This window comes from Priestia sp. HNGD-A6, from assembly GCF_045784335.1.
GTDB classification, from domain to species: Bacteria; Bacillota; Bacilli; order Bacillales; family Bacillaceae_H; genus Priestia; species Priestia zanthoxyli.
Genome location: NZ_CP138621.1, coordinates 4115415 through 4346100, shown reverse-complemented (window position 1 = coordinate 4346100; position 230686 = coordinate 4115415). Strand labels below are relative to the sequence as shown.

Below are 230686 nucleotides of genomic sequence, written 5' to 3'. Positions count from 1 at the left end.
AAGAGATATTTATCAAAGAAAATATACCTATTCCACATGGCTTTACAGAGGAAGACGTTAATCTAGGTGCTCCAAGATTATTTGAAGATGAATTTTATGTATATTATTTAAAGTATGCAGGAAAAGCAGGACTTAGCATTTATAGTATCGCTATACCTTTAATATATAGAGAAGATGTACGTAATTTCTTAACTTACTGTATGAACTCGACCATGGAATTAATGGAAGAAATTAAAACCATTTTAATGGATAAAAGCCTTATTATTGCCCCACCCATTATTCCAGCTCCAGAACAAGTGAAAATTGCCAGTACTGATTATTTGAGTGGTTTTGTTGGAGATGTTCGTCCTCTACACGCGTTAGAAATTGCTCATTTATACGATAATATTGAAAATAACGTAACAAGCAAAGCTTTAATCATGGCTTTTAGTCAAGTTGCCAAAAACCAAAAAGTTAGAGACATATTTGTAAAAGGAAAAGACCTTACCCATAAAGCAGTTGAACATTACATAGAAAAACTTCATCGTGAGAACTTACCTGCTCCAGAATTTATTGACCATTTAGTCACAACTTCAACTTTCGCACCTTTTTCGGATAAACTAATGCTGTTTCATAAGGTCGATATGTTTTCCATGAAAATAAGAGCATTTGGGAATTCACTAGCTGTAAATGGCAGACATGATTTAGCGTTACTTTATGGGAGATCTTTAATGAATATAGCAAATTTTGTTAAGGATGCATCAAATATTATGATGGAAAATGGATGGATGGAAATTCCACCAGAGGCTGTAGATAGAGAAAATTTAGCTTCAAAATAGTATTAGTGAAAATAACAAAAACCCCTTATGGAAGGTTGTTTTGCATGTAATTTCCGATAAGCCGTTTTATGTTAACTAACTAAGGTCTATTTAAGTTGATAATGTATTAAAAAAACAAAAGAAACTATCTCATCCTTAATAGTTTCTTTTGCCCCGCGGATTAGGATATTAGATAGATACCTCGCGGTGTCTTGGATAGTTTGCTCAAATGTTGGAATAGCTACGCAGTCTTAAGAATTATAGCAGGAAATATTATGTTTCTGCTCTTATTTACTTGGTTTGATTACTACTGCCAGCTGCTAATGCTAGCGATAATACAGCAGAAGTTGTTAAAACCTTTTTCATACATGCACCTTCAACTCTCTAATAATCATTTTTTACTTATTATTCTTTGACTACTGTGAGTAAAAGGTAGAAATTTTGTATATTTTATCATGCTTTTTTTATTCATAAACCTCACAACTCCCTAACCTAATAATCTTATTCTTGTACGGCCTCAAATCCTCTTTTATAGGTGAAAAAAAGAGCATAAATCCGTTGGTCTCCAACAAAATTTATGCTCTTTCTCTAATAGAATTTTTAAGAATTCACTTTTCATCTCGTCACAAATAATTTCAGATGTATGATTCCTATAAAACTACAAACGGCCTTACACAATATCTCGATTCAATTTTTCATCTTTAACCACTTTAATTCTTTCCACTTTTCCTACAAGGAAGATGTACGAAAGTGCTCCTAAAAGGGCCAATGCCGCTATGAATACTAGCGCTGGAGCAAAGTTTCCTCCTTTAGCTAAGAAACCAATAACAATCGGAACGATGATAGAAGCTAAACCTCCGATAAAGTTAAAAACTCCGCCTGTTAAACCGACTAAGTGTTTAGGCGCTAGCGTTGAGACAAAGACCCATGTAATAGAAGCCAGACCATTTCCAAAGAATGCAATAGCCATAAACATGATAATGAGAGATGTGCTATTTACATAATTGGCTCCGATAATTGAAGTTGATAAAAGCAGTCCTACGATAATAGGTGTTTTTCTTGCAATACCTAGTGATACTCCTTTTTTCACTAAGGCGTCCGATACAAAGCCAGATAATAGTACCCCTACAAACGCTGCTAAAAACGGCGCTGATGCTAAGAACCCTGATTTTAAGAAATCTAACCCTCTGTATTCCACAAGGTACGTTGGAAACCAGGTAAGGAAGAACCATAAAGTAGAGTTGACGGCAAACTGTCCTAAGTAGATGCCCCATAGCTTTCTGTGAGAAAAGGCTTCTTTAAGATTTCCCCATTCGAACTTTGCTCTTTCTCCTTTCGTATCCGCAGCTTTAACTAAGCCTCCACCTTCTTCGATATGCTGTAACTCTGCTTTATTTACTTTGCTATGCTGAGAAGGATCACGATAAAAGATGTACCATATAATGCCCCATGCTATACCGATAACCCCTGTAGTAATAAACAGACCTCTCCACCCTAAAAAGTGCTGAATGGTCACCAATGTAGGTGTTAAAAATGCTAGCCCTGCAAACTGTCCTGAAGTATAAAAAGCAATTGCTGATGCTCTTTCCTGATTTGGAAACCAGCTAGTAACTACTTTATTATTGGTCGGAAAAGCCGGTGCTTCGAACGCTCCTGTCGCTAGACGCAGACCAAAAAGACTCACAAATCCCTTGGTAAATCCTTGTAATAATGTAACAATAGACCAGGTGATTAAGCTAACGGCATACGTAACACGAGCACCAAAACGGTCAGCCATTACCCCTCCTGGTATTTGCAAAGCAGCATAAGCCCATCCAAAGGCTGAAAATATAAGGCCCAGTTCTACTGATGATAGCTTTAAATCCTTGGACATGGCCGTGGCGGCTACAGAAATATTACTTCGATCCATATAGTTGATGATAACGCTTACGAAAATAAATGCTAAAACACGAAATCTAACGCGAGTCGGCTTTTCGCTATACCCCTTCATTCCCTTATCCCCCTGTATATGACTAGTTTAAAAAGAAGATCTGACTGACGGTCATTTGTCAATCAGATCTCCCGTACTAAAATGGTTTCCCCTTTACCATTCCGCTACAGAACCGTCTTTATGACGCCATACTGGATTACGCCAATTATGACCAATATCAGCCATTTTTCTAACATGGTCTTCATTAATCTCAATACCTAAGCCAGGTCCATCTGGAATCTTTACGAATCCTTCTTCATATTTAAATACGTGATTATCAACAATATAATCTAGTAAATCACTGCCTTGGTTATAGTGAATGCCTAAGCTTTGTTCTTGAATAAATGCGTTGTGGCACGTTGCATCTACTTGAAGACAAGCTGCTAATGCAATAGGTCCTAACGGGCAATGAGGTGCAGCCGCTACATCAAAGGCTTCAGCCATTGAAATAATTTTCTTACACTCTGTAATTCCTCCCGCATGTGATAAATCCGGCTGAATAATATCAACGTATCCGTCCGTTAAGAGCTTTTTAAACTCCCATTTTGAAAACATTCTTTCTCCTGTCGCAATAGGAATGGATACGTGATTGGCAATTTCTCTTAGCGCCTCATTGTTTTCGGGCAAAACCGGCTCCTCGATAAACATTGGACGATAGACCTCTAATTCTTTAGCTAAAATTTTTGCCATTGGCTTATGTACTCGTCCGTGAAAATCAATACCTATTCCTACATAAGGCCCCACTGCTTCTCTGACAGCAGCGATACGTTCTACTACTTGATCAATTTTTTCATATGAATCTACGTATTGAAGCTCTTCTGTTCCATTCATTTTTACTGCTGTAAATCCTTGTGAGACAACTTCTCTGGCTGCTTCGCCTACGTCTGAAGGTCGGTCTCCTCCAATCCACGAATACACTTTAATGGATTCTCTTGCTTTTCCGCCTAATAGTTGATGCACAGGAGCATCGTAATATTTTCCTTTTATGTCCCACAGAGCTTGATCAATCCCTGATATGGCACTCATTAAAATAGGTCCGCCTCGATAGAAGCCTCCTCGGTACATAACGTTCCAATGATCTTCAATATTTAATGGATCTTTGCCAATAAGATATTCCATTAGCTCGTCTACTGCAGCTTTAACGGTAGAGGCTCTTCCTTCAATAACAGGTTCTCCCCACCCAACAATTCCTTCGTCCGTTTCTATTTTTAAAAATAACCAGCGTGGCGGCACTTGAAACAATTCATAATTAGTAATTTTCATGTACTTTTTCCCCTTTCGTTATACCATTAACTGCGGCTACGTATGCTTTAGCCTTTTGTGTTAGCTCCTGCAGGTATGCATGAGTAATTTCACGATTTGTATCAACTAAAGAACTTCCAATCCCAAATCCTACAGCACCTGCTTCTTCAAATTCTTGAATATTATCTAAGCTCACTCCTCCTGTTGGAAGAAGTGGAATATGGGGAAGCGGCCCTCGAATATCTTTAATATAGCTAGCACCCAGCCTAGCAGGAAAGACTTTTATAATATCTCCGCCATTTTCATATGCCGTTAAAATTTCAGTAGGTGAAAAAGCACCTGGAATACTCACCGCACCGTATCTTTTTGTTAGTTTAATCGTTTCAATATTAACCGTTGGAGAAAGGATAAACTTTGCTCCTGCTAAAATAGCTGAACGTGCTGTTTCAGGGTCAAGCACTGTACCTGCTCCTACTAACACTTGATCACCCAGCTCTGCAGAAACCTCTTTAATGGCTGAAAGTGCGTCCGGCGAATTTAGAGTAATTTCGATATTTTTTACACCGCCGTCATTAAGCGCAGAAGCAATTTTCACTACATCCTGCGGTTTGGCTCCTCTAATAATCGCAACGATTTTATGCTCTAATAAATGTGATAAACTATCCGTCATGGGTAAGCCCCTTTCTTTTATCGTATAACGTCTTCTTTTGTAATCGCATTCATAAATTCGTAAAGCTCTTTCTTATCAGGCAAGCCTTCAATATCACCCTCTACGGTTACAACCATAGCTCCTATAGCACACCCTCTTCTAACTGTTTCTTTTAAAGAGGATTTATCTATTAATCCCGACAGTATCCCAGCGGCGAACCCATCACCAGCTCCTACTGGATCTATCACTCTAGCAACTTTAAAGCCTTCTACGTAAGCGGATTCATTTTCAGTCGAATAATAAGCTCCTTCCTCACCTAGCTTCATAATGACTAGCTCTGCACCTAATTGATGAAACGCTGATGCAATGTCTTCAGGGTTATCCTTCTCAAATAAAAACTGACCTTCGTTCACTCCTGGTAAGATAATATCCGCATATGTAGCCATTTTAATGAGTGTTTGACGCGCAGTTTCTTCATCCCAAAGTGTCTTGCGTAAATTCGGATCAAACACTATTTTTACACCATTTTTTTTAGCAGCTTTTATCGCTTGAAAAACAGCTTCATGGCAGGAGTCGCTCAGCGCAGGTGTTATTCCTGTCACGTATAAATATTTGGCAGAAGAGATATACTCTTCATTCATATCATGCGGATTCATAAAGCTTGCTGCTGAACCTTGTCTGTAATAAAAGACTTTACTGTTCATTTCATTTGTTTTTTGCTTTAAAAAAAGACCCGTAGGAGCATGATCATCAAATATCACATGTCTTACATCTATTCCTTCTCCTTTAATACTTGAAAGAATCCGCTCTCCTAGCTCATCTTTTCCTAACCGGCTAACCCATCCCGTTTGATAACCGAGTTTTGACAGGGCAATTAACGTATTGCTTTCTGCCCCTGCAATTTTCGAAGAAAAATCTTTAGCGTATCGCATCTTTCCATTCGAGTGTGGGGTAAACAGAATCATTGTTTCCCCCATGCTTATCACATCCATTTTACCCCTCTTTTCATTTATCTCTTCGCCTCTTCATATCCAGCAATAAAAGATATATTAGTCGCTGTTTGAAGCAACCTTTCTACTATAAAGTCCTTATGCTTCAGCATTCTTTCCTTAGGACCAGCTACGCTAATAGCAGCTTGAATGCTTCCCTTTGCTCCAAATACAGGTGCAGCAAGGCAAAACAACCCTTCCTCATTTTCTTCATCATCAATTGCATAGCCCATTTGAATAAAAGAGTCTAAATTGTCGTTAAGAACTGTTTTATCTGTAATTGTATAGTCCGTAATAGGCAGCAGCTCCGTATGTTCAAGCAGCTGTTCTCGCTGATCTTTAGGAAGAAAAGCTAAAAAGGTTTTTCCTAATCCGGTACAATAGAGCGGCTTTCGATTACCAGGCTGAGCTGTTGTTCTAATAGAGCGATTATTATCAATCTTAACAACATAGACCAACTCTCCATCTGACAGCAAGGCCATAAACACCGTTTCCTGAACATCCTCCATCAGCTTCTTTAAATACGGTTTTCCCTCAGAAGAAATATCCAATGATTCCATAGCCGCTGTTCCAATTTGAATTAGCTTTGGCCCTAGCTTATACCTTTTTAATGAGTCCTGATTTAAATACCCTTCATTATGAAGAGTTCCCACAAGATTAAACGTACTGCTTTGCGGAAGCGAAAGTAAATCGCTAACCTCTTTTACTGTTAATCCCTCGGGATGTTGAGCGATCAATTCAAATACCCTTAATACACGTTCTGCTGATTTTACTGACATGAAGAAATCCTCTCTAAATCACATATGTGATTTTAAATTTTATATATGATTTACTGATTTAAATATTATCATAGCCAGATCATTAATTCAAAATATTTTTACAAATTAAACAAAAATACTTATGACAGAAACTGATTAACTCAGCAGCAACTTGTAGATAAGGTTGGTATTACAAGACAGACTGTTAGCCTCATAGAAAAAGGACAATATAACCCGTCGTTAAAGCTTTGCTTGCAAATTTGCTACGTCGTTGAAGAAACATTGGACGAATTATTTTGGATAGATAAGGAGTTATTTTGAATGAAAAAGATAGTTGATGAAAGGCTTACCTTTTTAAATTTGCAGCATATTAAAATTACATATTTGGAGGCATTATTTTTGTATGTGGTCTTATACCCATGAACTATGTGTACCGGTTAAGAAAAAACAACAAAATGAATGGGAAGATGATGAATAAAAGAAGACCTTGTTCCAGGTCTTCTTTATTTCTACCGATAATTCACATTACGACAACTAGAAGTAATCCCTGTTTTATGCTATCAATACTTTATATTAAAATTCCGATGATTCCATATACCTTGGGTAGCTTGCTCAGTTTATAAAATTCACCCTAATTTGCGTTTGAATTCTTTACTAGCGAAGAAGTAAGCGATGACCATGATACCGAGGCACCAGGCAATGGCACTCCAGATATCGTTGCCAACAGATCCTTCATACAAGAGTGCACGAATCGTATTCACGATTGAAGTCACGGGCTGGTTTTCGGCGAATGCACGAACAGCTTTAAGCATCGTTTCAGTGGGAACAAAGGCGGAACTAATAAAAGGTAGGAAGATCAGTGGGTACGAGTAGCCTGTGGCTCCTTCCATAGATTTCGCTGTCAGTCCTGGAATAATGGCCAACCATGTCAGGGCTAGCGTAAACAGCCCGAGTATCCCGGCTACCGCGAACCAATCTAGGATATCAGCGCTGGAACGGAAACCCATCAAGAGCGCGACGAAGATAACTATCACGATAGTAAGCGCATTGGAAACAAAAGATGTCAACACGTGAGCCCATAATACCGAAGAGCGTTTAATAGGCATGGTGATGAAACGGGCCATCAGTCCACTTTTTACATCATTAAATAGCCGCACGGAAGTGTAAGCGACGCCGGATGCGATAGCCATCAGCAAGATTCCCGGTAATAAATAATTGACGTAATTGGCTGTTCCTGTATTTATAGCGCCACCAAATACGTAGACAAACAGTAGCATCATCATAATCGGCGTAATTGCCACCGTAATAATCGTATCCGGGCTGCGCATAATCGTGCGCATCAAACGTCCTAGTAATACACCTGTATTGTTTTTCATTTACATTTCCTCCTTTTTGCCGATAATCGCGAGGAAGATTTCCTCCAATGTTGGCTGTTTCTCAATGTATTCCACTTTTGCTGGGGGGAACATCTCTTTAAGTTCGGTAAGGGTACCGGTTTTGATGATTTTTCCGCCATGTAGGATGGCTATACGGTCTGCCAGTTGTTCAGCTTCCTCCAGGTACTGAGTCGTGAGCAAGATGGTCGTACCACCGCCAGCAAGCTCTTTGATGGTGTTCCAGACTTCGATCCGGGCTTCCGGATCAAGTCCGGTCGTCGGTTCGTCGAGAAAAATAACGGCTGGCGCCCCAATCAGACTCATAGCTATATCAAGTCGGCGCTTCATTCCACCGGAATATTGATCCGCCCGGCAATTAGCTGCATCGGTCAAGCTGAATCTTGCAAGGAGATTGTCAGCTACTTCATTAGGATTAGATACCCCTCGCAATTTGGCGATCATTATCAGGTTTTCCTTCCCAGTAAGCATGCCGTCTAACGCTGCGAACTGCCCCGTTAGGCTGATGTTCTGGCGGACGTCAGCCGGTTGACGTTGGACGTCAAATCCGCAAATACTCACTTCGCCGCTATCAGCCTTTATCAGCGTTGAAAGAATATTAACTGTCGTCGTCTTCCCTGATCCATTTGAGCCCAGCAGTGCAAAAATTTCACCGCGCTGTACCTCAACATTCACCCCTTTTAAAACGTCTTTGTCTTTAAAGGACTTTTTTAACTCTTTTACAAAAATCGCTGTATTTCTCATACGTTTTTCCTCCTTTTAAAAGCTCCACAAGCTTGCTTGCTAGAACTGTCATGCTGTAGCTAAGCTGAGCGTCTCGTAGAGCTAGGTTTTTGACATCTCACTATTTAGTCTGACTGATATTCTGTATCACTTAGTACTTAGTTTAAAAAATGACTGAATAGCGAAAGCAACTAGCTATTCAGTCGATGTTATTGATTAAATTTATTTTTTCCTAATCGTTCCTTAATACTCTGATTCAAATCTTCACGATACTTAACCATATAAGTTTTAGCATTTGCCACTAATTCGTCAGCAAAGGAAGCCACATCGTCTCCAGTAATTTCGAGCACCTGTCTACCTTCTGCAGCACCTACTTCGAATAAATCAATTAATTCATACTGCATGTGTAGCATATCCATTCCGTTGCCCGATGAGAAATTCCACATGTAGTTTTGAATTTTTTTAAATACAAACTGATAGTCTTCTGGCAAAGCTTCAACCCGTGCCATCATCATTTTATACTCTTTTTTACCACCAATCATTTTTTTGAATATTTCCAACATGTCATTTTTCCTCCTTTTTATAAAGCTTCATAAGCTGCTTTAAGAATATCCGGCGTTCTATCCTATGAAGCTAGTTTGACTTCAAGACGTTGATTTTTGATGATACAAAATCCCACCTTTTCCAAAACAACTCAAGCTCCTTGTAGCCCGCCTCATTAAGCGAGTAAAATTTGCGGGGTGGGCCCATATCCGATGGTTTTTTTTCTATATTCACAAGTTTTTTCTTTTCTAATCGTACGAGAATAGTGTAGACCGTCCCTTCTACGACCTCGATAAATCCAAGCTCGTTCAGGCGGCGTGTAATCTCATAGCCATAGGTTTCATGGCGGCTGATAATTTCTAACACACAGCCTTCCAGCGAACCCTTCAGCATTTCAGTTAAATTTTCGATCTTCAGAACCTCCTCTATATCGTCTGACTTATATTCTGTATTACTTAGTACCAAGCCAATTTTTACTTAATAACTTTTAAAATTAAGCTATTAAGTAATACTTAGTATATGTAGATTGTAATACTTAGTACCGGGCATTTCAACTATTTTTTAAAATATTTTCAAATGTAGATATATTCAGGGATAATACTAAGAACCAAAAAAACTTATGAAAAGAATCCATAGGTTCTTTTCATAAGTTTTTTCCGTTACAGATACCTTTACAGTTTTTCCGTATAACCTCTTAAATTTCGAATTAAAAAAGAGATCCCCGTCAGTAAACAATTAAGAAACAAATATTTAGTCAGGTAGTGTTGAAAACTGTATGTGAAGTAGAAGTATAAGAAGAACACAAAACTAAAATAGAAAATAAATTTTAAATATCTTTTTAAAACAGCGTTATGAGGAGAATTCACGTTGACTACTCCTTTTAAAGTCATATAATAAAATTATTTTTTCAACCTATATTGGTATTGGAACGTTTTTCTGTGTCATTTTATAAAACAATTAGAAAAATGATAGGTAATGTAGCAAGGCTTAAGGAGGTACTAATTAACGTTGCGCTTGATACAAACTCCGGCTCTGTATTAAATTGCAGCGCGTACATAGTTGTATTAGCAGCTGTGGGCATAGCAGCCATAATAATCATTATTTGTTTCACCATCTCATCCACAGGTAGCAGAAGCGTTAGTATATAAGCGATAAATGGTGAGATTACAAGCTTGATAGCTAATGACCATGAAACTTTTGCTTTGGCTAAATTTCTAATTGATATTTTAGCTAGCTGCATTCCAAGTACAATCATGATGGTGGGAATAGCTGCACCCGCTACTAAATCAACCGCTTCTTTTACAGAGTTGCTTAATGGAATATGAAGAAACTGAAATATAGCTCCTAAAAGTCCCCCATACACAATTGGTATCCGTCGAACTGCGTCAATGGCTGATTTTATACCATTTCCCTGTGGACTTCCTTTAGCTGCATAGTAAACTCCGACTGTACACATGACCAATTGCTGTATGACCATTAGAATGATGGCAGAGTCTAAGCCTGTCACGCCGAAAAGTAATAAAACAACAGGTGTACCGTAGTTTCCATTATTCATAAATGAGGACGCTAATATCATTCCACAGGTTTCTGAAGTAGAATATTGCTGGAAATAAGCAATAATATAGACGATAGCAATTAATGCAAAGCAAAGGGCAAATGTGTATAACGTAAGATATAAGTAATCAATCGTAAATTTGGTTGTGTAAAATGTTTTGAACACTAGAACTGGAGACATCAAATAAAGTGCCATTGTTGAAATCGTTTTGGTATCAAATCCTATTTTCTTTTGTCCAATAAATCCAAGTGCAAAAATCCCGAAAATAGGAAGGAGGATTGTTAGGAACTCCATGTTTGTTCACCTTCGTCATTTTTTCTTTGTTATTTTCCAAATGAAAGACCTAGAAAATTAAAAATCTAGGTCTTTCATTTAAACTAATACATTATAAATTTAGAACAATGATACGTTCTTCCGTCATTTCTTCAATTGCATATTTTGGCCCTTCTTTTCCGTTACCGCTCTTTTTCACACCGCCATATGGCATATGATCAACACGATACGCTGAAGCATCATTTACAATTAATCCGCCTACTTCGATTTCACGAGCTGCCTTCATAGCAAATTGTAAGTCATTCGTAAAAAGGCCTGCCTGTAACCCATAGTCAGAATCATTTACTTTTGAAATCACTTCATCAATCTCGTCATATTGAGCAATAGCTACTACTGGCCCGAATACTTCTTGACGACAAACTTTCATCTCATCATTTACATTAGTCAAAATTGTAGGAAGATAAAAAGCACCTTCACGCTTTCCTCCTAGTTCAATTTTTGCCCCTTCTTCCACTGCTTCTTTTACCCATTCTTCCACTCGCTCTGCTTCTTTAAGACGAATCATAGGTCCAATATCCGTTTGCTCATCCATTGGATTACCGACTACTAACTTTTCTGTTTTTTCTTTTAGCTTATTAACAAAAGCAGTATAAATATTCGTATGAACATAAATTCGTTGAACGGAAATACAAACTTGTCCTGCGTTATTAAAGCTTTTTTGAGAAATTAAAGATGCAGCTTTTTCTAAATCAGCGTCTTTATGTACGACAGTAGCCGAATTATTTCCTAGTTCAAGTGAAACTTTACGTAAACCCGCCTTAGATCGGATAAGTTCTCCTACTCTTGGGCTTCCTGTGAACGTAAACATATTAACATCTTGGTTTTCTAATAACCATTCACCAATTTCTGCTCCATCTCCAGTCAATACTTGAAGGCGCCCTTTTGGCAAGCCTGCTTCTTCCATTAACTCAGCGAGCTTGAGCGCACAAATTGGAGTAACTTCAGCGGGTTTTAATACTACGCTATTCCCAGCTGCGATTGCCGGTCCAAGTTTATGACAAACTAGATTGATAGGTACATTAAACGGTGTGATAGCTGCAACAACTCCAACCGGGACTTTTACTGTAAAAGCCATCCGATTTTCTGAGCCTTGAGCCGATTCAACAGGCACACCTTCTCCATGAATACGCTTTGCCTCTTCCGCTGAAATTTGTAAAGTTGTAGCTGCGCGCTCAACTTCTCCGCGAGATTCACGAATAGATTTTCCAACTTCAGTAGCCAAAATTTCAGCAAATTCTTCTTGACGGCTTAGTAATAGCTCAGCCGCTTTCATTAATACCTCGTAGCGTTCATATGGTGAAAAAGTGTTTTTTAATGCCTCTTTCGCGCTGGCCACAGCTTTATTTACATCGTCTTTTGTAGCTACTGAGATTTCAGCTGCAGGCTGCTGCGTATATTTATTTAAGACTTCCATTTTTTCTGCTGTTGTTTCCCATTCCCCATTTACATATAAACCATATTGTTTGACTTGAGTTAAACTTGTCATTATCTCCACATCCCCAATTGTATTAGCGTTTTATCTTGTAAGCTCAATATTGTAATGATATTTGTCACTGCGATATTTTGTTACCGTAAATTCGAGTGGCTTATCATCAAAACCGTAACTTACTCGTGTCATTTCAAGTAAAGCTTCTCCGCCTCGTATGCCTAACAGATCGGCTTCATAAATCGTTGCATTAATCGCAGATATCTTCTCTTTAGCTCGTTTTAAAAAGATTTCATTCTCTTCTAGCACTTCATAAAATTTTGCACGGTTTAAATCTTGTTCAACTAGTATTTTCCCAATATGCGTAGGCCAGCAAGAACGTTCAATGGCAATAGGTACTTCATCGGCAAAACGAATTCGTTCAATAACTAAAACCTCTTCTCCAGCGTCCAATTCCAGCATGGAAGTTTCATAATATAAATCTTTTTTAAAATCAGTACGAATCAGCTTTGAATTCGGTGTTAATCCTTTTTCTGCTACTTCTTCTGCTAGTCCTTTAAGCTTGCCTAAGCTGCCGCCGATAAGAGGCTGAGGCTTTACAATTGTTCCTCTGCCTTGTTTTTTTTCCAGCAGCCCGTCCTGTACTAACATGGAAATAGCTTGTCTTAAGGTAGTACGGCTTACATCAAACTCTTGCATTAATTCCTGTTCTGTTGGAATTAACGTATTGGGCTTCCAAATTTTCTCTTGTATACGTTTAATTAAGACATCTTTTACTTGAAGATAAAGCGCGATATTTTTATTAGAACCTATTGTATCTTTCATATTCTCAAACTCCTTTTAAGTTAGCGTTTGGTATTATTATATAGTATTGGCTAACTTTTACTGTAGCAGAGAAGTACGATTTTCTTAGATATAGACCTTTGTTTCTAGATTAAGCATACGTCCTAGTTCAATTAGGTGTTCTGTCACATCACCATACACTAGTGCAAAGTGAGGTTCGTACCCCGCGTGCATAAGTTCATAAAGTGTGTCTGATGCATTTGTCGCCAGTTCCACTTCTACAGACGTACCTGTAAAAGGCTGCTCTACATCTAAGGCATCTCCTTTCACCACTAGAAGGCGATACCCATCAGGCGTATGACTTACCCTGAAGATCGTTACTTCTCCTGCTTTTAATCCAAAATCCATCGCAAAACCAATTTTTCTGTTAGGATGTACCCCTGCTGTTGCTCCAGTAGAAGGGTTGGCAAGCGAATATGCTCCTGCACCGCAGTGCCAAAAAACAACTGAGTTTTTTTCTTCGTCTATGTGAACTAAATCCCCTAGGTAAGGTGCGTTTCCGCCTGCTAACTCACGCAGGATAAACATTGAGATTGATCCGTGAATATCCGACTCACAGGATGTCACCATTCCGTCTTCCGTAAACTGAGATAAAGTTGAGCACGGAGCAGCTCCTAAATCATTAAAGAAATCTGGCCAACATCGCATAGCTAATGCATCTAACTTTTCACGTTGAATGTGCTTTTTAATATATGTGGAAAATTGAGCGAATTTAGTAACGGTTTCATCGTTTCGATTTAGACCAATCACCTGCTTTTCTGCCCGCTCAACTTCCCCTATCCATTCGTGTTCTGGAAGCTTTACGCACTCTTTAAACGCTTCTTGTAAATCCATCTTATGAAGAGTTACGCCAAGTGCGTTTTTTAATTCATCTTCGTTAGCTTGTGAAAAGAAGAATCCCGGCGGATAATCTCCCACTACCCCAATTTTTAATTCATTTAATGCTTTTAACACGCGCATAACGTTAATTTGTCTTAATAGACGATCCTGCAAGGCTTTCTCATCTGGATTTCCAAATACAAATGCAAACGGATGCTGATGATTACGCAGCACATTACTGGTGCTATTTCCGCCTGTTAGAGAGTTTAAACGTAAACGTCCCCCTACACTTGGCTCACGTACGGACCAAACAATTACAGGCTGTTTAAAATACTCCAATATCTTAACCATAAATTCACCGTCAGCAAACGTAACGCTTTGATATAAGACGGTATCAATCTTATTCCCTTTAATTGAATCAAGAAATCCCTGTAATTCTTCAACTGAAGTTATAATTTGCTCCGGCGCGATAAGAGTACTGCAGTTGCCGTTCAGCCACTCCATACTTTTTTGACGATACATTTCAGCCGCTTCAATATCAAATGTTTTTCTACCTATAGGCACATATAAAACTGTTGTATTTTGCATATAGAGTTCCCCTTGTCGTAAAACTATTTGTTATAATCATTTTAAAATACATCATTACCTTTATCAACACTATTGTTTGACTACATTTCTTATATAAATAGCTCTTAAATTAGATGTGAAGTAGTTTAGAAAACAACTCACTCCATATAGATTTTTTACGGTAAAATACAGGTGGATAACCTAATGGCGCTTGAACAGTAACCGATCCTCCTGTGTGCTCTTCACCGCTCCATACATGGACCCACTGATCTTCTGGTAAATATACTTCCCACTCTGTTTGATTTTCTTGATGAACCGGCGCAACAAGTACATCTTCACCAAATAAATATTGGTATTGAATATCATATGTTTTTTCATCTTCTTCATAGTGCATAAACAAAGGTCGCTGAACAGGAATTCCGCGTCGCGCATTTTCTTCTACAAGTGATCTAATATAAGGTGCCATCGTTACATAAACATTAGACATTCTTGCTAAATGCTCTAGTGCTTCTTCATCACCGTCAAACTGAAAACAATCATCAGGACGGTTTCCTTCATGTGTTCTCATCATAGGCGTGAAGGCTCCCATTTCTGCCCATCTCATCAGAAGCTCTTTTGAACGTTTATTACCATGTAGACTTGTGTACCCTCCAATATCACTATGGTGTAAGCCACAGCCACTCATTCCTGATGATAAAGCTGCAGGAATAACAGAAGCCAAACCATCATCCAGCGACCAATCTACACTTTGATCTCCGCCCCAAAGAAGCGTACAGTATTTTTGTATGCCCGTATATCCGGCACGCATAAAGTATACAATTTCACCAAGTTTCCCTGCTTCTGATACCGCTTCATAGTTCGCTTTTGCCCACATTGTCGGCCAAGCATTATGCATAATCTTAGCGTCGACTCCATTTTTGAGCACAACGTCAGTTGGTAAGTATTCGCCAAAGTCGGCCATCCATCCGTCTAATCCAAAATCAATCATGTTCTCTTTAATAACTTGTTTATACCATTCGGTAGCCTCTTCGTTAGTAAAATCAACAACTCCGCAATAAAATTCACCGAAATCCACTAAATACGTATTTCCTTCCGTATTTAATGCTAAGTACCCTTTATCTTCAGCTTCCTTATATAAATCACCTTCAATGGCTACATATGGATTAATGTAACCTAGAAAACGAATATCATTTTCTTTCCACTCTGCAATCTTTTTATCTAGCTCCGGGTATTCATTCTCGTTCCATTTCCAATTCCACATTAAACGTTTGCCGAAAGAAGTAATACGTTTGCCCTGCCAATCTTGGCACCATACTCCAGATACTTTCATACCTTTTGCTAAAACTTTTTCTAATTTTTGTTCAACAACATCTGTACCACCTTGAATACCTAAAACCACGCCGTTATATACCCAGTCTGGTAGCTCGGGCTGTCTTCCGAATAAACCGGTAATTTTTTCAACTAATTCAAGGTACGTATCCGCCGTTTCAAACAGCATATATTTAGGTACTTCCCAAACCTGCAGTTCATGGAACGCCTCATTGCGAAAATCAAAGTCCGCGTATGCCGTTGTTTCTACATGACAATAGTACTTTTTACTAGATACATATGTAGGTTGAGGAAAATTGGTATTATAGTAATCTCCTCCAGCCTTATCAATTACATCAGCTTGCCATGTTACATATGTTTGTTTATTTCTCCCTACACCCGGCTCAGATGTCCATAAAGGAAAATTTTTTCCTCTCATATTAAAGTGAGAAAGTTGTTCTCCGCATCCATAGACTTTTTCCTGTTCATCTGCAGCTACTCGTAACCAAAAGCGGTTAATGTTCGCATCGTGCTTTTGGTATTCTACTTTTAGACGATTCTCTTCTTCCTTAACTATAAGAGACAGCATAGTATCTCCATTTTTAAAGCTGGAGAAATCAATTTTATATGCCCCTTCTACTTCTTCAACATTCGCGTAGCGAAGAGCTGTACGTTCAGTCACATAATCTTTAATATCAAAGTTCCCTCTATACATTTCAATCGTTTCTTCTCCATAACCAACAAACAGCATTGGCTTTTGTATTGTATGCTGAAGAAGAACTACACCGTTAAGAGCAACCTCAAATCCATCTTGTAAGATCTCCACATTTACCCCTTTAGTTACGTTTAAGGTACCTGACATTTTTATCTCTCCCATCAATTAATAGAGCTTAGTCTTTTGTCTAACATTCATGCGCTCTATTGATAAACTTTAATATTTTCTCCTTTTATACCGGGATGTGCGCCTTTATTAATTAATTGCTCTCTTTCAGGATGAGCAATTAACCATTTATTTTTCATAAACAATAACTCATCTTCTTTTGTTCTTTTTTGAATATTAGTTGATAACGGATCATTTGTTCCTTTAGGTAAAATGACGACTGCTTTAAACCCTTCGTTATTGACCTTACAAGGAGCAAAATGTAATGTCGTACCATACAATTCAACTGCTGTTCCTTCAGGTACAAAGAAAGCGATTACATCACTTGAATTAAAAAAGTTATTTTCAACTCCCTGTACCTTACCTAATAAAAGAACCATATCCGTTATAGCGATATTAATTTCACTGCTTTTATGATACTCAAGACCATTTAAGGTTGAATTAGGACCATTACAATATCCAATTTGAATAGGCATCTCACCATAAAAAGCTTCTTGAAGCTGATCTTTAATAATGGTGTTTTCCATCTCAGTAACGGATGCTACATATACATTCTGATCTTGAGGAATAGTTAAACTATCCATATATGTTTCTAGTTCACTGAAATTGTATTCATTAATTACCTTTCCATAAGGCTTAAATTTGCTGTCCTCTATATGATAAAAAGGTACATGTTTATTTAAGTCTTTCATGTATTGAAAGCTGCTCAACGTTTTCTTCTCTCCTTTTGCTATATAAAAAGCCCCTCCAAGAAGATAATAAGATTCTAAGAGGCGCCTTTTATAAAATACATATGTTTATTTTAAGACAGGAGCTTCTGTGACTGTATTATCCCAAGCGTTGCGGAATTTGTTTAAACCATAGTCTGTGAACGCATGCTGGAAGCTTTCTTTATATACATCAAATCCGCAAGTCACAATATGCGCACCAGCTTTTGCCGCATCTACAATTTGTTTACCATTACGTAAAGCAGCAACAATGATTTCTGTGTTGTAATCGTAGTTTTTATAGATATTCACAATATCCTGAATGTATTGAGTTGTATCATCCCCGCTATTTTCTTTCCAGCCGACAAATGGAGATACAAATTTAGCTCCAATTCTTGCAGGCTGAAGTGCTTGTGATGGCGAGAAGACAAGAGTGACGTTAGTAGAAATACCTTGTTTTTCAAATTCCTTTGCTGCAATTAAGCCAGGCTCTGTGCATGGAATTTTAATAACAAAGTTTGACGACAGCTTAGCAATCTTTGTCCCTTCTTCTACCATATCTCTAGCATTATCCAAATGAGGATTGATTTCCACTGAAATCGGGAAATTTTCGACTCCTTTAAACTCACTTGCAAATTCATCTAGAACCGTTAAAAATGGTTTACCGCTGTTCATAATATGACGAGGGTTTGTTGTAACTCCATCAATTGCCCAGTTTTCATACGCGTAACGAATTTCCTCTAAAATTGCACTATCTAAAAAATACTTCATCTTTATACCTCCAGTTAAGTGACTATTACCCCTAAAAGATAATGACCTTTATATAATTTGTAATAACCTTTGTATTTATAATATGAAAACGCCACCAATATTTCAAGTACTTTTTGCTAGATTATTAAATTAATTTTGTATTTCGTTCATTTTACCTATCATCTTACATTGGTATTCTATTTTTACTTTTAGCAAGATCCGCTACGATTTTATTGTATTTTTCATCTGAAAGTTTATAAAAGAAAAACATGACAATAATCGTTGCAATGGCTAATGCACTTGGATAAATAAACATTAACCCTCTGATTCCCTCCAGTACATTTGCACTTTGCACCGCGTTTGGAACGTAACCCACAATTCCTAACACAACCCCAGGAATAAAGCCTGCAAGCGCTTGAGAAAGTTTACGGAAGAACGTAAAGAAAGAATACACAACACCTTCAGATCGATTTCCAGTCTTCCATTCGCCATACTCTACAGCATCAGAAACTAATGCCCAGTTTAAACTGTTTACAAATGAGCTTCCGAAGAAAGCAAAGCAAGCTAATGTAATAAAAATCACTGCGTTATCTGCAAAAACATAAGCTAAAATATCTCCTACAGCCCAAATCGCGCACCCTAATATGTACGTAGATTTCTTTCCAATTTTTTTAACCATGAAAGGAACCATTGCTACGCCGATAAATACACAGCCGATACTAAAAAAGCCCATATAAGGAACGATTGCTACATTTTTTAAAACGTACTGACAAAAATAGACTTGTACAGCAAGCTTGACGTTAAAAGCTGAAAAGGTAAACAAATTAACTAAACAAAGAATGAGTAAAGGCGTATTCTTAAAAAGCCCTTTATAGCTATCAGTCAGCTTTACATTTGTATTTTGGGGTTTTTCATACACATATCTTTCTTTTACATTGGCATAACAATAGACTTGTAATAAAACGCCCAAAAATGCAAAAATAGATACAGCCACTAAATAACCAGTAGATTGATTGTTAAACATTAAGACAATCGGCATAAACCCTACAGTTGTAATAAGAAGACCTAAATTTGAGCCTGCTTGTCTAAATGATGCCATTTCTGCTCGTTCAACAGGATCTTTTGTCATCGCAGGTACCATTGATCCATAAGGAATATTTGAAATGCTATAAATCGTTCCAAATGCCATATACGTTACATATGCCCATATAATCTTTCCGGTTATTGAAAAATCAGGATTAGTAAAGCTGACTATCGTTATCAAAGCAAGCGGTATTGCAGCATAGAGAAAGAATGGTCTAAATTTGCCTTTAGGGCCTATCTTCTTACGGTTATCAATCCAAGTACCTACTGTAATATCAGCGAACGCATCCCATATTTTCGTAATTAAAAATACTAAACCTGCTGTTGCAGAAGGCAAGCCTAACGCGTCGGTATAAAACTTCAGCAAATAAATTTGACCCAAGTCTAACATAAAGTTATTTCCTACATCTCCCAATCCATAAGCAACCTTCTCTTTAAGTCTTAGTTTCTTAGGCGTATTAATTGAATGTTCTACATTTTGAACCAATGGCTGTTCCATAAGTTCTCCCCCTTTGATTAACACATTTTGAGACTTCACATTAAACATGCATCACGTAGGAGATTACAATTTTGATAGACTTCAAAATTATAATCTCCTCTAGGCCGATACTAAAATCACCTCCCTCTTCATAACATCACAACGTTTTAAAAAAAGTTACTACCTTTTTATTTATAATATGAAAACGCATACAAATTATCAAGTGTTTTTTTATTTTATTTTTAAAAAAAGAGGAACGATAATACTAAAAATTAGAATGGATGGATCAGAACCAATCAAAAACCCACTATCTATTCGACCCAATAAGCCCTAATGATTATAAGAATGTAACTGTTACATACAAGGAATATTAAATATCTAGATATACTAGCAGCCTTTAGATTTACCAATCTAAAAGCTGCTTTGATTGTTGAAACAGGTATTATGTAAACTGATTTTGTATATGATATTCATGATTTTTTAACTCAATTCTGATATATAATCAGATAGGAACAAAATTATAATTGAGTCCATCTGAATAGAGGTTAGAAATTGAAAAAACGATATATAGTGTGTTTGACTGCATTAAGCTCTCTTCTAGTTATAGGATTTGTTTGGTGGTTTCTTTTTGCGCCTAGTTATCTACGATTTGCTCCAAAGGGAGAATATATTTCTCAAAGTACATCTCCTAACGGTGATTACATAGTGAAGATTTATCGTTCGAGTGGTGGAGCGACTACACCTTTTGCTATTAGAGGAGAAGTGACTTATACCAATAAAGTTTTTAATAAAAAGAAAAACATCTATTGGAATTACCCTCAGGAAACAGCCAAAGTTAAATGGGTAAATAACAAAACAGTTAACATTAGTGGTCATATATTGAACGTTACAAAAGATACGTTTAATGCTAATGATGTAGATAATTAAATTCTACTCTTAAACAACAAAAAGCTCTTATGAAAGAGCTTTTTGTTGTTTAACTACTTATAGGGTGATTATGGTAACTACAAATTTATGAAGGATGAGTCTTACTAAGCAAATTTTTTATTTATCGTTATATTGTTTTATAACTGTAACTATAACTGCCAGTAACAGAACAATTGCGCTATTTATAAGTAAATAGTATCCAACTTGTAAACCATAAAATATGGCAAAAGCGTCGCTAATGATCAACAGTGCTAATATACCGCCTAATGCCCCAAATAAAGCGGCCAGTATCAATATTGTAAAAGCAGCAGCGTATAGACTTTTCTTTTTTTTGTAGGAGATAAATCCAACGATATTTGAAATAATAAGAAAGAAGCCGATAAGTATTAAGAAAAAGGTAGCCATTTTCTTTAATTCTCCTCTACGGACTATTAATTGGTTAAAATCCCCAATACCTAATATCACTTTAACATAACATTCTATGTGAAAGTTTTGCTTCTTATAACAGGTTTGATATTCATCCAAAAGAAGATGACTTACATTTTAAGATCTTTCTTTATATTTTTCCTTATAGTTAAACTGGCTAAGCGTTTACGCGCTGATTCCATAGGACCCATGTTAAAATAACGAAGCCACAAAACAGCAAATAGCATTTGAAACAAACAGATTAGTATCCAAACAAAAATGACGAAGAATGAACGTGGGTGTCCACCCCACCCAAGGCCCCATCCATAAAATAAAATGGAGCTTAAAACATTCTGTAATACATAGCAACTTAAAGACATCTTCCCTACTTTCTCTAAAACGCTCCATAACGAAAAGGCCTGAAATTTTTCAATTAGAAAACTAATGGCTCCCATGTATCCAATTGATAAAATAGGGGCAAATACGTACCTTACTGGAAAATCAAAGTATCCCCCAGGAACAAATAATAATAGGTTTAGAGGTAGCCCAACTAAAAGTCCTGCCTTCATCATCCTCTTTCTGATATTAATACCCTTGGAGTTATTGTCAAAAGCCCCTATTCTCACTAGTAAAACACCAATTAAAAACATACATATATTAAATGGAATGACGAAAATGGCTTCTGTGCGCAGCTCCCAAAAATGAAGAAGTCGATACTGAATTTGATTCATCCATGATCCATGTTGATAAAGGTTTAGCACTTCTTTTGGGACAGCGACTAGCTCATCTCCTATGGAGTTAGTTAGCGCACCTAAGAACACGAGCAATATAAAGAAAAGATGAATTGCCGCTGCACTAATCATTGTTATTCTTATCATCGTCTTCCACATTTTTACGATAAACGATACGACAATAGCAGTTACGGCATAAGACATTAAAATATCGTACTCTAAAACAAAAATAAAGTGCAAAAGTCCTTCCATTAATAAAATCAAAGACAGCCATATGTATCTTCCTGGCCACGTCTGATTTAATCGTTTTGATTGCTGATATTTCAGTTCTAAACCCACACCAAACATAATAGCTAAGAGGCCAAGTAATTTTCCATTAATTAAGGATAGAAAAAGGACTCTCAAAAAATCGTCTCCTGATAACCACCATTGATTATGGTTAAAAGTAAATATATAATTTATATCTCCAAGATAGGCAAACAGCCAAATGTTTGTTCCCAATGTTCCCAGAATCGCTAGTCCTCTTAATATATCTAAAGAGCGAATTCGTTTTTTATTCTCCACTTCTCATGCCCCCATTCGTTACTTTTATTCTAATAACGTTCCGAATACATTTTTAAAAAGGATTGTTTATTTTGGCTACTCTCCTTCTTGATATGTCATAGTTCAACTATATTAGATTACGTCACCTTCAACCCTTATTTTTAAATGAATGAATTATTTTTAGTGCAATAAAGAGAGCATAGATACGTTTTGAGAAGTGCGAAGGCTGCCTGCTTTAACCCAAAAGACATACTGGCGTACGCAGAGTACTAATTACAAAAAAAGAAACCCTAGTATTTTTAAGGTTTCTTTCTGATATTCCACTCTAAGCGACAATTGAAGATAAATTAAAATGCTTTTACTGCAATATAACGTTTTGTAATTCATATTCTAAAAGCTGGCATCTAGCTTTTAGAAAGTTCGTTTATCTCCCTTTCAATAAGAGCTACTGAAAGTTCGAATGCTTGTATCCTTCTTTTAGCTAAGGTTATTTGAGATTTATATCTATCAGCATTTTCTTTAGCTTCAAACGTTTTTACTGTCTGTCTGAGTTTATGTAAAGTTGAATCAATTTGACGTTTTGCTTCAACTAATTCAGGCACATCGAATTTCATTGGAGTCCCTCCTTTTTATCATTTTTATCGGTAAGATGTCTTTCTTTAAAAAGATGATTTATCAGTAGAGGTACTGTTATCTATATTTTTTATGTTGTACACGAGTAAAAATCTAAAAGCACTTATCATACCAAATATAATACCAAATACAGTGAACACAAACTTACCACTTAAAACTTCTCCTAACAATATACCCTATAAACTAGTTTTTGTTTATCTATAGAAATTGAAAGGTTTCTTTAAAAGAATTCGGTTTCTTTGAGGTGTTGAGAGGTAACATTAATTTTTATTGAGATGCTCAGCTGTTTCAAAATAGCCTCTGCGTAAGGGTCACACTAAATAATCCATTCAAAATTCTTCAACACAATAAAATTTGTCATACAAATTTTGATTTCCGTCTTTACAATTAAAAAAGTTTGTGATATACTTCACATGTAAGGATGTTCATAACGAACTAACAAACTCTTGAATGTAAAGTAGAAAAAGCTATTTCACTCCGATGCCAATACGATTGAAATAGCTTTTTTTATGCTCTTATTTTGAGAACCCCCACCATTTCTGCTGCTATGGCCTTCTATGAAGTTTATTAATCTTGTTAAAAAATCATCTAAGTAAACCTTTAATTGTTAAATTAAAGGTTTATTTCTATATATTGTGTTATACTCTTAAACATGTATTACGGTTGTAGAGGAGTTTTAAATTGAAACAGAAAGAGATTTTTTCGTGGATCAAATCCATCATTATTGCTTGTATCCTGGCTTTTGTGGTGAGAGAGTATATCTTTACGCCTATAGTAGTAGACGGCGAATCGATGATGCCTACTTTAAAAGATAGTGAACATATTATTCTTAATGAAGTGGGCAAAAATAACCCCGATAATATAAAAAGATTTGATATTATCGTTTTTCATGCTACAAAGGAAAAAGACTATATTAAAAGAGTAATTGGTTTACCAGGTGATCATATAGAATATCGCAATGACACGCTATATATAAACGGAAAAAAATATGAAGAGCCTTATTTGGATCAATACAAAAAAGAAATAGTAACAGGCCCGTTAACCGAGGATTTTAAACTTGAGGATTTTACAGGCAACAAAACAGTTCCAGAAGGCCAATTATTTGTTATGGGAGATAATAGAATGTACAGCTTAGACAGCAGATCACCTCAAGTAGGAACAATCTCCGTAGACAAAATCGTAGGAAAAGCAAAATTAGCTTATTGGCCTTTAAAAGAATTTCAATGGATGAAGTAACATATTTAAAAGCTCCCTCACCACAGGGAGCTTTTTCTATTAAAAACAAACTAAAAAGTAATAATATTTATCTATTTTGCCTCTATTATTGCTTCCCCACTATACTCAGTGCTGCAGCTGCTTTTGGCCACCCCACGTAAAAAGCCATATGAGTTATTAGTGCAATAATTTCTTTTTCAGTCACTCCATTCTTTTTTGCCAGCTGCAGATGAAAAGGCATTTGTTCAGTGTTGCCAATACTGATTAAAGCAGAAAGTGTACTCAAACTTCTTTCTTTTGGTGTTAAAGTTGGGTCTCCCCACACTTCTCCAAATAAGATATGTTCTCCATATTTCACAAAGTCCGGAGCAAGATCTCTCATGTCGTTCAGCAGCTTAGAATCAATACCGTTATTCATATTTATTGTGCCTCCTTTTGATTAACCATTTGTGCGATTCCTTGCCCAAATGACCAGTTTTCAAGGGTTGTTTCGTTTACTGTAATAAAGATATTGTTTGTAGAAAGGTCTAAGTCAGTGTGAAGTCCCTCTGCAATGGACTGATATAGCCTCTTTTTCTGCTCGATAGTTCTCCCCTGCCCACATGTAATGGAGATATAAATCATTGGATCCGTTCTTTTTTCTCCATTTTCTAAGAGGTACTGTGAGTCATAGAAAAAATGCTGAGATGGATACGGTAAAAACAGTTGAAAATAATCTTCTTTTGGGATGTGAAAATGTTGGATTAACGACTGATGAATATGATTGCTTACTTTTTTTAATTCCTTATTATTTAGTTGATGTTCTGGATAATAAACGTTCACAAATGGCATCTATCATCTTCCTTTCTATATTTAGTTTACTTCCAATATCTTCATTTGTATAATTGAAAATATATCGCATAAGTATCGTAAAATCCGATAGAGATGGGGTTAGAAAGTGGAAATTAAAGAATTAACGACGTTTAAAACAATTGTGGCAGAAGGAACGTTTTCACTTGCAGCACAAAAATTAAACTATGCCCAGTCTACCGTCACTGCTCATATTAAAAAGCTAGAAAAAGACCTTGGATTTCTTTTGTTTGAACGAGGCTGGGAAGCAACATTAACAAAGGAAGGTACGTTATTTGTAGAAGAAGTAGATAGCTTGTTGAAGCACTGGGAGTATTCCATATCTCAAGCGCAGCGTATAAGCAAAGAAGAAAAAGGAACGATCAAAATAGGCTTATCAGAATCGATTGCTCAAAAGCTGATGCCAGCTATATTAAGCTATTTACATGATGAAAAACCGTACATACATTGCGATTTCACTATTGGAAACACGGCTCTTTTATCAGAACTACTACATCAAGATAAATTGGACTTTGCTGTTTGTGGAGAGAATACAAACCTTTCCGGCGTATCTTTCACCCCGCTTGATAAAGAACACATTCAATTTATTGTTAATACCCCTGATCACCCGTTATTAAAGCAAAAATCAGTTGAAATAGCCGATATTATTGGCTATCCCATTTTAATAGGAGAAAATAGCTGTTATTACTATCAATCCGTCAATCATTTTTTAGCAGAGAATAATTTAGCCTTTAAAACCGTTTACAGCTGTAGTGCCCTACACCTTGTTCCAGAAATGATGTTTGGACATGCCGTGGGAATTATCCCTAGAGGAACTAGTTTGAAGCCAACTAATATCCCGTTTAAAGTACAAAGGTTTGACCCCGAAATGCCTATAGGGCTATTAATTTCTACTGAAAAAAGAACTTATTTGAGTCAGACAAAAAAGAGTATTATAGAGGTAATTAAATCTTGGTTTTTAAATTAATTAACCCTTTATTGATTTTCCAAGAGAGCTAAATCAATAAAATTTCATATATGAGCTTGTTGTAATAAGGATTTTTAAAAGCAAGGAGGAGTATATAAGTGCAAATAAAAAAACATGAAAGACAGTTATTTTATGCCGGATGTCAATTCGTAGATATAGAAAATCAAGAACATGAAAACGTCTTGCCTCTGCTTATTATGTATCCTACATACAAAGAAGAAAAAGTTGAAAAGATGGGACCTTACACGATAAGCGCTGCGCAAGATGCTCCGCTTTCAGATGGATTATTTCCTTTGGTCATTATTTCTCATGGAGATGGAAGCACGCCTCTTGCTTATCGAACCATTGCTCAATTTTTAGCACGTAATGGTTTTATTGTAGGGGTACCTCAGCATCCGTTTAATAATCGAGAAAATAATACGCTATCTGGAACAATAGACAATTTAAAAAATCGGCCTACTCATATACGTACTGTAATCGATTGGTTTTTAAAAGAAAATTCCTTTTCTCCATCCATTCATTCAAATAATATTTCTCTTATTGGCCATTCAATGGGAGGATATACGGCTCTTGCTGTAGCAGGTGGAGTTCCCACTTCTTTTCCTTCTGAATCTCCTGATCAAAAGCCTTATTGTTTATCTGTTGATCATGATAAGCGGGTTCAATCACTTATTCTTTTAGCGCCAGCCGCCGGATGGTTTAGAGAAAGAGGAGCGCTTCAAGACGTGAATATACCTATTTTAATGATTACAGGAGAAAAGGATACGATTACTCCTTCTTTTCACGGGGGATTTGTGTTAAATGGGGTTCCTGATGCGGAAAAAGTTCAGTATATCGTTGTAGAAAATGGAGGACATTTTTCATTTCTCAGTCCATTTCCGGACTTTATGAAATCTCCTACCTTCCTCCCTTCTCAGGATCCGGAAGGCTTTAATCGCAAAGAGTTTCATGAGGACCTGCAAAACACTATATTGGACTTTTTATTACATTCTTTTTAATAGATTAGTCACTTGTACCCCCTTTTCTTTTGAAGCAATTATATCTAGGAAGAAAAGTTAAAAAACATAACACACACTCTTATTAATCTGTAATAATTAAGAAATAGAGATATATAGAAAAAGTGCTGCTTATTGAATTGATATTTTTGCTCTTTTACAAAACAAAAGGGGGATTTACAATATGGCTTTAAAAAAAGATCAGCTAACCGGACATGTATTTTTGGCTAAACTTATTACACAGTACGCAATGATTCATGAAAAAACGGTAGGCCCCGTAGCTGAAGAATATATTAAACAAATTGGTATTCGTACTGGAGAGTGGATGGAAGACTTTTATAGCGATAAGCATGAAAAGTGGACGGTAGAGGAATATGCAGAAGTTATAATTGACCTTAAAAATTCAATTGGAGGTCACTTTGAAATTGTTTCCGTTCATCCAGACCATGTGGTTGTAAGCGCTACCCAATGTCCATTTGGTGACGTCGTACAGGATGCTCCTCATTTATGTAAGATGACGTCTAGTGTGTTTGGAGGAATTGCAGCTCGTAAATTTGGCTATGGAAAAGTGAGCTTGCGCCAGCGTATTGCTCTTGGTCATCTAATGTGTGAAGTTGCTATATATTTTACAAAGCACAGTGAAGAAAATGGAGATGTGTATGAAGATCTTCCTATTACGCCTTCTTATGGTAACCCTTTCAATTGGGAAGAGGAAACGATTCATATGCTTAATCAAGAACTTCGAAGAAGTGATGAAATGATTGAAACTCTTCTTGCAGAATTAGAAGAATTACGTAAATAGTATTGTATTACCACACTTAACTATGAAGACATTTTGTTCTAGTTAGAGAAGCAAAACAAGATGTAGAAAACAAAGAGCAGCCTTTAATTAAAGGTTTGCTCTTTGTTTTTACCACTCATTTCAATTATTATGGTAAACAGAAGAAAATAAAGTAAAAGTTATTATAGCTATTTAGGGATTTTATTTGTAACCTTATGCTTATGAATCAGATGCGTCACCCTAAAGAATCCTTGAAGCGGTCAGAATGCCTTTGTTAATTGCATGAACTGATAATGAATGGATTGACGATACTACTTCAAGCTCTTGTCTATCATTTTTTATTTCTCAACTTTTTTGTAAGGCACTGCATGACTTTCTTGCTTGCGTATACTGGCCAAGATCATTATCAGTAACACTAAACCAATACCAACCATAATGGTAGTTTTTCCACCGAAATGAGCTAGCCCACTCAAGAATAGTCCCACTATACCGAAGTCTGAATCTGAAAATGTAGCATTTGATAGACCCAAATCTCCCAACACGGGTATTAATAGAATTGGCATGAAACTGATTAAAAGGCCGTTCACAAATGATCCTAAAATCGCACCGCGTACACCACCCATTGCATTTCCAAACACCCCTGCAGCTGCACCGGTAAAGAAGTGAGGTACTACACCTGGCAAAATAATGATTCCTCCTGATAAAACTAGTATTAACATACTAACAATGCCGCCTAAAAAACTTGAAAAGAAACCAATTAATACAGCGTTTGGTGCATAAGTATAGATGATTGGAACATCTAATGCTGGCTTTGAATTTGGCACAATTTTAGAAGATATCCCTTTAAATGCTGGTACAATTTCAGCTAATACCAATCGTACACCAGCTAAAATGACGAAAACGCCGGCAGAAAACATTCCTGCTTGAAGTACCGCAAATAAAATATAGTTTTTTCCGTCACTTAATTTTCCTTCGACATAACCAGGCCCCGCAAAAAGAGCGACAATAACGTAGAAAATCGCCATAGTTAATGCAATACTAACCGTACTGTCTCGTAAGAAGCCGAGCCCTTTTGGAAAGTTAATTTTTTCTGTTGATACAATCTCTTTCTTTCCCTTTACAGCCATCCCCACGAGACCACCAACTGCAAAACCAACTGCTCCAGAATGTCCTAGTGCCACATTATCATTACCTGTTAGTTTACGAATAAAAGGCTGAACGAGGGCTGGAGAAAGCGTCATAAAAATTCCCACTGTTAAAGCACCAAAAAGAATTAATGAAAACGATGTAAAACCACTTACGGATAAAATGATGGCAATCATACATGACATGTACAAAGTGATATGTCCTGTCAGAAAAATATATTTAAATCGTGTAAAACGAGCAATCAGCAGGTTTACAATCATACCAAAAAACATAATTAATGCGGTCGAAGAACCATATTTACTCAGTGCAATCGCAACGATGGCTTCATTATTTGGAACGACACCGTTTACGTTAAATGCTGCTTTGAACATTTCTCCAAATGGAGCAAGGGCTTGTTGAAGAATCCCTGCACCTGCTGTAATAACCAGGAACCCAACAAACGTTTTTGTTGTTCCTTTTAGTGTATCTGAAAGATTTTTCTTTTGTGCAAGTAGACCTACTAGAGCAATTATGGCTACTAAAACTGAGGGTTCACTCAGAACGTTAACTAATACATTTAACACCTGATTCATCGCTATCACCTCTCAGTTTCTTTACAGTAGATTTTTTTCTTGCAGAACCCCTGTTAATTTAGCGCGTAATTCTTCTAAATCAATAATATTATCCAAAATTACGACGTTTCCTAAGCTTGCCCCGCCCTCCGCAATATCTTTTGCAAGGAAGAACACGTCTGCATCCTCTGGTGTTGCAGAACCTAAATCAGAATGATTTACTTCTACGCCGCTTACTCCCATCTCATTCAACAACTGTTGAATATTCATTTCCACCATAAAACTTGTTCCTAATCCTGATCCGCATACTGTTAAAATTTTCATTATTCATCTTCTCCTTTTTTTCGCATCATAGCTATAATTTCAGCTGAAGTTTCAGCTTCTTTTAAACGTTTTAATGAGTCTTCATTTACTAAAAATGAGGTCAATTCTGACAGTGCTTTTAAATGTAATTTGTTATCAATGGCTGCTAGACAGATAAACAAGTCAATTGCATGTTCTTCTTGGTTCAGTAACAAAACTGGTTTCTTCATTCGTAAAAGGGACATACCAAGCTCTTGTACACCTTGTTCTGGCCGGGCATGAGGAATAGCAATTCCTTTCCCTATATGAATAAAAGCTCCCATTTCTAAAACTCTATCAATCATTGCTTGAGTATAGGCTGAGGTAATATAATGCTGTTCCTCCAAAGGTTTTGCTGCTAGTTGGATTGCTTCTTCCCACTCTAGAGAAGCGTCAGAGAATTGAATCTTATCCTCTGTTAAAAGTTCAGAAAGCATAGGGGCGTAACTCCTTTCACGTGTATGGCTCTGTCTTAAATGTTTCGTTAAATCTTCATAAAGCGCTTTTTCATTTTTAATAGTTGCATATTTTCGTATGGTCGCCATTAACTTATCCATTGGGATAGTTGATTGAACCGGCAAATTGAAATCAGCTGCCACGGCCTGCTGCAAATAGTTTTCCTCTAGCGCTGTTAATAATGGACGTGTTAAATAAACAGGCTTGGATGATTCCAAATAAATAGTTGAAAAAATCATATCGTAACTGTCTGGTGACAGTTTTTCGATTTCTGCAGCCGAATATGATTCTGTAAAATGCAATTTTGGAAACAATTGTCGTAATTGCGTTCGTAGCATCATCGAGGAACTAATCCCGTTTGGGCAAACGATTGTGGCTCTATACACTTTAGGTTTAGCCTCCAGTTTTCGAACATGCCCACCGAATAAAATCGTAAAATACCCTATCTCTTCATCTGAAATCCATTTTCCCGTATATTCAGAAAGCGGCTTCAACGCCTGTTTAACAAATTCAAAGAGTACACCGTGCTCTGTTTTAATTGTGTCAATCAACGGATTTGATAATGGCACTTCACAGATGATTCTAAAATAGGCTGGTACCAAATGTTTATATAAGAGCGATTTTAAAATATGCCTTTCCTTAAATGGTACTAATATTAAGCGCTCTACTTCTGAAATAATAGTACTCGATACAAGGTCAAGCTTTTCATCAATATGGAGCTCGTCTATATTCTGCATAGCAGATAACAATTGAACCGTTAGATAGATAACCTCTGCTTCAGCCACTTCATCAAATAAATAAGCTGATAGCTCTTCCCCCATTTTTAGTAAGGGCTGTTCTTTCATTAATTTAGTTTGCTTGATTGGTAGAATCAGTTTATGATGCCCAGACCTGCACTGTAGAAATAAGAGTTCATAAACTAGCTGATCTAGCCGGTTACTAACAAAATCAATCCGATATTTTTTAGCTAAATCATTTACGTTCTCTCTAATTGCCGAACCCGTATTTTCATAATTCCAACTATTAAGAACCTGCTTCATCCCTGAAATGCCCATTGGCAATTGCAAAAGTGTTCCAATACAAATAGTTGCAAATCGACGCTTAAGCCTCTCTTCTCCCTCTAGATGAAAGCCATCTGTCCGGTTATAAGATAACTGAATGCCTTCTTTCTCACAATACGAACGAAGCTTTTTAATATCCGCTAGTGCTGTATTCCTGCTTACCTGCAGAAAAGACTGATAATGTATATTTGCTATCGGCTCTTTTCTTATATACGTGTATAAATAAATTAAGTATATCCGCTCAGTCTCTTGAAAAACTGACTGCTGACGGTTAAGCGATGTGCCTTCTAGTTTCCAATAATTTTTAATTCTTTCATCAACCTTAAATTCTACATCAATCACTTGAATTTCCGGTAAATCTAAATTGCTTAATGCATTGTTCAACTTATCAAGCGTATAAGCAAATTGTCGAGGTGATAAATTTATTTGAAGTCTCAACTCCGGAATTGATAACTTCGGGTAATTAATCATCTGCTCAAGCAGCTGCAATGATTTATGATCAAACATCTTATTATCCTCCTCATGTTTATTATAAAATAGAAGTGTTAGCGATTACATAACTGTTCAATCCAATCTTTGTTGTCATTTTAGAATAGCTGTTGGACTGAAGGTTATATTTCCCATTTAAAAGTTTAACATAAGCTCTCGCACCACAGAATGGCAAACGTTTATTATTTGATTTTTATCTTTTAAAGCTATAGCAAAGCAATTTAAATGGCCTCCCTTACTATAGTACGCTTTTCTATCGGCGTAAAAAAACAAAAAAGAAGTGACCCTTTGGTCACTTCTTCTGTTCATTAACTATTTTCCGAGCTGTTTTTACTTATCAAACATTCACTTACATTCAGTCTCGTAAAAATGACACCAGCGCTTCGTTAAATTCGTGTGCATGCGTTGCATTTAAGCCGTGCGGACCGCCTTTTATTAAGGCTAACTTAGAACCAGAAATAGCTTCATGCGTTCGCTTTCCGCTATATTCAAATGGAACGATCTCGTCTGCATCACCGTGAATAATAAGAGTCGGTATTGTAAACTTAGCTAAATCGGCTCTGAAATCCGTTTTGCTGAAAGCAGCTATACAGTCTAGCGTCCCTTTAGGTGATGCAGCTGCTGCAATATCCCGGTTGTACAGTCGAAATGGTTCGCTGACTAAGCCCTTTCCGTCTTTAGCTCCAAAAAATGTTTTTGTAAAATCATCAAGAAAAGCTAAACGATCATTTTTTACGCCGTTTTCAAATTCTTGAATGCCTGCATCATCCAATGCTCCTTCAGGATGATCCTCTGACTTGTAAAGAAATGGTGGTACGGCTCCTGCAAATACGGCTTTTTCTACTCTATCTGTGCCGTATGTTCCTACATAACGGGCTACTTCTCCGCCACCCATTGAAAACCCAACTAGTGTCACATTTTTTAAATCCAAATGTTCTAGCAGCTGATGTAAATCAGCAGCGAATGTATCATAATCGTAGCCGTTCCATGGCTGAGAAGACTTGCCGAATCCTCGGCGGTCATACGTGATGACTCTGTGTCCAGCCTCAATAAGAGCCGGAACTTGATATTCCCAAGAACGTCCGCTTAGTGGCCAGCCGTGAATTAAGACAACCGGCTTTCCTGTGCCATGATCCTCGTAGTATAGTTCAATAGGTGCTTCATTTTCTGTTCCTACCGTAATCTTTGCCATTTCGCTACCTCCATTATATAGTCGTTCTTTATTTGGTTAAGTGGTCGTAAACCTAGCGTAGATCATAAAAAAGATCGCTAATTCTCCTATGATGACAGTGCTGGGAACAATCAGTATTAAGTTAACAATAAAAAATACCGCTAAAATCCCTAAAAACATTCCCAAGTGATACACTTTCAAACGATGTTGTTCAAATCTATATTGGTGAAAAACAAGAGTGGTTGCCATGAAATAAAGCAGCACGGATCCGAATACAAAATATAAGCTGAATGTGTACTGAACTTCATGTAAAAACATGAGCTTAATTGATGCTGCAATCATGCTTAGAGACATGAGGATAAGTAAGTGTCCGTAAATAATCGTTTGTCCGGCTCTTTGAATAGACTTGTTTACTTTCTTTTCTACATTCTCAAAGTACTGCCACCACATAGCAATAATCAGGACAAATGAAATAACCGAAAATAAAATGGTATTCCAGTCCCCTTTTTGTGGCTGTATCACAGCAAGAATGCTGACAACGGATTCTCCAAACAGGATTAATGTTAACAAAGCAAAACGCTCTAATAAATGAGCGGTGTTGGTCGGTAATTTTGCCAGTCTATTATGCCCTAAAACAGGTAAAATCATATCAACTGCAATCCCTGTATACAACACGGCGTAGCGAATCCATGAATCAAAAAGAAGCGAAAGAAGCGAGATAAAGATCCCAATTCCAAAGCATGTACCTAAAAATACAGCAACTTTTTTTCGTTCATCTCGTTCAAATTTTTGAACAATAAGATACTGAAGAGCGGTTAACGCTCTTAGTCCAATATAGCCAATCAAAAAAGACACGTAATATTGATCAAAATCTACGGACAGGCTTGAGATCATGATAAGAACAAACAGCATTTGAAGAATCATAAAGATGCGCTGATGCAAAAAATCTTGTCCAAACCGATTGATAAACATCGTTTGTCCGGTCCACGCCCACCATATAGGAATAAAAATTAGTACAAACTTTAACAAATACTCTCCATGAATATACCCTTGTTCAACGTGAAGCAAAACATGCGTAGCAGTAGCAACAGCCGCCACAAATAACAAATCATAAAAAAGCTCCAGCCACGTAACTTTTTTTTCTTCCACTACTCCGCATCCCTTCCTATCATTTATAAGCTGTAGTGAATGTATTTTATTTTATATACAAGAGATGCATACTTCATGACAGGCAGCGTAGTAAAAGATAGATGAGCCGACTGTTCATCAGTCGGCTCATCTATCTAACAATTGCTCTTATGTCGTTACATTTTCTCCGTCACATAAATGCTCCATAGATGCCATTCTACTTTCATGTCTTATATGTAAAGAGAACGACCGATGCCAAAATGAAGCTCCGCTACGTTAAACGCCCTGCTTGCTGAAATCGCGCTGAGCTCCTCTATAGCTGCCCATTAAGTTTTGATAACCAGGAAGATGACTAGAAATTAAATTACCAAAACCTTCAACGTCGTTGCGCCAGTCACGCTGCAGCTCGCACGCTACGCTAAACCAGTTCATAAGCTGCGCGCCGCCGTGAGCCATACGCGTTAATGCCGCATCTGCGACTTGCTTATTGAACGTCCCGGAAGCGTCTGTCACAACAAACACTTCGTAGCCTGCTTTAATGGCAGAAAGCGCAGGAAAAGCAACGCAGACGTCTGTCACTACACCGGCGATAATCAGCTGTTTTTTCCCGGTCGCTTTAATGGCTTTAACAAACTCTTCGTTGTCCCACGCGTTAATTTGTCCAGGACGAGCTATTTTTGGCGCGTCAGGAAACAAATCAACGAGTTCCCCCATTAGCGGGCCGTTGGGTCCATTTTCAAAGCTAGTTGTTAAAATAACCGGTAAATCAAAGAATTTAGCCGTATCACCAAGAGCCAATACGTTGTTTTTAAATTCATCAACACCATAATCACGTACAAGGCCGGAAATAAGACCCGTTTGGTGGTCAACTAAAAGCACGGCAGCATCATCTTTTGAAAGGCGAGAGTAAAGATCAGACATTTTATCATCCTCCTTAAATTAAGGCAAGTAAGGACACGTACCTTTTCCATTCCTTACAAGCGGTCTATCATTTGAACGGTTTTTTGGATTTCATTTATGATCTGTTGAGTAAAACATGTATAGAAAGAAAAGTTATTTCTGAGGTGAAGGTTCGTGAGGTGTGTTCTCTTTCTTAATCTAGAACAGGAACAGGCGCTTGATCAATCCAATGAATGAACTGCTGTAAGTAGCGCTGAAGATAGCGTTTTGTTGACTCATCAGTTAGTACCTTTTGCTGAGCATCAACTTTTTCATGAACTTGCGAAATCAGCATTTTTTGAAATGGTAAAACATGAACTTGCATAGCTTCTAGTATTTCTCTCGTTTGCTTTTGAGCAAAAGCCGTACCGAAGCCTCCTGGAGTTGCTCCAATGAGACCAACTGGTTTTCTGTTTAAAACAGAAGAAGTCCGAGGCCTTGATGCCCAGTCCAAAGCATTTTTTAATACCCCTGTAATTCCGGAATTGTACTCTGGACTTACAATGATAACACCATCAACATCTTGAATCGCAGCTCTAAAGGATGCGACAGATTCTGGTGATCCGTCAGCTTCTAAGTCTTCATTAAAAAAAGGCAGGCTGCTTATTTCAATCCAGCGATATTGAGCTGAGTCATCTAATGTAGTCAATGACTCAGCAATCATTCGGTTATACGAATTCTTTCGTAAACTTCCACAAATAAGACCAATGGTTTTTGTCATCTATTCACCTCCTCACTTGGAATTAATTTCATATTACCACGGTGTTTCAAATATAGATATTAGTTTTATATATAGATAAATTAATTCCTTCTTTGTACCTAATTTAGAATTGAACTAGCATTTTACTATTACTAAAAGAATTCCTTTAGTCTAATTCTCTCACTTCAAAAGGAATCAAAGCTCTTTCAATTTGATCTCGATGAGTTTCATACTGTTCAGGCAGCATGAGCTTTTCTCCCATTGTTTTAAGTGACTCATCATGTGCAAAGCCTGGAGGATCTGTTGCAATTTCAAATAGAATTTCTCCGTGTTCTTTAAAGTAAATCGCATTAAAGTAATTTCGATCTCGAACAGCCGTCACTCCGTATCCGCTATCGGCTACGTATTTCTGCCATTCTAACTGATCTTCATCATCTTTTGCTCGCCATGCAATATGGTGAACCGTTCCAACGCCCATTTGCCCGCGTCCAATGGTTGTTAATTTTAAATCGATGATATTTCCAATGTCAGCTGATGATTGAAAACGTATAAAATCTCCTTCTTGCCCTACTTTTTGTAGACCCATTACGTTTTCTAATAATTGAGCTGTTTCATCAGGTCGAACGGATAATAGCGTAGCGCCTCCGAATCCTTTAATAGCAACATCTGAATTAATTTCACCAGCTTGCCACGTATTCTTTTCACCTTCTTCTCTTTCCACAATCTCTAGATGCAAACCATGAGGATCGTCAAACTCTAAATACTGCTCTCCAAATCGCTCCATCTTTGTAGCTGGAACTCCAAACTTAGCTAATCGCTGTTCCCAAAAGCCCATCGCACCTTTTGGAACCACATAGGAAGTTACGCCAACTTGCCCGTCGCCTATTTTTCCTTGTCGTGCATTTGCCCACGGAAAGAATGTGATAATCGTTCCAGGTTTTCCGCCTTCATTCCCAAAGTAAAGGTGATACGTTCCTGGATCATCAAAGTTTACCGTTTGTTTGACCAAGCGTAACCCTAACACGCCCGTATAGAAATCAACATTTTCCTGAGGATGACCTACAATCGCCGTGATATGATGAATACCCGCTGTTTTTTTACTCATTACTACCATCTCCTTCGATACATTTTTCGTCATATGTTTCGTTATCCCTCTTAAAATTACAACTATTTATCGTAAATATCTCGAATTCGAGATATTAGTCAAAAAATAAAAGCACCTTGCTTATTCCAACCCATTTTCTCTTTTAGAAAATAAAAGTATCTAGTGCATAATAACCTGGTCCTGCAATTGCTACACCGATCGCTACAACTAAAAGCATAAGGTTATATTCATACCCGTTTTGTGTTGCCCAGTATCCATTTGGACCGTGTACTTTCACAATCGCCATAACCATTGTTCCGGCAATCAAAAGTGCTCCAAGCGGCGTAAGAAGTCCTGCAGCAAATAAAGCTCCACCTACTAGCTCAGATAAACCAGCCATTAACGCCATTCTAACGCCTGGCTTCATTCCGATAGATTCAAACCATCCGCCCGTTCCTTTTAAGCCGTGACCGCCGAACCATCCAAATAATTTCTGAGTTCCATGTGCCATAAAAGATAATCCAATGACCAAACGTATTAACAACAAACCAATACTCACCATTTTTATTCCTCCTATTTTTTCATTACTTTAAAATCTCGAATTAAAATATCTTGAATTAAGGATAATTATAAAATCATATGCTCCTGCTGTCAACATAAATTTTTATATTTTTTGCAGCTAGTTAAAACGCTTAACGGCTTATTAAAAACATATTCATGATTTTATGTGGATATGAGCATGGAAGTGGAAAATATAACGGCTGAACTTTGCTGTTCTTATTAAAAGTGGAATGGTTTTTGAAACGCAACTATACTTAATGATTCTGAGCCAAATTGAGACCCTTTTTTGTATCAAAACTTATCTCAAGACCTATAAACAGAAGCGTATACATAAATAAAAGAAGCACCCCCCTCTCACCAGAGTTTGCTCCTTCTATTTGGACACATAGAGAATACCCAACTGTTAGATAGTACTCGTGTATATAACTAACGAAAGTCTTTTTCTACTTTCAAATATTTAAGACCTTTTATTAAATAAGCTCAGACACTCGGAGCCATTTTCATTTTAGTTCTTTAAAGCCAACTGCACTTTACACTAAATTATAGTTTAACTCTTACCTCCGTACCGTCAGTAGCTTTGACATCTACTAGTACCATTCCCTTATGTTTCTTCAGTTCCTTAACAATAGGCTTTAGCACACTTTTATCTATTAGCGGAAAAGTAAAGTTCAGCTCTTTTCTTTTAAAATGTTCTTTTGTCCATTTATCTATATGCTTCTGGATAAATTTCGAAAAAGCAACGCTAATAGCAATGTTTAAAAGAGCATATGGAATTGGGATACTAAACCGAGCTTCTTTGGTTTTCACTTTTACATGAATCATAAGCGCACCGTTACTCAATGATGACTGAAACGGTATCTCCGTTCGCCGATTTAATATCAACAATCTGGCCATCTAACTCGTTTTCAATTGCTTCAACAATCAGGTTTATGTCTATATCTTTTACATATTTTTCTGATTGAGGAATACTTGCTGCGATGCTGTGTCCAGCCATTAATACCAGCTTGACAAGCTTTATTGGCAAATTAACCTTCACATTATCATTTTCAGTTGAAACAATTCGAATTTTTAACGTTTTATCTAAATACGCATTCGGTTTCTTCAAAAGCTTATTGCCTGTTTCTTCTTTTTCTTTTAACACTTGAATCAGTTCTGATCCCTTTTCTGCATCAATTTTTCCTTCTTGAACCATTGTTAACACTTTTGTAATTTCCTCTTTCATAGACAATCCCCCTATTCTTCTTTTAAGAGCTTGATGGCTTCTTCTGCTGTAATTTCACCATTTTCTAACATAGACACAACTTTTTTCTCGTCTACTTCGTTTTTCTTTTTTTCTACATATCCAAGAGATGAAATGATGTCAGTCAGCTTGCCTCGGACGGTTGGGTACGAGACGCCCAGTTCTTTCTCAACTTCTTTGATATTTCCTCTGCACGTTAAAAACACTTCTACAAAATGAAGCTGATCACTCGATAAAGATGCCAGCTTAGATAATTCAAACTCATTTTCAATCGTCGTGTGACAATGGCTGCACTGCAGCTTTGTAATTTTTAACGTTTCACTGCAGACAGGACAATTTGTAAGTACTTTATAAGCCATAATCAAATCTCCTTCTTTTAGTTAATTTGATTATACAACAATTATTTAATATTAAAAACAATAAAATTAAATAATTTTATATTAAAAATTAAATATATTAACTTTAATTTTAAAAATATTGATAAATCGTTCTAAAACCAAAATAATAAGAGCCCAGATTCTTCACATCTAAAAAAGTAAACACAAGATAAAAATGTTTATTTTTGGAAAAATATGTTGTAAAATACACTTGGTACTATAAAATTATTTTTGGTACCAAATGGAGGTTTTTTATGAAAGAAAGGATTACACAAGAAGCTATTTTTTTAATTCAGCAAAAAGGTTTGTCTTTTACTATTAGCGATTTGGCTAAGAATTTAGGAACGAGCAAACGAACCATGTACCAACATTTCAACTCCAAAGACGACATCATTGACTCGATAATCGAAAATCTCATCCTACAGATCAAGAACAAAGAAGAAGAAATCTTCCATGATGAAAGTCTAAGTTTACCGGAAAAGATTACTCAAGTTCTTATATGTGTTCCTGAAGAGTTTAGCACAATGGACATTCGCCTATTAGCAGATTTAAAACGGCTTCACTATAATCAATGGGTTAAGATAGATGACTTTCTAAAGCAAGAGTGGGATCTAGTGGTAAAACTTATGGAAGAAGGCATAGAAACCGGAGTTATACGTGAAATTAATTTACAACTGTTTGTAGAGCTATACTTGGGCGCAATCAACCAAATTTATCAGCCAAACTTTTCGCTAAAAACTAACTTAACAATGAGTGAAATATTAAAATCTGTTATGGATATTCTTTTGAATGGCATTTCTATAAAAAAATAAGGTGGCGAAAAGATGTGCATTGGATTTATCTATGTTTAGCTATTCTTTTTGAAGTAGCTGGTACAACGTCCATGAAATTATCAGACGGTTTTACTAAAGTTATACCAAGTGTGCTACTTATACTTTTTTATATTTGTAGTTTGTACTTTTTAACGTTAACTTTAAAAAGTTTAGAGGTTTCAATCGCTTACGCTATTTGGTCAGGGATGGGGATTATAATTATTACGTTAATTGGATTTATGTACTTTAATGAAAGTGTAAGCCTGCTAAAAATTGTTGCTATAGCTCTCATTATTATAGGCGTGGTAACATTAAATATGACGGGTGAAAAAGAAGGTGATACTAGTAAATCTACTTTAGGCGAACACATGAGGTAAAAAAATGAGATATTTAAAACTTTTTTTTCTTGTCACAGATATTGGGTTTATTATCTATTGGATTGTTACTTACTTTGAATTGATACCCAAAAGTGCAGCCTTCAAAGATTATGATAACCCCATAGTGATAGCCTGGAACTGGTCGTTCTTCCCTCTAGATATTCTTATTTCATTCACTGGATTGTTTAGCCTATATTTATACAGGTTGCGTAGAGAATCATGGAAAGGATACGCTTTAATTTCTCTAGTGTTAACATTTTGCTCAGGGCTACAGGCTATTGCATATTGGGCATTTATTAAAGATTTCGATTTCACATGGTGGGCTTTTAATTTGTACTTGATGGTTTACCCCCTTTTCTTTATAAAGCTACTTATAAAAGATAACGGCAATCAAAAAAGCAACCTTTCCTTATAATGAACGTTTTAAAAATTGTAAGAATTAATGAATAGCAGCATTCACTAATAAAAGAGGTAAGATTGGCTTAACCTTACCTCTTGGAACTTGCTCTTTTATGGTGCAATATCTTCTAATACCTTTTCACGTGTTTCAATCATCTTAAACGCCATAAATGCACCTACTGCAGCTACACAAGCAAACAGAACAAAAACAGAGGTAATTCCCTTAGCTCCTAACACAAAGCCAAGTATTGTAGGAGCAATAGCCGAAGCTAGTCGCAGCCATGCTGTTGCAAACGCGATTCCAAGTACTCTCATACGTGTTGGATAAATTTCTGGCGTATAGAGATAGAGAAGAACTGTAATGGTTCCCATAACGCCGTATGCTGCTGAACCTAAATACATAACACTTTCAGCAGATTTGGCACCGTTAAACCAAAGCGTTGTTAAAAGTAATCCTACAACTAGAAAAGCAATAGTTGCCCATCTTTTACGTCCAACTCTATCAATAAGTAAAGCGCACGCAAATACAGCTACTGTTTGAATCACATTCGTTAATGACGCTGCATGTAGAGATTCCTTCAATGGAAGGTTATACACTGTTTTATATAAACTTGGAAGCCAGTTGTTAAGTCCATTCGCAACAAAGTAAGAAGAAAACCAAAGTGTCCAGACAATGAGCGTTCTACTCCGGTAAAAAGGAGAAAACAATTCTTTCCAATCGCCTTTTACTACAGCTTGAGGTGCACTAATTTTTGCTTCTATACGTTTATCTGTACTCGATTCAATCTCTTCAATTACTCGTTCTGCTTCGTCAAACCTGCCCTTTGAAATTAGCCAACGAGGCGATTCACGCAGCTTAAAGAAAAATAAAAAAACAATTAACCCGCCGATACCCCCAATCAAAAACATCCACTTCCATCCAAAGCTAGGTACAACTAAAGCACCAATCTGTGCAGATATCATCAACCCAAGAGGGAAAATCATTTCATATAGCATAAAAAAACGTCCGCGCCCTTGTGCAACTGAAAGTTCATTTATATAAGCTGCGGCAACAGGAACTTCACCACCTACTCCGATACCTTGTACAAACCGTAACCACAGTAGCGCATGAAAATTACCTGCAAATGCACAAGCAATACTCATGATTGACATTAAAAAAATGGTCCATTTAGCACTATAGACACGTCCAAATCGTTCCGCCAACCACCCAAAGAAGATAGCTCCAATTGCTTGTCCAAGATATCCAGAACCGATAAGAATACCGATTTGACCAGGGGTTAAATTCCATATTCCAATTAACACGGGTAAAACGAATGCCAGAGATAACGCGTCAAAAGCATCAAAAAACGTGGCTGAACCCATAATTACGCGCGGTTTAATATGCCAACGTGAAAAGGGAACGCTTTCTATCCGTGTAAGCAGTTCGGTAGCACGATTAGACAAACCAATTTCTTCGTGATCATAGTTGATATTCTTAGTGGGTTCTGAAGAATTTCTGTTCAATTCTGTATTCATACATAAATCCTCCTTAATAGCAATTCCCTCAAATCGGAATGACAATCACCCTAAGATACGTGAAACAAAACTTATTAAATCAGAAATTAAATGAAAGGGTTTACAGTTAAAGGCAGCAAATAGTAGACTCTAAAATCTTTTTAGAGCCTAGGTATGAATCTTAGTTATGTTTTGGACTATCGGTTGTAGATCTGTTAATATACTCCATATTGAATACGACATCTTTTTTTCGAATCTGTTTTCCTTCGAGCATATTCATCAGTATCGAGGTTGCTCTTTGACCAATACCTAATAAATCGACATGCACTGTAGATAAAGCAGGCGTAATAAAATCTGAAATTGGAACATCATCTGCACCAACCACTGATAAATCTTTGGGTACAGATAGTCCAAGCATATTGGCTGCCTTAATAACCCCGATGGCTAAATAATCAGATGAGCAAACGACCCCTGTAATGTTGCTATGTTTCTTTAAAAATGTCGCTACTTCTGTTGTTGCTTTTAAAGCGTCAAACTCATCAATCTCAAATACGTTTTCAGAAGAAAAAGGTAAACCTAGTTCATCCATTCTCTTTTTATATCCATTTAAACACCTGACACTATGCATGGAACTCATCGGCCCATTTACTATTCCGATATTCCGATGTCCTAGCTGATAAAGAGCATCCACTGCTTGTTTGATACCATCTTCATCATCCGGTCGCACGCATGGGAAAGGAGACCCTTCTAAATAGCTCCCTACTACGACAATCGGTAATCGGATACTTTCTAACCATTCTAGACTTAGCTCCTCATTTCTAGGTGCAAAAAGAATAACCCCATCTACAGCTTGAGTTTCAAGCAACCTCTTCTGTTGAGAAGAGGTAAATGACATCATCATATTATAGTCTGTTTGGTCGATTCCTTTCGCTATTCCTTCTAAAACGGTTGAAAAAAATGGATTGTTCAAAATAAATGATCCTCGTGGAACCACAACTGCAATATTTCCTGTGTTTTGTTTAACAAGTCCTCTAGCTCCTAAATTAGGACGATAATCTAATTCTTCCATTACTTTACGAATTCGCTCTGCGGTTTTCGCTCCAACACCAGGTTTATTTGTCAATACTCGTGAGACAGAAGCTGTTGACACACCAGCTTTAAGTGCCACGTCCTTAATACTTACGCTCATAGTACATACCTCCGTGGGTCAAGTATATCTATCTATTATAAACGAGTCCCACCTAAATACTAAAGAATAGTGGTTGCAATCTTGCAACCACTATCTACAATGTTTATTACGCTTTCACTTCATCTTTTAATAATCCGACTTTTAGTAAGCCTTGACGAATTTCTTCTACTTCCTCTTCTTTTAAAGGTAATACTGGACGTCTCGCTAATGAACTACTAATTAATCCACGTTGATACATCGCTTCTTTCATACGCAAGTGAGAAGTAGAAGAAGGTTCATCCATTTTATATACAGCCTGCTTTAATTCAAAGATACGGTCATACACAGCATTCGCAGCCGTTAAGTCTTGATCTTTCACACATTTCACTAATTCCGCGATTAAACCTGGCACAAAACAACCAAATCCAACTAATGCACCGTCGATTCCTTGAACTAAAGTAGGTAACAAGTATTCATCATGACACGTTAACAGTGAGACATCAAGCGCATTCTTTTTTAGAGCTCGAATATCTACTTCATATTGTGCAATATCTCGTTGTCCGACTTTAATAGACACAACGTTTGGAATCGCAGCCATTTCTAATAATTGGCTGGTTGTATACGAAGTTTTTGTCCAAGTTGGATATTGGTGAACAACGATTGAGATGTTGATCGCTTCTGCCACGTCTTTAAAAAACTGTACTGGTGATTCTTCTTGCATTCCAAATCGCAGCCAAGAATGTGGAGGCATAAGAAGGATCCCACTTCCTCCAGCTTTTTCTACAGCTTGCGCGTGTTGGATAGCTTCGATTGTTCCCTCTGCTGAAACACCAGAGATAACAGGAATACGTCCTTTTAATTCATCAGCTGCAATTCTTACAGCTTCTGCACGTTCTTCAGGTAGTAAAGTCATGATTTCCCCTGTGTGACCATTTACTACAATTCCATTAACCCCTTCGTGACCTGCAACCCAGCGAACTAAAGAACGAAAGCCCTCTTCATCAATCGAATAATCGTCCTTAAATGGGATAAGAACTGCTGGAAATACGCCACTCCATTTTACTTTGTTTTTCATTAAAAACATCCCCTTTGTTGTTTTAATTTTTAACTTTAAACTTATAGTAAACGTTTACGTAATTAATCATAAAATGTAAACGTTTAATTGTCAATATAATTTTTATTTTCTGATAAATAAAGATAAAAACTGCTTTTAATCGTTAAAAAATCCAGCAAAAATATAATTATCACAGAATAATTTAGTAGTAAACGTTTACTATCACGAAAAACTCATACAAATCCGTTTAAGCAGCATAGTAATTCGTATATGCTCCAAGCCCTAAAAAGAGTAAAAACAAGATTGAATAAAAAAAGAGAAGGATAAACTCCTTCTCTTACACTACATAATTGTTTTTAAACTATCATTCAACCACTCTATTTATCCTGCAATTTGAGCCCTAGTAAAAGTCCCATTTATATTTCCTTCTACAACGATACTATGTCCTGCAAACATATCTCCATCAGAAAAATAAAAATCAAAATCACCTTCTGGATAAACGGATATAGTGTCTAAACTCATAAAATCCATAAACATTTCTTCTGTAATTTCCTCTATTTCATCCTCTTCCTGTAGCCAATCGTTTGCTAAATCGACCAGTTCCGCTGCGGCATACATTCTAATTTTCCGGCTCCATTTATCCTGCTCCCCAAAAAGTGTGTGTGCTGTCTTCAGCGCAGATTTCATCATACTTTCATCTTCATGCCAGTCGAAATACAGCTCGCACTGTTCATTCTCCCAAGCAATGTTTCTTTCAAAAACTTTAATACCCTTTTCAAGTGTAAACTTGCCAAATATCTCATCATGATAATAAACCGGCTTTACTGATTCTTTTACTATCGTTTCTAACTCTCCGTCTTCATACTCTGGTTCCAGAATGTTAACGAGCATCATTGAATCCGTTCCCGTACGTACTTGTAGCTTTACAACGGTATTACTTTGCAGTAGATTCATTGCTTTCTCCACTTCTTCCTCGTCCACTAACCATCTAAGCTGTATCTCTTCTTTCTTGACTACTTCATTTTCCTCTAAACTTTTCCATGCAATTAAATCAATTGATGCTGTCCATAAAGTCTCTTCACTGGACATTCCAGCACCAATTCCTACTGAACCTGTAACCGCTGCTATGTCAATTACGTCTTCTGAGAACTCTTTTTCAAATGTCTTTTTTTCATTGAATTCACTCATTTAATATACATTCCCCTCTTTAACTGCTGTTGAAAAATTCGCCCTAAATATATAGTCACAAACTGATATGTTAATTCTCTGCTTTTATCTCTTTATAGCGGTCCACCTTCAAAACCAATAGGCCATCCGCTTCTGTTGAACTTTACTTTATATTGAAATACATTGGGATAATCGCCGTAAACAAAAGCTAAAGAACATCCTGCAAGAATATGTCCGTCAAAATTTAAAAGCTGCCCAAAACTTACAGCGGACAGATAATAGACACTAAATTTTTGTGCAGAAATGAACTGCTTTAAATACTCGAATGACCTTTTAAGATAGATATGTAATTGTTTCAATATACAATCCGCCATTTCAACAAATTCCTCATATGGCTTTTCACTATTTCCCTCTATCGTAATTTCAACTTCTTCCCATTCTCCTATATCCGTACTCCAAAACCATCGCCTTGTAACTGGGACTTCAGCTTCATTTTCATCAAGTGGTTGAGATAGGACAAGTTCTTCATACCCATTTTGTTTGAAGTTAGAGATTGTATAGGTTCGTTCAGAGAACTTAAGATCACTCATTTATTCCTCCTCCCTTCTATGCTTTTACTACTTATGTAGAAATATGTTTTTAGGTTTCTACGTTTAATTTTAGTATTATACAAAGCAGACATCAATTGGATTACTCAGCCTCTTTCAATAAAAACTCTTACGTTTTTCTAATTACTGTTACTATAATAAGAAAGAAGCACATTACCTATAAATTATAAGTTGGAGGGCTAACCAATAAATAAGAAAATCGCTAATATTATCGTCTTTTTTGTGTGGTTCCTTTTCTTGTTCCTTCTATGGATCATCTTCTCTTTTTCTAACGGGCAAGATGGCCAATGGTGGTCCATGTATCATTTGAACGCGAATCAATATGGTCCTTGGGCTTTAGAGATTTCTTATATAAAGATTAGTGTTGCTGCGGTTATTTCGTTAGTAATAGCCTATATCGCGAGTTTTGGATTCAAAAGAAAGAAAGAAGATCAACTGAGGTGCTACTTAATAAAAGAGGATTTCTAACGTAGCTTTTATATTTTAGGGAGAAATGCAAAATCACTTATATAAGAATTCACACACATATAATTCTAGTTGTTTGAATTGAGGTTACAGTTCTTCCTGTAACCTCTTTTACAATTCCTTACCTGCAATTATCTTTTATATAAGTGTCATATGAGGTATTTTTTAATTTCCACAAGTTTGATCATGGGAAGCAGCCTTTCTAATTCCTGTTCCCCATTGGTTACCAACACTACCTTATTTTTAAACATAACGTTTATATCTCTTTTATTATCAAGCTCTGGAGAATTACCATATTTGCTTGTTCATTCCTTTTGTTTGGTCTTCTTCACTATCTTTTTTAAGTAGATTTCCTAAACCTAAAAGAACTCAGTTAACAGCTAGGGGAGAAGCTGGATTATAACAACAGATAATTTCAGAAAAAATTTTATGATTTTGTAATTTCACGAAAGTTTCTCTTGCCTCCCTTTCTGTTTTAAATTCAAACATGATAATATTATTTTCTCTTGAATAAGCATTGATTACAGTAACCACCCACATTAAAAACCCCCTAGGGTTGTTACAATTAAATTTGATTCTGATAAATGAATATCTCTAGCATTCTTATGAGTAACTGTTATACCTGTAGACTTATTTGGAATGAACCCCTTTTCTAACCAAATAGAACCGCTTTGAAAATTCCATGTTCCCAAGTAAATCTCCCCGTCTCTTACTATTGATATAATAGATTAGTTTATTTAATTGTTTACAGCAGCATCTTCTTTACATGCTTTGATAACATCCAACCAATGATCTGGCTTTTGTCCTTTAAACTTTTCTTTTAAATTAAATGAAGCCAATGTTTCTAACTTACTTTTTGCCGCTCTAGACATAACAGAATTTAAATTAGAGGCCTCTAGCATTTGAATAGAGCCGTCTAACTCAATTGATCTTCTTAATGCATGTATAGAGGTTCCAGTTACCAATCGGTTCATTGTTTCTCTAAAGCTCTTACTATCTAAAGTTTCACTAATAGAATCTAAGACTAATTGTTCTACGTTAAATTCATGAGAAGCTTCTAATAACTCTAGATAAAGAGCAACTACACCTTTCATATAAATGCTGCGAATTAGCTTTACAGCAGAGGCATCACCAGGTTTTTCACTTACTTTAGTTATGTCCATACTGTACGGAGTCATTAAAGAAATCAGTCGATCTACACCATTACCACTTGCTGAAATAGGAACCTTATGTTTATAAACTGGCAGGGGACCTAGCATTGCGGCATCCACAAAGAATGCATTCTTCTCTTGTATATTTATATCAATTTTTTGTTTTACGATGGGAGTGGAAGCTGATACATCTACATAGATACAACCTTTCTTTATAAATGGTTTTAGCATCTCACTAACTTCAAGTGCTTTATCTGCGGGTACTGCTACTATTACTATATCTACTTGTTTTAGAACTTCTTCGGGTCTATAAAGAAGTTCTACTTGAGCTTGAGCAGCTCGTTCTTTAATTTGTGGACCATATGTAGGATGGTCTATCATAACATCATGAGCAAAAATGGTTTCTAAACCTTCGCCTTTTAAGCCAACTGATAACTCAAAGGCCGCCTCTCCAAATCCAATAAAACCTAATTTCACTTTAAAGCTCTCCCTTCTGTTTATAATCCATATGCTTTCATCTGTTCTCTTAACCATGAAGGCTGAATGTTACCTCCAGATTCACCTTGCAGACGCGCTCTTTCAAATGCTTCGATCGTTTCTAAACGTGTTTTCTCATACTCTAGTTTTTTTTCCGCTTTAAAAAGAACCTCTTCAATCTTTTCTTTTGGAACTACAACAACTCCGTCATCATCACCTATAATTAGATCTCCTGGAATAACAGCTACGCCTCCACAAGAAATAGGTTTATGTAACTCACCTGGACCATCTTTAAGAGGACCATTCGGAATAAATCCTTTTGAGAAAATAGGATATCCTGATTGACTAAGGGTCTCTTTGTCCCGAACTGCCCCATCTATAATAATCCCCTCAAGTCCAATAGCTTTAGCTGCAGCTGCCATTAATTCTCCAAGGTAAGCATTTGCCGTATGCCCCTTTCCATCTACAACTAGTACATATCCTTCTGTACCATCATAGATTGCCTGATGAAGAAATAAGTTATCTCCAGGTCTTAAACTTACAGTTAGAGCGGTTCCAACTACCTTCATTCCTGTAGATACAGGCTTAATTTTATAATCCATTGAACCTGTACACCCCATTGCATCGGATATAAGAGTTGTATTAAGAAGGTTTGCTCTCTTAATAATGTCTTCAGATAATACTGGTGCTAAATTACTCACTGATATACACTCCTCTTCGATTTTAATATATTCTAATCAATGCTCTACTCAGGATAACGCTTACAAAATTAAATTAATAAAATTAGATATTGCCCCCCTATTCGCAGAATATCTACAGTTTATTTGCTGCATTTTTGAAAAAGATAGAAAAACGTCGTAAAAAATAAATAAAGTAATAAAAATTACTACATTTTTTATTTAAGTAATATTTATTACTATAATCTTAAATGTATCTTATCACCGGTGCCTAATAAAGTAAATCTATTTTTATAAATAAAGCACAGGAAAAACATATCCTAAGCTTTATTGCTTAGGAGAAACATTTTTACATAAAAAAGTAAACATGCTAAAATTCAAGTAAGTATTGTGATAAATACTTTTTATATGCTTAAAAAAATAAAATTTACAATATAATCTGTTTAATTGGAGCGAAGGTATGGAAAATCCAATATTAAAATTAAAAGATAATATCTCACAACTAACAGAAACTCAACGGAGAGTAGCAGACTATATCCTTAAAAATCCTGTCGATGTAGCTTTTTTAACGGTTGATCAATTGGCTTTGACAGTAAAAACTAGTACGACCACGATAATGAGATTAGCTTTTAGTCTAGGCTATTCTGGATATGCAGAGTTTCAAAAAGGACTTCAGGAGCTTTTACGTAACAATGCTGCTCCTCAAATCAGATTAGAAACAAATTTGAAGGGCTTAGATGAGAGTGATTTGTGGATGCGATGTGCAGAAAGTCAATTCAATAACATTCAATCAACAGTAGAAATGATTTCTACAGAGAGCCTAAATAAAGCGTTAGAAATGATTGTCTCTGCAGACCGAATATTTTGTACAAGCGTTAGAAGTGGTTTACCCGTGGCACAGCATCTATCTTTTGGGCTTAATCGACTACTCGGAAACTGTGAGCTAATTGTCTCTGACTTAAGTGATTGGGTGGATAAAGGAATTACTTTAACTTCCAAAGATTTAGTTATTGCAACCTCCTTTCCAAGGTACGCTAGAAGAACTGTTGAGTTTGTAACAGCTGCCAAAAGTAACGATGCCAAGGTCATTTCAATTACCGACAGTTATTCTTCTCCTTTAGTTAAGTACTCAGATTTAGTACTGACTTGTAGCTCGAGTAGTATCGCTTTTCATAATTCACCTATAGCGTCGCTACTTGTGGCCGATTATCTTGTAAGTGCGATAGCTATAAATTATCCCGAAAAGACAAAGGATCGTCTCGATAAAATCACTTCAGTCCTTACAAAAATTAATTATCATTACACTGATTAAATTTACGAATGTGGTAAAAGCATGAAATATCGAATGTATAAAATAATTCGATATTTTATGTTTTTACCATTTTTTTATTTTTTCAGTTAAGTCTAATACTTCCCTTTCACTTTTCATTTCTATAAAAAAACATTTACTTTTCATTAGAAGCCATGATAGTATACTTTTAAATAGTCACAATTATTACAACAATTAAATAAAAAGTAATAATTATTACTTCAAACGATGGGTTGTAATAATGAATATAGTTAGTTCTGTAAAATCATTTTTAGATATCATCCGGAGATATCTGACTGCTCCCCTACTAAGATATTACAAAGTGACTATAAGTTTATTAATCCTAACACTGGTATTTTGCTTGTTAACACGCAAATGATGAGAGCACTACCTTTGGTTCTAAGCAATCATCAACAAAAGGTTTTAGTAAAGGAGTGATTAGTTCAAGAAACACGAGAATAGAAAATAATCTATTAATGATTCTATATATACAGTGGGCTTATGGGGGATTTCACGCCAGATTTTTTGTAAACCCTTACATTCGTTCTGATAACAGGTTTTAAACCAATAATATGTAAAAAAAGCCAATTCATTTCTACTAATGAATGATTGTGAAAAGCAGCTTTATAATAAAGAATGATAGTTAGATAGTTTCATGAGAATTTAAAAAGTATGACATTAAAGATAAACAAGAGGGAAAATGAAGGAAAGTTCTAGAGGGGGTATAATATGTTAACATTTTTAGGTTTTTCGATGATTGTAGTATTTATGTATTTAATCATGAGTAAGCGTTTGTCTGCCTTCAGTGCATTAACAGTGGTTCCTATTGTTTTTGCTTTATTGGGCGGCTTCACTGATTTAGGACCAATGATGATGAAGGGTCTTGAAACCATTGCTCCGACAGCAATTATGATTATCTTTGCCATTCTCTATTTCGGGGTGTTAATTGATACAGGATTATTTGATCCTTTAGTAGCGAAGATTATAAAGATGGTTGGCGGTGATCCTCTAAAAATTGTAATGGGTACTGCAGTACTTTCTTTAATAGTTGCTTTAGATGGTGACGGTACCATTACATATCTAATTGTAGTAACTGCATTTCTCCCACTATACGATCGATTAGGTATGAATAAACTTATTCTAGCCTGTATTCCTGCGTTAGCAATGGGTATTATGAATTTGACTCCCTGGGGTGGTCCTGCTGTGCAAGCTACGGCTGCTGTAAAAGCAGATGTAACAGACTTACTATTACCACTTATTCCTTCTATGATTGCAGGAACTATCTGGATTTTAGGGGTTTCTTATTTCCTTGGACGACGCGAGCGTAAAAGACTTGGAGTTATCAATATAGATACAGAATTTAATAATGAAATTGCTGCAGCTCTTGATGTAGGAATGGATGCATCAATAAAGCGTCCAAAATTATTTTGGTTTAACTTAGCTTTAACACTTTTACTTCTTATTGCTTTAGTTCTAGGGTTCTTACCATTACCAGCTTTGTTTATGATTGGATTTGCTATCGTGATGATTGTTAATTACCCAAATTTACAAGATCAAAAGGAACGCTTGCATGCTCATGCAGGAAATATATTAACGGTGGTTTCCATGATATTTGCTGCAGGTATATTTACTGGAATTATAGATGGAACAGGTATTGTTAAAGCTATGGCGGATACTTTAATAGCCGTTATTCCTGATGCTCTTGGCCCAAAATTAACAGTAATTGTTGCCCTTATAAGTATGCCATTCACATTTTTTATGGCAAATGCTCCCTTCTATTTCGGGATTATTCCTATTATGTCTGAAACGGCTGCTCACTTTGGCATCCCTCCACTAGAAATTGGTCAAGCTTCTTTACTAGGGCAACCCTTGCATCTATTAAGTCCACTTCAAGGTTCTATCTATGTCTTAGTAGGACTCCTTGGCATTGATATAGGCGACCATATTCGCTTTGCTGCCAAGTATGCCATTGGAACAGCGTTAGTTATGACGATTGTGGCTGTATTATTTGGAATACTATCTACATGAATGATTTATGGGAACATAAAAAAGAGAGAGCTGATTCTTCAAAACAGCTCTCTTCTATATATTTAACTTTAAATTACATTAAAGATTGAAATATAACATAAGCAAATCACTAATCAATCATGACTGATACAGTATCTCCGTTTGTCAATTTGATCTCAACAATTTGGACATCAAATTCATGTTCAATTGCTTGAATAATAAGGGGATGTCTATATCCACGAAATTTAAAAATGGTGCCTACGTAATCCCACTTAAGGTTTTAAATCAACTCCATCTTTTCACCTTTTCAAATAAATACTGCACTCCATATAACAAATATGCTTTGTAATGAAGGTAGATAAAAAATTGAAAATGACTTAATCGGTTTAGACTTACAATTTTCAACCTTTTAAGAACATCAATAAAGTAAAAAGCAAAGATTCCATCAGCTATAATATTCAATAATATAAACTTCTTAAAGTTTCCATACGAAGATTTAAGCAGCCACATTGAAAGTGGCATATAAGGCCCAATGCTAAAAGGAAGTTCATCTTTTATAAACGAATCTTTTTTGTCATAAAACCTCCACCACTTCCTCTGATGCCCATACAAATGATTAATAATTTCTAAGATAATAATAAAAATTCCAGCTACTGAATAACGTCTTATGCTGCGTTTTCCTATAAACAACAATGACAACCACGGAATCGCTATTATAGATAGATTAAATCCTAAGTGTTTCCTTGATATCATAAGTGAACTCACCTCAATGTACTTTATCTAGTTCTTCTTATAGTGTCCGCCTATTACAAAAAAAAACACAAACCATCTATAATGGTCTGTGTTTTTTTATTAATGCGCCTTCTGTTCAACATTGACTCTCTTGATAAAGAACGAGATAACCAATCCAACAATTGAAACAATAATCGCAAAGACGAACGCATGTTGAACACCGTTGGTAAAGGCAAGAACTTGGTTTAATGGATCCATTTTATCTGATACCGTCTCAAGGAAGCTCCTTGAACCTGATGACAGAATCGAGATTCCAACAGCTGTTCCAATTGCGCCAGAAACCTGCTGCAAGGTGTTCATAATCGCTGTTCCATGCGGGTACAGCTCCGGTGGAAGCTGGTTTAACCCGTTTGTTTGAGCCGGCATCATAATCATCGAAATGGCGATCATAAGTGCAATGTGCAACCCAACGATAAACCCTGTTGACGTTTCCAGCGTTACGGTTGAGAAACCATACATGGTGCCGGCTACAATCACAAGACCAGGGATAACTAACCATTTAGGACCAAAACGGTCGAATAATCCCCCCATAACCGGTGAAAGAATTCCGTTAATCACTCCTCCAGGAAGAAGCATTAGGCCAGCGGTAAAGGTTGATAAAGCTAGTGATGTTTGTAAGTATAAAGGTAAAATCATCATCGCAGACAGCAGTACCATCATGCAGACTAGAATTAATAAAAGGCCAATTGTGAACATTGGATACTTAAAGGCTTTAAGGTCTAACATTGGTTCTTTCATCTTCGTTTGGCGAATAGAAAACGCAACTAACGCAATAGTTCCAATCACAAGAGTTAGAATAACCTGTAGACTTCCCCAGCCCCCGCCTTCTCCGGCACTGCTAAATCCGAATACGATTCCTCCAAAACCTATTGTTGAAAGAACAACAGAAATCATATCGACTTTTGGCTTTGTTGGTGTGGTAACGTTCTGCATAAAGAAAGCTCCAAACACTAAAGCAGCAAATAACAGTGGAAGTGAAATCCAAAAAATCCAGTGCCACGTTAATGTTTTTAAAATTAAGCCTGATACAGTTGGTCCAACAGCTGGCGCAAACATTATAACAAGGCCGATGATCCCCATTGACTTTCCACGTTTATGCGGCGGGATAATAACAAGAATTGTGTTAAACATAAGCGGTAACAGTAAAGCAGTGCCCACCGCTTGCACGACACGGGCAATCATCAGTACCCCAAACGTTGGTGCAATAGCGGCAATAAATGTTCCAACGATGGAGCAAATTAGAGATGCTATAAAAAGCTGTCTGGTCGTAAAGCGCTGAAGAATAAAACCTGAAATAGGTACCAAAATTCCTAACGTTAACAGATACCCTGTTGTCAGCCACTGTGCGGTTGTTTCGTGAATACCAAAGCCTGAAATTAGCTCCTTTAACGCCATATTTAAGGCTGTTTCACTAAATAAACCAATAAACCCGGCAATAAGAAACGACGTAATAATCGGCAGCACTTTGATGTTAGAGCTTTCGGCTGCTGTTTGTTGATTACTCATATTAAATTGTCTTCCTCTCTTTTACGTACTCTTTTTGGTGAATTTTTTCTATCTCAATGATAAGTTGATTAGCAGACAAACGATACATACCGATATAAAGATTAGTAATAAGTTTAAGACATTGTGCTGATTAAGCTTTTTCCTTCTCTTCTCTTTTGACCGGATTGCTTTTTGTCTTCTAAATTCGTTTCTTTCCACAGATACCTCTCTCTCCATTTCATTTCTAAATTACGTATGTAAACTGTTTCCCATTTATGTATATGCTTTTTCAATAAGCAAGATAGAACTAAAAAATGAAAAGAGGAAAGGCACATATTTATACCATTCCCCTGCACAAAGGAAAAATGAATTTCCACTTTGTATCCAGGAATATTGTAACACAGCTATAAGCACTGTTTCTATCTAAAATATACTAAATAATGATATCTATATACCTATGAATAACTAATAGTTCTGAACAGAATGATTGAATTCAGTGTCTCCATTTTAAGATATGTTCATTTTCCGTTTGAAGCAGCTTCGTCATATAAACGATTTGTCCCGTATGATAGGCATAATGTTCAACGGCATATAAGATAACACTTAAGCATGACTGTACTTTACTTGGTTCTGGAATTAAGGTACTTGTTGTAGAGGGCATTTGTATGGATTTTTCTAAATCGTTAAAATCAAAATTCCCGATAACTTCTTTACTTTGTTGTCGTGTAAGGATTAAATTTTCTATCAGCTGATCAGCGTTCATTACTCTGTTGTCAGTAAACTCTTTAGATCGCTGTCTAATAAAAGGCTTACCACCAATTATGCTGGCGATAAATGCATATTCGCTGCCGGCAAGATGTAAACACAAGTTTCCAATACTATTCGTTTCTTGACGGAACTTTTTCCAAATGTCATCATCTTCTAGTCTACTAATACAAGTTTGAATTATATTCAATTGTGTATCAAGGGATTCAATACTTTCTTTTATGAAGGAATTCATCTAGGTTCTCCTATTGGTTTTTTATTCTATTTTATAAATAATTATACATATATCCACCTATATTTGCACTGTATTTTTTGTATTAGTTATTAATTTACATAAAACATACCTGTAAAGCGTACATGTAGAAATGAAAAGAGCAAACTCCCTTGCACGTGAGTTTGCTCTTTCTCTTCTTCATTCAAATTTCTTAAGTTTAACTTATTGTCCTATATCCTTCATCCTTTTAAGAGCTTTTCTATATTCTTGATCTCTCATATGCAGCATTTTATCAGGAGAAGGTTTAGGCTGGCCAAACTTTTTCAAAGCTTCTCTATACTCGCTGTCACCAATGACTCCATTCGAAACAATCTCTTTAGACGAACGCTCAAAAACGGGAGTAGCTTTTTTACTGTGAACCTCTTCGGTACTCAGTTTTTCTTTATTTTTTTCTTTATCATGCGGCTTATGAGCCAGCTTGTGTCCTTTACCTGTTAGAAACATCAAAAACGAGAGAATGAATACCACAATGCTCAATACACACGAAAACGTAGAAAAGGTATGATACGTAATGATTTCAGATTTTACATGTAGAGACTGAGTAAAATTTCCTTTACTAGCAACCTGGCTCTCTGCACTTACCGTCGCAAGGTTATCTTTATACACCTTTGCAAAAACAATACTGCTGATTACAGGAATGACTGCAGATACTGTAACTCTTATAAATTGAACCGTGACCATTCGAGGGACTAAACTTGGTAGTGGTCCGCCTAAAGCAGCACCCATAAGACCTGCAGCGACTGTGAATCCTACTCCTGTGATTAAAGCAGCGAAGTTACTAACAAAGAGAAAAGCTGAAGCATGACCGTCCACATACATCCACTGTATGTTTACTCCCATAATAATGACGGCTCCTATAATACCTAATACGCCCGGCCCGACTTTATCATATAATACGGCACTTAATATGGCCGCAATTACTATCCCTGCAAAAAGTCCGATATAGATCAGTGACATCTCTCCTTTATCAAAACCAGATCCACTTTTAAGCAATCCTTGTAGAGATAAAAGAGTGAGACTCATACTAATATTTCCTATAACAGCGATTAAGATAGCGAGAGCTGGTTTTCGAGAAGCCACTAATCGAAAGGGAATTAAAGGATTTTTAATATGCCATTCTGCTATAAATAAAAAACATAAAAAAATGATGCTTCCTACTATGCCTATCCATACATAAGTAGATGCCCATCCTGATTTTTGGAGATTAAGTAATGTAAACGTAATAAATGCAGTAACCATAAACATTAACGCTACACCGATGATGTCAAATGGTGCATGATGTTTTTGCTGTTGCTTGGCATAATCATTTGTTAAAAATTTGTAGCTAAAACCTATTCCCAGTAAGGAAAGTACGGCCGCTATATAAAATAACCATCTCCAGTGCCCGTAGCTGTTCACTAACACTCCGAGAAAAATACCCACAACGCTAGAGCCATAAAATCCGCCAATAAGAATCAGTAATGCCAAGTTCCGTTTCTGAATCGGAAAAGAAAGAACCAGCATTGGAATCATCATCATAAGTGCTAAACCCGTTCCTGTCCCTTGTAAAAAACGACCAATTCCCATTCCTAAAAAGCTGTTAGAAGCAATACTTACGATAGCTCCTATAAGAAACAAACACATCGAAAGAACATAATTCCTTCTCTCCCCTAACTTGTGTCGCAGGATAGGTCCAAACGGAATACAAAATGCAAAGCTTATAACCCCTATTAAAACCGGTGTTATTGAAATATAAGATTGATTGTGAAACGTTTGTTGGAGAATTTCACGTATAGAATTTAATGACGTGTTTAACATTAAACCAGGACCGATAGCTAAAACTGCCAGTAAGGAAATCCCCCAGTGTTTTTCTATTTTCATACCACAATTCCTTTCTGCCTTTCATGATTGTAAAATATCTTTATTTGAACAAACTAAAAAATAAAGCTTCAGTAAGGAAGCTTTATTTTATTTTCTAAACCTGCCACTCGAATTGGCCCTAGAAGGGTTAAACGGGTTAATTTTTCAGCCATAAATGCAGGGCTAAATTTCATATCGCTTTCTAACCAAGAACAAATGACACCTATATGAGCTGATGTGATATAGCTAATGAGGATATCTTTAGGAATATCCAGTCCATCCTCTGCTTCTCCAATTGAAGAAATTAGCTCTCCGTACACTCTCTTCTTTACAATTTCCGTCATATGACTTCTGAATTGAGGCAATCCTCGGTCACTTAGCATGACTTTAAAATAATCAGCGTGTTCGTAGATGAATTCAAAAAGCTTTAAAAAAGAAACAGACTCATCTTTTTCTTCTACTTCTGAGGAAGCCTCGTTATTTTGTTTAGGCTTTACCTGCTCTATTAGTTCTTCTAAAACTTCATTCATGATCTGAACAAGAAAGTCTTGCTTATCTTGATAGCGTAAATAAAATGTTCCTCGCGTTAATTCCGCTTTTTCCGTAATTTCTTGAATCGTAATGGACGTGACATCTTTCTCTTTAAGAAGTTCGACTAAAGCGTCTCTTAAGTATTTATTTGTTCTTTTTATCCTAGGATCTACTTTTGTTTTTTTAGACATAGTTGATCTCCTTGTATCACTTTTATTAAGACATACGATGGACTATTTAAACTATCCTGTATCATCAGCATATATTCTATACATAATGTAAACTAATGAACATCATGTATATTAAGTCTCACAAAGTATTGCCAATCTGTCAATATCAAAAATTGGGTAGGGTTAAAACATTCCATCATTAGAGATGGATTGCTTGAACTCAAGAGTGAAATCTTTTTTAAAAACGTTCAAAAGAAATGGTATTAGAAATGAAGGAATAGTAAAAATTGATATTATGGAGGTGTTTTCTTATGAAAAAGTTTGAAGTAACGTTTCATTTAATCAATGGTGAAATCAGTCATATAGTTGAAACTAAATCACTTATTCGTGCAAAGAACTACATACAATATAGATTTGAAGATAAAAGTAAAGTATTGGACTTAGCAAATGACTTGGTACTCGTTAAAAGCAGCGTTCAATACTTTACCGTAGCTGAAAAAGAATAAGTAATGATATAAAAGGGATAAATGATCGAGTATGAATGGCTTGTTACACCGCTGTTAATTTCCATGCAAGGCTTCGCTTTTCGCAGGCGGCAAGTGAGCCCGCAGGAGTCTTGGCCTCGCTATCCAATTAACGGCTACAAGCACCTACATTCACCCTCATAATAAAAAAGATCCGAACGGTTTATCGTTCGGATCTTCAGCTCTTTTCTAGCTATTTTTTCACCCAGTTGTCATTACTATCCTTTTTGTACTTTGTTTTTACCGCATTCCACGCAACTTTATGCGCCGTAGCTTCTTCTTTGTATTCGTTACTGGCAGAATTAAATGCTTCTTTATAAATTTCCTGAGCATGATGAGGAAGGTTACCTTTTACTCCATCAGGCAGTTCTTTTAATGAATTGTAGGGCATATAGTATTCCTCCTTGAAAACGTCTTTTACTACTGATTTACCTGTTCTTAATGAGTATAAACATTTAATAAACTCTGAAAACGAATATCTTTTAAGCTAATCATATTAACTGTGATTCTCATAATTTTGAAAACCCTTGCTAATTGTAGCAAGGGCTTCTTTTTGATGAGTTTCTTCCATCAACAATATATGGAACTAAAGTATATATCTTTTCAAAAGAGATCCTGAATAAAAACAAAAAATAAAACGCTTTCATTTTTTTATTTTATTAACTCATTTCCTTTGTTACAATGAAATTATAGGGATTATAGCAGAAGGGCAGATGGGACATATGAGTACAAATCTATTGATCATTTTAGGAGTTATATTTCTGACAACAGTTGCTATCACTATTTTAATTAAGATTCCTGAAGAGGAATAAACTACATCATAAAGTAAAATCCCCTAGACATTTTTATGGACTAGGGGTATTTGTATATACTTAGTATTAAAAAGTATATACAAAAATTAAGTTTTTTTAGTTCTTAAGAGGGAAAACGACTTTAATTTCTGTTCCTACGTGTTCTCTGCTCTGTATGTGAATTTCCCCTTTATGAAGGTCAACAATATTTTTAGCAATGGCTAATCCCAGGCCACTTCCTCCTGAATCCCGTTTGCGTGCCTTGTCCACTCTATAAAATCGTTCAAAAACATGCGCTTGATCCTCTTCTGGTATCCCAATTCCGTAATCTTTTATTCGAAGAATCCCTTTCTGTTGACCACTTTCTAAAAAGACTTCAATTGCACCCGTACTGTACTTTATGGCGTTATCTAAAAAGATAATGATAACCTGTTTCAGCTTCAATTCATCTCCATTAATAAAGATCGACTGGGGATTTTTATGCAAAACAATAGGCCGATCATAAACTTGCTTAAACTGATTGATAAGAGTTGTACAGAGAGCAACAAGATCAACTGGTTTCATATCAACAGATTCGGCGTCCTCTAATTCAGCTAAACTTAACAATGTTTTAGTTAAACTTTTCATTCTATTTGTTTCTATATAAATCGCCTCAGTTGCTTCTTTGGCTATTTTTTCATCTCGTGTGCCGTGTCTTCTAAGAATCGTAATAAAGCTGCTAATAATAGTTAAAGGTGTTTTTAATTCATGAGAAGCATCGGAAATAAATTGTCTTTGCTTATTTGAATTTTCCTCCAATTTACCAATCATACGATTAAATGTAGCGGCCATTTTGTACACTTCATCTTTTGTTTCAGTTTGTATGTTAATTTTTTTTAAGGTTCCACTTTGCTCAATATCTTCCATTGTGGAGATCATAGATACAATAGGCTTCATAATGATGGCTGATAACCATCTGCCAGCTAAAAAAGAAAGAAGAACAGAAATAGCCGTGACCGTCCCCATTATGGATAAAATAATGTCTTTGCGGCTTTCTAGCCCAGATAACCGTTCACTTATTTCTAGTGTCCCTACTACTTTTTGATTTTGCTGAATAGGTACATGAACTACTAAGTTTTGATGTTCTTGAAAAGGTCTAAGTTCAAAGTTTTTTTCTGACGAAAAAGCAGGATGAATTTTCTTAACAAGGGTGTTATCATTACTGACCTGATCAATCACTTTAGAGTCGGGTCCTACAATTCGAATAAAAGAGTGAGTAGACATGTACGAATTCAAAAGATTTTTGTCTAATGTTAAGGTGTCGGAAATATGATATTTCTTCAGCATTTCATTCGCGTTTTTTGAAACTAAATGGGCCTCCATATTAACGGTCGTTTTCATAAACAAGAAAAATACAATCGTATTGACTATAAGTAAGCTAGCTAACAGAGAGACCGTAATAAACAAATTAACTTTGGTAGTGATTTTCATGTTGATCCTTCCTCATCACATAGCCTACTCCTCGAATAGTTTGAATTAAGGGAGATGGATTACCTTCTTCTAGTTTCTTTCTTAAATGTCCGATGTACACATCTACCACGTTAGTTTCTCCTTCATAATCATAGCCCCAAACGGTTAAAAGAATATTCTCCCTGCTTAGTACGATATTTTGATTTTTTAGTAAGTGAACAAGCAAATCATATTCTTTCGGCGTTAATATAATCGCCTTGTTTTTTCTAAGTACATCTCTAGTTTCTAAATTTACAGATAAATCTTCTATAGATAAATGAACATCTTTTTTTTCAGTAACATCCTGAACGATCGCTCTATGACGAAGACTATTACGTACTCTAGCTAAAACTTCTTCTATTTCAAACGGCTTGGTGATGTAATCATTCGCCCCATGATCTAGCCCCATCACTTTATCCAGCGTGGTGTCGCGAGCTGTCAAAAGAATAATGGGCAAGTAGATATCTTTTTTTCTAATTCTTCGAAGAACTTCAATTCCATTTAATCCTGGAAGCATAACGTCTAATAAAATCAAATTAATATTGTTATTCAAGGCGGCTTCTAAGCCGGTTTTCCCTTCGTGTTCCACGATTACTTCGTATCCTTCATGCTCAAGCTCAATTTGAAGGGCCCTCGCAATCATTACTTCGTCTTCAACGATTAAAATGCATTTTTTCATCGATATTCTCCTCTCTCAACTAGACTAAAAAAAACATTTCCTTGAGGAAAGAATGCCCTTTTCTATTTAGCTAACGAACTACATTCATAAAAACAACAAAATATAACCGGAATAATCTATATAAGTAAGATGGAATAAAATCCATAATTCGCCCTTCTTTCCTATACACATGTTTATCTAAAACCGAGTGGATAATCCCACTCTGAATCTAACTGGAGATAGGACATTAAAGAGATCTACTTAGTTTTACTGTAGCACTGATTTTAGAAAACAAAGGCTTTTTCATGAATTTTTAATGTTATCTTTAATGTTTTTTTAATTACAAGCCCTAGACTTAAAGAGTCCTATTTGAAAACGCTTTATGAAACGAATTGTTTTTCTAATCAATAGGTTAAGGAGTTGATAACAAATTTATGTAACAGAAAGGAAAACATAGGTATGCATGAATCGATTAAAGGATTAGTACAATCTAGAGTCTTCATAAGCCTTTTTAACCTTCTAGAGTATTCGCACAATGGAATAAATGAGTGGAAACATCTGATAAGACAGGCTTTAGGAAATTTTTCTGTACAAAGATAATAAAGCAGGAGGAGTAAATATATGCTCAAAAAACTCGTAGAAGGAACTATGCAACGAGCTATCTTAATGATTGTATGTGTCGTGATTATTTTAGCTTGGGGTGGTATTTCAGCTTTTCAAATGCAACGAGATTATCTTCCAGGCATCAATAATACAACACTTACTGTAAGCATGCGTCTACCTATGTATCAAGCTGAACAAGTAAAACAATTGGTTACAGACAAATTAGAAAGTGCTGCAAGAACGACAGACGGATTACAAGATATTGAAACGAGCTCATATGATGGCGGCTTATTTATGAGTCTCTATTTCCCAATGAATACGGATATGAAGCAAGCAGAAAGCGATGTAAATAAAGCTTTGGCTAACGCTGATATACCGCCAGCCATTACATCAACGCCTCTTGTTACAAGAGTTACAACCAGTTCTTTTCCTATACTTACGTATAACTTAACGAGTGATAAGCTGGATGAAAACCAATTGAAATCAACCGTTCAACAAGATATCGTCCAACAATTAAAAACAGTGCCTGGAGTATCTGATGTCTCCACATTTGGCGGGGCAAAAGATGGATATGTTTTGACAGTAGGAATGAAGGATTTAGCGAAAAATAATTTAACGATGGATGACTTGAATAAAGCACTATCTCTATCCGTTCCATCATTACCTAAAGGGATTGTACTGCAAAATCAGCTATCGATTCCCGTTACCTTTGAGGGATGGACGTTAAATGAACAGCAAATGAAAAACATTAAAATTAAAAATGCAGACGGTAATTCCATCCCTCTTTCAGCAGTTGCAAGCATTTCACATGCGTTAAATGATGTAAAAACAGTTGCTAGAATAGATGGTAAACCAAGCGTTCAATTAAATGTCATTAAAACGCCATCTGCCAATATTACAGACGTAGCGAAACATGTAAAAGAACGGGTACATGGACTGCAGCTTGTTAAAGATGGATCTGTGTCATTAACACCGCAGTTGGATCGTGAAAAAGAATTAAACGATTCGTTAAATGGGTTAATTCGAGAAGGCTTACTCGGATGTTTATTCTCCATGGTTTGCGTATTTTTCTTTTTCCGAAATGTGCGATCTACGCTGCTTATAGCCATTTCGCTGCCCATTTCATTGTTAGCAACAGCTGCTATTTTAAAAACAATGGGCATTACGCTTAATATCTTAACCGTTTCAGGACTAATTGTTGCCATGGGACGTATTGTAGATGATTCAATCGTTATCATTGATAATATGTATCGCAGGAGAGAAAAGTCTCAAAATAAAGCGCTGCTGCCACTTTTAAGTGCTTCTGTTCATGAAATGATTCCAGCTATTCTTGGTTCAACACTTACCACTATCGCTGTTTATATTCCAATAGCTTTTGTAGGAGGAATTGTAAGCGCCTCTTATAGCGGGTTTGCTTGGTCCGTTGTGATTGCGTTAATCATTTCATTTTTTGTTGCCATGCTGGTGATTCCTACACTTGCCTTTATGGGGTGGAAAGGAGCACCATCATGGCAGAAAGCTGTTTCTCTTGAACCTATGATGAAGCCCGTTTTGGCATCGGCACTAAAGCATAAGAAACTCGTCGTGCTCATTTCGGCTTTACTTTTTATTTTTGCAGCTTCTTATTCCGCTTTCCTTCCTGTTTCATTTTTGCCAAGTGCCAAAACAGGTCAAGTTGCAATTAAAGTAGAATTGCCTCAAGGAAGCACTCTACAACAAGTCGATGCTGAGGTTCAAAAAGTGGAACAAAATCTACAAAAAAATGGCAAAGTAAAGTCTTATTCATCGACGTTTGGTGCAACCAGTACGCCGCAAAGTGATGACGTGTTCGATCAAGGCGGTGGTTTTTTACAAAAACCAAATGTAGCCAATCTTTCAGTAGTACTACAGAATGAGAAAGAAATAGATACAGTGATTACGCAGTTAGCTTCTACTCTTCCTAAGCTTTCGAAAAATGTAGCTTATACCGTAACGAGCCAAAATATTTCTGGTGATGATTCGCAAATGAAGATCATGTTTGCCGGCTCCGACCAGGCTACCTTAGACAGAACAGCTGAAAAAGCACGAAAAGAATTATCTACAATAGATGGCTTAAGTGTAGACGGAAAAATTGATCTAACAAACGGCCAACCAAAATACAAAATTACGTTTAACCAGCAGGCTATTATTCAAAAAGGAGTTCAGCTTTCTGACATAATGACCGTGATTAATCGATATATGACACAGACAAAAGACGCAACTCTCGTAGTAAATCATATGAGTCTTCCCGTTGATGTATATGCAGATCAAACGTCTTCTGATCAGCTCAATGTTCAAATGAATACGAGTCCAGAAGATGTGATGAAGTCTCTTGGAAATGAAACGTTCTCGGGCAAAGGCGGAAAAATTGTTAAACTTAATGAGCTAGCATCGATTACAAAAGACCCGACGTCTTCTACTATTAGTGAAAGAAATGGACAACCGTTTTCTTTAGTAACAGCTCAAATTACATCTAATGATATCAGCAAAGTATCTAAACAAGTGGATAAAAAACTTCAAGGTATGAACCTTTCAAATGGTGTAACCTATTCGATGGGAGGTATAACAGAACAAGTAAAAAGCATGATTTTTGACATGTCCGTTGCCGTTGCCTTTTCTATTTTATTCGTGTTGTTAATCACATCAACACTGTTTAAAGGCTGGAGAGCGCCTTTCTCTGTCTTGCTAAGTATCCCGCTTGCATTAAGTGGCGTTGTGATAGCTCTTGTAATTTTTGGAGGCGAATGGAACTTGGCTGCATTGATCGGGGTGCTGATGCTTACAGGAATCGTTGTAACTAATGGGATTGTGTTGATTGATAAAATTGAACGCAACCGTAAAAGTGGAATGGATATACAACAAGCCGTTATTTCTGGCAGTCTCTCTCGAGTTCGCCCAATTTTAATCACGGCTGCTACAACAATCTTAACGCTGTTGCCACTTGCCTTTTCGCATCAAGCAGATACGGTAATTTCTCAAACGTTAGGAATTGTAGTAATTGGAGGAATGATTACATCTACTTGTAATAGCTTCCTAGTGATTCCAATCATTTATCAATGGCTCCATAAAAAGCAGGTAAACAAAGACGTTAATTCGAATAAAGTCACTCAACAAATATAAAAATAAGCGAAGGAACATACAGTGAATTTGTATGTTCCTTTATTTGTCTTCAAAATAGAAGAGGAAACAAGAAAGGTCTGCTTTTATTTCTATCGAAAAATTACATTATGATACATACGTCTTTATAAGGATTTTAATATATAATTAAGACTAAAAAAGAATAATTTCAGAAAGGGGAAAATGTGTGAAACGTAGTCGATTGTTGGTTTTATCGTTAATTAGTAGTTTGTTAGTTATTTCAGTATCGTTATTCCAGTGGGATCTCGTTGATATAATAACGGAATTTTTAATGTTGCCTGTTTGGTTATTTGTCTATGCCTTCTTTATCATCATAACTGTATGGGCATTGATTCACCTTTTTAAAAATAGAAAGTGGCAGCCCGTTGTTATTCAGCTCATCACTATCGCATTATGGTTCTTCTTTCCCTTTACTCAAGTCAACTTGGATTTGAACTTTAAAATCCATCAAGAGAAGAGAGAAGAAGCTGCGGCTAAAATAGAAAATGGCGTGATTAAACCTAACGTCCCCGATAGTCCATCACTTATTCAATTGCCAAAAGAGTATACCCAATTGTCTAAAGGCGGAGGCGACATTGAAGTAGAAACAAAAGGAAAGTCGACATCCATTCTTTTCTTTACGTACCGCGGGATGCTAGACAATTTCTCAGGATTTGTTTATGATCCAAACGATCATAAGCCTTCAAAAAGCGATTTTGACGGAGATTTTAAACAGATAGAAAAAGTACATAAGAACTGGTATTACGTATCTTCTTATTAAAAATAGATCCTACTTAAAAACTGGCCTCCAATCGTTAGACACTGTCTGACAATTGGGGCCGGTTTTTAATTTTCATTCTTTAATTCAAGCTCTCTACTTCAGAATGCCGTTTTTTATCTACACGGTCAAAGTAAGCTTGTTCAAGAATTTGCATATAATCAGCCTCGGTAATTAAGCGGACGTTACTTGGCGTTGAGTTGTTTTGCATAGCCAACTTTACAATGCTCGGAAAGTCTTCTTTCTTTACACCCTCTAGCTCTTTTAATTTAGGAATGTTTAATGATTCTGTTAATTCTATAATTCCTTGAATTAATTTTTCAACAGCTGTTTCATCTGAATCTGAATCTTTGGCAAAATTCATATACCTTGCTAATGTAGCATGCAGCTGCTTATTCTCCATAGAATTAAATTTTAATACATATGGTAAAAATACTGCGTTAGCAACTCCATGCGGGGTATCATAAAGTCCTCCAAGCGCTTCTGCTAAGCAGTGTACCGAAGCAACATCTGCAGATCCGAAACACAAGCCAGCTAAGAGACTTCCTTCCAGCATATCTTGACGAGCCGCTTCATTTTTACCATCTCGGAAAACGATAGGTAATGCCGAAACAATCGTTCTCATTGCTTGAGCTCCAAGCGCTTGTGAAATAGGATTTGTTACTTTACACGTATAACCTTCAATCGCATGAACGAGGGCATCAATGCCAGTCGCAGCCGTAACAGAAGGCGGAAGACTTAATGTTAGTTCAGGATCAAGAATCGCCAAGACAGGTCTTAATGTACTATGTTTGAGCGTCATTTTCCGATGTGTAGATGCCTCGGTAATAACGGCAGAACGAGTAACCTCTGAGCCCGTACCTGAAGTAGTTGGAATACAAATAACTGGTGCAATGTTTGAATACAGAAGTCGGCCGTCTGCATAGTCAGATGGTTCCCCGACGTTTGGGCCGCACAGCGCAATAGCTTTTCCTGTATCCATCGCACTCCCGCCACCAATGGCAACAACTGCATCCGCACTAAAGTCACGAAATAACTTAGCACCTTCCAAGCAATTCGTATCTCGAGGGTTTTGTTCAATTGAATCAAATACCAGCACTCGATAACCAGCTGCCTCCAGGGCAGTTACAATTGGTGAAACTAATCCTGCACGAACCACACCAGGGTCACTCACGACTAAAATTGATGAACCAATATTTAAAGATGTCAGCATTTCTGGTAATTCTCTAGCTTTGCCCATTCCTACCTCAATTTGAGTAGAACAAAAATAGTTATAAGATTTCATTTATATCCCTCCCGTTGTCTAAAATCAAATACATACCTTAAGAAGTACTAGTTTTTAAAATTTCATCATGGCCGGTAAGCTTACTTATTCCACTCTGAAGCTAATATACCCATAAAATATGTATCTACGTATTTCCCATCCACATAGGCATGGTTTCTTAATTTTCCTTCGGTAACAAAACCAATTTTTTCATACAATGCAATGGCCTGTTCGTTTATTCCTCTTGTGGTTAAATAGATTTTATTTAGACGAAGCTGTTTAAACCCTAAATCAATCATTTGCTCCATAGCCATTCGACCATATCCGTGACCTCTAGATTCTGAAGATAGGAGAATTCCTATACTAGCTCTTCCATGTCCATGGTCTATATCCTTCAGAAATACCCATCCAACTAATTCTTTTTTATCGTTTTCAATTCCTAAAATTAAATCGTTGTTCATTCTTTTCTTTTCTACTTCTTGTACCACCTCTTCATAAGTTAAAGGTGTTCTGCCTATCACTCGTATTGCCCGTTCATCATTTAACCATTTATGTAAGTATTGAATGTGAGTAGTTTCAAATGGTGTAAGATATATTCTTTTTGTACTCATTGATTTATCTTCTCCTTTTAAAAAGAGTTAACCACAAATTACAATTCATTCCATAAATATCGCTGACAAAGGTAAATGTGTATTTCTACTTACGATATACAACAGCCAAATTAAAATAAGTAGGTGCATAATTGAATGAAGCCATTAATCTGTTTAAATAGAACATTTTTGTATATACTTCTAAAATCAATAAAAAAACCCTCTCTTACATTTTACGTATAGTTAATCTTTGTCTTTAATTAAGGTTAATTCATCGGTTTGAGCTATTAAATCAATTATCTTATTTCCTTTTTCATAATAAGTCGAGGCCCATTCTCGATCCCTTTCCTTCCACCCTTTTGATTTAATCACTAATTTATATCCTGACGGGATGCCGTTTTCTTCAGAAGCTTTAGACCAATCATATATAGCTGCACGTTTTTTTCCTTTTACTAACTTTGCATTTTTAGGGACAGGGAAACCGAAAAACTTATCAGATGGGATATAGGAAAAGAATGTAACAAAATAAAAAATCGCTGCTCCTATTAGTAGAATTGCTGAAACAGTCGTCACGGCTTTTTTCAACTTATTGCCCTTCTTTCAATGACATTTTTACAATGAGATAGATCTTATTGCATTAAGATTTCTGTTGTTTTAGATTTAAGCACCTTTTTGTACATTCGTCTTATAGAGCTTTTTCAACCAGGAATAAAGAATACATTCGCTAATTATAAAGAGAAGAACGCTTATAAATGTAGTTGCTAGAAACTCAAAGATATTGAGAATAGACATAGAGTGGCCCCACCACCAATATCTAAAATTTGTTCCGAATAAAACGAGATGGATAAAGAGAGAAATTGCTTGAACTTCTCCTACTGATCTATCGGATTTCGTAATAAGTATTTTTCCAATAAAGAAACTTATTATAAAAGATAGAACAATAAATACAAAATAAAGAGAACTAGCTAATAAGGCTTCTTGCGGTGAATACATTGTAACCCTCCTTTTATATACATTATTTTACCATTAATTATAATTAAAGGAAGTTAACTTTTAAGGATTTGCACCTTAAAAAATATTTAAATAGAAAAAGAATTTTTTGTAGCATTGTTGACACATTGTTTCTCAAAAAACAGGATCAATTTTTCTCTAATCTAAGGTTGGTCCTTCTAATAAACCCCATTATGTTAATCCGATGTAATAGAAGAAGGATTTTTACTTTTTAAGGTAGAATAGTTCCTTAAAGAATCATAAAGGAGTTGATTTCATGTCTAAACAAACAAAAGATAGAAAAGAAATAAAGCTTTTGGATTCTCAACTTTACTTATGTGAGGAAATTAGAAAGCTGTTGAGGAAAAAAGAAAAAAGAAGTCTAGCCTTTGAACAAGAGTATACAGAACATGATATATTACACATTGCTTTAAACAGATTAATGAGTGAGCTAATCTCTAGACATTAAAAATTTCATCTATTATATTTGATATTATTCGAAATAGATACGTTTAATATAAAAAATAGACAGAATATTTAATTAATATCTTTACTTTGTAAACGTTTTCGTTTATACTAAGTATAGGTTGGATGGCATGAGTGGCTGTCATAGTATTTAGCGTAGGCGGGGCTGATATGAGGGAACAGGGCATAAAAGAAATGTCCTTTTTTTGTTTGGGCAACATTTGTTAGAAACTAGGAAATGTTATAAAACTTCTTTCAAACGCTTTTTTTTGTTTCATATGCCCTATCCAGTCTAGAAATTGAAAAAGACCACCTCTTCCCAGTTACAAGAGGTAGCATTTTTTAAAATTGAATGAACAGTAGTCATTAAATAATGCTTTATTGCTTCTTGAGTAAGTTGCTTAACTTAAGAAATGGTATTCACAGACAACATATTAACCGCTTTTTCCAACAGTAAAATATCTTCTTCAACCATTCTTTTCATATCATCGAGATCAAGTTGAATATATTCTTCTTTTAAACGTTCTAATTCCCTGACGAACAGGGATCCCGTATAGTACCTATAATTTGTCACTACTATTTATCCCCTTTGTATGCTCTTAATAGATGTAATTCCCCTTTATTCAGATTAACAACCAATAAATGCAAAATTTTTTAAAAAAATCCTTCCCTGATGTAGGCAAAGGATTTTTAACTTGATCAGAATAGGAAAAATATGTTATTAACGTGGCCAGATTTTTAGTTTCATATACATACAACGTTTTATCGTTCTACTTTGATGTTAAATCAAATTTATCTTCTTTCCCATTCCATTTTATTGTCACGTGATAAGGAGCGTTGCTGCTTTGAGTCGAACACCCGCTGCAGCTTCCATTTAAATTAATTTTCCCTTCTGTCTCGTCATCTGTACCTGATAATTTGCTTGTTTCCCCTTCAACAACATAAGAAACTTTTCCTACTTTCTCCTTGTCTTTTCCTTTATAGATGATACTGCCTTGCCCATTTTCAGTATTCTCTCCTTTATTTAAAAGATATAAAGCTTTCCAATGATCTCCTTCACCTTCGAAACGCACACTTTCTTCTTTGGTACCACAGCTACCCAATACTAATAAAAAAATAGATATAAGTCCTAAAAACAAAAACTTCCTTTTCAATTTAAATCCTCCTACACGATAAAAAAGCACCCCAATATCCTATTAGGTGATTTTTTGTTAGTATCTGTTCTTTTTTTCAAGTAATTTAATTAATCTATCATTTTGTTTCACTATCGTTCTTAGCTTAGCTTCTAACGAACATAAAGTGATAAAGACGGCTATAAATCCTATAATGACAAAAAACATATTAGCTGATATCCCCCATACATCATTTTATTTTCAGAACAATATCTATATAATAACATTTTTTCTATATTTTATATCTTTGTATCTTAATTAACACAATAAATAAAAGGAATAGGAAAGTGTTCTCTTAAAGGAAACCTTCAGGGCCGCCATTTAAACGTTCTAGCTATACCAAAATACAGAATGAATATGCCTTCACCCGCGAACTCAACAGCTTTCCTTTATAATAAATACCCTTTCTCTAGCTAATAATAAGTAAGTAAAATATGTATATACTATAAACTAACACCATTCTTAAAAGTCTGACGTTTTCGAACATCTACCTATAATTCAGCAATGTTTCCATCTAAATCATGGTTTCTCTTCTTCTATTAAAGGGAATTAAACCCTAAAAGTGAACCTTAAAAGGAGACCATCATGGTTACAATTGAATCAATTATCATAGGTATTGTTTTTATCCTCATTCAACTATACGCATTAACGATTGTCGAACGTTCTCCAATCGGGGAGCAAAAGCTGCTCTCATTATCAGGCGGTGTAGCTATTGCTTATGTATTTATTTATATCTTACCGACGCTTCATAAGAAACAAGAAGAGTTTGGAGGATCGCTAGCCCTTGATACTGAACTATATTTTCTTGGTCTTCTCGGCTTACTCGTCTATTTTTCAGTGTATTCATTTGCTCAAACAAAAGCAGCCACTCACCTAACGGAACTGACCGTTTATATGGTACAGGCTAGTTTTTTTATGATTTATTCTTTTATCATTTCTTATGTCGTGTTTTCAACCGATGTTAAGCGAGTTGAATCAGTATTCTACGGACTGGCTATCAGCCTTCATTTTATCGGGTGGTCTTACCATCTAGGAAAAAAACATCCGCGCTTACACAAAAATAGAGGTCGCTATATGCTTGCCGGAGCAACTTTTCTTGGGTCCATTCTGGGCGTTTTCGGTCCCTCATCAGGACTGCTTATTGAGTCGATGATTGCTTTTAGTTCAGGTGCAATGTTATTTAACGTCATCAGTAAAGAGCTCCCTTTTGAAAAACATGCGCATTTGCCAACCTTTTTAATCTCATCTCTTGTCTACGCGGCTACAATGATTTCGTTAAAAGCTTTTTTCAATTGGTAGCTGCGTGCGCGTGTTTATACAAAATAAAAAGAGCAGCCTTTAAGGCTGCTCTTTTAAAGTATGGTTTTTATTACTAGATATACTGCAGCAATCGATGCAAGAACGATAAGCACATTTAAAATACGATGTTGAGTAGCTAAGTGGCCCCGCTTCATTTCTGCACGAGTCAATGGTTTATTTTCATCGTGATTTCCACTCACTCTGTTACATCTCCTATCCTGTTTAGGTATTGGTTCTGCCAATTTAAGTAATAAGCTGATCTTTGTCAGCTGCTTCTTCCTTTTTTATCTTCCCTCTACATAAGATATAGAAAACACTAAACATAACAATCGACCAAATAAGGTTAGCTCCTGGCTCAGTGTTAGCTACCTTAAACAAACTCGGTATAGACCCGAAAACAGAATCATCCGTTGTAAGGAACAGAGCGAGAAACATGTTGTTGGCTGCGTGTGCGCCAATGGTAATTTCTAAGCTTTTTGTTTTAACCGCGATATATGTAAGAGCAAAACCAGCTACAATATAATCTAGTCCCACCAATATAATGGATTTATTCATTTCGGGATTAGCAAAATGACCTATTGAAAACATTAGTCCCACAATAATCGCAAGTAAAATTGGACGCTTCACTTTCTTACCCACCCATTGAAGAAGAAGACCTCTAAAAAACAGCTCCTCGGTTGTTGTTTGAATAGGTACTAATAAAAGCGTGATCAGTACTAACAGGGCATACTCTTTTAAACTTACATGATTCCATGAATAATCCGAGTGGTTAAACACGACATCAATTAATTGTGAAACGATTAGTAACAGACTAAAAGCTCCAAAAGACCATATTACTTTCTTCCAGTTCACACGTTTGTTAGCAGTGATTAGTGATTTCATTTTTCGTTTGTGAATAAAACGAATCCCGATCCATAAACCAAAAATCCAGCATATGTACATAATATGAGACAACAGAAAATCAAGATTAGCATTGATTCCTACAGCTAATCCGGTATCAAAATCAACATATGATTTTCCACTTTCATCAGCTGCAACCATTATCATTTCAGCAATAATATAAATAATGGATCCTAACAGCATAAACACAGAAGCAAGGACTGTTGTACTTACATAACGCTTCCAGCTATTTTTTCCTTCTTCCACATTTAAATAGTTTTTCATTTTATTCTTACTCCCTCAGCCTTCTCTTCTCAACTACATCGTTCTTCTCTACTTCGTTGTTGTCTAGGCAATGTAAAAATCTATTAGGACCCGAAGTCCTGCAATTATGTTAACTACCGCCTACTTTTTACCTGTGAAGATAAGGGAAGAGACTGACAACATTAAGAAATTACAACTCTACCCATTACCTCTTTATATAAAATTTAGCACCTTAAAAGCCGTCAAAAAACAGCTTCTTCTAAAAGAAGACTCGACACTAAGTCATCGTTAACCTTTATATCCTGCTCATACGTGCCCGCATACACATAATTTTGAAGAAAATACTTGCTACTCAAGAATATATATCCTAGAACAACTAAAATAAATATTTTTTTCAACATTGTCCTCACCTTTTTATCTAAAGTTTTCCCCTCGCGGCTGCTTCCACAATCGCTAAGGGCTTATCCATAAATAGCTTTTCATTTTTTAAAATTAGCTACCATTCTGTCTAACACCGCAAAAATGTATATAAGTTACAATTATATTACATTATTATTACAAATGTAACAATTACATTATAACTAAGAAAATGAGGATAATCAATATGAAGTGTTTAGTAAAGCAAATAAAATTGCTAGATTAATATGATGCGTGTAAATAAATCCAAAACATGTTGGAAAAGACGTTTGTTATTAAACAGGAATATTTAAAGAACAAAAAAAGCAAACTCCCTACCGTTAGGAGTTTGCTTCTTTTATTCAAGAGTTTTTATAACCTCTCTCATCTTGACACTCTTCTAAAGGAGTGATTAGATATATATGTTAACTTTTTAAAAATTAAAGTTAACTAATTTTATTGTCGGTGGTGAGAGTGTATTGTATTGGGAAGAAGATATTAAGAGAGAACTTGCCTATTTAGATGAGATTTTTCAAAAAAGGCACCTTGTTACTACAGAATTTACTGAACAACCATGGCTTACAGTCAATGGACGTAAAATGTTAAACCTTGCCTCTAATAACTATTTAGGCTATGCAGGAGATAGTGGACTGAAGAAAACAATGAGTGATGCTGTGATGACGTATGGAGTAGGAGCAACAGCTTCACGCTTAATAGTAGGAAATCACTTCCTTTACGAGAAAGCAGAAAGAGCCCTTGTTAATTGGAAAAAAGCTGAGGCAGGACTTATTATCAATAGTGGTTATAATGCAAACCTAGGAATCATCTCAGCCTTGGTTCCGCGTAATGGCTTCATCTTCAGCGATAAGTTAAATCATGCAAGTATCATTGACGGGGCCCTACTGAGCCGTGCAAAACTTCAACGCTATCGCCATAACGATATGAACCACCTAGAAAATTTATTAAAAAAAGTTCCCTTAGAGTCACGGAAGTTAGTTGTAACAGATACTGTTTTCAGCATGGATGGCGATTTCGCCAAGCTCAAGGAGCTTGTTAAATTAAAAGAGCAATATAACGCCCTACTAATGGTTGATGAGGCTCATGCAAGCGGTGTATACGGAAAAAATGGTGAAGGATACGCACATTTTCTTAATCTGCAAGATAAAATTGATATTCAAATGGGAACGTTTAGTAAAGCGCTAGGGTCATTTGGAGCTTATGTTACGGGAAAACAGTGGCTCATAGATTATTTGAAAAATAGAATGCGAGGACTCATTTATTCAACTGCTCTTCCCCCTGCTATACTCGGTGCAATAACGGCTGCAATTGAAAAGGTGCAACAAGACACAGAGCGCCGCGCACTTCTTCATAAACATGCACTATTTTTTAGGAAGGCACTTACATACGAAGGATTTAACACATGTAATAGTCAATCTCAGATCATTCCAATTTTAACGGGAGAAAACAAAAGAACAATGCAGTTTGCAGAGCGTTTACAGAAAGAAGAAATTGCTGCTATTGCAGTTAGGCCTCCTACTGTTCCTGAAAATAAAGCAAGAATTCGTTTTACTGTAACAGCAGATCATACGCGAGAAGATTTAGATTGGGCCATAAAGAGAATTTCTCTAATTGGAAAAGAAATGAGTGTGATTCAATGAAACCATCCACTATTATAATATTTCCCGGATGGGGAATGGAAAAAGCAGCGTTTCAACCAATCATAAAATCATTGTCTACTATATGTAACGTTTTGTGTACAGACTGGAGAGGTGTAAAAGAACTAAGTAACTTTAGAGAACGAGCAATCCAATTGCTTATTTCTACTCCAGGCACTGTTTATTTAATGGGTTGGTCATTAGGTTCTCTTGTAACGCTTGAACTTGCAAATTTATACCCTAACAAGATAGAAGGACTCATATTAATTAGCGGAACTAGTCGCTTTACAAACGGCATGCATAATACATTTGGATGGGAGCAACGCATTGTTGAACGTATGAAAAAACAACTACAGCGTAATAAAGAAGAAACCCTTACTTCATTTTATAACGCTATGTTCACTAAATCTGAAAAAGAAGAAGAATTTCATCATCAATTTATAGAAGTTGTTCAGCGTGATTATCAAGGAGACAGTATGTACTCCCTCCTTACAGGGCTGGATTATTTACTCCAAAAAGATGTTAGAATGCAACTCAATCAAATTCAAACTCCTTGTTTGTTGATCCATGGAAAAGATGATCAAATATGTTTACCTGAGTCTTCTTCTTTCATAGCTGAAAGAATTGGTGGAAAAGCGCAGCTGTGTATCCTAGAAAAAGCTGGCCATATTCCTTTTTTTACAAAGCCTCAGCACTGTACACAACTTATAGAAAAATTTCTCGAAAAGGAGCTCATTTATGATTAATAAGCAACTTTTAAAGAAAAGGTTCAATAATCATGCTAAAACTTATGATGCTTATGCCGATGTACAAAAAAGCATGGCAAACCAATTAATAGATCAGCTTTCCACCAATTTCTTTAACGAGGAAATAGCTATTCTTGAAATTGGCTGCGGCACGGGTTATTTAACACAATTATTGTGCAAAAAATTCCCTAAGGCTGCTATTACAGCAGTTGATTTGTCATCAGGAATGATTGAGTTAGCAAAGGAAAAAGTAAGGGAAGATCGAATTTCTTTCATATGCGGAGATATCGAGGAACTAAGTATAGAAAGACATTATGACCTTATTATTTCGAATGCAACATTTCAGTGGTTTAATAGTCTTCATACGACAATTAAAAAATTGTATAAACAACTTAAGCCTACAGGCAGCCTGCTATTTTCAACCTTTGGTAACCGTACGTTTCAAGAGCTTCATTCATGCTACAGCCATGTGAAACAAAAGCTTGGTCTTTTCAGTAACAGTTCACCTGGCCAATCGTTTTTTTCTCTTGAAGAGTTGTCTCAAATTTGTGAACAAGCATTAGTTCCATTGAGAGAGCATCCATTTAAACTATCAAAAACGGAGGAGCTAGAGGTTCAATACTTTCCGACGGTTAAGGCATTTTTCACATCAATAAAAAAGATTGGAGCAAGTAACAGTAACGAGGAAAGCTACTGTCAGCGCCCTTCCTTTTTTCGTGAATTAATCAACCTATACGAAAATAATCATCGTGACGAACATGGCGTGAAAGTAACCTATCATTGCTTAATGTTTAATATTACAAAAACGAACTAATAGCCAATCCAGCCCTGGCTACTCTCTAGAAGTGATGACTTGCCGCCAGTAAAAAAGGGTACTCTTCTATTTAGAAAAGTACCCTTAAATAATCAATTAGATTTAATTAACTTACTGTTTTTTAGAAACTAACTCAATAACATTTGTTATACCTTGCTCATTGTACCCTGTGTTTAATAACTGTATTTGATTATGTTCAGATAAATTTGTAAAAATGATTGGTGTAACAAGTGATTTAGCATTTTCTTTAATGTAGTTTAGGTCTATTTTTAAAAGCGGGGTTCCTTGTGTAACCTTTTCTCCCTCTTTAATTAGACATGTAAACCCTTTCCCATTCAAGTTCACTGTTTCTAACCCTATGTGAATTAATAACTCTAAACCTTGATCTGTTTTTAGACCTATGGCATGTTTTGTAGGAAAGATGCTAACAACCTCCCCATTGATAGGAGAAATAAGCGTATTATTAGTTGGTTCGATGGCAAAACCGTCTCCCATCATCCTTGAAGAAAAAACGGCATCAGGGACTTCTTCTAGAGGCACAATATATCCATCAAACGGAAGTTTGAATGCGCTTCCTAAAGTTGTATCGTTCATTTCTTTTTTCTCACCTGTTGCAGCAACTTCAGCTTTTGTCTTCGCTTCAGGTACTTCTTTGTTATTAGAGCCTTCTGTAATAGCCTCTTTTGGTATGCCAAATAAATATGTGCAGATGAATCCTCCAGCATATCCTGCAAGTAAGCCGATGATATATTTCAGCCATAAACCATGAGCAATTAATGGAATTAAAGCTAGGCCAGATGGGCCGATAGCAATGGAACCAACGTTTCCGAACATTCCAATTACAGCTCCTCCAATTCCTCCACCGATACAAGCCGTAATGAATGGGCGTCCTAATGGAAGAATAACTCCATAAATAAGTGGTTCTCCAATACCTAATATTCCGACAGGAAGAGCCCCTTTAATAATGGTAACAAGTGATTTATTTTTATGGCAACGAACCCAAAGTGCTAAAGTTGCACCTACTTGTCCAGCACCAGACATTGCAAGAATCGGAAGCAAGATGGTCATACCAGCTGTGTTAATCATTTCAATATGAATAGGGATTAATACTTGATGCAGACCTAGCATCACCAATGGTAAAAATGCCACTCCTAGTACAAAACCTGCAAAAACCCCTCCACGTTCAAGTGTCCAATCTATTCCGCCAATTAAATTACTAGAAATTAGACCTGCAAAAGGCATAATAAAGAAAATCGTTAACAATCCGACAATCAGAAGAGCAATTGTAGGTGTAACAATAATATCGATTGCATCAGGAATAAATCGACGTAAGAATTTTTCTAAAAATGAAAGTAACCATACAGCAATCAAAACTCCGATAACCCCGCCTTGCCCAGGCGTTAGAGGCTGATCGGTAAAGATATTCATAATAGGAAATTCTTCTGTAACTCCCGTTAAAAGGGTGATACCTCCGATAACTCCACCTAGGGCTGGAGTAGCTCCAAACTCTTTTGTTGCGTTAATACCTACATAAATAACTAAATAGCTGAAGATTGCATTTTTGATCACATTAAGGATCGTAACGTATTGTTGCCAAGTATCTTTATCAAGATCTCCTGCAGTTATGCTATTGGCTAAAATAGAGGCAATACCAGCTATTAAACCTGCACCTACGAATGCTGGGATTAAAGGTATGAAAATGCTCCCAACTTTTCGCAAAAAATTTTTGAATGGCGTATTGTTTTTCTTTTTTAGCTCAGACTTCATATCTGCACCTTTTGACGTCAAATCTTCAGATGAAGGAGCTGCAGGATCTTCTTGAAGTACAATACCAAATTGTTCAGCAACTTTCGTAACTACTCCTGGTCCTAGAATAATTTGATACGTATCATCATCGACAACCCCTACCACTCCTTTCACTTGTTTTATACTCGCTTCATCGATTCTATTATGATTCACTGGGGTGACACGGAGTCTTGTCATACAGTGTGTATAATTCGCTATATTAGAACTGCCTCCAAGAGCTTGAAGCAGTTCTTTAGCTGTTTGATGATGTTTACTCATAGTTGTTCCCATCTCCCTTATAGTTTCGCTACTTAATTCACGATTGCTTGACGGATAAACCCTTGTGTTTGTTCTAAACGATGTAAAGATTCCTCATATGAAAGTCCTGTTAAAATCATGACTATAGCAAGCTTAGAATTACAATTTGCTTTTGCTAAGTACTCTTCTGCCGTATCATACGTGCATGAAGTTGCTTCCATCACAATTCGTTTTGCGCGTTCTACGAGCTTTTCATTAGTCAGCTGAACGTCTACCATTAGATTTCCATACACTTTTCCGATACCTACCATAGAAGCTGTCGAAAGCATGTTACAAACCAATTTTTGTGCTGTTCCGGCTTTCAAGCGAGTAGAACCTGTTAATACTTCAGGACCATTTACTACTTCAATTGCAATGTTTGCTACTTTTCCAATATCAGAGCCCTTATTACAGCTAACTGCTATTGTTTGAGCTTCAATTGAGTTAGCATATTCTAATGCTCCAATGACATAAGGTGTACGACCGCTTGCTGCAATCCCTACAACAATGTCTACCTTAGTAAGTCGAATGTTTTGTAAGTCTTCCATGCCTAACTCTTTACTATCTTCTGCTCCTTCTACTGCTTTGATAAAAGCTTTTTCTCCGCCGGCAATTAAGCCTATTACTTCATCTGGGTTTGTACCAAATGTAGGCGGACACTCAACAGCATCAAGCAAGCCGATGCGGCCACTGGTTCCTGCACCTATATAAATAAGGCGCCCTCCTTGTTTCTTAGCTTCTATAATAGCTTCTACAGCTTTCGCAATAGAAGGCAGTTCTTTTTTTATCGCACTCGCAACTTTTTCATCTTCTTCATTCATGGTTGTAAGAAAATCTAAAACGGACATTTCATCCAGATTCATTGTTTTTTCATTACGAGTCTCAGTAGTTAAATGTTCAAGCATTACTTATCCATCCTATCTTTGTTTTTGTTTGAAATCGTTCTCAAGTACAGAATAACGTCTTTGAAATTAAATTTCAACAATTATTTTAAAATCTTAAAATTTAATTTCAAATACTATAGTAATATGTGACTTTGAACAAGCATCATATGCCTGAATTTTAGTAAATAAGAAAACTCTCGCCGTATAAATATCAAGCATGGCTTATATCAATAATGACTCCTTCCCTCCTGCAGCAAGGATTTTTTCACAAACGTTCCTATTAAAATCATTATTTTCATCCCTATATAGAGACTACCTTATGTTAAATGGGTAAAAAAGCGAAATGATTTCCATTTTTTAGAACAGAATAGTTCCTTAAAATGTTATAAAGGAACCCAACTCATGTCTAAACAAATGGAAGATATAAACGAAATAAAGATTTTAGATTCCCAAGTTCACTTATGTGAGGAGATTAGAAAATTGTTAAGAGAAAAAGCAACAAGGATCTCATAAAAATAATGCGTTTATCTATTTATTCTTCGTGCGGACAAATGATTGGATATTTCAAACTCAAATTACTAATAATACCGTTACATGTCTTTGGCGTAAAAGGAGCTACGTAACGATGAAACTGAAAAGAATAGTAAGCATCACCTTTTTATCAAGCGTTATCTTATTTTCGGGATCTTTATCATTTGTCAATGCATCAGTAAATGATTCTAAAATGACTGTAAAACATTCAGTGAAAGAAGAGTTGCCCAATATAAAGATTTTGGCCACTGGAGGTACGATTGCAGGTTCTTCTGAGAGCAGCACAGACACAACTGGATATGAATCAGGAGCCCTTGATATTAAAACCATCATTAAAGCTGTTCCTGAGTTAAAAAAACTAGCGAATGTAAGCGGAGAACAAGTTGTAAATATCGGAAGTCAAAATATAGATAACACCATTCTGTTAAAGTTAGCAAAACGAATTAATACACTATTAGCGTCTAAGGACGTTGACGGGATTGTCGTGACACACGGATCTGATACGATGGAGGAAACGGCTTATTTTCTAAACTTAGTAGTAAAAAGTGAAAAACCTGTAATTGTGGTTGGTTCAATGAGACCAGCTACCGCTATAAGTGCAGATGGGCCGCTAAACTTGTATAATGCGGTGAAAATTGCTTCTACAAAAGAAGCACGAAATACCGGTGTTTTAGTAGCGCTTAACGATCGAATTGGCGCAGCTCGTTATATAACGAAAACACATACAACGGCAGTAGATACGTTTAAATCCACCGAACAAGGATATGTAGGAGAAATAGCTGGAGATCAGGTAATATTTTATAACAAACCAACTCGCAAGCATACAACACAATCAATATTCGATGTATCAAAATTAGATAAGCTTCCTCAAGTAGATATCATATATGGATATCAAAATGATTCTAGGAACTTTTATGACACAGCCGTAAAAGCTGGAACAAAAGGAATAGTCGTTGCAGGAGTAGGAAATGGACTGCTATCGGATGCTGCCCTAACAGGTGCTAAAGATGCGGTAAAAAAAGGCGTAGTTATTGTTAGATCTAGCCGCGTAGGAAGCGGGGTTGTGACACATGAAGAATCAGATGATAAAGATACGTTTGTTACATCTGATTCATTAAATCCACAAAAAGCCCGTATTCTTTTAATGCTTGCTTTAACAAAAATAAAGGACCCTAAAAAGATTCAAGAATATTTTAATGAGTATTAATTAAAAATATCTTTCCTCCTCTATTTTGGTGCTTTAAGAACAATCGGTAACAAAAGTATAAACAGGCCGAGACACCACCACTAGCATACTTTTGTCTCAGCCTGTTTTCATAAGAAGAAACATCAGCAGGTCCCTTATTCATTTCCCCAATTCTTACTTTCCATAATTAAATGATGAGATGCTTTGTCTAGCACACGCCATACCAAGGTCTTACCTTCTATATCTTTTAACTCGATAATGCCTTCTAGCTTATTGGTATTCACATGGACACGCTTCTCATCTATTCTTTGCGCACTTTTTAATCTCGTTCCAAATGTTGCAGGACTTTCTTCCGTTAGCTTTACAATTACATCTATCATACGTTTGTCAGAAATATAGTTTTCGCTGTTTTCATAGTTTTGATCAGCAGGTTTAATAGCGTGTTCTAACCCAGTTTCATACTGACACCAATCAACAATTAAAAAAAGCGCAAATACTAAAGACACTGTTAGTAATAAGCCATACACAACATTTCGTTTCATTTACTTTTGCTCCTTTCGCAGGAATAGGTTGTATCAGAAAATAGTATCGTTTCATTTAAAGAAATATTCCTTTTTTAGCATAAAAGAAGATATATTTTTTCTAGACCTTCCATGCTCAAATTACAAGAACCAAGAGAGATTTGTATACGGCTCATTTTTAGCTGCCATTATTACTTTACTTCACCATAAACTAAATTAAAAAAGGTTCCACTCATCAACGTTCAATGAGTGAAACCTTTTTTTGATTATCTGCTGCTAGCTGTGCCTCTGCTTTTTTGCAGATGAGCTTTGTGCGTAGAGCTAACAGGCTACTTTGTTACAGAAATACTGCCGTTATGAGTGGCTAGTTTAATAATATTCTTTCCTTTTCCAATAACAGCGTCCCTATCATATTTATTCAAGATATCGACTTTTCCATTATCGACAGAAACGTTAAATTGAACGTTACTTGGTTCTTTTTCCGTTGTAATCTCAACTTTTCCATTGTGCGTTTTAAAGTCAATATCTCGATCAAGTTCTTCTGTTTCAAGAGTGATACTTCCGTTATGGGTTTCACCTTCTAAACTACCTTCCACGTTACTCAGCGTTATTTTTCCGTTATTTCCTTTTGCTTGAACTGTTTTGGCTGCAGCATTTTTTATGCTCGTAAGTCCATTGTGTACGCTGGTGGTCAGGTTTTGTGAATCAATGTCCTCTAATTCTACACGTCCATTGTTTGCACGGACAGAAACATCTGCTGCGCGTAATTTTTTAACAGACACATATCCGTTGTTACTGGAAATCCCCAATGAATTATACTGTTTTTCAGGCAGATAAACGTTGATGGATAGCGGTTTTAATACACTAACAATGTCAAAATTGACCCAGCTGCGCTGCTGTTCATTATAGGAGATAAAAAGCGTTGAATTTTTAACGTCAGTAGTGAAGTCTCTTTTTATATTAGGAGATGTTTCGCCTTTTAATGTTACTTTGATATTATCACCTTTGATAGGATACACGTGAACACGAGTATTATCCGTATCAATGTTTACCTTGGATACTTGATTGCTGTTAATAACTTTTTCTTTTGAAATAGGTTCAGGATCAATAGCACGATAAGTAAGGAGGCCTCCTATAATCCCAACAAGGATGAGAATGCCTGCAAGAACGGAGAGTTTCTTTTTATTCAGCACGTTTTAAACCGCCTTTCACCAGTGATACATTGTATTTCAGATAACGTACAAAGCCTTTTATAGCTAGCTTCGTTACAACAAACATACCTAGCATAATAAAATATCCAATTCCGCAAAATGCTAACGACATAAATAAATTAAAGAGAAAAAAGCCGCTCCAATGTACAATAGCCTCACCGAGAACTAGAATAGGTGATAGCAAGAAACATAGACCTATGGCCCAAGCTGATAAAATAAAGCCAGCTAATGCAACGGCCGGACCAAGAACAATTACTACATTAAAAAAAGCTAAACCAATTACGGCCCAAGTGGCTCTCAAAATATTTTGAGTTGTTGCCTTAGCTGTTGCTTGCTCAACGTGATAATCTGCCAGCAATTCTTTGGCTATTTGATTCGGGGATCCTAGCGACGCTACAATTTCTTCTTCTGTTTTTCCTTCTTCTAAGCCAATGGAAAAATGTTCTTCATAATCTTGCAAAATATCCTCTCGTTCTTTTGAGGACAATGGTTTTAATGATTCATTCAATTGCTGTAAAAATTTACTCTTCGACATTGTTCACACCTTCTTTAATTAATTGATTAACACCTCTTGAAAACTCATTCCATTCATCGATAAGTTCGTATAAATACTCCCTGCCTTTATCGGTAAGCTGATAATATTTCCTTGAAGGACCTTCTGTAGATTCCTTTAAATACGTTGTAAAATATTCTTCTTTTGTTAATCGGCGCAGAAGAGGATATACCGACCCTTCTGATATTTCAATTTGATCGGAGATTTTTTGAACTAATTCATATCCATAGCGGTCTTTCTTATCCAGTAATACAAGGACACAAAGCTCTAAAACTCCTTTTTTAAATTGCACGTTCACTGTTCTTCACCCTTTTCTTTTCACAGTCCACTACTGTTTATTGTATAGTACTGATTTATAATAACTTCCTAATAATTACAATATATCACCAGCTATTGTTTATTGCAAGGTACTGTTTAATATTTTTTAAATTTTAATCATTTTACAGTCGTAAGACATTTTTTATAAAGCAAGGTTCAACCTTCTTTTTCTAATTAGCTTATATATGAAATTATTTTTAACGTGGCCAAAAGAAAAAGCAGCCTATAACTATAGACTACTCAGCAGCGAACATTCTAGGCTATTTTTCTTTTGCCTGTTTGATAAATAAAAAGAAAACCGTTATTAAAATAAAATAATTTAGAGGATTTTTAAAGATATTACCGTCTAAAGCCAATTGTAATAAGATCCATAAAGCGAAGATAACTAATACGGCTGGTATTGTAAGTTTGTTCATACATTGCTCATCCTTCGTCTCAGAGTAATACAGTAATCATGACTCTCAATACTTTTTATACTGTAAAAATTAAATCCGCAAATAGTTTTGAAAGTATATTGATTGAATTCCTGTAAGAATATCACTTTTTAAGATAAAATTTAACAGTTTCCGCCACGATTGATAGAAATGGATCAATTTCATTTGATTTTTTTGTAATAAGTTCAAGAAAAAAGTAACCGTTATTTTACATTTTCTAATAATAAAAACAGTCAATTTTATGACTGTTTTAAGTAGAATGCTATCAAAAATTTCATTTCCTAGGTGGTGTATCATCTTTATAAAAAATGCAGTTCTTATAGATTCGTTTTTTATTCCCCCTACTGAAAAAACGTCCATAAATCAATGCTGGCTGTTCATATCAGTACTTTTGATAATCCACATTTAATTATGAAGCCAGTCACTTGCATCCGTACCCTATATGGTTATTTTCGCGTTGATATATCATCGTATTCATTCTTTACTTTGAGTAGATCTTCTTTGCTCAACCTTCTTCTCCTGATAGCGCTGATAGAACCAAATAGCAATAGCTAGCCAGCAGCCGCTAGCAAAATAGCCTCCAATAACATCGCTAGGATAATGCACGCCTAAGTAAATACGACTAATACCTATTGCTAGAATCATTGTAGTGCTAATAACGATTAAAAGTGTACGTCCCCAGCGAGTAGAAATATGACGCCAGAGCAAAAATGAAAGGACGCCGTAAACAGCAAAAGCACTCATAGCATGCCCACTTGGAAAGCTATAACCATTGATTTCGATTAATCGATGGAAATCAGGACGTGCACGATGAAAAAATAGTTTTAGCAGCTCATTGAGGATTGGAGAACCTACAATAATCGCGATAAATAAAATAAGCTCCGTTCGATGTTTTAATACTTTATAGAGAAAAAACAAACTAAAGAGAGAAATCACTGCAACAGATGGCGTAGAGCCAATAAAAGTAAAGCATTTCATAATAGTCGTTAGCCCAGGAGTTTCGACCCCTTGAATTAGCGATATAATAGACCGATCAAATGCGACAATTTTTGATCCATTAATTAAAAGAGCCATCCCACTAAAACAAATAAGGGACAACAAGCTTAACATAAAAGCAATTGTAAATTGAAACTTCAACTTCATACTAGACACCTCTACTTTCTGTGCTTTATCAAGCTACTTTTGATGAAATGTGATAAAGTCTTTTTACTTCTAGATTTTGATGCTTCTTTGCTTTTGAAGTTAGGAGTATTAAAAATAAAGATCTTGTTTTATATGCACATTTATAGAGAATTAGTAAACAGAGGCAATACAGCCGTTACATTTGTTCCTTCGCCCTCTTTACTCTCGATGTTAATCGTACCATGGTACTTTTCAATCCATCGTTTGGCTATAGCCAGTCCTAAGCCAAGCCCTCCTTGTTTTCTGCTTCTTGCCTTATCCACTCGGTAAAATCTATTTAAAATATAAGGTATATCCTCTTCTGGAATTCCAATTCCTTTATCCATTATTTTAAGGGATACCTTTTCATTGATGAGAGAACAGTCTATAACTACCTCTTTCTCTTCCTTCTTAGAATATTTGACTGCATTATCTAACAAAATGATTAATATTTGTTCTAGATGGCGAGAAGAAATATTCACGTACAGATTTTCATGTGAGTGTCTTATTTTAAACTCATAGTTGTTATACAGTACTTCAAAATTCCTTACAACATGTTGAACAGTGGCCAATACGTTAATAGGTTCAACATCTACAGGATTTATCAGACTATTTTCAGCTCGGGATAGCTCCAATAATTCTTGCACAAGATTCGTTAAACGCTCTACTTCTTTCAGACTGGATTTCAAGGATTTATCTAATACTGCTGCATCATTTTTCCCCCAGCGATTTAACAATGTCAAATGTCCTTGGATAATGGCTAACGGAGTTCTTAATTCATGTGAAGCATCCTCTACAAACTGTTTTTGCTGTAAAAAAGAGTCTTCGAGGCTATCCATCAACTCATTAAATAAACTGCCTAATTGAGCAAATTCATCGTTTTTTTCATTAACTGGAACACGTTCTTCAAGGCCATTTGTTTTTATTTTTTTCATCGTCAATGTTAACGCTTGAACGTTAGATAGTATTTTCTTTGCTAGAATGGTTCCACCTAGAATACTAAAGATTAGTGAGCCTATCCCTGCAGCAAGCATTAATAAAAAAATCTTGTCCATAAAAGCATCAGACATCTCCATATTTCTAACAATTTCAACCGTTCCAGTGAAGTTGTCGGTGACAATTGGAGAACGAAGAACGAGTAGACGTTCATCGTGGTTTCGAATCACTTTATACTCTTTGTGCTTCACCGCCTTCGGTTGCTGCCAATTTGGTGAAACATTGTTTGAGGTACTGGTTATAATGTTCCCTTTCCTATCAAGAACACGAATCAACTGATTCTTTTCATTAATTTTCGATAAGTATCCTTCACTGTTTTCAATTTGTTTTAAGGATAAAGGTTCATCATCAGATTGAATAAAAGCGAGAACCTCGTTTAATTGATGAATACCATTTTGCTTCTCATAATTTAAAATACCGTTATCAATCACAATGTATTGAAAGAGGTTATAAGAGAGAAAAAGAAAAAATAAAAACATGGAAGACCATAACGTTATCTTCCATCTTATAGGTAAATCTTTTATACAATTTATCCACTTTCTCATTTAAACATCACGCATCACGTACCCAACCCCTCTGATGGTTTGAATATATAACTCTTTGTCCTCCGCACTTAATTTATTTCTTAAATATCTAACATATACATCGACAACATTCGTTTCAACAACTGAATCGTACCCCCACACTTGCTCTAAAAGTATGTCTCTCGTTAATACTTTGTTAATGTTACGCATAAAAATGGCTAGGAGTTCAAATTCTTTATTCGTGAGTTCAATTAGTTTTTTTTCTTTTATCACTGTTCTTGATTCCAAATCAAGTTCAATATCTTTAAATGTTAATAGTAGCTTCTGATTCAGCATGTTGTTGTTTTCTTGACGTCTAAAAATGACTCGCATTCTTGCAAATAATTCTTCAATTGCAAATGGTTTGGACAAATAATCGTCAGCTCCATTATCAAGCCCCATTACCCTGTCCATGACACTATCCTTAGCTGTGAGCATAATAACAGGAGTATCCTTAGTTGTTCTTAGTCTTCTGCATACCTCAATTCCATTTAATCCAGGCATCATTAAATCCAATAATATAATATCGTACTTCTGCTTGGTTGCTTTATCTAAACCAGTACGACCATCGTAAGCTACGTCAACTAAATATCCTTCATATTTTAGTTCTAATTCTAAAAATTCTACTAATCCTTCTTCATCCTCTACAATTAGTACCTTTTGCATATAAAGTACTCTCCTTTGTCTAAAAATTAAAAACGTAAAAACTGCTTCTACAAATGAATATGAGTACTAGTACTATATCCCTCCATTTTGAAAGATAATAAGAAGAAATATGAAATAAGTTTTCTATGACTTTCTTCTTTATAGGCTTTTCTTCAATTTATCAAATAAAAATTAGATTTGAATAAAAAAGAGATTAAGAATAAATGAATTTATTTCTTAATCTTCTTTAATGAATCATATAAAGTTGCTTTCCTTGTTTCTTTAACTTTCTTTAATGGTGTATCCTATGCCTCGAACAGTCTCAATGAGTGAGGGACTAAATCCTTCTTCAATTTTCTTTCTCAAATAACTTATATAAACATCAAGTATATTTGTATCTCCTTCGTATTCATATCCCCATACATTTAGTAAGATTCCTTCACGAGTAACCGTCTTATTTTTATGGATGACTAAGTAAATTAATAAATCATACTCTTTCGGGGTTAAGCTGATTTTTTGCCCAGCCCTAGTTACTTCTCTTGATTCAGTATTTATAACCATATCTTCAATTAATAATAACGAGTCTTTTTCTACCTTATTCCTAATAACAAGGTGCTTATAACGTAGTAAAGAACGTATCCGAGCCAGCAATTCTTCAGTTTTAAATGGTTTAGTTATATAATCATTTGCGCCATGATCTAACCCCAGTATTTTGTCTAGAGTTGAGTTGCGAGCTGTCAAAAGAATAATAGGCACGTAATTTTCTCTCTTTCTTACTTTACGCAAGACCTCTATACCACTCATTTCCGGTAGCATAATGTCAAGTAAAATTAAATCAAACATATTTGATAAGGCCATTTCGAGACCATCTCTTCCATTGTTTTTAATTTTCACTTGGTAACCTTCATGTTCAAGTTCCATTTTTAATATATTGCCTATTTCTACTTCATCTTCCACAATTAAAATACTTTCTTTCATCTAACTAACCTCTCTTTTCAATCTCTATATTTTTGCTTTGCATATCGATCGCTCTTTCCAATAATAAAGAGAAGTGTATAGCTATCACAAACCAACATCTCAGTGGACAATAGGAAATTTTAAGTGCTGAACATAAAAACGTAAGATAAAAGACTTCTATTAGAATGTGATATTAAATTCACTACCCATTGTTCTTTGCTTTAATAACAACTACTTCACTAATATCATTAAAGTTGGATGAGGGTTTTACAACGGCCAATTGCGTTAGTCCATATTCATCAGGCTTTACTTTGATGACTTTTCCTAAGGCTAATTTCCCTTGAAAGATTGAACTGATAGGAGAGGTTTGAACTTTATCTCCTACATTAACCTCAGCCTCACTAGGGATTTTTCTAATAATTAAATTACCTTTTTTATCATCGTAGCCTTCTAATGTTCCATTCACGCTTTTCCTATCCTTTAACATTACCGCCATACGATTTGTCCTAAGGTTTGAGCTAATTAGTTCTACGATAGAGGTTGACGAAAAAACTTTGGATACCTTCCCAATGACGCCATTTGTACCTAGCACATTCATATCTATTTTTAACCCCTGCTTCTTTCCTTTATCAATTGTTAATTCATTGTTCCAGTTGTTCGTTGAGCGGCCAATTACGGTAGCTGTTACAGGATTATAGGTTTTTACCTGATCTTCTGCTTTTAAAATTTTTTTTAAGACTTTATTTTCATATTCCAACTTATAAGCATTTGCTTCCTCTTGGTTTTCAGTGGCTAGCTTACTCTTTAAGATAGAGTTTTCTTTGTAAGTGGAAAATAATTGACTCACTTGTTGAGGTTCACTCCAAGAAAGCTTGTCTAAAGAAAGTAAGCTACCTTTGTACAAGGTTCCAACAAAAATAAGTCCTCCTACAGTAAGAATCCCTCCTATCAAAATATATGTATGTCTTTTCTTCTTTCTTTGAAAACGTATCAAAATGGCACCTTCCTACCAATAGTCATGCTATTTATAATCTTACTAGCTGTTTCTTAAAAATTTCTTAAGTATTATCATCTTTGACCTCTTAACAACTATTCAACGTTCTCCTTCTTTTAATGAATTGTACTTATTTTCTAGTTTCAAAAGCTGAAGGCATAACGTTATGTTTAAAAAACTTGGCTCACATAATTTAAATTTAATACGGTGTAATGAAATTTAAATGAAATTAAAATGAGAATTCGATAAAAAATAAATATTTTATTTTTATAAAAACATAATGGTGCAACAGAGTTGATAAAACATTTAATTAAAACATTAATAAAAAGTTTTTTATAAAAATCTCATTAAATTCTTATTTATTTTTCATTTTGATTTTAGAAAAAGACTGTACAGTTTGAATTACAGCGATGAAGCTTTTAAAAAATTTCTTTAAGAAAAACGTTAGGCAAGTGTGCCGTTTATTTAAGAGAATAAACAGTTAGCACAAGAAGGAGAGAAAAATTAAAAATGCAAACATCTTCGCCAATGAATAAAATTGCACAAATTACCCTTGTTTTTTGGATTATGAAGATTTCTGCTACGACACTGGGTGAAACCGCAGGTGACTTGTTAGCACAAACATTAGGAGTTGGATATGCAGTTAGTACGCTGATCTTTTTTAGCATATTTTTAATTACACTTGTAGCTCAACTAAGCTCTAAGAGGTATATTCCGGCCCTTTATTGGACTGTTATTCTGTCAACTAGCGTAGCTGGCACAACTATGTCTGATTTTATGGATCGTACACTGGCATTAGGTTACGCAAAAGGCTCGATGATATTAATCACTATATTGTTGTCGATATTTGCATACTGGTATTTTAGCGAGCGTTCATTAAATATCAACTATATTAGAAACCGCAAGGCTGAAATACTTTATTGGATTGCCATCCTTTTCTCAAACACATTAGGTACAGCTTTAGGAGATTTTTTGTCTGATACGTCTGGCCTTGGATATATAGGTGGAGCTATTTTAATTGGCAGCTTACTAGCATTCATTGTTATATGTAACTTCTATACAAAGATTTCTCGTGTATTTTTATTTTGGGTAGCATTCGTTTTGACTCGCCCTTTCGGAGCAACATTTGGAGATCTTTTGACAAAGCCACATGAAAAAGGTGGTTTAGACTTAGGTACGGCAGGCTCTTCTCTAGTCCTAGCCTCCATTCTTATTGCCTTTATGATTCATACGACATTTAAACAAAATAACGTAAGCTCAGAACAAGCGCTGTAGATTTCTTTTTTTATTTAATACATTACAAAACCCATAAAAAGAAAAAATCTAACGAAGTGACTAATTGCATGAACCACCTCTTTTTCACACATACTCGTAAGGAGGTGGTGTTTATGGTTAATCAGTTAGAAGTTCTTACCCAGCGTGTTAATGATAAACAATATGATTACTGGCTTCATCATGATTTATTTAGTGCTCAATGGTGGCTAATTATCATTTTAAGTGCGCTTTTCTATTCGTTTTTTATCTCCTCATTGACCGACAACGAATAATATTTATTCTCTTAGTATTTTTCATTAGTTTTGTTTTAGTTGGTACTGTGGATGAACTCGGAAAGTTCTTTGGCGTATGGAGCTACCCTCATCAATTATTGGTCTTTACTGATCGTTTTCATTCCGTTGATTTTGCAGTTATCCCGGTTATACTTACATTAGTTTACCAATTCTTTAGCAAATGGAAGATTTATTGGATTGCTTCTCTTATTGCTTCAGCTTTTATCGCTTTTATTGGAGTGCCTATATTTACTTTTTTCCATATTCTATGGAGCATATTAATTACAGACACAAAAAAAGCTCACCTTAAAAGGTCAGCCTAAATAGGGGAGTTCTATAGAAAATGTTGTATTGCATTACTGATATTTATACTAGCATCTAATAGTGAAAAATTGGTGAAATGTTCGTCTCACTTATCTTTTTAAAAATTTCTTCTTTGAAAAATGAAGTCTACGTTTTAAGCTCTCACTATAAAAGCGTGAACTCGTGATAGGCTACGCTTTTATACATCTATATTCCATTAAGATCTATGAAAGTTAACCGGTCTCTAATCATCGCTTACTCGTTCAAGCCTGCTATTTTTAGGTACGTCTCTTTTATCTTCAATCGCTCCCTGTAAAGGAAGCTAAAAGAACTGTAAAATATATGGACGAAAAAGCTAATCATTACCTTGATATTATTAACGGTTTATCGCCAGATGACACTAACCCTGGCGAATGGAAGTTAATACATCCTAATAAAACATCCTAAGGCTCTTAACATCACCTCCATACCCGCAGTAAAAAGACTTATCTACCATACCGTATAGATAAGTCTTTTTACTCCATTTGTTTGAACTAGACCGACGCGCTGTCAGTTTAGAGTTTGTGAAAATTCCCCCTGCAGTTCTTTTAAAAACGCATCAGCTGCAGCTGAAAGAACATGATGCTTTTTCCACACAATATTTAAACCTGATTCAAGTCTTGGCTGTAACGGTCTGAAAAAAAGGTTGCTATTAGTAGACGTATTGACTATTTTATCAAGTGTTATGGCATACCCAATGCCTTCTTCAACCATAATGGCCGCATTATATGCAAGATTGTATGTAGTAACGATGTTTAATTTATGAAAGTCTTCGCCAAACCAATCCGAAAATTCATTTTTTGAAAATGTCTGCTTCATGGCCTGTCGTGAACAGATTAGTGGAGCGTTTAATAAATCCGCAGCTTGAATGCTTTCTTTGAGGGCAAGAGAACTGTCTCTTCTCATCACAACGCCCCAAACATCTTTGGCAGGGATATTAAGATAATTGTATTTTGAAATATCAGCCGGTTGAATTAAAATGCCAAAGTCAAGCAGCCCCTTGTCAAGCCGTTCCGTTATATCTTCTTCGTTTCCGCTGTAGAGGTGATATCGTATATTGGAATAACGTACCTGCACATCTTTTGCGACTCGTGCAATATGTTTCATTGCTTCTGTCTCCCCGCCCCCTATATAAATATCACCACCTATTGTTTCTTCCATGGAACTAAACTCCGCCTCCAATTTATCGACCATATTAACAATTTCCTCTGCCCTGTTTCGCAGAAGCATTCCTTCATCTGTCAAAATGATACTGTGACTGCTGCGAATAAATATTTTTTTGCCCAACTCTTGTTCAAGATCTTTTAATTGCCTAGACAGTGTGGGCTGTGTCACATGCAAAACATCAGCGGCCTTCGTGATGTTTCCTTCTCTTGCAACCGTAAGAAAATACCGCAAAACTCGAATTTCTATATCCCTCTCCTCCTTTCATAAGCTTTAGTATATACACTCTAGAAATGCTTATCAAACATATCATGATATAAGATATAAGTATTTTTTATATTTGGAAGAAGCCGTTAGAATAAACAACAAAGAAGTTCATATCACACCATCAACATCTTTAATAATTCAATGTGGAAAGGAGCTTAAGATGAAAAAAATGTTATATCTGCCTTCTATCTTAGTAATAAGCGCTGCACTCGCTGCTTGCGGCAACAATCATTCTTCTGCAACCGACCATAATGCCAGTAAGCATTCAAACCGAGTACCAGAACAAATAGAAGAAGATAGTATTTCAAATACAAAAATAAAGTTAACGTTCAACAACAAAGAAGTGTTTGTTAGGATGTACGATAACCCAGCAAGTAAGGGTTTTCTAGTTCAACTGCCTTTAACCGTAACGTTTGAAGATTATATAGGTAAAGAGAAAGTTAGTATTTTACAAAAAAGATTATCTATAGATGATGTACAAGCCGAAGACCTATCCAAAAAAGGAGACTTTGCTTATTACGCTCCTTGGGGAAATGTAGCTATTTTTTACAAAGGTCTTGAGGATGCTACAAACGACCTTATCATACTAGGTCAAATTGAATCAGGAAAAGAAAATGTTGAAAATGTTGATGGTGATTTTACAGGTAGAATTGAAAAAGTGACTAAGTAAAAACATGACAATACACCTTTAAACAACCCGATTTACAGCCACTAGAACACAACATTTTTTAGAAAGAAGGATCTTTATTTTATGTCTAAACAAACTAAGCTACTTATATTTGTCTTAACTTTAGGAGCTTTCGGTATTATCAATACCGAAATGGGCGTTATAGGGATATTACCCTACATTGCGGATCACTTTCATATCAGTGTATCAAAAGCAGGATGGCTGGTGAGTCTCTTTGCGCTTACCGTGTCAATATCCGGTCCAACGATGCCGTTATTATTTTCGGGAGTCAATCGCAAGAAGGCAATGCTGCTTGTACTTGGTATTTTCATTTTAAGTAACATTATCTCTATCTTTACTTCTAATTTTGCTATTGCCATCATTGCGCGTGTGATTCCAGCTATTTTTCATCCAATTTATTTTTCAGCAGCTTTTACAATGGCAGCGAACTCAGTCAGCAAGGAAGAGGCTCCAAAAGCTGTTTCAAAAGTCTTTATTGGCGTATCTGCAGGTATGGTACTTGGTGTGCCGATCGCAAGTTTTCTTGCAAGTACAGTCTCGTTTCAACTATCCATGACGTTTTTTACTGTTATTAACGCGATAGTATTTATTGCTACGTGGGCATTTTTCCCTTCTATGCCTGTTACAGAAAGACTTTCATACGGAGCAGAGCTAAGCGTATTAAAAAAACCTGTTACTTGGCTTTCTATTATTGCCGTCCTTTTACTGAATTCAGCAGTATTTGGGGTATATAGCTATCTTGCTGAGTATCTTAAAAGCGTTACGAACCTCTCTGGACAATTAATTAGTTTCATGCTGGTTCTGTACGGTGTGGCAAATATTATCGGAAACATTATCGCAGGGAAATTACTTACGAAAAATGCCATTAAAACGGTAGTCGTTTTTCCTTTCGCATTGGGAATCGTTTACATCATTTTATTCTTCATCGGACAGTTTACTTGGCCTATGGCTATCATGACTTTAGTTTGGGGAATATTTGCTGGTATAGGAACGAATATTAATCAATATTGGATTTCATCAGCAGCTCCAGAAGCCCCTGATTTCGCGAATGGATTATTTTTAGCATCCGTTAACTTAGGAACAACCATTGGCACAGCCGTAGGTGGACTATTTATATCAGGAATGGGTATACAATACGTTGTACTAGTGGGCATCTTGTCATTAGTATTGAGCGCAGTATTTATTTTACCAAGAAGTTATATGAAACGTCCTGTAAGTCAACTTTCAAAATAAGACATCAACGCAACTTTCTTTCGGGATCCCTAGTAGGATCCCTTTGTTTTCTTTTATTACATCTATGAAAAACTGAAATCTATTCTAGTCAATGCTTACAGAATTAATAAATAAAAAATGGAGGACTTGAAATGGAAAAACATACTAAAGTTGCACTCGTCACCGGAGGAAATCGCGGTATTGGCTATGAACTAGTGAGACAATTGGCGATGAAAGGTTTTAAGGTCATTTTGACGAGCCGAAATTCAGAAACCGGACATAAAGCCGTGCAAAAACTTAAAGACTCTCGTCTTGATGTTTCATTTTTGACAATGGATATAAACAATCAAACAAGTATCGGTCAAGCTGCGGCTAAAGTAAGTGAGCAATATGGACGATTGAATGTGCTAATTAATAACGCGGGCATATATTTAGATAAAAATCAAAAGTTAGTAGATATGGATCCTTCTGTTCTAGAGAAAACGCTAGAAACGAATTTCTTCGGTGCTTACCACGTAATCCGTTCCTTTATGCCTCTTATGGAACAGCAAGCCTACGGAAGAATTATTAATGTTTCATCAGAATATGGCGCAATGAGTGAAATGTCATCTCCAGGAGTGGGCGCTTATAAGTTATCCAAGCTTATTCTAAATGGCTTAACGCAGTTAATAGCTGCAGAAAGCACCAAAGATATCAAAATTAACGCGGTCGATCCGGGATGGGTAAGCTCAGATATGGGTGGACCATCAGCTCCAAGAACGCCGCAGCAAGCTGCTCGTTCTATTCTTTGGTTAGCAACGATTGGACCCGAAGGACCTTCCGGAGGCTTTTTTAAAGACGGAAAACAAATCGATTGGTGAACTTTTATAGCGTTAAGGCTATTTCCTATGACATCTTGAATTTATAATAAAAACCCTACGGATTATTAGGAATAATCCGTAGGGTTTTGCTTCTAAGATACATACGATCTATTATTTTATGTTGTTATATTCCTCATCCGTTACTGGTTCTAACCATTCCGGCGTACCGGCAGTGATGGCAATGTGTTCAAACCAGCTGTCTTTTGCAGCACCATGCCAATGTTTGACACCATCATGCGTCACAATAACATCTCCAGCTTTTAAGAATTGTGCAGGTTTTCCTTCTTCTTGGTACCAACCTTCGCCACCCGTTACTAATAGAAGCTGAAATCCATCACGATGAATATGCCAGTTATTGCGGCATCCAGGTTCAAAGGTTACATTTCCAACTCCAACGTTCACTTTAGGATCTGCGATTAAGGTTTGAAGATAGCTTTGTCCAACAAAAAATTGTGCATATGCTTCATTCTTTTCACCTACTGGAAAAATAAAGCCATTTTTTACTTCTTCATGTTTTGCCATTTTGATTCCTCCAATAATATCATTCATAATTGTATCTCTTGGCTCATTCATTGCTATAAAAAGTCCTTGCTCACCTGTTTATTTTAATTTTCCGCCAAATACCGGGAAGTAGCTGTGCTCACCATAATCTTGAATAGGTTCGACATTTTTCAAAATTTCCATATCTGCATCGCTGATCACAAAGTCAAGCTTTTCATTGATTCTCATATGATCTGGATTTGCCGTCTTAGGAATGACTGCAAGACCAAGCTGAATATCATAGCGCAGGCAAAGTTGAGCAACAGACACTCCGTATTTATCAGCTATTACCTTCACTTCTTTATTATCAAGAACCGCACCGTGCGCAATTGGTGAATATGCTTCTACCAAGATGCCATTCTTCTGGCAGAACTCAATTAACTCCAAAGGCGTATTGCTCACATGTGCCAATATTTGATTGACCATAGGCTTGATTTCACAGCTAGAAAGAATATTCTCTATATCATCCTGAAGGAAGTTAGAAAGGCCGATTGCCTTTACCTTCCCTGCCTTATAAGCATCCTCCATTGCTTTCCATGCCTCTTTGTTTTCTTCGAAGTAACGTTTCTCTTCTCTAAACTCCGTCCAAGGCTGTGGACTGTGGATAATTAGAAGATCAATGTAATCCAACCCCAACTTTGTTAAAGACTCATCAATGGAATTCGCAACTTCGTCATAAGTTTTTGCTTCTGCTGCAACCTTTGTTGTAATAAAAAGCTCTTCTCTTGCAACACCGGATGAACGGATTCCTTCGCCTATGCCAGCTTCATTCATATAAGCTTGTGCCGTATCAATATGGCGATACCCGCTAGATACCGCATCGCGCACTGCCTGAGCTGCCTGTTCGTCATCAAGCAGCCACGTACCAAGACCTAATAGTGGAATTTCTACACCGTTTGATAATTTATACGTTTCGTTAAACATGTTTTTTATCTCCTTTGAATTGTTTATTTTTCTATACGTTAAAAGTATCTATCTGCCTGTTAAAAGTAAATCAATATTGATTGATTAATCAACATCTGTCTATAATTATAAAAGCAAATAAAATCCTTTCAATCGTTAATTGAAGGCGATTCGTTGATTACTCAACAAATGAAGAGGTATTGTTGAATATCTTTTAAAAAAAGTGAGGTTTTTAAAATGGCGAAAGTGGATAGAAGAATACTAAAGAGCCAAGAGGCTATAAAAAACGCAGTGACTGAATTAATGACCCAAAAACGATTTGATGACATTACCATTCAGGATATTGCTGACAAAGCAAACGTTAATCGAGGCACGATTTATCTTCACTATATGGATAAATATGATTTATTAGATAAGATGATTGAAGAACATATGAACAACCTCGAAGAACTATGTCATTCGGCTGCTGATATGACGTTCCAAGAAGGAAATTATGTTTGGTTTGAATATTTTGAGCGTCACCATCTCTTCTTTTCAACCATGTTAGAAAGTAAAGGCGCTCATTATTTCCGCAGCCGTTTTCTCGAGTTAGTCATCCAAGAGTATGGTCCTGAAGTTGATACAACTGAAGGAGAAAACAAAGGGTTGCGTAAAGAGGTTGTTATTCAGTTCTTTGCCTCGGCCGTTGTAGGGACAGTAGAATGGTGGTTTAAAAACGGGATGCACGTTCCAACCGATGTAATAGCCGAGCAAACTGGCATATTGTTAGATCGGAATTTAGAATAATTTAACCCGTTTTACACGTACACATAAATGAAAATTCCCGCGCAGTGTAAAAATGGTAGAAAACATCCTTATTATAAGATCTTTTTAGAAAGCTGAGTTAGAGATGCTATGACTTGCAGTCAGATGAAGAGATCATCTCAACATAAAAGAACAGCACTAAACCTGCTGAGTATCCATAGGTTTAGTGCTGCTCGAACATTTTGTTTTTTAAAAAACAGATATTGATTTTTACAGAAAGATTCATTTCTATCGGGAATAACTCTTTATTTTTTAGTTAATTTATAAACAATGTTTAGCTAGTAAAAATTAATCCAACTTTTTTATAATTTTTGCGGGGTTCCCTCCCACTACTACATTATCTGGAACATCTTTTATCACAACAGATCCGGAAGCGATTACAGCATTATGTCCAATTGTAACGCCTGGATTGATGACAGCCCGTCCTCCAATCCATACATTGTCTCCAATTGTGACAGGCTTGGTATATTCAACTTCTGTAATTCGCTGTTCTGCATCCACAGGATGAGTATTCGTATAAATATGTACGCCTGGAGCCATCATACAGTTCTTCCCTATCGTAATTCGTCCTCCATCTAAAAGTGTGCAGTCAAAGTTCGCATAAAAATTTTCTCCTACATGAATGTTGTATCCATAGTCACATCGAAAGTTGGATTCAAGGTAGATACGTTCTCCAGTTGAACCGAATAGTTTTTTTATTAACTCTGTACGCTTTTCATAATCCGTCTCATCTGTACCGTTAAACGAACGAACGAGCCTTCTTGCATCTTCCCGGTCCTTTACTAATTCTTGGTCTGCTGGAAAATACAGCTCGCCATCCACCATTTTTTCTTTTTCAGTTTTCATTTATCTGCTCTCCATTCTTGTTCTTACATTTTTCACTAGATTGAATTCGTTTACATTTTATCATGATAATAGACTTAAAAATAAGATTTTTATAGGTCTGAGTCAACAGTTTGAAGACAAGAAACGTAAGAAATCACGTTACTCTTTTACCACGCGCACAGCTGCTGATTACTTTGAGTATGTTTCCTTAATAATTGAAACAGACACAGCTCCCGTAACAAGTAAAATACCTGAAATTAAAATCATCCCTGTCATAGACGATCCGATTGCTGGGAACAAAGCAAAACTCAAGCAAGAAGCTATAATTTGCGGTAAACAAATACTGCCATTAAATAATCCTAGGTATGTTCCCATATTCTTTCCTGACAAGGCATTGGTAAGCATAGTAAACGGAAACGTCATCATAGCAGCCCAAGCGATGCCAATTAAAATAAATGAAGCAATCAGCGTCCATTGATTGTGAATAAAAAAGACAGATCCAAAACCAATACCACCTAACAGTAAACTAAAGGCATATGCTGGCTTACGTTTGTTGTTGGCTACGCGGGACAAAACTAGTGACCAAATGACTGCGGCAATCGACTGTACAGCTGATAAAATGCCGAACCAGTTGCCAGCTGCTTGATAGCCTGAGCTAGACGGCTGATTCGTATACCAAACGTTTTCAGCGACTGCACCTGTACCGTATGTCCATAAATATTGAAAGCCCATCCAGCAGAAAAATTGAACAAGTGTGACCGTCCAAAAAACTTTTGGAGCGTTGCGAAGCAGTTTAAAAACGTTTACATTTTCTTTTGTAGCTTCATCTGGAATACCATGGTATGCTGCAAATTCTGCAGGTGAATATTCTTTTACTTTAAGTATTGTAAATAAACTACAAATAATTAACACAACGGCTCCAACATAAAATGAAATAACAACTGATTGTGGTACTACCCCTTTTGGTGCACTATTTGATACGCCTAATACCGTTAAAACAAAAGGGAAAATACAGGCTAGCACAGCACCGCTGTTTGATAGAAAACTTTGAATAGAATAGGCAAAACCTTTTTGCTCTTCATTGACCATGTCTCCAACCATCATCTTAAATGGCTGCATGGCTACATTTGATGATACGTCCATAAACAAAATAGTGATGGCGCCAAAAGTCATAGCAGCCACCGCACTAAAACCAAAACTGCCGGCGTTTGGCAGCAAACACATAACAATTACGGCTACAATTGCGCCAATCAGTAGATAGGGGATACGACGGCCAAGCCTTGGCATCCAGGTACGATCTGAAAAATAACCAACTAAGGGCTGAACCACTAAACCGGCCAACGGCGGTAAAATAAAGAAAAAGCCTAATGTAGTTGGATCAGCACCGATTGTTTGAAATATGCGTCCCATATTTGAACTCTGTAATGAGAATGCCATTTGTACACCTAAAAATCCAAAACTAATTAACCATATGGTACTGATCGGTAGATAAGGTAAGTTTGGCTGAACGCTTTTTTCACTGGTTTCAACGATTCTTTCTTCTAACATAACTGCCTCCTATGATTCAATTAATAGCCGCAAAAGATAAAGTGCTACGACATTCGTTGTGAACGTTTTCAAAACAACGATGAATACTGTAAATGTTAGTGTCTTTGGCTGGCTGTTTTCTATTTTGCTAGATTACCTCAGGAATACGGCATAACTAATAGTCCTGTCTAAAAATGCTGTTTGAGTATGTAAGAATTTTCACTATCTGCTCATCCGTAAGCTGCTGACTATCGCTTATACCTTCTTAAAAGTTTCATAAAATCTAATTATTAAAAACATTAGAATACTTTTATTTGAACATTATATACTAAACTAATAATTTAATGCAATCGTTTGCACAAATTATTTTTTAAATATTTAAAGACCTTCGAATCTCGTGACACTATGCGTACATACTCATTATCATTGCTTTAATATTTCTAAGTCAAAGGAGGCTTTACTCTTGAAATCTTATAAAAAACCCAAAGAATATACGTATTCCTTGGGTTTGAGTTCCTTTAATCCACTTAATTTCCTTCTGGAGCAATCCATAATAGAACAGAGATTATCTGTAATATAACTTTAACTGAAGGTTTTTGTAACCATAAGGATTATAAAGAAGATAACCGCGAAGAAAAATCCTTGACTGACAGGTCTAGTAGTCTTTTTATCTAAGGATTTTCGGGTAAATAGCTTGAAGAACAATGGAAACAGAATCCCTCCAATGATTGCTGTAATTAGTGCTTTAACTAACATCCGATACTCCTTTCTAAAAACTGTTAATATCCGTATATAGCTGGTTCAGTAGAGAAAACAACATCGCTCCATTTCCCGGGCAAATATTTTGGTAACCAATAGGAATGTTTAAGAATTGATCCCTTTAGCTATCACACTATTTTCTTACGTAAAAGGTTTTACAATTGAAAGCATAATAAACATGATAATCGCAAACAAAGCTCCCTGAAAAACAAAGTTTATTGGCCTATAAGTAGCTTCATTTGCTTTTAGAAAATACTTTGACCATCTTGTATGCATGATTACTTTTGCACATAGGCTAAATAACCCCCCCCAATGATTGAGGCAACTGCTGTTTTTAAGATATAAATTCACTCCTTTCTAAAACAATTAGAGGATACCCATAACTTAACATAAACACCTAAATCATACAAAAAAACCATAGAGTCGAAAACGTATGGTAATCGCCCGTAAACCATTCGTTTACAGACGAAACTGTGAATTAGACTACGAAATTTTGTGAAAAACCGCTCATTTCCTTACTACTAACATCTTTATCTATATTACTCATATTTAATAAACCCTCTAAAAGAAAATAATAGCCAATGTTAATGTTTGTATGACTACAAGTACAAAAACAGGCTTTAAGGTTCCTTAAAGCCTGTCCACTTACCTTTCTTCCTTAAAATCTTTTTTTATATTCCAAAACGTTTGTTTTAATTCGTTATAAAAAAGCATAATTGCAAACCCTAGTATCGAAACACAGAATGAAAATTTACCCAAGTCAAAAAATATTCCTATAAATACAATGATAATCCCTATGACGAACCCTGGAGTAGCTGGCTCCTCTTCCTCTCCATCTATTGCAATTTTCTTTTGAAACTTCTGATCTCCCTTAATCAATTCATCCAGCGTCACATTATAAAGCTCACTTAACTTAATAAGGTTCTCAATATCCGGATACCCTTTATTATTTTCCCACTTATAGACGGCTTGTCTAGATACATTCATTTCCCCAGCTAAGTCTTCCCTGGACATCTTTTTTTCTTCCCTTAACTTCTGCAGCTGTTCCCCTAAATTCACTCTCATCACCTCTAAGGCTTAGCTTACAATAAATATGTAAAAAATTCCATAAACGCTTAGTAACAAGCTGTAAACCATTGGTTAACGCGGCTAATACAAAGCGTAATCACTGGACATGTACAAATTCAACACAGAAAAAAAGCTAGCATAAAGCTAACTTTTTTAAGTTAGAGATAAAGGCAGGCTAATAATTAGCAACCGCCAAATCCTCCCCAACAAGCACAGCCAATAATGATTAATAAGATAAACAGCACGATAATTAAAGCAAAACCACTGCCACCGCCGTAACCGCAGCCGCCGCCATAACCATAGCCACAACCTCCGCCATAACCGCCAAAGAACATAAACTCCACCTCCTTCTTCTTCATACATTTAGCATATGATAAAAAACGAAATGTGCTCCACGAAGTGGATAGACTACGTTTTATACCACTATAAAAAAAACAATAACCTTTTAGTTTCTTTTACATACAATGAAGCATCCTCAGATCCCATATATGAGTTGTACACCCTCTGCAATAGAGTGTTTGAATTCCGCCCAATCAGTTCTATTGCGTATAAAAGCACTCCCTCACAACCTCGAATAAAAAAGTCTTTCTCAAATTAGAGAAAGACTTTTTTATTGTTATTAACAGCCAAATCCGCGACCGTAACAGCTGCATCCAATAATGACAAGAAGAATAAACAGAACAACTAATAAAGCAAAACCAGAACCAGCTCCACCATAACTAGACATACAAACACTTCCTTTCGTGATATTTAACTAAAGGAAAAAACTTTAAACTTACATGGGTTAAGGTATTATATGTAGACACAGCTCATATCGATTGGATTTTGGTCTAAAATGGGCTATTTTGTTTAACGATAGCTAAATAACATCCTAAATGTCACATAGTAAAAACCCTTCATTGTTAAAATGAAGGAGCTTTTTTGGCTATCAGCACCAAGGACGAGGTCTAGGAGGACAGCTTGGAGCACAAAAATGTTGGTGCGTTTCCTGACATACAACGGATTCTGTATGCGGGAATGAGTGCATATATTTATAATTTTTTTGATAAACATTTGTAGTATGACTCGGATGCACCACTGGCACAAACACATCTTGACCAGTAAAAGATGTATTTTGTTTAACTGGGTCATACTGAGCAGGCATGGTTTGAGGAGGCATTTGACCACAAGGTTTAGCTTGAGGATAACCGCAGTTACCTTGCTGAGGATACATAGCCCCGTGATAACCACCGTAATTAGAGTGCTGATAAGGATAGTTGTTTCTCATATTAAAAATCTTCTCCTTTCTGTTAGTAGACTCCTATTACTGTATGTGAAACAACCATAGAATGTTTGGACAAATACCTAAAAAAGACCCTAAATAGTTAGGGTCTTTTTTACTAAGAGAAAAAATGTCTATCCTTAGTAACATAGCTATGATACTAAGAAATAAAAGGTTTTTTAATGCCCATTATTCCTCAAGATTAACATCCATCGCTCCGTTATCAATATTATTTAAAATGGTTTTGTTTTTATCGTCTAATTCATTACGTAAAAGTGAATTACGCGTCGCTTCGTATAAATCGTAGCTTCTTTCATCAACTGGAGAATTATGATCTTCACATATCATTTTTTCTGATTCTTTGGATTGACCTCCCATATCAGTCACCTCCTCTGTATAGTATGTGAGTTGATTAGAAAAAACATAAGAGCTTTATCTGGCTACTGTTAGGTAAGGTTTAATCAACGGTTAGCTGTTTCTGTATATTTTGTTTACATATGACCTTAGGTGGACACAACCGTTTCTTGAGCGTGCTTTTGAATGATTTCTGGAACTTCCAGCAGTGAATGAACGGTTATCATTTTACCTTTTGGCGCAATATCAATTTCAACTTGGTTATAGCTCCACTCCAGTTCAGAAGGTACATGAATCGCATGTATCCCAACTTCTACTGCCGGTCTTATATCGGTTTTTAATGAATTGCCAATCATCCAAGTCTTTTTTGGATCGTACTTAATTTGGTTTAGTATCTCTTTTAATGCAGATTTATCTTTTTGTTCAGAAATGAATACCCTTTTTTCAAAATATTTAGCTAGCTCTAGCTGAACAATTTTTCTACCTTGGTTTTCCTCGTCTCCACCTGTGTGTAAGTAGAGATTATGTCCTTGTTCTTTAAGCTTATCTAATACTTCATACATATTTGGCAGAGGCTCTATCGGTACTTCAAATACACTTTGGCCAATTTTTTTGACTCTTTCGACTCTCTCGTCATGGATATCTTGATGATTTTGTTCACTAAAAAATAAATAAGTAGCTACTAATGATTCTGGAAAACGGGAAGAGTGAAGGCCATACTTTTCGATACTTTTTAAATCTATCTCTAACTGCTTTTGTTTTATTTCTTCCTTAGTCAGATTCTCAAACCACTCCTGCAATTGAGCCACAAAAGCATTTATGGTGTCTCTAAAATATTTATTACAGTGAACAAGCGTATCGTCTAAATTAAAAAGTAAGGTTTGCTTCTGCATTTCGTGAAATCCTTTCTACAATGGATGTACAGACAATATATATAAAAATACTAACCGCTTTACCTATCCACGCCTAAAACCAAGATGAATTTTCCAATACCTTAGGCACAAGCAATTGATTACTACACTGAAATGAAAATATTTAGTGGAAAGATCCTTCTAACATATAAAATAGAAGGATCTTTTTATAAAATAAAACGCTGCAGAATATTCCTGCTAATAAATATAACGTTCAAAATGTTCTCTATTCATATTTGTTTTGAACGTAGAGGTACTCAGTCCTGAACGATTTATTAGCGGTTGGCTACCTTCGTCTTCTTTAGGTATATTCATTTCAAGACCTTGTATAGTGAAAGGATCATACATATACGTTGTTCGTTCAGTTTCTGTATGCGACATTAACTTCACCTCTATTAATAGCCCTCATTTTTTTAAATCATGTTAACTCGTTTACAGCAAATCCTCTAATAAAAATAGCTACGTTTCATAGTTCTTTTCGCTAAAAAAGATCCGCCGATTTCTACTTTTTTTATTACGTTGTAATTTCTTGTGGCTCTTCGCCTTCAAGGTCAGTAAAGAAATTTTCTAAGGATTCCCTTGGGTCAAGAGCACGTCCGTCTTCTTCGACAATACGGTTAAGCGTAGGGTCATTATTGCTATCTTTATTTTTATAGTTGTTATAATCAACTCTTTCTGCAATTCCTGAATTATCAACGTCTTTAAAGTCTTTCTTTGGCATTAAAACACCTCCTGTCCCTATTGTTTGAAAATTTGAAGATAAAATAAGTGGAAGGTTAAGTTATATTTTTATTTCTCGGGAATTAATTAGATACTTGTTGCAAAGAGACATGTAAAACATGCTTAATTGTTTTATGAAATGGGGAAACTAAAGCGCCAAAACTTACTTTGCTGAGGAGGAATATAAGTGGAAGGAAACCCTAGCACAAGACAGTTTCAAGATGATCTAAAGCAGTATCAAATGCCAGATTCAGTAAAAAAACAAAAATCTGGAACTTATCGAGTTGGATTTGAATCAAACACTGGAATTGAAAAATTACAGAATCAGCAAGAAGGCAAAGAAAAGAAATAAGCTTGATCAATTTATGCTTTTACATGACGAGGAGGGTATCCCATGGATCAACAAAAAATGTTAGCAAATGAATTAAGTAACATGCTTACAGAAAATAAGCTGCCGATTACAATTGAAGAAGATATCCATGAAATCTGCAGAGGTTTACAATCAGGTGAAATCAGCGTGAATGATTTGAAGGAAAAAGATCCTTTTGTTGTAAATGCAGTTCAAGAAGCAATGGATAGAATCAATAAACCTAACTCTTAAAACAGATATAAAAAGCAATCCTTTGAGGCAGCTTTTTGAATATTGATTGTTTTCATCAAGCAAAAGACTAACTCTTTATAGAGTTAGTCTTTTTTCCTTCAAATAATATACCCATGAACATGAAAAAAGAATGACAAACGAATTGTCATTCTCCCTCCTACACATGGCAAGCGTTTAGTTTTTAGTCACAAGGAAATGAAACATCTAATCCCACTTTTTACAGTGTCGGTTGTTTCTAAAAATTAGTATGTCATCATAACAAGGAAATACACATCCATTATTTACCACGAATACATCTCTTCCACAATAGGAAACTTAAGAAAAACAAGGAGGTGACACAACATGGCAAACAACAACAGCAATAACAATGAATTATTAGTATACGGTGCTGAACAAGCAATCGATCAAATGAAATATGAAATCGCGAGCGAATTTGGTGTAAACCTTGGTGCTGATACAACTGCACGTGCAAATGGATCAGTAGGTGGCGAAATCACAAAACGTCTTGTACAAATGTCTGAGCAACAACTGGGCGGCGGACGTTTCTAAGACAACTTTATAATCGATGGCTGAAGGAAGAATGGATCTCCATTCTTCCTTTTTGTACGAATAAAAAAAGAAGGAGAGATTATATGCAGCAAAATCAATCGGCTAACGAAAATGCTGGTTTTACTGAAAAATCAACAGCTTCTGCAACAAATGCACAACAAGTAAAACAAGAAATCCAAAGAGACGTAAATGAAGGACAAGGTGCAATGACTTCTCGAGAAGCAGGCGCAATGCGCGATTAAAAAAACGCTTTAAGCAGTTTTTGATCACACACTCTTTGTATAAGAACCTATAAAAGTACCTCAATTAACCGAGGTACTTTTAGCAGTCTACTCTATTTCGACGCGGGAGATACTGTGACTTCGGTTGTGTTTCATCAGGTCCATACTGGTGAAACACAAAGGCAAACGGTCTAATCCCCAATATATAAAAGGCGAGCCTGCCTTGTCCACCTGAAAAATAATTAGTTTGTATTTTGTCCGTCGCCATTCAGCCCTTCTTTTATGTACCCGTTAACCTGACTATTTGAAAGCAACCCAATATATCCAATGCCATAAAGTTGAATATATTTCTATATCTTGAACAAACGAATCAAGACGCCATGAAGCATCTAACCACCTCTTTATTAACATAATACCAATTGTTAGAAACAACATGTAAAAAAAGGTCTCTATCGAAAAATAAAGAGCTTTTTCTTATCAACGAATTCTCTATTTTGACAAAGATTAAGTGTATATCAATGGATTGCATAAAATAAGTAAACAAGACCATATTAAATATGAATGATAGGTATAAAAAGTATATTTCCTTCCAAACCATAGGAGATCGTATATGAATAATTATAAAAATGACAATACTGCAAGACGCTACATTGCTCATGTCAGTATATTTGGAACGACGCAAATCCATTTAAGAAACCCCTATATTATCGCTTGGTGGTCAGCAGCTTTTCCAGGATTTGGACACTTGCTACTATCTAAATACCTTCGCGGCTTTGTGTTATTTGTATGGGAAGTCGTCATAAACCTTAAATCTAATGTGAATTTAGCTATGATTTATTCTTTTCAAGGAAACATTGATATGGCCAAAGACGTGCTTAATACAAGGTGGCTTCTTATTTATATTCCCGTTTATATTTTTGCTATATGGGATAGTTACCGAACAACCGTTGATTTAAATAGAATATACGTGTTAGCTGAACGAGAAAACCACCGGTTCAATACCTTTAGCCTAGGAGCTATGGAAATAAACTATTTAGATAAACGGAATCCCGTCCTATCCGTTTTTTGGTCCTTGGTGATGCCAGGTCTAGGGCAACTCTATATTCATCGCATCATCGGTGCTTTCTTTGTTATCGTTTGGGCAGTCGTTTTCTTTTATTATTCTCACCTGCTTGAAGGAATTTCTCTTCTATTTTTAGGAGAAATAAAACACGCTACCTCCGTTTTAAATAAAGAATGGCTGTTATTTTTCCCTTCCCTATATGGTTTTGCTACCTTCGACTCCTATATAAATACGGTTGAGAATAATAAACTTGCTGAAAGAGAACAAAAAATCTTCTTCGAAAAAATGTATCAACATCCAAGCTTTTGTATTGCGAAAGGAAAAAAGGTGGAGTGAAAACATGCAGGTCTTTTCTACATTTGAATACTCCAGTTACATAGAGTTAGCTGTTTCGGAGCTAGAGAGAAAAGGGATAAAGAAAGAAGATATATTTATTGTTCCTCTTAATAATCGAACAGAAAATCGCCGGATTTTTGATAGCCTTCATCGAGCAGATGGAGTTTCTCTTATTGATTTAGGAATGGCTTTAGCCACAGCCTTTTCCGTCATTGGTGCAAGCATTGGTTTTAAACTAAGCTGGGGGCCCATCTACTGGGGACTAATTAGTGCTTTTATCGGATTTATCTTAGGACTAGGAATTAAACTATTTATGTTTAAAGTAATCAAGAAAAATCAACGCCTTTTACGCGGCAAACATTCGGAAGTTATACTCATTGTGGATTGTCATACTGTGGACGCCGGAGTGGTTGAACAAACCTTGTGGGAAAACCTTGCCTTAGGTGTTTCAAAAGTCAGATCTGATGGCTTATAAAAATAAGTCATCACCCAGCGAGATACAGGATGAATGAATCACTATTTCAATTTTAGTAATAACTTCCTTAACGCATTGAGGGAGTTTCTCTGTTTTTAAGCTGTATATTCTTTAATTAACATAATGTCATGTTATTAGAACCAAAAAAGCTTTTAAAAAGAGCTTTTTTAGTTCTAACATATGTTAAATGCCTTTCTACCATCCTTTTTGATTTCTTAATGTCGTAATATGAGCAATATGATGCTTTCCATGCCAAGCGTAAGTGGCTATTAATTGCTCAATCGTCACTTTCCCATTTTCAGGATGGTGGATCATTTTCTTCAAATCTTTTTCATCAAGTGAGTTTAAAACTTTATGAAGACGCTTATGTAAAGCTGAAAAAAGTTGAAGAGAAACTTCTATCGGTAAATCATTATCAGGCAGAGTGGACCAAGCTACTTCATCATAGGCCTTAATAGTAGGTGCTTGCTCTGTTAAGCCTAATTTAAAACGAGTATAAGCATTCATATGTGAGTCAGCTAAATGATGGACAACTTGACTTAATTTCCAACCGCCTTCTCGATAAGGCGTAGCTAACTGCTCGTTTGTCAGCCCTTCTACAGCATAAGCTAATTGCTTTGGTGCATCTCCAATGTCATGAATCCAACCTTGAATATCTTCTTTCTGAATATTTTCCTTCACGGTAAATTTTCCAATAGGATATTGATTAAACATACTTCTTCCTCCCTTTCTAATTTTGTTACTATCTATTATATCAATTTTAAATATAAATAAATTCAAATATTCAGAATTAAATATAGGTGAAAAATTATAATTTATAAATATGGTGTGTACTTTCAGTTACCCTCATGTACCTTCTACGCAGTACAAAGACCTGCCTTTGCTATAATTCATGATAATTCCCCCCCTAAATTAGGCCGTTTTTAATAAAAACAATAAACATATAGAAAAACTTGCCGTAAAATTAAGTTGAGGTGAGTAAAATGAGCAGTGATTATAAAAGCTATTTCTACAAAAAGTTCTTTTTAATATATTTTATTACCCTTTCATTATTTATTATCGTTGATATTATAGAATCAGGAAGAATTACACTTTTTTCTTTTGCAGACAGCTGGAATTTCATTTTGTATCAAATTGGTTTTTGTTTAATTGCTATTGGCTTTTTTAGTGCCTTCCTTGCAACCTTATTATGGAAAATAAAAAAAGTTAAATAAATACGTCATAGCTCCCCACAGAAATAACAAAAGACCTTCAGCTATTAGAAGATCTTTTTTGGAGAGTTGCTTTAAGCGCTTATAATCTTGAGTGAGAATCATTGGTTTGCCTAATCACTTTTTCCACGATGTACTGATATCCATATAAAACAACGGCTAAAACCGTAGTCATCCCCCAGTACATGCTTGGCGACATCTTTTTCATTTTAAATATGCCCACTTTTTTCAAAGCGCCGCCAAAAGGGAAAATATTAAACTAGTCTAACACCGTATTGGCAAGTATGTATTTTAGAAAAGAGCCGTACGTTAGCTTAAATATCCAAAGCGTTCCTATTAAGTGCGGACCTAAAATATAAGTAAAATCTATAGGTGCTTTAGGAAATAAAGGATTATTATTTCTAAACCATTTTTTCTGATTGGCAATGACGGTAAACACAATGATGAATAAGTTAGCGAAAGTAGCTACAGGCAAAAAACGGACAAATGATTTTGTTCCTATAAAAGGCACGGTTAACCATGGAAAGATTAGCACGCTTAAAGAAATGATCAATTTTCTTTTATACTTACGCATGAATTGTCTCCTCAAACTTTATTTTCGTAAATATTATTACCTAAAATTGAAAATTCATGTAATATACCACAACGATTCCAGGCATAGAGAATGTTCTCTTTGCTTTTTCTTGTTTTATGCTAATTATCGATTTGGATCACATGCATAACTCTCCATACAGTCAAGCCAATGCCTTATCACTAGATATATTTTCAGCCAAAAGTAAGCTTTCTTCACTGCTTTGTCTAGTAGTTACCAATTGGCACAGAAGTATATTCACGTCTTGTAAAAGTCTAGCTAATGTCTTATCTAGGCACTATCCAGAAGTTACAGAAGATGAAACAGAGCGGATACGAAAAAACTTCATTTTAAGGAATAGAGATTTTAATTAAAAATTCATATTAAATATAAAAACAAGATGTATACGATATACGAACTTAATCAACATAATGTACTAACTTAAAACATAAGGAAGAGACGCCACTTGCTTTAAATGGCGTCTCTTCTTTTAGAATATTTGAGTAAAAGCTACAATTAAAATCGTAATCCCGCTGATTAACGTTCCAAATTGACCTAATGTAAACTTCCCAATTTGAACATTTGCTGCTTTTTGCCCCACCATTACTCCTAGCCATACCGTTATAAAACTACCAAATGCTGATGTGAGCGAAATAGCTAAAGGTGATAAACCAAGTAAACCCGCTCCTAGACCGTTTGTAAGTGCATTGGCTGAAAGTGCAACACCTAGCACACTGCTTTCAACCCAGCCAATATATCGTACGTTTTCTTGACCACTACTATCTAATTCATCAATTCCATTATTTTTTTGGGAACCAACTAATAAAATAATTCGAATTCCAATTAGCGTTAATAATACGACGGCTACAATAACATGGAACACCCCTGGTAAAATCGTTGAAAGCCATCGGCCAAACATAATCCCGGTCATGCTAAAGAGGAAACAAATAGCTGCTATTAATAAATTCGAAAGCCATTTTATCCTGATTTTTCGTACTCCATAAGATATTCCTACACCAAAGTTATCTATACTTGATGATAGAGCAAAACCTAAAATGAATAACCATTCCATTTTGTATTCTCCTTTTGATGATAATATTGAGGAAATTTGCTCACTTGTTGCATATATTGTTGATAAACCTTCAATAAAATGAGTACTGCGCGTTGAAAAATATAAAGAGGTGAATCGCAATGTCAAACATCCAAAATGACCAAAGCCTTGGTCTGTTATTAAGGTCTTTATTAAAGGAAAATGCTTTATCTATGCGGAAACTAAGCTCACTTACGGGGATTGATACGGCAACTATTTCACGGATTATAAATGGCAAGCAGCAAGCAAATCTACATCATTTAAAGCAATTTGCACACTATTTAAATAAGCCTCTTGAAGCATTGATTGATCCTGCTGAAGCTGTTTCAAACCATACAGAAAATGAACTAGAAACAGGCATTCATTACTCCATCGATAAAATTCAAGAAATACTTAAATCTTTTAATATAGCAGATACCAACTTTACGATTGAGCGTGTAAAACAAGAACTAACAAAATATAAGCAATATGCACAGACAGACGAAGGACACAGCATGATCATAAATAACTTTCAATCCAAAATAGAGCAAGTAGGAAGCGTTGGTACTTTCATCGACCAATTAAAGCAAATGTATCTTGAATATTGTAGCGAAGAAACCTCAGCCGCCAAGCGCTCTATATTGGGAAGTGCGCTATTGTATTTTATTTTGCCTACCGATATTATTCCAGACTACGTCTTTCCAATCGGTTATTTAGACGATGCAATAGCTGTACAACTAGTGATGAATCAACTTATGGAATAAAAACTGAGTTTTATTAAGGGAACTGAACGCGGCATGCCGCTATTTATTGTGAAAATGGAACTTTTTCTGAACCATGACGATGAGCAGGTAAATACTCTATTGCCTTCTTTAATTTAGATAATTCCTTTGGCACAACCTTTTTAATAATTTTTTCTTTTTTACATGGCTCACATGACTCATGGTTGCATCTATGTGCACACATACCTAAAGGGATTTTCTCTCCTACAAATGGATCTATATAGACTCCATTTTCAAATAACTTACTCTTAATAAGATATTCATTTTGCAATCTGCAGCAATTAACGCAATAGTACATTTGTTTTCACTCTCTTTCTTATACTTGATTTTGAAACATCTTATGAGAACTCATCAACAGAAGTGCTTGTTCCTACATGAAAAGTTGAAAAAATCTCAACAGGCGTTGATGAATACTCAACACACGTTACTTCCAAACATATAGTTTAATCATGACATCACTACGAGTGTCATAATTTGAGGGGGGATAATGATGAAAGCAAGAGGAATCGCTAACGCCGTAATTGGTATTTGGTTTGTTATGACCCCGTGGATGCTTGGGTTTTCATATAATGCAGGGGCTACGTCAGCAAGTATTGTATTTGGAACCCTTCAAGTGATTATGTCTTTTTGGGGAGTTACTAAACCCGGATGGAATTCATGGCAAAATTGGATTTCACTCATTACCGGATTATGGTTTATTCTTTTTCCCTTTATTTATTCATTAACAGACGGGGTGCTTTGGTCTAGCGTCATACTTGGGTTAATGACCGTATTACTTAGTTTATGGAGCTTAAACTCTAAAGCAAGATTAAAATTAAAAGCTGTAAGTTAAAAAGCGAATAATATTCCAGTGTTTGCTTAAACTACTCAAGATACCGCAACGTATCGACTATGTGAGAAATAATTCTCCTAGCAGAAAAGCTCCCTACGGAAATAGGGAGCTTTTTCTGCTTTTTATGTAAGGGCGGTACATATTTATTTAGTCAACGTAATGTAGTTGATAGAAAGCTCTAAAGTAGCAAAGGTAGATCACATTTGCAATCTACCTTTGCTCTCCATTACGGAGTCATCATTACTTTTTTAACACGGGTATCCATATTTCACTTTTAAAGGTTGGCGACGTTACATTTTTATGTTCATTCCATAAGATTTCCGGTCCTTCTACTTGTTCATAAGTTGAGGCCGGAAACCATTCTGAATAAATTCGTCCCCATACATCTTGTAATGTGTCAGGAAATGGTCCGACTGCTTCGAATACAGCCCATGTTCCAGCTAGCACTTCGAGTTGTACTAAATGATCGGGACAATCCTTAGTTGTGGCTACACCGATATAATGGTCCAGCTGCCCTTTTTCCTCCATTCTCCCTTCAGAAAAGTTCACAGATGCACTAAGCAAACCTAATGGTGTAACATTAGAAAGTTCTTTTAATTCACGTATTGTTTCATCGTTCAAGCTTTCCCACATAGCAGCAATCTTTGGATTGACTCCATGAAAGATTATTGGAACTCTTTCTTTAATACCGACTATATGAAAGTCTTCTTTTTTTTTCAACGCGATAATTCATCTCATTTCCCCCTTTAATTGATAACTGAAAGGTCATTTTTGGAAATGCTTTAAGTGAACTGCCGCTCTTTTTAGCTTCGAAAGGAGTTATACCATGCAAATTTTGAAAAGCTCTTGTAAACGAATCTGGTGAGCTGTAATTGTACTTGATCGCAACATCAATGACTTTGATGTTACTATCTTTAAGTTCAAATGCTGCAAGTGTAAGTCGTCTTCGGCGAATATATTCTGATAAAGTAATACCTGCAAGAAAAGAAAACATTCTTTTAAAGTGATACTCAGAGCAAAGAGCCAGTCTTGCTACTTCTCTAAAATCGATATCATTGGTTAAATTCTCCTCAATATAGTCTAAAGCTCTATTCATATTTCTAAGCAAATCCATTTATATGACCTCCCTTATTATCAGAATAGCAAGATTTGAATAGAGCTATCCTACATTTCATGCACAGTTATGCAGGCTTTTTTCTTCTGTTCATAAGTTTTCACAAACTTAAACAAGCTATTCAAGATGCAATTTTAGTTAACATAATAACTTTCGAAAACAATAAATAAAGAGCCTTAAAGTATAAGGCTCTTTATTTGTTCTCTATTCACCTGTGTTTTTATGAGCAAATCCCAACCAAAATAGCAATTACACTGCATCTGTCATTACATATAAATGGGATGGCGCAATTTTGTTTTCTAAAATTACGTATGGATGGCATTTCATTAAAGCGAGCTTAAGAACTTCTGGTACTCTCTCTTCATCATAAGCGCATACTAAATACAATCCGCCTTCATTTACTAATTTATCGGCTTCATTCTCAAACTCTTCTAGAATAGGTATAATTCCTTCTTGCTGTCCCCATTCTACATGAGCCCATATTTGAAAAGATGTATTGTTTTTATAGAAAGGATCTAAGTGTCTAGAAAGGTGTTCAAAGATTATGGCAGGCTGAAAACTTCCACTTGAACAGTAATAATCAAAATTATTAATAGTATGTATATAGGTTAATTGATCTTTAGTTAGAATTCCCTCTAATTTTTCAAAAATTAATGGAATTAATCTTTCACTTTCTATAACTAAAGTATGTCTCTTCTGTTCAATACCCGAAACAATATAAGACACAAGATTGTCTAAGTAACTTTTCATATCGTCAATATTGTAGTAAATATGAACGCTTTCATTATTCTGTATTAATTGAGCAAACTGATTTTTCAAATATGTACGCTCCCTTATATAAAATCAACCTAAATTTTAAGCCTTTTAAAATAGTAAATTATCTATTCATTAGAACAATTCTACGCTTTGCATTCTTGTCTGTCAAAGCTAGATGTTTTCCCCTTTGTTTTAGAGTGTACGGCTGCTTTTAGAACAGTGTATCCATATCGATTGCAAAGGGTATAACATTTGCGGCAATTATTCTGGTGCCTTGACTAAAGAATACTATACCCCTTTTCAAATACGATTAAACCCTAACAAGAAATAATGACAGAATTAAGTTTACTTATCCTTTCAAATAAAAAGCTGTTATTTTTTTAATGTTATAGGTACACAAATATCACAATAATCAATCTCATTGTTGTCACCATAATATCGTTCAAAGATTGGCCTCGGATCAACTTCATAACCCGCTTCTAACAAGGCAGAAAAAATGGTAGCCCACGCTTTTTGAATTTCTTCTGCAGTATGCTTAACTTTGTATATTGCATACTGTCCCCCTACTAATTGATCTTCACTAAAATCATCGTCAACGTGATATTCACTAGAAATGACGATACCGGCATCATAGCGACAATTCTCAGGAGCTGTTTCTTCAGGATTGTCCCGTGCGATGCTCAGAATTATTGAATCTTTAGTAAACAATCCCTTCTTTTTAGCCAAACGTTTTAACTTCTCCATCACTTTAACATTATGAGGACCATATGGCCCAACTTGTCTCACATATGCAATTCGGTAATTTGGTAAAGTATCAATCTTCATATTCATCTCACTCTGCCCCTTTTTCATCAATATTTACTACAATGAAAAGGTTATCACTATTTAAAAAGATAATCACTTAATTTTTCAAAAATTTACCATTTATATAAACACAGTTTATATAAGCGCGGTTCTAAGCATAAAAAAGGAGCTCAAGAACTATCGAACTAGTCCTTGAGCTCCTCCTTTTACCCAATGTTCTGGGATTGCTAAAGCAGACGGCAACTTTGTATGTACATTTCCCTTTGCCGCATTCACCTGTGCCTGAGTAAGAAAAATACTTCCTGTCAGGTCGGCACCGCTCAAATCAGCATCCCTAAAGTCTGCACCAATAAGATCAGTTAATCGGAGATCAGCAGCTCTAAGATCAGCAGCTATAAATAACGCTCCCTTTAAATTAGCTCCTCTAAAATTAGCTCTTCTTAGCTTAGCACCGATATAGTCACTACTACGCTTGAATTTCTTTCCCAACTTTTTATTAGATGTTTTAGGACGCACCAATTCACTTGTACGTACAAGCAAGTCCTTCACTTTCATTCGATGTTCATGTACATCAATTTTTAAAATATCCTCTGGGCTTTGTTTGATCAGGCTTTCAGTTTCTTCAAAAGAAATTTTCAAATCATTGTGAATTGGTTTTGTAGCTTGAAATTGGAGTGCCCCACTTAAATACCACAGCATTTCATGCAGTTGCTGAACAATAGGAAATACCTGAAACATTTCTTTAGCCCTTGTTTTGTTAGCTCTCCAATCATTTCCTATATATATAACTTGAGAAACTCTTTGACCTGCACCAAAACATTCATACCCCACACAGCCTTTGAATCCCGTAGTGATAAGGTTTTTATGAATGGAACATGAATAGTTTGACTGTAAATGACGACAAGGGGTCGCGCCATCTTTATTAAATGCGAAATCAGCAGATTGTGCATAAGGTAAAGCTACGCAGCACAAACCAAAACAACTTGAACAGTTGGAACGTAAATTATCTCGAATATCATTATTTATTTCTAATTTATTAGACAAAACAACCATTCCTCTCATGTTAATAGCGACAAAAAGGAAAATAAAGTTAATTTCACCTTATATTTAATGTGTAAAATACAGATTTTTTTTAGTGAATTCTTTCGTAACCCTTAAAGAAAGTTAACTATTTACAGTACCTTCTATTGCTAATAAATACATTATGCTATCAATCCCAAGCCCTGTATCTATAAGCACAGCTTTATTTTCTCCGATAAGCAAAAAAGAATGGACTTTTTCCCAATGCCTATATTCGCTAATGGCATAAGTTTTATCATCAATCGTTTGCACTGTAAACCAAGAATCTTTAATCATATAACAGGTAGTGACTTACTACTCAGTTCTATATTTATACGATTATGTCCTCTCAAAACCTTCAATTATTCAGAAAATAGAATGTATGCCATATGCTGCTTCTAAGTATTAAAAAGAGCATCTAATCACCACATTAGATGCTCTTTCTTTTTCCCTTTGTTTATTCATTAACAGACAAGGTATTTTCGTCTAGCTGTTTTAAATAATTACGAAAACGAATTTTCGGATTTAATTCTGTATTTGTAATATGCTTTACATAGCGAATTGAACTTTGACTAATATCATAGTCACTAATTTTATTGGAACGATATTCTACAAAAGGAGGAAGGTAGGTCATGCCAACTAAACTAGCAGATGCCTGGAACGGCTTTGTTATTTCGCTTACTGAAAATAAATTATACCCACCCGCTTGATAAGAATGTTCAGGCGAACCGATGGAAATAGCCAGCACCCACTCCTTTCCCGTCAGCTTCGTTCCACCAGGACCATGAGCCCATCCAAAGGTAAACACTTCATCAAACCACTGTTTTAAAAGTGGCGGACTGCTGTACCAGTACAATGGAAACTGAAAAACAATACGATCATGAGCAAGAAGCAGCTGCTGTTCAAACTTCACATCAATGGGTTGATCACAATATGTTTCATACAGATCATGAACCGTTACATCCGTTTGATTCAAAGCTGATTCCTTCCATTTTTTATTTACTCGAGAAGATTCAATATGTGGATGTGCAATGAGTACTAATGTTTTCATATATAGACCTCCTTGTTATTTTTGGTATGATTATATTGTATATTTTGTAATAAATTAGAGGAAGTACGCACATTAATTAAACATAGTATAAAACTGTATACTACAGGGAGTGAAAATGGATGAGAAACCAAAAAGTAGGCTTTGACTATTCCCCCAGTAAAGTCGGGTGCCCGGTCGAAACCACATTAGACGTAATAGGTGGAAAATGGAAAGGAATTATACTTTATCATCTCATTGATGGAAAGAAACGTTTTAATGAGTTCCGAAAACTATATCCTGCCATTACACAGCGCATGCTGACTTTACAATTAAGAGAGTTAGAAAAAGACGGGATTGTTCACCGTGAAATCTATAAAGAAATCCCCCCAAAAGTAGAGTACTCCCTAACCGAATTCGGAAGATCTCTCGAACCAATCATTTTGCTTATGAAAGACTGGGGAGAAACGCATAAGAACAGAATTATTAATGCGAGAGCAATAGAAAAAGAAGAAATTTAAATATAAATTATATTTATTAATAGATTCGTGTACTTTAGATATGGCCTCCTATACACGAGTAGTTACTGTAATGTAATAAGCTAAAAAAGTGCTTGGATAAATATTATCCAAGCACTTAAAAAATTAATTATGTATGACTTTTCTTTTTAATTTGTACACCTGTATAAATAGAATTACCTGTTAATATTGCGGTTCCTAGAAGCCAGCCCACCGTAGGAGAATACTCGAATACATCTTTCAAAGCCATCCCTAAAGAAATGGCTGCTATTCCTAGCATTAATAAAAATACAGTAATGCTTTGCTGTTTTTGCATATATACCACCTCAGATGCTTTTCTTCTAATCTAATCATTGTTTTCCTGGTTGCTCTTTTTTCCCTACAATCCAAGCTAAAGATAAAATTGAAACAGTTACAACTACTGCCGTCAACATCCCTATATCCCCCTCTTATTCCTTATAATTACATTGTAACATACTTTTAGAACAGTGCTTACACATGCTTATTCTATCTAGACTTTGTTGCTTTAAAAGTATAATCGGTACAAAAAAGCCCTATTTTTAGGGCTTTTCATTTTAATACATATAAAGCGTACCTCTCTTCATTAGAAAATCCAAGTTTACTAGCTAATACTTTTGACGCTTCATTATTATTATCGCAATCCCAAGCAGGCATAACGCTCTTTTCTAAACACTTTTTTATAAACTCTTGACCTACTATTCTTCCCAGTCCCTGTCCTCTATAGCTAGGATTAGTCACAATATCGATTTCAGCTATTGTTCCACTATGAAAGATCGACACACATTCAGCGACAATATTTTCTTTATGGATAACACAAACGCCTAATCCGTTTTTCAGAAAATGACTTTCTGATCCCCAGTAATCCACTATATATGATTCATTAAAATTCTTACTTTTTCTTAAAGCGTCGGAGTTAAAATCTTTTAACTCATAAAGATCGGGAAGATTATACTGAGAAGGAACTTTTGAAGGAACAAATCTATACTTAGAACGCATCATTTTCTTTAGGTAAGGTTGGAAAGTCTCGTCAAAAAAAGCCTCCCAGTCGGCCGATGGAGTAAAAACAGTAAAACGTTTTTCCTTACCATAAACATTCTCAACGAAGTAACGATAGAGAGAATTATTAAACACTAAGTCATTTCCTTGACCAAATACGTAATAGTCGCCTGCACGTATTCTAAGAAATCCTGATGTTGGCTTCATACTATTATTTACGTACACAGATCCTTCAATCACATGATTAACGACAGAAAAAGCAAATGTAGGAGTCTTAAATGATGCTTTTAAAATGTTGTGTATCTTATGATAATCTTTTGGTTCTAAACAATGCATTTGATCTCCCTCCTTAATAAAGTATTTGTTTATCTATTTCTTTCTAGTTAACACAAAACATGTCCTAGGCTATTTAAAAAATTAACTGCCGCTATCCTTCTTTAGTAAGTACATAAGAAGGATGTTGCAACCCCGTAGGTTTATAAAACTCATCATGCGTGTATTTAAACCCTAATTTATTAAGTAATTTTGCAGAGCCTCTATTTTTAGGATTATGCCCCGCAAATAAACTGTTTACCTCAAGGTTAGTAAAAGAGTAATCTATGACTGCTTGACTTGCTTCTTGAGCTATTCCCTTTCCCCAATAAGCACGTTTTAAGTGTATGCCAAACTCTAGAGTTTTACCTTGAATATTGTAAGGTCGCACACCGCAGCAACCTACATGTTCGTTCGTTTGGAGTAAAAAAACAGGCCAGTACTGAATGTTATGTTGACGATACATATCTATTTCTCTATCAAGTCTATTTCGTACTTCCTCGACAGACATTTTTCCATTTGCCACAATAAATTTCGTTACGTTTTCATCTCGCCAAAGAGAGTTTGCATATTTAACATCATCACTATGCCAAATGGAAAATCCTAACCTTTTCGTTTTCAAGAAATACTCTCTCATATACGTATCCTCTTCTCTTTTTACGTTTATATATTTGTTAATTAATACCACACAAGATTATTTTACTGTAAACTGAATACTATACTTTTTAGATTTACCAATATCTAATTTATTAAAATATCGTAAATCAACATTTTAATAGGAGGAACTTATGATATCACTTCATAGAAATTTAAAATTGCGTGATTTAGAAATCTTCCATGTATCAAGAAATGGAAGAATTATATCTTATGTAGTTATTGAAGACACTCGAAATCCATTTACAGAAGAAGATAAAAAACTAGATCCATTATGTTATATGGATGCAGAAGATATTGACGCGATTTTAAACGTTTTTAGGATTTCGATCATTAATGATGAAAAATTAAACGAAGAAGATTCAGACCTTATAACGTCGTTCTTTTCAGACTTTGTTAATAATACAAATTTAACAAACTTTATTATTAAGGAATACATTCAAGAAGATTTGTATGATCATGAAGTTAATCTAAAGTTCTTCAATAAAATATTAAAAAACGTAGGCTCAAATTATAGTATTGAAGAATTTGATGAAATCAACTGGATTTATTTATCTCAGGATTAAGACCGTGTACACAAACCACCCTCTTAGGCACACAGCAAAAAAGAGAACCCTTAGGGAAGTAAGAGTTCTGAAAAAGTCACTTTTATAGAATATGCAGCTTTTTATACATCCTTCATTTAGTTGATTTTTCATTAGGAGGACCAATTAAATCGATGAATTAAAAGTGCACCTCTTATTCATATGTTAGAACACATCAAAAGTATTATTTATATTTTAAAATATGTTATAGTTTAATTCCAATAATCGTTCATACTTGAATACGTGTGAATGAACCCTTGTAAAAAGCAGCCTCGCTTGCCAATGCCGAGGCTGCTTTTTCTTATTTCTTAAGGACTTTTGTCTTAAAAATGGATGTATGTCCTGCGAACAAATACTTAGAAATCACATATTATAGTGTATCTTCTAATTGAAGGAGGTATGCAATTATAGAAAACTTGGTTAGTTATATTAAAGAATTAGGCTTTCCAGTTGCGCTATCTTTTTACTTACTCGTGCGCATTGAAAGCAAATTAGATCGAATTACAGAACTGCTTCAAATTCTTATTGAAAAAAAGGACAAGCAATAAGCAGACTTCTGCTTTTATACCCAAAGCGAACTTGTACCTTCTTTTTCAAGATGCAGCACATCCACTTCTATTCCCTTATCGTATCCATGCTCTCCACCCGGAAGAACAACCAGCGCGTTTGCTGCAGCTAATGACGAAATAGCGCCTGACTTGTCCATGCCAACAGGCGTTACTAAGAGCCTTCCCCCTTCGTCTGTCATTTCTCCCCGTACCATTCTTGTGAATGCATTAGGCTCTTTAAAACGGCCGTTTAACACCGCTTTTGTTTTATGTAAATGAGGCGCCGGTGAATGTAAAAAGCTGCGAACAATCGGACGTACAAACAGTTCAAACCCGACATAGCAAGCAGATGGGTTTCCTGATAATCCAAACAGCAGCTGTCCGTTTCGTTCTGCGACTGTTGTGACGCTTCCCGGTCGCATCGCAATTTTGTTAAACAGCACATTGGCACCAAGCTTTTCATAAATAGCCGGCAAATAATCATAGTCACCAACGGATACCCCGCCGGTTGTCAGTAAAATATCCACTTCTTCAAGTGCTTTTTCTACCGCTTCATAGCAGCGGTCAAAATCATCTTCAAGCTTCCCTAAATATTTCGGAATTCCCCCGCTTCTTACGATTTGCGCAAGTGCCATATAAGAGTTGCTGTTGCGGATTTTTCCTGGCTCTAGCGGCTCGTTTACATCAAGCAGTTCACTTCCCGTTGTTAACACGCCAACCACCGGCTGCTTCACCACGGCTACATCCGCATAGCCAAACGTAGCTAAAAAAGCCGTGACGCCCGGATTAATGCGCGTTCCTTTTGAAACGAGCACGTCTCCTTTTTTTGTTTCTTCTCCTTTTAACGCAATGTGTTCCCACTTTGAAGCCCGCCTGCTTAACGCCATATACGTTTTGCCTTCTTTTTCATACGACTTCGTTACTTCAAGCATCACAACCGCATCACATGAATGAGGCACTTGCGCTCCTGTCATAATGCGCACTGCTTGAAACGGCTTTACTTCTTCTCCAAAAACAGAGCCAGCGCCGATTTCACCTACAACTTCGAACTCTACAGAATGTTCATTTGATACTTCTACGCAGTCTTGTGCTCGAACCGCAAAGCCGTCATAAAGCGATTTATTAAAATGAGGCACGTTTTGGTCGGCAATAATATCTTCTCCTAAATAGCGCCCGTAGCTTTCGGTGATCGATACGCGTTCGATGCTGCCTTTTCTTTTATATGTCATAATTTTTTCAATTGCTTCAGGAATTGAAATAGGTGTTCTGCTTTCTAACATACATTCTTCACTTCCTTTATGTCTGTTCACTTTTTACGCTATGGTGTAAAATCATAGCATATCTCACTATTTCTATCATACAACAAAATTTACTGAAAAAGGATGAAAACACCGATGTCTTCTTTTACACATTTTAATGACCAAGGCCGTGCCAATATGGTCGATATTAGCGAAAAATCTATCACTCGCCGCGTTGCAACAGCTCGTTCAAGCATACTCGTTAACAAAGAAATTCACGAAGCCATTGTAGAACATAAAATCGGAAAAGGCGATGTGCTTGCTGTGGCACAAGTAGCAGGGATTATGGCAGCAAAACGCACGTCTGACATTATTCCGATGTGTCACCCTCTTTTATTAAAAGGCGTAAACCTTTCATTTGACTGGGATACAAGCAATGACAAGTATCGTTTATTAATAGAAGCAACTGTTAAAACGGAAGGCTCAACGGGCGTTGAAATGGAAGCTTTAACTGCCGCTTCTGCCTGCGCTCTAACCGTTTATGATATGTGCAAAGCCATTGATAAAGGCATGATTATCGGCGAAACATATCTGCTTGAAAAATCAGGCGGCAAAAACGGTGACTACAAGCGTACGGAAGCGTAAAGGAGGTACATAATGAGCGCACATGAACATAAATCCAAAGCAACTCAGCCCGTTCGCTGCAAAGTCATTACGGTATCCGATACACGTACAAAAGAAACCGATAAAAGCGGCGCGCTAATGATCCAACTTCTGAAAGAACACGAGATGCAGGTCGCTTCCTATGAAATTGTAAAAGACGATCAAACGTCGATTCAACAAGCGATACTTGCCGGATGCAGTGCTGAGGACATTGACGTTGTTCTCACAAACGGCGGCACCGGCATTACAAAACGAGACGTCACAATTGAAGCCGTTCAAGCGCTGATTCATAAAGAAATCGTCGGGTTTGGCGAGCTGTTTCGCATGCTGAGCTACACCGAAGACATTGGCAGCGCAGCGATTATGAGCCGGGCAATTGCCGGGACGATTAACGAAAAAGCCGTTTTTTCTACACCAGGATCAAGCGGTGCTGTTCGCCTAGCTATGACCAAACTGATTTTGCCTGAACTTCGCCACGTTGTGTGGGAATTAAACCGCCAGCGCTAACAAAATGCCTATGCGCAAGCATAGGCATTTTCATTAATCATAGTCTTTATGTACCCACTCATCTTCTGGAATGCCTAAATCTTCTCCAGAAAAACGCTCTTCTTTAAACGGATCTCCTCTAAGATGAAAGCCGTTTTGCTCCCAAAAGCCCGGATGGTTTTCACCAATAGCTTCAAAGCCCCGAAGCCATTTGACACTTTTCCAAAAGTACAAATGCGGCACAACCAATCGCAGCGGATATCCATGCTTAGGTGTAAGCGGCTCTCCGTTAAAGGAATGAGCGAGAAGAATATCGTCTCTCAGTAAATCTTTTACTTCAATATTTGACGTATAGTCATTATCTCCGTGCAGCATGATGTATTTACTTTTCAACTCCACGCCAACTGCTTTTAAAAAGTCTGCAAACAGCACGCCCGTAAATTCATTATCAAGTCTTGTCCATCTCGTTACGCAGTGAATATCACATTTAACCGTTGTTTGAGGCATGTTCAATATATCTTGATACGAAAGCATCACTTCTTTGTCTACCAACCCAAACACGCGAAGCGTCCACTCCTCTAAGTTATAATCCGGCACATCGCCTTCGTGTAAAATGGGAAAGCGCTCTGTTACTACCTGACCCGGAGGCACTCGTCCTTCATACTTTGGATCAATTTCCGGTGTTTTCATTCGTTTAATACGGTCTGCTTTGTTCAAATTATCACCTCGTTGTTTTTTGTACATAAAAAGCCCTTCCTTAAATAAATAAGGAAGAGCTTTGTTTCAGCTTCTTCCTTATCTCTAAGAGCGATACACTCTTAAGGATTTGGCACCATTCTGTCATAGACAGCGGTTGCCGGGTTTCACAGGGCCAGTCCCTCCACCTCTCTTGATAAGGAAACAAATTGTATTTGTTTTATGTAATAAAGTCAGTATTAAGCTTTTTGTCATAATTGTCAATATTATTTTTCTTTTCCGCACAAAAAACTTTAAAAACAGATAGAGTTATAAGGTTTTAGTCTACTAAGTATGTAAAGCCTTTACCCTTCTCCATCAATCATCGTATACTTCCTAGCAAAGCGCTTGTAGTAAATTTGCTCATCCTCTTGTCCATTGTTAAAAACAAGTCGGTTATGATCAATATCTTTCTCTTTTAACACATAGCCTTTTTCATTCATCAGTTGAATATATTCATCTAAATGTCCTTTTTTCACCATATAGTAAAGAACATTATCTGAATCCGTAGTCTTTGCTACATCTTGACTTCCCACTTCTAACTTGAATACGGCTGTTGCTGTTTGAATGGGACGGTAGTCTCCAAACACCTTTTCCCAGTTTAGTAGCAGCAGCGCGCCGAAGATTATGATACATCCTCCAGCGGCTACGGTTAGTACAAATCGTTTTGACACTTCTTTCTCTCCTTTACATTCTTTTTCTTCTATTTAACACAACAGATTGCCCTAAACTTGTTTTGACGCCAAGCCCTAGATACACAGCAGCACCTAAAGCTATTGAAATACAAGACGTGCTACTCGCAAGTGAAGATGCAGACAGCTTATTTTCCAGAAAATAGTGAGAAGCATAATTGCCAATAAGCACAGCGGCTGACATCACACTTACTAATAAAACAGGAGTCAACGCGGCTTTTCCTAGTGATTGAACTCGGTAAGAAATGGATTTTTCAATTAAATAAAAGTTATAGATAACCGATACACCATATCCTCCGTACGTCGCGACAACAGGTCCAATTTCTTTTAAGCTTGAAACCAACAGTACGTTTAATACTATCTTCACAACAATACCTAAGCCCAAGCCAAAAATTAATTTCTTTTGCTGATTAATTCCTTGAAGAATCGCGGCTGTTACGGTAAAAAGAGCAAATAAAATGGCAGCAGGCGCATACCATTGTAAAACAACTCCACCGATTTCAGGACTGTTTTTCGCTCCAAAGATCATCATATATACCGGCTTACCCAATAAACAAAGCCCCACCGCAGAAGGAAGAGTAAAAAACAACAGCAGCTGCAGCGTTTTTGTAATCTTTCCTTTTACTTCTCGTAAATTTCCTTGCACAAAAGAAGATGTAATACCCGGAATCAGCGACATGCTGAAGGCAGTTGCTAGCGATACCGGCACCATTACTAAAATTTGCGCTAACCCAATGACAGAGTTAATCGTTTCAGCTTTAGCTTGTCCATACCCTATTGATTGAAAAAGCATGTTAATCGTAAACGTATCAATATTTTGATAGATTGGAATAGCTAAACCAACTAATACAAACGGAACAGCGTACGTCACAAGCTCTTTGAACATTAAAGAGAACGGAACAGATTTATTATTCTTTCCGCTATCCACTTCCTTCATAATCAGCCGCTTGCGTTTTAGATACGTCGCACCGAGAATCCCTATACCCCCTAAGCCTCCAATAAACGCTCCAAACGTACCAATTCCAACAGCTTTTGTCATCGTGCTATGAAAGAGATGAATAACAGCGTATGCTCCTGCTAAAATAAACAGCACACGCACTATTTGTTCAATAATTGTACTTAGCGCGGATGGTCCCATGGACTGGTTACCTTGAAAGTAGCCTCGTAATAGACTCATAGGCGGGATAATAATTAAAGCAAAGCTCACCATTCGAATCACGTATACCACGTCTTTTTGACTATTTCCTGAGGAATCTTTTCCGTTAATCACTAGCTCAGCGAGCGAAGGCGCCATGGTATAGAGGACTAAAAATCCTATTATGCCTGTTATCGTCATTAATAGAAGGCCTGCTTTTAATAGATCTTGCCCTGCCCTGTAGTTTCCAAGACCGTTATATTTCGATACATACTTCGAAACAGCAAGCGGAAGACCCATTGTCGATAAGCTTAGCATCAAGGTATATGGACCGTATGCATACTTATAAAGCGCGTAACCTGACGTTCCGACTAGCGCTGTAAACGGAATAATATAAATAAAACCCAAAATCTTTGTTAGCAAAGAAGACGCTGTTAACAAAAGCGTACCTCTCATCAAATTTTTTTCCATACATCAAAACTCCAGAAATAGATATTATATTTTTAACAAATACTTGATTTATTGTATCATAATTACAATTATTATCCAGTTTTTTATAAAGCATTAGAACTTTCTTCATATTACGTTTTTTTACCTAATAAAGGAATATAAACCACTCTTTTCACCTATGATAAATGAATCGTTTTTTGCTTTTTGCTTTACCTGACGTTTACATTCTAAAAGACGTGTTACATTATATATATCAGTTACCAACTCAACTAAGACTCCTTGACTATTCTGGCCTACCTTCTCTTTTAGGTAGACTGAGATTGCTAAATCTTTATATATAGGAGGAAAAAATCATGAAAATGAAACAACGACTATCAAAAGCGGCTGCTGCTGCGACGATTACAGGAATTGCTGCGTTTGGATTTGCTCCCGTCGCTCAGCTTGATACTCCAGCCCACGCAGCTACATCTCAAGAAACAAGCAGTCAAAGTCAAACAGCTGTAAAAAACATTAACGAAATTTATAACGCCGCGGTGAAAGGTGAAGTGCCGCGATTAACAGCAGACTTAAAAATTGGCAAAAGCCTGCGTCAAGATGTTCGAGATCAGTTCGGTCCTCCGCCTGAAGGTTCATCAAATAACTTTGACTACTATCATGCGGAAATGGGTCACCCTGGATATGCATTTGGCTATGACCAAAATAATGTCATTAACGAAATCCGCTATTTTGGTACAAATGTAGAGCGTCAAACAAATTTAGGATCCATCACGCAAGCTAACTTAAAGAAAGAATTAGGTCAGCCAAACTTTACAAGCAAAGTAAAAGGTGATGGTACGACTCAAACGAGATACACGTATCACGCCGGCGCCTATGATCTTGAATTTATTTTTGATGATAGCAAAACGTTAAATCACGTAAATTTAGTTAAAAAACCTTAAGTAATAGAAAAAGTAGCAGGCAGCCTGCTACTTTTTTTCATGAAATAAAACTAATGCGGAATCAGCTACGTGTTCATACCCAATCTCCATGTAAATCTTGTTAGACGTAGGGTTTGTCGTGTCCGTGTATAGACTTGTTGTTTGAAAACCGCTGTCTAGCATAAGCTGAGAAAGCGTGGACACACAGCTTGATGCATAGCTTTTTTTACGTTCTTCCCGCGGCGTATACACAAAGTTAATCGTAACGTTGTGGGTTGTCGGACGCGTAGCATTAGCAATTGACACATACTTCCCGTTCACTTCCCATAAAAATAGCCGTTCTGCTTTAATAAAAGCTTCGCCTGTTTTGACAGCTTGCTCTTTTGATACAGGCTCTCCAATGACGCCCATAAACTCCCAAATCCATTCCGTCACGAGCGGAAGATGCTCCAACTTTGCTTTTATCAGCACTCCGTCAGCGTCCGCAGCTTTTTTCACTTTGTCTAACCGATAAATGCGCTGATCCATTTTTAACGAAGCTTCTTGATTTTTTAGCGCTGCTAGTTTTTGAGAAAGATATACAACCGTTTGCTTTTCTCCAACTAAGCCCGGTACGGCGGTCTCTTGTAACAGTTCCGCTACTTCGTTCAGCTCATCATTCGTTAGCTTCTGTATTTGAGACAGGATGATTTGCTGAGGATGGGTTTGCAGCAACACAAGCGCAGCACGATTGTCTTTTAAAATAATGCCCATAAAATTCGGTTTGCTGTTTTCATGTAAGCTGTGTAAAATGCCAAGCGCTAAGTTATGAAGAACTTCATTTTTCGCTAAAAACGGCTCGACTTGGTTTTTAAATTCCTGGACTTCCCTGTATCTATGTAATTGGATCATGTTCTTTCTACCTCCGCAAATGCTCTTACCGGAAATGTTCCGGCTCCTTTTATTTTAGGAGGCACGGCGTAAAATAAAAAGGACCCCGTTAGTTGATCTAAGCGACATAAGTGTTCAGCAATCACAATGCCCGCTCCTAACAGCAGCGTATGAGCTGGTCTTGCTTTTCCTTTTGTGTCGTCAATATTCATCGAATCAATTCCGACAAGAGCGGGCTGTTGAGATACTAAATAAGCCGCCGCGCTTTCTGTTAAGTATGGATGGTTTTCTAGATAATCGTCTTTATTCCAGTAGCGATCCCATCCCGTGTGAATTAATACCGCTTTGCCTTTTACGTCTATATGGTGAAAATGAGATTCATCAATAGCCGTTAAAGTCGGGTCGATTGAAACTACTATTCCTTCCAGTCCGGCTGTTTTATCAATAGCCGTTTGAGCCAAATCCGCTCCGTTTTTATATCTGTGAAACGGCACGTCAATATACGTACCGGTATTCGTGACCATTTCAATTTTACCAATTTGAAATTCAGTCCCTGGTTCGTACAGCTTTTTAGACTCTTCTCGGCTTAAATAGTCGCAAATAATCGGTGCCGGCAAGCCTTTATGCGTGATAACTCCGTCTTCAATGACGTGGCTTAAATCAATATACGTTCTTTTTTTCATACTACCACCTACTTTTTTCAATATTCAGTAAAAATAGTCTAACATAAAAAAGCTCTTCCTAGTTTCCTAGAAAGAGTTTTTTTTAGAGAACGTTATTAACTTGATAAACATACATCGTACGCATGCTTTGTATAAACAAATCCTTCAAAAATAAGACGGGCCGTACGCACTACTTTGATTCCATTAACCTGTCCTTCTTTTAGATCTACACTGGTTTCCATAATTCCCATTGGATGAGCAAGTCGAACCGTATCGCCTTTTAGTTGAACCATTTCTGACAGAAGCGTGCCTTTTGTATAGATAGCCGCCGTTGTACAAATTGCTCCTGTAATCGCAAGCGTTTGATGCGGTTTTTGCATCGACATCATGCGAATTAATACGTCCATTTGAGAAGCAGCTTTTTCTCTGCCAGTCCCGTCGCGGTGGTCCATCGGAGGAGCAATAATCGTCATTTTTGGAACCGCTGGTGATAGTTTAGTTGCTTTGTCTTGAGGTGCGAGCCCCGCTTTTTCCGCTGCAATGGAGCGAATTTCTTCAAATAGCTTCAGCTGTTTGTCCGTGTATTCATGCGGAAGTTCTGTTCCTTTTAGGCCAATATCCGCTGCTTTAACAAATACAAGCGGATTTCCTACATCAACAATTGATGCTTTTACTGTTCCGATAGATGTTTGCAGAAGATCAATAGCGTTCCCGGTCGGAAGCAGTTTTCCGGTAACGGCTCCTTCTCCGTTTTCAAACGAAAGGTAAATAGGTGAACCCGTACCTGGCACTCCAGGAATCATACATTCCCCTTCTGTTTTCACTTTCCCGTTTTCTACTTCTACTTCCGCTACGATTACTTTTTTAGTATTCGTATTATAAATCCGCACTTTGGTCACCGGTTCCACAGCTTGTACAAGTCCTTGTTCAATTGCGTAAGGCCCCACTGCTGAGGAGATATTGCCGCAGTTTCCTTTAAAATCAACGAGAGATTCGCTGATGCTGACCTGCGCAAACGTGTAATCTACGTCAGCTTCTTCTAAATCTGATTTTTTTATAATCGCAATTTTACTTGTCAGCGAATTGGCTCCGCCTAACCCGTCAATTTGACGTTGATCCGGACTTCCCATTATATCTAGCAAAAACGGTTCCCAATCCGATTTGTTCACAGGCATTTCTTCATGATTGATAAAGACCCCTTTACTCGTTCCACCTCTCATAACCGTTACAGGAATACGCGTCATCTTAATCACCTTTCTCCCCTACTAACAAACGCCGAGGCGTTCATCAAACCATTTTATTTTTTTACTATTTAGAACCGGTTCATTTGCCATTTATCGTATAATAGAGGTGGTCATAAGTAAAATACATAAAATTTATTGTCTTTTTAAAAATTTTTTTATAATCTAAATACAAGGGGGAATTGGGATGGATCAAAAAGATTGGATATTAATTAAAACGCTTCACGAAGAAAAGAACATTACGCGAACGGCTGAAAGGCTCTACGTATCGCAGCCTTCTTTAAGCTACCGGCTTAAAAATCTTGAAGAAGAATTTGGCGTGACGCTTTTTTTCAAAACGAAAAAAGGAATTGAGTTTACATCTGAAGGTGAGCATCTTGTTCGCTATGCAGAAAACATGTGGAAGCAGCTGCAAGAAACAAAAGACAGCATGCGTAATATGAGCGAAACCGTTACAGGCACGCTTCGCTTAGGGGTATCGAGTAACTTTGCGCAGCATAAGCTTCCAAAGATTTTAAAGCAGTTTTCTCTTCACTATCCAAACGTACAGTTCAGTGTGAATACAGGCTGGAGTACGCAAGTTATGAATCTATTAGACTCTTCGCGTGTGCACGTTGGTATTTTGCGAGGCAATTACCCGTGGAACGGAGAAAAATCACTGCTGACGAAAGAGCGGCTTTGCTTAATTTCAAAAAAAGAGATTGCGATCGATGACTTGCCGAGCCTGCCTTATATTAACTATAAAACGGATACGTCGCTAAAAGATCTCATTCAAGACTGGTGGCATGACAAGTTTTCAGAGCCTCCGTTTGTGGCAATGGAAGTTGACCGGCAAGAAACGGCCAAAGAAATGGTTAAAAATGATTTGGGCTTTGCGATTTTACCTGAAATTTGTCTTCACTCCAGCGACAATTTATATACATACGGACTTTCATACCGAGATGAATCACCTTTACTTCGAAACACGTGGCTCATGTATGATCCTTCTTATTTGAATCTAGCGGTCGTGAAAGCATTTATTGACTTTTTAAAGCTAAGTGAAAAATAAAGCAAAAGCTAAAAAGTTTGCGTCTTGGAAGAAACTTTCTTTTAGACCAAGCTTTTTTCTAGACTACCATTATAAATTTTTTTTATGAACTTTCTAAAAAAACCTATATTTCCTTTATTTTTCAAAATGTACTAACATGAAAACAAGAAACATCAGCGGGGGTAAAGAGCGGCTTTAAAAATTCTTAATAATCAAACTACGGCTCATACATGGGGATGAGAGATGTTAGTCACGTTTTTTTACTCTAAAAGTAAACGCTTTCAAAGAAAAGAGGGAAAATAAAGGAGGTTGTTTGAATGCTAGCACTACTAGGTTTTACAATGATTATTGTCTTTACGTATCTCATTATGTCAAAAAGGATGTCTCCTATCGTAGCTTTAATGGTCATTCCGCTTCTTTTTGCGGTGATTGGAGGGTTTGGCAAAGGCGTCGGAGACATGATGCTAGAAGGGTTAAAACAAGTAGCTCCGTCAGCTGCGATGCTGCTGTTTGCCATTTTATACTTCGGCGTTATGATTGATGCCGGCCTGTTTGATCCATTAATTAAGCAGCTGTTAAAAATCGTAAAAGGCGATCCGCTCAAAATCGTGATTGGAACCGCTCTTCTATCGCTTTTAGTTGCACTAGACGGAGACGGTACAACTACTTATATGATTACGGTTTCTGCTCTTCTTCCACTGTATAAACGTCTGAATATGAGCCCGTTAGTGTTAACGACGGTTGCGATGCTTTCTCTTAGTATTATGAGCAGCATGACGCCTTGGGGAGGCCCTGCTACTCGTGCGATTGTCGCCCTTCATCTCGATGCATCAGAGTTCTTTATTCCACTTCTTCCAACGTTAATTGGCGGAGCTTTGTGGGTGATTTTTACAGGCTATATTCTTGGAAAAAAAGAGCGCAGACGACTTGGTGCTATTGACATCGAGCAGTTTGAATTAAAAAGCTCGCTTGCTTTTGCTGAAGACGCGTCTTTAACTTCTCAAGAAGATATTACGCAGCCTAAAAAAATCTGGATTAACTTAGCCTTAACCATTGCACTTATGGTCGTATTAGTTTCTGGTATTTGGTCCGTTTCTGTTTTATTTATGATTGGTTTTGCGCTTGCTCTTATGATTAACTATCCAAAACTTGAGGATCAAAAAGAACGTTTAATGGCTCATGCAGGCAACGCGTTAACCGTTGCAGCCCTTGTCTTTGCAGCGGGTATTTTTACAGGAATACTCTCCGGCACTAAAATGGTGGACGAAATGGCAAGCCTGTTAATTCATTTAGTTCCTGATTCACTCGGTTCGTTTTTACCAACAATCGTTGCTTTAACAAGCATGCCGTTTACATTTGTGATGAGTAACGACGCCTATTACTTTGGTGTTTTACCAATCTTCGCTGAAACAGCTGCTTCCTATGGAATTGATCCAATGGAAATTGCGCGAGCTTCAGTACTCGGACAACCTGTTCATCTATTAAGTCCACTCGTTGCCTCTACTTTCTTACTTGTAGGTATGGTAGGTGTTGATCTTGGTGAACATCAGCGCTTTGCATTTAAATGGGCCGTTTTAACGTCTCTTGTTCTCATTGTCCTTGCTATTGTCACAGGCGCACTTACGCTATTTTAATAGGAAATAAAAGCTGCTATAGCTTTTTATTAATAAATTCTACATGATAGGTGGAGGTACTTCTAAAATGTATGTGATTACGTGTTATGTCAGAAAAGATGAAATAAAAATGTACGAGTTTGATAGTAAAGAAGAAGCGCTTTCTCAGCTCAAAAAGCTGAAAGGCTGCAGTATTCTTTCAGAAGTTGCTTACTTTAATGATTCATCGGTTATTCCGATAGCTATTTAATTATGCACCACTCAACCCTATAGGTACAAATTTGATAAGCTTCCTTTCGCTCAAAAGGAAGCTTCTTTTTTATGTTCTTCTCAAGCTCCGGCCCTTTTCTCTCATCAACGTTTTGTTACGTCTGGCTCGTTTTGTTTCCTTGCTTCAATCATATGAATAATTCGATTAGTATGTGGAGTTAATGCTGTACATTTTTGATAGAAGGCTCCGTCTACAACAAGCAGCTCTTCGTCCATCCCGCAAAACTTGCAGCGAAGCTCTTGCGGTCCCCTGTAGGATGTGTGATAGACGCTATCGTTAAAGATGGTGTAAAAAGTATCTCGTTGCTGCGCGTCGTAAAAGCCATATTCTTTATTACTGTCATCACGGTAGTTAACTCCATAGTTCCGTTCAAATTCTTCTTGAGTAAACCCATCCTGCAAAAGTTCATTTTGTACTAGTTCTCTTAAACAATCCTCTATTTCTTCATCGTTAAATGAACAATTATGCGCGTAAACATCCAGTTCTTCAGTGCTGTTCTCTTTTACCATCACTTCACTGCCGCAAATCTTACAGGGGTGTTTAGGACGCTGTTGATCAAAGTAAGAGAGAGTTTGTACCTTTTCCACTGCTATTTCATCGCTCACCTTTTTAAATTTAATCATCACATTTTCTGTTTGACTAACGTTTTCGTTATACAACATCACTTCATATTCATCTATATTCTTTCCGTTTTCTTTTCGACTCGAATGCTCCATTACTTCATACGAAGAAATGGTAAAAAACTCGTTAAAATTCACCACTAGCATGCATCCTTCCAAAAAATTTGCGTTCTCTATGTACCTGCTCTATACTACCATTTTTTCAAAGGCTCGCACCACTAAACGAACTTCTTTTAAATTCATGCATGTATAGCAGTTCACTATAACTCCCAAATATCCGATCAGTTGGCTATTTCACATTCACATCAAATAAATAAGTTGCCTTTCCATGAGGCCATTTACCCGATACTTCGTAAAGATAGTAACCGTTCTTTGAAGACACTTCAATATGATTATCCGTTATTTTAATTTTTTCTTTTTGATTATTTTTGTTTAGTTGATAAATTGTAAGTTTTGGATTGTTTTTTAGTAGAATTGTAACTTTGGTATCTTTCTCTAGCGTGAGGTCATCAAATTCTTTAGCAACCTCTTTTGGTGAGTAAGAATCCGTTTTGGTTATGTGCGCACCATCGTCACCGTTCCATTCATATTCTCCTACTCGCATTTCATACTCTTTGTCATTAACCATAATGCTTCCTGACACTGGAACTTGTTCATCATTAGGTGTAGATACATTGACCTGTTCTTGGTTGCAACCAACTAGTAAGAAAAAGAATAACGATGTAAGAACTACTTTATTCATACTTCCCCTCCTCTTAAGACTCGCTCTTCTCCTCATCTTATTTTTCATCACAAATATATAATACCAAAAATATCCATAAGAGAAACCATGAAAAATCGTCACAATTATGAGTTACATCAATCTGTTTGGTTACAACGCCTTATGCATATTCTTTTACTATGCGGCATACGTAACACTAACCCTTTTATAAGGAGGATTCCATGAATACGTATGTAATCATCAGTATTGGCGTTGTTGCCAGCGCATTTTTATTTCGTAAATATCGAAAGCAAGTCGTTGAAATATATACAATCAGTGAATTTATTCATGCTAAAAACGGCGCGGTCGCTACAGGCTCCACGTGGCTTGAAAAGTTTTTGAAAGAACCTTACGCTACCGGACCAAACTATGAAAAAACAGAGGATGACGTTAGCGAGGATGGAGAAGGGGATGGCGGAGAATAACTAAAACAAAAAAAAGAGATTGTGATATAACTACATCACTCCCATCTAAAGATCAACAGATTGGATACATGAGGTGGACTGCTTATTATACCGCTGTTGATTTCCGTGCAAGGCTTCGCTTTCCGCCGGCGGCCGCTGAGCCTCCTCGTCGCTTCCGCTCCTGCGGGGTCTCACCTATTCCGCTTCTCCCGCAGGAGTCTCCGCCTTGCCCTCCAATCAACAGCTAGAAGCATCTAAATGGATGACACCTACGCTCATCCTACCAATAAAAAATCCGAACGAAGTTGATTCTCCATCAAGAATCTTCACCGTTCGGATCGCCCTTCAGTTAGAACACTTTTGTCCCAGCCTATTTCTTATTAATCATCGCTGCCTAAAATACCAAAAAAGCGAAGCAAGTTGATGAATAGATTAATAAAGTCTAAATAAAGAGATAGTGCCAGCAGTGGAACAAGCTCTTCTGTAATTTCACCATGCTTCATTTTGTTAAAATCATATAGTACGTAAAGTGAGAAAACGATGGTACCAATCACTGAGAATGCCATGAGTCCAGGCGTTGTTAAGGGACTAAACAGCGAGAAAATACTGATGCACACTAGTGCTAACAGCGCCACTAATAAAAAGCTGCCTAAAAACCCTAGATCTTTTTTTGTTTTTGCGCCAATTACACCCATCACCGTAAAAATAACGAACGTGCTTCCAAACGCATAAAGAACGACTTGCGCCCCCGCTACTGATGTATAGTAGCTGACAATCGGAAACAGCGTGATGCCTGATATAAATGAAAAAGCATATGTAAAGCCATATCCTACGCTTTTTTTCTTTCGTAACATAAATGCCGCAACCAGCATCACAAGTTCAGCAATCGCTAAAGGAAGAAAATAAGCCGGCGGCACATATTGACCTACGTATAAGCCAACTGTGGAAATAAATAACGAAAAAATAAATGTGACTAATACTTTTTGAAACAGAGACCGCTGCTCTACTCCAATCACTTCTTGCATGTGTAAAACCTTCTTTCTAAAATCTGTTATATTTTATATAATACCTACCTTTTCAAGAAAAATAAAGATAATACTAAGGTCTTTTTTCTTATTTCTATAGACAAGCAAGCATAGACGCTGCCGTCTATGCTTCCTTATCACCTCTTTATTTCGGCAACAGAATACCATCAATAATTCCGTAAGTCATTGCTTCTTCAGCGCTCATAAAATAATCTCGTTCCGTATCGTTTGCCACTTTTTCAACCGGCTGCCCCGTTCGTTTTGATATGATTTCATTAATATGCTGCTTCAATTTTAAAATCCGCCGGGCGCTAATTTCAATTTCAGTCGCCTGCCCTCTAGCCCCTCCTAGCGGCTGATGAATCATCACTTCACTATTTGGAAGTGCATAGCGCTTTCCTTTTGCTCCTGCTAGGAGAAGCAGTGCGCCAAAAGAAGCGGCCATGCCCGTGCAAATCGTTTGAACGTCCGGCTCGATGTACTGCATCGTATCATAAATCGCAAACCCTGCTGAAGTCGAACCTCCGGGGCTGTTAATATAGAGTGAAATATCTTTTTTAGGATCATCTGCCGCAAGAAACAGCAGCTGCGCGACCACGCTGTTGGCAATATGATCATTGATTTCATCACCAATTAAAATAATTCGGTCTTTTAAGAGCCTTGAATAAATATCATACGAACGTTCACCGCGGTTGCTTTGTTCAATTACATATGGAATGGTACTCATATATATCCTCCCTATCACACGTAATATGGCTATGCAGCCATGCAGAGAGTGCATGTCGGAGTATACGTTGGTTTTTGAATGACGCTTTTTAAGGAAGGCAACTCCCGAATCAAAAGTGCTGGGTCCTGCGCTTCTAACGTTTTATAAAACAGTTCTGACAGCTTTTTACGCTCTCTTTCATTCCAAAAAGAATCTGTAGAAAACGGCTCACTGTCTTTTTCTAACCGCTGCTTAGCACGATGTAAATTGCTTTTCACCGCTGTTTCTGACGTTTGTAAAATCGAAGCGATCTCTTTCAGCTGATAGCGAAAGCCTTCTTTTAAGAAAAAGATAACCGCTTGCTTCGGCGTAAATTGACTAAGCAGCAGTTCGACCGAGTGTCCCTTACTATCAAACGCATGCTTGTCGGCTTGTTGTTCCAAAGCTTTTTCTTCGACTATTCCTTCACGCTTTCGTTTTCGCAGCAGGTCGATCCAGTGGTGGTACGCAATTTTATTTAACAGCGCAGAAGACAAATTGTGCTCTTCGCCTTTATATCGCTGAGCTTTTAAAAACGTTTCTTGCGCGATATCATCTCCGTCCCACACATTTTGTGCTAAAAAGCGGCAGTACTGCTGCAGTTTTGGGTAATGCTCGTTCCAGCAAGCCTCATCAAAGCTTTCTGTTTGTTTTTCAATTTTTTTTGAATGTGACATGGTTTTCACTCCTTTTGCACTCTCTATTTACTAAACGATTAAAGGAAGTTCAAAAGATACGGGGAATCAAACTTTTTTATACATTATACGCTTAAGCAGCCATTTTTTTGTATTATAATGAAGATACTTTTATCTGAGGAGTCTAAAATAATATGCGAAGAAGACGATTATACGGCAAAAAGAAAAAGAACAAACTTCACTATAAAGACTTAACTTGTGAACACCCTCTGCCCGCTTTGCCTATGAATTATACAAGTGAAGCTCCTTTTTACTATTATGAGGCGTCAGAAGACGAAAAACAAAACGACTTTGAACTATATTCAGAGATTTGTATCATGAATCAAGAACATTTTTTCGTCAGAGGCTGCGTTGAAATTCCCGTTCTTAATGAAGAAGACCCTTTCATTTGGAACATTTGGGTTTCTTTAAGCGAAGAAAATTTTCATCGAATGATAAATTTATGGGAAAGTGACGAAAGAGAACATGAACCGCCTTATTTCGGCTGGTTTTCAGTTTCAATTCCAGGCTATCCTGAAACGTTAAATTTAAAAACAAATGTGCATACAAGACCTGTTGGAACGAGACCTCTCATTGAATTAGAACCAACCGACCATCCTTTAGCCATCGAGCAGCGGGAAGGGATAACGCTAGAGCGAATCAAAGACATACAAAAACAATTGGCTACCTATTAAAAAACCAAGACAGCCCCAGACTGTCTTAGTTTTTTACCTTTATGGCATGCGCTTTGCTCCGTAATATTTAGGCGCCCAGTAGCTGTCTACTTTATAGTTTGTAATTTTCACGCCCTCAGATGTGGATACGTGAACGACATAGTCATTTCCAATATAGATAGATGGAATAAGTGAACTTCCTTCAAAAAAGACGAGATCTCCCGGCTTCAAGTCAGATTGTGAAATGGTTTCTCCTGCTTCCCACTGCTGACTTGCATAGCGCGGAATGTCTTTTCCAGCTGCTTCTTTATAAATGTATTGAACAAAACCAGCTGTATCAAAGCCTGTAGAAGGACTTGTCCCACCTTGTGCGTAAGGTACTTCTCCTACATATTTAAGAGATTCCGTCACAAATGGATTGTCTTTTGACAGCGATAAGTCATCGTAGCGCCTTGCTCCGGCGTACTTAGACGTCCAGTAGCTGCTTGTTAGGTAATCAACCGTCACATTTTCGCTGCGCTTGGCGTGAATAAACTGATTGCCGCCTGCGTAAATGCCTACGTGTGAAATCCCTTCACGATACGTGTCTTTAAAAAAGATAACGTCTCCTGGCTTTAAATCTGCCCGTGCAACTTCTTCTCCAACTTGCCACTGCTGATCGGTTGATCGCGGAAGGTAGACGTCCGATGCATGTTGAAATACATAGGCAACAAATGCGGAACAGTCAAAACCGTCTGTTGGCGACTCGCCTCCAAATACATATGGCGTGCCGAGATGTTTTAATGCTTCTGCAATGACTTCATTATCTTTTGCAATTTCCGGTGCTCCTGTAATGTGCTTTGCTTTGGCGAAATGTGATGACCAATAGGCACTGCTTGAAATGTTTTTCACCACGACTTTTCCGTCTGAGGAAGATGCATAAATCATCTCATCGTCTCCGATATAAATAGCGGCTACGTTCACTTCACCGTTTTCATTAGTGTCAAAAAACAATACATCACCCGCTTGCAGCTCGTTTTTATCAACGTCTGTCCCAAGCTCTGACTGTTCTTTCACGGAACGAGGCAGCGTTGTATCCAGCGCTTGCTTAAACACATATTGAACGAAGCCAGAGCTGTCAAACCCTTCGCTTAGCGTCTCTCCTCCAGATGTATAATCGGCTCCTTCATACGTTTTTGCTTTATCAGCAATCACGTTTTCATCTGTAGCAGCCTGTACTTGCACAACTTTTTCTGCAGGAAAAGCGCCTTCATAAAAAGTGGCAAGACTAAGCCCTAACGCTGTGACCATAAGAGGTTTCATTACTTTCATGTTTGTTCTCCTTTGTTTTTTATTTCATCCAAGAAGTTTTATATGTAAATGGTTCCCCTGTTAAAGTATGGTGCAGATGGATAGGAATTGGCTAGTACCTTTTGACTTAAATATGCTTCCCTTCCAAAGTCCTGTAAAAAATCCATAAAAAAACTCGGCGCATATTACGCCGAGCTTTTTTATTTCATGCCCACCTGGATATTTGCTGCTTTTTGTTTTTGACGTAAATTTGCAATCCACTTGTAGTAAAGTGTAATCAAAAGAACAAAAATACCAAGCGCAAAGTACAATTTTGAATAGCCTAAAGCACCTGCTACAATTCCTAATACAAACGAACCAACTGCAATTCCGCTATCATAAAACGTAAAGAACGTGGCAGTTGCATATGCGCTTCGGTGAGCAGGCGCTGCTTGAATCGCCAGCGTTTGGAAGCTAGGAAGCAGCGTTCCGTAGCCTAGTCCTACTAATGCACCTGAAAACAGCAGCATCCAAGAAGAATGCGTAAAGCTTAAGCTAAATAGACCAATCGCAAAGACAACGCATGATGGAATAATCACGATGTTTGGACCAGATTTATCGAATAGTCTTCCGGTAAACGGTCGTGAAATCAGCATCGCAGCTGCGAACACAACAAAGAAAAAGCTTGCTGTTTTAATTAATCCAAGCGACTGTGCGTACACAGAAATAAACGAAATAATACTTGCATACGAAAAAGAAACGAGAATACCTACAGATGAAATCGGCATGGATTTCTTTTCAAACAAGTCGCTCAGTGAAAATGATTTCTTCACTGGCGAAGCAGCGTTTTCTTGAAGATTTTTGACCATCATTCCACACAGCCAACCAACGAGCATAATCACGCCAAATACAAGGAAAATAATGTTGTATGCCATGTATTGATGAAGCGTTAATGCTAAAAACGGCCCTGCAACTACAGCTAAGTTCATTGACATTCCGAAGTAGCCAAGCCCTTCTCCTCGTCGTTTAGCGGGAACTAAATCCGCTGCAATCGCTCCGGTGACGGTTGTCGCTAAGCTGAATGAAATTCCTTGAAAGAAGCGCAGTAATAAAAGCACGTTAAAATGGTGGATAAACATATATAAGAAGGAAGAAAGCGCAAAAATGAGGGTACTAAATACAAGCGTTTTTTTCTTTCCAATGTTTTCAATGACTTTCCCTGAAAACGGTCTAACAATAATCGCAGATAATAAAAAGATGGTAACAACAAGCCCTGCCTGCGTACTCGTGCCGTCCAAGGCGTCTAATACATAAATCGGCAGCAGCGTCAGCAATGCATAAAACACGACAAAAATAAAAAAGTTGGTAATCGCAATGCTGATAAAGCTTTTAGTCCAGATTGGCTCCTGCTGGTTCGTCATTCATTTCACCCTTTTCTGTAGATTTACAAATTTTCTTTAATAACGAAATAAGCTGATTCTGTTCGCTGTCGGATAAAGCAATCAGCAAATTTTCTTCTAAACGTTCAATTTCTTGCTGAATTTCTGGAAGCTTTTTCTTCGCTTGAGGAGACAAATAAACGATGCGCTCTCGTTTATCACTGCCTGCTTTTCGAACGATCCATCCGCTTTTTTCAAGCCTTGTTAACGTGCGGGTAACCGTTGGCGCTTCGACATTTAAATACTGCCAAATCTCCGTTTGCGTCATCGAGCCGAATCGCTTTAAACAAAATAAAATCGAATACTGTGAGCTGTATAGCCCGTACGCTTTTAACACTTCATTTACTTCTTTAATAGACAATCTCGACTTTTGATGAAGCTCATGAAACACCAAGTTATTCACTTTTCTCACCTCACCTTTTCATTTTATTTACCTAGGTAACTAATTGCTCTTTTATTAGTATATGTGCTGCTAGTTGATGTGTAAAGGCGGCCAAAAAGAGTAAAAATCAGCTGTTTTCTCTCATTTTCTACTAATGATTTACGCTTACACTTCTGTTTTCTTATTCTTTCGTATCACGAAACTTTTTGTATAGATTTACATGCACCTGCAAACTCTGTTAAAGAAGACGAAACAATATGCGGGAGGCTGGTATATGTTTTCACTGCGCGGCGATGCTCATAAAGTCTACCTTAAACTGAAAAAAGCGGCTCATCAAAATCAAAACGCAGCAGATATTGATGAATTAGCGGAAGTGGAAGAAATCCGGCAGCTTTACCTTACGCTAGAAAGCGCTACTTTGCGAAAAGTGTATTACCGAATGACCAAAGAAAAAAACGGCTCCGGCGTCATCCCTATCCTTGTTTCTGCCTTGCCTTGGCTCTTTTTTTTATTTTCGCAGCGGCTGCAGCAATTTTTATTTAAAGACGGCAGCTGGCTTTGGATTATTTTTGTCGTGCTGTATGTTTTTATTCTCATTCCAAGCGTGTTTCTTCATTTCCGTGAACAATCGTGGGCTTCTGTTCATATTGAAATTATTCAAGACATTTTAAAAGATCGTGAAAAAGAGCCGAAACCCCTTTGAGGTCCGGCTGTTTTTTGCCTATTATGAAATAGCTTGTCTGCTTTCTACGTCTCGACCTAACTTTCTTTTGATACGCTGCAGCGCGTTGTCAATTGACTTGACGTGCGTGTTTAATTCTTTCGAAATTTCAGCGTATGAATGGCCGTCCATATACAGCGTCAGCGCTTTTCTTTCCAATTCACTAAGTGTTTCCGCAATTTTTAACTCGCGGTCTTCCACTTTTTCTTGATGAATCAGCACCGCTTCCGGATTAGCAATTTGATCTCCAGGAATCATATCCATCAGCGTATAGTTTGATTCTTCATCATACAGAGGCTTGTCCAATGAAATGTACGAATTTAACGGACCGTGCTTTTGACGAGTAGCCGTTTTAATCGCCGTAATAATTTGTCTTGTGATACATAACTCCGCAAACCCTTTAAAAGATGTTAGCTTGTCTTCGTTAAAGTCGCGAATTGCTTTGTACAGTCCAATCATTCCTTCTTGGACGATGTCTTCTTTTTCAGCACCAATCAAAAAGTATTTTCTTGCTTTTCCCCTTACAAGATTTTGATACTTGTTGATTAAATACTCTAATGATTTTTCGTCTCCGCTGTGAACCATTTCAACCAAAACATGATCTTCTAACATAGCATAATTTTGAACTTTTTCAATTACGATGCCTACGCTCACTCATATCCCCCCGTTACACTTAGTTGAGTTTTGATGTGTTCTAAACTGATGCATGATCTACTTACTACGACGCTACTGCAATACGGTCCAGAAACGTAAAAAGCGTACAGGTAAACTGTCGCTTTCCTCTCTCACTTTATGCTCCCCTGCATCTTTCTATAATCTATTATAAAGAAGTATAACCGATAAAAATCAAAAAGGTTGTCGAAATATGAAAGTGTTTGCAAAAAAAATCAATTTTTATAGAAAATTCACACAAATCACTTTATTATTTCATATAGTGACAGCAATCTGTCAAAAAAGCAATAAAAAAATACTTCCATATTAAATAAACTTACTCAAGCAGAGTAAGTCGAAGTTGCAGATGATACTGCATATATAGGATTAGTTGCCTTCCGGCTTATCAGCATTTTTTGTTCCCTTGCTTTTATAAGGCTTTGCATTTTTCTTCTTTTTTGCACTCGCCTGCCAGCGGTTCCACCCTTTTTTGCCGGTGCCTCGCCCCGTGCCGCCTTTACCTTTTGCTTTACTCATACGTATTCCTCCGTTACCTGCGTGTTTGCTACAATAAAAAAAGACCCCGTCCAAAGTCGGAGTCTTTTTTGGATTGCATAAAATTATGCTTTTACAACGTTAGCAGCTTGTGCACCGCGTTGACCTTGCTCGATGTCGAAAGTCACTTTTTGACCTTCGTCTAAAGATTTGAATCCGTCGCCTTGAATTGCGCTGAAATGTACGAATACATCTTCTCCGCCTTCAATTTCGATGAAACCGAAACCTTTTTCTGCATTAAACCATTTTACTGTACCTTCAGTCATACTATTTCCTCCAGTGGTGGAATTACTCCACACATATATTACTACCCTTGCTCAATCGTACTATTTCCAGATAAAAATTTCTAATGAAGAATATTTCTCTTCTTTCAATTTCATACCGAACAAAAATAATTAACCTTAGTGTAACATATCAATTTAGAAATAGCAAGTTCCTGTTCTAAGACAGGCTTTATCCTAATTATGTATCTGTTAAAACCCTCTGTATAAGCTTTGAGGCTACTAGCATTTCTGGATTGTGATACGGCATAACGTTTTTTCATTCAGCAATATGCATCATCTGCAAAAAAATAAATATTTCATATCCTGCTTTCTAAGAAACCATGACACTTATAAATGGACATGGACATTTTTTATCAATTTATTTTCCACTCTCTTTCCTCCCACGCAATAAAATATCCATTAATTACAAAAAAAGATAATAATAGTATATAATGATACGTGATTTATAGCTAAGGAGGAACAACATGATTCGTGAACGATCACTTTTGATAAAAGGACTCATCTTTTTACTAGCTGTTTTTATTTTAAACGTCCCTTTCCCTAATTCAACACCGCTCAGTCATTCTGTCTTTTCTTTTTTAGGTCTTCCCATTTATGGAAATGAAGAAACAATGACGGGATTCTATTATGCTAACAATGCTTGGGCAATCATACTTTTAATAAGTCTTTTTTTACTTTATAAAAGTTTAAACCGTCATCGTTTAAAACTAACGATTTTAGCTGCATTCATCGTTACTTCCGGCCCTGGGTTTATGATTGAAGTCATGCAAAAGACCGTGTTAACAGGAATGTATGCCGTTTCTTACGATGCTGAAAACAGCAGTTGCACATTCGAGACTAATAAAAGAGAAACCATATTAACGGGAAACTGCAAGCTTTCCTTTGAAAATCACCGTTCAAAGCCTGTTACGTTTGAAGTGGCAATTGATAAGCGCGCTTTTTTTAAAGATGAACAGCCTTTTTTACAAATGATGAATAAGCCTAAACTTCATACCATTACGCTAGAATCAAAGGGGTATCAAACTGTAGAAATTACTTCATCTGTCAAAGTAGCTGATTTACCCTCTAAACTCTATATCGGAGAAATGAACGGCTTTCACGTAAACATTTATCAAAACGGGAAAAAGCGTTATTTATAAGCATTGAAAAAAGCCCTTATAGGGCTTTTTAAATGAGTGAATTACCAGCCAAGGCCTCCGCCGTAGCAGCTGCAGCCGATGATTACTAATAAAATAAATAATACAACTAATAAAGCAAAACCAGATCCATATCCACATCCAGCGTTTCCAGACATACGAACACTTCCTTTTCTTTAGTTACTCTTTCCTCAAGAAAAACGCCGCTTGCATTTCGCTTGAGTTGGATTATCTTATGCCTGAACACGCCGATTTGACTCTGGTTTTTTCTTTTTTCTTTTTCCTTCTTGCCATGCACCTCATTAGTAAAAAAAGAAAATGCTTTTCAGCCTCTCTTACAAAATCATTTATTTCACTAGCTTACGTCTTTCAGAAGACCGTACTTCCGTGCGCTTTCCGATACCTAGTACATAGTAGCTCAGCACGACAATAGCTAAAAAGATAATCCCGACAATCAGCGATATGCGCGTTTCATCATTAAACCACATACCTACAAGCACCATAAGTAAAAACGCGATGGTTACGTAGTTCGTCACAGGAGCAAAAGGCATTTTAAATGGATGCTGATCCATCGCCGCTCCTTTTGCTTTTCGAAAACGAATTTGACTGATAAGAATGACAAACCATGGAATCATACCTGGAAGCACGCTCGCGCTGTACACGTACACAAAAACATTTGGCGGAGCAATATAATTTAAGACAACGCCCGCAGCTAACCCAATCATTACCGCAACGGTACTATAAATAGGTACACCGTTTCGAGAAACCTTTGTAAAAAACGCTGGAGCCTGTCCGTTTACGCCTAACGTATAAAGCATGCGTCCTGCGCTGAAAATTCCGCTGTTACATCCAGACATTGCCGCTGTGATGACCACAAAATTAATGATCCCCGCAGCTGCCGTAATCCCTACTTTCGCAAATGTAGAAACAAACGGACTGCCGAGTGAGTCAAGCTCATTCCACGGATATACCGTTACAATGATAAAAATGGCACCGATATAAAAGATTAATATACGCCAAATCAAGCTTTGAATCGCGCTTGTTAACGTTTTTTTAGGATCTTTGGCTTCTCCTGCTGTAATTCCAATAAGCTCTACTCCTTGATAGGCAGCAATCACAAGCGACAGCGCAAAGAAAAAGCCGGACCATCCGCCTGTAAAGAAACCTCCGTTTGCCCACAAATTCGATAGTCCAAGCGCTTCTCCCCCGTTTCCAAGACCGAAGAAAACAAGGCCAAGACCGGCAATAATCATGAGCACAATCGTCACGATTTTAATCATTGCAAACCAAAATTCAAACTCTCCAAAAGATTTCACTGAGATTAAATTTGCCGCACCGAGAATGATCATGGCGACAATTCCCGGAACCCACGCCGGCAAATGCGGGAACCAGTACTGCATATAAGCTCCGACGGCAATAATTTCTGCCATGCCGACAATCACCCACTGAAACCAGTTGCTCCAAGCCGTAATGTAACCAGCTAACGGGTGAATATATTTATGACCAAATGTCGCAAATGAACCCGTACTTGGCTCTAAGTAAAGCATTTCACCCATTGCACGCATAATAAAGAAAATAAAAACGCCGCAAATAGCATACGCAAGCAGGACGGATGGCCCCGTCCATTCAATGGTGCTTGCTGAACCCATAAATAACCCTACCCCGATCGTTCCTCCAAGAGCAATCATTTGAATATGACGAGATTCAAGCCCTCTTTTTAACTCTTTGTTTGCCAATTTACTTCCCCCTAGCCCCTCGTGATGATTTTCTCTTCTATTTAAGAGATTCTTTTATTTCCCTGTCCTGATAGGGAATGATCATCTTTTTTCTTTTTCATAAAGAAGTACGAACATACCACAAATACAGCAATCAGCAGCGTGAGATAAAACTGAGTGCGAAGCGAATCAATAAATGCCATCGCAATAAAGATGCTTGTGATCGCCGCAATTGTTCCATACGTTAAATAAGGAAACAGCCACATTCTGATTTTTAAAGCTTCTGGCTTTTCTTTTTCGTATTTCTTTCTCATGCGAAGCTGTGAAAAAGCAATAACAAGGTACACAAGAAGCGCTACGCCTCCAGATGCATTTACTAAAAATAAAAAGATTTTATCAGGTGAAAGATAGTTAAACCCAACGCTGATGTAAGAAATCACGGTACATCCTACAATGGCATTAAACGGAATGCCTTTTTTATTCACTTTCAAAAACATACGCGGCGCGTCTCCTTTTTGCGCCATTGAGTACAGCATACGAGAACTCGTATATAGACCTGAATTTAAGCAAGAAAGAACGGCAGTCAGTACGATAAAGTTCATGATTTGAGCAGCTGCCGGAACGTTTACCAGCTCTAATATCGAAACAAACGGACTTTTCATCAAGCTTGAAGAATCCCAAGGAAGGATCGTTACTAAGATTAAAATAGACCCAAGATAAAAAATTAAAATACGATAAATAACGGTATTTGTTGCGATGGTGATCGCTCGCTCAGGCTGAGCCGATTCTCCAGCCGCTGTTGCGACAATTTCGGTTCCCATAAAGGAAAACATGACAATCGCCACTCCTAAAAAGACGGAGCTGATTCCATTTGGAAGAAATCCTCCTCTATGAAGAAGGTTCGACGCTCCCGGAGACTCTACTCCCGGTATTAAACCGAGGATAATCGCTCCCCCTAAAAGTAAAAACAGCACTAAACTAACTACTTTAATAAGCGAAAACCAGTATTCAAATTCACCAAATGATTTAACAGAGTATAAGTTCGTTAAAGTTAATAAAAATGTCAGGAGCAGACTGACACCCCAAGACGGTAGAGATGGAAACCAGTATTGAATAATTGTTGAGCCGGCAATCGCTTCAACAGCAATAACAATTACCCAGAAAAACCAGTATAGCCAGCCGATTGTGTAGCCAGCCCACGGTCCAAGCGCTTCTCTGGCATATGTCGCGAACGAACCGCTTGAAGGATTAGCCGTAGACATTTCCCCCAGCATTCGCATCACTAAGATCACCAGCAAACCGGCAAACGCGTACGAAAAGATGGAACCAGGACCTGCTGCGTTAATGAGCGATCCGCTTCCAATGAACAAACCGGCACCAATGATTCCTCCTAAAGAAATCATGGTTATGTGTCGAATTTTTAATTCTTTTTTTAACTCAGGCGGTTGATGACTCATATTAAAATCCTCCTCATAGAAACCGTCATTTAAAGAATTACACGTTCTTCGCATCGCGCGTTAAATATGTAAGCCCTTACAATATCGTGGACAAATAACTGCCGTTTTCCTACCCTCCTTCTATCTGTGCATGCAAATGAAGCCTTCACTTGACGAAAAAGATAGCTTCATTCGGCAAAAATTACTTTTCGAATTATATGATAATTTATATTGAACAACTTTGTCTATTGTTTTTTTGAAAGGAAGATCATTTTAATTTACTACCGATAAACTCTTTCCGCTATCGTAATTCTTTACTTCAAAACATCTTTTCTTTCACTTTACCGACACTCCTTTCTTTTCATTTTGTTCAAAATCACTATAAAAACCATAGATTCATTGGATATTTAAACAAAAGTGTTTATTTTTAATTTTTTTTGAACATTTTTGTTAAAAAACTATGTACAAAACGATAATAAGGTGATTATAATACAGGTATAGGGTGTTGGAATATTAATTATGTTTAAAATTTTCTAAAAAAAGGGGTAATGAAAATGAACACAATGAATATCAACGAAATCAAACAATACAAACACGAGCCTTTCACAGATTTTACGACTGCACAAAACAAAGATGCGTTTGAATCTGCATTAGAACTTGTACAATCAGAGCTTGGAAAGGACTATCCTCTTGTAATTGGCGGAGAATTCATTACAACAGAAGATCAAATTCAGTCCATTAACCCAGCAAATAAAGCAGAAGTTATCGGACGCGTGTCAAAAGCAGATCAAGACCTGGCTGAAAAAGCAATGCAAGCAGCACTTTCTACATTTAATACATGGAAAAAAGAAGCGCCGGAAGCTCGCGCTGACATTCTTTTCCGCGCAGCGGACATCATTCGCCGCCGCAAGCATGAATTTTCAGCTTACCTTGTAAAAGAAGCAGGAAAGCCGTGGAATGAAGCAGATGCTGATACAGCAGAAGCAATTGACTTCCTTGAATACTACGCTCGCCAAATGGTGCAGCTAAAAGACGGCGCGCCTGTTGAGAGCCGCGAAGGTGAAGAAAATAAATTTAACTACATTCCACTTGGTGTCGGCGTTATTATTTCACCGTTTAACTTCCCGCTAGCGATCATGGCTGGAACAGCAGCAGCAGCAATCGTAGCAGGAAATACGGTTTTATTAAAACCGGCTAACAACACACCCGTTATCGCAGCAAAATTTGTAGAAGTAATGAAAGAAGCTGGCCTTCCAGACGGCGTACTAAACTACGTGCCGGGAAGCGGAAGCGAAATTGGCGACTATTTAGTAGATCATCCAAAAACACGATTCGTTTCATTTACAGGTTCTCGTGAAGTAGGCTGCCGCATCTATGAACGCGCAGCAAAAGTACAGCCTGGTCAAATCTGGCTAAAACGCGTTATTGCTGAAATGGGCGGAAAAGACACGGTTGTTGTAGATAAAGATGCTGATTTAGATTTAGCTGCTTCTTCTATTGTGTATTCAGCGTTTGGCTTCTCTGGACAAAAGTGTTCAGCGGGCTCTCGTGCAGTTGTTCATCAAGACGTATACGATATCGTTCTTGAAAAAGCAGTTGCGCTGACAAAAACATTAACAATGGGCAGCCCTGAAGATGTAAACACGTATATGGGACCTGTTATTGATCAAGCTTCTTTCAACAAAATTACAAAGTACATTGAAATCGGTAAAGAAGAAGGCCGTTTAATGACGGGCGGAGAAGCAGATGATTCAAAAGGCTACTTCATCCAGCCTACGATTATTGCAGATGTAGATGAAAAAGCACGTTTAATGCAAGAAGAAATCTTCGGCCCAGTCGTAGCATTCTGCAAAGCGCGCGACTTCGATCATATGATGGAAATTGCGAACAACACTGACTACGGTTTAACAGGTGCCCTTCTTTCAAATACGCCTGAACACATTGAGCGTGCGAAAGAAGAGTTCCACGTTGGAAACCTTTATTTCAACCGCGGTTGTACAGGTGCCATCGTTGGGTACCAGCCGTTTGGCGGATTTAATATGTCAGGAACAGATTCAAAAGCTGGCGGTCCTGATTACTTGATTCTGCACTTACAAGCAAAAACAACAAGCACAACGCTTTAATACTCAGTAGAGCAGCCCTAGGCTGCTCTATCTTAAAACAACAAGGAATTTTTTCTATAGGGGGAGATATTTATGTTAGCAGAGGTATCTAAAAATGTGTTTCTTCACGCTTCCCAAAATAAAGCGCTAAACAAAGCGGCGAAAAAATGGGGTCTTCGCTTTGGTGCAGCTCAAGTGGTAGCTGGTGACACAATTGAACATGCGATCAAAAAAGTACGGGAATTGAATGAAAAAGGGCTTGTTTGTACGCTTGATCATTTAGGGGAATTTGTTTCAAGCAGAGAAGAAGCTATCGAAGCAACTCAATATAACATCAGAACACTAGAAGCTATGGGCCAAGCCGGTGTAACGTGCAACTTATCTGTCAAAATGACGCAGCTTGGTTTGGATATTGACCGCAGCTTTTGCGTTGAGAACATGCGCCGCATTCTTGAAACGGCGAAAAAATACGATAACTTTGTTCGAATCGACATGGAAGACTATGCTCACTGTCAAATAACGCTAGATATTTTACGAGAGCTTCGCGAGACGTTTGATAATGTTGGAACGGTTATTCAAGCTTACCTATTCCGCGCTGAACAAGATGTAAAAGAGCTAAAAGGCATTCCTCTTCGATTGGTAAAAGGCGCGTATCAAGAATCACCAACCGTGGCGTTTCAAGACAAAGCCCAAATTGATGAGAACTATATGCGAATTATCGAAGAGCATTTGCTCAGTGGAACATACACGGCTATTGCATCTCACGACCACAACATTATTGCAAAAGTAAAAGAGTTCGCTCACAAAAATAACATCCCGCGCACGCAGTTTGAATTTCAAATGCTGTACGGATTCCGAACAGATATGCAGCTTAGCCTTGCAAAAGAAGGCTATACAATGCGCGTATACGTTCCATTTGGCAACGACTGGTTTGGCTACTTTATGCGCCGCTTAGCCGAAAGACCGCAAAACGTCGCATTTGCTTTAAAAGGATTCTTTTCTAAATAAGCAATCTATTCAGTAAGTACCATAATGAAAACGCTATCATTTCTTTGTACCCTTTGCGGATGCTTCTGCAAAGGGATTTTTTATACGATTTCTCTTCCCTTTCAGTATGTATTGCGATAAAATATAAATACGAACAAACGTTCTTTTCATTATAAACAAAAAGGAGAATACACATGAATCCTCTATCAAAATTAGAACTGCCTCCTAAGCTAGAACCTTACCGAAAAGAAATCGAAAAAACATGTAAACCTTATATCCACATCCATACGGTTATGAACAGTCCAAAATTATATGACAGCAAGTTCGGCGGCAACCCTTACCTGCCTCTAGAAGCAAATCATCCTCTCGACTCCGAGGGCAAGCCTATGTTAATGATGGCACAAATCAATTTTTCTGACGTGCCTCCCTATGAAAATATGCCTTCTCAAGGCATGCTTCAATTTTTCATTTGTGGAGCTGATAACAAAAACACCGGTGATGTGTATGGTCTGGATTTTGACCAACCCACGTCTCAAAAAGACTTTCGCGTCGTTTTCTACGAAGATGTAACAACTGACGAAAACAAATTAACAACCGATTTTACGTATCTAGAAGACGTTGACCGAGATATGTTTCCTATTCCTCAAGAAGTAGGCCTACAGTTTGAAATAAAAAGTGAACCCGTGTCTCCTACTGACTATCGATATAATGATATGGAATCAGATTTATTTGATGATGAAGAAATGGAAGAGATCTACTGGGATGAGCTTACGGGCGAGTATCATAAAATGGGCGGATACGCTTTTTTCACTCAAAGCGATCCTCGAGACTACGATGAAGCGCTGCGCGCATATAACGTTCTGCTTCTTCAATTCGCCATGGACGACGAAGCGGATATTATGTTTGGTGATGCGGGAGTGGCCAATTTCTTCATTAAAGAAGAAGACCTTCGCAACCGTAACTTTAAAGATGTTTTGTACAACTGGGACTGCTGTTAAAAAAACACCCTCTTAGAAAAATATCTAGGAGGGCGTTTTTTTACATTATTATTATTTACTACTCAGCCTGTTTTTCCAGCCCTTGCAGCATTCAGCGTTTCTTTAAACTGCTGTAGCGCTTTTACATCTGCAAATGCGCTTGTAGGAATAACGTATCCGCTCATTGCACTAACAAGAATAAAGATATGTTCATCGGTTTCTCTAATTTGAGTGATGCTTGACCAAGGAGTCTTCACTTCTCCTTTTAAGCTTTTCTCTACCAAGCCATCTTCCGTAACCATCATAGTATGCTCACCTGTCAGACTGCTGTTATCTCCTTCATTTATTACCTTTATAATGTTCTTTTTAATACTTCCGTAAAAATATTTCGGATAAAATAAAAACCAAAGAACCGCAAGCAGCGCAAATGCTACGAACATGCCAAGTAAAAACTCTCCTTCAACCCACGAAACAAGCAAAGGAATGAGAAGAAAAATAAGCGACATCCATCGCTGAACTTTCAGCACTTTTTGTACTCTTTCCGAATGTTGAGCATGATGCATATTAAAAGCCACATAATCATCTTTTGTTAACGTATAGTGATATTCCATATTAATCTCCAATTCTTCTAAATAACAACAAAATAAAATATACCTCATTTGGTGTTATATGTATATAAAATAATAAGTTTTTCTTATGAAATACATCAACTTTTTATCATTTATTTACAGATATACATCACGTAAACTTAACTAGTACTCTACTATTTAAGGAGGAATGTTTATGGCTTTTACACTGACGCATATTGATCATATTCAGCTAGCTGCACCACCGAATTCAGAAAGCGAAGCACGACACTTTTTCGGAACTGTTCTTGGATTAACAGAAGTCGAAAAGCCGGAAAGTCTAAAAAAGCGCGGCGGCGTGTGGTTTGAATTCGGTTCTTATCAGCTGCATATTGGTGTGGAACCTGCCTTTTCACCCGCTAAAAAAGCGCATCCAGGCTTTCACGTTAAAAATCTACCTGCGTTCAAAGATCATCTGAGTAGCTTTGGTATTTCTTTTATAGAAGACAAAAACATTCCCGGTACTGAAAGAATTTACGTGGATGATCCATTTGGGAACCGTATGGAGTTCTTAGAAAGAAAAAACCTTCCTTTTCCCAGCTGAAATTCGGACAAAAAGACTGTGACAAACGTATTTTAGTTGAAGGAAGATCCGAACAATTATTCGTTCGGATTTTTTTATTGGTGTGATGAACGTAGGTTTCATGCATGTAGATACTTCTAGCGGTTGACTGGAAGGCAAGACGAAGACTCCTGCGGGGAAAGCGGAACAGGTGAGACCCCGCAGGAGCGTGCGCGACAAGGAGGCTCACCGGCCGTCCGCGGAAAGCGAAGTCTTGCATGGAAATCAACCGCGGTGTCAAAAGCGTTCCATACTAGCTCCTTTACCTCATTTGTTCGTCTTTAGATTAGATGCCTCAATCTCGTTGTTTTCGCCCTTCTTTTTGCTTTTCTTTCCACAGCATGTACACCAACAGCCCTAGTACACAAAATGCCACGCCAAACATTGTTAAAGGAAATAACAGTGTATTAATAAAATGATGATAAACCCATGAATCGTTCATCTAACCAGCTCCAATACGCACCGTTTTTTTATAGTATGCCCTACTATAACCTTTTTTATATTGTGTTAAATATCATGGTTTCTATCATATTTCTTTTTCTTTTTAATAGAGTAAATAGTAGATACATAACATTCTCCTCTTAGAGTTCTTATTCGCTGATTTCAAATTTTATTAGAGGAGGTTTACTCTATGAAAAAAAAGTTCACTGAAAAGCCTAAAAAGCTTTTTTGGATTCTTTCTTATAAATCATTAATTATCGCTATACTATTTGTTCTGTTAACATCTGCCGCTATTTTTACCGTCACGTATTCAACTCTTCAGCATACGCTGCGCTCGAACGTTGTCTATCAAGCGCTATCAAATTATAAAGCTCAAAGCTTGTTCTACTTCATGCATACGGAAAACCATCATTTCTCCCATGCCTTTGAAGAAGACTTCTCCCCGCCTCCTCTTTCTTCTGTCGCCCTGCAGCTTGCGACGAATATTCGCGTGGCGGATACAAGAAGTCTATTTGGATCAGAACTGCCCGGCTTTTCTATTTTTGATTCTCATATTCTGTTAGCCGGTGAAGGAACGGATTATACCACGATTCCTCATGAATCGGCTCCTCCTCTCGAAAGCATTTCTGGAGAGCGTGATTTGGATCCTGCTGAAAGCAAAACGTACGAAGAAAGCAAAAAACAGTCTCAAACACAGGCTAAGCAAAGCACGGGAGACAGAAAAGTTGTGTACATCTACCACACGCACAGCTGGGAATCTTATTTCCCTTTACTTGGTATGCCAGGTGAAGCGAACGAAAATAAAGCAGTAGATAACAAAACCAACATCACGCTCGTTGGTCAAATGCTAGGAATGGAATTAAAAGCAGACGGAATCGGATCGGAAGTAGATACAACCAACATGACGCAAAAGCTGAATGAAAAAGGCTGGGGTACAGGACGAGCCTATGCGATGTCTCGAAGCGTGGTGGAAACAGCTCTTCAGCAAAACCAAGACGTCGATTATTTAATTGATATTCATCGTGATTCACTACGTCAAGAAAAAACAACGGCTACTATCAACGGCAAATCGTACGCTAAAATAATGATTGTATTAGGTGAAGCGAATCCGAAATTTGATGAAAATGTAAAAATGGCTAAAGCGATTCATGAAAAGCTAGAGGAAAAATATCCAGGCCTTAGCCGCGGAGTATTAAGCAAAAAGAAAACAAGCGGCAATAACGGTCTGTATAATCAAGACTTATCCGACCGCTCCATTTTAATTGAAGTAGGCGGCGTCGATAACAATATGGAAGAACTCACAAATACCGTCAAAGCCTTTTCTGATGTGTTCAGCGAGTATTATTGGCAAGCTGAAAAAGTGAATGCGCAGTAAACAAAAACTAGCTACCCCAGGTAGCTAGTTTTTGTTTTTATGAGAGTCACGCTTCTCCTTTTCTTCACACGCAAAGCAGACAATCTTCCCTTCAACAACCACACCGTTCAAAAATCCCTCTAAACAGTACACGTTCTTTTGACATATCGTGCAGATTCCAACGTACTCTTTCACGACTTTCACACTCCTTACATACGATTAAAAACCATAAAAAAAAGCTCTATTAAAGAGCTTCTTTCCGTACATAGGATTTTCCTTCATTTCAACAAACGGCTCATTTCCTCAGGAGAAAGCGGCTTATCAAATAGATAGCCTTGACCGATATGACAGCCTTGTTCCGTCACAAACTGCAGCTGTTCTTCGTTTTCGATTCCTTCTGCGGTTAGGGCAAAATTAAGTTTTTTCCCCATTTGAATAATCGTTTCCACCAGCACTTTTCCAACTTCATCTAAGTCATCAATAAATGATTTATCAATTTTTAACGTATTGATTGGCAAGTGTTTAAGATAGCTGAGAGAAGAGTAGCACGTTCCGAAATCATCCATCGCCACTTTTATCCCTAGACTCCGCAGGCGGTTTAGCACTTTTTTCGATTCTTGACTGTTTTGAATAACGCTTTCGGTGATTTCAAGTTCTAGAAAGTGCGGCTCAAGGCCCGTTTTCTTCAAAATTTGTTCCATGTCCGTTACAAATCGTGAGGACTTCAGCTGAATAGGTGACACGTTCACCCCTATTTTACTCGCTTTTAAATTTATCTCCGTCCATGCTTTCATTTGCTGACATGCTTCTTCTAATACCCATTTGCCAACCGGTACAATCAAACCAACTTCTTCTAAAATAGGCAAAAATTCATTTGGATAGACAGTACCAAATTTTGCGCTATTCCAGCGGATAAGCGCTTCTGCCCCTATGACATCAGACGTTTTCAAATCGATTAACGGCTGATAAACGAGCTGAAACTCATTTCTTTCTAACGCATACTTTAACTCATTCTCCATGCTAATCGTTTTAATGATTTTTTCATTTGATGAAGAAGAACTCATTTCATATGTGTTTCGCCCATTTCGTTTTGCTACATACATCGCAATATCTGCTTGCTTAATTAACCTGTCAATTAGTTCATCTGCGTCTTTTGGAATAATATGCTGCTGACATTCCTTTGAAAATAGGCTGATGCCAACGCTTGTAGAGGTTAGCACTTTGTCTCCGTCTATATAAAAAGGAAGCGACATTTCTTTTACAATCTGCTCGGTCATTTTTTCAATTTCCTCAACAGTTTTTAGTGTATGAAGCACTAAAATAAACTCATCGCCCCCGTGCCGCGAGATAAAATCAGAGGACGGAATACATTTTTTTAATCTTTCTGCTACGCGCCTCAGCAGCACATCGCCGTGATGATGGCCAAGCGTATCATTTATTGATTTGAAGCGGTCTAAATCTAAAAATAAAATAGCCATCAGTTCTGGAGATTGTCCATCTAAAAGCAGCTTTTTCAGCTGCTTGTTTAACCAGTAGCGGTTAGGTAAATTAGTTAACGGATCATAATAAGCCATTTGCTTAATTTTTTCTTCATATGCTTTTCGCTTTGTAATATCATTGCGAATTGATACGTACTGATACGGTTTTCCTTGTTCATCTAAAAATGGAACAATGGTTGTATCCACCCAGTAATACGAACCGTCTTTTGCCTTGTTTTTTATTTCTCCGTGCCAGACCTTACCTGAGCTGATCGTACTCCATAACTCTTTAAAAAACCGTTTTGAGTGATGTTTCGAATTAATAATACGATGATCTTGACCGAGAAGCTCATGTCTTTCATACTTAGAAATTTCACAGAATTTATCGTTCACGTGATTGATGAATCCGCGACTATCTGTAATCGCTACAATCGATGATTCATTTAACGCAAGTTCAATATCATTTAGTTTTTTCAGCGCTTCTTTAAATTTATATTCAAAATGCCTGTTTTCCATATCCTATACACCTTTATCAAAATTTTAATGATAAAACAAAACCCATGACGAAATGATAGAGAGGAATCGTGAATAATGAATACAATTTAATTAGCAATGGACAGCGAATTAGTTTGTCCGATTGCCTTACATTCGTAAAATAGTAAGCGTACAATTGCCGCTTTTCCTCTTTACACCTTTACAAACTTCTTACACACAGTTTGTAAAAGGATTGATAGATAGTTTCGTTTATCCATATCTGTTATCACAACTTTTCTATGGTAACATTAAAATGATTTTTATAGAAATGAAAGTGTACTTTCTTCACGTAATTGACATACCTTTTGATGGTAAACAGAAAAAAGCCTCTGCTTTAGACAGAGGCTTTTTTCACTTTCTTCTCATGAGCTCGTACGCGTCAGCCACGGAAGAATAAGATATTGAAAGGTTTTGTTGTACACAACAATCCGGTTAAGGTAATACGGATCGTTGTCTTTTGTAATAACATGAGGGGCTAAAATAGCTGCTTGGTGAAAACCAGCATCTTTCACAATCTTAGCTACGTCATCATTTGTATTGCCGTATGGATAGGCAAAGTAAACGGGGGCTATTCCTAAATGGTTCTTAATCGTTTCTTTGCTTTTTCGTAAATCACGAGCAAACGCGCTGTATTTAGCAGGCGTCAGAAATAAAGGCTTGTCTTCTTCTAAACGGTGCATATCATATGTATGCGAACCGATTGTCGCAAGGCCGCTGTCTTTCATTTCTTTTAGCTGACTCCATGAAGCCATATTTAAATTTTGAAAGTCCTCTGCTCCCACTTGTCCTGCGATTACATATAGCGTAAACGGAATGTTTTCCTTTTTCAAAATTGGAAAAGCGTTTTGATACACGGTACGGTCAATATCGTCAAATGAAATCCATACGCAGCGTTTTGGAAACGTGCCTTTTTGCTGATACGTTTCAATATCTTTTGGCGTAACAAACGTAGCGTCAAGTTCCTTCAGCTTTTTTAACTGTTGTTCAAAATCATTGCTGTAGACGCTGTACTCTGTCAGTTCGTCAGACTTTGTAACTGAGCTGACAATTCGATTAAACCAATTATGCTTGCGCACGCGATGATAATTTAAGCCTAAGCATCCGTTCGTCTCAAGCGCTGGCTCCACGGTCGTTGTTGCTTTCGCCTTATCTTCCCAGTTCACTACTTTAAAGAAAATAAAACCAACTACCGCTGCCGCAATTAAAAGAAAGAATACATATTTCTTCATGCGTGCTTCCTCTCCTCAGTATGTTTTAACGGATTAACATCAAACTCGATGTACTGTGCACGCTGAAGCTCTTGAATTTGATCCTTCGATAAAAGCTCAAGACGCTCTAAATCTTTAATACTCGTATACGCCGGCTCTTTTCGTCGGTTTAAGCTTCCAAATCTCTTTTTGTTGTAGAATCTCCATAAAAACAGAGCCAGGAAAAAGAAGCAAAAAATAGCGAGTCCAATTACTAAAAACGTTCGAATTTCGCCGTTCGTCGTTTTGAACGCAATTTTTAATACCCCGCTGTAACGGTCATTTACGCCGATAACAGCTGAAAGGAAAAACCAAAGAACAATGGCACAATACAGCCAAAAAACAGATGAAACAATGATGCTTATCACGAATCGAGCAAGAGGCTGCTTGGCTTGAATCATGATTTGCTCTTCGTTAAGCCGCGGTCTGGACTGCTCCATGTGGCATAGCCTCCTTTCACTCTAGATCTGATAGCACGAGGAAATGCGCCCACTACCACAATCGTATTGACAATCCAGTAAAGCGCTGGGTACCATGCAGCCCATACGTAATACCGCTTCACGTTGTCGTATTTCGAATCAATTTTCAGCGCAATAAACAGCTGAATTAAGCTCATAAACACAAGGGAAAATGACGTAAACGTAAACCAAAACAGTATGTCTTGAGGACTGCTCGCGGTAACAAGCAGCATGATTGTCACAAACAGCCATGCGAATGACCAAAGAGTACTGATCCACTGCTCTAGGTATACAAGCCAAATTCTGCGCTGCTTCCATTTTAATAACACTTTCCAGTGGCGAAGCATTACCTCTTGCCCGCCTTGAGCCCAACGTACTCGCTGCTTCCAAATTCCCTTTAAGGTTTCGGGCACAAGCATCCAGCACAATGCCCGCGGTTCATAGCGGATATCCCAAAAGCGCTGCTGCAGCTTCCAGCTTACGGCGATATCTTCCGTAATCATGTCACGATCCCACAGCCCGACGTCCACAAGTGCTTTCTTTCGAAAAGCCACTACTACGCCTGAGACCGTCATTACTTTTCCTAAAATTCGCTGTGTTCGTTTAATAGAACCGATAATAGAAGAATACTCAACTAGCTGAATGCGACTCAGCAGCGTATTACGGTTTCGAATGCGCGGATTTCCGGTAACGGCTCCCAGCCGTTCCCCTTTATGAAGAAAATGATGGATTAGATAATACGGAGCGTCTTGATCTAAAATAGCGTCTGAATCTAAGCAGATTAAAAACTCAGCTTTAGATGCGTGCGCACCTAAATGCAACGCATTGGCTTTTCCTTTATTTTCATAAAGCTGAATCACACGAACTTCAGGGTGATTCCTGCTGATTTCCTTTAAAATATCAGCTGTTCCATCGGTGCTTCCATCGTTAATAAGAATGATTTCTTTAGACGGATAATCTAACGCCAAAAGGTGCTTAAGCGTTTCTTCAATCGTTTCTTCTTCATTATAGCAAGGCACTAAAAAGCTCACTAACGGCCAATCAACTGTTGAAAAATCAACTTTGGGATCTCGGTCGCGATAGCGTATGTAAATAAGCGTGCCCGCAATCCAAAATAAAGACATAATAAATGGATACCAGAAAACAAAGCTCGCGAGCTTTTCAAATCCAGGTATTAATACGTGTTGCATATTCATTTTTCTGACTCCTTCACACCAATTAAAATTGCACAGAGTGACAATTTTATCACTAAATTGGTTAAATAGAACATAGTAATTTTAACCATCTAAAAAAAGAGTCTTTTAAACTACGTTTATTCCTATATTATAAGACCCCTTTATGTAAGTAAGAAGCACCAATAAAGGATGGGCAAGTTACCTACTCAAAGAAGTGACATATAGTATCACTGTAGATTTCTTTCACCATAAAAAACGTGAGGGTTGCAGCTAGTATATGAAAGAAATTCTTTCCTTAAGGAGGAATAACAAATATGAACGAACAAATTCAAAAGCTGCTCAATAACTTAATTCAACTTGAACACGTCTCTTCGACTTTATACCTAGCTATGTCTAACTATATGAATCGATTAAACTATAAAGGAATGGGCAGTTGGCTGCGTCTGCAGTCTGAAGAAGAACGCACTCATATGCTAAAACTTATTGACTACTTAGTTGACCGCGGCGGCACGGTTGAATTAAGTTCTTTACCTGCTCAGCCAAGTGAGTTTGGAACACCGTTAGAAACGTTTCAAAAAGTATTGGAGCATGAAAAGTTCGTCACAAATTCTTATCGTCAAGCGTTTCAATTTATCAGCCAAGCGAACGATCCTCAAACCCTAGTCATCGTGCAGGACTTTTTGAGAGAACAAGTCGATGAAGAAGCTCAGGCTCAGACAATTGTAGACCGCTTAAAAATTGCTCAAAATAACCCTGCAGCTATTTTTATACTCGATCAAGAACTAGGACAGCGAAAAGCTGCGCCGGCGGCGGGCGGAGCAGCTGCGCAAGGTTAAACGCGCAGAAGAGCACCGAACAATGTACAAAAACAATAACACGCCTCCCGTTTCCTTGCTTCGAGTTGGGATTCATCACGGCTATTACGGCTATCCGCCCAATGTGTACGACGCCATTCAAAGGCTTATGAATCAATATATGCATCAGCTTCACTATCATCGTCCTCAGTACGTTCACGTGTACTACGTGCACCCTTCTCTTATTCACTACTACCTTCACTGAGTGGAGGAAAACAGGAATTTTGTTTCATGAAGAAATTCACCGCTTTTCCACCTAATTCAGGAATTCCAATCAAAAATATGGATATTTATGCTAATATAAAATTTGTTAATCATATAAAGAAATAATATTAGCGGGGTGTCATATGGATAATCAATACGTTGTAGGATGGGGAACGCTGGCTCTAATTAATGCCGGATTAGCGCAAGGTAAAAATCGAACCGGTCTGAACTGGTTCTTATTATCTCTTGCTTTAGGACCGCTTGCTACCTTCATCTTACTGCTGGTTGAAAAACGATAAAATTAGCTCAAAGCTCATTACATTGAGCTTTTTTCTTTATTCTTCAACTATAACTGCTCTCCGAAACAAGTAAAAAAAGCACTGCTTGAAATTTTTTTCTAGGCTTAATATGCATAAATCTATTCATCATTCAGACTGAGTTCCGCGGCATTTTTTGATTAAAAACCTACATCTACTCTTTAGAAATAGGGTATTGGCCCTTTTTAAGCCTTTTTTTCTTTCTCTTCTTGCAATAAAACCAAAAGAAAGAAGAACGCTTTTATTCTATGCTTTTTCAATTATAGATTAACTTGTTTTCTTCAGATGATTACCATTTACACGGGAAAGCTGTGCATCTACTGAATGAGGTCAAACTTCCTGTATTTCTCAATCTGTAGGATGAATAAATACTCATTTTCTTCATTTGACAAAGAAATAAATGCTGTGTAATTTAAGTAACATACCCCATCTAAACTGTTTTTAGAAAGGATTAAGTAGCAAGATGCGTACAAAAAAAGAAGAGTGTATAATTGATGAAATGGGAAGAGTATCCCTTCCTTCTTTGTTTATGCAACTAACGAAACTCGAGACGAACGACAAAGTTCTTTTACGGAGCTGTGATGATTGGATTATTATTGATCATCATGATGAAAATGTCCCCGTTCCTTCTCATATCTTCATTCGAACAATTGACCATATGGGTAGAATAGTCATTCCAAGATCCCTGCGAGATGACTATGAACTTAAGCCATTTGATTATGTAGAACTATACGTAGTACAACAGCAAATTGTTATGAAAAAAAGAGACGAAAAAACGATAGCGCTTTCACAAAAACCTGTGGCGCCTCCTCCTTATTATGCAACATTAACCGGACGGCAGATTCAGCTCACTTCTGAACTTTTAACGTCAGTCGAATTGGATGCAAACATGGAGGTTCAATTTTTTATTAACCAAAAAAATAACATTGTGATTCAAAAATACGAAATGAATTTCGGTGAAAAAACGACTTTAATATTTACGGCTCAATCTCGAAAAATTGATGAACGTTTTCGACTTACCATTCCTAAAAAGCTGCGAGATGATTTCTCCATCCACTCAGGTACGATGTTAAAAATCAAGACAGGTAATAAGCAGCTAATTTTAGAAAAAGTGGAAAATGAAAAAGAGATTAGCAGCGTATTATCTCAGCAAATAGACGCAGCAATTGTTGAAAAATTACCGAAATAAGAACGACGCCAAAAACAAATGGTTTCCTACGGATTCAAAGCAAAAGCTAAGAGTTACGCATAGACTGACCCTTTCTATACTCAACTCTTAGCTTTTAGACTTATCTTCCATAAACGTGTACAAGCCGGTTACTCCACATGATAGCACTATCTCCAAAATAATACACCCTTTCCATATCCCTCAAAATTATTGTAACTAATTTGAATATATGACTATAATAAGGTACTTTGGACAGAGGAGGCTGATTTAGTTGAAGATCTCAACAGGAGCTGAATTTTACGATAATGACGAGACGTTTTTGGCCTATACAAAACGCCGGCAGCAAAAAGAAAATGCCAACGATACGATTGAAAAACCGGCCATTTTACAGCTTCTAGGTGATGTTGCAAATGCAAACGTTTTAGACTTAGGGTGCGGAAACGCTGGATTTGGTGCGGAGCTTCTTGCACAAGGCTGTTTCTCTTATACCGGAGTAGACGGCTCTATCAATATGATAAATGCAGCTCAGCAACAGCTTTCAAACTATCCAAATGCAGAAGTGATCCATGAACCGATGGAGCACTATACTCCGCCCCGTGACAAATATGATTTAGTTACCGCAAGACTGTCTCTTCACTATATGGAAGACTTAGCTTCCATGTTCATCAAAGTGAATCAAGCACTCAAACCTGAAGGAAGATTTATTTTTTCTGTGGAACACCCAGTCATTACTTCCACTTTGCAGCCTTCCGCTCTCCACACAAACTGGACGGTGGATAACTACTTTTCAATGGGATTCCGTCAGCAGCACTGGATGGGCGGATACGTTCAAAAGTATCATCGCACGCTTGAAGAGTACTTTTCTTTGATGCAGCAAAGCGGATTCACCGTTACAAATTTAAAAGAAGCATGTCCTCAAAAAGAACATTTTGACAGCGCTGAGACTTACGAGCGTCGAATGCGGATTCCTTTGTTTTTACTGATGAGCGGTGTGAAGGATAGATAAATAAAAGAGATTGAGACATAACTCAATGGATTCAATCTAAAGACGAACAAACAGAATTAACAATCTAGCATGGATGGCTACACCGCTGTTGATTTCCGTGTAAGGCTTCGCTTTCCGCGGGAGTCTTCGCCTTGTCCTCCAATCAACCGCTAGAAGCACCTACATACATGAAATCTGCGTTCACCCTAACCATGAAAAAATCCGAACGAGTTAGATTCCCATTAAGAATCTTCACCGTTCGGATTTTCTTTTAACTAAAATACTTTTGTTCTAGCCTCTCTCGTACCTTTAAAACCGCTTTTTGTTTAAACTTAGCGTATGTTATTTATTCACGCTCACGTTATAAAATACAGGTCCTAAGTTAAAATCATAGCCTTTTACATGTGTAGACACGGCGTTAATATTGACTTTATGACCAATTAACGTAAACGGAAGCTCATCCCATACGTATTTCTGCGTAGCATCAATGGCTGGTCTCGCATCTTTTACAGAAGCAGCCGCTTTAATTTTATCTAAGTACTTTGTTGATTTCTCAACAGGAGCGCCCCCTGACGTCCAAAATCCTTGGAAAATGGTTGAACGCGCCGCCCAGTCTACCGGGTAAATATCCCATGCTTTAGGATCATTTACTTTATCTGTAAACGTTGCCCAGTCATACACTTCTAGCTTTACTTTTACACCGATTTTTTCAAGCTCTTGCTGGACGATAACAGCCGTATTGTACTGATCTTGATAATCGCGTGAAGTTAAAAGACGCAGTTCCTGCCCGCTGTATCCAGCTCTTTTCAAATAGCTTTTTGCTTTCTTTTCATCATGCTGATTGTACTCTTCTTTTCCTGCTTCACTGTAATAGTTAGGAAACTTTTTATTTACAATCGATGAAGTCAGTTCATAATAATCGGAATCGCCGTATGAACTTGATAAAATATCTTTTGCATTAATCGTGGCATTTACAGCTTTTCTAGCATTTAAATCGCTAAAGAACCCTTCTTGCGTGTTATAAAATAAACCAATAAATCCTCCTGGAGCCAGCTTGTTCTTAACGTTTTGCGTACTTTCAATTTGTGCCGCATTGTCGCTTGAAACACCTAAGGCAATATCAAACTGTCCAGCTGTAATGCCTGAAATTCTAGTAGATTCATCGCTTAAAAAACTAATTTTAATTTCATCTACGTGAGGAGTCTTTTTAATTTTTCGTCCTTTTGAAGAATAATCTTTAAATCTCTCTAGCGTGATATATTGATTCTTTTTCCATTCCTTCACTTTAAATGGCCCTGTGCCAACGAACTCAGTAGCTCCTTCAGCAGGTGCTTTTTCGATAATTTCTTTTGGAAAAATAGCGGCTGCCGGAATTGGATCTGCTAGCAGTGCCAGCGTATTCACGTTCGGTGTTTTCAAATGAAGCTCAACCGTATAGTCTCCTGTTCTTTTAACTTGTGCACCAACAAAGTTTGTTTTGCCAAGTGAAGACAGCTTAATCCAGCGGTTAATCGAAGCTTCTACATCGTCCGCCGTCATTTCCTTTCCGTTATGAAACTTTACGCCTTTTCGCAGCTGAAACGTGTAGACTTTTTTATCATCGCTTATATCAATTTTTTCTGCTAAATCAGGCTCTACATTGCCTTTACTATCAAAAATAACAAGTCCTTCGTAAATATTTCGCGCCGCATCTTTAACTGAAGAATTTCCAGTAATCTGAGAATCTAAAGTTGTTGGCTCGCTTTGAAACGCAATGTTTAGCGTACCTCCGTCTTTTTGGGCGGCACTGGTGCTTTTATCGCCTGAGCTGGCTTGATTATTGCTGCACCCGGCAACAAATAAAGCAATCACAATAAATAATAACCATTTCACCTTAACCTGTTTCAACGTCATTCCCCCAATAATTAAAATCACTTTTTAAAACCCACTATTTTTGTAAGGTTAGTAGGAATATAAACCATCCTACCACCTTTCCATTTGTTTGTGAAATTAGCAAAATTAAACTGTTTCTTTGCAATTACTGATTCAATTTGTCTTGTTTCAATTCTCAATTCTTAGTATGTTTATAAGTAAAGTATTTTATCTAAAGGAGGATATTATGAACTCTGCCATCCGTCTTCATACTAAAGAACATATTGCAACGATTGAACACTACAAACAAGCTTTATCTCTTCTATCATGGGACGCAAAAACATCCGCTCCTCTTAACAGTCAAAAGCAGCATGCAACCACTCAAGGCACGCTTTCCAAAGAGCTTTATTTGCTGCAAACAGATCCAGCCTTTGCAAAAGAATTGCAGCATCTTCAGGAACAAAATCTAAGTCAACTACAGCAAAAACAAGTACAGCACTATTGGAACATCTATCAAAAACTTTCCGCTGTACCACTGGAAGACTATCATCAATTTTCTGTTTTAAAAGCTTCTACTCATGCTCTTTGGTCACAGGCTAGAGAGCAAAATAACTTTAAGCTCGTTGAAGACAACCTGCAGCAGCTGATTCATATGCATAAAAGATTTGCGGAGTACCGTAATCCTCACCTCGCTCCTTACGAACAGCTTTTAGAAGAATATGAGCCTGAAATTTCTAGTGAAACCATCGATTCGCTTTTTCAACAAATTAAAGGTGCTATTCTTCCTTTGCTGACAAAAATCAAACGCTCCTCGGTTACACATGATACATCGTTTCTCCACGAATCGTTTTCGGTCGAAAATCAGCAAAAGCTCGGAAAACACCTGCTAACTGCGATTGGCTATAACTTTAAGTCGGGACAAATAGGCACCACTACCCACCCGTTTAGTGCAGGCATTCACCCTCACGATGCAAGGCTTGCAGTAAGATACGACGAACACAATGTAAAACTGGCAGCTTTTATGTTTTTACATGAAGGCGGACATTCTATTTATAATCAGCAAATTAGCTCTAAGTTGCTTGACACAGGGTTAGACGCATACACGTCTATGGGACTGCATGAATCTCAATCTCTTTTTTGGGAACGCATCATCGGAAAACATGAAGGGTTTTGGAGAAATCACGCTCACTTATTCAAAGAGTTAGAACCTGCGATCTACGGTAATATTTCATTTGAAACTCTTTACTTTGCCTTAAATGAAGTCACACCTTCTCTTATTCGTTTGCAAGCAGATGACCTTACGTATCTGCTGCATATTATCATTCGCTACGAGCTAGAAAGAGATTTATTCGCTGACAAGCTTCGCGTCTCGGATCTTCCTTCCGCATGGAATACAAAATATGAAGCGTACTTAGGAATCAAACCAGAAACGGACATTGACGGAGTATTGCAGGACGGCCACTGGTACGGAGGAGCGTTTGGCTACTTCCCTTCCTACAATCTAGGATTTATTTATGCAGCTCAGCTACAAGAAGCCCTAATCAATGACCATCCTGACTTTGATAAAATCATTTCGAGTCAAAATCTATCGCTTATAGCAGACTGGCAAAAACAGCATATTCACCAGTATGGAAAACTAAAGACGCCAAAAGAGATATTAACTGGTCTTTCTATAGATAGAATTGATGCTCAGCCGTTAATTAATTATTTGACGAAAAAGTATGAAGAGTTGTATAAACTTTAAATTTACCAATCCATTTATTTTATAAAATTTTGATAGCGTAAATACAGTAACCCCCTATAGACATGACGAAAAAAGCATCAAAGCCTTTTGTTAGAGAAACAAAAGCTTTGATGCTTTTTTAAATAAAGATTTACTTAGCGTTTGTGCTGATATAATGTTTAATTACTTCATAAACATAGTCTTGGCAAGCGGCTGCTGTATTTGGATTATATTTTCCACCGTTTACTTTGTTGTTAGATAACACTCTGATACCCAAGAATGGAACGTCGTAGCTTCCTGCAATTTGTGCTGCCGCTGCGCCTTCCATTTCTTCTACAGACGTCCCGTACTTAGTATGGAACCACTTAATTCGATCCACTTCGTTATTCCATGTGTCTGCTGATCCTATCGTTCCTTCAACCACTTTTCCTTTTTTATATGTATCTTTTACTGCATTTGCAGCCGCAAGTAACTTCTTATCTCCTTCATAATAACGAGCTTTTTCAGCATCAGGATCTTCTCCAGCGCTTCCTTCAGAAGCCATTAAATCCATCGGCTTCCACGCAGTAGGATCCATTCCTTCGCCTTCTTTTTTATCTTCTGTTTTTAAAGAGCCTATATTCGTTGTTCGCTTTCCTAATACAATATCAAACACGTTCAGGTTTTCATCATGCCCGCCCGATGTTCCTTGGTTGATAATTGCTTTAGGATGGTATTTTTCTATAGCTATCGCTGTAGCAGCTGCCGTGTTTTCCATTCCTTTTCCCGTTTTAACCACAATGACCGGATAATTGTCGACAGTTCCTTTGTAAAAAACAAAATTCCCTGACTTTTCTTCTTTTACATTTTCTAATTTTTTAGCGAATTTCTGCGCTTCTATCGGCATCGGTCCTTGCACAATAATAGGCTGCTGCTTCTGTTTATCTCCGGCTTCTTTTTTTGAAGCTGAATTACACCCGGCAAGTATAGATAGCAGTAAAACCATACCAATAGTAAATAAAGCCCCTGTTTTTAACATCTTGTTTTTCATAGATCGTTACTTTCACTCCATTTCGTTTTGCTGTTTCATACACTCGATGATTGGACAAAAGAAAAAAACCTAGAGCATGTTTCATGGTCTACGTTTTTTAGAGTCAAAGTATAAGAAATTAAGTACGGAATACAGCTTCTGTCTGGATAAACCGAACATTTTTATACTTTAACTCGTAGTCCAGTTCTTTGAATGGGAACCAGGTAGAGACACTTAGACCATATTTCCAAGCATATACGAGCAATATTTTTCACTTTCTAAATGTATCAAATACAAAATGGTTATTCAATATAAAAAACGAATATTTTAATATTATTTATTTAAATTGTTCGTATTTAACCATTTCTTACTAAATATATGACAAATCCCTATCTCAAAACAAAAAAAGAGGCTGAGACATAACAAGATGAATCCAATTTAAAGACGCACAAATGGCATACATGAGCTGAACCGCTTGTGATAGTTGATTTCCATGCAAGACTTCGCTTTCCGCGGGAGGCCGCTGAGCCTCCTCGTCACTTGCGTTCCTGCGGGGTCTCACCTGTTCCGCTTTCCCCGCAGGAGTCTTCGTCTTGCCCTTCAATCAACTGCTAGAAGGATTTAAACAGATGAAACCTACGTTCACCTAACAAAAAAAGAACCACTAATCAAAGATTTTGATCAATGGTTCGTTTTTCACTTCGTCTAAAATACTTTTGTCCCAGACTCTTTTTCTACTTACTATTTACCGTTCTACCTTCATTTAACGTTTATTGGCAGCGGTGCATGAGACGCTACAAGCTGCTGTTCACGCATTTCTTCCCAGAAGGCTGCCGGAATTACCGTGTTTAATGCCGCTTTGTCTTCTGCAATACGCTCTGGACGACTGGCGCCAGGAATAACGGCAGCAACCGCTGGATTAGCAAGCGAGAACTGTACAGCAGCAGCCTTAATGCTGATCTGATGACGATCTGCAATGGCTTTGATTTTTTCTACTTTTGCCATAATGTCTGAAGACGCTTTTTGATATTCAAAGTGTGTACCTCCAGCAAGAACGCCTGAGCTGTATGGTCCGCCGACAACGATGTCCATATTATGCTTTACAGCTTCGGGCATCACTCGCTGCAGCGCACGTTCATGATCTAACAGCGTGTATCGGCCAGCTAGCAGCGATACATCGGGATTTGCTTCTTCCAATTCCAGCATAATTTCGATTGGTTCCACTCGGTTTACTCCAAGTCCCCATCCTTTTATAACTCCTTCTTCGCGCAAACGTGTAAGCACACGAAATGCGCCCGTTCGAGCAGATTCAAATTGTCCTACCCACTCATCTCCATAAAAATCTTGCGCAACATCATGAATATACACAAAGTCTAAGCGATCTGTTTTTAAACGGTTTAAGCTTTGCTCAATTGAACGAAGAGTTGCATCAGCGCTATAGTCATTAATAATTTTATTTTTACGGCCGAATTCAAAAAGCCCGCCTTTTTCTCCCATATCACGTGAAGATGTATCTTCCAATTCATCTGAAATGACGCGACCTACCTTTGTACTTAGCACATACTCATCGCGATTTCTTTTTGATAGTGCTTCACCAAGTCGCATTTCTGCTAAGCCAGCTCCGTAAAGAGGGGCTGCGTCAAAGTAACGGATGCCGCTTTCCCAAGCAGCATCAACCGTTGCGATGGCCTCTTCTTCTGGAATATTGCGATACATATTGCCTAGTGGTGCTGTTCCAAAACCTAGTTTTCCCTGCAGTATCTCTCTCATATGAATAAAACCTCCTGAAATTTTTATAACTCTATTTTAGAATTTGATTCGTATAATCAATTTATTAAATGTCTTATTATTCCCTGACAAAATTCATTATGAAGCATGGAAACACGAAAAAAAAGTACGCACTTTAAAGTAATATGGGAACTAAAAAGTAACCTACTAAGATGCAAATGAGCTTTTTAGACTCTTTTTTCTTTATACCCTTTCTACTTCTTACTCATGCAAACAAACATTTTGCATACAATAAGCAGAAAGCTACTTTATAAATGAGGTGAGAATTTTGAGAGATGAATACTTCAAAAAAATTGAAGATAAGCTCGATAAGCTCGATGAAATGGACGATTCCACAATGAAAGAAGAACAAAAAGATGAGTATTTTCAAAGTTTGCTAGATGATATGGATGATTTGTTAAAAGACATGCGCCAGAGAGAAAAAGACTCCGACCATCTTGTCAGTGAACATATGAAAACGGTTAATGACATATTTGATAACGCAATCAAAAACTTAAAAAAAGACCGAAATTAGCGTTACCATGCTTCTCCTTCTTTTAAATATACTGATTTTTCTGTTTTTTTTAATATAAAAACATAGAATTTCATATGTAAAAATGGTATTTTCAGTATACGCAAACTGTAGGAGTGAAAAGAGGAATGAAAAACGGTCACTTTAAAGAACGAGTAAAAACAAAGGAAGAGCTTCGACGTATAGTCGGCGCGCCTAACAAATTGGCGCATCAAAAAATAATTCCTTATTTAGATCGACACTGCCGGGAATTTATTAAACATTCCCCTTTTGTCATCATCGCTACAGCTGATCATAAAGGAATTTGCGACAGCTCTCCACGAGGTGATCATGCTGGTTTTGTACAAGTCGTCGATGAGAAAAGGCTGTTGATTCCAGAGAGGCGCGGCAATCAAAAAGTAGATTCATTGGAAAATATTTTATCTAATCCTCAAATAGGGCTGCTTTTTTTAATTCCAGGCATAGAAGAAACGCTGCGTATTAACGGCAAAGCTTGCATTGTAAAAGAAAAAGCGCTGCTTGAAACAATGGCGGTTCAAAATAAAACTCCGCTGCTCGCTATCGGCGTCCAAGTACAAGAGTGCTTTCTCCACTGCAGCAAAGCGTTCAAGCGATCAAAACTGTGGAACCCAGAATCTTGGGAAAGAGTCGAAACGCTTCCTTCTGCAGCTAAAATAGTCGCAGAACACGCAGGCTTTTCCACTCTAGAAAGCCTCAACAATCCCGAAGGAAGCAAAACTTAGCACCTTTATGAAAAAAAGCCGCTATAATGCGGCTTTTGTCATTTTACCATCAAAAAAAGTATACCTCCAGCAATGATCAGAACGGGTAACAAAGCAAGAAGCACGCCCTTTTTCGAAGCTCCTATGTATTCATGATCACCATAGGCGCGACCTGCTCTCAAATCGACTTTCACCTGAGATTCTTCTTTTTTATGTTCTTTTTTCATCCTCTTTGCCTCCTAGCGGCATTTGAGCGTCGATTTGCTTGATATGATGCTCCAAATGAGCGATATAATCTTTAGCCAACCATTCAAGCGAAACGAACTTTCCATCTCCTAGTTCGAATTGATACATATGCTTTTCTATTGGTATATGCAAAAGAACGGAAGCAATTTGCTTATTTAAGCTGCTCCATAGGGCAACTACTTCTTCCATGGACGTATCTTGATAGTGCTGCAGTTCTACCCATTCATCTTGTTTGTAAGGTATCAGTACACAAGGATTTTTTTCATGCTGCACGTTGATAAAGCGCTGTAAATTGTGAATGGCTGAGTCACATAAGTGCCCCACAATTTCTTTTGGTGACCATTTCTTAGGAGCAGGACGGTTTGACGTCTCTGCTTCAGAGAGTACTTCAAGCTTTTTAGGAAGCTTTATCACCCATTCATTTAACTGAACAATCGTCGTTTCCATGTTCATTTCTCCTTTAAACACGTTTTTTTCAAAAACCTTCCCCATATAATATTCATCGACTGCATTTCCATCTACAACGAGTGAACATACTTTTTTCCCTTCTATTTTAAAACCCATCTTTTTATACAGCGAAATGGCCGGTTCATTGTGAGTCATCACCGTTAGCTCTACTCGTTTAATGCCGCTCTGCGCTGCCCATTTCTCCATTTCTTCAAACAACGCAGTGCCGATACCTCGGTTTCCATAAGAATGAAGCACGCCAACAGCTAAGTATGCGCTGTGTTTTTTTCGGTTAACGCTTCCGCCAATCACAGATAAATGCCCAACAAGCTGTCCGTCTTGTTCCGCCACTAAAATGGTTGAGTTCGGCATCTTTAAAAAAGTTGTAATCATTTTTTTCTGCTGTTCAAGCGTAGTCGCACGCTCATTTTCCTCATACAGCATATAGGCGGTTTCTTTATCAAGCTTTTTATTTAACGTTAAAAAAGCGGCTGCATCAGAAGATGAAATTTCTCGAATCACGTTTACCCCTGCTTTCGTAAATAGTAGTTAACTAGAAAAAAACGTTAAAAAGCGGATGATATCATGACACACGAGGTGAACGTTTTCCTAGAAACGCAGTGAAGATGAAGCATATACTAAAAGCGACGGCTGAGACGAAAAAGCCAAGCATCCATCCTAAAGCTCGCATAAACGTATCTTCATTGGGATACAGAGGTTTAACGCTTAGCCACTGGCTCACCATAATCAATGCCAATATTAAATAAAAGCTGCTTCCTGTTAAAGCCATTTTAAGACGGTTTTTAAATGACCCTGTCCACGCTGTACTAAAAGCGCTCCACGTGAAAATACTTACAATCGTCGCTAAAAACATAAGAACAAGATGTAAATAAGGGATATCTGTAAACATAAGAAGATAGAGTAAAAATATCGTAGTGCCAAAATATAAAGCATTAATGCCAAACAAATAGCCTCCGCTCAGCCAGTGGTTTTGAAACCACTTTTTCTTGCTGAGACGTTCTACCACTCCGCTGGGAACCCACAGCGTACGCGAAAAAATAATCATCACCAGCATAAGTACCATGCCGGCCAAAAAGAATGTTGACACCTTTTCATCAGCCTTTCTATTCAAAATAAATATGGTTAATTATACTATTAATAACAAAATTAAACTATTGTTTTCTTTACTAATGAAGAGGCTGAGGCAAACGTATTTTATTAGTGGTAGGGAAATTTGAACGATGCATTGAGATTCTTGGTAGAGAATTAAATTCGTTCGGATTTTTTATGGATAGGCTGAATGTAAGTTTTATGTAGGTAGCTGCTTCTAGCTGTTGATTGGAGGGCAAGGCGAAGACTCCTGCGGGAAAAGCGGAACAGGTGAGACCCCGCAGAAGCGTAAGCGACGAGGAGGCTCACCGGCCGCCCGCGGAAAGCGAAGCCTTGCACGGAAATTAACAGCGGTGTCACAAACAATTCATATGAGCTCATTTATCCTATTTGTTCGTCTTTCAATGGGAGTAATTTAGAGATGTCTTAATCTCTATTTACATTCTTCCTCCAGTAAACGGATTGATTTCCCCTGTTAAATCACGTCCTGCTTTCTTTTCTTCGTAAGCGATGCGCTTGCCAATCGCAATTTTATTCCAAATTAGTGGAACCCAAATACACGCTCCGAAAAAAATCATCCAAAAAAGTTCTCCCATTTCCTCCATCCTTTCATTTTCTGCTTTTATTTTGAAGACAATAAGAAACGCGTATACGGTTTTTATTCCTGATTTGAATCACTCATGCCGTATGAAAAGAAATAAACCAGGACTGATAAAGCCATTCCGTAAGCGGTCCAAGCCGCTAGTAAAATGGCGTACTGATGATTGATAAAAAACAATCCGCTTGAAATCAGCAGCAGTATAAAACTAATCCATTTTATTTTTTTTATTACTCTATCCCTTTTACAGTAAGTTTCTTATTGTCTACTTGTTATTACGGACAAAATGTATAAAAGTTCCATTTTTTAAAAAATAACCGAAAAAGAATTTGATAAAACGTTCAACTATCGATTATCATATACCTTAAAGTAAGCTTTGCGATTCATAAGTGGGAGTGAACAATCTTGTCTTATAGCATGAAAGAAATGAATGAAAAAACCGGGCTTTCCGCACCAACTTTGCGCTATTATGAAAAAGAAGGAATCCTTCCTTTTGTAGAACGTGATGAAAATGGAAAGCGCCTCTATAACGATACGAATATTGAGTGGATCCGTTTTATCTTAGCTCTGCGCTCAACTGGCATGCCGCTTGCAGAAATAAAGCGCTATGTAGAGCTCTATAAACAAGGGGAAAGCACGATTAAAGAACGAAAAAACATGATGCTTCAGCACAAAGAAGCGGTAGAAGAAGAAATGGCCAAAACTTTTAAATACCTCGAGCAAATTAACTACAAGTTGGCTTTGTACGACTCACTAGAAGCAAGGTTAGAGCAAAAAGAAATTAAAATATAAACACAAAAGTCCGCAGGTGCACCTGCGGACTTTTTATTAATACAGTGAATTTACGGTGTTTAGCAGTTCTTCTGACCATGTCCAATCGCTGATTTCAACTGCATCTTTTACGTGGTGCAATTTACTAGCTCCGATAATGCTTGATGTCACAGCGGGCTGATTTAGCACCCATGAAAGAGCAAACTGAGACAAGCTTACTTCATGTTGTTCTGCTAACTTGCGATACTGCTCCACCAGCTGAAAGTTTCGGTCAGTAAAGTAGTTTCGCAGTAGCTTTTCACCATGTGCAGCACGACTTTCTGGCGGCACGTCATTTGGTGTTTTATATTTGCCTGAAAGCATGCCGCGCGCTAACGGACTGTATACCATAACGCCTACACCTTCGGATTGACTAAACGGCAGCAGCTCTTGTTCAATTTCACGAGAGAGAAGATTGTACTGAGGCTGAACGGAAATAAATTTTTCAAGATTCATGTTGTCACTAATATGATGAGACTTTGCGATTTGCCACGCGGCATAATTGGAGCAGCCGATATAACGAACTTTGCCTTGACGAACTAAATCATCTAGCGTGCGAAGCGTTTCTTCCATAGGTGTATGGTGATCAAAAAGATGAACTTGATAAAGATCGATGTAGTCCGTCTGCAGTCGTCGCAGCTGATTATCAACTTCTCTCATAATATGTGTGCGTGAAAGACCTTTATCATTTTTGCCTTTTCCTACGGCAATGCCGACTTTTGTTGCAAGCACAACATCATCTCGTTTTCCTTTTAACGCGCGTCCAATAATTTCTTCAGATTCCCCTGTGCCATATCTAAACTCTTCATCCTGCCCTTTTCCGTAATAGTTGGCTGTGTCAATGAAGTTAATTCCGTTTTCAATGGCGCTATGTAAAATAGCTGCCGACGCTTTTTCGTCAATCCATCGTCCAAAAGCCATGGTACCTAGACATAAATTTGATACTTCCAGACCTGTTGTTCCAAGCTTTCGATATTGCATCGATACCCTCTCCTTTTTATTTCTGTTTATAGTCACTATTATCATACACCTTAATGTCCACTTTAAGACAAGCCTCAAGCATGCGTACATATACAAAAAACGGCTAGGAACAGGCAGTGCTTCTAGCCGTTTTTTGGTTCATTTTCTGCTTATTTTTTGTAATTCGCTTCTTCATTAGACATAATATGGTAAGATAAATCATAGCTTACTCGTTATCGAAACTACATTAAGCTGCCGCTGTTAAAATCACGGCGATTCCATTAAAACAAGCGTGAATGATCATACTCGGAAGCAGCGACTTTGTTTTTTCGTACACCCACGCAAACACGAGACCTGATAAAAAGTTAACGGGCAAGGTATTGTACGTTGGAATATGCACTAGCATAAAGATAAACGAACTTCCCACTAATCCAAATATAATCCCTCCTTTACGTTTCAGCCACGTATAAAAAAAACCTCGGTAAATAATCTCTTCATAAAAAGGTGAGATCACAGCGGCTGAAACAAAAGCAAGTATAAATGAAAACAGCGACAGGTCATGCTGTAAACTGGCTGTTTTTTTATTTTCATAGGTCATACCAAACCATTCCATGAGTACAACAATTGCCACACTTCCTAAGATCAGCACAAAAAGCCAAAAAAGAATGAGCGGCCAGTGCCGTTTTGAAAACGATTGAAAACCAATTTTTCTATCACCATCCTGCACCATCAGCCAATACAGAGCTGATAAAAACACAGTTGCCATAACAAATCCAGTAGCTGTTCCAGCATAGAGCTCACTTTTAAATAGCGACTGGAAAACGTGCTGCAATGCTCCTTCAATGAAAACAGGAACACCAATAAACGTAACGACTAGCATAATTACAAATGATTTTATTGTCCATAATCCTTGATTTTGTTGTTTCAATTTACTTCGCCTCCCTTTTACCTATATTCAGTGTAAAAGGTGACGTAACGTTACCTGCAAGCATTTTTTTGGAGGGATTAAACATGATTTATTTTTCTACGGGGCAAGCCGCTAAAAAATTAGGACTCACGGTGCGTACGCTTCGTTACTACGATCAAATCGGATTGCTTCATCCATCGTCAAAAGCTGAAAATGGAAAACGCTCCTACTCAGAAACGGACTTAGTCACACTAGAGAAAATTACCCTGTTAAAAAACTTAGCCGTTCCTTTGCGAGATATTGAACTTATTCTTCATCAAGTAAGTATTGATGAACTTTTAGCGATTCATCAGCAAAAACTTCAGCAAAAAGCTTCAGAAATTCAGCGAGCTTTAGAACACACCCACACTCTTCGCAACAGTATAAAAATAGAAGGTGAACTAAACTGGAAGCAGCTCCTTCCTTTAGTTCACAATCAGCCTACTACACAAAGCAGCTGGACTGACCTGCTTTCAATAGAAGAAAGTGAGATTCTGCAGCGTGATATGCCTAAACTGGAGAATGAGAGTGCTGATAAATGGATCAGCATCATTAAACGAATTCAGCTGTGTTTAAAGCATCAGCGTTCACCACAGTCTGAAGATGGCCAGCTGATTGCGGCGGATATACTGCTTTTATCAAGTGAGCTATTTGGCCCCCATACCGATTTAGAGAAAGCCTTTTGGGATATTCGCAAATCTCCTGAGGCATCCAGTTCACTTAATCTCTATCCTATTGACAGCGAAGTCCTTCAATTTATTGAAGATGCGATTATTTTTTACGAACAACACATAAAGGAATGAAAGTATTGAAAAAAGAAAAGCTGTTTGCTAATTCTTCTTATAAAAAATTATTTATTTCAAGTACTGCGGCAAGCTTCGGAGATTTATTTGATATGTTTGCGGTGATGACGCTTTTTGCATACGTGTGGCACGCAAATTCCCTCTGGATTACGCTTATTCCTGTCGCGTACGCTTTGCCTAGCATCCTGCTAAGTCAAGCAGCTGGAAATTTAGCAGACCGCTACAATAAAGTACAGCTGATGTTTCTGTCTGAACTAGTCCGTCTTCTGTTTACATGTCTGTTATTTTTCACAAATGAACCGCTTTTGGCACTAGGGGTGCTGACGCTGCGCTCTATGAGTTCTGTTATGAAAGTGCCCGCACAGCTCGCTTACGTTCGAGAAGTGGTCAAAGAAGACCAGCTGCTGCAGGCCTCTACTTTACAAAACATTATGTTTCAAATTGCCAAAGTTGTGGGACCGTTTCTCGGAGCCGCCGCGCTGACGTTTACAACACCTAAAGCATGTATTTTAGTTAACGCCGCAGCTTGTATGATTTCTATCGGCGTGCTGTTTTCACTTAAAAAAGCAGGTAAAAATATTCAAGGGCAAGCTGCTCGTTCTTCCCATCAACCGAAAGAAACGTACTCAAACGGCTGGAAACTCGTTTTTCAGCACCCGATTCTTTTACGTGTCGTTGTTTTGTTTCACGTTTCATACTTTGTCGTCATGCTTGTTGATGCTCAAATTAGCATCTTTCTTCGAGATGTGCTCCCTCATAACCCGGAAATGCTCGGCTGGCTGCTTTCTGGAATCGGGCTGGGAGCGCTAGCAACAGGAGTGTATCTTAATCGAAAAAAACAGGTTCACCATCCATTTAGACTTTTATCACTTGGACTGCTTCTATTTGGAGGTTCTTTATTTTTTATTAGCTGCTTTAACCCAGCCGTTATGTCGCGCTATTTTATTTTGATTGCTGCACCTATCGGTGGCGCCGGAGTTGGACTTAATTTGCTGCTGTTTAACTATATCGTTCAAAAGTACAGTGACAAAGAGCATCTAGGGAAAGTGTACGGATTCATTAACACCTTAACGAGCGCCGTTTTACTTACTGCTCCTGTTCTTGGAGGCATGGTCGTAAAGCTTGCAGGTGCTCAGACGACTTTTTTAACGGCGGCAATCATCGTAGTAGTCGTTGGATTTGTGAGTATGGTGATGCCGCTGCGTGATAAACCGGAAAGAAACGTTCAGATTGACGCATAAAAAATATCTTTCCTTATTCCCCTGCAGCTGGCTGGATTTTAGGGACACTGCTTTTGCTAGGAAACTCTTTTTATACGAGAAGATACTTACATAGAAGAACAGCCAAAAAGTAAATATCAGTCCGGAGCCGTATATACAAACCTTCATTCGGTTATGGTAAAATAGATAAGCAAAAACTGGATGTAAGGAGATTTTTAGTTTGAAAACGGGATTAATATCTGGCATTATATCTTTAATTATTGTGATTATCATTTCTATTACAGCAGGCAACTGGCAGTATATTTACTATATTTCAGGCCCTCTTGGCATATTACTTACGGCAATTGCACTCGTAACCTTACTGGATACATTTCGATTTGAAACGAGAGGACCTTACTTTACCCCGGTCCGGCAGCGAGAGGATACAGAATGGATGAAACGTTTTATTATTGCAGCTGTTCCTCATTTAGTTGCTTCTTGTATTTGTATTTTATTTTTATAGAGCTCAAAAAAAGGTTAAAACATAACGAAATGAAGCTAACCTAAAGACGAATAAATGAGATGCATGAGCTGAACCGCTTGTTACACCGCAGTTGATTTCCGTGCAAGGCTTCGCTTTCCGCGGGCGGCTGCTGAGCCTCCTCGTCGCTTGGATCCTGCGGGGTCTCACCTCTTCTGCTTGTCCCGCAGGAGTCTTCGCCTTGCCCTCCAATCAACTGCTAGAAGGAACGAAACAGATAAAACTATATTCACCATCGTAAAAAAAACGAACCACTAATCAAACATGTTAATTAGTGGTTCGTTTTTCACTTGCGCTAAAGTACTTTTGTCACAGCTTCTTTTCTCATTTACGAAATGCCGCGCGACATACCGTAATAATCAATACGGTAGTCCACAGATCCCTCTGCAAATACATTTACAGCTGATTTAGAATCTTTTTTCGGGAATACGCGGGAAGTGAAGACAATTTTACCGCCGTTTATATAAATTTCGACAATGCTTTTGTCGACAAATACGCGAACATCTACTTCATTTGACGCCGTCCATTTTTCAGAGCGAACGACACCGTATTCCGTTGCATATTGATGGTGGAATGAAGAGCGGTCGAGTCTCACTTCTTGCTTTTCTGTATCAAACACAAGGCGAAGCTCTTCTTCTTTACTATTAAACAGCTCTAAACCAAACTGTTTGGCCCCTATCTCGCGGAACGTCATATTGATTTCATAGGCATTGTTTGTTGCTTCATCAATAATCACTTCTTCATTTTTTAGCGTGCCTCTAAAATGAACCGCTTGATCTCGAAGCTTATTTAACTCTTCTACAGGCTTTTGAACAAGTTCATTACCTTCAAGGGAAAGCTCACGAGGAAGCGTTAATGCATGGGCCCATCCGTATTCGTCTGATGGATAGTCAACGTCCGGGTTTCCAATCCATGCAAATAGCAAGCGACGTCCGCTTTCATCTTGAAACGTTTGCGGTGCATAAAAGTCAAATCCTTTATCAATTTCACGGTAATACTCCATTTCAAACGTTAAACTTTCCACATCAAAGGTTCCCACCGCGTAAATCACATTATAAATATTATGAAAATCGTGGCCCTCCGCTTTGATTCCCTGCGGTGAAAAGACAAACACATCTTTTCCGTCCAGTTTAAAGTAATCCGGGCACTCCCACATATATCCAAAGTCAGGAAGCGATGTTTGAACTTCGCCTTTAAATGACCACTGAAGCGCATCGCTTGATTCATACACAATTAATGCGCCCGTTTCGTTTTCACGCTGAGCGCCCAGCAGCATATAATATGTATCATTTTCTTTCCATACTTTCGGATCGCGCACATGTCCTGTATACCCATCAGGAACGCCTCGTACCGCTGGATTGTGCATGTATTTTTCTACACTTCCATCCCTTTTTAGCATCGCGATACATTGATTAGCTGAGCGTGAGCCGTCTTCGTATTTTACATTCCCCGTATAAAACAGCAGCCCTTGACCATCTTTTTTGATAGCGCCGCCTGAGTATGCGCCGTGCGATTCATATTCTTCCGTTGGTGTTAGGGCAACCGGAAGGCGTTCCCACGTTACTAAATCCGTAGATTTCACATGAGCCCAGTGCTTCATTCCATGCATCGCACCGTACGGATACCACTGATAAAACACGTGATATTCACCGTTTAATTGAATCAATCCGTTTGGATCATTCATCAGCCCGTACTGTGGATGAATATGATAAATCGGCTGCCAGCTGTCTTTGATTGCTTTGTCTTTTAATGCTTCTAACTCTCCAGATTTTGCTTCTAAAATCGTTCTGTACTTCGATTCAGCCATTTCTTCAATCCCTCCAGCATCTAAAAAAAGAGAACGTATTCTCCTTGCACTCTATGATATAAAATTTCAAGTGAAAATGCTACCAAAGAACGAATGTTGTCGTTTTCTTGTGTCGGATTTTATAGATAAGTTTTTTTCTGTTTTTATAGCAGAAAAGAAGGTTTTTCTGTCAGGTGGTTGAATACTATATACAATCAAATTTCACCAGCCTGTACGAGCGTCCGACGGCACTTGCAGATTTTTTTAGCGAATCATTTGCGTTTTGCAGGAAGTATTCAACAAAATGGTAAACCCTTCATATTACATATTATAAAAGGAGGAAATGTCATGACAAAAGAAAACGTAAAAGAAACAGTGGGTAAAGAAACAAAAGGTGGAAGCAAAGAGTTATTAGTCGGCACTTTAGTAGGCAGCGTAGTGGGTGTAACAACAGCTTTACTAGTAGCGCCAAAGTCAGGAAAAGAGCTACGTGCTTCTATTCAAGACGGAGCGAATCAAGCACTTGCTAAAACAGGTCAAGTGAAAGAAACGGTATATGCAAAAGGCCAAGATCTCAAACAGCGCACGGCTCGTCTTTCACAAAAAGTCTCCGAACAATCTTCGCAAGTTGTCAACAAAGTGAAATCTCTACGCACTGCTAAAGAACAGCCGCTTGCAGAAACGGCTGCAGCAGAAGAGCTTGAAACGACAGAAATCGTTCAAGATCCTGTTCTTGAAGCTGAAGCGGTGCAAGAAGAATTAAATACAATTACGCAAGAAGTAAGTGACTTAGAACAATCTGTCGATGAAACAAGACGTTAATAACGAGCTGTAGAGATATCTCTACAGCTTTTATGTATATTCGCTATCCTTCTTTCCACCCTTCAAAAAAATAGCCTCCATACGGACACGGCTCTGATTCCGGCAGTTCTTCATAACGCTGTCCGCTGTAATACTTCGCCAGCACAATCTTAGGCTTAAAAGCCGCTACCCCTTCACTGTCTTCTTGCTCCGCTCCGCGTTCTCTCATCAAACAAAAAATATCCATTCCCGCAAACTCTCCGTACCCTTGATAGCACGACTCATAATAAACTTTACCAGGTGTCACCAAATAACACTCCCGCTGCCACGACGGCTGCTTACTGTAGACACTCGCAATACTTATTCCACTCACTGCACACTTCCAGCTGCAAATTCCAACCATATAACGCCTCCAACGACTTAATTAGTCTATTCATCTACAACTTTTGATGAAATCAAACGTCCTGAGAAATGTACAGCATTTTATCGTCGACCAAAAACCTACGCTACCAGATTCCCTGACCCCTTGAATTCCCCCAAAAAGGTCCACCTATGCGGAAGTTGGCAGCCCGCAAGGGAGGGCAACTTCCGCTTAGGTCTAGCTCTGTCTCCTTGGCTGCTCTTTAGCCAAGGAGACAGAGCTACATCGATAAAAATAAAAGATAAAAAAGGTCTGATAAATCGACCATTTCTGGTGATTATCAGACCTCAAGTTTTTCTGCATTTGAGCGGCTTATTTGCTGTTCAAGCGATTTAGCCAGCAGGACAATTTCATGATCTACATATTTTGTTTTGATTTCTTCAATTTCCATTAATGTTTTAGAAAAGCTTTCTGCATTATTTCCCTGTCTGTGCTGCACATCTTTAAAGAAATCAAGCAGTGCCTCGTTAGACTGCGTTGGACGGCTAAAATCAATCGTGTACATTTTGTACCCCAGTGTTAAATTTGTTGTAGTTGTCATAATTATTTCCCCCATTCTTCCTATAGTGATATATCTTCTACTCTTTACCCTTTAATTCCTTCTTTTTAACCTAAATTAATTATTTTTTTCAAAAAAACTTCCCATTATAAGAAAAAACACCCTTATAACAAGGATGTTAGAGTATTCTTCCCTTCGGTACAATTCCAGATGCAAAGTCATCTTTAAACTTAAAGCTAGCAGAATTGTTTTCCTCTAGAAAATGTATTTCCCATTTAAAGACGGGATATTCAGGCTTGTACATTTCGACTTTCTGATTAGGATTTTCTTCTAATCTTGCAATTACTCGTTTGAGTCCTTCATATGCAATCCACCAGTCGCTTCCGGTTTCATCGGTAATAAAACAAATAGAACCGTCAATTAAATGAAGGTTTTGCTTGATATCATCAGCATTGGTAAAATACGCATTTCCAAACGTTTGAAGACAACGATCGCAATAACCTGCTTTGCCTCCATCTTTATAAATCCAGTGTGCGATTGGCTCACTGCAGTCTTTACACGTATTCGTCACTTCTTGAAGAAATGTCTTGCCGCTCCACTGTTCTTTTTCATTTTCAAACACGGTCCATACTAAATAATCCTCCGTTTGCTCTGAAATAAAAAGGCGAAACGGCTCGTCTCGATGCCAAAAATGAATATTCTGTTCGTCTGATTCTTCAAAGTCTATGACAAAATTATCTCGTTCTAATATATGTCGAATAACATTGGTTAAAAAGGTAACATCCATACAAGGACCTCCCGTACTAAGCATAGCTTCTAGTAATATAGCGTTTATGAGTTAAAACATATCACGCGCGCTGAAATAACGTCAATGATTACCTCTTGCTTTCTCCGAAAACTGGAAAAGAAATGGTCAAACGCGCTATAATGGTAGTCATGTTAAAACGGAAAGGAGATTTTATGAAGTTTACCGTTCAATCAGCTGCACTTTTTCTTCTCTTTTTTATTTGTTTAAGCGGCTGTTCTGATAACGCCGAGCAGTCAAAAAAGCCGGCCGGCTATTTAGTTCAAGGGCGCATTTTACAAGTGAAACAGAATGAAATTCTTATTGCAAACGTCATTCCGCGAGATACTGCGCTTGACTATACAACAAAAGAAATACTCGGTTCTAGCGATGTACAGCCTATTTATGTAAAAGTTTCGGATGATCAAACATACAAAAAAGGACAGCTCGTTAAAGCATGGCTCAAAAAAGACAAAAGCGTTCAGTATTCTGTTCCCGCAAAAGGCGAGGCTGTAGAAGTCAACATTTTAAAACAGCCGTAGAAAAGCTCCTGTTACAGGAGCTTCCTTCGCGTCAGCGGACGTTCGGTCCGATTCATTTTATGCTGTTCAAAATCCCACTTTTCTAAAAAGCGCTTGGCTGATATATAACCAGATTCATATAAAAACTCGATTTCTTCTTCCTTTAAGGCAAAATCCGTTGCCGTAATCACACCCGTTGGAATTTGTACGGTTCGTTCTTTTGTCTCCGCGTTCAAATACCGCAAATCGTGAGCTTGCAGCATCGTTGTAAACATGCTTTTAAATAAATGGACAGGTGTTGGAATAATAGCAGCTGTATCAATTTCTTCTTTTACAAATCGAAAACCAAACGTCGGGAAACGCGGATGCTCCGTATCAAACAGCCAAATCGGAAAATTGCTTAAAAGCGCTCCATCGACAATGTATGACCTCTTGAACCCTTTGGATTTCCAAATGACGGGACGAAAGAAAAAAGGAATGGACGCACTCATCATCACGGCTTGTGAAATCTTCATATCGCTTGGCTGCATTCCGTATCGGGGCAAATCGTCAGGGAGCACAAGCATCTGTCCGTTCGAAATATCTGAGGCAATAATTTTCAGCTTATCTGCAGGCAAATCTGCAAACGTTTCGATTCCTTTTTCACGCAGCAGACCGTACACCCATTTTTCCAAATAATCATTTTTATAAAAACCTAAATGAACCATCAGTTCAATCAAGTTGCCAATGAGAGGAATTCGGTTAATGATCGTTTTTCCGCGAAACTTGGCATAGTCCATGTTTTGAAGCTCCTTGCGAATTTCCCCGCTTTTATAGCCGCTCGCCAAAAGTGCCGCAATCAACGCTCCGGCTGACGTACCTGCTAGACGCTGCCATTCTACATTGCTTTCTTCCATCGCTTCAATCGCACCGGTGAATGCGATTCCTCGAACTCCTCCCCCTTCAAACACAGCATCTGCTTTCACATTTTCCCCCTCCTATACAACTCTCTAGTTTTTATATACCCTTTTTTATATTCAGATTTTCGCTACTCCATACCTTTTATTTTTTTAACAAAAAAAGACTGTTTCTTTGATCGAAACAGTCTTTTCTTTACAGTCGCTTTATTACCATTCGGTAGTAATTCATTGTCAGCCAGTAGAAAATGAAATAAATAACCCCGTATACTGCATCCGCTATTAAAACAGGGACTATTAGACTTTCACCAGTTAGATTCGTAATGACCTTCAGCGCAAATAGACTGTGCAAGATGCCAATTACTAAAGGCAAACCAAACGTAAACAGCTGCTGCTTTCGAACGGCGCTCATCATTTGAGACACTGAAAACCCAAGCTTACGCAGTACTTCAAATCTTTTGCGCTCTTGTTCGGCTTCTGAGATTTGTTTAAAGTAAATAATACTGCCCGTTGCCATCAAAAAGACGAGCCCTAAAAATCCTCCAATAAAAATAAACAATCCTTTACTCATTAAGCCTGTCTGAAACAAATCATAGTATGAAGTACGGCTTTCCCCAGCTTCTTTTGCGATTTGATGATAGTTCTTAGTAAGTTCACTTTGTTTGTTTCCATCACCTGTATTAAATACGTACACCGCTTGCTTTTGTCCAGACTTTGAAAGTTTGATAAACGTGTCGTGATTGACTACAAACTGATAGCCGGCACTCTCAGAATCAAGAATAAGCGAAGGTTCTGATTTAATGACTTTTAAAGCAAGCTCTTCTGATTCCTTCAGCGGCACAGCTGCGGTTTTACCTGTACTAGGTTTAAACACTTTTCCTTTTGCCATCGAATCAAAAATAACGGTTTCATTTGCGCTTAGCGCAGGAACCGAAACGCCATTTTTCCGCACTTCTTCTTCATCTAAAAAGCTGATTCGCTCACCATCTCCGTAATAACCGGATGTAATAAATCGAAAGTCTGATAAATCAGCGGAGTGCTTGACGATATGATACACATACTGATTTGATTGGATATCCAACTCATGCAGTACATCTATAAAGTCTTGCGCTGCGTTTTTGCTGTGCAGCGTATAGTCATAAGGCTGCATGCTTCTGGCATCGGCTTTTGTGTTATAGTATGAGGAATACGTCACACCAACTGCTACAAGTGTAGTAGCCGACAAAATCGTAATTAATGTTAACACTCGTGCATTTGCTTTAATGCGATACATCATCGTAGAAACGCTTAGCATATTTGCAAACGAATAATATCGGCTTGCATGCTCTCGGTAAAGTCCCATCAGCCACTCAATTGTGGCTTTAAAAAGTAAAAATGTACCGAAAATGACCGAGAACAGTACAACGGCTACAATTAGAAAAAAATTAGGCGTCACAATGTTTCCCGATGAAAGGTAGTACCCATAGCCAATGAGTAAGATACCCAGTACTCCCACTGCAATTGAGCGTTTCGAATTCATTTTATTTACGCGTTCACTTTTGCTTTCTGCTTGAAACAGATCTAATAGCGTATAGCGGTACATAATAAAATAGCCTTGAAACGAGATAAAAATGGTAACAATCAAAAACACTACGGCTGTTTTTAAAACCGCTTGAAGAGAAAATGTGAGCGTAATAGAAAGCGACAGCCCCATAAGCTTTAGTAAAAACAGCACAAACAGCCTTGAAAACACGGTACCTAGTAAAATACCGACCACCAAAGAAAAAATCCCCAGCAGCATATTCTCGTAGAAAATCATTTTCCCAATCGTACGTTTTTCAATACCGACTAAATGATACAGTCCGAGCTCTCTCTTACGCTGTCTGATAAAAAATGAGTTTGTGTACCAAATAAAGACAACAATAAAAGTAAGCAGAACGTAATTTGAAGCATTAAAAATGCCCTGCAGCCTCATCTCTTCTCCAATCACTTTTGAAATCGATTGGTCGTACTGAAGCGTAGCAAACACATAGTACACAACAATACTAAAAATCATTGAAAAGAAATAAAGGCTGTACCGACTAATATTTTTGCGCATATTCTTTTTAACAAGATCAAATACGGTCATAGCCTTCACCGCCTAATGCGCCTTGAATGTTCATAATTCGTTTGAAAAATTCTTGTCTCGTTTGTTCGCCTTTAAACAGCTCCGTGTAAATTTGTCCGTCTTTAATAAACAGCACGCGGCTGCAGTAGCTTGAAGCCAGCGGATCATGCGTCACCATAATAATGGTGGCACGGTCTTCTTGATTTAACTGGGACATCTTTTCAAGCAGGCTTGAAGCGGCCTTGGAATCAAGAGCTCCGGTAGGTTCATCGGCGAAAATAACGGCTGGATTCGTAATCATTGCTCTCGCTGCTGCAACGCGCTGTTTTTGTCCACCAGAAATCTCATACGGGTACTTACCCGCCAGCTCATAGATGCCTAGTCGCGTTGCGGTGTCTTTCAGCTTCGCTTCCATTTCTTTCTTAGACATTTTTGTAACCGTAAGCGGCAGAAGAATATTTTCTTTTACTGTTAACGTATCCAGTAAATTATAATCTTGAAAAATAAATCCTAGATGATTGCGTCTGAAAGCAGACAGCTTCTTATCTTTCATGAGCGCTACGTTTTCTCCTTGTATCCATACCTCGCCATCTGTGGGACGGTCAATCGTTGAAAGAATGTTCATCAGCGTCGTTTTTCCCGCTCCAGATGGTCCCATAATACCGACAAACTCTCCTTCTTCGATTGTAAAATCAATTCCTTTTAGCGCTTCGTATACGTTTCCTCTTGATCCAAACGTTTTGGTTACATTTTTCCCTTCAAGGACAATACTCATTTCCCTTCCTCCTTTCGTTCTTTTGTAGGCCACACGCTTTTCACCCGCTGCGGCAGCTCATTTTTTGTTATAATGTCATATTTCCGAACTTCGTTACCTCGAACAAAAAGGTCAATAACCGTTCCTTCTTTTAACTGTTTAATCGTCGTAAACGTTTGAAACGTTGTTTGTCCTTTTTCGTTTATTACTGAAATGGTATATTGAACTCGTCCATAGTCGTCCACTTTTTTTGCTTCTTTTGGGATGATCCCGTATTGATGCTCCGTTGCGGCGTTTTGATAAATCTTTATTCCTCCTATACATGCTCCCACAATAAAAATCAGGGCTAAAAGGCTAATCCACTTTCGCTTCATGTACGTTCCCTCCTTGTGTATAGCTCTATCTTACTTCGTAACAAGGAAAGATTCGTTTGAAGCAGATGACAATCTCGGCTTTCAACCTTACATTTTTGAAAGGTTATCAAAAGAATTCGGTTTGTAGAAGGTCAAAATTACCGTGGTTCCTTCGTGTAAAAGTGAATGTACCTCTATTCGATGGCCAAGAGCATCTGTAATTTTTTTTGAAAAATACAGCCCTAGCCCCGTAGCTCCTTTCGATTTTCTTCCGACATTTCCTGTAAATCCTTTTTCAAATACGCGCGGAAGGTCTTGTGGTGGAATGCCCTCCCCTTGGTCAACGATAAATAACTTCACATACTTCGGCGTTTCTTCACTAAAAAAAGAAAGCTTTCCTTCTAGAGGGCTATATTTAATAGCGTTAGACAGCACTTGCCTCACAACAAACTGCATCCACTTTGGGTCAGTGTGCACTAACGTATCTAGATTCTTTTCATCAATATGCAGTCTTTTCTCAATACACCATTTCGAGAAATACGCAACGTTTGGAAAAACAAGTTCGCTTAGCGACACTGCGTGCACCTGGTAATCTTTTTCTAAGTGACGCAGACGTGCGGCATATAAATTCTGATCTACTAACCCATCAATTTTCATCCATTCATCTTCAATATCCTTAAGCCAAGGCCATTTATAAAGCTCTGTACGACGAGCGTTAATAAGCAGCTTCATAGCAGTAAGCGGCGTTTTGATTTCGTGAACCCACGTCGTTATATATTCCTCTTGCTCTCTCTGCTGTACGTGAAGAGCGTGAGTTTGTCTGCGATAGACACGATCTATACGCTGCAGCAGACTCAGCATGTCTTCATCTGCTTTCGTTCGCACGTATGAATGTATTTCTTGTAAATCGTACGCGTCATTCTGCAGCATTAAACTTAATCTTTTTATAAATCTTCTTTCTTTTACTCCTCTCCATAAAAGAAAGAGAATTAGCATACATAGCGTTAAAAGATTCAAGTACCAAAACGAAGTAGACGATACCTTAATATCATACTCGAGAAGCAGCAGAGCATCGATTACACTCAGCCATAAAAGAACGAATAGAATCCAGCTTAGCCTTTCTCTTAAAAAACTTTTCCACATTTTAATTCACCAGATATCCTTGACCTTTTTTGGTAACGATTTGATCATTCAGCCCGATTTCTTCCAGCTTGGTACGAATGCGTGTGATGTTGACTGAAAGCGTATTGTCACTTACAAATTTCTCATCTTCCCATAATCTTCGCATAAGCTCTTCTCGCGATACAATCTTGCCTCGCTCTTCCAAAAGAAGCCGTAAAATAAAAAATTCATTTTTCGTTAAATGAACTTCTCGATCGTTATAATGCAAACTTCCTTTTTTTAAGTCTAGCACCGCACCGTTCCACTCGATAACGTCTGAAATCGTGTCTCCATACGAATACGTTCTGCGCAGAAGTGCCTGCACTTTAGCAATAAGAACATCCAAGTTAAACGGCTTTTGGATATAGTCATCCGCCCCAACATTCATTGCCATAACAATGTCCATTGGATGTTCACGAGACGACAGAAATACGATAGGAGTTTTTGAAACTGTACGTATTTGCTGACACCAGTAAAACCCGTCATATACAGGTAAATTCACGTCTAAAATGACCAATTCTGGGCTTTCTGCAATAAATACTTCCATTACCTTTTGAAAATCTTCTACTCTAGCCACTTCAAATGACCACTGTTCGAATTTTTCTTTCACTAATTCATATATTTTGCTATCGTCTTCTACAATTAAAATTTTCATACCTTCACCTCTGTATTCTCCTATGTATTATGTATACCCGACTGTTGAGGGTTTTCTTAAAAGTTCATCTAACCCATTAGCATGACGGCAATTTTCTTAAAAATAAACTTTTTATGTCTGTAAAATGAAGAATGAACGAGTATTATCGTAGTGTAAACTTGTGCATGATACAAGTATCTCTGTTTAAATACTACAAAATAATGACAATATCGTTAATAAGTAATCTTTAAACTCCATTAAATGCTCATTTTTTGTTACTATAGTATATAAGATGAAAACTTAAACTAATTTGACATGTGGATATGTAAAAAGGAGCTAGTTATCAATGAGTGTACCCAACAAATTACGCGACAACGCAATGGTGATGTTAAAAGAGACAAGCCGAACATTTTTTATTCCAATTAGCCACTTGCCGGCAGAATTGCAAGACGCAGTAGGATCTGCTTACTTATGTATGAGGGCAATTGATGAAATTGAAGATCACCCTGAGCTAGAAGCCGGTGTAAAAAGCCGCTTGCTTTACGCCATTAGTGACCTGTTAAAAAAGTCTTTTAACGAAGACGACTACATGGCATTAGTAGGTCCTTATCAAGCTGATTTACCTGACGTAACGCTTCAGCTCGGCAACTGGATTGCGCTTTGTCCGACTGGAGTTGCAGATCAAGTATTAGATGCAACTTCTATTATGGCCAAAGGAATGGCCGATTGGGTAGAAAAAGACTGGCATATTCAAAATGAAGCGGATTTAGATGACTATACGTTCTATGTAGCTGGTCTAGTAGGCGTGATGCTTAACGACATTTGGAAATGGTATGACGGCACGGAGACAGACAAAGAATTAGCCATTGCATTTGGACGCGGCTTGCAGTCTGTAAATATTCTGCGCAATACCTCGGAAGATTCAGAGCGTGGAGTCAGCTTCTTCCCTAACAACTGGAGCAGAGAAGATATGTTTGCCTATGCTCGCCGAAATCTGTCACTAGGAAAGAAATATTTAGAAGATGTCAAATCGCTTCCGATTCTTCATTTCTGTAAAATTCCGTTAGCGCTTGCCGATGGAACGTTAAACGCCTTAATGAAAGGAAAAGAAAAAATGACGCGTGACGATGTAAATAAAACGGTAAGTGAAGTTGTGGATATGTAAAAGCAAAAGCACGGAGCCCATTGGTTCCGTGCTTTTTATATTTCTACCTGCAGACTTTCATATAAAGCAGTGATTTCCCCTTGAATAATGGGGTAGCGTTTCAGGGTCGGAACACTTGAAAGCTTTGGCGCTCGCTTTTGCTCTGCTGCTGCGGCTAGCTGAGCAAACGTTTCTTGAAGCTCTCGCTTTTCCGTTTCTGACAGCTCATATCCTTCATACGACGCAAGAAGCATATAACCTAACTGCTGCGTAGCGACAACTGCCGGCCACAGTCCTTCAAGCTTGACGGCCGTTTTAGAATATTCTCCAATCACATTATCATAAAGCGCCCGAAGATTAACTAGTTCCCCTTGAAGCTTATTTCTTTCTTGTTTAATTCTTTCTTCATCTTGTTCAGTGCTTAGCATTTCTAAAAATTGTCCTTCTTTTCGAATGACATCTCCAAGTAAATACGGCAGACGAAGCGAAGAAGCTCGTTTAAAAACTAATACCGTACCGACCACTCCAATAACAGAACCAATAACAATATCAATCACTCGAGCGGACGTAAAGTAGCTAATCGCTTTGTCCGGATGACCGCTTTCAGCAATTAAAAGAGCATTCGGTGTGATAAAAAGCGTACCGAGCGCGTAGTTTTTAACAATCACAATTTCAATCGTTGACTGAAGCACAAAGACAATGAGCGCAATGACAATTCCCGTTGGTTCAAGCATGAGAATCCCGGTTCCAATTAAAATACCTAAAATGGTTCCGACAGAGCGTTGAATACCTCGCTGAACCGTTGCACGAACGGTTGCCCCAAGCATCACTCCTGCACACGTGAGAGGAATCCAGTAAGACCTTGGAATGTCTGTCGTGTAGGCAACAGCTGCGGCGATAATCATAATAATTCCGTAGCGCAAAGCGTTTTTAAGTACATACGAACGTTTGTGAAAAGCAGCTTTTAACCGTGCTTTTACGCTGCCTTGTGAAAATTGAATATACTCCGTTTCTTTTAATTCCTTCATTTGAAGAACGTCGTTTACATCTAGTAACAATGTGCGCAGCTCTTCTTTGATGGACAGCTCTTCAATTTCTTCTCGCACGTCTCGAATTTTTTTATGTTTTTTTAACGTGGCCATTTCGGATGCGAACGTTTCAATTACCGCTTGTGCTTTTTTCGAAACAGCCGGATTAAAATCATTCGCAGCGGCCATCACAAAAATAAACAGCCCTTCAGCTTTTTGGTTTAATAAAAACAGGCGGTGAGAAAACGATGATTTTTTTCGATTAATTTTCGCTTGCTTCATTGCTGTTTCCGCTGCTCGAAGCTCTACAACCGTTTTGTGCTGCTCAGCGTGAAACGATTCCGTGCCAAGTGATCCAACAAATGAAGCTAGCTGCCTATAAGCTTTCGCCACAGCGGCCGTTTCAGGCCCGCGCGGATTAATAAGCCAGCCGCTCATGCTAATACACCAAGATAGTGCTCCTCCTAAAAAAACGAGACCTGCATGCAAAAAAACTGCCTGTAAATTCGGAGCTGGAATGCTTGTACTCACTGCAAATGAAAGGACAAAAAACATCGCGGAGGGTCCCGGAATTTTTAAAGCTCCGAAGATATAAACCGATACGGCTCCAATCACACCAAATAAAATAGTTTTCATCCACTCCACGTCAGCAAATAACGAGCCTAGCGTAAAGCACAGCGTAACGCCAAGCAAAGCTAAAAATAACTTAACGGCACGCTGCGCGTAAGGTTCATCTTTTGTATACAAATATGTAAAGCCGCCAATACTTGCAATGAGTCCGTACTGCAAATGATCAAACAAAATTCCTATTAAAATCGGCAAACTTGAAGACAAGCCCGAGCTGATTCCTCTTACCCACGGAGAAGAAGCGTGGTTAAAGCGAAAAGCAGCTTTGATTCCCGGCGCTTTTGGAGAAGCCTCAATTTTATGATGAATTTCCGTATGATTATATGTTGGTGACTTTTTGTCATCACTCACCTTGACCTCCTCCTTTCTCTTCATATATCTTTCCTGTTCTTAAAACGAGATAAACCTAAAAAAGCGCTGTTCCTATCCGTATTGTGTTTAGGAACAGCGCTTTTTATCCTTATGAGCAGCGTACAGTAAAAACAAAAAGCAGATGAAACGAATGTCTCATCTGCTTTTTACTAACAGCTCTACTGCTTCTTTTACTAAGTTTTCGGTATTCTCGCCTTTTTCAATGCTTTCTCTTACGCATTGTTCAAGGTTTGTGCTGACAATAACACCCATCGTGCGATCAATTGCGCTTCTGGCTGCTGAGAGCTGTGTCACGATGTCGCGGCAGTCTTTTCCTTGTTCCATCATATTCAAGACGCCTTTTAACTGACCTTCAATTCGTTTCAAGCGATTTTTAACTTGCTTATCATATTCCATCATACTACTACCTCCGCTCATGCATGATTGCGTTTCTTGCTTTTAAGCTATACGCAAGAAGTAAATGTATACACAACTTTATACCTATTAGGGTATGATGTCAAGTAAAGGAAGTTGACTCTTTTTTTCACCTAGGACTCACCCACATGCAAATAGACACTTCACACTGCATTTAATCTGAATCGTAAGTAGATAAACATCAGAAAGTATAACTCTCAGAATATTATGGGGGCTTTTTACATCTTACAGACAAGACAAAATGATCATTTTTACATAATTGTTAATACTTGTTTACACCGTATTTATTGTCCTGTAATCTAAACTTAGCAATCTGAGAGTATAGTTAAGCTGTAAAAACGACTACACTGGAGGTTTGAGATGAGTACATACGGGAAAAAATTAATGGCAAGTCTATTCATTATCATTGCATGCGTTTTAGGGTTTATAGGACATGCAGCGTTTTTAGCTCCTGAAAAAACGGAAGCCGAAGTAAACTATGATGCAACGCTTTATTTTCCACTGGACCGATATCCTGAAACGGGTGATCATATTCGCGACGCGATTGCCGCTGGTCACTCTTCCGTTTGCACAATTGATCGCGACGGTGCTGAAGCGAATCGGGAAGAATCGCTGAAAGGATACCCAACAAAAACAGGATATGACCGCGACGAATGGCCAATGGCTATGTGCGAAGAAGGCGGAGCGGGAGCTGATATTCGCTATATTTCACCTTCTGATAACCGCGGAGCGGGCTCATGGGTTGGAAATCAATTAGAACAATACCCAGATGGTACACGCGTACAATTTATCGTGCAATAATAGCTGAACAAGCTTTACTTTGAAGAGGTGAAAAGATGAAAACAAAATGGAAAGAACAAGAGCTAACGATGTCATATCATCAGTTTACGCTGTTTCAAAAAGGACAGCCAAAGCCCCATCACGACTGGAGTGATGAAGATATTCAAAAAGGATATGTCGCAGATGATAAAGCCATTTCGTTTGAAGCCGTGTCGAACACAAAAGCCATTGTCGAAGTGTGGGTAAACGAAACTCCAGACGCATCACAAGCTGAAAAGACGACTCGCCTTCCATTTCACGTCGAAAGCGATGGCATTGAAATCAAAAGCGTCCTATCTGAAGCCTTAAGCTATGATATTCCAAAAGGATATTATTACGTTACATGCCTGACCATTCCTCTTCAAGAAAAAACAAACTCAGGCCTTTATTTAGTGAAGTATTTGCTGCATTTTGAAAGTCAATAAAAAAAGACGACCTACTGTAGACAGTTCAGGTAATATACAACACTAATAACTCATAAAAAGCTCAGAGCGATATATAGCTCTGAGCTTTTTGGTGCAAGATACTAAAATATCCATCCGTTAAAGACCATGCCTAAATTAATAATAAAATGAAAAACTACGGCTGGGTATATGCTTTTCGTCTTTAAAACGACAAATGTATAGAAAAGTCCACCAAAAGAAAAAAGTAAACTTGTTACCACAGGAATTCCTATTGATATGTGCAAAAGACCGAATCCAATACTCGTAATAAAAACAGCGTAAAAAGTCGATAGACTGCTTTTTAAATGAGATAACATAATTCCTCTCCAAAGCACCTCTTCTAAAATTGCATTTATAATTGAGAATACTATACCGTATATGACGAATGATTTTGTATAGCTTATATCTTCAGCGAATAGTAAAGGTACAAAAATTGTAGCCGAACCAATTAGACCAAACAGTAAAAAATACGTTAGTTTAATTGAATGATGTGGCATCACTATACGTTTCTGCCAGTCTGGTAATGATGCAAAAAGAAATACCTTTTGCTTGGACAATAAAATTGAAAGCAATAGTCCACCTATGATAAACAAAAGTAAAACTCTGTTTACAATGATTTTCATCTCTTTAGATAGATCCCATTCAATGAAATAATTGCTTCCTACTTGAAACATACATGTCCCTACTAAAAAGAATAGAAACAGAGAAACAGTTGAACGGTATTTAGAGGTTAAAGCGTAGATAAAAAGCAAGCCTATGATGGGCAACATTCCTGCAGCAAATAACTTATAAGAAATAAGAATAATACCCGAGAAAAATAAACTTATCAAAGAGGTGAGTAATACATTTATTCGTAAATATTGGATATAAAAATCCTCCTTTCACTGTCTTTCTAATTCGTTTTATAGTAGTGGAAACTTAATCAAACAATTTTTATTTTGGCAATGAACAGGAGCTGACTCCATATAAATAAAAAATCGAGGGTAAAACCTTTGCGATTTCACCCTCGATTTTTCGTACTACTATTTCAGACACTCAAGACACTGACCGTTCTCTGTTTATTTACCGTTGTATTCATAAGTTTCTTTATTTGATATAAACGGGCTAATTTCACCAAGTGAGAACAGGTGGAGCTCATGCATCGCTCTTGTGCATGCTGTATAAAATAAATTTCTCTCATATTCATCCTGATAACATTCACTCGAGGCATTGTAAATGATGACTGCATCAAACTCAATTCCTTTTGCTAAGTAGGCTGGCAGGACAAGCATGCCTTTTTCAAATGAACTTGTTTCTTTTGTCAGCAGCCTTGCAGACATCGAATCAGGCAGTGCTTGGAATGCTTCTCGGCTTTCTTCAGCAGTTTTGGCAATCACAGCAATTGTTTTATAGTTTTGCTGCTTCAATTCATTAATTTTGTTTATAATTGCGTCATGCAGATCTTTGACGTTACCTGCAGCCGTCAGGGTCGGCTTCGCTCCGTCTCGATTAAACGGATCGATTAAATGGCCGTTTGCCACCATATCCCTTGAAAACTCGACAATTTGACGCGTTGATCGATAGCTTCTTGTAAGAGTCAGCGTTTCTGCTTCTTTCTCTTCGTACAGTTCGCTTGAAAGAATGGTCGGTGCGTTCAAGGCGTGCGCATAAATCGCTTGATTCAAGTCTCCAAGCAGCGTCATTCTAGCATGCGGAAACAGCTCTTTTAAAAACGCTAGCTGAAACGGTGAATAATCTTGTGCTTCATCAATAAACAAATAGCGAATGACAGGATTGGCTTTTCGCCCTTCAATTTGATCTTTTATATACAAGTAAGGCGTTACATCTTCATAAGACAGCTTCATGTTCATAACTCTTTCCACCGTGTTTTTAGCTGTTTCGTCCCATCCTTCTACATGTGAAAAAAGGTGATGTCTTTCAAACAGCTGCATATAGATACGACGAATGTCGATGAATTTAAGCTGCTTGATGGCCTGCTTAATAAATTTCATTTTCTTAGCTACAACGGCTTTGGCTAAATACGCTTGTTCCCGGTCAAAGTCATCAAATGAGCTTTCGGTATAGCCTTCCTTTTTCTGCAGGTGCTGATAGGCCTCGACATAATCTTCTTTTTCTAAAAGCTGAATTTCTTCTTGAACCCAATCTTTTTTACGTTCAAGTTTTTCAAGCTGGTTGATGAGCTTAAGCGCCCACTCGGCTACGAGCTGCATTCTGTTAGGAATGGAAATTCCCGTATCAAGCGAATAGAAATAAGATAACAAACGCCGAGCAGATAACACGATTTCGCCGCGAAACTTAATGTTTTTAAAAATGATGTCTTTAGTAGACAGCTCTTCGATATACGCATCTACCTGCTTTTTAAATTCACGGCTTGCTTTGTAGCGGATTTCCTGCATTTTTTGTTTTTTTGCCGCAGCATCTTTTTCCGTTAATAAATATTCAATTTGAACGAACAAATCCTCCACGTCAAACTCGTTTCCTAACCGTCCGTCGGCATATTGCTGAAACGTTGTTTGTTTCATATTGTCTTCTCCAAGCTCCGGAAGAACAGTTGAGACGTAGCTGTTAAAAAGCGGATTTGGCGAAAACAGCATCATATTTTCTGCAGTCAGCTGCTTTCGATGATGATAGAGAAGATAAGCCACCCGCTGAAGAGCTGCAGACGTTTTACCGCTCCCTGCTACTCCTTGGACGATCAGCACTTTATTTTTTTCATTTCGAATAATTTGGTTTTGTTCTTTTTGAATGGTCGCTACAATACTTTTCATTTGACTGCTTGCGTTGTGTCCGAGCACTTCTTGAAGCAGCTCGTCTCGAATGGTAATTCCTGTATCAAACATGCTTTTAATTACGCTATTTTCGATAATAAACTGACGCTTTAGCTTCATCTCGCCTTTTATCGCTTCACCTGGCGTTTCGTACTGCGCTTTTCCCGGTGAATAATCATAATAAAGACTCGAAATAGGCGCACGCCAATCATAAATTAAAAACTCTTCATCTTTTTGATCCATTAAAGAGCCCACGCCCACATAAATAGCTTCCGCTTCTTTTTCACCATTCTCTATAAAATCAAAACGTCCAAAATAAGGGGATTGCGTTAGCTTTTTTAATGTTTTTAATTGATCATACGCTTGTCTATGGGTAATTTCACGTTCAGCTAAAAGTTCTGCCTGCTGCTTAATGCTCGTAAATGTCTCAATCACGTCATCCGGCTCATCCATATTAACCGTGACATCGTCCCAAAACGTGCTTCGCAAATCGACAATTTCGCCTTTTACGCTTCCTACGCTTTTGCCTATTTTTTCAGCTTTTTGGCTGATTTCTTCGACTACCCAATCAACTCGCTGCTGTTCTTCTGTTAAATTTTTATCTTTCACTTATCCACACCCCTTACACACGTTACCCGATAACAAAACTTGTTACCGGGTAAAAGCGATCATTGTTTATTTTTTCAGAGTCTACATACTTCCCTACTGAGTTCGTAAATCCCTGCTATGTAACCATATTATGTCTTAATTTCCACCGTTAGTATACTGAAAAATAATGAGCTCCACAACAAAAAGGGCTGAGAAAGTCTCAAGCCCCTTATCTTTATAAGTTGTTTCTCTACTTATTAGCTATTACTGTTTCCAAAAAGTTAGCAGATGAATGATGGCTGACACCACTTCTACCCCTTGAAACGCCAGTAAACCTGCTGCTGCCGCTGTAAACAATCCGACTACCGCTTCTTTAAAAATGAATGGCATTGATACCAGCTCCTTTGCTTATTTAAAATAAGTAGATTTGTTATCATTCTACTCCTTTTTTCAGAATTTTCAATACCTTTTTATCAACAAAATGAAATAAAAACGCTTTCACTTTATAAAAATAAAGTGAAAGCGTTTTTTAAGCTTCCTTTTCTAATGCGTTCAGCGCAAGCGAATAGTCCAACCCTTTTCCTTTTTGCACAATATGCTGCACTTTACCCATGTTGCATGCTTCTTGCGCACTAACGGTCATACCGTTTGTTAACTTCAGCTGCACAGGTTCTTCTGCAATTCGTACGTCGCATGCTAAAGCTAACTCATACCCTCCGCCAAACGTAAAGTTTGTAAGAAGCGCAATCGTTTGTTTGGAGCTGCATGAAATGCGCTGAAAAATCGCTCGAGCTGTTACTGCATGAATCGGCTGATAAAGCCTTCCTGTTTCTTCACGCAGGAAAGAAGTTGTTCTATGATCGCCGTTCATTTTATAGTACTCTCCCATAAATACAATAGATCCAACCGACGCATCGTGCTGCAGCTCATTCATCGTTTCTTGCAGCTCATACATAACTTCACTGTTCAAACGATTAAGCATCGACTGATTCATTCGTACAACCGCCACGTGATTTCTTTTTTCTACTTTGATAAATCTTTTCATCGTTCCTCCGCCCTTTCCCCTGTCGTCCTTTATAAATAAAGCGCTTTCAAAATATTTCGCTTTTTAATAGAAAAATTATTTTCATAGTTTCATCATACAACAAACTCATAATTATTTCCATTACTTTTTTAATTTTCCGTCAATAATTCCATGAATCATTTCCATGTTTTTATCAAATAAGACGTGCTATAGTATAGACAGCACAAATGCAGCTGGACTCACGGATAAAAGGAGTAATCACTATGAAATACGACTTAACAAAATGGGAGCCTCACGGCTATTCTTGCCCTGTGGAAGCAGCCGTTGATGTAGTCGGAGGCAAATGGAAAAGCGTCATTTTATATCAATTATCGAAGGAACGCCGGCGCTTTAATGAACTGCGCAGACTCATTCCAGGCGTGACGCAGCGAATGCTGACGCTGCAGCTTCGTGAACTTGAGCGGGACGGAATTATCCACCGCGAAGTCTACAAACAAGTTCCGCCTAAAGTAGAATATTATTTAACGCCTTTTGGAGAAACTCTCATTCCTATTATCGAGCTGATGTTTAAATGGGGATATGATCATACGGATAAAATTGCTGAAGCGAGAATTCAGGCAGAGAAAGAGTAAAAAGCACGCAAAGCGTGCTTTTTTTATACATGTTTACGAATCAATAATTCTTCTAACCCGTACACAAACGTGCTTTCAATCGGCTTTAACTCAAATGCCGGGCTCCAGTCCATATGCGGATAGCGATCAATCAGCTCAGCCAGCATAATCTTTGCTTCGATTCGAGCAAGCGGTGCTCCTAAGCAAAAATGAATCCCTCTTCCAAATGCCATATGCACATTTGGTTTTCGGTCGATTTTAAATACATCTGGGTCTTCAAAGTACTGCGCGTCTCGGTGCGCGGATCCCATCCATGGAATAACGTGTTCGCCCGCTTTTAGTTTTTGACCGGCAAGAGTCACATCTTTTTTTACGATTCGGTGAAGAGCCTGAACGGGTGAACGATAGCGAAGAACTTCTTCGATCGCAGAAGGCAAAAGCTCTTTCTCACGTTTGAGATGTTCAAAAGAAGCCTTATCTTCCATTAAACAATAAATCGTATTTGAAATTAAGTTCGTAGTTGTTTCGTTTCCTGCAATCAGCAGCAAAATAGAAAAACCGACAATCTCTTCATCCGTTAGCTGTTTCCCTTCTTCTTTTGCCTGAAGAAGCACGGAAATAATATCATCTCCTGGCTGCGTCCGTTTTTCTTCAATGATTCGATAAAAATAAGTTTCTAACTCATCGTTTGCTTTCATTTTCTCTTGCTGCAATTTTTCGAGCGTTTCACGTTCATTATTCGATGGACCCGCTACGATAATATCCGACCAGTCTTTAAACTGGCGCTGATCTTCTATCGGGACGCCTAAAATATCGGCAATTACCATAACCGGAAGCGGATAGGAAAGATGCTCAACTATATCAATATCTTCAAGATGCTCAACTTCTTGTAATAATTCAGCGGTAATGCGCGCAATTTTAGGCTCCCATGCTTTCATTGCTTTAGGCGTAAAAGCTTTATTAACAAGCGCTCTCATTTCAGCATGCTTAGGCGGATCAATATTAATTAGGCTTGTTCCTAGAGCAGTTTGTCTTTGGTTTTGTGGAGGTCTTCGATCAGAAGAAAAAATATTTTTTTGTTCTAGCACTTCTTTGACTCCAGCATAGTGAAAAACATCCCATACCTGCCTTTCTTCGTCCCATTGCACAGGCGCGCTGTTTCTCATCTCTTCATACCATGAAAAAGGATTAAAGCGCTCTTCTTTTGATTGAATCGTATTCACTTGACGGACGATTCCGTTTTCTCTTTCGGTTTTCATGTTAAAACCTCCCCGTATCGTTCAAATAGACTGACTATGTAGTCATCTATGACCAAATAGTACCATATATACGAATTTCCTTAAAAATGATAGCTGTATATTTTAGTAAAAATGAATCGATAGAAGTATATATTTTACAAAAAAGGGTAGGCGCATAGCGCCTACCCTTTTTAAGAATAATGTTCTTCTGGCTTTTGTAATCGGTTGTCTAACGCGTACGCGCCGCTTCCTGCTAGAATCACATGAAGCGAAACAGCAAAAAGGGCAATCTCAAGCTCATAGCCGCCTGTAAAACCAGCACCGCTTTTCGCTGTGAAAATAGCGCCAATCATCACGATCGCAAACAGAACACCTATTAAGCGCGTTTGAAACCCAAGAATCATAGCAGCTCCTCCTACGAATTCAATAACAGCAACTGCGTAAGCGAAAAACGCGGGAATCCCCATGCTGTGGAAAAAACCGACCGTATTATCAATACCGCTTTGAAATTTGCCAAGTCCATGAATAAAAAACGTTAGTCCTAACATAAGACGAAGTAAAAACGTTCCAAGCTGATAGCTTTTCATTTCTTTTCCTCCTTTTTTACTTTTGTCTGCACATGTAACAATTTTAGTTACAACTGTGAACAAATTCAAGAGGTTAGAACAGAAAAACAAGATATCAGCAAATTTCTTTACCTCATTTTAAACATTTTTTTGAAAATAAGACCATGCTTCCTGCTCAGTCACGCTGAAGATAAGATAGAAATGCAAAAATATGATCCTGAATAATGAGTTCTGCCGTAGCAGAATGGCTCTTTAATGATAAGTGTTCAGAATATCGAAATCGGTTAAATTTATTTACATCAACATGGTGAACGGCCTGCACATGAAAACCCCCTACTATGGCTTTTACTTGGGCAAAAGGCGGTACAGCAAGAGATTCGGGCTCAATTTTCTCGAGGCACTCTCTGCTTATGGCATGAGGAACAGCTGTCATGGAGCTCATTAATAAATCTTTTCTTCCTATTGTCTCGTTCAACACGTACTTCCACCCCTGGACCACATGCGTGAGCTTTTCTTCATCTTCACATATGTTTAAAGCTACATCGACACCGCTCGCTACCGCTGCAGCAAACGGATACAACTCCTGAGCTGAAAGAACAAAGTCCCCGTCTATGAAGAGAAGAATATCTCCCGTTGCTGCAAGTGCTCCTGCAGCTCTTCCGCAATCATGCCCTAACCGCTCATCGTAAACAATAGTTTTAACACCCTGTTCTTTGGCATACTTCTCCGACTGATCCGTAGAGCCGTTAATCACAACAATAATTTCTAACGGTTCAAGTTTTCTTGCTTCTGCAATCACTTGTTTGAGTGTTTGTTCTTCGTTGCAAACCGGAATAATAACAGAAAGCTGTTTACCTCCATAAAAAGAAGATAATCTCCCCCAGCCGTGCTCAACAACTGGAAGAGGCTGTGCGAGCATATCCACTCGCCTTTTACGGTGTGACGCAAACGTATAATATGTTTGAAGAAGCTGCTGGTAGGATTGAATTCGTTCTCTGCTACGCAGCGGCCGATCAAACGGACGAAAGCTTCCCTTTCCCTGCGTTTCGATCGTAATATGCGAGCTTACACGATACTGTGTTAAGAACGTCACAAATAAAGAAAGAGGCGGCAACTCCCAGTGGTTCTTTAATACGCTTACTAGCACACCGTAAGGCGCTTTTAAACAAGCGTTGGCACGATGAGGCTTTCCAAGTGCATGATGCAGAACCGTACTCCACGTCAGCTCGCTGCGGTTAAAAGCATTCATCTTTGTTTTTTCCCACTTGTTTAGCACCACATCGCTATGTTCAAATAACAGCGGCTGAACAAAACGCTCAAGCTCGGAAGCCGAAAGAATAATATCGCCGTCTACAAATAAGACGGCATCTCCTTTAGCAGCCTTTGCCCCTTCCATTCTCGCTTCATGTGGAGAAAGGCGTTTTTCTACTACTTTTACCGTACATCCCTCTTCTTTCGCTATTTTAACTGAAGCATCGGTACAGCCGTTTGCAACTACGATAATCTCAAGCACGTTCACTTTTTTAATTTGTTTAAGCACGTTTTTTAACATTTCTTCTTCATTGTAAACGGGCAGAACGACAGAAAGAGTATTCATTGATATCCCCCCTAAAAAAAGAACCACTGAACAATTCAGCGGTTTCATTCATTTAAAATACCTCTTGTATCCACAACTTTTTTTGCGTATTTTACAATTGACCAATCGATTTGACTGTGATCGGTTAATACAAGTACAATATCGCTTTTTTCAACTTCTTCTTTTGTCAGCGGTACAGAAAAATAAGTTTGCTTATTTAATATAGCGGAGTCAATGTAAGGGTCATGATACGTCAGCTCATATCCTTTTGCTAAAAGACCTTCACATACCGTCAGCGCCGGCGATTCACGCATATCATTTACATCTTTTTTATACGCCATGCCTACAACAAACACTCGTTTCTCATTTGCTGCCAGCTGCTTTTCAACACGTCTAATTACTTTATTTGGCATTTCTTCATTAATATGATGAGCAGCTTCAATAAGTTCGCTCGTTAACCCATTTTGCTTTAGTTTCCATAAAAAATAAAGCGGATCAACGGGTATGCAGTGCCCTCCAATTCCGGGTCCTGGATAATACGGTGTGAACCCAAACGGCTTAGTAGATGCCGCCTGTAATACCTCATGAAAATCAATCCCTAATTCCTCGCACAATTCATTTGTTTCATTCACCAACGAAATATTGACAAGGCGCTGAATGTTTTCAAACAGCTTGCACATTTCCGCTACTTTTGGAGAAGAAACAGGTACGACTTGCTGAAAAATACTTTCATAAAACGTCTGCACGTGATAAAGGCAGTCTTTGCTGTAGCCGCTAATTACTTTTGGAATATGCTCAATATCGTATGATTTGTTTGCCGGATCAACTCGTTCTGGAGAATAAGCTAGATAAAAATCTTTACCTGCCTGTAAGTTGGAATCTTTCAAAATAGGCAACACGACTTCTTCAAGCGTGCCTGGGTAAGTAGAGCTTTCATAAATAACGGTTTGCCCTTTTACCATCTGTTCTTTTAAGAATGCAGATGCGCTAATGACTGGTCCTAGATCGGGGTTATGATTTTCTGTAATAGGAGTTGGCACGGTCACAACTACATAATCGCATGCTTGAAATGCAGAGATACCTTTTTGTAACTCATATGCTTCAAAATTTTTCTCGCTTTGAATCACATCACTATGCACATCTGGAATATAGCTTTTCCCTTGTTTTAGCGCCTCAATTTTTCGTGCGTCAATATCAAGACCAACGACGCTATAGTTTTTCTTTGCAAATAAAAGAGCAAGCGGCAATCCAACATAGCCAAGACCAATAACAGCAACTTTTTTATTCATTCTTCAACACCTCAAACAAGATATCATGTCTTCGTATGTCCGGAAGAAACTCGCCTCTTTCACTTGTTTGGCTAATATAGTATGCAAGGGCCTCAACATAATCTCCTAGAATACGCTGCGTTGATGCCGCCAAACCTTTGACTTTCATGTGCTCCTTTCGAACCCGGTTCGTTCGCGCCACATCAACAAAATGAACGGGCTGAACCATAAAGCCGTACATAATACTTTTTAATTGAAATAAAGGCGGAATAATAAGAGATTCGTAGCCAACCTTCTCCATTACATTTCGTTTAATGGCATGGGGAATAGCCGTCGTTGTATTAATTGTTAAATCAGGACGTTTACAGATAAGGTTCAGAAAATATTTGGCAGTACTTACCGAGTGAATAGGATGCACTTCATCCAGCAGACACTCTAAATTATTAAGCGCTACATCAATGCCTTGGTCAGCTGCTTCTAAATACCGTCGTAAATCTTCCGCGGAAATCACAATGTCTCCATCTATGAACAAGCAAATCTCACCGCTGCTGTACATCGCACCGATTGCTCGAGGGACGTTATGCCCAAGCCGCTGCTTGTAATGAAGAACAGTAGCACCCGCTTCAATTGCTCGCTTAACCGTCACTTCATCGGCTCCGTTGGCAACCACGATGATTTCTTCCACTCCTGCTTTTTTCACTTCTTGGATCACGCTTGCAATCGTTTCTTTTTCTTCACCTACTGGAATAACGGCGCTGTACTTAACGCCTGTTTTCCGTTTCACATTCGGTGTATAAGCCGAAACAACTTCCCGGTTTCGATCGCCGTCTGTTAGTCCGCCTCTTATTCCTTTTTCTTCAATAAGATGAGCTAACGCTTTAATGTGATCTCCAATGATATAGTTAGTGGAAATAGGAAAAGGGGAATTGGTAGGAATGGTTTTATGAGTGTTTCGAATCTTGTTTGTATAAATAACGTCTGAAGAACACGGTGCAACAATTGACATTCCTTTTAAAAGAGCAATCGTATGAGCGAGGGGCGGATGAGCTAAATTCTCGTATCCGATTTTAGCTGCTGATGTTTTTTTGATGGCATGAGGAATAGCTGTTAAGGCTTGAACAGATAAATCTTCACGCTGTAAGCACAAGTTCAGCATATATTTGGCAACAGAAACAGGATGAGGACGCACCTTTCGTTTCATAATCCATGTAAGATTATTTAAAGCGATATCATGACCGGTTTCTATAGCTTGAGTATATTTCATCAGCTCCTCATGAGGAACCGCTATATCTCCGTCCAAAAAAAGCAAAATATCTCCTTTTGCTTTTTTAGCCCCAATGGCTCTTCCGATATTAATACCAAGAGCTTCTTCATAATAAACAACGCGGCATCCTGCATCCTCGGCTATTTCCTTTGTTGTATCACTGGATCCATTTACGACGACAATAATCTCAAACGGCTTCATTTTTTGAACTTCTTTAATGACAGGTAACAAAGAATCGGCCTCGTTACAGGCTGGAATAATCACTGATACTTTCAAACTCACTCAACTCCGCTAAAAATTCGAACATACGTAATGGATACTAGTGGAATGGTTACATCCGTTGGCTCACCATATGAGCTTGATGTACGTACAACAGCAGCTGCGTCCGTAACAGCAAGCAGTGTTCCATTAATAACGTCAATAGCTGTGATGATTTGCACAAATGAACCCACATTTTCTCTTAATGCATCTTGAAACATACTTTTCTCTCCTTTCGTTTAAGCACTTTGAATGGTGACGATGCTTGTAAATGGCAGTAATACCGTTGATGTGGAAGACTCTATCAATTCTAAATAGTTATCCCCAACAAACGTCACGACGCCCTCAAGCGGACCAGCCGTTGTTTCAATTACAACTTCTTGTCCGATATACTGCTTGGCAATTTCTTTAAAAGGTGATTCTTGAGCTTCTTTAATAATACTGATCACATACTCTTTAAACGTGTCGGAATAAACAACGTCTTCTACTGCTTTTTTTGTGTTTTCCTGAATAAATTCAGCAAATCGATTTGAAAACAACAGGTATTTTATCTTTTCTACATAGCGACGGTAACAACAAAAAAACATAAAGTTTGTTCCTCCTTTTTATAATGTTATCCCTTCAAATTACCTACAACAATTGACTTAACCTAAGAGATTACTTTATCAATATATACAAGCTCTGTCGTAAAGGTGACAGAACTTTTGTCGTATTTTCATACAAATACGCACATGACTAGCCCATTTTACACAGGATCCTTGTTACCTAGTCCTGTTGAAACGAAAACAAAAAAAGACAAAGCCTTTAAGCTTTGCCTTGTTTATTTATTAAATTATGAATCAGTTGACTGCAATACGCTTTGCTCCTATATAGCGCTCTTTCCAATAGCTTGAATTTTTATCGCTAATTGTAACGCCTTTAGAAGACGATGCGTTAATAAACTGTCCGTCTCCAAGATAAATGCCTGCATGAGAAGGACCTTCTTTGTACGTTTCAAAGAAAACAAGATCTCCTACCTGCGGTTCACTTACATTTTCACCTGCTTTATAGATATCTTCAACCGTTCTTGGAATATCAACGCCTACGCTTTCTTTATATACATACTGAAGATATCCGCTGCAGTCAAATCCCGAAGGTGTAGTGCCGCCCCATTTGTACGGGGTGCCCATTAAGGATTTTGCTTTGCTGATTACTTTATCCGTATTCACTTCTGATTCGCCTTCTACAACGCCGCCTTTACCTAATGCATTGTATGTATTCTCTCCAACAATTCCATCTGCTTCTAGGTTATGTTTCTCTTGAAAAGCCATAACCGCTTTTTTTGTTTCATAATTAAAATAACGCGATACTTCGCCTTTTAAAAATCCTTTATCTTTTAACACCGTTTTAACTTGTTCAACATCATCATTTGTCATCCCTTGTTTTAAAACCGTGTCGCCAAACGCAGCATGTCCCATTGCCGGACTTGCAAATAAAGCTCCTCCTACAAGAAGCGCCGATAGCATTTTTTTCATTTCGTTTCCTCCCCGAATCATGTTTTAAGCACCGTACAACCATAACATCTGCGGATAACAATTCAATTAATAGAAGATAACAATTTGATAACAATCTTTTTAAACAGCCTCAACTCTTAGACGTAAAACGCCGAAATATAAGAAGAAGAGAAAAACAACTATTCTAGCAAATAAAGGTGATAAACATGAATTGGTTTAAACGAAACAACGTGCACCCCGAAGCCGCGGCTGTCGAATCCATCACTGTAAAGCTTCATGTATCGGACCCGATGATAAAAAAGCAGATTAACATGATTTCCTTAACGGCAGAGGATCTCGAACGCATTGCCAGATTTCAAGTTCACGCGCTGAACGCCATCGAAGAAATCGTGAATGATTTTTATAAAGCTATTGGCGAACAGGCTCATTTGGTTGCGATTATCGAAAAGCACAGCAGCGTCCATGCATTAAAACAAACGTTAAAACAGCACATCTTAGAAATGTTTGATGGACAAATAGACGACGCTTTTGTGGTAAAACGTCAAAAAATTTCCAAGATGCACGTTAAAATTGGACTTGAGCCAAACTGGTATTTGTGCGCATTTCAAAATTTATTTACGTCGCTTCTTTCAGTATGTGAACGTACGATGGAATCAAAAGAAGAATGTCTAGCTTTTATCGCAAGTATGACAAAGCTTATTAGTCTAGAACAGCAAATTGTGTTAAAAGCCTATGAGCTTGAATATGACGAGCAGCGCGCTGGACTTCAGACTCAAAAAGAGAAAATTCAGCTAGAAATCTCTCGTACATCATCTATCCTTTCTTCGTTATCTGAAGAAACGAAGAAATTTATGAATCAAATGCACAATCAGTCTTCTGACGTCGTTTCTTATGCAAACAAAAGCTCCCAATTGGCAGAAGTCATTGAGAAAGAATCCGTTACGAGTCAAGCAAAATTAAAAGAAGAACAAAACATGCTTGGAAGCATACAAAAAAATACGTCGCTCATTCAAAACAAAATGAAAACGCTCGAACATACATCACAGCAAATCCATCAAATCGTTTCGATTGTTACTTCTATTGCGGAGCAAACGAATTTATTGGCATTAAACGCTTCGATTGAGTCTGCTCGAGCAGGTGAGCATGGAAAAGGATTTGCAGTGGTGGCACAGGAAGTACGGAAGCTTGCAGAAGAAACGAAGAAATCGATTTCTAATATTTCTACTTTTATCGGAGACATTCAAAAACAAATCGAAAGCGTTTCGGCGTTAGGTGGAGAAGTCGCTACATTAACAAAAGATACAGCTGACAATATGAACAACATTACTTCTTTTTTCACGAACGTCCTTAGCATAACAACCGAGAACAAACAGCAAACAGTTCTAACAAAAAAAGAGCTTGATAAAATCGCTGACGCAATGAAGCAGCTATCTCTGCGGATTGAGAAGATGGCCCATTCCTCAGAAGAACTTGAACGGTTAACTGAAAAAAGTTGATATGCAAAAAAGCCTTCTCAGCTTGCACAAGAAGGCTTTTTTATTTTTTCAAGCTAGCGGGCTCTTGAGAAGAACGTTCGATGAACTGGACAAAATCATCTCCGTATATGCTTCGAATCAGAGCCGTCAGCTCAACAAAGTCAGGCAGCTCTCCGTAAACATCTCGCAGCGGCATCGCTCCTTGAAACAAAGGATTTTCAAGAGGGTTATAATCCTCGATCGTTTTTAAAAACATCTTTTTTCCTTCTTCTGTGAGCTGCACGTATGTATTCCGCTTATCTTTCTCATTTTTAGAAAGGGTAAGATAGCCCCGCAGGTGCAATTTTTTTGCAAAGTTAAAAGCTGTGGATAAATGCATGACGCCTAGCTTTGAAATGTCGGTCATCGACGCAATTTCCAGCTGATAAGCAATCCCTAAAATGTGATGCTCATTAATGCTCAGATCGTACGGCTTAACCCACTGTTCCCAATCCTTTTCAGTAGACTTCCAAAGAGCTTTGCTTACTTGCATCACAAGCTGATTAAACAGCATGGCATCTTTAATCGTATCTTGATTTAACGTGCGTTTCACCTCTTCACTTCCTCTCTAGAAATGCAACCGTTCACATCATTTGTCCCTAAGACTTTATAAATAAAAAGAATGAAAATATATACAGAATATTATACATGATTGCTTATATATTTCAACTTATTTTGCATAAAAATAAATTTAAACGTTTCTTTATGTAAAAAACCAAGCGTGAACGTTCAGTGTTCACGCCTGGTTTTTAATGAATATACCGTTTACCAACTAGAAGGTTTGAAATAACGTCCGTTGGAATTTCAAACTCAATGTTTCCCATATATCCTGGAGCGACTTTGTATTTATCGAATACAATTCTAAGCTTGTGATCTTTTGTAATGTAGAAGCTTTGATTTTCAGCAATCTCTTTAAAAGGATCCATATCTTCTTCAGTCAGCCAATAGATTTTGCCTTCTTCATGCTTCATTTGATCTTTCATTTGCTGTTTAATATTTTCACTAATGACCTTTATATAGCTTTTATCTTTGAACAAACTTGGAAGCGTAACGAGCACTTCGTGTTTTTTATCAATCGTGTCGTACTGATTAACGCTCGACGTTGAAGCTCTCGATTCTTCCACATATCGATGAACCACAAGCAAATCATCGGTATCTGTCATAATATCATAGCCGCTACTGACAGCCACGTTTCCTTTCTCTTCTTTTCGTAATGTTTTCATCTCTTTTTTAAACTGTTCATACAGCTGTTCATTTTCTTTTATATACTTTTCATTTAAGTTTGTTTGAAGACCTTTGTTTTCCAAGCCTGAAATCGATGGTGTTTTCACGTCAATACGAGAATGCTTTTCTTCTTGTTTTAGTTCCTCAAATGTAATTACTTCTACTACTTTTCCCAGTACAGGAATTTTTGCCATTGCATTTGCCGCATCTGGACTTACATTCACCGTTGTGATAAAAATCATCGCTGCTGCCGCAATCGAGCTCGGCCAAATATAGAATTTCTTTTTACGAGGGTGTGAAGAAAGTGCCTGTGCAACAACACCATCTAATTCGTCTGGAATAGGAATGTCATGATACTGCTTCTTTAACTTTTCTATTTTTTCATTCATTGTTCTAAGTCCTCCTCCGTCATCGTAATCCGCAACAGGTTCAACGCTCTGTATAGCCTTGTCTTGACCGTATTTACATTTTCCTCAATGATTTCCGCAATTTCGTCCATTTTTAAATCTTCGAAAAACCGCAGAATAATAATCGTCTTATATTTAACCGGCAGCTGATCCATTGCTTGCTTTAAATCAATATCTTCATACTGATCTTCACGTCCGCTGCTCAGATACTCAAGCTCTTCATCGCCCATAAGCGTTAAACGTTTATGCTTACGCAGGAAATCGATTGCCGTTCGTACAACAATTTTATAAAGCCAGCTTTTAATCGATTGAATATCTTTGATACTGTCTATTGAAATGAGTGCTTTTTTAATCGATTCTTGCACAATATCAAGCGCATCTTCTTGATTTTTTACATAGCTAAAAGCAAGCCGGTAAAAATCTGCTTTATGCTCGGTTATGCATGCTACGAGCATCTGATGTGCATCGTGTTTTTTCATTGTCTTTCATACCCCTTCTATTTTCTCTTGCTGAAGTACATCTATAAGGTAGACGGAATGAGTAGAAAAATAGTTTGGTTTTTTTAAAAAAAAGTAAAACTAAATGATGGTCTCATGCGTCTATTAGGTAGATATATACAAAAAGGGGAATATTACTACATGAAAACCATGGGCTACAAACGTATTTTGACACTGCTTGGATGCTGTATTTTGTTTCTTGGTACAGCAGGGTATATCGTCAAAGCAAACAGTACAGAGAAAAAAACGGCAAGTATTCAAACAGATCAAACCTATCCAGACGTTGAAATTCAAACGCTAGTTAAGGACCTTACCGACGGAGGCTATGCCATTAGCTACCCTTCCTTTGGTAAAAAAGAAATTGATCAATCCATTCAAGCTTACGTAACAGATCAAGTGGCACACTATGAAAAAAAGCTGAAGAAGCAGTCAAAAAAGAAAAAATCTGAATTAACGATTACATATAAAATCGTCCATTACAGCAAGCAAACGCTAAGCATTGTCTTTGATGAATATGAATCTATAAATGGAGAGAAAGGAACGTCTTCTCTCAAAACCTTTACATTTGACCTGCCTGCTCAAAAACAAATGACGTTAAAAGATTTATTTAACGAGAATGCAAACTATTTAGATCGCCTTTCGGCTATTTCATATGCTGAATTAAAAAAACAAATGAAAAAAGCTGATTTTGACCCGGGCCTTCAAAAAGGAACTCAGGCAGCCAATCAAAATTTCAGTCAGTTTGCGCTGCTTGAAAACAGTATTGTGATCTACTTTAAGCCTTATCAGCTAGGTGCTGAACAAACGAAAACCAAAACAATCGCTATCCAAAAAGATTTATTTAAAGACATGCTGAGTGATGCTTACAAAGACGAAGCAGCAAATAAAAATAAAGTCAAAGAAACGCCTCCAAAACATATCGTTAACGAAATACCGCAGCAAGGAGCGCCTATTGATCCAACTAAAAAAGTCGTTGCGATGACCTTTGATGATGGACCTAACCCTGCATCTACCAATGTGATTTTAGATGGATTAAAAGAAGTGAACGGACACGCTACCTTTTTTGTGTTAGGAAGCCGCGTTCAATATTATCCTGAAGCAATCGAACGTATGGTGAAGGAAGGCAACGAAGTCGGAAATCACTCTTGGGACCACCCTCAGCTCACACGTTTAAATGAAGCGCAGGTCAAACACCAAATAGGCGATACCCAAGCGCTTATTAAACAAGTGAGCGGCTATGAACCAATGCATGTACGTCCTCCTTATGGAGCTGTGAACGCAAATGTAAGACGTTATGTCGGAAATGTTGGCGTGACTCTATGGGATATCGATCCTGAAGACTGGAAATATCGAAACGTTCCTCACTCCGTTCAAGCAGTTATGAGCCAAGTCGGAGACGGAAAAGTTATTTTAATGCATGATATTTACCAAACAAGTGCCGAAGCAGCAGTTGAAATTATGAAGCAGCTTCACGCACAAGGATATCAGCTTGTTACGATTTCACAGCTAGAACAAGTAAAAAAAGAGCGGGAACAGCTGCACTTGCAGTAGAGGATCGCAGACGAATGCGCTGCAGCCATTAGGATGGCTGTAGCGCTTTTGTTTTTTTTATGCGATGTTTAATAAAGGCTATACAGAGCAGCGTAAGCGGAATCACTACGTGAAAAGGGATAAAAAGTAGCACCGGCATAATCGTTAAGCCTTCTTTTAAATGCTCTTGAAAATTACTTGCAATCGTCAGAGAAAAAAATAAAATCACCGTGCCAACAGGATATGTCAGCGCAGAAGGTCGTTTTACCTTAAACAGCGTGGAAAGCCCCACAATTACCGCGTAAAAAACGAATCGACGTGGCAATATCAAAGCGCGAATAATAATCTTCAGGAGACTGAAAAAACTGAATGAAGACAGCAGGTGCAATCAGCACGAATGGCGTTCCGTCTACAAAAATCGCAATACGCCCTTCTAAGAGATTTCCTGCAACGATATCGGGACGCTCCGTGTGATACATTGTAGGAAAAGTAGTGTACGTTTGGTCTTCAATAAGCTCCTCTACATAGCCTGATTCTAAAATGCTATCGATATTAATTTGGTTAAGACGCTGCTTTACTTCTTTTACGATTTTGTCATTGGCAATCCCATTAATGTACATCATTGAAACGTCTGTCTGCGTTACTTTCCCAATCTTCATCGTTTCTACCCATAAGTCAGGCGATTTGATAATTCGCCTGACCATGGGCATGTTTTTAGCAATCGATTCCGTGAACCCTTCCTTAGAACCCCGAACGACAAGCTGTGTAGTCGGTTCTTGAATTGAACGCCACTCCCCGCCTTTCGTACCTGCACTCATCGCATGGTTGTTTCCATCTATCAAGATAAGCGTGTCTCCTGACATCAAGGCGGGAAACACTTCACTCCACGTATGTAAAATCGCAACGTCTCCAATTCCTACTACATCTTCTTTTAATAACGTAAAGGCGTTTTGAGGTGTTATTGGTTCGGAAAACACGTCATCTTTCATCATGGTGTCTACTAAAAGCTCTTGGATAGACTGATTGTCTACAATTCCGTCTATATAGATAACAGCGGCTTGAATGGCTGCCCTTTCCCCAATTTTTATATAGCGGATCACCATATCCGAGCTGTTCCCCGTTCGCTTTTTTATGTTAGCTATATTACCTTCAAGCGACTGCATCAGCAGTTCTTGTTCCTCTGGTAGCGAACCCTCTGTTTCCTTTTTATTGTCTTTGCTTTTTTTATTTTTAAATAAAGAAGGCACGATTAAAAACACCTTTCTTTTCTTTTTTTTAGCTTTTTCCAAATAAATGCTTTGTATGCAATTTTTAATAGAGCAATCAAAGCGTAAGACCAAAAAAATAACAAAAACTATCAGTAGAATGTTTTTAAGAAAAAAATAAAAACGGAGAGTGAGACATATGAAAATCGTTTGGATATCAGCTTTACTGTTAGGATGCTTAATGGGATTTTCTATCAGCGTGGATATGATGCAAGGATTTAGTTTTTCCATGGCCTTGCAAAATGCCTACAGTCCGTTTCGTGTTATGGAGTTTGCTGAATTATTTGTCCTTTTTTTCCTTTTGTTCTGTTTTGTAGTTGAAGTATTTTACCGCTCATTTAAAGTAAAAAAAGCAAAACAGCAGCAAAAATAAAACTCCGTAAAAAACACATATTTCTCCTTTTTACCACCTATTCTCCTTTCCATTTAAATGTTATAATTTTCATAATTGGAGAAACTTTTACACGCCTTTCTTCATGGAAAGCTGTACGCTTAAACTACAAAATAAATATTAACTTTGAACTAAAAGGTGAAGAAATGATGAAAAAAAAATTAGCCGTTATTAGTACAGCTTGCTTACTTATTCTTGCAAGTGACCCCATCTCTTCTTATGCTACTCCTGATTCCCCGGATTCCTCTTCCGATGTTTTGGACCAGTCAACGGACGTGGATACAACTGAAGATGTAAAAGCTATTTTTGACTCTCTTTATCAAGAAGGCTATTCGCTCGGAGAAGAAGATGGATACGCACAGAAAAAATTCGAGCAGTTCGATCAAACAACAGGGCTGGACAAATCTTCTGAAGAATTCACATGGTTTATGATGGGGTATTCGGTAGGATATAAAAAAGGACAGCAGCAAAAAGAGGAAGAGCTCAAGACTGAACAAGAAAATGAAATGGCTGCCGGCGAAGAGGAAGGCTATCAGCAAGGCGTCCTTGATTACAAACATGCTACTATTCAATCAGAAATCGACCCCTTCCCTTCTAAGTCATCCGACTGGAATAAAGGTTATGTTCAAGGCTACAAAAAAGCTATTTCTTTAATGGACCTATCTGTTAAAGCAAAAAAAGAAGGCTATGAACAAGGTCTTGAAAATGATTCGATGAGTGTTCCCAGCATGTATGATGATGAGGATGTCACACGTCAGGCTTTTACAGAAGGCTTTGAAACCGCTCAAGCCGAAGTACTGAATCAGCAAAAAAAGCAGTTTGAAAAGCAAGGCTACGTACAAGGCTATCACGACCTTCCACTCGAAGTACCTGCAGAAGCAGAGGGCGAATTGCAAACAGCCTTTGAACAAGGATATGAAAAAGGACAAAAACAAAAACAAAAAGACGTAAAAGCAGATGGATACGACTCAGCTTTCACTTATCAGACCTATAGAGCGCCTAAAAGTCTTCAGGATAAGCCTCAACTAGAAAAATGGTACAAAGCAGGTTTTTATTCGAATAAAGATGTGAAATCTTTACAGCAAAAAGCTTATAAAGACGGCTGGAAACTAGGAAAAGAAATGAGCGTTCCGAAAAAATACAAGCAAAATAAAGCTGCGGTGGCGATGTACAAGAAATATTTTGAACAAGGCCAAAAAAAGCAGGATAAAACAGTGAGTCATATCCTGCTCGGCAGCGGTATCGTTCTTACACTGCTTGCCCTTATCACGCTATGGAGACTTCGCCGCCGTAAAAATGAAGAGACAACACTAGATAGCTAAAGACAAGTACATAAAAAACCCGGAAAATCATGATTTTCCGGGTTTTTATGTTAAATAATCATTCGTTTATTTTCCGCAAGCTGAACTTCTTGCTCCTGTTTTGACTGATTTTGTTTTCGAATTTTCAAATAATAATAAACATAACAGCCTATAAAGAAGATACCTCCGCAGTATAACGCCATTCGCTGCTCAGGATCAAACGCAAGACTGATCATAACAATACAGTTCGTAATAAGCGCTACGATAGGCAGAACCGGATAAAGAGGTGTTCTAAATTTCAGATCTTCTACTTTTCCACCTTTAGCCACGTAAGCACGACGGAACGCAAGCAGTGAAGCTGTAATCGCAATCCAGCCAATTTGAGCGCCAAGTCCAGCGAGTGAAATCAGCCATACGAAAACGGTTTTAGCTGCCACTACGCTTGAAAGCAGCGAAAAACATGAAATCACAAGCGTAATTAATAGTGCATTAAACGGTACACCTCTTTTGTTGACTTTTCCAAGCGCAGGACTTGCCATTCCTTCTCTTGAAAGAGAATAAAGCATACGTGTAGCCGCGTAAAACCCAGAGTTTGCGACTGAAAGAAGAGCTGTTAAAATGATAAAGTTCATAATATCCGCCGCGTAAGGTACACCTACACTATCTAACACAACAACAAACGGGCTTTCTACAACGCCTGCTTTTTCACGAGGAATCATGCTTGCTAAGACAAACACGGATAAGACGAAAAAGAAAAGCGTACGCCAAACCGTTTGTTTGATCGCTTTTGGAATTGTTTTTTCCGGATTTTCACTTTCTCCCGCCGCAATTCCAATCAATTCTGTTCCTTGAAACGAAAAGTTCACCGTAATCATTGTAATCAGCAAAGCCGTTACTCCGTTTGGAAACAGCCCTTCGGCAAAGAAGTTTGATAGAAGCGGTGCTTCCTGTCCGCTTTTCATATCAATAAGTCCAAACATTGCCGCTCCACCTACCACAATGAACATAATGATGGCGAAAATTTTAACGCTTGAAAACCAAAATTCTGTTTCACCAAATGCTTTGGCTGAAAGTGCATTTAGTGAAAAAATTAACGCTCCAAAAATGGCGCACCATAACCAAACGGGCGAGCCAGGGAACCATCTTTGCATTAATTGTCCGGCAGCTAAAAACTCAAGTGCCACCGTTACTGCCCATCCTAGCCAGTACAGCCATCCAATCGCAAAACCGGTTGCAGGGCCGATAAATTTAGTGGAGTACGTTTGAAACGATCCTGCAACTGGCATAGCAACGGATAATTCTCCAAGACACAGCATCGTTAGATACATAATGATCCCTCCTACTAAGTAGGAAATCATTGCTCCCATCGGACCTGCTTCATTGATGGTATAACCTGACCCAAGGAAAAAACCGGTACCAATACATCCCCCTAGTGATATCATAAAAAGATGCCTTGTTTTCATCGTTCTTTTTAATTCTCCTGGCTGTCCCTGTGGAATATTCATCCCATTTCCTCCCTTTGCTGCACAAAAATGAAATCGCTTTCATTTTTTTAGGTTTATTTTGTTTTTATAGCCGCTTATTACGCAGCTCTTCCTGACTGAAGTCAATTGATGCCGGATGATTTTCAAATGGCGCCACCCCCGTAGCGAGGATGGCAGCCGCTTAGTCCTGTATGACCGTTTCTTGGATCATAACAGATTTTCTCCACACGATACCTGTAAGTAGCTTTTTCTTATAAAAGCTTATCACCAAACAATGAACTCATTAACGCAACCGCTACTTCTGCAGTTTTGTTATGCTGATCTAAAATGGGGTTCACTTCTACAAATTCAGCAGATGTCACCATGTCTGCTTCCGCTAACATTTCCATTGCTAAATGACTTTCTCGGTAGCTGATGCCGCCTTTTACAGGTGTACCTACGCCTGGTGCATCATCTGGATCTAAGCCGTCTAAGTCCAGCGACAGGTGCACACCGTCTGTACCGCTTAAATAATCAATCGTTTCTTTCATCACTTGCGTCATACCTAAACGATCAATTTCATGCATCGTATACACTTTAATTCCTTTTTCTTTAATTAACTCTTTTTCACCATCATCCAACGAGCGTGCACCGATAATAACTAGATTTTCAGGTTTAATTTTTGGTGTATACCCTCCAATATTTAAAAGTACAGGATGTCCTATACCCAGGCTCACCGCTAACGGCATGCCGTGAATGTTGCCCGATGGAGATGTTTCAGCGGTGTTTAAATCACCATGAGCATCATACCAAATAACGCCTAAATTTTCTGAACCTTTCGCCACTCCTGCAAGCGTTCCAATTGCAATACTGTGATCTCCGCCTAATATTAACGGAAAGCGGTCTTGCTCTTTCACTTCTTCAACTCTTGCAGCAAGCTGTTCATTTCCGCTGGCTACAGCCGCTAAGTTTTTCAAATTCGCGTTTTTATCCACGTCTGCCCGTTCTTTAATCTCTACTTTAATATCGCCTTCATCATGTACGGTATAGCCAAGAGCTTCTAAGCGTGTATTCATGCCCGCATAGCGGATTGCGCTCGGCCCCATGTCTACGCCCCTTCTTGTTTGCCCGTAATCCATTGGTACACCGATAATTGAAATTTCTTTTTTCATTTTCTATACCTCCGTTGCATGTTAGTCTGTGTGAAGTAAACATAGGCGTTTATTTAACTATGTATTTTTTCATTGATACAGCCCCTCATCTATTTCTTATGCAAAAATGATGCCAACTTTGTTTGTAGCATTCTATCAGTCTTTTTATCACAGTTTTTCTTACACATGCCAAAAAAACTGTCGATTTCTACAACTTTTTGGCAAACTACGCAAATTTTTTTGTCGTTTGGTTTAAAATCGCCAATTTTATTTGCTTTCTTAAAAAGGAGTGAGCCAATATATAAATGAAACCTACGTTTACCATCGCAATAAAAAATCCGAACGCTTTAGATTCTCTATCAAGAATCAAACGCGTTCGGATCTTCCTTCAACTAAGCTACTTTTATCCCATTTAATTTGTAATAACGTCTCCGTCTTCATCATCGCCGGTATCGTTTTCACCAGGATCTTTTTCTAATGAGACTACTTTCTTTTCTTCATCCCATTTCACTTTGTAGCCAAGTGATTTGGCTACTTTGATAACCGATAAATAGGAGTGGTGATTTGGCTTATACAGCTTTAAATCACTCGAATCAATGACGCCTAATCCTAGCAGCAAGCGGTCGGACTGAACGTAAGGCTTTCCATCAATCAGTTTTACTTGCTTATCAGTAAATGGATACACGGCACGGTTGACTTCGACCGTAAACTCTCCTTTTTTCTCTTCTTTAATTGGTTTTGGCTGTTTGGATACATATTTAATTGCGTCTACTCCTAATACCGTGCCTTGGCGCGTATTATCAGCACCTCCGTACATTTTCCCCGTTTCATAGTCATAGATAACCGCTTGGACATTTCCAATATGCTCTGGCTTTTCTTCAAACGCATGTCCTTTAGCCATCATTTCAAGGAGTGTATCTTGGCTAAAGCCAGGTTCCCATCTTACGGTTGGATAGCCGCTTGAATAAATACGAGGCGTTAAAATCGCTTTTTGAATTGGCATCTTATGGTCAATAACATTCATAATCGTTTCTGCTACAGACGCAATAATGGTTGGGCCTCCCGGTGAACCAATTGCCATGAACGGCTTTCCGTCTTTTAACAGCATCGTTGGAGACATGCTGCTTCGAGGACGTTTTTTAGGCTCAACCTGGTTCACGCCTCCCGGAGTGGCATCAAAATCCGTCATTTCATTGTTGAGCATAAATCCGTAGTCAGGAACCATAATTCCTGAACCAAAAACTTGTTCAATGGTAGTCGTGTAAGAAACCATGTTTCCCCATTTGTCTACAACAGAGAAATGAGTCGTTTGGCCGATTGGATTTTCTTCCGTTACCGTTGCTTTATTTGGATTTTCTTTTCCTTCATATTTCCAAGGGTCTCCTTCTTTAACATTAGGCGTTGCTTTATTTGGATTAATTAATTTACGACGTTCTTTAATATAATCTTCATCTAACAGGCCTTTTTTCGGCACTTCGTAAAAGTCTTCATCTGCCATATACGCCGCGCGGTCTGCAAAAGCTAAGTGCATCGCTTCCGTTAAATGCTGCAAATACTGTGGCGTATTGGAACCCATTTTTTCTACATCATAACCTTCCATTAGCTTTAAAATTTGCTGCACGGTTAATCCGCCGGAGCTAGGAGGAGCCGCACTAACCACATCGTAGCCTCGGTAAGTTGTTTTGACCGGCTCGCGTTCTTTTACAACATAATTTTTTAAATCATCCATGGTCATGCTTCCACCGCGTTTTTGAACTTCTTTAACAAGTGCTTTTCCAATTTCTCCTTTATAAAGAGCGTCTGACCCTTCTTTTTGAATAAGCTTTAATGTTTTCGCAAGATCAGGCTGAACAAGCTTATCTCCTTCTTTTAACGGCTTGCCATTCGGTACAAATACATTACCGGCCGTTTGGTATCTTTCAAGCTTGTCCGCATTTTCATCGATATACTGAGCCATCGACCAATTCACTTTAATTCCTTGTTCCGCTTGAGTAATAGCAGGTTTAATAACATCTGATAAGTCCATTGTTCCATAATCTTCAAGGGCTGTTTCTACTCCTTTTAACGTGCCCGGAACTCCAACTGCTTTTCCTGTTATGTGACGCTTACTGAAAGGAATGACTTTTCCTTTTGAATCTAAAAACAGCTTAGGCGTGACATCAGCCGGTGCCATTTCACGGCTGTCTAGCATCGTAATTTTATCTTTCTTTTTTTCATAAATCATCATAAAACCGCCGCCGCCGATACCAGACATCATCGGTTCCACAACGTTTAGAGATAGTTGAATGGCCGCTGCCGCATCTACAGCGTTTCCGCCTTCAGCTAACACTTTCCTCCCCGCTTCAGCAGCCAGCGGGTGAGATGCCGCTACAATTCCTTGTGTAGCACCCCGTTTCATTGAATGGTCGACACCCGGAACTTCAGCAGCAGCTGGTGTGACAACTAAACATAAACTAAATAACGTAATAGCCAACATCTTCATAACCTTCATCTGGGTCTCCTCCTTCAAATGCATTATTTCACATCGCCTGAGACGATGGATTTCACGAAGAATAAATTGGTTTATTATGATATTTTTTACATATGCGTATAAATAAAAAGCAAAGTAAATCATACCTTTGCTTTTTTAGTTAATCGCATGTTTAACTTTTCTCTCTATTCATTTACAATTATCTATATTTTCTAACAATTTATCCATAGGCTGATAGTTTCTTACTATTTTTGGAACTATGTAGACTGAACGCTCTAATAATGTAGAAAATCTAGCAGTTAAGAAGTCGTTCGACTTACATGCACTTCTTAAATTTTTTATAAATATTCTTATTGTTATATAAAAAGCAATCCTTTATGAAAATCAGCATACGTTTTCTGAAAATCAAAAATAAAACAGGACTTTAGATTCATCGTCCTGTTTGGAGCATGTTTTCGACTTTTTTAATGTCCGCGTGCGTAGGATTGATTTCCCGAGCATAGGCGATTTGTTCTTTCGCTTTTTCCATTTCTTTTAATTGAATATAGGTTTTGGCGAGTTCGAGCGGCAGCATAATCCCTTCAAAACCAAGATCTTGCGCCTTCTGCAAATAAAACAGCGATTTTTCGTAATTCCCTCCAAACATAAGCGGAGTTTCCCGATATTTTATTCCTCGAACGAAGTGCGCCAAGCTTGAAGATGGATTTAATGTTAATGCCTGATGAAGAGCCCGGTCCATTTCTAAGTTCAATACCATTTTTTCAAAGATAATTGATTCTTCGATTTGCTTTGCTAAACAAACGGCTAAGTAACAGTACAAATCAGATGCTTGAGGTTTTTTCTTCATTTCTTGTTGAATTTCGCGCTTAATCTCTTTCCACTTTCCCTCTTCTAGCTGATTCATGACGTATTGTGCATGTATTCCCACCTGTTTGCCCTCCTTTTCCTCTTTATCATAAAGGATTTCTGCGCAAATGAAAAAAGTAAGTGTTCTTCATTCTTCACAAAAAACGTTACCATTAAAAAATAGGCAAATTTCTCAATCACTTAACCCAATTAGTACATAGGATATAGAGACTTTTATTAAAGGAGGTTACACATATGGGCGCAAAAGGCGGTTTTGGTTTTTCATTTATCGTTGTTTTATTTATCCTATTAGTAATCGTAGGGTGTTCTTGCTACTACTAATTTCTAGAGAGGATGAACATCATTCATCCTCTCCTATTTCAAAAAAAACCATGCTTTCGCATGGCTACATACCGATTAGATGAATGAGTAGAGGAACTCATTGTTCGGCAATATTGAAGAAATTTTTGGTTTTTACTTCCGCCTAGTATGCCCTTTTTGACGGGGGCTATGCGCAAATAAAGTTAACGTTTAAAAGCGAAAGCCAGACGCACCTACAATAACAAGTAAAACAAATAACACAACGATTAACGCAAAATTTTGTTTTCCCACGTACCATCCCTCACTTCCTGTTATCTGCTTTTAGTGTATGCAACAGCTTGGCAAAATGTTTAGGACAGGGGTGCGGATTTTTCCAATGAGAAAAACCTTCAAATTTCGCCAAAAAAAGTGAATCATATTTTTGTTTCTTTCGTTATATATAGTAAGAGATTTTTTTACTATAAAAAAGGAGGGGCTTTAATGCGCCGACATTCCAAATTGCCCATTGTTCTTGTTTTTGCCTTCTTTTTATTCATCGCAACTGTTTTGTGCGTAACCTCTTATATGTCTTGAACGTATAAATAATATAAAAAAATCGCCTCATCGAAGGCGATTTTTCTATCCTAGCATTATATCTTCGTTTGGATAGCGAACGGCTTCACGCTTTTGCTTAGATAATGAAAACGCAAGCGTTAATGGCCCCACTTTTCCTAAAAACATGATAAAGATAATAATCACGCGTCCAAAGTACGAAAGTTCAGGAGTCGCTCCCATCGATAAACCTACTGTTCCAAACGCAGAAACAACTTCAAACATAATTTTTACAAACGGCAGGTTTTCCGAAATATTTAACAGGAAGATGGCCCCAAACACAAACATAATTGAAATCATCGTAATGGCTAGTGCCTTAAACACATGAAGAGGAAGAAGTCGTCTCTTTAGCAGCACAATATCTTCCCTGCTTCGTAAAAATGCCCATACAGAAAAGACAATCACCACAAACGTCGTGAGTTTGATACCCCCTCCTGTTGACGCACTCCCTGCACCAATGAACATCAATAAAACCATTAAAAACACCGTTGCGTCATGCAAATGAGCTAAATCAATTGTATTAAAGCCAGCGGTTCTTGTTGTTACCGCTTGAAAATAAGAAGCCCATACTTTGTCTCCTAATGATAAATTTCCGAGCGTATGCGAATTGCTGTACTCTAAGAAAAAAATAAAAAGCATGGCAATCACGTTAATGGCGAACGTGCTGATAATCATAATTTTTGAATGCAGCGTTAGTTTTTTATACGATTTTTTCACCCACATATCAGCAAGGACGGTAAACCCTAACCCACCAATAATAAAGAGAAAAGAAATCGTGATGTTAATAATAGGATCTCCTACATACTGAACTAAGTTATCAGACAGTAGTCCGAACCCTGCGTTATTAAAAGCCGAAATCGAATGAAACAAGCTAAAGAACAGCCCCTTAGACCATCCGAATTCCGGAACCCAGCGTATCGCTAAAAAGATCAGTGCAACAAACTCAATTAAAAATGAAAAGATGAACAACCTTTTAACTAGCAGCACAACTCCACCGACGCTCGTCTGATTTAATGCCTGCTGAACGAGCATACGCTCTTTAAATCCAATTTTTTTACCTAGCATCATAAAAATCAGCACGGCAAATGACATAATGCCAAGACCGCCTATTTGAATTAACAGCATAATAATGGTTTGACCGATGACGGTAAAACGCGTACCTGTATCTACGACGGCTAAGCCGGTCACTGTCATAGCGGAAGTAGATGTAAAAAGGGCGTCTACCCACCGGATTGGCTCAGTAGTAGAAAAAGGCATCATCAATAGAAGAGCACCAATAATAATTCCTCCGCCAAAAATGGAAACAAGAAGCTGCGGAGGAGTTAGTTTAATGATTTGTTTTTTCATGAGTTAAACTCCTTCTTCTTCAAAACGGTTTAAATCGCGATTATGTCCGATAACAATCAGCATATCTCCTTGTTCAATTATTTCATGCGCGGTAGGCGAAATCACCATTTCCCCGTCTTTTCGCTGAAAGCCGATAATATTGCAGCCGTACTTGGCACGGATATTTAAATCAAACAGCGTTTTATTATGAAGCTTTTTAGAAGCGACAATTTCGACAATACTATAATCCTTTGACAGTTCAATGTAATCAATGATTTTTTCTGACACCACGTGATGAGCAATACGCTTCGCAATATCGCGCTCAGGGTGAATGACTTTGTCCGCTCCTATTTTCTCCAGCACTTTTTGATGATACATATTCACCGCTTTTACCCATACTTGCTTAACGCCCATATCTTTTAAAAGCATCGTTGCAAGCACGCTTGCTTCGATATCGTCTCCAAACGAAATAAGAGCATGATCAACGTTACGAATGCCTAGCCCTTTTAAGCTAGCTTCATCAATTGCGTTCGCTTGCACGACATATGTAGCTGAGTTGCTATATTTCTTTACTACCTCCTGATTGCGGTCGATAGCGAGCACATCCACATCCAAATTAGCAAACTCTTCAACCAAACTGCCTCCAAAACGACCTAATCCCAATACAGCAAACTGTTTTTTCATAATGTATTTATTCCTTTCTTCAACTGCTGTGTGTTCTCTTAGCTTATACTTTTTCTAAAAAATTACATGTTTTTCTTAAAAAAAGCGCAAAAAAACACAGGAAGGCTCCTGTGTTTTTTCACACTCTTCCCCCTCAAAACGCTTGCGAAGTTAGCTGTCGGGTTCGGGTTTTAAGAGTAACCCTACCTTTTTAAGGATTCACCCCGGAGCACAATATGTGCGTAAATAATGGGTCCTCCGCTCCGTAATGGATTAAGCGATTTTTATTCAAATGTCTATGATCTATTTTTTAGAATAATCGATTCGATTCATGATACGTTTCACTTCACGAAAGCTATCTTACTCCTGTGGATTTTGTCTGTCAAGATATTTTTAGGGAAGACATCACTTGCGCTGCAAACTGCAAAAATCATATAAATCTAAACTGACAATCAGTTTGTGAAATTGATCAAACAAATTAATAACAGCCAAAAGCTCTAATAGCTGCGTATCACTGTAAAATTTCTTTAATTGATCCATATCAGCATCCGTCAAATCCCTTGGACGCACTCGGTATACATCTATAAATCGAAACAGCAGTCGATCTTTTTCTTCCAGCTCTTTTTCTCTTAACACTTTTTGATTAAGCGTCTTATCGCCTACATATGACATGCTCATACACGTCTCACAGCCGTTAACACCTGCTAGATAAAGCCTGATTTTTTCCTTAGTCTCTCTTTTTACTATATCACTGTTCCAAAGCTTGTCGTATAGCTCATCATACAACCTTTTTACATCTGGAATTAAGTTCAGTGCTTTTTCAAAATTTGTTCCCTCTTCGTTTGTTAACAAAACTCTTGCCATTTTTTACTCACTCCTTTTTAATTATTATAGTAAGAAAAATGGAGATTTCAGATAACAAATAAAACATATTATCTGCTATTACTAATCAAATGAAACATTAATATGAAAGAAGGTTTTCAATTGAAAATTGATGAAATTGATTTATCGATTTTGCAGGCACTGCAGCAAAACAGCCGTCTTTCCTTAAGAGAGCTAGGAAAACAAATTAACCTGTCTCCTCCTTCAGTGGCAGAGCGAGTAAGACAGCTAGAGAGCTTTGGTATTATAAAAGGATATACAATCGATATTGATTATGAAAAGCTGCAGTTGCCCGTCTCGTGTTTTATTGAAGTAACCATGAAAAACGGAGAGCACGAGCGTTTTAAACGATTTATTTCTCAGTATCCCTATGCTTTATTCTGTGAACGCATCGCCGGACAGGCTTGCTTCATTACAAAGCTTCAGCTTCCTCACCTGCACGTACTCGAGCAATTTATTAACGAAATTACACCTTATGCCAAAACGATTTCACACATCGCCCTTTCTCACGTGGAGATGTCTTCTGCATTATTGAGTCATTTAAAAGATGAAAAGTGATTGAAACATACGTTCACCGTACTAACGAAAAGATCCGAACGATTCATCGTTCGGATCTTCTTTCCACTAAACTACTTCTGTCCTAGCCTCTTTTATTCGTCCAAAAGCATAAAAAATAACCCTCCAAAGCTGGAGGGTATAAATTTTCCGAATAATGAAAGTTTTACAACTTCATTCTATCAGGTACCGACATTTCTGTCTACTTAAAAATGTAAAAGAGCTCTCTATTAATAGAAAGCTCTTTTACCTGCTTGTTTTTTGAAAACAATCAATCTATATAAAAGGGAACTACCTAAGGTTGAAAGTCACGTGAAACCTTGGCAGTTGATCCTGGATATACCGGTTGATATGATTCAAAACAAGTTCTTTCATCATTTCTTCTTTGACTTCTGATTCCGTTTTTTTATCTTTTTGTTTTAAAATAAGAATATAATAGACTTTACCCATTTTAATGGGCTTACTACACTCTCCGATGTGCTGTTTTTTTAAAACATCTATAAAAGAGGGAGATAGACTTGAAAGCTTTAGATTATCATCATTCTCTATTTTGCTGATGGTCTGGACATCAGCATATTTTTTTTGAACGTCTTGAAGCGATGTTCCTTTTTGCAGCTCAGCCGCAACGGTCTCGGCATCATGTAAAGTTGTAAAAGTTAGCTGCGAAAAAGATACGCGCGTTACATCATTCTCAATACGTGTATAGTAAGCGTCTAGTTCATCAGACGTAATTTGTTTACGGAAATATTCTTCTAATTTAAACTGATTTATTAGCTGTTTAGTTACATCGCTAGAACGAATGTGCAAGACTTCATAGCCTTGTTTTCTTGTATCTTCGTCATATGAACGTTTGATTTGTTTCCACATATCCTCGACTTTTTTCTGTACCCTGTCACTTGTCTTTAGATGCGAAATTAAGATTTTTTGCATGACAAGCTGCCGCAACAACTCTTTGCGGTAGCTTGTATCATTTAGCGGAGCATCGGGATTTAAGAACCCTTCAACTGCTAAAAAACGATTGAATTCAGCTCCTGTCACCTTTCCTCCTTCATACGCTGCCACTTCTTTAGCAGAAGATAGCTGACTAATTTCTACAGAAGGAAACATCGTGTTTGAATGCTTCCCTCCGCAGCCTGTTAAAAATCCGAACGCTGTTAATACTGCTAGCAGCAGCTTTAACGGTGCTGAACTCATCCATTGTTATCCTGCTGCTCTGAAAGCTTCAGAGAAATAGTTTGTTTTTTTCCATTTCGGTACACGTCTAATTTTACCGTGTCTCCTACTTTGCGTTTTGTGTATAGATATTGACGTAAATCACTGGATGTTTTGACTTCATTTCCATCGATGGCAACAATCACGTCTTTTGATTGTAAACCAGCATCAGAAGCAGAAGAGAATGGTTCAACCGTCGTTACGACAACTCCTTCAGACGTATCGCTTGTTAGGCCTAGCTGATCTTGTTTTGTTGCAGCTGAAAGCTGACCTACATCTTGAAGACCTACCCCCATATATGGACGCGTTATTTTTCCGTTTTTCATCAGCTGTTCAATTGTTGGCTGCACTTCATCACTTGGAAGAGCAAAGCCGATTCCTTCTACATTGTCTTCTGAAATTTTCATACTGTTGATACCAACTACTTCACCGGAAGAATTGATCAAGGCACCGCCGCTGTTTCCTGGATTAATCGCCGCATCCGTTTGAATTGCATCTACGTTCCAATTCTCTGAAATAGGGACAGAGCGTTTTGCTGCGCTCACGATACCTTGTGTGACCGTGCGAGAAAATTGTTCACCAAGAGGGTTTCCGATTGCAAGAACCGTTTCACCCGCCACTAAATCTGATGATTTTCCGAACTTCGCCACTTGTTCAACATTTTTGTCGGACATTTCAAGCACCGCTAAATCCGTTAGCGCGTCAGCTCCGACAATTTTAGCTTTTTCTTTTTGTCCGTTTGAAAGTGACACTTCTACTTCGCTTGCGCCGTCAATAACGTGGTTATTAGTCACAACGTAGGCTTTTCCATTTTCTTTTTTGAAAATAACACCGGAACCCGTTCCCGCTTCTTGCGTTTGGGTATCTCCAGAAAATGGATTTGTTTGCTGTTGAATATTGTTCACGCCTACAACAGCAGCTGATACTTTATTTACAACTGAAACAAGATCTGACTGATTCACGGTTGTGCTTACTGTTCGAGGCGTTGTGCTCGTTGTTGTTGCCGTTTGAGTCTGCGTTGTTTGATTCGCTGTTTGCGTATCCGCTGAATCCATTAACCCTAGCTGCGGAGCGCCGTATAGCACAATTCCTCCCCCTAGCACTGCTCCCGCGATGGAAGATGCGATCACTGGAAATAAGCGTCTTTTTGGAGGCTGTGATGATGACGCAGGCTGATACTGATCATAGCGCCGCTGGCGGTTTTCATATTCTTCTTTTCGTTCTTCCTCTCTTTCATAATCACGTGGATCCATGAAAATCACTCCTTTTAACGTAGCAAATTTTATGTTATCTATACTATAAAATAAAAGTTTGGGATAAGTATCAAAACAATATGTGAAATTGTGAAAAATTTCTTTATAACAGCAAACACGTAGTATAATAGCGGGTACATAAACCTTTAAAAAAACGCGCATAGATGGCGCAATATGCTTTATTTACCTTAATTTTCATATATTCAGAGGAAGGTGTCAAATTTGAGCTTTACACTATATTTAGTAGAGGATGAACAAAATTTAAACGAAGTTTTAACCCTTTACCTTCAAAAAGAAGGCTGGGACGTTCGCTCATTTTTTAACGGCACGGACGCAAAAGAAATGATTGCAACTCCTCCGCACCTGTGGATTTTAGATATTATGCTGCCTGATATTGACGGGTATCAGCTCATTCGCGAAATCAAGCAGCAAACGCCACATGTGCCTGTTATTTTCATTTCAGCACGCGATGCCGATATTGACCGGGTTCTTGGACTTGAAATGGGCAGCGACGACTATTTATCAAAGCCTTTTTTACCTCGTGAACTAGTTATTCGAGCAAACAAACTGCTAAACCTCGTATATGGTTCCAATCAAAAGAAAACCGATACCATTACGCTGACTCCTTATGAAATCGATTTACATACGCGTACAGTCAGTGAAAATGGAAAGCCGATTGATTTGACGTCTAAAGAATTTGATTTTCTTGTCACTATCTCAAAAGACCTTGGACAGGCTTTTTCAAGGGAGCAGCTGTTGAATCTCATTTGGGGAGAAGATTATTTCGGCACAGACCGAGTGGTGGATGATTTAGTGAGGCGCGTGCGTAAAAAAATGCCGCAAGCACGAATTGAAACGATTTACGGATACGGATACCGGATGATGAAAGCATGAAAAACAAGTCGCTTGCATTTCAAATTTGGCTCGTCATCTCGGGTATTTTACTGCTCATTTCAATTTTGCTCGCTATTTTATTCCCAACGACGCTTAGGCAGTTCTTCACGAATGAAATTTATACCACTATTGAAAATGAACAGCATATTTTAAAAGAATACGGCCTGCCAAGCCGCTCAGGTGAATACTACTTTAGCAATGAAGACAGTGAACCAACGCTTGGCAATCGAACCGTGGATCATATTTTATTGCCTGAACATGCGGATATCTCTTATTTTTCATCACGGGTGTTGCCTCAAGACTTTTTGAGAAAAGCACAGGAAGATGCAATCAGTCAGCGGAAAATCGTCGCTCGCTATGAAAAAGATCTCGGCAACCGGACGCTTTTTTATGTGATTCGAAAAGTAAGCGTAAACGGACAGCCTGCTTTTTTACTTTCATTTTCGTGGGATACGTATCGCAACGCGCTCACTTCTACTCTTTTTAAACAGCTGCTTCTTGTCATTTCAATTGTATTTCTATTCAGCTGGCTTCCATCTATTTGGCTATCAAGATACTTAAGCAAGCCGCTTGTATCGCTTGAAAAAGATGTAAAAAAAATCGCCGAACAAAATTGGCATGAACCTGTTACAGTCAACCGTTCCGATGAAATCGGCAAGCTAGGCGCGTCCATCGAGCAAATGCGCAAAAGGCTCGTATCTAAAGATGAAGCACAGCAAACGCTCCTTCAAAATATTTCACATGATTTAAAAACACCGGTAATGGTTATTCAAAGCTACGCTCAGTCGATTCAAGACGGCATTTATCCAAAAGGTGATTTATCCCAAACGGTAAAAGTCATTGAAGATGAATCCAAAAATCTTGAGAAAAAAATCCGCGATTTGCTTTACTTAACCAAGCTTGACTATATGTCCACTCACCAGCTTGCACAAGACGACTTTGATTTTACTGCACTACTTCATGAAGTAGTGGATCGCTTGCGGTGGAGGCGCCCTGAAATACAGTGGGAATTTGACGACGTAAATGCAACGATTAAAGGAGACAAAGAGCTGTGGACAAAAGTCCTTGAAAATGTACTCGACAATCAGCTGCGCTATGCTGATACGAAGGTTTCACTTTCACTTGCTAAACACCAAACGAACGTTCAATGTACCATCAGCAACGATGGTCCGCCGATTGATCAAAGCGTGCTTCAACACTTGTTTGAACCGTTTAAAAAAGGAGCAAACGGTGAATTCGGTATTGGCCTAAGTATCGTAAAGCGTATTGTTACGATGCACGATGCAGCCATTACGGCTGAAAACACAGACGCCGGAGTGACGTTTTCACTTACTATTCCTATATAAACTAAAAAAGCAAGGGAGTCGACTCCCTTGCTTTTTTATGAAAAAACCGATGTATATGCATAAAGAGCTGGTGAACCCCCGGAGTGAATGAACACCACATTCTCATCTTTTTTAAAATAACCTTTTCGAATTAAATCAATCAGGCCGGCCATCGCTTTTCCCGTATACACAGGATCCAATAAAATTCCTTCCGTACCGGCCACAAGTTTGACTGCTTCCACCATCTCTTCTGTTGGAACAGCATAGCCTGGACCGACATATTCATCCATACAAACAATATCTTCTTTTTTAAAAGGCGTTTTGCTATGTAAATGATCATAAAGTTCACTCGTCAGCTTGGCAACTTTCATTTCTTGCTCTTCTTTAGCACGACTCACATTCATTCCAATAACAGACACCCCGCTTTGAAGGCCTTGAAAGCCTGCCACTAGCCCTGCATGCATGCCTCCGCTTCCGCTTGTGCAAACTACGTGGCTAAGCTTTATTTGTTGCTCATAGCTTTGCATAAGCAGCTCCTGTGCGCAGGCAGCGTAGCCTGTTGCACCGATAACATTTGAACCTCCTACGGGGATTAGGTACGGCTTATGACCTTTTTCACTTAGCTCGCGCGCTACTTTTTCCATTTCCGCTGTCAAAT

General features: G+C 37.7%; 251 protein-coding genes, 7 pseudogenes and 3 riboswitches (2 of these 261 only partly in view). Of the genes and pseudogenes, 82 read left to right on the top strand and 176 right to left on the bottom strand.

The annotated features are described in order from the left end of the window. A protein-coding gene (locus SCI76_RS22285) for a DUF3231 family protein (RefSeq protein WP_168761117.1) crosses the window boundary here: on the top strand, positions 1–818 show its 3' portion. 217 nt of this gene lie to the left of the window's left edge; only the last 818 of its 1035 coding nucleotides appear in the window; its start codon lies off the left edge, out of view; it ends in the stop codon at positions 816–818. Between the two features lie 649 nt (positions 819–1467). Here SCI76_RS22285 and SCI76_RS22280 read toward each other — a convergent pair. The 5 genes from SCI76_RS22280 to SCI76_RS22260 form a co-directional block, all read right to left on the bottom strand. Continuing rightward, positions 1468–2787, bottom strand: a complete 1320-nt coding sequence (locus tag SCI76_RS22280) for an MFS transporter (RefSeq protein WP_407544361.1) — start codon at positions 2785–2787, stop codon at positions 1468–1470. A 93-nt stretch (positions 2788–2880) separates the two neighbouring features. Beyond that, complete coding sequence (dgoD, locus tag SCI76_RS22275; RefSeq protein WP_028409932.1) at positions 2881–4029, bottom strand: galactonate dehydratase; 1149 nt, start codon at positions 4027–4029, stop codon at positions 2881–2883. Then, entirely contained in the window at positions 4016–4678 is a 663-nt protein-coding gene (locus SCI76_RS22270; RefSeq protein WP_168761118.1) for a bifunctional 4-hydroxy-2-oxoglutarate aldolase/2-dehydro-3-deoxy-phosphogluconate aldolase, read from the bottom strand. Before SCI76_RS22270 ends, dgoD begins: the two co-directional genes overlap by 14 nt. 17 nt (positions 4679–4695) lie before the next feature. After that, positions 4696–5649: a sugar kinase gene (locus SCI76_RS22265; protein WP_168761119.1), complete on the bottom strand. Its 954-nt coding sequence runs from the start codon at positions 5647–5649 to the stop codon at positions 4696–4698. Between the two features lie 17 nt (positions 5650–5666). Further along, a complete protein-coding gene (locus tag SCI76_RS22260; protein WP_407544358.1) occupies positions 5667–6425 on the bottom strand; it encodes an IclR family transcriptional regulator in 759 nt (252 codons plus the stop codon). A gap of 135 nt (positions 6426–6560) precedes the next feature. Between SCI76_RS22260 and SCI76_RS22255 the strand changes: the two are divergent. Then, positions 6561–6725 (top strand): annotated as a pseudogene (locus SCI76_RS22255) (helix-turn-helix transcriptional regulator); the annotation flags it as partial. A gap of 305 nt (positions 6726–7030) precedes the next feature. Here SCI76_RS22255 and SCI76_RS22250 read toward each other — a convergent pair. The 12 genes from SCI76_RS22250 to SCI76_RS22195 all read right to left on the bottom strand — a co-directional run bounded on the left by SCI76_RS22250 (position 7031) and on the right by SCI76_RS22195 (position 19834). Next, positions 7031–7780, bottom strand: a complete 750-nt coding sequence (locus tag SCI76_RS22250) for an ABC transporter permease (protein ID WP_407544356.1) — start codon at positions 7778–7780, stop codon at positions 7031–7033. After that, positions 7781–8542, bottom strand: coding sequence for an ABC transporter ATP-binding protein (locus tag SCI76_RS22245; protein ID WP_407544354.1), 762 nt, complete (start codon positions 8540–8542; stop codon positions 7781–7783). Between the two features lie 188 nt (positions 8543–8730). Further along, complete coding sequence (locus SCI76_RS22240) at positions 8731–9084, bottom strand: DUF1048 domain-containing protein (protein WP_221832258.1); 354 nt, start codon at positions 9082–9084, stop codon at positions 8731–8733. A gap of 70 nt (positions 9085–9154) precedes the next feature. After that, on the bottom strand, positions 9155–9475 hold the full coding sequence (locus tag SCI76_RS22235) for a PadR family transcriptional regulator (protein ID WP_028414817.1): 321 nt from the start codon (positions 9473–9475) through the stop codon (positions 9155–9157). Positions 9476–10010: 535 nt separating this feature from the next. Beyond that, entirely contained in the window at positions 10011–10913 is a 903-nt protein-coding gene (locus tag SCI76_RS22230) for an AEC family transporter (protein ID WP_407544351.1), read from the bottom strand. 91 nt (positions 10914–11004) lie between these two features. Continuing rightward, the gene (locus SCI76_RS22225) at positions 11005–12438 is read right to left on the bottom strand and encodes an aldehyde dehydrogenase family protein (RefSeq protein WP_168761121.1); all 1434 of its coding nucleotides are present in this window, start codon (positions 12436–12438) and stop codon (positions 11005–11007) included. Positions 12439–12468: 30 nt separating this feature from the next. Next, positions 12469–13203 carry a GntR family transcriptional regulator gene (locus SCI76_RS22220; protein WP_047750162.1) on the bottom strand — a complete coding sequence of 245 codons (735 nt, stop codon included), beginning with the start codon at positions 13201–13203 and terminating at the stop codon, positions 12469–12471. Between the two features lie 84 nt (positions 13204–13287). Then, positions 13288–14628 (bottom strand): L-fucose/L-arabinose isomerase family protein, encoded by a 1341-nt coding sequence (locus SCI76_RS22215; protein WP_407544349.1) that lies wholly within the window; start codon positions 14626–14628, stop codon positions 13288–13290. Between the two features lie 109 nt (positions 14629–14737). Next, complete coding sequence (locus tag SCI76_RS22210; protein ID WP_221832254.1) at positions 14738–16777, bottom strand: alpha-glucosidase; 2040 nt, start codon at positions 16775–16777, stop codon at positions 14738–14740. 56 nt (positions 16778–16833) lie between these two features. Next, entirely contained in the window at positions 16834–17505 is a 672-nt protein-coding gene (locus SCI76_RS22205) for a DUF4867 family protein (RefSeq protein WP_221832252.1), read from the bottom strand. A gap of 87 nt (positions 17506–17592) precedes the next feature. Beyond that, complete coding sequence (locus tag SCI76_RS22200; protein WP_048019356.1) at positions 17593–18273, bottom strand: transaldolase family protein; 681 nt, start codon at positions 18271–18273, stop codon at positions 17593–17595. 163 nt (positions 18274–18436) lie between these two features. After that, positions 18437–19834 carry an MFS transporter gene (locus SCI76_RS22195; protein ID WP_014458885.1) on the bottom strand — a complete coding sequence of 466 codons (1398 nt, stop codon included), beginning with the start codon at positions 19832–19834 and terminating at the stop codon, positions 18437–18439. A 531-nt stretch (positions 19835–20365) separates the two neighbouring features. On the opposite strand from SCI76_RS22195, the gene SCI76_RS22190 reads away from it, so the two are divergent. Continuing rightward, a complete protein-coding gene (locus SCI76_RS22190; protein WP_028414829.1) occupies positions 20366–20740 on the top strand; it encodes a DUF5412 family protein in 375 nt (124 codons plus the stop codon). 117 nt (positions 20741–20857) lie between these two features. On the opposite strand, the gene SCI76_RS22185 is transcribed toward SCI76_RS22190, so the two are convergent. From SCI76_RS22185 to SCI76_RS22175, 3 genes are all read right to left on the bottom strand, one after another. Beyond that, positions 20858–21145, bottom strand: a complete 288-nt coding sequence (locus SCI76_RS22185; RefSeq protein WP_407544346.1) for a 3-isopropylmalate dehydrogenase — start codon at positions 21143–21145, stop codon at positions 20858–20860. Positions 21146–21276: 131 nt separating this feature from the next. Then, positions 21277–22440: a DUF418 domain-containing protein gene (locus tag SCI76_RS22180; protein ID WP_407544344.1), complete on the bottom strand. Its 1164-nt coding sequence runs from the start codon at positions 22438–22440 to the stop codon at positions 21277–21279. A 383-nt stretch (positions 22441–22823) separates the two neighbouring features. Next, positions 22824–23033 (bottom strand): hypothetical protein, encoded by a 210-nt coding sequence (locus SCI76_RS22175; RefSeq protein ID WP_028414832.1) that lies wholly within the window; start codon positions 23031–23033, stop codon positions 22824–22826. 700 nt (positions 23034–23733) lie between these two features. On the opposite strand from SCI76_RS22175, the gene lepB reads away from it, so the two are divergent. Beyond that, complete coding sequence (lepB, locus tag SCI76_RS22170) at positions 23734–24288, top strand: signal peptidase I (RefSeq protein WP_168761126.1); 555 nt, start codon at positions 23734–23736, stop codon at positions 24286–24288. An 85-nt stretch (positions 24289–24373) separates the two neighbouring features. Here the strand turns inward: lepB and SCI76_RS22165 are convergent, their stop codons facing one another. Both SCI76_RS22165 and SCI76_RS22160 read right to left on the bottom strand, forming a co-directional pair. Then, positions 24374–24685 (bottom strand): carboxymuconolactone decarboxylase family protein, encoded by a 312-nt coding sequence (locus SCI76_RS22165; protein WP_047750148.1) that lies wholly within the window; start codon positions 24683–24685, stop codon positions 24374–24376. A gap of 2 nt (positions 24686–24687) precedes the next feature. Further along, positions 24688–25098 (bottom strand): tautomerase family protein, encoded by a 411-nt coding sequence (locus tag SCI76_RS22160; protein ID WP_048019350.1) that lies wholly within the window; start codon positions 25096–25098, stop codon positions 24688–24690. Positions 25099–25204: 106 nt separating this feature from the next. Between SCI76_RS22160 and SCI76_RS22155 the strand changes: the two genes are divergently transcribed. The 3 genes from SCI76_RS22155 to SCI76_RS22145 all read left to right on the top strand — a co-directional run bounded on the left by SCI76_RS22155 (position 25205) and on the right by SCI76_RS22145 (position 27880). After that, a complete protein-coding gene (locus SCI76_RS22155) occupies positions 25205–26083 on the top strand; it encodes a LysR family transcriptional regulator (RefSeq protein WP_048019349.1) in 879 nt (292 codons plus the stop codon). Between the two features lie 98 nt (positions 26084–26181). Further along, the gene (locus SCI76_RS22150; RefSeq protein ID WP_048019348.1) at positions 26182–27081 is read left to right on the top strand and encodes a chlorophyllase/cutinase-like alpha/beta fold protein; all 900 of its coding nucleotides are present in this window, start codon (positions 26182–26184) and stop codon (positions 27079–27081) included. A 181-nt stretch (positions 27082–27262) separates the two neighbouring features. Further along, positions 27263–27880 (top strand): methanogen output domain 1-containing protein, encoded by a 618-nt coding sequence (locus tag SCI76_RS22145; protein ID WP_407544340.1) that lies wholly within the window; start codon positions 27263–27265, stop codon positions 27878–27880. Between the two features lie 317 nt (positions 27881–28197). On the opposite strand, the gene SCI76_RS22140 is transcribed toward SCI76_RS22145, so the two are convergent. From SCI76_RS22140 to SCI76_RS22085, 12 genes are all read right to left on the bottom strand, one after another. Further along, positions 28198–29577, bottom strand: a complete 1380-nt coding sequence (locus SCI76_RS22140) for a PTS ascorbate transporter subunit IIC (protein ID WP_028414843.1) — start codon at positions 29575–29577, stop codon at positions 28198–28200. Positions 29578–29598: 21 nt separating this feature from the next. Then, positions 29599–29880, bottom strand: a complete 282-nt coding sequence (locus SCI76_RS22135; protein WP_028414844.1) for a PTS sugar transporter subunit IIB — start codon at positions 29878–29880, stop codon at positions 29599–29601. Continuing rightward, positions 29880–31922 (bottom strand): BglG family transcription antiterminator, encoded by a 2043-nt coding sequence (locus SCI76_RS22130; protein WP_275210917.1) that lies wholly within the window; start codon positions 31920–31922, stop codon positions 29880–29882. The genes SCI76_RS22135 and SCI76_RS22130 overlap by 1 nt, the downstream gene beginning before the upstream one ends. 337 nt (positions 31923–32259) lie before the next feature. Then, positions 32260–33096 (bottom strand): alpha/beta fold hydrolase, encoded by an 837-nt coding sequence (locus tag SCI76_RS22125; protein WP_063247088.1) that lies wholly within the window; start codon positions 33094–33096, stop codon positions 32260–32262. Positions 33097–33132: 36 nt separating this feature from the next. Further along, positions 33133–34224 carry a low temperature requirement protein A gene (locus tag SCI76_RS22120; RefSeq protein ID WP_063247089.1) on the bottom strand — a complete coding sequence of 364 codons (1092 nt, stop codon included), beginning with the start codon at positions 34222–34224 and terminating at the stop codon, positions 33133–33135. A 255-nt stretch (positions 34225–34479) separates the two neighbouring features. Then, on the bottom strand, positions 34480–35124 hold the full coding sequence (ycaC, locus tag SCI76_RS22115; RefSeq protein ID WP_063247090.1) for an isochorismate family cysteine hydrolase YcaC: 645 nt from the start codon (positions 35122–35124) through the stop codon (positions 34480–34482). Between the two features lie 172 nt (positions 35125–35296). Beyond that, on the bottom strand, positions 35297–35863 hold the full coding sequence (locus SCI76_RS22110; RefSeq protein ID WP_047750138.1) for an NADPH-dependent FMN reductase: 567 nt from the start codon (positions 35861–35863) through the stop codon (positions 35297–35299). Positions 35864–36008: 145 nt separating this feature from the next. Further along, on the bottom strand, positions 36009–36947 hold the full coding sequence (locus SCI76_RS22105; RefSeq protein WP_310884040.1) for a ring-cleaving dioxygenase: 939 nt from the start codon (positions 36945–36947) through the stop codon (positions 36009–36011). A gap of 142 nt (positions 36948–37089) precedes the next feature. After that, positions 37090–37488 (bottom strand): DoxX family protein, encoded by a 399-nt coding sequence (locus SCI76_RS22100; protein WP_063247092.1) that lies wholly within the window; start codon positions 37486–37488, stop codon positions 37090–37092. Positions 37489–38027: 539 nt separating this feature from the next. After that, positions 38028–38309 (bottom strand): hypothetical protein, encoded by a 282-nt coding sequence (locus SCI76_RS22095; RefSeq protein ID WP_063247192.1) that lies wholly within the window; start codon positions 38307–38309, stop codon positions 38028–38030. A gap of 10 nt (positions 38310–38319) precedes the next feature. Beyond that, positions 38320–38709 (bottom strand): SHOCT-like domain-containing protein, encoded by a 390-nt coding sequence (locus tag SCI76_RS22090; RefSeq protein WP_063247093.1) that lies wholly within the window; start codon positions 38707–38709, stop codon positions 38320–38322. Positions 38710–38720: 11 nt separating this feature from the next. Then, positions 38721–39086 (bottom strand): DUF2089 domain-containing protein, encoded by a 366-nt coding sequence (locus tag SCI76_RS22085; RefSeq protein WP_028409887.1) that lies wholly within the window; start codon positions 39084–39086, stop codon positions 38721–38723. Positions 39087–39358: 272 nt separating this feature from the next. Here SCI76_RS22085 and SCI76_RS22080 point away from each other — a divergent pair, with 272 nt between their 5' ends. Genes SCI76_RS22080 through SCI76_RS22070 form a run of 3 tightly spaced genes read left to right on the top strand, consistent with a single transcriptional unit; the run spans position 39359 to position 40708 of the window. Next, entirely contained in the window at positions 39359–39916 is a 558-nt protein-coding gene (locus SCI76_RS22080) for a TetR/AcrR family transcriptional regulator (protein WP_047750134.1), read from the top strand. Positions 39917–39930: 14 nt separating this feature from the next. Beyond that, positions 39931–40293, top strand: coding sequence for a multidrug efflux SMR transporter (locus SCI76_RS22075; protein ID WP_063247095.1), 363 nt, complete (start codon positions 39931–39933; stop codon positions 40291–40293). Positions 40294–40297: 4 nt separating this feature from the next. Beyond that, positions 40298–40708, top strand: a complete 411-nt coding sequence (locus SCI76_RS22070) for a YvaD family protein (RefSeq protein WP_063247096.1) — start codon at positions 40298–40300, stop codon at positions 40706–40708. A 95-nt stretch (positions 40709–40803) separates the two neighbouring features. On the opposite strand, the gene SCI76_RS22065 is transcribed toward SCI76_RS22070, so the two are convergent. The 7 genes from SCI76_RS22065 to SCI76_RS22035 form a co-directional block, all read right to left on the bottom strand. After that, a complete protein-coding gene (locus tag SCI76_RS22065; protein WP_034267369.1) occupies positions 40804–42207 on the bottom strand; it encodes an MFS transporter in 1404 nt (467 codons plus the stop codon). A 160-nt stretch (positions 42208–42367) separates the two neighbouring features. Next, positions 42368–43375, bottom strand: a complete 1008-nt coding sequence (locus tag SCI76_RS22060) for a LacI family DNA-binding transcriptional regulator (RefSeq protein WP_063247097.1) — start codon at positions 43373–43375, stop codon at positions 42368–42370. Between the two features lie 106 nt (positions 43376–43481). Further along, entirely contained in the window at positions 43482–44429 is a 948-nt protein-coding gene (locus SCI76_RS22055) for a dihydrodipicolinate synthase family protein (protein WP_407544333.1), read from the bottom strand. 360 nt (positions 44430–44789) lie between these two features. Then, positions 44790–45596: a DUF2262 domain-containing protein gene (locus SCI76_RS22050; RefSeq protein WP_168761134.1), complete on the bottom strand. Its 807-nt coding sequence runs from the start codon at positions 45594–45596 to the stop codon at positions 44790–44792. A 92-nt stretch (positions 45597–45688) separates the two neighbouring features. Next, positions 45689–46165, bottom strand: a complete 477-nt coding sequence (locus SCI76_RS22045) for a hypothetical protein (protein WP_063247100.1) — start codon at positions 46163–46165, stop codon at positions 45689–45691. 1220 nt (positions 46166–47385) lie between these two features. After that, on the bottom strand, positions 47386–48276 hold the full coding sequence (locus SCI76_RS22040; protein WP_063247193.1) for a prephenate dehydrogenase/arogenate dehydrogenase family protein: 891 nt from the start codon (positions 48274–48276) through the stop codon (positions 47386–47388). A 20-nt stretch (positions 48277–48296) separates the two neighbouring features. Further along, positions 48297–48977, bottom strand: a complete 681-nt coding sequence (locus SCI76_RS22035; protein ID WP_048019338.1) for an S-adenosylmethionine--2-demethylmenaquinone methyltransferase — start codon at positions 48975–48977, stop codon at positions 48297–48299. Positions 48978–49413: 436 nt separating this feature from the next. Here SCI76_RS22035 and SCI76_RS22030 point away from each other — a divergent pair, with 436 nt between their 5' ends. Together SCI76_RS22030 and SCI76_RS22025 are read left to right on the top strand one after the other, a co-directional pair. After that, positions 49414–50265, top strand: a complete 852-nt coding sequence (locus SCI76_RS22030) for a MurR/RpiR family transcriptional regulator (protein WP_013058390.1) — start codon at positions 49414–49416, stop codon at positions 50263–50265. A gap of 726 nt (positions 50266–50991) precedes the next feature. Next, positions 50992–52290, top strand: coding sequence for a CitMHS family transporter (locus SCI76_RS22025; RefSeq protein WP_243495016.1), 1299 nt, complete (start codon positions 50992–50994; stop codon positions 52288–52290). A 264-nt stretch (positions 52291–52554) separates the two neighbouring features. On the opposite strand, the gene SCI76_RS22020 is transcribed toward SCI76_RS22025, so the two are convergent. From SCI76_RS22020 to SCI76_RS22000, 5 genes are all read right to left on the bottom strand, one after another. Further along, the gene (locus SCI76_RS22020; RefSeq protein ID WP_048019335.1) at positions 52555–53022 is read right to left on the bottom strand and encodes a hypothetical protein; all 468 of its coding nucleotides are present in this window, start codon (positions 53020–53022) and stop codon (positions 52555–52557) included. Between the two features lie 99 nt (positions 53023–53121). Further along, positions 53122–54567 carry a DHA2 family efflux MFS transporter permease subunit gene (locus SCI76_RS22015; RefSeq protein ID WP_407544328.1) on the bottom strand — a complete coding sequence of 482 codons (1446 nt, stop codon included), beginning with the start codon at positions 54565–54567 and terminating at the stop codon, positions 53122–53124. 472 nt (positions 54568–55039) lie between these two features. Further along, positions 55040–55546, bottom strand: a complete 507-nt coding sequence (locus tag SCI76_RS22010) for a DinB family protein (RefSeq protein WP_048019333.1) — start codon at positions 55544–55546, stop codon at positions 55040–55042. Between the two features lie 201 nt (positions 55547–55747). Continuing rightward, a complete protein-coding gene (locus SCI76_RS22005; RefSeq protein ID WP_243495017.1) occupies positions 55748–57445 on the bottom strand; it encodes an MFS transporter in 1698 nt (565 codons plus the stop codon). A gap of 68 nt (positions 57446–57513) precedes the next feature. Then, entirely contained in the window at positions 57514–58146 is a 633-nt protein-coding gene (locus tag SCI76_RS22000; RefSeq protein WP_048019331.1) for a TetR/AcrR family transcriptional regulator, read from the bottom strand. 290 nt (positions 58147–58436) lie between these two features. Between SCI76_RS22000 and SCI76_RS21995 the strand changes: the two genes are divergently transcribed. Continuing rightward, the gene (locus SCI76_RS21995; protein ID WP_028414863.1) at positions 58437–58631 is read left to right on the top strand and encodes a hypothetical protein; all 195 of its coding nucleotides are present in this window, start codon (positions 58437–58439) and stop codon (positions 58629–58631) included. Positions 58632–58842: 211 nt separating this feature from the next. Here SCI76_RS21995 and SCI76_RS21990 read toward each other — a convergent pair whose 3' ends face one another. From SCI76_RS21990 to SCI76_RS21980, 3 genes are all read right to left on the bottom strand, one after another. After that, positions 58843–59040 (bottom strand): ChaB family protein, encoded by a 198-nt coding sequence (locus SCI76_RS21990; protein ID WP_243495018.1) that lies wholly within the window; start codon positions 59038–59040, stop codon positions 58843–58845. 517 nt (positions 59041–59557) lie between these two features. After that, positions 59558–60910 carry an ATP-binding protein gene (locus tag SCI76_RS21985; protein ID WP_048019329.1) on the bottom strand — a complete coding sequence of 451 codons (1353 nt, stop codon included), beginning with the start codon at positions 60908–60910 and terminating at the stop codon, positions 59558–59560. Next, complete coding sequence (locus SCI76_RS21980) at positions 60888–61607, bottom strand: response regulator transcription factor (protein ID WP_048019328.1); 720 nt, start codon at positions 61605–61607, stop codon at positions 60888–60890. Before SCI76_RS21980 ends, SCI76_RS21985 begins: the two co-directional genes overlap by 23 nt. A gap of 600 nt (positions 61608–62207) precedes the next feature. Here SCI76_RS21980 and SCI76_RS21975 point away from each other — a divergent pair. Together SCI76_RS21975 and SCI76_RS21970 are read left to right on the top strand one after the other, a co-directional pair. Then, complete coding sequence (locus SCI76_RS21975; RefSeq protein WP_407544324.1) at positions 62208–65327, top strand: efflux RND transporter permease subunit; 3120 nt, start codon at positions 62208–62210, stop codon at positions 65325–65327. Positions 65328–65511: 184 nt separating this feature from the next. Next, positions 65512–66105, top strand: a complete 594-nt coding sequence (locus SCI76_RS21970; protein WP_048019326.1) for a hypothetical protein — start codon at positions 65512–65514, stop codon at positions 66103–66105. 79 nt (positions 66106–66184) lie between these two features. Here SCI76_RS21970 and SCI76_RS21965 read toward each other — a convergent pair whose 3' ends face one another. The 4 genes from SCI76_RS21965 to SCI76_RS21950 all read right to left on the bottom strand — a co-directional run bounded on the left by SCI76_RS21965 (position 66185) and on the right by SCI76_RS21950 (position 68949). Beyond that, entirely contained in the window at positions 66185–67387 is a 1203-nt protein-coding gene (locus SCI76_RS21965) for an iron-containing alcohol dehydrogenase (RefSeq protein ID WP_048019325.1), read from the bottom strand. A gap of 80 nt (positions 67388–67467) precedes the next feature. Beyond that, entirely contained in the window at positions 67468–67977 is a 510-nt protein-coding gene (locus SCI76_RS21960) for a GNAT family N-acetyltransferase (protein ID WP_048019324.1), read from the bottom strand. A 222-nt stretch (positions 67978–68199) separates the two neighbouring features. Next, the gene (locus SCI76_RS21955) at positions 68200–68541 is read right to left on the bottom strand and encodes a hypothetical protein (RefSeq protein WP_048019323.1); all 342 of its coding nucleotides are present in this window, start codon (positions 68539–68541) and stop codon (positions 68200–68202) included. A gap of 75 nt (positions 68542–68616) precedes the next feature. After that, complete coding sequence (locus SCI76_RS21950; RefSeq protein WP_407544321.1) at positions 68617–68949, bottom strand: hypothetical protein; 333 nt, start codon at positions 68947–68949, stop codon at positions 68617–68619. Between the two features lie 274 nt (positions 68950–69223). Here SCI76_RS21950 and SCI76_RS21945 point away from each other — a divergent pair, with 274 nt between their 5' ends. Beyond that, positions 69224–69415, top strand: a complete 192-nt coding sequence (locus SCI76_RS21945; protein WP_028414873.1) for a hypothetical protein — start codon at positions 69224–69226, stop codon at positions 69413–69415. A 402-nt stretch (positions 69416–69817) separates the two neighbouring features. Here SCI76_RS21945 and SCI76_RS21940 read toward each other — a convergent pair whose 3' ends face one another. Both SCI76_RS21940 and SCI76_RS21935 read right to left on the bottom strand, forming a co-directional pair. Further along, complete coding sequence (locus tag SCI76_RS21940; RefSeq protein ID WP_168761144.1) at positions 69818–69985, bottom strand: hypothetical protein; 168 nt, start codon at positions 69983–69985, stop codon at positions 69818–69820. A 196-nt stretch (positions 69986–70181) separates the two neighbouring features. Next, a complete protein-coding gene (locus SCI76_RS21935) occupies positions 70182–70565 on the bottom strand; it encodes a hypothetical protein (protein ID WP_063247112.1) in 384 nt (127 codons plus the stop codon). A 603-nt stretch (positions 70566–71168) separates the two neighbouring features. On the opposite strand from SCI76_RS21935, the gene SCI76_RS21930 reads away from it, so the two are divergent. After that, entirely contained in the window at positions 71169–71882 is a 714-nt protein-coding gene (locus tag SCI76_RS21930) for a hypothetical protein (protein ID WP_034267430.1), read from the top strand. Positions 71883–71935: 53 nt separating this feature from the next. On the opposite strand, the gene SCI76_RS21925 is transcribed toward SCI76_RS21930, so the two are convergent. Together SCI76_RS21925 and SCI76_RS21920 are read right to left on the bottom strand one after the other, a co-directional pair. After that, a complete protein-coding gene (locus SCI76_RS21925) occupies positions 71936–72082 on the bottom strand; it encodes a hypothetical protein (protein ID WP_014458831.1) in 147 nt (48 codons plus the stop codon). 43 nt (positions 72083–72125) lie between these two features. After that, on the bottom strand, positions 72126–73046 hold the full coding sequence (locus tag SCI76_RS21920) for a CPBP family intramembrane glutamic endopeptidase (protein ID WP_168761145.1): 921 nt from the start codon (positions 73044–73046) through the stop codon (positions 72126–72128). 854 nt (positions 73047–73900) lie between these two features. Between SCI76_RS21920 and bioF the strand changes: the two genes are divergently transcribed. From bioF to bioC, 3 genes are read left to right on the top strand one after another with little or no spacing between them, the layout of a single operon-like run. Then, entirely contained in the window at positions 73901–75079 is a 1179-nt protein-coding gene (bioF, locus tag SCI76_RS21915) for an 8-amino-7-oxononanoate synthase (protein WP_221832218.1), read from the top strand. Continuing rightward, positions 75076–75822: an alpha/beta fold hydrolase gene (locus tag SCI76_RS21910; RefSeq protein ID WP_063247115.1), complete on the top strand. Its 747-nt coding sequence runs from the start codon at positions 75076–75078 to the stop codon at positions 75820–75822. Before bioF ends, SCI76_RS21910 begins: the two co-directional genes overlap by 4 nt. After that, on the top strand, positions 75815–76636 hold the full coding sequence (bioC, locus tag SCI76_RS21905; RefSeq protein ID WP_063247116.1) for a malonyl-ACP O-methyltransferase BioC: 822 nt from the start codon (positions 75815–75817) through the stop codon (positions 76634–76636). Before SCI76_RS21910 ends, bioC begins: the two co-directional genes overlap by 8 nt. Positions 76637–76747: 111 nt before the next feature. Here the strand turns inward: bioC and SCI76_RS21900 are convergent. The 3 genes and pseudogenes from SCI76_RS21900 to murQ all read right to left on the bottom strand — a co-directional run. Then, a pseudogene (locus SCI76_RS21900) lies at positions 76748–77188 on the bottom strand (PTS glucose transporter subunit IIA); the annotation flags it as partial. 120 nt (positions 77189–77308) lie between these two features. Further along, positions 77309–78700: pseudogene (locus SCI76_RS21895) on the bottom strand (PTS transporter subunit EIIC); the annotation flags it as partial. A gap of 32 nt (positions 78701–78732) precedes the next feature. Beyond that, positions 78733–79623: an N-acetylmuramic acid 6-phosphate etherase gene (gene murQ / locus SCI76_RS21890; protein WP_048019317.1), complete on the bottom strand. Its 891-nt coding sequence runs from the start codon at positions 79621–79623 to the stop codon at positions 78733–78735. 604 nt (positions 79624–80227) lie between these two features. Here murQ and SCI76_RS21885 point away from each other — a divergent pair. Beyond that, positions 80228–81340, top strand: a complete 1113-nt coding sequence (locus SCI76_RS21885; RefSeq protein WP_048019316.1) for a type II asparaginase — start codon at positions 80228–80230, stop codon at positions 81338–81340. 134 nt (positions 81341–81474) lie between these two features. On the opposite strand, the gene SCI76_RS21880 is transcribed toward SCI76_RS21885, so the two are convergent. The 10 genes from SCI76_RS21880 to mreC form a co-directional block, all read right to left on the bottom strand. Then, positions 81475–81861, bottom strand: coding sequence for a hypothetical protein (locus SCI76_RS21880; protein WP_048019315.1), 387 nt, complete (start codon positions 81859–81861; stop codon positions 81475–81477). A 308-nt stretch (positions 81862–82169) separates the two neighbouring features. Continuing rightward, positions 82170–83033, bottom strand: a complete 864-nt coding sequence (locus tag SCI76_RS21875; protein WP_048019314.1) for a DUF4097 family beta strand repeat-containing protein — start codon at positions 83031–83033, stop codon at positions 82170–82172. Continuing rightward, entirely contained in the window at positions 83023–83586 is a 564-nt protein-coding gene (locus tag SCI76_RS21870) for an HAAS signaling domain-containing protein (RefSeq protein ID WP_048019633.1), read from the bottom strand. Before SCI76_RS21870 ends, SCI76_RS21875 begins: the two co-directional genes overlap by 11 nt. Further along, positions 83573–83902: a PadR family transcriptional regulator gene (locus SCI76_RS21865; RefSeq protein WP_033580026.1), complete on the bottom strand. Its 330-nt coding sequence runs from the start codon at positions 83900–83902 to the stop codon at positions 83573–83575. Before SCI76_RS21865 ends, SCI76_RS21870 begins: the two co-directional genes overlap by 14 nt. Positions 83903–84182: 280 nt before the next feature. Then, positions 84183–84338, bottom strand: coding sequence for a hypothetical protein (locus tag SCI76_RS21860; RefSeq protein WP_048019313.1), 156 nt, complete (start codon positions 84336–84338; stop codon positions 84183–84185). A 492-nt stretch (positions 84339–84830) separates the two neighbouring features. Continuing rightward, positions 84831–85499, bottom strand: coding sequence for a phosphatase PAP2 family protein (locus SCI76_RS21855; protein WP_048019312.1), 669 nt, complete (start codon positions 85497–85499; stop codon positions 84831–84833). Positions 85500–85639: 140 nt separating this feature from the next. Next, on the bottom strand, positions 85640–87058 hold the full coding sequence (locus SCI76_RS21850; protein WP_048019311.1) for a HAMP domain-containing histidine kinase: 1419 nt from the start codon (positions 87056–87058) through the stop codon (positions 85640–85642). Continuing rightward, positions 87059–87742, bottom strand: a complete 684-nt coding sequence (locus tag SCI76_RS21845) for a response regulator transcription factor (protein ID WP_048019310.1) — start codon at positions 87740–87742, stop codon at positions 87059–87061. Between the two features lie 261 nt (positions 87743–88003). Continuing rightward, positions 88004–88699, bottom strand: coding sequence for a response regulator transcription factor (locus SCI76_RS21840; protein WP_028414892.1), 696 nt, complete (start codon positions 88697–88699; stop codon positions 88004–88006). Positions 88700–88880: 181 nt separating this feature from the next. Continuing rightward, positions 88881–89672: a rod shape-determining protein MreC gene (mreC, locus tag SCI76_RS21835; RefSeq protein WP_053074037.1), complete on the bottom strand. Its 792-nt coding sequence runs from the start codon at positions 89670–89672 to the stop codon at positions 88881–88883. A gap of 510 nt (positions 89673–90182) precedes the next feature. Between mreC and SCI76_RS21830 the strand changes: the two genes are divergently transcribed. Together SCI76_RS21830 and SCI76_RS21825 are read left to right on the top strand one after the other, a co-directional pair. Further along, complete coding sequence (locus SCI76_RS21830; RefSeq protein ID WP_230683497.1) at positions 90183–90947, top strand: hypothetical protein; 765 nt, start codon at positions 90183–90185, stop codon at positions 90945–90947. A 113-nt stretch (positions 90948–91060) separates the two neighbouring features. Further along, positions 91061–91219 carry a hypothetical protein gene (locus tag SCI76_RS21825; protein WP_155017460.1) on the top strand — a complete coding sequence of 53 codons (159 nt, stop codon included), beginning with the start codon at positions 91061–91063 and terminating at the stop codon, positions 91217–91219. A gap of 852 nt (positions 91220–92071) precedes the next feature. Here the strand turns inward: SCI76_RS21825 and SCI76_RS21820 are convergent. After that, on the bottom strand, positions 92072–92974 hold the full coding sequence (locus SCI76_RS21820) for a LysR family transcriptional regulator (protein ID WP_328179782.1): 903 nt from the start codon (positions 92972–92974) through the stop codon (positions 92072–92074). Between the two features lie 178 nt (positions 92975–93152). Here SCI76_RS21820 and SCI76_RS21815 point away from each other — a divergent pair, with 178 nt between their 5' ends. The 3 genes from SCI76_RS21815 (at position 93153) to SCI76_RS21805 (ending at position 95752) form a co-directional block, all read left to right on the top strand. Continuing rightward, positions 93153–93662: a cyclophilin-like fold protein gene (locus SCI76_RS21815; protein WP_168761148.1), complete on the top strand. Its 510-nt coding sequence runs from the start codon at positions 93153–93155 to the stop codon at positions 93660–93662. 81 nt (positions 93663–93743) lie between these two features. Further along, positions 93744–94913, top strand: coding sequence for an MFS transporter (locus tag SCI76_RS21810; RefSeq protein ID WP_328179597.1), 1170 nt, complete (start codon positions 93744–93746; stop codon positions 94911–94913). A 131-nt stretch (positions 94914–95044) separates the two neighbouring features. After that, positions 95045–95752 (top strand): SDR family oxidoreductase, encoded by a 708-nt coding sequence (locus SCI76_RS21805; RefSeq protein ID WP_048019307.1) that lies wholly within the window; start codon positions 95045–95047, stop codon positions 95750–95752. A 111-nt stretch (positions 95753–95863) separates the two neighbouring features. Here the strand turns inward: SCI76_RS21805 and SCI76_RS21800 are convergent, their stop codons facing one another. Together SCI76_RS21800 and SCI76_RS21795 are read right to left on the bottom strand one after the other, a co-directional pair. Next, complete coding sequence (locus SCI76_RS21800; protein ID WP_048019629.1) at positions 95864–96274, bottom strand: cupin domain-containing protein; 411 nt, start codon at positions 96272–96274, stop codon at positions 95864–95866. A 78-nt stretch (positions 96275–96352) separates the two neighbouring features. Next, positions 96353–97216 (bottom strand): aldo/keto reductase, encoded by an 864-nt coding sequence (locus SCI76_RS21795; protein WP_168761150.1) that lies wholly within the window; start codon positions 97214–97216, stop codon positions 96353–96355. A 216-nt stretch (positions 97217–97432) separates the two neighbouring features. On the opposite strand from SCI76_RS21795, the gene SCI76_RS21790 reads away from it, so the two are divergent. Next, the gene (locus SCI76_RS21790; RefSeq protein WP_028414900.1) at positions 97433–97981 is read left to right on the top strand and encodes a TetR/AcrR family transcriptional regulator; all 549 of its coding nucleotides are present in this window, start codon (positions 97433–97435) and stop codon (positions 97979–97981) included. A 306-nt stretch (positions 97982–98287) separates the two neighbouring features. Here the strand turns inward: SCI76_RS21790 and SCI76_RS21785 are convergent, their stop codons facing one another. The 10 genes from SCI76_RS21785 to SCI76_RS21740 form a co-directional block, all read right to left on the bottom strand. Beyond that, on the bottom strand, positions 98288–98845 hold the full coding sequence (locus SCI76_RS21785) for a sugar O-acetyltransferase (RefSeq protein ID WP_048019305.1): 558 nt from the start codon (positions 98843–98845) through the stop codon (positions 98288–98290). A 168-nt stretch (positions 98846–99013) separates the two neighbouring features. After that, positions 99014–100372 carry an SLC45 family MFS transporter gene (locus SCI76_RS21780; protein ID WP_048019304.1) on the bottom strand — a complete coding sequence of 453 codons (1359 nt, stop codon included), beginning with the start codon at positions 100370–100372 and terminating at the stop codon, positions 99014–99016. Positions 100373–101755: 1383 nt separating this feature from the next. Then, entirely contained in the window at positions 101756–102169 is a 414-nt protein-coding gene (locus SCI76_RS21775; RefSeq protein ID WP_328179596.1) for a helix-turn-helix transcriptional regulator, read from the bottom strand. Between the two features lie 191 nt (positions 102170–102360). Then, positions 102361–102513 (bottom strand): YjcZ family sporulation protein, encoded by a 153-nt coding sequence (locus SCI76_RS21770; protein WP_013058439.1) that lies wholly within the window; start codon positions 102511–102513, stop codon positions 102361–102363. Between the two features lie 284 nt (positions 102514–102797). Beyond that, positions 102798–102905, bottom strand: a complete 108-nt coding sequence (locus SCI76_RS21765; RefSeq protein WP_081213975.1) for a YjcZ family sporulation protein — start codon at positions 102903–102905, stop codon at positions 102798–102800. Between the two features lie 201 nt (positions 102906–103106). Further along, positions 103107–103445, bottom strand: a complete 339-nt coding sequence (locus SCI76_RS21760) for a CotD family spore coat protein (protein WP_063247130.1) — start codon at positions 103443–103445, stop codon at positions 103107–103109. Between the two features lie 183 nt (positions 103446–103628). After that, positions 103629–103817, bottom strand: coding sequence for a hypothetical protein (locus tag SCI76_RS21755; RefSeq protein ID WP_028414904.1), 189 nt, complete (start codon positions 103815–103817; stop codon positions 103629–103631). 125 nt (positions 103818–103942) lie between these two features. Continuing rightward, the gene (locus SCI76_RS21750; protein WP_048019302.1) at positions 103943–104686 is read right to left on the bottom strand and encodes an HAD family hydrolase; all 744 of its coding nucleotides are present in this window, start codon (positions 104684–104686) and stop codon (positions 103943–103945) included. A 216-nt stretch (positions 104687–104902) separates the two neighbouring features. Beyond that, entirely contained in the window at positions 104903–105085 is a 183-nt protein-coding gene (locus SCI76_RS21745) for a hypothetical protein (protein WP_013058442.1), read from the bottom strand. A 133-nt stretch (positions 105086–105218) separates the two neighbouring features. Further along, positions 105219–105425: a hypothetical protein gene (locus SCI76_RS21740; protein WP_028414907.1), complete on the bottom strand. Its 207-nt coding sequence runs from the start codon at positions 105423–105425 to the stop codon at positions 105219–105221. A gap of 186 nt (positions 105426–105611) precedes the next feature. Between SCI76_RS21740 and SCI76_RS21735 the strand changes: the two genes are divergently transcribed. From SCI76_RS21735 to SCI76_RS21720, 4 genes are all read left to right on the top strand, one after another. Continuing rightward, on the top strand, positions 105612–105776 hold the full coding sequence (locus SCI76_RS21735) for a hypothetical protein (protein WP_221832194.1): 165 nt from the start codon (positions 105612–105614) through the stop codon (positions 105774–105776). Positions 105777–105818: 42 nt separating this feature from the next. Continuing rightward, positions 105819–106025 carry a hypothetical protein gene (locus SCI76_RS21730; protein ID WP_016766362.1) on the top strand — a complete coding sequence of 69 codons (207 nt, stop codon included), beginning with the start codon at positions 105819–105821 and terminating at the stop codon, positions 106023–106025. 342 nt (positions 106026–106367) lie between these two features. Continuing rightward, complete coding sequence (locus tag SCI76_RS21725; RefSeq protein WP_407544305.1) at positions 106368–106574, top strand: small, acid-soluble spore protein, alpha/beta type; 207 nt, start codon at positions 106368–106370, stop codon at positions 106572–106574. Positions 106575–106657: 83 nt separating this feature from the next. Then, positions 106658–106816 (top strand): hypothetical protein, encoded by a 159-nt coding sequence (locus SCI76_RS21720; RefSeq protein ID WP_196299089.1) that lies wholly within the window; start codon positions 106658–106660, stop codon positions 106814–106816. A gap of 221 nt (positions 106817–107037) precedes the next feature. Here SCI76_RS21720 and SCI76_RS21715 read toward each other — a convergent pair. Continuing rightward, a pseudogene (locus SCI76_RS21715) lies at positions 107038–107139 on the bottom strand (esterase); the annotation flags it as partial. 266 nt (positions 107140–107405) lie between these two features. Between SCI76_RS21715 and SCI76_RS21710 the strand changes: the two are divergent. Continuing rightward, entirely contained in the window at positions 107406–108194 is a 789-nt protein-coding gene (locus SCI76_RS21710; RefSeq protein ID WP_168761158.1) for a hypothetical protein, read from the top strand. Between the two features lie 4 nt (positions 108195–108198). Beyond that, entirely contained in the window at positions 108199–108669 is a 471-nt protein-coding gene (locus tag SCI76_RS21705) for a hypothetical protein (protein ID WP_328179594.1), read from the top strand. 195 nt (positions 108670–108864) lie between these two features. Here SCI76_RS21705 and SCI76_RS21700 read toward each other — a convergent pair whose 3' ends face one another. Beyond that, a complete protein-coding gene (locus SCI76_RS21700) occupies positions 108865–109383 on the bottom strand; it encodes a YfiT family bacillithiol transferase (protein WP_328179593.1) in 519 nt (172 codons plus the stop codon). A 269-nt stretch (positions 109384–109652) separates the two neighbouring features. Here SCI76_RS21700 and SCI76_RS21695 point away from each other — a divergent pair, with 269 nt between their 5' ends. After that, positions 109653–109883 carry a hypothetical protein gene (locus SCI76_RS21695; protein ID WP_155007738.1) on the top strand — a complete coding sequence of 77 codons (231 nt, stop codon included), beginning with the start codon at positions 109653–109655 and terminating at the stop codon, positions 109881–109883. Positions 109884–109962: 79 nt separating this feature from the next. On the opposite strand, the gene SCI76_RS21690 is transcribed toward SCI76_RS21695, so the two are convergent. From SCI76_RS21690 to SCI76_RS21680, 3 genes are all read right to left on the bottom strand, one after another. After that, entirely contained in the window at positions 109963–110088 is a 126-nt protein-coding gene (locus SCI76_RS21690) for a hypothetical protein (protein WP_328179592.1), read from the bottom strand. Between the two features lie 51 nt (positions 110089–110139). Next, positions 110140–110454, bottom strand: a complete 315-nt coding sequence (locus SCI76_RS21685; protein WP_328179591.1) for a hypothetical protein — start codon at positions 110452–110454, stop codon at positions 110140–110142. Positions 110455–110941: 487 nt separating this feature from the next. Continuing rightward, on the bottom strand, positions 110942–111523 hold the full coding sequence (locus SCI76_RS21680) for a manganese efflux pump (RefSeq protein ID WP_034267523.1): 582 nt from the start codon (positions 111521–111523) through the stop codon (positions 110942–110944). Between the two features lie 119 nt (positions 111524–111642). Between SCI76_RS21680 and SCI76_RS21675 the strand changes: the two genes are divergently transcribed. After that, positions 111643–112284, top strand: coding sequence for a DUF1232 domain-containing protein (locus tag SCI76_RS21675; protein WP_328179590.1), 642 nt, complete (start codon positions 111643–111645; stop codon positions 112282–112284). Positions 112285–112327: 43 nt separating this feature from the next. Here SCI76_RS21675 and SCI76_RS21670 read toward each other — a convergent pair whose 3' ends face one another. Beyond that, complete coding sequence (locus SCI76_RS21670) at positions 112328–112600, bottom strand: DUF3973 domain-containing protein (protein ID WP_328179589.1); 273 nt, start codon at positions 112598–112600, stop codon at positions 112328–112330. A gap of 189 nt (positions 112601–112789) precedes the next feature. On the opposite strand from SCI76_RS21670, the gene SCI76_RS21665 reads away from it, so the two are divergent. After that, positions 112790–113134, top strand: coding sequence for an SPW repeat protein (locus SCI76_RS21665; protein ID WP_328179587.1), 345 nt, complete (start codon positions 112790–112792; stop codon positions 113132–113134). Between the two features lie 240 nt (positions 113135–113374). Here the strand turns inward: SCI76_RS21665 and SCI76_RS21660 are convergent. The 6 genes and pseudogenes from SCI76_RS21660 to SCI76_RS21635 form a co-directional block, all read right to left on the bottom strand. Next, a pseudogene (locus SCI76_RS21660) lies at positions 113375–114248 on the bottom strand (GyrI-like domain-containing protein). Positions 114249–114497: 249 nt separating this feature from the next. After that, the gene (locus SCI76_RS21655) at positions 114498–115067 is read right to left on the bottom strand and encodes an MEDS domain-containing protein (RefSeq protein ID WP_407544300.1); all 570 of its coding nucleotides are present in this window, start codon (positions 115065–115067) and stop codon (positions 114498–114500) included. Positions 115068–115376: 309 nt separating this feature from the next. Continuing rightward, positions 115377–115835: a GyrI-like domain-containing protein gene (locus SCI76_RS21650; RefSeq protein WP_048019290.1), complete on the bottom strand. Its 459-nt coding sequence runs from the start codon at positions 115833–115835 to the stop codon at positions 115377–115379. A 150-nt stretch (positions 115836–115985) separates the two neighbouring features. Beyond that, complete coding sequence (locus tag SCI76_RS21645) at positions 115986–116852, bottom strand: pentapeptide repeat-containing protein (protein WP_328179585.1); 867 nt, start codon at positions 116850–116852, stop codon at positions 115986–115988. A gap of 120 nt (positions 116853–116972) precedes the next feature. Next, entirely contained in the window at positions 116973–117164 is a 192-nt protein-coding gene (locus SCI76_RS21640; RefSeq protein ID WP_048020446.1) for a hypothetical protein, read from the bottom strand. A gap of 160 nt (positions 117165–117324) precedes the next feature. Continuing rightward, complete coding sequence (locus SCI76_RS21635; protein WP_048020444.1) at positions 117325–117918, bottom strand: NAD(P)H-dependent oxidoreductase; 594 nt, start codon at positions 117916–117918, stop codon at positions 117325–117327. Between the two features lie 119 nt (positions 117919–118037). On the opposite strand from SCI76_RS21635, the gene SCI76_RS21630 reads away from it, so the two are divergent. Beyond that, positions 118038–118415: a helix-turn-helix domain-containing protein gene (locus tag SCI76_RS21630; RefSeq protein WP_013058468.1), complete on the top strand. Its 378-nt coding sequence runs from the start codon at positions 118038–118040 to the stop codon at positions 118413–118415. 127 nt (positions 118416–118542) lie between these two features. Here SCI76_RS21630 and SCI76_RS21625 read toward each other — a convergent pair whose 3' ends face one another. From SCI76_RS21625 to SCI76_RS21615, 3 genes are all read right to left on the bottom strand, one after another. Further along, positions 118543–118728, bottom strand: a complete 186-nt coding sequence (locus tag SCI76_RS21625; protein ID WP_048020441.1) for a hypothetical protein — start codon at positions 118726–118728, stop codon at positions 118543–118545. A 254-nt stretch (positions 118729–118982) separates the two neighbouring features. Then, entirely contained in the window at positions 118983–119765 is a 783-nt protein-coding gene (locus tag SCI76_RS21620) for a GNAT family N-acetyltransferase (protein ID WP_048020439.1), read from the bottom strand. Positions 119766–119856: 91 nt separating this feature from the next. Beyond that, the gene (locus tag SCI76_RS21615) at positions 119857–120378 is read right to left on the bottom strand and encodes a GNAT family N-acetyltransferase (RefSeq protein ID WP_221832181.1); all 522 of its coding nucleotides are present in this window, start codon (positions 120376–120378) and stop codon (positions 119857–119859) included. A 151-nt stretch (positions 120379–120529) separates the two neighbouring features. On the opposite strand from SCI76_RS21615, the gene SCI76_RS21610 reads away from it, so the two are divergent. Together SCI76_RS21610 and SCI76_RS21605 are read left to right on the top strand one after the other, a co-directional pair. Continuing rightward, positions 120530–120961: a hypothetical protein gene (locus SCI76_RS21610; RefSeq protein WP_048020435.1), complete on the top strand. Its 432-nt coding sequence runs from the start codon at positions 120530–120532 to the stop codon at positions 120959–120961. Between the two features lie 434 nt (positions 120962–121395). Further along, entirely contained in the window at positions 121396–121527 is a 132-nt protein-coding gene (locus tag SCI76_RS21605) for a YvrJ family protein (RefSeq protein WP_014458777.1), read from the top strand. A gap of 14 nt (positions 121528–121541) precedes the next feature. On the opposite strand, the gene glp is transcribed toward SCI76_RS21605, so the two are convergent. Further along, positions 121542–122807: a gephyrin-like molybdotransferase Glp gene (gene glp / locus SCI76_RS21600; protein WP_328179584.1), complete on the bottom strand. Its 1266-nt coding sequence runs from the start codon at positions 122805–122807 to the stop codon at positions 121542–121544. Positions 122808–122921: 114 nt separating this feature from the next. Here glp and moaC point away from each other — a divergent pair, with 114 nt between their 5' ends. Both moaC and SCI76_RS21590 read left to right on the top strand, forming a co-directional pair. Continuing rightward, positions 122922–123410 carry a cyclic pyranopterin monophosphate synthase MoaC gene (moaC, locus tag SCI76_RS21595; protein ID WP_033580001.1) on the top strand — a complete coding sequence of 163 codons (489 nt, stop codon included), beginning with the start codon at positions 122922–122924 and terminating at the stop codon, positions 123408–123410. Positions 123411–123422: 12 nt separating this feature from the next. Next, a complete protein-coding gene (locus SCI76_RS21590) occupies positions 123423–123935 on the top strand; it encodes a molybdenum cofactor biosynthesis protein B (protein WP_048020431.1) in 513 nt (170 codons plus the stop codon). A gap of 33 nt (positions 123936–123968) precedes the next feature. On the opposite strand, the gene SCI76_RS21585 is transcribed toward SCI76_RS21590, so the two are convergent. The 3 genes from SCI76_RS21585 to SCI76_RS21575 form a co-directional block, all read right to left on the bottom strand. Then, positions 123969–124631 (bottom strand): sulfite oxidase-like oxidoreductase, encoded by a 663-nt coding sequence (locus tag SCI76_RS21585; RefSeq protein ID WP_328179781.1) that lies wholly within the window; start codon positions 124629–124631, stop codon positions 123969–123971. Between the two features lie 75 nt (positions 124632–124706). Beyond that, positions 124707–124813: riboswitch (SAM riboswitch) on the bottom strand. Positions 124814–124954: 141 nt separating this feature from the next. After that, a complete protein-coding gene (locus tag SCI76_RS21580) occupies positions 124955–125323 on the bottom strand; it encodes a hypothetical protein (protein WP_048020426.1) in 369 nt (122 codons plus the stop codon). Between the two features lie 13 nt (positions 125324–125336). Beyond that, the gene (locus tag SCI76_RS21575; protein WP_048020423.1) at positions 125337–126947 is read right to left on the bottom strand and encodes a polysaccharide biosynthesis protein; all 1611 of its coding nucleotides are present in this window, start codon (positions 126945–126947) and stop codon (positions 125337–125339) included. A 332-nt stretch (positions 126948–127279) separates the two neighbouring features. Here SCI76_RS21575 and SCI76_RS21570 point away from each other — a divergent pair, with 332 nt between their 5' ends. Next, entirely contained in the window at positions 127280–127864 is a 585-nt protein-coding gene (locus SCI76_RS21570) for a YjgB family protein (protein ID WP_063247153.1), read from the top strand. A gap of 27 nt (positions 127865–127891) precedes the next feature. On the opposite strand, the gene SCI76_RS21565 is transcribed toward SCI76_RS21570, so the two are convergent. The 3 genes from SCI76_RS21565 to SCI76_RS21555 all read right to left on the bottom strand — a co-directional run bounded on the left by SCI76_RS21565 (position 127892) and on the right by SCI76_RS21555 (position 130619). Continuing rightward, positions 127892–128734, bottom strand: coding sequence for a GNAT family N-acetyltransferase (locus tag SCI76_RS21565; RefSeq protein ID WP_328179582.1), 843 nt, complete (start codon positions 128732–128734; stop codon positions 127892–127894). Beyond that, positions 128731–129396, bottom strand: coding sequence for a cyclase family protein (locus tag SCI76_RS21560; protein ID WP_063247155.1), 666 nt, complete (start codon positions 129394–129396; stop codon positions 128731–128733). Before SCI76_RS21560 ends, SCI76_RS21565 begins: the two co-directional genes overlap by 4 nt. Positions 129397–129491: 95 nt before the next feature. Beyond that, positions 129492–130619, bottom strand: coding sequence for a 2-methylaconitate cis-trans isomerase PrpF family protein (locus tag SCI76_RS21555; protein WP_063247156.1), 1128 nt, complete (start codon positions 130617–130619; stop codon positions 129492–129494). 184 nt (positions 130620–130803) lie between these two features. Between SCI76_RS21555 and SCI76_RS21550 the strand changes: the two genes are divergently transcribed. From SCI76_RS21550 to SCI76_RS21540, 3 genes are all read left to right on the top strand, one after another. Then, a complete protein-coding gene (locus SCI76_RS21550; RefSeq protein ID WP_028414936.1) occupies positions 130804–131664 on the top strand; it encodes a LysR family transcriptional regulator in 861 nt (286 codons plus the stop codon). Positions 131665–131960: 296 nt separating this feature from the next. Beyond that, positions 131961–133277: a CitMHS family transporter gene (locus SCI76_RS21545; RefSeq protein ID WP_034267599.1), complete on the top strand. Its 1317-nt coding sequence runs from the start codon at positions 131961–131963 to the stop codon at positions 133275–133277. A 67-nt stretch (positions 133278–133344) separates the two neighbouring features. Next, positions 133345–133506, top strand: coding sequence for a hypothetical protein (locus tag SCI76_RS21540; RefSeq protein WP_165636182.1), 162 nt, complete (start codon positions 133345–133347; stop codon positions 133504–133506). A 104-nt stretch (positions 133507–133610) separates the two neighbouring features. Here SCI76_RS21540 and SCI76_RS21535 read toward each other — a convergent pair whose 3' ends face one another. Together SCI76_RS21535 and SCI76_RS21530 are read right to left on the bottom strand one after the other, a co-directional pair. Beyond that, entirely contained in the window at positions 133611–134288 is a 678-nt protein-coding gene (locus SCI76_RS21535; protein ID WP_033579988.1) for a hypothetical protein, read from the bottom strand. Positions 134289–134436: 148 nt separating this feature from the next. Beyond that, positions 134437–134889 (bottom strand): hypothetical protein, encoded by a 453-nt coding sequence (locus SCI76_RS21530; protein WP_063247159.1) that lies wholly within the window; start codon positions 134887–134889, stop codon positions 134437–134439. Between the two features lie 200 nt (positions 134890–135089). On the opposite strand from SCI76_RS21530, the gene SCI76_RS21525 reads away from it, so the two are divergent. Next, entirely contained in the window at positions 135090–135332 is a 243-nt protein-coding gene (locus SCI76_RS21525) for a hypothetical protein (protein ID WP_063247160.1), read from the top strand. 85 nt (positions 135333–135417) lie between these two features. Here the strand turns inward: SCI76_RS21525 and SCI76_RS21520 are convergent, their stop codons facing one another. From SCI76_RS21520 to SCI76_RS21505, 4 genes are all read right to left on the bottom strand, one after another. After that, positions 135418–135552, bottom strand: coding sequence for a hypothetical protein (locus SCI76_RS21520; protein ID WP_255902688.1), 135 nt, complete (start codon positions 135550–135552; stop codon positions 135418–135420). Between the two features lie 139 nt (positions 135553–135691). After that, positions 135692–136336, bottom strand: coding sequence for a Bax inhibitor-1/YccA family protein (locus tag SCI76_RS21515; RefSeq protein WP_025750024.1), 645 nt, complete (start codon positions 136334–136336; stop codon positions 135692–135694). A gap of 145 nt (positions 136337–136481) precedes the next feature. Further along, a complete protein-coding gene (clpP, locus tag SCI76_RS21510) occupies positions 136482–137063 on the bottom strand; it encodes an ATP-dependent Clp endopeptidase proteolytic subunit ClpP (protein ID WP_221832171.1) in 582 nt (193 codons plus the stop codon). A gap of 29 nt (positions 137064–137092) precedes the next feature. Continuing rightward, on the bottom strand, positions 137093–137758 hold the full coding sequence (locus SCI76_RS21505; RefSeq protein WP_047750040.1) for a sigma-70 family RNA polymerase sigma factor: 666 nt from the start codon (positions 137756–137758) through the stop codon (positions 137093–137095). Between the two features lie 152 nt (positions 137759–137910). Here SCI76_RS21505 and SCI76_RS21500 point away from each other — a divergent pair, with 152 nt between their 5' ends. Continuing rightward, positions 137911–138450 carry a DUF2199 domain-containing protein gene (locus SCI76_RS21500; RefSeq protein WP_063247162.1) on the top strand — a complete coding sequence of 180 codons (540 nt, stop codon included), beginning with the start codon at positions 137911–137913 and terminating at the stop codon, positions 138448–138450. 39 nt (positions 138451–138489) lie between these two features. On the opposite strand, the gene SCI76_RS21495 is transcribed toward SCI76_RS21500, so the two are convergent. From SCI76_RS21495 to SCI76_RS21485, 3 genes are all read right to left on the bottom strand, one after another. Continuing rightward, positions 138490–139740 (bottom strand): C40 family peptidase, encoded by a 1251-nt coding sequence (locus tag SCI76_RS21495; protein ID WP_063247163.1) that lies wholly within the window; start codon positions 139738–139740, stop codon positions 138490–138492. A gap of 179 nt (positions 139741–139919) precedes the next feature. Continuing rightward, positions 139920–141119, bottom strand: a complete 1200-nt coding sequence (locus SCI76_RS21490) for an MFS transporter (RefSeq protein WP_063247164.1) — start codon at positions 141117–141119, stop codon at positions 139920–139922. Next, positions 141088–141540: a MarR family winged helix-turn-helix transcriptional regulator gene (locus SCI76_RS21485; protein ID WP_063247165.1), complete on the bottom strand. Its 453-nt coding sequence runs from the start codon at positions 141538–141540 to the stop codon at positions 141088–141090. Before SCI76_RS21485 ends, SCI76_RS21490 begins: the two co-directional genes overlap by 32 nt. 253 nt (positions 141541–141793) lie before the next feature. On the opposite strand from SCI76_RS21485, the gene SCI76_RS21480 reads away from it, so the two are divergent. Beyond that, positions 141794–142222: a hypothetical protein gene (locus SCI76_RS21480; protein WP_328179578.1), complete on the top strand. Its 429-nt coding sequence runs from the start codon at positions 141794–141796 to the stop codon at positions 142220–142222. A gap of 21 nt (positions 142223–142243) precedes the next feature. Here the strand turns inward: SCI76_RS21480 and sigH are convergent, their stop codons facing one another. The 3 genes from sigH to SCI76_RS21465 form a co-directional block, all read right to left on the bottom strand. After that, the gene (gene sigH, locus SCI76_RS21475; RefSeq protein ID WP_013058500.1) at positions 142244–142894 is read right to left on the bottom strand and encodes an RNA polymerase sporulation sigma factor SigH; all 651 of its coding nucleotides are present in this window, start codon (positions 142892–142894) and stop codon (positions 142244–142246) included. A gap of 384 nt (positions 142895–143278) precedes the next feature. Continuing rightward, positions 143279–143434, bottom strand: a complete 156-nt coding sequence (locus tag SCI76_RS21470; RefSeq protein ID WP_162837669.1) for a DUF3934 family protein — start codon at positions 143432–143434, stop codon at positions 143279–143281. Between the two features lie 77 nt (positions 143435–143511). After that, entirely contained in the window at positions 143512–143712 is a 201-nt protein-coding gene (locus SCI76_RS21465; RefSeq protein WP_013058502.1) for a cold-shock protein, read from the bottom strand. Positions 143713–144194: 482 nt separating this feature from the next. Between SCI76_RS21465 and SCI76_RS21460 the strand changes: the two genes are divergently transcribed. Continuing rightward, entirely contained in the window at positions 144195–144869 is a 675-nt protein-coding gene (locus SCI76_RS21460) for a hypothetical protein (protein WP_328175160.1), read from the top strand. 41 nt (positions 144870–144910) lie between these two features. On the opposite strand, the gene SCI76_RS21455 is transcribed toward SCI76_RS21460, so the two are convergent. The 3 genes from SCI76_RS21455 to SCI76_RS21445 all read right to left on the bottom strand — a co-directional run bounded on the left by SCI76_RS21455 (position 144911) and on the right by SCI76_RS21445 (position 148038). After that, positions 144911–145024, bottom strand: coding sequence for a YjcZ family sporulation protein (locus SCI76_RS21455; protein ID WP_080754474.1), 114 nt, complete (start codon positions 145022–145024; stop codon positions 144911–144913). 189 nt (positions 145025–145213) lie between these two features. Further along, entirely contained in the window at positions 145214–146602 is a 1389-nt protein-coding gene (locus tag SCI76_RS21450) for an amino acid permease (protein ID WP_063247169.1), read from the bottom strand. Between the two features lie 41 nt (positions 146603–146643). After that, entirely contained in the window at positions 146644–148038 is a 1395-nt protein-coding gene (locus tag SCI76_RS21445) for an amino acid permease (RefSeq protein ID WP_028414950.1), read from the bottom strand. 533 nt (positions 148039–148571) lie between these two features. Here SCI76_RS21445 and pruA point away from each other — a divergent pair. The 3 genes from pruA (at position 148572) to SCI76_RS21430 (ending at position 152104) form a co-directional block, all read left to right on the top strand. Further along, the gene (gene pruA, locus SCI76_RS21440; protein WP_048020392.1) at positions 148572–150140 is read left to right on the top strand and encodes an L-glutamate gamma-semialdehyde dehydrogenase; all 1569 of its coding nucleotides are present in this window, start codon (positions 148572–148574) and stop codon (positions 150138–150140) included. 72 nt (positions 150141–150212) lie between these two features. Next, the gene (locus SCI76_RS21435) at positions 150213–151127 is read left to right on the top strand and encodes a proline dehydrogenase family protein (RefSeq protein ID WP_407544283.1); all 915 of its coding nucleotides are present in this window, start codon (positions 150213–150215) and stop codon (positions 151125–151127) included. Positions 151128–151300: 173 nt separating this feature from the next. Next, positions 151301–152104 (top strand): YwqG family protein, encoded by an 804-nt coding sequence (locus tag SCI76_RS21430; protein ID WP_063247170.1) that lies wholly within the window; start codon positions 151301–151303, stop codon positions 152102–152104. 62 nt (positions 152105–152166) lie between these two features. Here the strand turns inward: SCI76_RS21430 and SCI76_RS21425 are convergent, their stop codons facing one another. Then, positions 152167–152694, bottom strand: coding sequence for a YcxB family protein (locus SCI76_RS21425; protein ID WP_034271281.1), 528 nt, complete (start codon positions 152692–152694; stop codon positions 152167–152169). Positions 152695–152866: 172 nt separating this feature from the next. Between SCI76_RS21425 and SCI76_RS21420 the strand changes: the two genes are divergently transcribed. Together SCI76_RS21420 and SCI76_RS21415 are read left to right on the top strand one after the other, a co-directional pair. After that, positions 152867–153253, top strand: a complete 387-nt coding sequence (locus SCI76_RS21420; protein ID WP_048020385.1) for a VOC family protein — start codon at positions 152867–152869, stop codon at positions 153251–153253. Positions 153254–153376: 123 nt separating this feature from the next. Continuing rightward, positions 153377–153556 carry a hypothetical protein gene (locus tag SCI76_RS21415; RefSeq protein WP_080968645.1) on the top strand — a complete coding sequence of 60 codons (180 nt, stop codon included), beginning with the start codon at positions 153377–153379 and terminating at the stop codon, positions 153554–153556. A gap of 10 nt (positions 153557–153566) precedes the next feature. Here SCI76_RS21415 and SCI76_RS21410 read toward each other — a convergent pair whose 3' ends face one another. After that, complete coding sequence (locus tag SCI76_RS21410; RefSeq protein ID WP_168761175.1) at positions 153567–153713, bottom strand: hypothetical protein; 147 nt, start codon at positions 153711–153713, stop codon at positions 153567–153569. 189 nt (positions 153714–153902) lie between these two features. Here SCI76_RS21410 and spoIIP point away from each other — a divergent pair, with 189 nt between their 5' ends. Then, positions 153903–155087: a stage II sporulation protein P gene (spoIIP, locus tag SCI76_RS21405; RefSeq protein ID WP_034271278.1), complete on the top strand. Its 1185-nt coding sequence runs from the start codon at positions 153903–153905 to the stop codon at positions 155085–155087. Positions 155088–155344: 257 nt separating this feature from the next. Here the strand turns inward: spoIIP and SCI76_RS21400 are convergent, their stop codons facing one another. From SCI76_RS21400 to pgaC, 4 genes are all read right to left on the bottom strand, one after another. Then, the gene (locus tag SCI76_RS21400; protein WP_328179574.1) at positions 155345–157060 is read right to left on the bottom strand and encodes an EAL domain-containing protein; all 1716 of its coding nucleotides are present in this window, start codon (positions 157058–157060) and stop codon (positions 155345–155347) included. A 380-nt stretch (positions 157061–157440) separates the two neighbouring features. Next, positions 157441–158307, bottom strand: coding sequence for a polysaccharide deacetylase family protein (locus SCI76_RS21395; RefSeq protein ID WP_048020379.1), 867 nt, complete (start codon positions 158305–158307; stop codon positions 157441–157443). Continuing rightward, entirely contained in the window at positions 158304–158765 is a 462-nt protein-coding gene (gene pgaD / locus SCI76_RS21390; protein ID WP_047750023.1) for a poly-beta-1,6-N-acetyl-D-glucosamine biosynthesis protein PgaD, read from the bottom strand. Before pgaD ends, SCI76_RS21395 begins: the two co-directional genes overlap by 4 nt. Then, positions 158723–159979, bottom strand: coding sequence for a poly-beta-1,6-N-acetyl-D-glucosamine synthase (gene pgaC, locus SCI76_RS21385; protein WP_048020377.1), 1257 nt, complete (start codon positions 159977–159979; stop codon positions 158723–158725). The genes pgaD and pgaC overlap by 43 nt, the downstream gene beginning before the upstream one ends. 293 nt (positions 159980–160272) lie before the next feature. Between pgaC and SCI76_RS21380 the strand changes: the two genes are divergently transcribed. From SCI76_RS21380 to SCI76_RS21360, 5 genes are all read left to right on the top strand, one after another. Beyond that, entirely contained in the window at positions 160273–160794 is a 522-nt protein-coding gene (locus tag SCI76_RS21380; RefSeq protein ID WP_014458733.1) for a ferritin, read from the top strand. 22 nt (positions 160795–160816) lie between these two features. Next, on the top strand, positions 160817–161017 hold the full coding sequence (locus SCI76_RS21375) for a hypothetical protein (protein WP_014458732.1): 201 nt from the start codon (positions 160817–160819) through the stop codon (positions 161015–161017). Positions 161018–161159: 142 nt separating this feature from the next. After that, positions 161160–161315, top strand: coding sequence for a hypothetical protein (locus tag SCI76_RS21370; RefSeq protein WP_014458731.1), 156 nt, complete (start codon positions 161160–161162; stop codon positions 161313–161315). A gap of 481 nt (positions 161316–161796) precedes the next feature. Then, on the top strand, positions 161797–162522 hold the full coding sequence (locus SCI76_RS21365; RefSeq protein ID WP_168761178.1) for an AbrB/MazE/SpoVT family DNA-binding domain-containing protein: 726 nt from the start codon (positions 161797–161799) through the stop codon (positions 162520–162522). 250 nt (positions 162523–162772) lie between these two features. Continuing rightward, a complete protein-coding gene (locus SCI76_RS21360; protein ID WP_168761179.1) occupies positions 162773–163507 on the top strand; it encodes a class I SAM-dependent methyltransferase in 735 nt (244 codons plus the stop codon). Between the two features lie 321 nt (positions 163508–163828). Here SCI76_RS21360 and SCI76_RS21355 read toward each other — a convergent pair whose 3' ends face one another. Further along, a complete protein-coding gene (locus SCI76_RS21355; RefSeq protein ID WP_028414963.1) occupies positions 163829–165379 on the bottom strand; it encodes an ABC transporter substrate-binding protein in 1551 nt (516 codons plus the stop codon). Positions 165380–165584: 205 nt separating this feature from the next. Here SCI76_RS21355 and SCI76_RS21350 point away from each other — a divergent pair, with 205 nt between their 5' ends. After that, the gene (locus SCI76_RS21350; protein ID WP_048020368.1) at positions 165585–167081 is read left to right on the top strand and encodes a carboxypeptidase M32; all 1497 of its coding nucleotides are present in this window, start codon (positions 165585–165587) and stop codon (positions 167079–167081) included. A gap of 130 nt (positions 167082–167211) precedes the next feature. Here SCI76_RS21350 and SCI76_RS21345 read toward each other — a convergent pair whose 3' ends face one another. The 3 genes and pseudogenes from SCI76_RS21345 to SCI76_RS21335 all read right to left on the bottom strand — a co-directional run bounded on the left by SCI76_RS21345 (position 167212) and on the right by SCI76_RS21335 (position 169839). Next, entirely contained in the window at positions 167212–168090 is an 879-nt protein-coding gene (locus tag SCI76_RS21345; protein ID WP_033579961.1) for a 5'-methylthioadenosine/S-adenosylhomocysteine nucleosidase, read from the bottom strand. Positions 168091–168246: 156 nt separating this feature from the next. Beyond that, positions 168247–168350, bottom strand: a riboswitch (purine riboswitch). 113 nt (positions 168351–168463) lie between these two features. After that, positions 168464–168677: pseudogene (locus SCI76_RS21340) on the bottom strand (hypothetical protein). Positions 168678–168828: 151 nt separating this feature from the next. Next, positions 168829–169839 carry an aldo/keto reductase gene (locus tag SCI76_RS21335; protein ID WP_310884052.1) on the bottom strand — a complete coding sequence of 337 codons (1011 nt, stop codon included), beginning with the start codon at positions 169837–169839 and terminating at the stop codon, positions 168829–168831. A 286-nt stretch (positions 169840–170125) separates the two neighbouring features. On the opposite strand from SCI76_RS21335, the gene SCI76_RS21330 reads away from it, so the two are divergent. Together SCI76_RS21330 and SCI76_RS21325 are read left to right on the top strand one after the other, a co-directional pair. After that, complete coding sequence (locus tag SCI76_RS21330; RefSeq protein WP_028409779.1) at positions 170126–170371, top strand: hypothetical protein; 246 nt, start codon at positions 170126–170128, stop codon at positions 170369–170371. 125 nt (positions 170372–170496) lie between these two features. Continuing rightward, entirely contained in the window at positions 170497–171111 is a 615-nt protein-coding gene (locus SCI76_RS21325) for a pyridoxamine 5'-phosphate oxidase family protein (protein ID WP_168761183.1), read from the top strand. 38 nt (positions 171112–171149) lie between these two features. Here SCI76_RS21325 and SCI76_RS21320 read toward each other — a convergent pair whose 3' ends face one another. The 3 genes from SCI76_RS21320 to SCI76_RS21310 all read right to left on the bottom strand — a co-directional run bounded on the left by SCI76_RS21320 (position 171150) and on the right by SCI76_RS21310 (position 172867). Next, positions 171150–171317 carry a hypothetical protein gene (locus tag SCI76_RS21320; protein ID WP_168761184.1) on the bottom strand — a complete coding sequence of 56 codons (168 nt, stop codon included), beginning with the start codon at positions 171315–171317 and terminating at the stop codon, positions 171150–171152. After that, positions 171301–172305 (bottom strand): GNAT family N-acetyltransferase, encoded by a 1005-nt coding sequence (locus SCI76_RS21315; protein WP_375166595.1) that lies wholly within the window; start codon positions 172303–172305, stop codon positions 171301–171303. Before SCI76_RS21315 ends, SCI76_RS21320 begins: the two co-directional genes overlap by 17 nt. Before the next feature lie 61 nt (positions 172306–172366). Next, positions 172367–172867: a hypothetical protein gene (locus SCI76_RS21310; RefSeq protein WP_048020481.1), complete on the bottom strand. Its 501-nt coding sequence runs from the start codon at positions 172865–172867 to the stop codon at positions 172367–172369. A 250-nt stretch (positions 172868–173117) separates the two neighbouring features. On the opposite strand from SCI76_RS21310, the gene SCI76_RS21305 reads away from it, so the two are divergent. Then, the gene (locus SCI76_RS21305; RefSeq protein ID WP_048407606.1) at positions 173118–173312 is read left to right on the top strand and encodes a hypothetical protein; all 195 of its coding nucleotides are present in this window, start codon (positions 173118–173120) and stop codon (positions 173310–173312) included. 18 nt (positions 173313–173330) lie between these two features. Here the strand turns inward: SCI76_RS21305 and SCI76_RS21300 are convergent, their stop codons facing one another. Continuing rightward, positions 173331–173489, bottom strand: a complete 159-nt coding sequence (locus tag SCI76_RS21300; RefSeq protein ID WP_162200723.1) for a hypothetical protein — start codon at positions 173487–173489, stop codon at positions 173331–173333. Between the two features lie 407 nt (positions 173490–173896). On the opposite strand from SCI76_RS21300, the gene SCI76_RS21295 reads away from it, so the two are divergent. After that, positions 173897–174283, top strand: a complete 387-nt coding sequence (locus SCI76_RS21295; RefSeq protein WP_033579956.1) for a MerR family transcriptional regulator — start codon at positions 173897–173899, stop codon at positions 174281–174283. A 36-nt stretch (positions 174284–174319) separates the two neighbouring features. Here the strand turns inward: SCI76_RS21295 and SCI76_RS21290 are convergent, their stop codons facing one another. Both SCI76_RS21290 and SCI76_RS21285 read right to left on the bottom strand, forming a co-directional pair. Continuing rightward, on the bottom strand, positions 174320–175282 hold the full coding sequence (locus SCI76_RS21290) for an aldo/keto reductase (RefSeq protein ID WP_063247184.1): 963 nt from the start codon (positions 175280–175282) through the stop codon (positions 174320–174322). A gap of 226 nt (positions 175283–175508) precedes the next feature. Next, on the bottom strand, positions 175509–176189 hold the full coding sequence (locus tag SCI76_RS21285) for a CPBP family intramembrane glutamic endopeptidase (RefSeq protein WP_048019974.1): 681 nt from the start codon (positions 176187–176189) through the stop codon (positions 175509–175511). Between the two features lie 83 nt (positions 176190–176272). On the opposite strand from SCI76_RS21285, the gene SCI76_RS21280 reads away from it, so the two are divergent. The 3 genes from SCI76_RS21280 to SCI76_RS21270 all read left to right on the top strand — a co-directional run bounded on the left by SCI76_RS21280 (position 176273) and on the right by SCI76_RS21270 (position 178732). Then, positions 176273–177010 (top strand): MerR family transcriptional regulator, encoded by a 738-nt coding sequence (locus SCI76_RS21280; protein WP_049166009.1) that lies wholly within the window; start codon positions 176273–176275, stop codon positions 177008–177010. Then, positions 177007–178251 (top strand): MFS transporter, encoded by a 1245-nt coding sequence (locus tag SCI76_RS21275; RefSeq protein ID WP_240962117.1) that lies wholly within the window; start codon positions 177007–177009, stop codon positions 178249–178251. The genes SCI76_RS21280 and SCI76_RS21275 overlap by 4 nt, the downstream gene beginning before the upstream one ends. 199 nt (positions 178252–178450) lie before the next feature. Then, the gene (locus SCI76_RS21270) at positions 178451–178732 is read left to right on the top strand and encodes a hypothetical protein (protein WP_028414975.1); all 282 of its coding nucleotides are present in this window, start codon (positions 178451–178453) and stop codon (positions 178730–178732) included. A gap of 40 nt (positions 178733–178772) precedes the next feature. On the opposite strand, the gene SCI76_RS21265 is transcribed toward SCI76_RS21270, so the two are convergent. Both SCI76_RS21265 and SCI76_RS21260 read right to left on the bottom strand, forming a co-directional pair. Next, positions 178773–178946, bottom strand: a complete 174-nt coding sequence (locus SCI76_RS21265) for a hypothetical protein (protein ID WP_196299102.1) — start codon at positions 178944–178946, stop codon at positions 178773–178775. 132 nt (positions 178947–179078) lie between these two features. Then, positions 179079–180557, bottom strand: coding sequence for a sucrose-6-phosphate hydrolase (locus SCI76_RS21260; protein ID WP_221832148.1), 1479 nt, complete (start codon positions 180555–180557; stop codon positions 179079–179081). A gap of 327 nt (positions 180558–180884) precedes the next feature. Between SCI76_RS21260 and SCI76_RS21255 the strand changes: the two genes are divergently transcribed. Beyond that, a complete protein-coding gene (locus tag SCI76_RS21255) occupies positions 180885–181358 on the top strand; it encodes a YtxH domain-containing protein (protein ID WP_013058548.1) in 474 nt (157 codons plus the stop codon). A 43-nt stretch (positions 181359–181401) separates the two neighbouring features. On the opposite strand, the gene SCI76_RS21250 is transcribed toward SCI76_RS21255, so the two are convergent. From SCI76_RS21250 to SCI76_RS21240, 3 genes are all read right to left on the bottom strand, one after another. Continuing rightward, positions 181402–181740 carry a hypothetical protein gene (locus SCI76_RS21250; RefSeq protein ID WP_033579950.1) on the bottom strand — a complete coding sequence of 113 codons (339 nt, stop codon included), beginning with the start codon at positions 181738–181740 and terminating at the stop codon, positions 181402–181404. 298 nt (positions 181741–182038) lie between these two features. Then, positions 182039–182299 (bottom strand): hypothetical protein, encoded by a 261-nt coding sequence (locus tag SCI76_RS21245; RefSeq protein ID WP_016765166.1) that lies wholly within the window; start codon positions 182297–182299, stop codon positions 182039–182041. A 136-nt stretch (positions 182300–182435) separates the two neighbouring features. Beyond that, positions 182436–183044: a hypothetical protein gene (locus tag SCI76_RS21240; protein ID WP_221832143.1), complete on the bottom strand. Its 609-nt coding sequence runs from the start codon at positions 183042–183044 to the stop codon at positions 182436–182438. 173 nt (positions 183045–183217) lie between these two features. Here SCI76_RS21240 and SCI76_RS21235 point away from each other — a divergent pair, with 173 nt between their 5' ends. Further along, positions 183218–183583, top strand: a complete 366-nt coding sequence (locus SCI76_RS21235) for a DUF3221 domain-containing protein (protein ID WP_048019970.1) — start codon at positions 183218–183220, stop codon at positions 183581–183583. Between the two features lie 11 nt (positions 183584–183594). On the opposite strand, the gene SCI76_RS21230 is transcribed toward SCI76_RS21235, so the two are convergent. The 6 genes from SCI76_RS21230 to SCI76_RS21205 all read right to left on the bottom strand — a co-directional run bounded on the left by SCI76_RS21230 (position 183595) and on the right by SCI76_RS21205 (position 189467). Further along, the gene (locus SCI76_RS21230; protein ID WP_028414980.1) at positions 183595–184527 is read right to left on the bottom strand and encodes a patatin-like phospholipase family protein; all 933 of its coding nucleotides are present in this window, start codon (positions 184525–184527) and stop codon (positions 183595–183597) included. Positions 184528–184654: 127 nt separating this feature from the next. Further along, entirely contained in the window at positions 184655–186565 is a 1911-nt protein-coding gene (locus SCI76_RS21225) for an ABC transporter permease (protein ID WP_048019969.1), read from the bottom strand. After that, positions 186552–187319 (bottom strand): ABC transporter ATP-binding protein, encoded by a 768-nt coding sequence (locus SCI76_RS21220; RefSeq protein WP_033579946.1) that lies wholly within the window; start codon positions 187317–187319, stop codon positions 186552–186554. The genes SCI76_RS21225 and SCI76_RS21220 overlap by 14 nt, the downstream gene beginning before the upstream one ends. After that, positions 187316–187672 (bottom strand): YxeA family protein, encoded by a 357-nt coding sequence (locus SCI76_RS21215; RefSeq protein ID WP_034263848.1) that lies wholly within the window; start codon positions 187670–187672, stop codon positions 187316–187318. The genes SCI76_RS21220 and SCI76_RS21215 overlap by 4 nt, the downstream gene beginning before the upstream one ends. A gap of 87 nt (positions 187673–187759) precedes the next feature. Further along, positions 187760–188794 (bottom strand): sensor histidine kinase, encoded by a 1035-nt coding sequence (locus SCI76_RS21210; protein WP_048019968.1) that lies wholly within the window; start codon positions 188792–188794, stop codon positions 187760–187762. Between the two features lies 1 nt (position 188795). After that, complete coding sequence (locus tag SCI76_RS21205; protein WP_048019967.1) at positions 188796–189467, bottom strand: response regulator transcription factor; 672 nt, start codon at positions 189465–189467, stop codon at positions 188796–188798. Positions 189468–189792: 325 nt separating this feature from the next. On the opposite strand from SCI76_RS21205, the gene SCI76_RS21200 reads away from it, so the two are divergent. Beyond that, a complete protein-coding gene (locus SCI76_RS21200) occupies positions 189793–190611 on the top strand; it encodes a squalene/phytoene synthase family protein (protein WP_033579942.1) in 819 nt (272 codons plus the stop codon). Positions 190612–190646: 35 nt separating this feature from the next. Here SCI76_RS21200 and SCI76_RS21195 read toward each other — a convergent pair whose 3' ends face one another. Continuing rightward, a complete protein-coding gene (locus tag SCI76_RS21195; RefSeq protein WP_047750005.1) occupies positions 190647–192596 on the bottom strand; it encodes an FUSC family protein in 1950 nt (649 codons plus the stop codon). Positions 192597–192752: 156 nt separating this feature from the next. After that, positions 192753–193013, bottom strand: a complete 261-nt coding sequence (locus SCI76_RS21190; protein WP_013058561.1) for a metal-sensitive transcriptional regulator — start codon at positions 193011–193013, stop codon at positions 192753–192755. 378 nt (positions 193014–193391) lie between these two features. Between SCI76_RS21190 and SCI76_RS21185 the strand changes: the two genes are divergently transcribed. Beyond that, on the top strand, positions 193392–193832 hold the full coding sequence (locus tag SCI76_RS21185) for a NucA/NucB deoxyribonuclease domain-containing protein (protein WP_033579940.1): 441 nt from the start codon (positions 193392–193394) through the stop codon (positions 193830–193832). 35 nt (positions 193833–193867) lie between these two features. Next, positions 193868–194275: a competence protein ComJ gene (comJ, locus tag SCI76_RS21180; RefSeq protein WP_033579939.1), complete on the top strand. Its 408-nt coding sequence runs from the start codon at positions 193868–193870 to the stop codon at positions 194273–194275. 101 nt (positions 194276–194376) lie between these two features. Here the strand turns inward: comJ and SCI76_RS21175 are convergent, their stop codons facing one another. The 4 genes from SCI76_RS21175 to SCI76_RS21160 all read right to left on the bottom strand — a co-directional run bounded on the left by SCI76_RS21175 (position 194377) and on the right by SCI76_RS21160 (position 198694). Beyond that, positions 194377–194967, bottom strand: a complete 591-nt coding sequence (locus SCI76_RS21175; protein ID WP_255902898.1) for a CPBP family intramembrane glutamic endopeptidase — start codon at positions 194965–194967, stop codon at positions 194377–194379. 384 nt (positions 194968–195351) lie between these two features. Beyond that, on the bottom strand, positions 195352–197670 hold the full coding sequence (gene helD, locus SCI76_RS21170; RefSeq protein ID WP_048019965.1) for an RNA polymerase recycling motor HelD: 2319 nt from the start codon (positions 197668–197670) through the stop codon (positions 195352–195354). Positions 197671–197913: 243 nt separating this feature from the next. After that, a complete protein-coding gene (locus SCI76_RS21165) occupies positions 197914–198039 on the bottom strand; it encodes a hypothetical protein (RefSeq protein WP_016765178.1) in 126 nt (41 codons plus the stop codon). Positions 198040–198178: 139 nt separating this feature from the next. Continuing rightward, entirely contained in the window at positions 198179–198694 is a 516-nt protein-coding gene (locus SCI76_RS21160; RefSeq protein WP_033579937.1) for an enoyl-CoA hydratase/isomerase family protein, read from the bottom strand. 242 nt (positions 198695–198936) lie between these two features. Here SCI76_RS21160 and SCI76_RS21155 point away from each other — a divergent pair, with 242 nt between their 5' ends. Further along, a complete protein-coding gene (locus SCI76_RS21155) occupies positions 198937–199305 on the top strand; it encodes a helix-turn-helix domain-containing protein (protein ID WP_013084552.1) in 369 nt (122 codons plus the stop codon). 23 nt (positions 199306–199328) lie between these two features. On the opposite strand, the gene SCI76_RS21150 is transcribed toward SCI76_RS21155, so the two are convergent. The 8 genes from SCI76_RS21150 to SCI76_RS21115 form a co-directional block, all read right to left on the bottom strand. Beyond that, positions 199329–200543 carry a cytochrome P450 gene (locus tag SCI76_RS21150; protein WP_048019963.1) on the bottom strand — a complete coding sequence of 405 codons (1215 nt, stop codon included), beginning with the start codon at positions 200541–200543 and terminating at the stop codon, positions 199329–199331. A gap of 170 nt (positions 200544–200713) precedes the next feature. After that, entirely contained in the window at positions 200714–201109 is a 396-nt protein-coding gene (locus tag SCI76_RS21145; RefSeq protein ID WP_048019962.1) for a DoxX family protein, read from the bottom strand. A 154-nt stretch (positions 201110–201263) separates the two neighbouring features. Beyond that, positions 201264–202685, bottom strand: a complete 1422-nt coding sequence (locus SCI76_RS21140) for a glycosyltransferase (protein WP_243495069.1) — start codon at positions 202683–202685, stop codon at positions 201264–201266. 44 nt (positions 202686–202729) lie between these two features. Then, positions 202730–203953: a nucleotide sugar dehydrogenase gene (locus SCI76_RS21135; protein ID WP_407544262.1), complete on the bottom strand. Its 1224-nt coding sequence runs from the start codon at positions 203951–203953 to the stop codon at positions 202730–202732. Next, the gene (locus tag SCI76_RS21130) at positions 203946–205472 is read right to left on the bottom strand and encodes a glycosyltransferase family 2 protein (RefSeq protein ID WP_048019959.1); all 1527 of its coding nucleotides are present in this window, start codon (positions 205470–205472) and stop codon (positions 203946–203948) included. The genes SCI76_RS21135 and SCI76_RS21130 overlap by 8 nt, the downstream gene beginning before the upstream one ends. Before the next feature lie 2 nt (positions 205473–205474). Then, positions 205475–205675 (bottom strand): hypothetical protein, encoded by a 201-nt coding sequence (locus SCI76_RS21125; RefSeq protein WP_033579930.1) that lies wholly within the window; start codon positions 205673–205675, stop codon positions 205475–205477. 18 nt (positions 205676–205693) lie between these two features. Beyond that, positions 205694–206041 carry a hypothetical protein gene (locus SCI76_RS21120; protein ID WP_048019958.1) on the bottom strand — a complete coding sequence of 116 codons (348 nt, stop codon included), beginning with the start codon at positions 206039–206041 and terminating at the stop codon, positions 205694–205696. 252 nt (positions 206042–206293) lie between these two features. Beyond that, positions 206294–206968, bottom strand: a complete 675-nt coding sequence (locus SCI76_RS21115) for an NlpC/P60 family protein (RefSeq protein WP_033579928.1) — start codon at positions 206966–206968, stop codon at positions 206294–206296. A gap of 185 nt (positions 206969–207153) precedes the next feature. Here SCI76_RS21115 and SCI76_RS21110 point away from each other — a divergent pair, with 185 nt between their 5' ends. Continuing rightward, a complete protein-coding gene (locus SCI76_RS21110) occupies positions 207154–208443 on the top strand; it encodes a globin-coupled sensor protein (RefSeq protein ID WP_168761200.1) in 1290 nt (429 codons plus the stop codon). Positions 208444–208483: 40 nt separating this feature from the next. Here SCI76_RS21110 and SCI76_RS21105 read toward each other — a convergent pair whose 3' ends face one another. From SCI76_RS21105 to SCI76_RS21095, 3 genes are all read right to left on the bottom strand, one after another. Beyond that, positions 208484–209014 (bottom strand): HTH-type transcriptional regulator Hpr, encoded by a 531-nt coding sequence (locus tag SCI76_RS21105; RefSeq protein WP_028415001.1) that lies wholly within the window; start codon positions 209012–209014, stop codon positions 208484–208486. 196 nt (positions 209015–209210) lie between these two features. Further along, positions 209211–210074, bottom strand: coding sequence for an RsiV family protein (locus SCI76_RS21100; protein WP_028415002.1), 864 nt, complete (start codon positions 210072–210074; stop codon positions 209211–209213). After that, positions 210071–210571, bottom strand: coding sequence for an RNA polymerase sigma factor (locus SCI76_RS21095; protein ID WP_047749995.1), 501 nt, complete (start codon positions 210569–210571; stop codon positions 210071–210073). Before SCI76_RS21095 ends, SCI76_RS21100 begins: the two co-directional genes overlap by 4 nt. 159 nt (positions 210572–210730) lie before the next feature. On the opposite strand from SCI76_RS21095, the gene SCI76_RS21090 reads away from it, so the two are divergent. Further along, positions 210731–212140 (top strand): polysaccharide deacetylase family protein, encoded by a 1410-nt coding sequence (locus tag SCI76_RS21090; RefSeq protein WP_063248314.1) that lies wholly within the window; start codon positions 210731–210733, stop codon positions 212138–212140. A gap of 278 nt (positions 212141–212418) precedes the next feature. Here SCI76_RS21090 and SCI76_RS21085 read toward each other — a convergent pair. After that, positions 212419–213366, bottom strand: a pseudogene (locus tag SCI76_RS21085) (spore germination protein); the annotation flags it as partial. Between the two features lie 157 nt (positions 213367–213523). On the opposite strand from SCI76_RS21085, the gene SCI76_RS21080 reads away from it, so the two are divergent. Next, the gene (locus SCI76_RS21080) at positions 213524–213757 is read left to right on the top strand and encodes a hypothetical protein (RefSeq protein ID WP_182029200.1); all 234 of its coding nucleotides are present in this window, start codon (positions 213524–213526) and stop codon (positions 213755–213757) included. Positions 213758–213924: 167 nt separating this feature from the next. Further along, on the top strand, positions 213925–215097 hold the full coding sequence (locus SCI76_RS21075; protein WP_328179568.1) for a hypothetical protein: 1173 nt from the start codon (positions 213925–213927) through the stop codon (positions 215095–215097). 50 nt (positions 215098–215147) lie between these two features. Here SCI76_RS21075 and SCI76_RS21070 read toward each other — a convergent pair whose 3' ends face one another. From SCI76_RS21070 to SCI76_RS21055, 4 genes are all read right to left on the bottom strand, one after another. Next, positions 215148–216581: an amino acid permease gene (locus tag SCI76_RS21070; RefSeq protein ID WP_028415010.1), complete on the bottom strand. Its 1434-nt coding sequence runs from the start codon at positions 216579–216581 to the stop codon at positions 215148–215150. Between the two features lie 230 nt (positions 216582–216811). Next, positions 216812–217711 carry an arginase gene (gene rocF, locus SCI76_RS21065; protein WP_328179566.1) on the bottom strand — a complete coding sequence of 300 codons (900 nt, stop codon included), beginning with the start codon at positions 217709–217711 and terminating at the stop codon, positions 216812–216814. Positions 217712–218102: 391 nt separating this feature from the next. After that, positions 218103–220181, bottom strand: coding sequence for a gamma-glutamyltransferase (gene ggt / locus SCI76_RS21060; protein WP_048019954.1), 2079 nt, complete (start codon positions 220179–220181; stop codon positions 218103–218105). A gap of 409 nt (positions 220182–220590) precedes the next feature. Further along, the gene (locus tag SCI76_RS21055; RefSeq protein ID WP_028415012.1) at positions 220591–221088 is read right to left on the bottom strand and encodes a M48 family metallopeptidase; all 498 of its coding nucleotides are present in this window, start codon (positions 221086–221088) and stop codon (positions 220591–220593) included. Between the two features lie 173 nt (positions 221089–221261). On the opposite strand from SCI76_RS21055, the gene SCI76_RS21050 reads away from it, so the two are divergent. After that, positions 221262–221348, top strand: a complete 87-nt coding sequence (locus SCI76_RS21050) for a YjcZ family sporulation protein (RefSeq protein WP_016765201.1) — start codon at positions 221262–221264, stop codon at positions 221346–221348. A 189-nt stretch (positions 221349–221537) separates the two neighbouring features. Here SCI76_RS21050 and SCI76_RS21045 read toward each other — a convergent pair whose 3' ends face one another. The 4 genes from SCI76_RS21045 to SCI76_RS21030 all read right to left on the bottom strand — a co-directional run bounded on the left by SCI76_RS21045 (position 221538) and on the right by SCI76_RS21030 (position 224771). Then, entirely contained in the window at positions 221538–221618 is an 81-nt protein-coding gene (locus tag SCI76_RS21045; protein ID WP_016765202.1) for a YjcZ family sporulation protein, read from the bottom strand. 327 nt (positions 221619–221945) lie between these two features. Next, a complete protein-coding gene (locus tag SCI76_RS21040) occupies positions 221946–223265 on the bottom strand; it encodes a TrkH family potassium uptake protein (RefSeq protein ID WP_048019953.1) in 1320 nt (439 codons plus the stop codon). 3 nt (positions 223266–223268) lie between these two features. Continuing rightward, positions 223269–223928 (bottom strand): TrkA family potassium uptake protein, encoded by a 660-nt coding sequence (locus tag SCI76_RS21035; protein WP_028415014.1) that lies wholly within the window; start codon positions 223926–223928, stop codon positions 223269–223271. A gap of 124 nt (positions 223929–224052) precedes the next feature. Further along, positions 224053–224197, bottom strand: a riboswitch (cyclic di-AMP (ydaO/yuaA leader). Between the two features lie 115 nt (positions 224198–224312). Next, the gene (locus SCI76_RS21030; RefSeq protein ID WP_028415015.1) at positions 224313–224771 is read right to left on the bottom strand and encodes a carboxymuconolactone decarboxylase family protein; all 459 of its coding nucleotides are present in this window, start codon (positions 224769–224771) and stop codon (positions 224313–224315) included. 120 nt (positions 224772–224891) lie between these two features. On the opposite strand from SCI76_RS21030, the gene SCI76_RS21025 reads away from it, so the two are divergent. Beyond that, a complete protein-coding gene (locus tag SCI76_RS21025) occupies positions 224892–225347 on the top strand; it encodes an Lrp/AsnC family transcriptional regulator (protein ID WP_028415016.1) in 456 nt (151 codons plus the stop codon). Positions 225348–225635: 288 nt separating this feature from the next. On the opposite strand, the gene SCI76_RS21020 is transcribed toward SCI76_RS21025, so the two are convergent. Together SCI76_RS21020 and SCI76_RS21015 are read right to left on the bottom strand one after the other, a co-directional pair. After that, the gene (locus tag SCI76_RS21020) at positions 225636–226538 is read right to left on the bottom strand and encodes a peptidyl-prolyl cis-trans isomerase (protein ID WP_048019952.1); all 903 of its coding nucleotides are present in this window, start codon (positions 226536–226538) and stop codon (positions 225636–225638) included. Further along, positions 226535–227809, bottom strand: coding sequence for a S1C family serine protease (locus SCI76_RS21015; RefSeq protein ID WP_034270556.1), 1275 nt, complete (start codon positions 227807–227809; stop codon positions 226535–226537). The genes SCI76_RS21020 and SCI76_RS21015 overlap by 4 nt, the downstream gene beginning before the upstream one ends. A 222-nt stretch (positions 227810–228031) precedes the next feature. Between SCI76_RS21015 and SCI76_RS21010 the strand changes: the two genes are divergently transcribed. Further along, positions 228032–228703, top strand: a complete 672-nt coding sequence (locus SCI76_RS21010) for a response regulator transcription factor (protein WP_028415019.1) — start codon at positions 228032–228034, stop codon at positions 228701–228703. Then, complete coding sequence (locus tag SCI76_RS21005; protein WP_033579914.1) at positions 228700–230049, top strand: cell wall metabolism sensor histidine kinase WalK; 1350 nt, start codon at positions 228700–228702, stop codon at positions 230047–230049. The genes SCI76_RS21010 and SCI76_RS21005 overlap by 4 nt, the downstream gene beginning before the upstream one ends. Before the next feature lie 35 nt (positions 230050–230084). Here SCI76_RS21005 and SCI76_RS21000 read toward each other — a convergent pair whose 3' ends face one another. Continuing rightward, a protein-coding gene (locus SCI76_RS21000; protein WP_048019951.1) for a D-cysteine desulfhydrase crosses the window boundary here: on the bottom strand, positions 230085–230686 show its 3' portion. It continues 391 nt past the right edge of the window; the window shows 602 of its 993 coding nt (coding positions 392–993); the start codon falls outside the window, past its right edge; its stop codon occupies positions 230085–230087.

What these genes read in the sequence shown, in the direction of transcription:
- SCI76_RS22280 (WP_407544361.1), bottom strand. Translation starts at nt 2,787, where the DNA reads ATGAAGGGGTATAGCGAAAAGCCGACTCGCGTTAGATTTCGTGTTTTA.
- dgoD (WP_028409932.1), bottom strand. Translation starts at nt 4,029, where the DNA reads ATGAAAATTACTAATTATGAATTGTTTCAAGTGCCGCCACGCTGGTTA.
- SCI76_RS22270 (WP_168761118.1), bottom strand. Translation starts at nt 4,678, where the DNA reads ATGACGGATAGTTTATCACATTTATTAGAGCATAAAATCGTTGCGATT.
- SCI76_RS22265 (WP_168761119.1), bottom strand. Translation starts at nt 5,649, where the DNA reads ATGGATGTGATAAGCATGGGGGAAACAATGATTCTGTTTACCCCACAC.
- SCI76_RS22260 (WP_407544358.1), bottom strand. Translation starts at nt 6,425, where the DNA reads ATGTCAGTAAAATCAGCAGAACGTGTATTAAGGGTATTTGAATTGATC.
- SCI76_RS22250 (WP_407544356.1), bottom strand. Translation starts at nt 7,780, where the DNA reads ATGAAAAACAATACAGGTGTATTACTAGGACGTTTGATGCGCACGATT.
- SCI76_RS22245 (WP_407544354.1), bottom strand. Translation starts at nt 8,542, where the DNA reads ATGAGAAATACAGCGATTTTTGTAAAAGAGTTAAAAAAGTCCTTTAAA.
- SCI76_RS22240 (WP_221832258.1), bottom strand. Translation starts at nt 9,084, where the DNA reads ATGTTGGAAATATTCAAAAAAATGATTGGTGGTAAAAAAGAGTATAAA.
- SCI76_RS22230 (WP_407544351.1), bottom strand. Translation starts at nt 10,913, where the DNA reads ATGGAGTTCCTAACAATCCTCCTTCCTATTTTCGGGATTTTTGCACTT.
- SCI76_RS22225 (WP_168761121.1), bottom strand. Translation starts at nt 12,438, where the DNA reads ATGACAAGTTTAACTCAAGTCAAACAATATGGTTTATATGTAAATGGG.
- SCI76_RS22220 (WP_047750162.1), bottom strand. Translation starts at nt 13,203, where the DNA reads ATGAAAGATACAATAGGTTCTAATAAAAATATCGCGCTTTATCTTCAA.
- SCI76_RS22215 (WP_407544349.1), bottom strand. Translation starts at nt 14,628, where the DNA reads ATGCAAAATACAACAGTTTTATATGTGCCTATAGGTAGAAAAACATTT.
- SCI76_RS22210 (WP_221832254.1), bottom strand. Translation starts at nt 16,777, where the DNA reads ATGTCAGGTACCTTAAACGTAACTAAAGGGGTAAATGTGGAGATCTTA.
- SCI76_RS22200 (WP_048019356.1), bottom strand. Translation starts at nt 18,273, where the DNA reads ATGAAGTATTTTTTAGATAGTGCAATTTTAGAGGAAATTCGTTACGCG.
- SCI76_RS22195 (WP_014458885.1), bottom strand. Translation starts at nt 19,834, where the DNA reads ATGGAACAGCCATTGGTTCAAAATGTAGAACATTCAATTAATACGCCT.
- SCI76_RS22185 (WP_407544346.1), bottom strand. Translation starts at nt 21,145, where the DNA reads ATGGCTACCTTTTTCTTAATACTTATCGGCTTCTTTCTTATTATTTCA.
- SCI76_RS22175 (WP_028414832.1), bottom strand. Translation starts at nt 23,033, where the DNA reads ATGAAATTCGATGTGCCTGAATTAGTTGAAGCAAAACGTCAAATTGAT.
- SCI76_RS22165 (WP_047750148.1), bottom strand. Translation starts at nt 24,685, where the DNA reads ATGAATAACGGTATTGATTCTAAGCTGCTGAACGACATGAGAGATCTT.
- SCI76_RS22160 (WP_048019350.1), bottom strand. Translation starts at nt 25,098, where the DNA reads ATGCCATTTGTGAACGTTTATTATCCAGAACATCAACTAAATAATAAG.
- SCI76_RS22145 (WP_407544340.1), top strand. Translation starts at nt 27,263, where the DNA reads ATGGCTTTAAAAAAAGATCAGCTAACCGGACATGTATTTTTGGCTAAA.
- SCI76_RS22140 (WP_028414843.1), bottom strand. Translation starts at nt 29,577, where the DNA reads ATGAATCAGGTGTTAAATGTATTAGTTAACGTTCTGAGTGAACCCTCA.
- SCI76_RS22135 (WP_028414844.1), bottom strand. Translation starts at nt 29,880, where the DNA reads ATGAAAATTTTAACAGTATGCGGATCAGGATTAGGAACAAGTTTTATG.
- SCI76_RS22130 (WP_275210917.1), bottom strand. Translation starts at nt 31,922, where the DNA reads ATGTTTGATCATAAATCATTGCAGCTGCTTGAGCAGATGATTAATTAC.
- SCI76_RS22125 (WP_063247088.1), bottom strand. Translation starts at nt 33,096, where the DNA reads ATGGCAAAGATTACGGTAGGAACAGAAAATGAAGCACCTATTGAACTA.
- ycaC (WP_063247090.1), bottom strand. Translation starts at nt 35,124, where the DNA reads ATGTCTGATCTTTACTCTCGCCTTTCAAAAGATGATGCTGCCGTGCTT.
- SCI76_RS22110 (WP_047750138.1), bottom strand. Translation starts at nt 35,863, where the DNA reads ATGACAAAAACCATTGGTCTTATTTGTGGAAGTTTACGAAAGAATTCG.
- SCI76_RS22105 (WP_310884040.1), bottom strand. Translation starts at nt 36,947, where the DNA reads ATGAGTAAAAAAACAGCGGGTATTCATCATATCACGGCGATTGTAGGT.
- SCI76_RS22100 (WP_063247092.1), bottom strand. Translation starts at nt 37,488, where the DNA reads ATGGTGAGTATTGGTTTGTTGTTAATACGTTTGGTCATTGGATTATCT.
- SCI76_RS22095 (WP_063247192.1), bottom strand. Translation starts at nt 38,309, where the DNA reads ATGATTCATGTAAAAGTGAAAACCAAAGAAGCTCGGTTTAGTATCCCA.
- SCI76_RS22090 (WP_063247093.1), bottom strand. Translation starts at nt 38,709, where the DNA reads ATGAAAGAGGAAATTACAAAAGTGTTAACAATGGTTCAAGAAGGAAAA.
- SCI76_RS22085 (WP_028409887.1), bottom strand. Translation starts at nt 39,086, where the DNA reads ATGGCTTATAAAGTACTTACAAATTGTCCTGTCTGCAGTGAAACGTTA.
- SCI76_RS22080 (WP_047750134.1), top strand. Translation starts at nt 39,359, where the DNA reads ATGAAAGAAAGGATTACACAAGAAGCTATTTTTTTAATTCAGCAAAAA.
- SCI76_RS22070 (WP_063247096.1), top strand. Translation starts at nt 40,298, where the DNA reads ATGAGATATTTAAAACTTTTTTTTCTTGTCACAGATATTGGGTTTATT.
- SCI76_RS22065 (WP_034267369.1), bottom strand. Translation starts at nt 42,207, where the DNA reads ATGAATACAGAATTGAACAGAAATTCTTCAGAACCCACTAAGAATATC.
- SCI76_RS22060 (WP_063247097.1), bottom strand. Translation starts at nt 43,375, where the DNA reads ATGAGCGTAAGTATTAAGGACGTGGCACTTAAAGCTGGTGTGTCAACA.
- SCI76_RS22055 (WP_407544333.1), bottom strand. Translation starts at nt 44,429, where the DNA reads ATGAAAAACAAAGTAAAATGGAGTGGCGTATTTCCAGCAGTTCTTATC.
- SCI76_RS22050 (WP_168761134.1), bottom strand. Translation starts at nt 45,596, where the DNA reads ATGAGTGAATTCAATGAAAAAAAGACATTTGAAAAAGAGTTCTCAGAA.
- SCI76_RS22045 (WP_063247100.1), bottom strand. Translation starts at nt 46,165, where the DNA reads ATGAGTGATCTTAAGTTCTCTGAACGAACCTATACAATCTCTAACTTC.
- SCI76_RS22030 (WP_013058390.1), top strand. Translation starts at nt 49,414, where the DNA reads ATGGAAAATCCAATATTAAAATTAAAAGATAATATCTCACAACTAACA.
- SCI76_RS22025 (WP_243495016.1), top strand. Translation starts at nt 50,992, where the DNA reads ATGTTAACATTTTTAGGTTTTTCGATGATTGTAGTATTTATGTATTTA.
- SCI76_RS22020 (WP_048019335.1), bottom strand. Translation starts at nt 53,022, where the DNA reads ATGATATCAAGGAAACACTTAGGATTTAATCTATCTATAATAGCGATT.
- SCI76_RS22015 (WP_407544328.1), bottom strand. Translation starts at nt 54,567, where the DNA reads ATGAGTAATCAACAAACAGCAGCCGAAAGCTCTAACATCAAAGTGCTG.
- SCI76_RS22010 (WP_048019333.1), bottom strand. Translation starts at nt 55,546, where the DNA reads ATGAATTCCTTCATAAAAGAAAGTATTGAATCCCTTGATACACAATTG.
- SCI76_RS22005 (WP_243495017.1), bottom strand. Translation starts at nt 57,445, where the DNA reads ATGAAAATAGAAAAACACTGGGGGATTTCCTTACTGGCAGTTTTAGCT.
- SCI76_RS22000 (WP_048019331.1), bottom strand. Translation starts at nt 58,146, where the DNA reads ATGTCTAAAAAAACAAAAGTAGATCCTAGGATAAAAAGAACAAATAAA.
- SCI76_RS21995 (WP_028414863.1), top strand. Translation starts at nt 58,437, where the DNA reads ATGAAAAAGTTTGAAGTAACGTTTCATTTAATCAATGGTGAAATCAGT.
- SCI76_RS21990 (WP_243495018.1), bottom strand. Translation starts at nt 59,040, where the DNA reads ATGCCCTACAATTCATTAAAAGAACTGCCTGATGGAGTAAAAGGTAAC.
- SCI76_RS21985 (WP_048019329.1), bottom strand. Translation starts at nt 60,910, where the DNA reads ATGAAAATCACTACCAAAGTTAATTTGTTTATTACGGTCTCTCTGTTA.
- SCI76_RS21980 (WP_048019328.1), bottom strand. Translation starts at nt 61,607, where the DNA reads ATGAAAAAATGCATTTTAATCGTTGAAGACGAAGTAATGATTGCGAGG.
- SCI76_RS21975 (WP_407544324.1), top strand. Translation starts at nt 62,208, where the DNA reads ATGCTCAAAAAACTCGTAGAAGGAACTATGCAACGAGCTATCTTAATG.
- SCI76_RS21965 (WP_048019325.1), bottom strand. Translation starts at nt 67,387, where the DNA reads ATGAAATCTTATAACTATTTTTGTTCTACTCAAATTGAGGTAGGAATG.
- SCI76_RS21960 (WP_048019324.1), bottom strand. Translation starts at nt 67,977, where the DNA reads ATGAGTACAAAAAGAATATATCTTACACCATTTGAAACTACTCACATT.
- SCI76_RS21950 (WP_407544321.1), bottom strand. Translation starts at nt 68,949, where the DNA reads ATGTATTCACCGCAAGAAGCCTTATTAGCTAGTTCTCTTTATTTTGTA.
- SCI76_RS21945 (WP_028414873.1), top strand. Translation starts at nt 69,224, where the DNA reads ATGTCTAAACAAACAAAAGATAGAAAAGAAATAAAGCTTTTGGATTCT.
- SCI76_RS21930 (WP_034267430.1), top strand. Translation starts at nt 71,169, where the DNA reads ATGGTTACAATTGAATCAATTATCATAGGTATTGTTTTTATCCTCATT.
- SCI76_RS21920 (WP_168761145.1), bottom strand. Translation starts at nt 73,046, where the DNA reads ATGAAAAACTATTTAAATGTGGAAGAAGGAAAAAATAGCTGGAAGCGT.
- SCI76_RS21910 (WP_063247115.1), top strand. Translation starts at nt 75,076, where the DNA reads ATGAAACCATCCACTATTATAATATTTCCCGGATGGGGAATGGAAAAA.
- bioC (WP_063247116.1), top strand. Translation starts at nt 75,815, where the DNA reads ATGATTAATAAGCAACTTTTAAAGAAAAGGTTCAATAATCATGCTAAA.
- murQ (WP_048019317.1), bottom strand. Translation starts at nt 79,623, where the DNA reads ATGCTTGAACATTTAACTACTGAGACTCGTAATGAAAAAACAATGAAT.
- SCI76_RS21885 (WP_048019316.1), top strand. Translation starts at nt 80,228, where the DNA reads ATGAAACTGAAAAGAATAGTAAGCATCACCTTTTTATCAAGCGTTATC.
- SCI76_RS21880 (WP_048019315.1), bottom strand. Translation starts at nt 81,861, where the DNA reads ATGAAACGAAATGTTGTGTATGGCTTATTACTAACAGTGTCTTTAGTA.
- SCI76_RS21870 (WP_048019633.1), bottom strand. Translation starts at nt 83,586, where the DNA reads ATGTCGAAGAGTAAATTTTTACAGCAATTGAATGAATCATTAAAACCA.
- SCI76_RS21860 (WP_048019313.1), bottom strand. Translation starts at nt 84,338, where the DNA reads ATGAACAAACTTACAATACCAGCCGTATTAGTTATCTTCGCTTTATGG.
- SCI76_RS21855 (WP_048019312.1), bottom strand. Translation starts at nt 85,499, where the DNA reads ATGAAGTTGAAGTTTCAATTTACAATTGCTTTTATGTTAAGCTTGTTG.
- SCI76_RS21850 (WP_048019311.1), bottom strand. Translation starts at nt 87,058, where the DNA reads ATGAGAAAGTGGATAAATTGTATAAAAGATTTACCTATAAGATGGAAG.
- SCI76_RS21845 (WP_048019310.1), bottom strand. Translation starts at nt 87,742, where the DNA reads ATGCAAAAGGTACTAATTGTAGAGGATGAAGAAGGATTAGTAGAATTT.
- SCI76_RS21840 (WP_028414892.1), bottom strand. Translation starts at nt 88,699, where the DNA reads ATGAAAGAAAGTATTTTAATTGTGGAAGATGAAGTAGAAATAGGCAAT.
- SCI76_RS21830 (WP_230683497.1), top strand. Translation starts at nt 90,183, where the DNA reads ATGCAAACATCTTCGCCAATGAATAAAATTGCACAAATTACCCTTGTT.
- SCI76_RS21825 (WP_155017460.1), top strand. Translation starts at nt 91,061, where the DNA reads ATGGTTAATCAGTTAGAAGTTCTTACCCAGCGTGTTAATGATAAACAA.
- SCI76_RS21815 (WP_168761148.1), top strand. Translation starts at nt 93,153, where the DNA reads ATGAAAAAAATGTTATATCTGCCTTCTATCTTAGTAATAAGCGCTGCA.
- SCI76_RS21810 (WP_328179597.1), top strand. Translation starts at nt 93,744, where the DNA reads ATGTCTAAACAAACTAAGCTACTTATATTTGTCTTAACTTTAGGAGCT.
- SCI76_RS21805 (WP_048019307.1), top strand. Translation starts at nt 95,045, where the DNA reads ATGGAAAAACATACTAAAGTTGCACTCGTCACCGGAGGAAATCGCGGT.
- SCI76_RS21800 (WP_048019629.1), bottom strand. Translation starts at nt 96,274, where the DNA reads ATGGCAAAACATGAAGAAGTAAAAAATGGCTTTATTTTTCCAGTAGGT.
- SCI76_RS21795 (WP_168761150.1), bottom strand. Translation starts at nt 97,216, where the DNA reads ATGTTTAACGAAACGTATAAATTATCAAACGGTGTAGAAATTCCACTA.
- SCI76_RS21790 (WP_028414900.1), top strand. Translation starts at nt 97,433, where the DNA reads ATGGCGAAAGTGGATAGAAGAATACTAAAGAGCCAAGAGGCTATAAAA.
- SCI76_RS21785 (WP_048019305.1), bottom strand. Translation starts at nt 98,845, where the DNA reads ATGAAAACTGAAAAAGAAAAAATGGTGGATGGCGAGCTGTATTTTCCA.
- SCI76_RS21780 (WP_048019304.1), bottom strand. Translation starts at nt 100,372, where the DNA reads ATGTTAGAAGAAAGAATCGTTGAAACCAGTGAAAAAAGCGTTCAGCCA.
- SCI76_RS21770 (WP_013058439.1), bottom strand. Translation starts at nt 102,513, where the DNA reads ATGTTCTTTGGCGGTTATGGCGGAGGTTGTGGCTATGGTTATGGCGGC.
- SCI76_RS21765 (WP_081213975.1), bottom strand. Translation starts at nt 102,905, where the DNA reads ATGTCTAGTTATGGTGGAGCTGGTTCTGGTTTTGCTTTATTAGTTGTT.
- SCI76_RS21760 (WP_063247130.1), bottom strand. Translation starts at nt 103,445, where the DNA reads ATGAGAAACAACTATCCTTATCAGCACTCTAATTACGGTGGTTATCAC.
- SCI76_RS21755 (WP_028414904.1), bottom strand. Translation starts at nt 103,817, where the DNA reads ATGGGAGGTCAATCCAAAGAATCAGAAAAAATGATATGTGAAGATCAT.
- SCI76_RS21750 (WP_048019302.1), bottom strand. Translation starts at nt 104,686, where the DNA reads ATGCAGAAGCAAACCTTACTTTTTAATTTAGACGATACGCTTGTTCAC.
- SCI76_RS21745 (WP_013058442.1), bottom strand. Translation starts at nt 105,085, where the DNA reads ATGTCGCATACAGAAACTGAACGAACAACGTATATGTATGATCCTTTC.
- SCI76_RS21740 (WP_028414907.1), bottom strand. Translation starts at nt 105,425, where the DNA reads ATGCCAAAGAAAGACTTTAAAGACGTTGATAATTCAGGAATTGCAGAA.
- SCI76_RS21730 (WP_016766362.1), top strand. Translation starts at nt 105,819, where the DNA reads ATGGATCAACAAAAAATGTTAGCAAATGAATTAAGTAACATGCTTACA.
- SCI76_RS21725 (WP_407544305.1), top strand. Translation starts at nt 106,368, where the DNA reads ATGGCAAACAACAACAGCAATAACAATGAATTATTAGTATACGGTGCT.
- SCI76_RS21720 (WP_196299089.1), top strand. Translation starts at nt 106,658, where the DNA reads ATGCAGCAAAATCAATCGGCTAACGAAAATGCTGGTTTTACTGAAAAA.
- SCI76_RS21710 (WP_168761158.1), top strand. Translation starts at nt 107,406, where the DNA reads ATGAATAATTATAAAAATGACAATACTGCAAGACGCTACATTGCTCAT.
- SCI76_RS21705 (WP_328179594.1), top strand. Translation starts at nt 108,199, where the DNA reads ATGCAGGTCTTTTCTACATTTGAATACTCCAGTTACATAGAGTTAGCT.
- SCI76_RS21700 (WP_328179593.1), bottom strand. Translation starts at nt 109,383, where the DNA reads ATGTTTAATCAATATCCTATTGGAAAATTTACCGTGAAGGAAAATATT.
- SCI76_RS21695 (WP_155007738.1), top strand. Translation starts at nt 109,653, where the DNA reads ATGAGCAGTGATTATAAAAGCTATTTCTACAAAAAGTTCTTTTTAATA.
- SCI76_RS21690 (WP_328179592.1), bottom strand. Translation starts at nt 110,088, where the DNA reads ATGAAAAAGATGTCGCCAAGCATGTACTGGGGGATGACTACGGTTTTA.
- SCI76_RS21685 (WP_328179591.1), bottom strand. Translation starts at nt 110,454, where the DNA reads ATGCGTAAGTATAAAAGAAAATTGATCATTTCTTTAAGCGTGCTAATC.
- SCI76_RS21680 (WP_034267523.1), bottom strand. Translation starts at nt 111,523, where the DNA reads ATGGAATGGTTATTCATTTTAGGTTTTGCTCTATCATCAAGTATAGAT.
- SCI76_RS21675 (WP_328179590.1), top strand. Translation starts at nt 111,643, where the DNA reads ATGTCAAACATCCAAAATGACCAAAGCCTTGGTCTGTTATTAAGGTCT.
- SCI76_RS21670 (WP_328179589.1), bottom strand. Translation starts at nt 112,600, where the DNA reads ATGTACTATTGCGTTAATTGCTGCAGATTGCAAAATGAATATCTTATT.
- SCI76_RS21665 (WP_328179587.1), top strand. Translation starts at nt 112,790, where the DNA reads ATGATGAAAGCAAGAGGAATCGCTAACGCCGTAATTGGTATTTGGTTT.
- SCI76_RS21650 (WP_048019290.1), bottom strand. Translation starts at nt 115,835, where the DNA reads ATGAATATGAAGATTGATACTTTACCAAATTACCGAATTGCATATGTG.
- SCI76_RS21640 (WP_048020446.1), bottom strand. Translation starts at nt 117,164, where the DNA reads ATGATTAAAGATTCTTGGTTTACAGTGCAAACGATTGATGATAAAACT.
- SCI76_RS21635 (WP_048020444.1), bottom strand. Translation starts at nt 117,918, where the DNA reads ATGAAAACATTAGTACTCATTGCACATCCACATATTGAATCTTCTCGA.
- SCI76_RS21630 (WP_013058468.1), top strand. Translation starts at nt 118,038, where the DNA reads ATGAGAAACCAAAAAGTAGGCTTTGACTATTCCCCCAGTAAAGTCGGG.
- SCI76_RS21625 (WP_048020441.1), bottom strand. Translation starts at nt 118,728, where the DNA reads ATGCAAAAACAGCAAAGCATTACTGTATTTTTATTAATGCTAGGAATA.
- SCI76_RS21620 (WP_048020439.1), bottom strand. Translation starts at nt 119,765, where the DNA reads ATGCATTGTTTAGAACCAAAAGATTATCATAAGATACACAACATTTTA.
- SCI76_RS21615 (WP_221832181.1), bottom strand. Translation starts at nt 120,378, where the DNA reads ATGAGAGAGTATTTCTTGAAAACGAAAAGGTTAGGATTTTCCATTTGG.
- SCI76_RS21610 (WP_048020435.1), top strand. Translation starts at nt 120,530, where the DNA reads ATGATATCACTTCATAGAAATTTAAAATTGCGTGATTTAGAAATCTTC.
- glp (WP_328179584.1), bottom strand. Translation starts at nt 122,807, where the DNA reads ATGTTAGAAAGCAGAACACCTATTTCAATTCCTGAAGCAATTGAAAAA.
- moaC (WP_033580001.1), top strand. Translation starts at nt 122,922, where the DNA reads ATGTCTTCTTTTACACATTTTAATGACCAAGGCCGTGCCAATATGGTC.
- SCI76_RS21590 (WP_048020431.1), top strand. Translation starts at nt 123,423, where the DNA reads ATGAGCGCACATGAACATAAATCCAAAGCAACTCAGCCCGTTCGCTGC.
- SCI76_RS21575 (WP_048020423.1), bottom strand. Translation starts at nt 126,947, where the DNA reads ATGGAAAAAAATTTGATGAGAGGTACGCTTTTGTTAACAGCGTCTTCT.
- SCI76_RS21570 (WP_063247153.1), top strand. Translation starts at nt 127,280, where the DNA reads ATGAAAATGAAACAACGACTATCAAAAGCGGCTGCTGCTGCGACGATT.
- SCI76_RS21565 (WP_328179582.1), bottom strand. Translation starts at nt 128,734, where the DNA reads ATGATCCAATTACATAGATACAGGGAAGTCCAGGAATTTAAAAACCAA.
- SCI76_RS21560 (WP_063247155.1), bottom strand. Translation starts at nt 129,396, where the DNA reads ATGAAAAAAAGAACGTATATTGATTTAAGCCACGTCATTGAAGACGGA.
- SCI76_RS21555 (WP_063247156.1), bottom strand. Translation starts at nt 130,619, where the DNA reads ATGACGCGTATTCCTGTAACGGTTATGAGAGGTGGAACGAGTAAAGGG.
- SCI76_RS21550 (WP_028414936.1), top strand. Translation starts at nt 130,804, where the DNA reads ATGGATCAAAAAGATTGGATATTAATTAAAACGCTTCACGAAGAAAAG.
- SCI76_RS21545 (WP_034267599.1), top strand. Translation starts at nt 131,961, where the DNA reads ATGCTAGCACTACTAGGTTTTACAATGATTATTGTCTTTACGTATCTC.
- SCI76_RS21540 (WP_165636182.1), top strand. Translation starts at nt 133,345, where the DNA reads ATGTATGTGATTACGTGTTATGTCAGAAAAGATGAAATAAAAATGTAC.
- SCI76_RS21530 (WP_063247159.1), bottom strand. Translation starts at nt 134,889, where the DNA reads ATGAATAAAGTAGTTCTTACATCGTTATTCTTTTTCTTACTAGTTGGT.
- SCI76_RS21525 (WP_063247160.1), top strand. Translation starts at nt 135,090, where the DNA reads ATGAATACGTATGTAATCATCAGTATTGGCGTTGTTGCCAGCGCATTT.
- SCI76_RS21515 (WP_025750024.1), bottom strand. Translation starts at nt 136,336, where the DNA reads ATGCAAGAAGTGATTGGAGTAGAGCAGCGGTCTCTGTTTCAAAAAGTA.
- clpP (WP_221832171.1), bottom strand. Translation starts at nt 137,063, where the DNA reads ATGAGTACCATTCCATATGTAATTGAACAAAGCAACCGCGGTGAACGT.
- SCI76_RS21505 (WP_047750040.1), bottom strand. Translation starts at nt 137,758, where the DNA reads ATGTCACATTCAAAAAAAATTGAAAAACAAACAGAAAGCTTTGATGAG.
- SCI76_RS21500 (WP_063247162.1), top strand. Translation starts at nt 137,911, where the DNA reads ATGCGAAGAAGACGATTATACGGCAAAAAGAAAAAGAACAAACTTCAC.
- SCI76_RS21495 (WP_063247163.1), bottom strand. Translation starts at nt 139,740, where the DNA reads ATGAAAGTAATGAAACCTCTTATGGTCACAGCGTTAGGGCTTAGTCTT.
- SCI76_RS21490 (WP_063247164.1), bottom strand. Translation starts at nt 141,119, where the DNA reads ATGACGAACCAGCAGGAGCCAATCTGGACTAAAAGCTTTATCAGCATT.
- SCI76_RS21480 (WP_328179578.1), top strand. Translation starts at nt 141,794, where the DNA reads ATGTTTTCACTGCGCGGCGATGCTCATAAAGTCTACCTTAAACTGAAA.
- SCI76_RS21465 (WP_013058502.1), bottom strand. Translation starts at nt 143,712, where the DNA reads ATGACTGAAGGTACAGTAAAATGGTTTAATGCAGAAAAAGGTTTCGGT.
- SCI76_RS21460 (WP_328175160.1), top strand. Translation starts at nt 144,195, where the DNA reads ATGATTCGTGAACGATCACTTTTGATAAAAGGACTCATCTTTTTACTA.
- SCI76_RS21455 (WP_080754474.1), bottom strand. Translation starts at nt 145,024, where the DNA reads ATGTCTGGAAACGCTGGATGTGGATATGGATCTGGTTTTGCTTTATTA.
- SCI76_RS21445 (WP_028414950.1), bottom strand. Translation starts at nt 148,038, where the DNA reads ATGAGTCATCAACCGCCTGAGTTAAAAAAAGAATTAAAAATTCGACAC.
- pruA (WP_048020392.1), top strand. Translation starts at nt 148,572, where the DNA reads ATGAACACAATGAATATCAACGAAATCAAACAATACAAACACGAGCCT.
- SCI76_RS21435 (WP_407544283.1), top strand. Translation starts at nt 150,213, where the DNA reads ATGTTAGCAGAGGTATCTAAAAATGTGTTTCTTCACGCTTCCCAAAAT.
- SCI76_RS21430 (WP_063247170.1), top strand. Translation starts at nt 151,301, where the DNA reads ATGAATCCTCTATCAAAATTAGAACTGCCTCCTAAGCTAGAACCTTAC.
- SCI76_RS21425 (WP_034271281.1), bottom strand. Translation starts at nt 152,694, where the DNA reads ATGGAATATCACTATACGTTAACAAAAGATGATTATGTGGCTTTTAAT.
- SCI76_RS21420 (WP_048020385.1), top strand. Translation starts at nt 152,867, where the DNA reads ATGGCTTTTACACTGACGCATATTGATCATATTCAGCTAGCTGCACCA.
- SCI76_RS21410 (WP_168761175.1), bottom strand. Translation starts at nt 153,713, where the DNA reads ATGAACGATTCATGGGTTTATCATCATTTTATTAATACACTGTTATTT.
- spoIIP (WP_034271278.1), top strand. Translation starts at nt 153,903, where the DNA reads ATGAAAAAAAAGTTCACTGAAAAGCCTAAAAAGCTTTTTTGGATTCTT.
- SCI76_RS21400 (WP_328179574.1), bottom strand. Translation starts at nt 157,060, where the DNA reads ATGGAAAACAGGCATTTTGAATATAAATTTAAAGAAGCGCTGAAAAAA.
- SCI76_RS21395 (WP_048020379.1), bottom strand. Translation starts at nt 158,307, where the DNA reads ATGAAGAAATATGTATTCTTTCTTTTAATTGCGGCAGCGGTAGTTGGT.
- pgaD (WP_047750023.1), bottom strand. Translation starts at nt 158,765, where the DNA reads ATGGAGCAGTCCAGACCGCGGCTTAACGAAGAGCAAATCATGATTCAA.
- pgaC (WP_048020377.1), bottom strand. Translation starts at nt 159,979, where the DNA reads ATGAATATGCAACACGTATTAATACCTGGATTTGAAAAGCTCGCGAGC.
- SCI76_RS21380 (WP_014458733.1), top strand. Translation starts at nt 160,273, where the DNA reads ATGAACGAACAAATTCAAAAGCTGCTCAATAACTTAATTCAACTTGAA.
- SCI76_RS21375 (WP_014458732.1), top strand. Translation starts at nt 160,817, where the DNA reads ATGTACAAAAACAATAACACGCCTCCCGTTTCCTTGCTTCGAGTTGGG.
- SCI76_RS21370 (WP_014458731.1), top strand. Translation starts at nt 161,160, where the DNA reads ATGGATAATCAATACGTTGTAGGATGGGGAACGCTGGCTCTAATTAAT.
- SCI76_RS21365 (WP_168761178.1), top strand. Translation starts at nt 161,797, where the DNA reads ATGCGTACAAAAAAAGAAGAGTGTATAATTGATGAAATGGGAAGAGTA.
- SCI76_RS21355 (WP_028414963.1), bottom strand. Translation starts at nt 165,379, where the DNA reads ATGACGTTGAAACAGGTTAAGGTGAAATGGTTATTATTTATTGTGATT.
- SCI76_RS21350 (WP_048020368.1), top strand. Translation starts at nt 165,585, where the DNA reads ATGAACTCTGCCATCCGTCTTCATACTAAAGAACATATTGCAACGATT.
- SCI76_RS21345 (WP_033579961.1), bottom strand. Translation starts at nt 168,090, where the DNA reads ATGAAAAACAAGATGTTAAAAACAGGGGCTTTATTTACTATTGGTATG.
- SCI76_RS21335 (WP_310884052.1), bottom strand. Translation starts at nt 169,839, where the DNA reads ATGAGAGAGATACTGCAGGGAAAACTAGGTTTTGGAACAGCACCACTA.
- SCI76_RS21325 (WP_168761183.1), top strand. Translation starts at nt 170,497, where the DNA reads ATGAAAAACGGTCACTTTAAAGAACGAGTAAAAACAAAGGAAGAGCTT.
- SCI76_RS21320 (WP_168761184.1), bottom strand. Translation starts at nt 171,317, where the DNA reads ATGAAAAAAGAACATAAAAAAGAAGAATCTCAGGTGAAAGTCGATTTG.
- SCI76_RS21310 (WP_048020481.1), bottom strand. Translation starts at nt 172,867, where the DNA reads ATGGTACTTATGCTGGTGATGATTATTTTTTCGCGTACGCTGTGGGTT.
- SCI76_RS21300 (WP_162200723.1), bottom strand. Translation starts at nt 173,489, where the DNA reads ATGGGAGAACTTTTTTGGATGATTTTTTTCGGAGCGTGTATTTGGGTT.
- SCI76_RS21290 (WP_063247184.1), bottom strand. Translation starts at nt 175,282, where the DNA reads ATGCAATATCGAAAGCTTGGAACAACAGGTCTGGAAGTATCAAATTTA.
- SCI76_RS21280 (WP_049166009.1), top strand. Translation starts at nt 176,273, where the DNA reads ATGATTTATTTTTCTACGGGGCAAGCCGCTAAAAAATTAGGACTCACG.
- SCI76_RS21275 (WP_240962117.1), top strand. Translation starts at nt 177,007, where the DNA reads ATGAAAGTATTGAAAAAAGAAAAGCTGTTTGCTAATTCTTCTTATAAA.
- SCI76_RS21260 (WP_221832148.1), bottom strand. Translation starts at nt 180,557, where the DNA reads ATGGCTGAATCGAAGTACAGAACGATTTTAGAAGCAAAATCTGGAGAG.
- SCI76_RS21255 (WP_013058548.1), top strand. Translation starts at nt 180,885, where the DNA reads ATGACAAAAGAAAACGTAAAAGAAACAGTGGGTAAAGAAACAAAAGGT.
- SCI76_RS21250 (WP_033579950.1), bottom strand. Translation starts at nt 181,740, where the DNA reads ATGGTTGGAATTTGCAGCTGGAAGTGTGCAGTGAGTGGAATAAGTATT.
- SCI76_RS21245 (WP_016765166.1), bottom strand. Translation starts at nt 182,299, where the DNA reads ATGACAACTACAACAAATTTAACACTGGGGTACAAAATGTACACGATT.
- SCI76_RS21240 (WP_221832143.1), bottom strand. Translation starts at nt 183,044, where the DNA reads ATGGATGTTACCTTTTTAACCAATGTTATTCGACATATATTAGAACGA.
- SCI76_RS21235 (WP_048019970.1), top strand. Translation starts at nt 183,218, where the DNA reads ATGAAGTTTACCGTTCAATCAGCTGCACTTTTTCTTCTCTTTTTTATT.
- SCI76_RS21225 (WP_048019969.1), bottom strand. Translation starts at nt 186,565, where the DNA reads ATGACCGTATTTGATCTTGTTAAAAAGAATATGCGCAAAAATATTAGT.
- SCI76_RS21220 (WP_033579946.1), bottom strand. Translation starts at nt 187,319, where the DNA reads ATGAGTATTGTCCTTGAAGGGAAAAATGTAACCAAAACGTTTGGATCA.
- SCI76_RS21215 (WP_034263848.1), bottom strand. Translation starts at nt 187,672, where the DNA reads ATGAAGCGAAAGTGGATTAGCCTTTTAGCCCTGATTTTTATTGTGGGA.
- SCI76_RS21210 (WP_048019968.1), bottom strand. Translation starts at nt 188,794, where the DNA reads ATGTGGAAAAGTTTTTTAAGAGAAAGGCTAAGCTGGATTCTATTCGTT.
- SCI76_RS21205 (WP_048019967.1), bottom strand. Translation starts at nt 189,467, where the DNA reads ATGAAAATTTTAATTGTAGAAGACGATAGCAAAATATATGAATTAGTG.
- SCI76_RS21200 (WP_033579942.1), top strand. Translation starts at nt 189,793, where the DNA reads ATGAGTGTACCCAACAAATTACGCGACAACGCAATGGTGATGTTAAAA.
- SCI76_RS21190 (WP_013058561.1), bottom strand. Translation starts at nt 193,013, where the DNA reads ATGGAATATGATAAGCAAGTTAAAAATCGCTTGAAACGAATTGAAGGT.
- SCI76_RS21185 (WP_033579940.1), top strand. Translation starts at nt 193,392, where the DNA reads ATGAGTACATACGGGAAAAAATTAATGGCAAGTCTATTCATTATCATT.
- comJ (WP_033579939.1), top strand. Translation starts at nt 193,868, where the DNA reads ATGAAAACAAAATGGAAAGAACAAGAGCTAACGATGTCATATCATCAG.
- SCI76_RS21175 (WP_255902898.1), bottom strand. Translation starts at nt 194,967, where the DNA reads ATGTTTCAAGTAGGAAGCAATTATTTCATTGAATGGGATCTATCTAAA.
- SCI76_RS21165 (WP_016765178.1), bottom strand. Translation starts at nt 198,039, where the DNA reads ATGCCATTCATTTTTAAAGAAGCGGTAGTCGGATTGTTTACAGCGGCA.
- SCI76_RS21160 (WP_033579937.1), bottom strand. Translation starts at nt 198,694, where the DNA reads ATGAAAAGATTTATCAAAGTAGAAAAAAGAAATCACGTGGCGGTTGTA.
- SCI76_RS21155 (WP_013084552.1), top strand. Translation starts at nt 198,937, where the DNA reads ATGAAATACGACTTAACAAAATGGGAGCCTCACGGCTATTCTTGCCCT.
- SCI76_RS21150 (WP_048019963.1), bottom strand. Translation starts at nt 200,543, where the DNA reads ATGAAAACCGAAAGAGAAAACGGAATCGTCCGTCAAGTGAATACGATT.
- SCI76_RS21145 (WP_048019962.1), bottom strand. Translation starts at nt 201,109, where the DNA reads ATGAAAAGCTATCAGCTTGGAACGTTTTTACTTCGTCTTATGTTAGGA.
- SCI76_RS21140 (WP_243495069.1), bottom strand. Translation starts at nt 202,685, where the DNA reads ATGAATACTCTTTCTGTCGTTCTGCCCGTTTACAATGAAGAAGAAATG.
- SCI76_RS21135 (WP_407544262.1), bottom strand. Translation starts at nt 203,953, where the DNA reads ATGAATAAAAAAGTTGCTGTTATTGGTCTTGGCTATGTTGGATTGCCG.
- SCI76_RS21125 (WP_033579930.1), bottom strand. Translation starts at nt 205,675, where the DNA reads ATGTTTCAAGATGCATTAAGAGAAAATGTGGGTTCATTTGTGCAAATC.
- SCI76_RS21120 (WP_048019958.1), bottom strand. Translation starts at nt 206,041, where the DNA reads ATGTTTTTTTGTTGTTACCGTCGCTATGTAGAAAAGATAAAATACCTG.
- SCI76_RS21115 (WP_033579928.1), bottom strand. Translation starts at nt 206,968, where the DNA reads ATGAAAAAAATGCTATCGGCGCTTCTTGTAGGAGGAGCTTTATTTGCA.
- SCI76_RS21110 (WP_168761200.1), top strand. Translation starts at nt 207,154, where the DNA reads ATGAATTGGTTTAAACGAAACAACGTGCACCCCGAAGCCGCGGCTGTC.
- SCI76_RS21100 (WP_028415002.1), bottom strand. Translation starts at nt 210,074, where the DNA reads ATGAATGAAAAAATAGAAAAGTTAAAGAAGCAGTATCATGACATTCCT.
- SCI76_RS21095 (WP_047749995.1), bottom strand. Translation starts at nt 210,571, where the DNA reads ATGAAAAAACACGATGCACATCAGATGCTCGTAGCATGCATAACCGAG.
- SCI76_RS21090 (WP_063248314.1), top strand. Translation starts at nt 210,731, where the DNA reads ATGAAAACCATGGGCTACAAACGTATTTTGACACTGCTTGGATGCTGT.
- SCI76_RS21080 (WP_182029200.1), top strand. Translation starts at nt 213,524, where the DNA reads ATGAAAATCGTTTGGATATCAGCTTTACTGTTAGGATGCTTAATGGGA.
- SCI76_RS21075 (WP_328179568.1), top strand. Translation starts at nt 213,925, where the DNA reads ATGAAAAAAAAATTAGCCGTTATTAGTACAGCTTGCTTACTTATTCTT.
- SCI76_RS21070 (WP_028415010.1), bottom strand. Translation starts at nt 216,581, where the DNA reads ATGAATATTCCACAGGGACAGCCAGGAGAATTAAAAAGAACGATGAAA.
- rocF (WP_328179566.1), bottom strand. Translation starts at nt 217,711, where the DNA reads ATGAAAAAAGAAATTTCAATTATCGGTGTACCAATGGATTACGGGCAA.
- ggt (WP_048019954.1), bottom strand. Translation starts at nt 220,181, where the DNA reads ATGAAGGTTATGAAGATGTTGGCTATTACGTTATTTAGTTTATGTTTA.
- SCI76_RS21050 (WP_016765201.1), top strand. Translation starts at nt 221,262, where the DNA reads ATGGGCGCAAAAGGCGGTTTTGGTTTTTCATTTATCGTTGTTTTATTT.
- SCI76_RS21040 (WP_048019953.1), bottom strand. Translation starts at nt 223,265, where the DNA reads ATGAAAAAACAAATCATTAAACTAACTCCTCCGCAGCTTCTTGTTTCC.
- SCI76_RS21035 (WP_028415014.1), bottom strand. Translation starts at nt 223,928, where the DNA reads ATGAAAAAACAGTTTGCTGTATTGGGATTAGGTCGTTTTGGAGGCAGT.
- SCI76_RS21030 (WP_028415015.1), bottom strand. Translation starts at nt 224,771, where the DNA reads ATGGCAAGAGTTTTGTTAACAAACGAAGAGGGAACAAATTTTGAAAAA.
- SCI76_RS21020 (WP_048019952.1), bottom strand. Translation starts at nt 226,538, where the DNA reads ATGAGTTCAGCACCGTTAAAGCTGCTGCTAGCAGTATTAACAGCGTTC.
- SCI76_RS21015 (WP_034270556.1), bottom strand. Translation starts at nt 227,809, where the DNA reads ATGGATCCACGTGATTATGAAAGAGAGGAAGAACGAAAAGAAGAATAT.
- SCI76_RS21005 (WP_033579914.1), top strand. Translation starts at nt 228,700, where the DNA reads ATGAAAAACAAGTCGCTTGCATTTCAAATTTGGCTCGTCATCTCGGGT.